The following is a 228,325-nucleotide window of genomic DNA, read 5'->3' on the forward strand; positions in this document are numbered from 1 at the left end:
TCTCGAAACCCGCACCTTCGTCAGCTGCCATCGCCAGCGTCTGCTGCTTCATCCTGTTCTGCCTTCCTTATCCACTCCGCTCTATAACGCTCCGAGTAGCTATGCGGTGGACTTGATCAGCAATGCCTTAGGATCTTTGGAGATGCCAACACAGGTTTGCAGGGCGAGTTCGAGGGCGTGAACAACTTCAGACGGTCGAAGCTGCGTCGTGGTCTCAAACTTGGCGACTGTTGCGTGAGGACCGAGAGGGAAGCTGCGGTTTACGATTCGCGATTTGGCGATGACACTGTTTGGCACGACGACCATGTCGCGGTTTGCTTTGGCTATGTGGGTCGCGCGCCAGGTAACTTCAACAACTTCCCCGTCCGCTACCTCATCCAACGTTACGGAATCTCCGACACGATAGGGAGACGTAGCGTTAATCAACAAGCCGGAAAAAAGGTCTGAGAGGGTGCTTTGGAGCGCGAGGCCAAGGATGATGGCTAAAGCGCCAGAGGTGGCCAGGACCCCCTTGAGCGGGATGTCGAATACATCGGCGACAATTGCGATCACTGCTCCAAGATAGAGCAGGGCTGCGATTACGTCCAGCGTGAACCGGTTCTGACGCAGTCGATAGCCAACAACGTAGTAGGCTCGCACTACGGCCATAGTCGTCGCGGCTGCTAACAGCCACCATCCCGTTTCAAGGACTCCGTGAAGAAAGTGAACGGATGGGTCCGAAAATCGATGCGCGGCTTGGGTGGGGACGATGCCATATCGAAGCATCGACACTGTCAGAAGCACGAATAGGGCGCATTTTAGTGCCGCATGCAGGACGGGCTGCCGTCGGCCAGGCGACCAAAGCAGGACCAGTACATTTATCACGGCTGCCCCGCATGGATAGAGTATCTGGTTCAATGGCTCGTTCACGGTAGTGGGCTCTGACTCAATTGCGATGGGCGTTACCACTCGCTACGGCGGAAATGGCTCGTATGGGCCGACGCCAATGAGCGGAATATCGGAGCCCGTATTTCGCATCGCAGGTTTCATCCCCGTAAATCCGAAGCCGAGAGATTCACCGTTGGTTCCGGCGGCCTGCAATTGCTCTCGCTTTGTCTACGCCAGCCCTCAAAGATGTTGCTCTTGACGGGAACTTTAGGTTGCAAGCGGGCGCGATGCAATAGCACGATGGTGTTAGCAACACCATATCGAATGGAATGAGTGTCGTGTAACACCTAATCCAAAGTGTAATTGTGACTGTCCTCGGCATACCCTAAACTGTGTTCGAAGGCCGGCGCTCAAAATGAGGCACATGCATGGTCTTCCCGCTATGTCGAGGGATTTTTCCCATGTTCGGGCGTTAACTGTGTATATGCATCGACATGTATTTCCATGTCATTGAAGGTGCAGATGCAGGTGCAGGTGCACATTGGCGCTCGAAGCTTGTTCAGCAACGAGGACCGGCACCCGAACGTGTTTCGGATTACAGAGACGTGCAATGTCTCGGTCAAGCGCAACGTCATATGCTGACTGGCCAGGCAGTCGAGCCGTCGTGCGGCCCTCGTGGTCATCCAGATGTCCGTGGGTTCCGCGGTCGACGAATGGGTGATTCGGTGCAATGCGTTAGGCAAAAGACGACCCGGTGAAAGCGTTTAACGATTGAATCCGAATGTCCGTTGAACATTGAGAAGCGTCCTGCTGTGGGACTAAGGATCTGACTCGGAGCTGGACGACGACAGTTATTTTGACTAGATGGAGGGTACTTACTGTGGCTACGAAGAATGGCGGTACGCTATATGTCCTGCAGGCACGTCCACCAGCGATCATCGCTCTGTTGCCGGACGGTTCACACGAGGTCGTTATCGCGAATCTCACGCGCACGCCCGACGGCATCAAGGTCGATGCTGAAAACCGGGTGGTGTACTGGACTAACATGGGAACCGGCATCCATCTGGTCGACAGCGATCCGGCTTCCGGCGCAGTTCCCCCCAATGACGGAACTATCGAAAGCGCGAAGCTCGATGGAAGGGAGCATCGTGTACTGGTGCCTTCCGGCCTGGCCGGGACGCCTAAGGAACTGGCGCTGGACAAGGAGGGCGGTCATCTCTATTGGTGCGATCGCGAAGGCATGCGGGTCATGCGCGCGCGGCTGGACGGTACTGAGGTGACGGAACTCGTCCGCACCGGGAGTTTCCCGGAACATACGGGCGATGCGACCCGCCATTGTGTAGGCATCGCATTGGATACGGCAAACGGCCATGTCTATTGGACTCAAAAGGGATCGCCGGATGCCGGAGAGGGCCGCATCTTCAGGGCTGGCATTGAGCTGCCGCCCGGTGCGACACCCGATCAGCGCCCGGATGTCGAATGTTTGCTGGCCGATCTGCCCGAGCCGATCGATCTCGATATCGATCACCGCGATGGCGTACTGTACTGGACTGACCGTGGCGACGATACGCATGACGGAAATACACTAAATCGCGCAAAAATCACGGCGTCGGGACTGGTTGATCACCAGGTGCTCGCCCGCGCGCTGGAGGAAGGCATTGGCGTGTCTCTGGATCCACTGGGCCGCCGCGCATTTGTGACCGATCTGGGGGGCAACGTCCGCGAGCTGAACATCGATACGAAGCAAGAGTCGCGATTCACTACAGTTGCTCATCTGGGTGTGCTGACTGGTATCGATTACGCCGACATCTAAGTCCGATCCCGTGGGGCTGCACGTGCAGATGGCTGAAACTGTTTGGCGCAGTGTTGCCGGGAGTTGCACCGGGCCTACGAGATGTGAAGGTGTGCGTCCCGTGGCGGACATCAGGCTGGGGACTTTCACGAAGTTGCATTCGAGTAACTCAACGGGCGTCGAGTGAAAAGCGTGTGCGTGGAACATTCGAGCCGTCACAGTCAATTTGGGAGATGCTGATGTCTATGTTGAACAGGAGTCTCACCGGAAGAGTTGCACTAGTTACCGGCGCCGCAAGCGGCATCGGCAAACAGATCGCATTGACGCTCTCGGCTGCGGGCGCGGCGGTTGCGATCGCCGATTTGAATCAGGGCGGGGCGAACGCCGTGGCCGAGGAAATCAAACAGGCTGGCGGCAAAAGCATTGGTGTGGCGATGGACGTCACGAAGGAAGATGCCGTCAACCAGGGATTCGACACGGTGGCTGCGGAATTGGGCGCAGTCGACATCCTGATTTCAAACGCCGGCATTCAGATTGTCAATCTGATCGAAAACTATGCATTTTCCGACTGGAAAAATATGCAGGCGATTCACGTCGACGGTGCGTTCCTGACTACCAAGGCCGCATTGAAGCACATGTACAAGGACGACCGCGGCGGTGTCGTGATCTACATGGGGTCCGTGCACTCGCATGAAGCTTCGCCGCTGAAATCCGCTTATGTGACCGCCAAGCACGCGTTGCTCGGCCTCGCGCGCGTTCTTGCGAAGGAAGGGGCGAAACATAACGTACGCTCCCATGTGGTTTGCCCGGGGTTCGTGCGCACGCCGCTCGTCGACAAGCAGATTCCCGAGCAGGCCAAAGAACTCGGCATCAGCGACGAAGAAGTGGTCAAACGTGTGATGCTCGGCAACACCGTAGACGGCATGTTCACCACGGTAGACGACGTCGCACAGACGGTGCTGTTCCTGTCCGCGTTCTCGAGCGCAGCTTTGACCGGCCAATCGTTCATCGTAAGCCATGGCTGGTATATGCAGTAAGCCCGCAAGGAGAGGCGTCATGGTGCAAAGCAACGTCAGGCGGGTCGGCGTCGGCGCCCCCGGAAATGGGGTGGGTGAGCGTGCCCAAGCGTCGGTGGACGTTCGCGCCAGTCCGCGTATCGAGTTGCCCCAGTACGAGACGATCGCGCTGATGTTACAGGGCGGGGGCGCGCTGGGGGCCTATCAGGCAGGCGTCTATCAGGGCCTTGAAGAAGCAGGTATTCGCCCGAATTGGCTGGCCGGCATTTCGATTGGTGCGTTGAACGCGGCGATTATCGCCGGCAATGCGCCCGAGCACCGGGTGGCACGGCTCTCAGAATTCTGGGAGACGATCTGCCAGCCTGCGTTCGGAATGCCCATACCGGCCGCGATCGAGGACACGTTGTTCAACGTGCATGACGGTGTGCGTAAGAGCTTTACGGCATTTCAGGCTGCGAGCGCGATTGTCAATGGCCAAAAGGGATTTTTCGTACCCAGGTTTCCGCCGCCCGCTTTCCACTCAACCGGGAATCCGCAAACGGCAAGCTTTTACGACACGAGGCCGCTCAAGGCCACGCTCGAGCGGTTCTGCGACTTTGACCGAATCAATTCGGCGGAGGTACGGGTTTCGGTGGGCGCCGTGAACGCCCGCACAGGAAACTTCGCCTATTTCGACAATACCCGCATACCGTTGCGTGCCGAGCATTTCATCGCGTCCGGTGCTTTACCGCCGGGCTTCGCGGCTGTGGAGATCGAGAACGAGTATTACTGGGACGGCGGCCTTATGTCGAATACTCCGCTATTCGAGGTTATGCAAGCGACGCCACGTCGCGACACGCTCGCTTTTCAGGTTGATCTGTGGAGCGCGACCGGGCCGGTGCCGAGCGATCTAAGCGAAGTCATGGGACGCGTCAAAGATGTCCAGTACTCCAGCCGCACTCGTCTCGTGACGGACTTGCTGCAACGAACTCAACATTTTCGGCGCGTGGTGCGGGAGTTGCTCGAGAAGTTGCCCGCGGGAAGCGAAAAGGATCGCTGGTACGAACTCGCACAGGAAGTATCATGCGACAAGCGCTACAACATCATTCATTTGATCTACCGAGACAAGGAGTACGAAGGCCATTACAAGGACTATCAGTTTGGTATTTCGACAATGCGGGAACATTGGCGAACCGGATTGGCCGATACCAGGAGGACCTTGCAGAATCGGGATTGGTTGGATATGCCGATCAACGACCTCAGCTTTGTTACGCACGATATCCATCGGGACGATTGATGCCATCGTCCGGTGCCGATGCCAAGCTCTTCATGAGACAACATGCAACATGTTTTACGGCGACCCGCAGGCCGTACTTACCCAGAAGATGCGGGCGATCAAGGAAGTGGTCGTCTAAATTCAGGAACTCGATCCGTTCTTTCTGAGGAGTTGGGACATTGCCTTGCCCAAAATTGTTAAGTTCGACATGCCACCCTCTGCGGTTACCCGACATATTGCCTTGCTGGAATCACATCTGACCGCACAGTTGTGTTATTGCGGCTGCGCTGGGCTTCTCTTAACTTGCTGTGTAGGTGAAAGCCTTGCTATGAATTTCGAGGAAAGCAGCCGACTTAATCAATTCTACAGACTCGCCCAATGCGTCGCGCCGCGCCGCTGCGCCAGCAAGCCTGCTTCCACGAGCACGACTCCGCCGGTGCAGATTGCGCCTATGCGCCTCGCGCTGATGCACGCTTTACGCAGGAACGCAACTATAGTGTCAGCGGGCGGAGAACTCAGCGGATCAATAACCCCGCCGACGATCCGCGTGTCTACGTCAACGTGCCCGTGCAATGATCGTGGCGGGCGTGCGGCCGTGTCGCGAGGAGCATATACACAGATATAGGCGCACGCTGTGCCTTTATGGGACGCCGGGGACATCGCCCGGTGGATCATTTGCACGGCAGCAGGTTCACGCTGACTCGGCGGTATTGGTGAGTGGTTGATTGGCGATGCGAGGCATACCATCAGCCCTTCGGGCTCTTCGTAAAATCGGGCGCACGTTTCTCGAGAAAGGCCGAGAATGCTTCCTTGGCCTCTGCTGAGCTCACCTGTGCAAAAAACGTCTGGTTTTCACTCTTCACAGCCTCCTGGAGCGGCTGAAGCGCAGCCTGCTTGATGAGTCGTTTGGTAGCGAGCAACGCGCTGACCGGTTTTGCGGCGAGCTTATGTGCTGTTGCAGTAGCGGTCTCAAGTAGATCGCCGTCGGGCAGCACGCGAGTCGCGAGGCCCAGTTCCACTGCTCGCGACGCAGTGAAAGGCTCCCCGAGCAGAAACAGGTCCGCTGCCCCTAGATGTCCTACGCGCGCTGGTATCGAAAAGCTCGACCCGAATTCCGGCACCAGCGCAAGGTTGATGAACGGCAACTGGAACTTCGCAGTTTCGCCCGCGTAGACGAAATCGCAGTGGGTCAGCATCGTGGTTCCGCCGCCGATCGCCGCGCCTTGCACGGCCGCCACGATGGGTTTTTCGAACCGGATGAGCGCCGAGATCAGGCGGCCCTGCGGAAAGTCACCCAGCCGGGGCGGGTGCTTGAGAAAATCTCCGACGTCGTTGCCTGCGCAGAAAGACTCGCCCACGCCGTGCCAGAGCACGACGCGGACTTCTTCGTCTTCGGCAGCCTCGTTGAAGATGTCCGCGAGATTCGTGTACATGGCTCCGGTCATGGCATTCTTCTTCTCGGGGCGATTGAATGCGACCCGCAGGACGCTGCCGGTACGCTCGGTGATGATGTCGCTCATGCTTGCTCCTTTCTCTCTGTGCTTCGTGTGTCAGGCGGCGTGTTCCTTCATGCTCGCCACCGCGCCGCTCGCGCGCAGGCCTTCGACGTCGTTTGCATCGAAGCCCAGCTCGCGGAGGATGTCGTCGGTATGCTCGCCAAGATCGGGCGCACGTCGCGCCGGCACTTTGTCGACGCCATGAACCCGAATCGGATTGCTGATCGTCGAGGTCAATTTGCCGCCGGCGCCCTCGAGCGGAACGATGACATCGTTGGCCCGCAGCTGCGGGTCGTCGATCACCTCCTGTGGTCCGCGCACGGTGCCGTACGTGACGTGGAGATTGCTGAATGCCTCGTGCCAGTGCGCCATCGGCTGCGCGCCGAAAACCTCGTCCAGGATGGCCGTAAGTTGCGGCATGTTCGCCGCCACCTTCGCCGGATCCGTAAACCGTGCATCAGTCAGCAGATCCGGGCGTCCGATTGCTTTCGCGACGGCCGCCAACTTGTCGTGCATCACCACCAGGACGAACCAGGTGCCGTCTGAGGCGCGGTACACGTTGAGCGCTGCATTCGCGGGATGCGTGCGATCGTGCGGTGCTGGAAACGTCGCGCCGGCCAGGGCGGCTTGGATAGCAACGCTGGCCGACCAGACGCCTGAGGCAAGGAGCGAAGTCGTGACGTAAGAGCCTTTGCCCGTGCGCTCTCGGCGGTAAAGCGCCGTGACGATCGCCGAATAGATTCCAACTGCCGTCGCGTTGTCGCCGCTTCCGGCCACCGGCCAGGTTGGTGGCGCGCCCGCGTCACGCGTCATCGACAACAGGCCGCTACGCGCCCAGAACGCGGTCAGATCGAAGCCGGGCAGATCGGCATCCGGGCCGCTTTCGCCAAAGCCGGTGATATCCGCATAGATCAGTCGCGGGTTCCAGCGCGCCAGATCGTCGTACTCGAGATTCAACTTCTTGCGCGCCGGATGTGGCGTATTGACGGTGAACACATCAGCCCATGTGACGAGCCGCTGGAGAACTTGCTGGGCGCTGGGCGACCTCAGGTCCAGCGCGATGCCGCGTTTATTACGATTGGCGAGATGCCACTGATACGGCTCATCTGCCATCGGTTGTGACGGGATCTGGTGCCCGTGTCGCCAGGGGTCACCGCTCGGGGGTTCGACCTTGATCACATCGGCGCCGAAGTCCGACAGCATGACGGCGGCGCCGGGCGCCGCGATAAAGCTCGAAAAGTCGACCACCTTCAGTCCGGAAAAAATATTGTCGCTTGCCATTGGGTCACTCCTAAATCGTGCTGTCTGCTTCACCGTCCCACGAACTGCGGGGCGCGCTTTTCGAGGAAGGCGGAAGTGCCTTCCTTCTTGTCATCTGTCCCGGCGCACAGCCCGAAGTAGGAGGCTTCGAGAGCGAGACCTTCGCTCTGGTTCGCGTCCAGGCCCTTGTTCACCGCTTCGAGCGATAGCCTCACCGCGACAGGAGCGTTCGAGGCGATCATCTTCAGAATGGCTTCAGCGCGTCCAATGAGATCGGCCGCGGGAACCACCTCGTTGACGAGCCCGATGCGCCATGCTTCCTGCGCACTGATGAGCTCCGCGGACAGAATGAGCTGCAGCGCGCGGCCTTTCCCGACGAGGCGCGGCAGCCGCTGCGTGCCGCCTCCGCCTGGCAGCAGCCCGAGCTTTACCTCGGGCTGTCCGAGCTTCGCGTGCTCCACGGCGATGCGGAGGGTGCACGCCATTGCCGTCTCGCAGCCGCCGCCGAGGGCAAAGCCATTGATTGCGGCGACCACCGGTTTGCCGAGGTTCTCGATCAGGTCGAGCACGGCTTGCCCAAAACGGCTCGACTGCTCCGCTTCGATCGCGCTCGCGTGCGCAAGCTCACTGATGTCCGCGCCGGCGATGAACGCCTTATCGCCCGCGCCGGTGAGAATGACGCCGCGCACGACGGTGTCCTCGCGTGCATCCTCGAAAGCCGTTCGCAGATCCTTCCATGTCTGCGTGCTCAGGGCATTGAGGACCTTGGGACGGTTGACGGTCACGTATGCGATCCCATTGCGCTTTTCGTACAGAACGTTCGCGAGCGTGACGACTCTCGCCTGCGGATCATCAGGCACTACTACTACGGGTGAAGCTGGGGCTGTCACTGTTGTCGATGACATGTTTAGCTTTCCTTCTAATTCGGGTGAATCGGGGGACGACGACGAACACGTCGTCACGACTGCCAGCAATTGACTGCCGCCGGCGCAGCCATACCCCTGGATGCCGAGGCCGCCGAGATTCAGCTCCTTGACGGCAGGCAGCAGCTCGAACGGAAAGGCGTCCTGGACTCAGTAGTTGTTGATGATGGGCGCGACTTTGGACTCCATGAATGTGCGCACCTTCTGAAGAATCGCTCGCTCGTCTGCGTTCAAAGTGTCTGCGTAGTGATAGAAATCACTGTTAGGTGGCGGAAGCTCCTTGGCGGCCTTGCTCTCTGCTGCAGCGATAGACATTTTGCGACTCCTGTTGCTATGACTAGAAAGTCGGAAGAATGACGTGTCAGTCGGGTGAGCAATCCGGAAGGTTGTGCCTGGGCTCACGCGACCGGAGCGAGTTATTTCGTCTGCTTCGAACCGCCAACCTTGCGGCGTAGCTCGAGCAGACCGAGCAGAACCTCATCACGCTGCGCCTCCAGCTCTTCGATGGAGCGCGATCCGGCCTCAACGTGGACGCTGTCTACGAGCTTCTTTTGAACCTCAGGACTCAGGACCGGCTCGCCGAGCGTCTTCCACCACGCCGTCATCGGGCCGCTGAACTGCTGGAAGAAGTGCTCGATGCCGCCAGGGCCCCCGCCAAGATGGTTGAGCATCATGTTGCCCATCACGCCCCAGCGCAGGCCCGGCCCCCAGCACAGGGCGGTGTCGACGTCGGCGGCGCTCACCACGCCCTCGGCGACGAGGTAATAGACCTCGCGCGCCAGCGCGGCCTGCAGCCGGTTCGCGACGTGGCCCGGCATCTCCTTGTTGACCCGCACCGTACGCTGCCCGATCGACGTATAGAATTCGGCTGCGCGCTGGATCGTCGCTTCGGAGGTCTTCGCCCCGCCGACGATCTCGACCAGCGGGATCAAGTGGGGCGGATTGAACGGATGGGCGATGACGCAGCGCTCGGGATGCGTCGCGGCGCCCTTCTGGATTTCGCTCATGGTGAGCCCCGACGAACTCGAAGCAACGATCACGTCGGCAGGCAACAGCTCGTCGAGTTGTCCATAGAGCTTCTGCTTGAAATCGATCCGCTCGGGTCCGTTTTCCTGGACCAGGTCCGCGCTCACGAGTGCTTGTTCAAGCACGGGCGTGAATGTGAGGTTCGTGAGCGATGCTTCGGGCGAAAGGCCCAATCTCGTGAGCGCCGGCCACGCGGACTCCACGAATTTATTCAATGACGCTTCCGCATTCGGTGCTATGTCCGTCGCCACGACATGCAATCCTTTGGCGAGAAACAGCGCGGCCCAGCTCGCGCCGATCACGCCCGTGCCGATGATGGCGACGCGGCGAATGGGCTTGGTGTCAGTCATGTGATTTCTCCGATGTACGGGTCAGACTTCGGCGTAGGCAACGCCGGTGAGGTTGCCCTGGGCGTAGAGAAAGTTGCGCAGATTGCTGCCATCGAGTTGCGCTGAATAGACCGATCCTCCCAGATCCGTGACGAACATTCGGCTACCAGCAACGTCGAGCGTGATGCCAATCCCTTCCAGCAGATGCGTGATGACGATCTCGGGCGTCGCCGCTTCGTCGACCGGGGCGCGATTGACTGTGTTTCCGCGCGGGGGATCGCCGCGGTCCGTCCAATAGAGGACGCGGTTCTCCTCGTCGAACTCGAGATCGATCGGTTCCGGCAGATGGTCGAACAGCACTTCGATGTCGGAGCGGGTGGCTGGATCTTCGCCGCGCGGGATCTCCAGATTCGCGCGGAGGATGCGGCCCTGGTCGCCGTTGTCAGGGCCCTTTTGTGTCCAATAGAGCTTCTGGTGCACGCGATCGACAGCGACTCCGACGCACCATCGGTTCTGGTCGTGGCGGTCGTTGTCGCCGCGCCCGGTCTCGACCAGTGTTTCGATATCAGAGCCGTCGCAGTTGACGCGCATCACGCGCATGCCTTCGCGGTCGCACCAATAAAGTTTTCCACCGTCGCGGTCGAGCTGGATCTGCTTTGGCGTATGCGTGAGGCCTTGGGGGACGATGACCACGCGGTTGTTGCCGTCGAGGTCGGCGCGCTCGATCGATCCGTCATTGGCGCTCAGAGCGTGACCCATGTTGGTCCAGTAAATGTGGCCGGCGTGCGCGTCCACTGCAATGCCATCGGGGAGGTGGCAGTCCGTGACGATCGTCTTGCGGTCGGATCCATCTGGATTCATCGAGTAAATCGAGTTGCTGCTCAATTCGAGGAGAAACAATCGTCCCGAGCAAACTGTGTCCTGAGAAACGCTGCTTGAATTGGTGTGAGTCGTAGTCATGTGCCATCCTTAACGTTTTGCCGGAGGTGATGTGAACGCAGAACATCGGGCAGAGAGCGAGCGCCACAGGTATCGGAATTTTCGCTCGCCGAGGCGCGCGATGCGCCCGTGACGTTGAGCGACTGGCCGGGGTTTGAACGACGCCGGTGTCGGGGGCGTTGTTCATGGACATCAATCTATGTGGTGATCGGCATCGACTCAATTGCACGATGGTGTAACGACACCATCGTGTCGGTGGGAAGGCTTGTCGTTCAATCCTGCGCCCAAGGTGTAATTGCGGACGTCCTACTGCATATCCTATTTTGCGAAAGTACCGATGAGTCTCATTGGGGGAACCGCTATTGCCAACCAGTGCATTGTCGTCGGCACAGGTTAATCGAAATCGTTCTTCGTTTATTGAGTGATTGCTATGAAAAAGCCAACTCGTATCGTTATCGTAGGTGGCGGAATCGCCGGGATTCTGCTTGCAACCAGACTCGGCGACCGGTTAGGCCGGTCGGGTGAAGCAAGCGTGACTTTGATCGACAGAAGCCCGACGCATATCTGGAAACCGATGCTGCACACGATTGCGGCAGGTACGCGCGATGTGAATCAGCAGCGTGTAATCTATCTTTCCCATGCGCGCGAACACGGCTTCACGTATCAGCCGGGAGAAATGTGCGGACTGGACCGACAAGGACGTGAAGTTCAACTTGCCGCAATCGAGTCGCACGATGGCGGCTTGATGCTCGAGCGGAGAACAGTTCCATACGATGTGCTGCTGCTGTCCATAGGCAGCCGCGCGAACGACTTCGGCGTGCCTGGAGTCCTCGAGCATTGCCATCTTATTGACAGTCAACAGCAGGCAGAGACATTCAACGTCGCATTGCGCGAGCATTCTCTTCGTTCCGTGGTCAAGGATGAGGAGCTCAGGATTGCGATCGTGGGCGCTGGTGCTACCGGGATCGAGTTATCGGCCGAGCTCAGTCATCTTTTCGAGCTCGCGGCCAGCTACGGCGATCCTGCGATTAGAGACAGGCTGCGCTTGACGCTTCTGGAGGCCGGACCACGCGTGCTTCCCGCATTCCCTGCGGAGATCTCGTCAGCCAGCCAGCAACGGCTCGAGAGAATTGGCTTTCGCGTTCTGACCTCGACTGGAGTCTCCGCTGTGGAACCGGGAGGCTTTGTGTACGGAGACGCCAAGCTTGCCGAAGCGGATTTGATGGTATGGGCGGCAGGCGTGAAGGCTCCCGATTTCATGAACCGGCTTGCTGGCCTCGAGACCAACCGGTCGAACCAGGTCGTGGTGTCGGGCACGCTGCAGGCCTTAGGCGACGAGAATATTTTCGTGCTCGGCGATTGCGCTTCGCTCACGCCGCAAGGTGCGCAGCGACCGCTGCCTCCTACTGCGCAGGTGGCCACTCAGCAGGCCGAGCACCTGGCGCGCCATTTGCCGGAATGGATCCTTCACAATAAGCCTCTTCCTAGCTTCGCATTCCGGGACTTCGGATCGCTCGTGTCTTTAAGCGAGTACGACTCGTTCGGCACGCTGGGTCGTTTTGGATTGTTTCCTGGGGGGATCATTCGGGGCAAGCTTGCCCAGCTCAGTCACGCGATGTTGTACCGACGCCATCAGCAGGCGCTGCACGGTTTTCGCCGGGCAACTCTGCTCTGGACGGCGGAGCAAATCAACGGATTGGCTCAACCGGCGATTCGACTCGCTTGACGGGCTTTCGCGGTCCAGCGGCTGTTCATGTTCGCCGCTCTTTGGAGCGGCATGTTACTTTCCGATGCAAGCGACTTGAGAACGACGCTGCAGCGCAGCGTCGCTAATGAGGAAGAGAGTCGGAATTACATGCGACGTGCGGATTCGGTTGAGTTGAAGCCAACGCCGCGATTTGAATAGCCAAACGCTTCAACAGAGATCATCGCCGATGCATTTGCTCGAGCGGGGCGCTCGGCGGGGCGAAAGACGGCGTCGCCGCGGCGGATTGCACGCCGCGACACGACGCACACGCCCGGCGCATTCGCATGGCGAAGACGCCAGCGCTGCTCCCCATAGTGACATCGTCCAGGCTCCACCCAGCGAATGATGAGTGTGGTCTCGGACTGTTCGAGAATTTCGACCTGGACTCGTGCGTCGTCTAACGCAGCGTACTCTGACGTTTTCACTGGCTGCTCCTGGAATGGGGCTTTTTCGCTGAAATCGCGTGCTGTCACGCGTGGGGCGTCTCGATAACCTTGCCGCGGAAGATCGCATACTGGTGCAGGTTGTAGCCGATCATCACCGGGAACACGAGGCCGATTCCGATCAACATGAACGCGAGGGTCAGGGTGTCCGACGCGGCTTGAAAGATCGTGAGCCTGCCCGGAATGAAGTAGGGGTAGAGGCTAATCGCAAGGCCCGCGAACGACACGATGAAAAGCGTTATCGCCGCCCCGAAGGGCCCGCGGTCGCGTCCGCGATAGAGCGACGCCATGAGCCAGCCGTACGAGAGGACGGCGAGTACGCCGAGCACCGCAAGCGGCGCGAACACCCCGGGCTCGGACCAGCGGGCATGGACCGCCACGCTGTCGAACCAGGTCGCCGCGGTGAGCACGATCGCGGCCGCGACGGTGAACTGTGCGCTCAACAGGGCCAGCCGGCGGGCCCAACGTTCGAGCGGACCGACCGCCTTCCTGGCGAGCCACGTCGCGCCGAGCAGGCTGTAGCCGCTGACGACCCCGATGGCTGTTACCGTGATGAACGCCGTGCTGGATCCTCCTGGCACGAACCCCGTGATCACCTTGCCGAGTACGATGCCCTGCGAGATGGCCGCGACGAGGCTGCCCACGCCGAACACGACGTCCCATAGGCTTCCGTGCTCCGCGCTATGGCGGAATTCGATGGCTGCACCCCGCATGATCAGCCCGGCTATCATCGCCATGACGGGCAGATAGAGCGCTTGCATCAAGGCCGCATAGGCAGCCGGGAACGCGCCGAACAGGGCGCCTCCGACCACGACCAGCCATGTCTCATTCGCATCCCACACGTGACCGATGGTTTGAACCATCACGTCCCGGTCTCCGCGATTTCTGCTCAGCAGAGTGAGCATACCGACACCAAGGTCGAATCCATCGGTCACGACGTAGAAGGCCAGCATCAGGCCGATCAGGCCGAACCACGTGAGGGCCAGCAGGGAATGAGTGGTGCTTTCCATCGAACGATCTCCCTTGAGTTGGAGAAGGAAGTTTCAGTATTCGGCCGCCATCGTTTGGGGCGTGATGCTCGTGGTCGTGGGCGGTGTGGCAGCGAGATCGGGACCGTTCTTCAGCCAACGCCGCGCGAGTAAGAAGAAGCTGATGAGTAACACGACGTCGAACACGAAGAACATCGCGATGCTGGCCGTTACCGAGGACGCGGGCACCGCGGACACGGCTTGACTGGTTCGCAGGAGTCCGTAGACGACCCATGGCTGACGTCCCACCTCGCGTACGATCCATCCGGCCTCGACGGCCACGTAAGGCAGCGGGATGCACAGTACCCATGCGAGCAGGAGCTTGCGCTGCGCAAGGAGGCGCTCGAGATTGCCGCGCGCTTTGTGCAGCGCATACGCGGTCCAGAGCGCGAGCAGCATGAACGCGAAGCCGATGCCGGCCATCACCCGGAACGCGTAGTAGAGTAGCGGCAGCATCGGCGGCTGGTCGGCGCGAGGGAAGTCCGTGAGACCCGAGACCCGTCCGTGGAGCGAGTGCGTGCCGAGAATGCTCAGGAGTCCCGGCACTTCGATCGACCAGTCATTACGCTGCTTTTGCTGATCGGGCCATGCAACGAGCGACCATGCGGCGCCTGTGCCCGGCTTGTTGGTCTGCCAGTGCCCTTCGATGGCGGCACCTTTCGCGGGTTGAGTCGCGAACACGCTGGTGCCGCTGGAGTCTCCCAGCCAGACCTGAAGCGGTGCAACGACGACGAGCACGCCCAGTGCGATCTTGAAGGAACGCGCAAAGAATTCAGGGTGCCTCCGGCGGAACAGGTGGTATGCCGAGATGCCTGCGATCACAAACATCCCGGTTTCGATCGCGGCCGTCCACATGTGAGAGACGGCCCACACCATGTCGGGGTTGAAGATGGCCGCTGCATAGTCCGTGATCACGAGCTTGCCGTTGACGACGGTGATACCGGCGGGCGTCTGCATCCACGAATTGGCGACCATGATCCAGAATACGGAAATGCTGGATCCGAGCGCTACCATCGCCGTGGCAAAGACGTGGACGCCACGTGACACACGTCCCCAGCCGAGCATCATCACGCCGATGAATCCGGCTTCGAGCATGAACGCCATTGCGCCTTCGAAGCCGAGAATATTGCCGACGAACTGGCCACTGAACTGTGCGAAGCCGGACCAGTTGGTACCGAACTGAAATTCCAGCGGAATACCAGTCACCACTCCGATCGCGAAATTGAGCGCGAGCAGCTTGCTCCAGTGGCGGGCGTGGCGGTAGTACATCACGTCGCCGGTGCGAATCCACATTACTTCGATCAGCAGCAGAAATGCCGACAGACTGACAGTGAGGATAGGCCACACGATGTGGAAGATCGTGGTCATCGCGAATTGCGCGCGCGAGAGTTGGAGTACGTCAGTGAGCATGATGACCGTCCCATTGCGGTGTGCGATTGGCTACGTTCGAGCGACGTCAGCGTTGGGAGACGTTGCCCGTATAGAGCAACTTTAGGCCGTTGATGTTGCGCGGCTCAATTGCACGAAGGTGTAACCACACCGAGGCGCCGAAGGAAAGAAGGCCACCGAAACCTGCTACCAAAGTGTAGTTGCGACTGTGGCCGGCGAGGCCTAAATTGGTGCGCAGCCTAAACTTTCTTCGCGAATGCCAGCGAGATGGCGGTCAGATCGGCTCGCTATACAAGGTCTTTGTCTTGGGACCTGTCTGGATGGTGCTTGCGGCGCCCCTTCATCATGAAAAGCGAAATCTTCACCGCCATTGCGGCGCGCCTTTGTAGCGCTTACATCACAGGCCAGGTGCGACGCATTATCCAGATCGCGACGAGCGCCAGACAGTGGGCTGCCGTTGCCGGCGGCCCTATGACACCGGCCGGTTACGCGATTCTCGCGTTCGTGGTCGGGGCCATGCTTCTGGCCGCGATACTGACGACCTGTTGGGCGCGTGTTGGACTTGGCAGCGTATTCCGGGTGGGCTGCTGGTTTTCGTGAAGCCGGAGCGGCTTCGTGATTTTCGCCAATGTCGGACGTGCCGCGGCCGCATAGGACCTAGGCATCGTCTTGCGCGCGGGCGTGGCGCGCTGCCTCCTGAACCGCGTGCACGAACGCGGCTGTGACCATACTCGTCACCAATACGCCCTGCACTCCGATCAGTATCGAATCGATCCGGCCCACGATGGTCGTGGGCACCACGTCGCCGTAACCGATCGTGAGCGCCGTGATTATGCAAAAGTAGAGGACTTTCCCAAACGAGGATGGCGTTTCGCTTGCCGTTTCGATTGGACCGCCGGCGTAGTACATCACCGCCGAAAGCACAAGAAACAACACAAATAACGCTGCAAGCGGCGCATGGAGGTACCACAGAGTCCTCGCAAATTCTTCGAACACATGGCCAGCCTTCAGTGGGGCGGGCGCGGAACGCCCACGATTCTTATCCATGGATCATCTCCAACAGTCTTCGTACACCAGGCGAGGTTAGGCCCGCGGCGGAGCGGGGAGCCATTGCACGATGGTGTTAGTCACACCTTCGGATCCCAGCAAATACGTGTCTTGCACCCCAAGGTGTAATTGCGGCTACGTTGGGGACGCCCTAGATTGGTTCGCAAGCCGCCACTCCAAACGAGCCCGCTTTTTCATGCACTGGCATGGCTCGTTTGTAGCGTCAGCCGTTTGCCCCCGAGGACCTGGAGCTGAGCAATGAATCGTAACCGCCACCAATCAGGCACTGAATACTGCGCACAACGTGCAGCCGCCTATACATCGACCGACGTCGCGCTCGGCGACTCGAATGACGAACCCGCTCTCGGTGCCCACCTGATCACGAAACGCCACGGCTACGAACATCACGGCATTTATGTCGGTAGCGGCAGGGTCATTCACTACGCGGGTTTCGTGAAGTCCGTGCGTCGCGGCCCCGTCGAGGAAGTCCCGCTCGACGAGTTCGCGGATGGTCACACGGTTGCCGTGCGTCGGCGTCCGTACCCGAAGTATTCCGGCGTCCAAACCGTGCTGCGCGCCCGCTCGCGGCTCGGCGAAGACCGCTATCGCCTGCTGACGAACAATTGCGAGCACTTCTGCGCATGGTGTCTGGTTGGTGAAAGCCGCAGCGAACAGATCCATGCATTCCTCAAACATCCGGGCGCAGGCGTCCACGCGCTGCTGTGTCTCGCGAGCGCCCTCATCGGCATCCGTATCAAAACCGATCGCGCAGCGGTTACTGCCGCGTGAATCCCCCTCACTTGAGTTAGATACGGACAAAGGCGAGAAGGAGGCCACCATGAGCCCGACCGAAATGACCCTGCGCTGGGCCGTCGAGAAATGGCTCGCGCCTACGCTTGCGATGCGCGCGCATGTCGTGCGGGTCCGCCGCGCTGGTATGCATGGGCGCTGCGTGTGTGTCGAAGCGGTGCTTTCCGGTGGCCTGCTGTCGATTTTCTTTTTCCGTCACGACGACGGATCGTGGAATGTCTATCCGCCCGCGCAGGCGCGGCCGGCCATGTCCGCGTGGAGGTCTGTGTGATGAACCACGGCGTTGGCAATTTGACGAAGCGCGTTCCCGGCGAGCACTACGTGTCGGGAGTCTTGGCGGCTGCCGACGACCTCGCGTCCAGATCGGAGCGCCTGCTCAAGGCGTCAGTCATTGTGGTCTGTTGCTGGACACTGATTGAGGCACCGCTGGAACTGAGCGGGTCGATCGATTCAACCTCACTGCTCGCTGTGGTAGCGTCGAAGGTACTGATTTGCCTCATTGGTTTCGCTGCCATCGTCCACCTGCGCTGGACCCGTCACGTCTTCGCATTCATTTGCGCAGCGAGTGTATTCGCCGTAGCACCGGCGTTACCTCTCGAGTACACGCGCAGTGTTGCCCTTGCTCTCGTCTCGACGGTCGAATGCTTTGGTAAAGCCGCATGTGTCGTGGCGTTCGCCCTGGCGTCGAGGGACGGAGGCTGTGTCAGTGAACGATTGAGCGAAGGCCGCCCTATGGCCAACGACCCGCAATGAGCCGCTCGAGTGTTGTGAGTCTGTCATTGCTGACAATGCCCGCTGTGCTACTCGGTGGTTGCGCACTTGCGCCATCGATTCCGTTGTTGGGTGCAGCATTTCCGGACTGGTTATTCTGCATTGTCGCTGGCATCACGGGGACTATTCTCGTCCACCTCGCGTTGAGCCGGCGCGGTGCGATCCTGGCGCTCGCACCGCTCGCCGTTAGCTATCCGGCGCTGAGTGCGCTGCTCGCGATGACCGCTTGGCTGGCGTTTTTTCACCGTTGACGTGGCCCAAAAATGACTGACGACGCTCGCGCTGCGCGGCACATGAAGAAGCTTCCTGCCGCTGCGATTGTGCTGATTGCCATCGGCTTGCTGGTCGTGGTTCTGTGGCGGCTCGATCACGCACCGTCCACCGACGACGCGTATGTGTACGCGGACACGATCAGCGTCGTTCCCGAAGTCAGCGGCCGGATCATCGAGCTTCCCGTACGCGACAATCAGGCCGTCAAGCAAGGCGATCTGCTACTGCGCATCGACCCGCGCCCCTATCAGGCTGCGCTGGATCAGGCGCGCGCACGGCTCGACACGCTCAACAACCAGATCGTTTTGACGCAGCGTACGGTCCATGCGCAGCAATACAACGCGGATTCCGTGCAGGCTGCCGTCGAGCGGGCCCGCGCAGTGGCAAATCAGGCCGAGGACACACTGCGCCGTACTGAACCCTTGCTCGCGCAGGGTTATGTATCCGCTGAGGAAGTCGATCGCGCACGTACTGCGCAGCGCTCCGCGCAGGCGGAACTCAATGCCGCGATGCGCGAGGCGCAGCAGGCTAGCGCGGCAGTTAGCGGCGTTGATGCGCTGGTCGCGCAGCGCGCGGAAGTCAGGGCACAAATTGCCCTTGCTGAGCTGAATCTCGAGTTCACGGAGGTGCGTGCGCCTTTCGACGGTCGGGTGGTCTCGCTGCGCACGACGGTCGGGCAATTCGCATCGGCACTGAAGCCTGTTTTTACGTTGATCGATACGCGGCATTGGTATGTCGTCGCCAACTTTCGGGAAACGGAGTTGAAGGGCGTCCATGCAGGGACGCCTTCGACCGTGTACCTGATGAGCGACACCGCCAGACGTTTCACTGGCGTGGTCGATTCGGTCGGCTATGGCGTGCTGCCAGACGATGGCGGCGTAGTGGAACAGGGTCTTCCGAGCGTGCAGCGCACCATCAACTGGGTGCATGTATCGCAGCGCTTCCCGGTCAAGATCGCCGTGCGCAATCCCGATCCCGAGCTGTTCCGCATCGGTACTTCGGCGGTCGCAACGCTCAACCGCGGCGACGCGGCGACATCCAGGCGTTGAGGGCCACGTGATGGCGACAGCCGACGTACATTCATCGGGCTTGCGGCGATTCTCCCGCTTTCTCGTCGATGAGAACCGCGCTCAACCGGGGCGTGCAAATGTGATGCTGCGCTGCGTATTCGCGTGCGCGATCGTCATTACGATATCCATGACGTTACAGGTGCCGTTTCTCGCGCTGTCGTTGCTCGTCGTGTTTTATGTCACACAGTCGAACGTGGTGATGACGCGTCTGGTCGGCGTCGTGTTCGTGGTCGGTGTGACCTTGGCCATCGGTAGTGCGATTCTTGTGCTGAAGCTGACGTTCGATTACCCGTTGCTGAGAATCCTGCTGTCGGCAGCACTGTTCTTCGTTAGCGCTTACCTGATGCGGGTGGCAAAAATCGGCGCTGCTTTGTTTGTCGTCGGCATCGTGGTGATCTATGTCCAGTCGTTCGTGGACCTGACCGATCACGCCGAGGCGCTCATACGGATTGTGCTATGGGTGTGGGTCGCTGTGAACTACGCGATTGCAATCACGCTGCTGATCAACACGTTATGTCTGCCTGCGGAGCCTGTAGAGCAACTCGAAGACGCCATGCTTGGGCAACTTGCGGTAACGCGCTCGGCTCTCGCGCACCTCGAGCGTGGCGAGCGCGGTGTTGTAGAACTCAACGCGCGAGCAATACAAGACGGAACTCTGACGCTGCAACGTCTGCTGCGGTTCGCGACGATGCGGGACGCCAATTACCGGCGCCGGCAGGCGTTTCATCTGGCGCGTGTCGCAACGGTGTCGCGGTTGTATGCCGCGGCGGCTCATTTGCCGGAAAGCATGGCGAATGTCCCGGCTGGCGTCCTGCATGCACTGGGCGGCGCATGCGAGCGTTTCGCCCACGCCATTCGGACGGGGGAGCGCTTCACCGTGCCGGAGCGGCTCACGAACATTGTGGACCTCGGCATGCCAGGTGCGGTTGAGAAGATGCGGGAAGCGTTCCTCGCATTCGCCAGCAGATCGGCGGCGCCCGATTCGACGGAAACGGAACGGGAAAAACAGCGTTTTCTTGTCCTTGATGCGTTCTCGAACCCGGTCTATCTGCAGTTCGCGTTGAAAACACTACTAGCGGCGATGGTCGGCTACCTCTTTTACCTGGCGACTGGTTGGCAGGGCATACACACGATCATGCTGTCGTCGCTGATCGTCGCGCAGCCAAGTCTCGGCGCGACGAGTCAGCGCGGGATCCTGCGGATTGGCGGTGCGGCGCTCGGCAGCGCGATCGCGCTCGCGATGGTGGTATGGGTCGTGCCGCGCCTCGACGGCATTGTCGGCCTGCTCATGATGTCGTTGCCGGTGATTGCGCTGGGTGCATGGATCAGCGCGGGATCGGAGCGGATCAGCTATGCGGGCACCCAACTCATGTTCACGTTCGGGCTGGCCTTGCTCGGTCAGTTCGCACCGACGACGAATCTCACCGAGATCAGGGACCGGATAGTCGGCATTCTGCTGGGGGTGGCGATATCGACCGTCGTGCATGCATCGATATGGCCCGAAGCGGAAGGCGAGGCGCTGCGTCAACGTGTCGGCGCTCTGCTGCGCAAGCTTGCCGCCAGTTTGCGACAGCAGGAAGACGCAATCTCGGCGCCCAATGCGCTTTGGGCTGAACTTGCAGATTGTGAGGCGATGGCCACTCGCGTCGCGCTGGAGCCTGGCTGGCAAATGGGCGAAGGGCAGCGGGAAGGTTTTCAGCACCATGTCCAGACGGTGCTTGCGCAGACCCGCGAAATCCTGCTTGCGGCGGGCGCTTTCGAAGCGGAACGCCGGTCGCAGCCGAATGGGGAGGGTAGTGCGCGGCGCGCCGCAGCGATCTGGGCAACGACGGTCGCGGTATCGCTGGAAGGGTACGCAAGCAACTTGACCGGGGGCCCGCAGTCAGTGCACGCACCGGCTCCCGTTTTCTCCGATGAGGAAGCGTTGTTGCTCACGGATGCAGCGAGGCGTGCATACGATCGGTTGACTGCACGGGCGACGCGTCTGATGGGACTGGTGTCGACCCTGCCGGCATGGCGCGATCATCAGTTCTTCGACAACGGGATCGCGACATGAACACCGCAATCGCGACCGGCTCTTCTGATCCGCTAGCGTATCGTTTGCTGCGCAAAGGCGTACTGGCCGTATTGGCGTGCACACTGTCGGCCTGCGCGCTGATCCGGCACGATACAAAACCTTATGCCGTAATCGCCCCGGAACAAATCCGCATTAGCGGCGACATTCATCTCGAACCAGGCGATTGGCCAGCCAGGCAATGGTGGAGCGCTTACGGCGATCCGCAACTCGATTCGTTGATCGCGCGGGCACTTACCAGCTCGCCGACGATCGTGATCGCGCATACGCGCGTCGCGCAGGCGAAATCGGATATCGATCTGGTGCGCGCGGGGACGAATCTGCAGGTTACGGCGCTCGCCGCGCTCGACCGTCAGCGCGTGTCGTCGAACGGCTTCCTCGGGGCCTACTCGACGAACGAACCTGCGATCGGTGCGACGGGGCCGTGGTACACGGAGGGCATCGTTGGGCTCGGCGCGAGACTGGACTTCGATATCTGGGGCGAGCAGCGCGCGCAAGTTGAAGCTGCGATCGGCGTGCACAACGCTCGGCTGGCGGAAGTCGCCGGCATTGAACTCGAAATGTCCACGGACGTCGCGCAGATTTACTATGGTATCCAGACGACGTATCAACTGATCGATCTGCTCTCGCAGTTGCAGGATGTCGCAGCGTTCGATGTGGATGCACACGCGACACGTGCCGCACGAGGCCTGGAGCCCGTCACCCAGACCGAGCTGGCGCGTGCGCAACTGTTGGCGACGCAAAGGCAGCTTGTGGCGGCGCGCGCCAGCGTCACGCAATTTCGTGAATCGCTGCGTGCGTTGCTTGGCGCAGGTCCGGACGATCTTTCCGACATCAGGCCCGTCGCGTTGCCGCTGCAGCAGTCCGCATTGCCGCCGACACTGTCATACGAACTGCTTGCTCGTCGTCCGGACCTGCAAGCGCTGCGTTGGTATGTGCAGTCTTCGTTCGACCGTATCGACGCCGCGAAGGCCGCGTTTTATCCGAGCTTCGACGTCAAGGCGTTTTTTGGCCTCAACGCGCTGCACCTTGCGGACCTCTTTACACATGCCAGTCAGCAGATCAATCTGATTCCCGGTCTGTATCTGCCGATCTTCGACGGCGGCCGGCTCAACGCCAACCTGAGCGGCGCGCGCACGGCGAGCAACGCACTCATCGCGCAGTACAACGAGGCCGTGCTGAACGCCGTGCGCGACGTAGCCGCAACGGGTAGCAGACTTCAGGACCTCGACCAGGAAGCCGTGCTGCAGGCAGAGAAAATCGACGCGGTGTCGTTCGCCGAGGCCAGTGCGCAGGCTCACTATGAAAGGGGCGTTGCGAGCCGACTGACGGCAATGGACGCTCGCCAGGCAGTGTTGCTCGAACGCATCTCCATGCTGGAGCTCGACGGGCAGCGCCTGAGTCAGGCGATCGCGCTGTCGAAAGCGCTCGGAGGAGGCTATCGCGACGAGGCACCTGTTGAATTGCGGGTAAGGTGACTTAGCCTTCACGCCCGTGCGTGCTCTGGGTTAGTCGTCCCGCGATGTTGACGAGTTCGGGGAGCGAGCGCGCGTCCATCTTTCGCATCACGTGTCGGCGGTGCACCTTCACTGTGATCTCGCTGATGCCCAGTTCGGCTCCGACCTGTTTGTTCAGCAGGCCGGATACCACTAACGCCATGACCTCCCGCTCGCGTCGACTGAGTGAGGCGTAGCGATCACGGATCGACTGCATCCCGGCTTCTTCGGTCAGCGCCGCGCGGCTGCGCTCGAGCGCGTGCCGGATGGCGTCGAGCAGCACCTGGTCGTCGAAGGGCTTGGTGAGAAATTCGGCCGCTCCCGCCTTCATGGCTCGCACCGTCATCGGCACGTCGCCGTAGCCGGTGATGAAGATGATCGGCATGTCGGTACGTTCGGAAGCAATCAGATTTTGCAGGTCGAGGCCGCTGAGATCGGGCAGGCTGACATCCAGCACCAGACAGTTCGGGACCATCGCGCGCGTGCGTCCGAGAAAGTCCTGGGCGCAAGCAAAGGTCTCTGCCCTTAGACCAGCAAAGCGAATCATGGCTTCGAGCGACTCACGCACCGAGACATCGTCATCGACGACGAAGACGACCGGCGTGGCTTGCGTCGACGACGATTTCGAGGCGGCTTCAACTGCACGAGCGGGTATCATTTCGAACTCCATTCACAGGCCCCGGGGTGAATCATTCGACCTTGAGCGCGGCCTGGATCGCCCCGAGAAGGGCGGTGTCGCTGAAGGGTTTGAGCAGACAATCGACGGCACCTTGTTCGAGCATGCGCGGGCGCAGCACCTCGTCCCCATGCGCCGTGATGAAGACGATCGGAATGGCTTCCCGGCGCCGCTTGAGCTCGTGCTGAAGGTCCTCGCCGGACATGCCGGGCATGGCGACGTCGAGGATCAGGCAGCGCACTTCACCGGCGCATCCGGAGGCCAGAAATTCTTCTGCCGACCCAAATGCCCGGGTTGCGAAGCCGAACATATGCAGCAGGTCGGGCAGCGATTCGCGCACCGACTCGTCATCGTCGACCACCGCGATAAGCGGGCGCTCTGTCATCACAGATTCCTTTAGGGTCGCTCCGCGTCCGCGCGCGCGGACTGTCCTGTGGGCGCGGACCGCTCGGCGGCGGCCACGCTGTCCGCCCGACACGGAATGGAGAAAGTAAATGTGGCGCCGCGGTCTTTGTTCGGGGAGGCCCACAACCGGCCGTCGAGGCTTTCGATGATGCAACGGCTCACGAACAGGCCGATGCCCATGCCTTCCCGCTTCGTCGTAAAAAGCGGATCGAAGAGCTTGCCGGCAAGCTGCGGGTCGATGCCCACGCCCGAATCGGTCACAGAGAGCCGCACGTGGTCGCCATCGTCGGGCTCGATGCTCACCAATATCTGCCGTGGCCGGTCGTCGACGCCATTCATCGCCTCCACGGCGTTGACAAGCAGGTTGAGCACCACCTGCTGGAACTGGATCTTGTCCCCGGCGACAGTCGGCAGATTGTCGGCCGTCTTCAGATGCAGCACGATCCGCTTGTTGCGAATCTCGCCTTGCAGCAGATCAATCACCTCCCGAGTCGCTTCGACCAGATCGACCGTATCGGTCGTGATGGATTTGTTGCTGAACAGCGCGCGCAGGCGTCTCATCACCTCGGATGCGCGGTGCCCGTCGCGGATCGTGCGTCGTACCGTCTCGAGCGCGCCTTCCACATTGGGCGGTTCTGCACTCAGCATGCGCAGACCGGTGCTGGCGTTGGTCACGATGCCAGTCAACGGCTGGTTGATCTCGTGCGCGATCGAGGCCGTCAACGCGCCTTGACTGTTGACCCGGCTCAGATGGGCCAATTCGGCGCGCAACGCGAGGAGCGCATCTTCGGACGCCCGACGCTCCGTCATGTCCTGCGCGGCGCCGATGTAGTCCAGCGAGCCTTGCGGGTCGCGCGTGGCGTGCGCCTGTATGTGAATGTGCCTGACCGGGCCGTCGGGCAGCAGCAGGCGGATTTCGAACTCCAGATCTTTGCCATCTCGCGCCCGCTCGATCATTTCGTCAAGTAGATGGCGGTCGCCAGGGTGGAAGCGGGAGGCGATCGTTTCTATCGTAATCGGCACCCCCGGTTGGATCCCGAAGATGCGGTAAAGCTGATCTGACCATGTGAACGCGCCGGTTTCAAGGTGCCAGCAGAAGCTTCCGCTCGAACTGAGCTGCTCCACTTTGGCCATCAGCGCCGCGCTTTGGCGTAAGCGCTCATCCGCCTCCTGACGCGCAGCGATGCTATGTGCCCGCTCGATGGCGATGCTCGCGATGTGCGTGAACTGTGCGATCAGTTCGCGCTGGATAGGCGTGGGATCGCCGGGAGCAGACCGAAACAGCGTGAACGTTCCCAGCACTTCTTCGGTACGCGACAGGATCGGCGTCGCCCAGCAGGAACGCAATCCATGCGCGAGGCTGCGCTCGCGCCACGCCTTGGTCCAGCGCGCGTCCGACGCGACATCGGGCACGATCACCTGCGCCTTGAGGGACACCGCCATGCCCAGCGGGCCGGAGTCAGAGGAGGTGGCACGCGTACCGGCACGAGGGAGTAAACGCTTCGGGAGACCGGGAGACCCCAGATGCAGGCACGCGGTGTCGTGTGTCTCTTGAAAGGTGACTCTGCAGACGCAGTCGGTCGCGATCTCTTCGACCAGTCGGCATAGGTCGTCGAGAACGTTCGGCAAAGGCTGCCCTGTCGCGACCATCTCCAGCAGGCGATTCTCGCCCTCGAGCAGCGCCTCGGCACGCTTGCGATCATCGATATCCGTCTGAAGGAAATACCAGAGAGCGATTCGGCCCTCGTTATCGCGCAACGGAAAGCCTTGCACGCGGAACCATCGGTAGACTCCATCGGCACGGCGATGGCGCGACTCCGCATCATAGGGCTCGCCGGTGCTGATCGACGCCCGGAACCGGGCGATCACCGCCGCCCGATCATCGGGATAGGTCAGGCCGTTGGTTTTCCATCCCCGTAACTCCTCGAGGGTCGAGCCGGAAAATTCGAGCGTATGACGGTTGGCATGCAAGACGTCCCCGTCGCGCGAGAAAAGGATGACCCGGGTGGGGAGGCCATCGACGATCAGTTCGAAGCGCTGTTCCTGCGCGCGCAGCGCAGCTTCGGTCTGCTTGCGGTCCTCGATGTCCGAGTTGATCCCGCACCACTTTACGGCTTGACCGGTAGCATCGGTGATCGGGCTGGCTCGGCATGTGAACCAGCGATACACGCCATCGAAGCGACGCATGCGCGCTTCCGCCTCGCCCCGCTCGCCGGAGGCGAGGACGGTTCGCCAGGCTTCGATCAGTCCCGGCTGATCATCGGGATGGAACGCCGTCTGCCAGCCTTCGCCCGACGCTTGCTCGACGGAAAGCCCCGTATATTCGCACCAGCGTCGATTGACGAACTCGATGCGGCCGTCAGGAAAGGCTGTCCAGACCAACCCGGGGAGCGCATCCACAGTACGCCTGAGTTCGTTTTCCATCGCGACCCCATTCTACAGCGTGCCTCACGATACAACGATCGGCTTTTGGGAACCGGGAGTCAATATACCTTGGTGTCGGTTTGGGCCGGGTTATGTTGAAACGGCGGCTGAAACGGCCGGATTGATGGGCAACGTGAATTGAAAGATCGCACCGCGGTCGGGGTCGTTGCTCGCCCACAGGCGGCCGCCATGTGCCTCGACGATTGAATTGCAGATCGGCAGCCCCATGCCCATTCCGCTGGCCTTGGTCGTATAAAACGGCTCGAAGAGGCGCTCGAGGTTCTCCGGGGCGATACCCGGGCCGGAGTCGCGCACGGCCACGCGGACGACGCCTGGCTCGATCACCGCGGTGTCGATCGTCAATTCGCGCGGCCCTGTGTCAACCGCACTCATTGCATCGATGGCGTTGATAATGAGATTCAGGATCACCTGCTGTATTTGCACGCGGTCGCCCTTGACGGGCGGTAAATCCTCCGCAAGCCGCGGCCGCACGGAAACGCCGTTCCGGTTAGCCTCGCCGGACGTGAGCGCCATCACCTCGCGGATCGCTTCGTTGATCTCCACGATCTCATTGCTCATAGGGGCCTTGATGACAAGGCCATGAATCCGCTTGATCACCTCGCCCGCACGTCGCGCGTCACGGACGATGCGATCGAACGCCAGGCGGGCCTCCCCGACATTGGGTGGGTCGAGACCCAGGAAGCGCAGACCTGTCGACGCATTGATGGTCGTCGCAGCAATCGGCTGCTTCATTTCGTGGCTGATCGACGCTGCGAGTTGCCCAATGGCAGTGACGCGGTTCGCATGCGCGAGCTCGAGCTGCATCTGGCGCGCCTGAGCTTCCGCCCGTTTGAGCTCGCTCAGATCGAGCACAAACGCGATAGCTTGAGTCGCGTTCTCGCCGAGCATGGCAATGCCGACCAGCACCGGCACGCGGCTGCCATCCTTCCTGAAGTACTCTTTTTCGTAGGGCTGCAATATCCCGGTCTTCTCCAGCTTCTCCCATTCAACACCGCTGCGCTCGAGCCACTCAGGCGGCGTCAGGTCCCTCCATCTCAGACGCCCCACCAGCAGATCGTCATGGCCGTATCCCAACATACGAAGGAACGCGTCATTGGCTTCGAGGATCCGACCTTCGAGATCCCCGATCAAAATCCCGACGATGTTGGAATCGACGAGGCGCCGGATCTTTGCTTCACGTTCTGCAAGGTCACGGTAAAGGCGCGCGTTTTCCAATGCGATCGCCGCCTGCGACGCGAGCAGCTTCAGCAGGGCGATGCGCTTCGGAGCGAAGACGCCGGGCGTGAGGTTGTTCTCCAGGTAGAGCACACCGATCAGCCCGGCCTGCTTGAGCAACGGCAGACAAAGGACTGAGCGAGCGCATTTCTGGCGGAGATAGGGATCGTCGGAGAAGCGGTTTTCGGCTGAGGCATCGTCAATGATGACAGGTTCACGCGTGCTTGCGACGTAGCGCAAGAGCGAGTCCGGCAAGGCCACCGGTCTCGGTGGCTGTTGCTGCAATTGCACGATGACCCGGCCACCTTGAATGGTGGCTTCGGCCTCGACGCGCAGCAGGGCGCCCTGTGGAAGGATCAACAGACCGCGTTCGGCGCCAGCATGCTCGATTGCAGTCGTCATCAAGGACTTGAGCAGGTTTTCGAGCACCATTTCGCCTGAGATTGCCTGAGCCGTCTTCACGATGGTCGCGAGATCCAGTTGCTCGCCGCGTTCCTCGATGGTCACGCGTGAGACAGGCGCGGCTTCGGGTTTGCTCAAGGGGTAGAGCCGATCCAGTTGTTCGACCTTGCCGTGCGCGCCCCATTGGGAATAGCAGTCCCGCGCCTCACGCAAATAAGCGTACGCGGCGCGTTCGAGGCCAGCGGCAAAGCAGCATTGCGCAGCGAGCTCGTTGGCCAGTGCCTGGTCCTGGACGAATCCCTGCTCGCCTGCCGAGCGGGCTGCATGCTCATAGAACCGCATGGCCTGCATTGCGTGCCCGTTCAGACGGGCCAGTTCGGCGCGCAGCAGCAGATGCTTGTGCGCAAACGTGATCGGGCAGCTTTTCGCCCATCTTGCGAACGCCTCGATATTTGCGGTGATGTCCGCCTTGATCTGCGCTTGTCGATCAGATGATGCAGAGCCGTGAACCGCGGCGAGCGTGAGGGAATGATAAAGGCAGTAGTTCGCGAACTGGATGTGGCAGCGTCCGGACCAAAGCAGTGGTTTGGCCTTGTCGGCGCACGCGAGCGCCTTCTCAGGTTCGCCCAGCAGATAATGGCGCTGGATTTGCAAAATCCAGTGGAAACAGTTGACCACGGCAATGCCGCCTTCCGTGATCTGAGCATCGATCGCGGCGTCCTCCATCACCGTCGGGTCGCGGGTGCGGCCGCGAAGCCTCTGAATGAAATGTTGGATGCTGGACAGAATATCGTGCACGTGACGGAAGTGGATTCGTTTCACGAACTCGATTGCGTTGATCGAATCGAGCCACGCCTCATCGAGGCGATAGCCGCGTGCCAGAAGGTCCGTCAGCCGATGTTCGAGGCTGAAGCTGGCATAGATGACTTCGCCTGTTTCTTGCGCATGTCGCATGGCAGTATCGACGCACCCTAATGCGACCTCGATCGGTTGCGTCCAGAGAACCGCCATTTGCAAGAAAAAGTGCGCGGCCACTTGTTGAGCCGCGAAACTATGTTTCTCCGCGACGGCGACCGACAACCGGGCGAACGCCTCGCCGTCCCGGTATCGGTGGAAGTATGGACCTAGAAGAATGGAGATGAACGCATAGGCGATGACAGCCGATTCGGTCGTGCCGTATTGCAGCGTCACGACGACCATTCGGCAGGCAATCGTCTGGGCGAGGTTCATATCGGTGAAATAGGCGGTCTGCCCTAGCATATGGTAGATCTGCATGACCTCTCGCATCTCGGGGTCTTCCATCATCGGGAGGTCAAGGAGGTTTTCAATCGGGCGCGCGCCGAGGCGCATGAAGACGGCATCGTACTCTGCGGATAATTCGTCATCCGTAGGATGATCTGGCAAGTCGATGCCGAACATTTCCAGACATTCGCGAGCGGTTCTGACTGCGGACGCATTGTCGGCATTCACCAGCTGCAGGACCATCCTGAGCCGGTAGGCCTCGGCGCGGTGGATTTTCGATCGCGCTCGAAGCAATATGTCATCGATCCATCGGGTGGCTTCGCTGAAATGGGAGAGTAGAAACTCGCATTCGGCCCGTTCGAACCAGACGCTGAAGGTCAACTCGTAACAGTCGTCCCACCCTTGCTGCGAAAGCAGCGACGCAGCGGCCGCGAGATAATTGCAAGCCGAACGATACGCGGTCGAGGCCTTCGCCTTCTTCGCGGCATTGAGGTTGAGGGTCGCTGCGCGATGTTGTTCGGACCGTTCGATCATCAGCTCGGATCCATGATTCAACTGGTTCACGAGATCAAAAATCCTGGTCGTAATGTCCGCTTCATCGAGCTTCGACAAAAGCAGGCGGCCAATGCGCAAGTGATGCTCTGCGCGGGATTCGGTCGGAATCAGTGCATAGGCGGCTTCTTGCACCCGGTCATGGAGAAACTTGAAGCTGCGGTCCATGGACACGATCGCGCCGGCCCGGACGGCGTCGGCGAAATCCGCAAGGACTTTGGCCTCGGAGTCGCCCCAGACGCTCGCCAGGGTGCTGAAGTCCGCCTGGCTGCCGAGGCACGCCAGCAACTTCAACGCGTCCTGTGCACGAGGCGAGAGCCTCTGCAGTCTGCAGATCATCAGCTCTACGACGTTTTCGGTGAAGCCCTTCGCGTCGATGTACTCGAGATTCCACCGCCACGAGGCTGAATCAGGCTCGAACTCGAGAAGGCCTTCCTCAACGAGATTCGTCAATAACTGGCCCGCGAAGAATGGATTGCCGCCGGTTTTCCGGTGCAGCAGTCTGGCTAGAGGCAGGGCTTGCTCGCGCGTGCATCTGAAAGCGTCGCAAAGCAGTTCGCCGAAGTCCTCCGGCGAGAGCGGGCCGAGTACGATCTCATGCACCATGGTCCCGGCCTTGCGAATCGAACCGAGCATATCCATCAGCGGATGCCCGGTCGCGACTTCGTTGTCGCGATACGCGCCGATCAATAGCAAGTGGTGCGTGTCCGCATGGGTGATCAAATATTCGACCACGGTTAATGTGGCCGGATCGAGCCACTGCAGATCGTCCAGGAAAATCACGAGCGGATGCTCGGCGCGCGCGAACACGCCAACGAACTTTTGAAAGACGGATTGGAACCTCAACTGGGTTTCCAGTGGCGAGAGTATGGGAACGGGAGGCTGGGGCCCGATCAAGCTCGCGAGTTCGGGAATCAGATCGGTCAGCAATCGCCCGAGTTGGCCAACGGCTTCTGCGATCGCATCGCGCCAGCTCGCAATTTCGGCATCCTGGCCGTTCAGAATTTGTCGGATCAGTTCGGCAAATGCTTGCGCCAATGTTGAGTATGGGATGTCTCTCATGCGCAGGTCGAATTTTCCCGAGATGAAGATACCCCGGGGCAGCACGATCACCTTGTGCAACTCATTGACGACGGAGGATTTTCCAATTCCTGAGTAGCCGGATACGAGGACCAGCTCGCGCGTGCCTTGCACCGCAACGCGCTCGAATGCAGCCAGAAGCGTCGCGATTTCACTGCAGCGCCCGTAGAGCTTCTCGGGGATCAAAAGCTGTCGCGTTGTATCGTGCGTTCCGAGCGGGAAAGGATCGATCCGATGAGCGGCTTGCCATTCAGCCAGACATTTTCTGAGGTCCCACGCGAGGCCGGCCGCGGTTTGATAGCGATCCTCGGCGGGTTTCGACAGCAGTTTCATTACGATGGCCGAGAGCGGGGCAGGAATGCCTGAGACGCGCTCATCCGGCGCAGCGGGCTGTCGCGCGATGTGGCAGTGCACCCATTCCAGGGGATCCAGCGCAGTGAATGGAAGGGTTCCGGTCAACATCTCGTACAACGTGACCCCGAGCGCGTAGAGATCGCTGCGCGAATCGATCGACCGGTTCATCCGGCCGGTCTGCTCGGGCGCCATGTACGCGAGGGTTCCCGCAATCAATTCGGGATGTTCCGGGCTCTGGCGTTCGCGCGGGAGTCGCGAGGCGATGCCGAAGCCGGTGAGCCTAACCTCGCCCGTTGCGTCGTTCACCAGGATATGCGCCGGCTTGATGTCCTTGTGGATGAGGCCGCGCTGATGAGCCTTGCCCAAAGCAGTGACGATGTCAATGGCGAACTGCAGGAAGCGTTCCAGTCGAATGGGAGTGCCTATCAGCCGGTCGAGCGGAACGGCGCCCGAATCCTCCAGAACCAGCACGGCCTGACCGCCCTCAGACACTAGTTCGAGCGGCCGTACGGCCCAATCGCCGGAAAGCTCTTCCTTCAGTTCGTATTCGTGAGCCAGGCGTTCGAGGCTCGCGGGCGAGCAGCCGGTAGCCAAAGGTCGCAACTCCATGACCGAAGTCGGCGCGCCATCCGGGCTCAAGCGCGATGCGCGCGAGAAGATTCGCTCGCCATCCTCCCATAAGACCTGGCTGCTATCTGCAATCGAGTGGGACCGAGGCTCAGATGACATGCTCTGGAGGAATCGCTTTCGTGACGGAGGCCAAAGTCATGGTTTCCGTGTTTTGCAGCTCGGGCACCGCAATAAGAGGGCGATAGACGGCATCGCCTGCGCGAGTGACTTGCCCGCTCAGTGTTCGAATAGATTCCGCTTTTGTGCGCAGCGCAACGTCGCCAGAACGGTTCGCCTTAGCGGCACGCTGCCGCATCGCTCCCATGCGACGGTGGCGGGCAAGCGGCTTTAGCAGTGCAACCAGCTCGTTCACATGACCGAGCACCTTACCGATGATGTCATGGTCCGCAGACATTTGTCGGGTTATGCCGTATGACCGTTGATTCGAATGGTAGCAGAAGCATAAAGGCACTTCTGCGCGAGAGAACACCTGGCGTAGAGCTTCTCCGTCTCGCGACTTATGCAGTCACTGAAAAAATTCATCGATTGCATGAGAGGTGAGCTATTTCGGGCAGTGGACGCTCGGTCAGAGAGGGAGACTGCGATTGTTTGCAACGCGGCGAAAAGCTCGCCAAGTCGGAGCGCGGTTTCTTTGGCGCGGGCGCTTCGGCATCGGTTGGGTCGTAACGCCACGCGAGTGCGGATCGGGCGAACGCCTGTTGTTCGTCGCGATCGAGCGTCATGGCGCGCATGCCTTCCTTTTGCTCGTGGATCAGGTCGAAGCCCTCAAGGACGTCGAAAGCGCCATTGATCACGTTCTGGATGACGTTCCTTTGTGTGGCACGCGGATATCGGCGACGTTCTCGCCCGCGACCATGCCGTTCTGGCAGACAAACCGGAATGTGCCCGCCAGCATCTGGTAAGTGCTGGGTGCCGTCGTGCGAGTTCAGCAGCACGATTTCGTCGGCTTCCTCGCCGGGGATCTGGTCGGCGTGGCGAAGCCGCAGCATGTGTTTGGTGAATTCGCGCTTGCCCTGATCGCGTACGCGGGTCTGGCAGATCATGAACGGCTGAAAGCCTTCGTTGCGCAGGCCGCGGAGCACATCGATGGTGGAAATGTAGGTGTAGCGCTCGGAGCGGCTTTCGTGCTTGCCGTCCGCGAAGATGGAAGGGGCAACGTGGGGAATCTGGTCGTCCGAAAGCGGCGAGTCAGCGCGCAGCATCGGGGACCCGTAATGGAAAGAGGAAGCGAGTTGCATGGCAATCTCCACAGTCAAGGGTGAGGACCTGAACCGGGCGAGGGGAGGTGTCTTGCTATTGCGGCTGGACACTTCCCGGTGGAACTCGGGGTTGGCGTTGCTACCGCCTGGCTCCCGGGTTCCCGCCCGTGCGACTGGAGGAGCCGATCGCGCGCGTGTGTCAAGGAAAAAGGCGAGGGAGGGGTGCGGGCAACACGGTCCCTTGCCCCTTGATGCGCGCCCGCTATCGGCTACTGTGGCGGGTCAAGGGCGGGAGGCTGGGAGCGGGGTGCATGCCATGCCTCGGGTTGACCGGGCCTGCAGGTGTGGTCCTACGGCGCGGCCGCGTAGACCACCCCTCGCTAAAAAGCGACGGGGTTGACTGCTGCGCCCGGAGTTGATGACCGACAACCGGCGCCATCAGGTGATTTACAACCGTGCGCGGCGGCAGGCCAGGATGGCACCTCGAGCAGCCGGATTGATGGCGGTCGTGCGGTCCGCGGCTCCACGGCCAAGCGGCCGTGCGGCCTCTCCTAGCGAAGGGATCGGGAACTTGCTGATACCGCGACGTGGGGCCGGTCTTCGGCCACAGCGGTAGTTGGTCCCTCAAAGTATCAGCGGCTGATATGGGGTCCTCAGCTGACGACGGTATCGGGCCGGTCTGGGCAAGCGGCAGCTTCAGTTGACGTCGAGCGGCTGTGCACGACCTCAGAGCCTCCGTGAGAGTGCTCCCATCAGAACGGGCCGTTGTCAGAGCCTCAACCGACGTTCGCTCATGGTTCTGTCGCTGACCGGCAACCGGGCGTCACGTTGAGCATCGACTGATTCTCAGCGCAGGCGTCCGCCCCGCACCGCATCCTTTTGTATCCCGCCGTATCTACACCGGTCAGGGATACGCACGCTTACGTACAGCCGACTTTCTGACATCAGCGGGATACGCTCACCCGCTCAAATACGCCATCGCTGTCCCAGAGCTTCGGAAGTCACATCTGTCCAACTGCCATGACATGGCCCAGCGATTCCAAGCTAAGTTATTCGGACTTTCTCTACTTGGGGATCAACTAGTGAGAACGCAAATGAACATGCTGATCAAAACGCTTGCCGCAGTTACGGCTGGTGCCGTGCTCGCAACGAACGCCTTCGCCCAGAGCACCGGGGAGGTCGGGATCGCTTCACCGTACGCCGCCGTCAAAAACGAGCCCCAGCCCAAACTGATCGTGGATCCCACGCCGCTTCCGGCAGGGTTGGCCCACGGGATCGTCTGAATCCAATATCGGGTGGAGAACGTGCATATCGTTCCGGTGTTCGGGGCAGCCGCGCTTACCGTGTCTCCACGAATCGGGCATCTGCACGTACACATCGACGATTTACCTTGGGGTTGGGTAGAAGCGAATGATGTCAATACAATCAGCGTCGCGGGTCTGGCACCCGGCCAGCACAAGATGCTCGTGGAGTTGGTCGACGCTCAACATCACGTATTCGCTGATTGCACGGAGTGCCGGCAGACGGTGACGTTCACGGTCCCTGAGGGCACGCCTCATTCGCACTGAAGGGCTGTGAAGACCCTCTTCGCTGGTTCCTCGCGAATGACGTCCAACGCATCGTGAATTATGAGCGTTCTACCCGATGACTGAGTGTTCTTCTTTGACATGGGACGGCCCGTCACAAGGCAGAGCGCGCGCCCGAATGTCGAACCGTCAACGTATGCGGGCGGCCGATTGTGGCCGCTTGCACTCGCTGGAGCATGACGCTGTCCAGCGGCCATCCGCGCGAATGTTTCCAGTCCGTGTCGCGCAATCAGGAACACATCGCCGCCGCGCGAGCTGATCTGGCCGAGATTGATCACTGCTGCGTTCGATTTGCCCGACAGTGTGAGCGCTCCGACACTTGCGTGCTGGAGCGCTTCGCATTTACGCGCGCAAGGGCCTTAACCCCGTACGCACTTCATTCGCGAAGATCATCGGTTCTTCCCACGCGGCAAAGTGCCCGCCAGTTTCGGGCTTGTTGAAGTAAATCAGGTTGTGATATGCCTTTTCGGTCCAACTCTTCGGCGCCTGGTAGTTCTCTCCCGGAAACGCGCTCACAGCGGCGGGCACATTGACGTCTGCCGCGAGGAAGAAGTTCGCGTGCGATTCCCAATAAAAGCGAGCCGCCGAAACCCCGGTATTGGTGAGCCAATAGAGTGTGATGTCGTCGAGCACGTCGTCGCGCGTGAGCGCACCTGCGGCATGACCGTTGACGGGATGACCGAGCACTGCCGCGCTCAACGCCGCAGCGGGCTGGCCGTAGCCATCGCCATGATCGAGCAGCCAGGACTCCAGCGCGACCGGCGAGTCGGCGAGTCCGTACAGCGTCTGCGGGCGTGTGCCCATTTCGAATGCGTAGCCGCGCTTCTTCTTGAAGTTCGCGCTCAACTGTTCATACGCGTGCTGCTCCTCGTCCGATAAGCCGGCAGGCATCGCGTCGCCCGCGGCCAGCGACTTCAGAACCTCTGCAGGAACGGAAGCAGGGAAGTTCACGTGAATCCCCATCAGTTCGGGCGGCGCCTGTTTAGCCATGATGTTCGTCACGATGCCGCCGAGATCGCCTCCCTGCGAGGCAAATCGTTGATAGCCCATTGGGTGTTGCGCTGCGCATGAAGTGCGCGACGTGCAGCTTCACGAAGTCATGCGTGCCCGTAGGTTTGCGTCCCGGCGCCCGGTTCGCGATCGCGTATCTGACCGGATGAACGTATCCCGCTTGTGTCTGAAAGTTGTATGCGGGTAAGGGCGCGCATCCAATCTGTTTGCAGATACTCTCGGGTACAAAACGGAGATGGGGGGCGAGAGAGGGAAGGGAGTGACCACTGGGGTGCGTAACGTCGTGACGTCTCAGTCGCCTTTGCTGTCCGGCTCGGCTTCCATATTCATTGCGCCACGCGAAGACCTCATTCGATATTCACTCGGAGACAATCCGGTCTTGCGCTTGAACAATTGTCGAAATGTGCTGATATCGCCATAACCGACACGTTGGCTCACGGCCTCGAGTCCAATTGGGCGCGTTTCCAGCAGGCGTTTCGCGACCTCGATGCGCAGGTTTTGCAAATACGTCAACGGTGCCAGCCCGACGGCTTCCTTGAAACGGCGATTGAGCGTGCGTTCGCTGACAGCAAGCGATGCCGCCAGATCGCTCAACCGGAATCCCTGCTGCAGTGTAGCCTCCATCTGCTGCTGGGCGCGCGCGACGAGCGTGTCGGTATGCCCATGTTCTTCGAGAAGCGTTGCGAAGGAAGCCTGCGAAGTGCGGTTCATGTCGATCAATAGCGCCTTCGCGGTCATCGTAGCGAGTTCTTCGCCGGCGAATGTTTCGACGAGCCGCACAGCGAGATTCAGATACGAGGTCACGGAGCCTCCCGAGATGATGCCGTCTTGCGCGATCAGCAGTTCGTTTGCGCGAACTTCGACGCGCGGATAGCGGCGCGCAAAGTCCGACGCTCTCGCCCAGTGCGTCGTTGCGGCGCGGCCATCCAGCAGGCCGGCCTCGGCGAGCAGGTAATTCGCCGTGCAAAAAGCCGCCAGGACAGCGCCTGCCTTGCGTTGGCGCCGCAGCGCGGAAGACAGTTCGTTCAAATGCTCGCGGCGCCCGATGAACTCGTCGATGTTCGAGAAAAACGGTGCCGTCAGCAAAACGGCGTCCGCCCGTTTGCGCGGGTCGATCTTGCCGTCGACGTGAATGGTCTGACCCGACGCAGACCTGACGGGATGACCGTCGAGCGATTCCACGCGCCATACGAACAGGGGCGCGGATGTCGTTCCCGGTGCAGTCTTGCGCGCATGGAACTGATTAGCGGCGCTGAAGACGTCGACAGGGCCCGCGACGCCGGACGCGAGGATGCCGTCATAGACCCAGATGCGCACGATAGCCATAAGCGTGTCCGAAATTCCACGAATAATGGCGATGCTGCCACTTTTGGGCGAACCGGTAAACCCTGATCATGGCCACATTCCATGAACTGAAAGCAGGAGCAGCGCCATGCCAATGATCGATGCACTGTGGCCCGAGGATGCCTTGACGTCCGAAGCCGAAGCGCGCCTCGTCAGGGAACTGACCGACATCCTCATCAGGGCCGAAGGGTACGATCCCGCCAGCCACGTCGCGCCGCGCGTCTGGGTCTTCCCAACCGAGATACCCGATGGCGCTTGGGGTACGGGCGGCGCAATCTGGATGCTGCCCGATATTCATGCGCTGCTGGCGGGCGATTCGGAGCGCGACGCAGGCGTCGCCCGGCTTGCCCGACGCCGCCTCGAAAAAGCGCGCATTACGCTCGAAGCGGCGCTCAATGCCGCCAGCGCAGGCATTGCGAGCAAATCGTCACTGGAGCGCCCGGCATGAAATTCAATGACACAGCCCCCGTAATGGCACCCGCAGGCGGTCCGCCGCTCTGGCTGACGAACCTCGCTGAAAACGCGACGCTCGAGGCCTCCGTGCTGAAGCGTCCGATCGAAGGACGAGCCGATATTCTCTCCGTGATCAAACACGCGGTCTCACTCTACGAATTCCAGCAACACAGCTATAAGGGCGCGATTGGCGATAGTTTGTATATGGAGTCCTATCGCTCGCAGATCCAGGGTATGCCGATCGAGACGGTGGTCGTCGCGCACATGAACGAGCACGGCGAGACGGAGTCCGTGGTCATTAGTCATCGCCCGCTCAACGCGGTGCTGCTGTTTTCGAAACTTATGTGGGAGCGCGTCGATGAGCGCTTTCGTGATCGCTATCTGAGCGGACCGGAAGCAGCGGCACTGAATAAGGTATCGGACGCGGCCTCACGCGAGGACGGCTGCACTGGAGCGACTTCTCGATGACAGATGCTCCTGATGGCGTACGCGAACGCTATCGCACGACCGATCTGATCGAGCGGCTGAAAACTGCAGTCACAGACGGTGTTCGAGGCCGTGCGATGAAACGGCTTCTTCTTAACTTGACGACAGCCACTGTGCTGATCGCTTCTGCTGGAGTTTCCATGGCCCACACCACTCCGATGCCAGCCACGCCGACCACGAAGATACTAGCGATTGGTACTTTTCCACCGGGCACGGACATGCAGCTTGTCCAAGACATTCTTCCGTCCGAAGCTCGCGAGACGGCGCAACTCTACCTCGAGGGCAAGATTGATCAGTGGTATTCACTGCAAGACCGGGCTGGGGTGGCGTTCATTTTGAACGTTAACGACGTGAGTCAAGCGCATGAAATGCTCGAGGCACTTCCATTGGGGAAAGCGCACTTGATGACATTCTCGCTGCTCCCAATAGGCCCACTGAAGCCGTTGGGTAAGCTTTTGAATTCGCCTTCGCCCCAGTAGAAAGCGCTGGAGCGTACAGGGCCGCTGCGCCACCGCTTTGGGGCGCCCCGAGGAATTCCGAAGCAACGAAGCGCCTTTAGCTGGCGCAATTTCGCACTAAACGAGAGTGACGATCATGTTCAAACTAGTTACGAAGCCGACAGTCTTCCCCGCAGTAGCTGTGGGCGGTGCCGCATGCCAGATTGTGCCGGCATCATCCTCGTCGGCGCCGAAGGTTGAGGTCGGCGAGTTGCAGGTCAATCCCGACATCAAGCTGCGTCATATGGTCTATCGGCCCGCGCATCGCAAGGGTACGGTGTTGTTGCTGCACGGCTTCCCGGAGACGATGTATGCGTGGAAGCCAATCGCGGAATCCCTGTCGAGCGACTACGAGGTGCATGCTTTTGACTGGCCTGGCTACGGGCAGTCTTCGCGTCCAGGCGCCGATCGCTTCGGCTACGCGCCGTTGGATTATGCGCATGTGCTCGCAGACTATGTCCGCACGTCCGGCATCGACAGTTCGAAGCTTGTGATTTATGCGACCGATATCGGGGCCCTGCCTGCGCTGCTGGCGGCATTGGAGCAACCGGATATCGCCAGCGAGATCATCGTGGGTGACTTTGCCCCGTTCAACCGTCCACAGTACATGTACGAAAGCCTGCAGGGCCTGAAGTCAAAGCCTTCGTCCGACGCCGTGCGTGCTGCGATGAACAAGAACCGTGACGAAATCCTGGCAAACACATTCTTCCGCGGCATGTCGGCGGAGGAGCGCTACGCGTTGCCGCGGGAGTTCACGGACGATATGGCGAAAGGTTGGGGCGGTGATGTCACGTCGGCAGATGCGTTCTTCCACTATTACTCCCATTTCACCCGCGACCAGGACTACTTCGAAGCGAATATGGCAAAGCTGAAGATCCCCGTGAAGGTCGTGTGGGGTGAGCAGGATATCTATATCAAGAAGGAAATGGGCGTTGAGTATGCGAACCGTAACGGCTTAAAGCTTTCGATTCTCCCTAAACTCGGCCATTTTCCGCATCTGCAAGCGCCTGAGCAGACAGTGGACGAAGTTCGGGCCGCGTTTAGCGCGGGCAGCAATCCTGTCAGTGACTAGTGGGAATGCGCGAGTGATGCACACGCGCTTCCCGACACCGCGGTGGCCTCGTTTGCCGCGCTTTCGGTCGCGCAATCCGAAAAGATGCTCCAGACAGCGATCCGCGAAGTGTCCGGCATGCCCGCCGACGTCCGGGCTTTTTCACGCTCGATCGGAAAGCGCGCTGCCCGCGCTTGAGCGGTTCGTTGCTGCTAGAAACGGCTTGCGCCCTGGCCAGCGTTGGCGTGATAACCACGCCCGAGCGAGTGGCAGAAGTGAAGCCTCGCCGATTTCGCGCCCGCGCATCCCTGTCACCTCACCGACGACGCAAATGTTCGTCCCGTTCGAATAGTTCCACGAGCCAGTCGATGAAGACGCGCACTTTCGCGCTCAGATAACGGTTGGGTGCGTAGATCACATGCACGGGGATAATCGGTTGCCGCCAATCCACGAGGAGAGGCACGAGTTTGCCCGCCACGATTGCGTCGCGCACCGAGTAGGTCGGCGCCTGGATGACGCCGAGACTGGCGAGGCCAGCCGCGAGATATGCATTCGTATCGTTGACGACGAGCCGATGACTCAAGTGGAGTCCCTTTTTTCCGATCGTCATACAAAAACGGGAACGACGGGGGGTAGCCTGCGGTGGACGGAATCATGCCGATCGTCGGCAGATTGCATAACTCGTCCGGTGATGCCGGCGCGCCGTGCGCGTCGAGCAGCGCGGGCGTCGCGCATGTAGTGAAACCGAAACTGCCGATCTGCCGGGCCACCATGAACTGCTCGTCGACCGTGCCGGCGCGGATCGCGCAGTCGAAGCCTTCGGCGATCAGATCGGCGCGTTCATTGCCGACTTCGAGTTCGATTCCGATCTCGGGATAGGTGCGGTAAAAGTCGTCGAGAGCCGGGACCACCACGAGCGCGCCGATTGCCGTCGCCGCCTCCACACGCAGTCGGCCCGACGGTTTCATCCGTGCATGCGTGGTCGACGATTCGATATCCGCGAGTTCCGCAAGCAGGCGCACGACGCGCTCATAGTAGATCGCGCCTTCCGGGGTGACCGTGACCGAGCGCGTCGTGCGGTGCAGCAGACGGACCTTCAGTTCTTCTTCCAGCTTCTGGATGAGCCGCGTCAGCGACGCATTCGGCATGTCGAGTGTTTCCGCTGCCTTCGTGAACGTGCCGGCTTCCACCACACGGACGAAGGCGTTCATCGCGGCGATGCGGTCCATGATCGGCGTCTCCGTTATATAAGGAAGACGCCATTAGACCGCAAATCGCGAGCCCCGCTGCTATTGACCGGTGAAGTCCATGACCGGCCTCGGACGTCCGGCCTTCAGCGCCTCGACGGCGGAACGGATGCCCCGCTGTGCGTCGTCGGATTCGAACAAGGGCATCGCAATGTCGAACATCGCTTCGTCAGCGGCCGCGACACCGCCCCCCGCCCACGCGCGCAGCAGCGCCTTGTGCGCGGCATAGGCGCGCGTGGGGCCGTGTGCGAGCTTGCGCGCGAAATCGGAAGCAGCCTTCAGCAGATCGGCGTCGGCAACGACGCGATTGACGATGCCAAAGCGTTCCATCGTCGCGGCCGGGACTTTCTCCGACGTCAACGCCCACTCGGATGCACGCGATCGGCCCGCGCGCTCCGCGACCCGATAGATGCCGCCGAGCACAGTGACGATGCCGAGCGTCTGTTCGGGATGGCCGAACGTCGCGGATTCGCCCGCGAAAATCACGTCCGCGCGCAGCGCGAGTTCGAAGCCGCCGCCGAAGCACAGCCCTTGCACAGCGGCGACGACCGGCACCGGAAGACGCTCGAAGCGGTTAAACACGGACATGTAGTGCTCGAAGCGCGCACGCAGTTCACGCACGTTCGCATCGGGCCACGTCATGATGTCGCCGCCGAACGAGAAGTTTTCGCCTTCGTTGCGCACGAGCACAGCGCGCGCGTCGCTGCGCTCGATCGCGGTGACTGCTGCGGCCAGCTCGTCGATCATCTGGTCGTCGATGCGATTTTGCGGAGGGCGGTCGATGACGATCGTCGCGAGCCCTTCGTCGAAATGGACAGTCAGGTGAGCCATGGAGAGATCCTTTGTCGTGGGGATGGACGTTAGGCGAGGTGATGTTTGAACCACTCGACAGCGGCTTCGCTGGAAAGGCGGAACTGCGACAGATACGGGTCGAAGTGTCCACCTTCGATCGTCACGAGCCGCTTGGGCTGCAGCGCGCATTCGTAGGCTGCGAGTTCGAGGTCGGTCAACGTGATCGTGTCGCTCGTCGCGACCACCATCAACAGCGGCGTTGGCGAAACGCGCGCGATCCATTGGCCCGGCTCGTACATTCGTGCGGCACGCGTCGAGCGAACCGTTACGTTGTTTTCCCAGGCTCCATCCGGCAGCGGCTGCAAATAAAATTCGAGCGCGTCTTTCGCCCGATACGACGCGGCAACTGCGGGATCGCTACTGACGACCGCCTGACGCCGCGGCGGCTCGCCGCGCAATTGCGCGCGATCGTCATCGGCGAACGCTTCTTCGAGGGCGGCGACATTCTCCGGCGCAATGCGGCGCAGCCCCTGTTCGTAGCCGCTGATCGTCGGTACTTGCGCGACGACGCAGCGCAGCCGACGCTCGGTCGCGCCGAGCACGATCGCGTGACCGCCCGCGTAGCTCGTGCCCCACAGGCCGATCCGCTTCGGATCGACGACGTCAAGCGTTTCGAGGAAGCTGATCGCGCGCCGCCAGTCCGCGATCTGACGCCACGGATCGATGTCGTGACGGGGCGTGCCTTCGCTCGCGCCGAAGCCGCGATGGTCGTGCAGCAACACCACGAAACCGGCTTCCGCGAAAGCGCGCGCGAACGGTTCGAGTCCGTGTTCCTTCACTCCCGCGTAGCCATGTGCCATCGTGATCGCGGGGCGGCGTCCGTCGCCGGCGGGAACGAACAGCCAGCCGCGCAGCTTGACGCCGCCGTCCACTTCGAATTCAACGTCGGTACGTTTCACCATTTCAATCTCCAGGGAATGTGACTCAGCGCGCGGATTACGCGCTGCGATAAAAGAGGCTCGCGTCGACCACGCCTTGCAAACGATGGCCGAGTTCAGCCGAGAATCTGAGCGCACCGCCGAGCGGACGATGATGGATCGCCACGTGCACGATCTTGCCTTGCGGATTCGTCGTCAGGACGGTAATGCCGCGCATCTGTTCGCCGCCGAAGGCCTGCACTTCCCATTCGAGGTAATCGCGCAGCCCGCTGTGTGCCTCGTGCGTGAAGGAGAGCGACTCATAGATCCGGCTCGCGGTGGTCATGACGGTCTTGACCTGATCGATGCCGACGACCGGCTTCGCGAGCACACTCGCTTCGAGCATCACATCGGGCGAGAACGTCTCGGCGAACGCATCGGCGGATTTCTGCCCGAACGCGCGGGTCCATCCTTGCGGCGACACCGGCACGTCTGGAGCGTTCAGCCCTGCCCCGTTGGCCTCGATGTTCGCGAGAAAAGATCCGACGGCATGCGCGATCGCGGCGGGTTGCTCGACGTGCGGCCAGTGACCGGCGCGCTCGATCGATGTGACGTGCGGTGCCCTGAAACGTGGCGTTACGCCGAGCGAGATCATTTCGGCCGTGGCGAAGGTGTCTCCATCGCCGCGGATGATCAGCACCGGGCCGAGGTATCGCGAAGGGTTCGCACCCGTCGGATGGCCTTCGTTCCAAAGGTCGGCGAAGGTGCCTGTCGCGTTTGCATCGACACGGTCGCCCAGTTGACCAAGCTGCTCGAGTTGAGCGTCGTCGAGATTCACCGACACGTTGCGACGTAACTCGCGTTGCGCGACCGGATCGCCGCCGAGCGCATGGAACCCGCGCATCGCTTCGGCCGGCAGACGGGTGCCGCGCAACGGTACCGGCGTCAGAAGCACGAGGCCTCGTACCTGCTCGTTTAGCCGTACCGCGACGAGTTCGGCGATCTGCGCTCCCATGCTATGACCGATCAGCACCACCGGCCGCGACAGCGCGCGGATCTGCGTCGTGATGTCCGCGGCGAAACTATCGAGACTGTATGGGCCGGGGTCGGCGGCGCGGGCCCCCATTCCCGGTAGATCAACGCACAGTGCGCCGGATGCGCGCTCGCCGAGATGCTGCGCGAGGTCGTCCCAGACTGCGGCACCGTCGAGGAATCCGTGGATAAACACGAGCAAGGGCCGGCTCGGATGAGTGGGATTCATGGATGTTCCCTGTCAGGCTGTTGGAATTGAAAATCAGCGAGTCGCGCCGGATGCGGACCAGTTCGCCGCGTCGATCGGCGAGTAACCGTCCGCGAAGCCATCGAGCCGGCCGATGCGGTGGTCCTGGAGCCGCGCGAGCACCTGCGGGTCGAGCGGCGTCGTGAACGCGCTTTGCACGACCGTGTATTCGGCGGCAAGGCGACCGACGGCTTGCAGTGCGGCGGTGTCGATGCGGCCGCGATCGAGGTAAAGGTCGTCGCGGATCTGAAAGCGCAGCACTTCGCCGAACACCACGTGGTCGTGCTGGTCGCCGATCGGGATGATCCGATCGACCTTGCATTCGAGCGCGATGGGCGCGGCCTTCACGCGCGGCGGCCGGACCATCAGCGATGCCGCCTTTTCCAGGCCAACTGCTTCGAACTCGTCGACGTCGGACGGGAATTCGAAAGCGCTGCGGTGCATCGCATCCGCGAGTTCGAGATTGACGATGTTGACGACGAATTCGCCGGTGTCGCGAATGTTGATGAATGTGTCCTTCAGCGTGACGCCGTCGGAACGCGGTTGCATCGAGATCGAGATCATCGGCGGCTTGCGGCCGACCGCGGTGAAGAACGATATTGGCGCGAGGTTCGCGACGCCCTCTTTTGAAAGCGTGCTGACCCACGCAATGGCGCGCGGCAGAATCGAGCCGATCAACAGCTTGTAGTTCGCGGCGGCGTCCTGGGTGGAGGGATCGACGATCATGATGGAGGTCCTTGCGAAGTGACGGGCAATCGGCGTTACGCAGGCCGGCGTGCGACGATCAGTTTTGCGGTCATGTCCTGCACGATCTGGCCGTGCTGATTGATCGTTTTCGATCGCAGCGCGACGGTTCCGCGATCGGTGCGTGAGCGCGAAGGGATCAGTTCCACCACTTCGCTTTCCACGTGCAGGATGTCGCCGGGGCGCGTCGGCGTCTTCCATTCGACTTCGCAGCCGGCTCCGAGTACGCCGTTGATCAGCTTCGGGCCCTCGCTGACGAGCAGACGCATCGTGATCGCCGCGGTATGCCAGCCACTCGCTGCGAGGCCGCCGAACATGGTGCCGCGGGCGGCTTCCTCGTCGAGATGGAATGGCTGCGGATCGAACTCCGCGGCGAACCGCTTGATAGCGGCCGCGCTGACTTCGTACGTACCGGTGATGGAGGTGTCGCCGACCTTGAGGTCGTCGAAATAAAGCGCCTGCCGATTCATGAATGTCTCCTCTTGAGCCAGGGATGCGGGAGACCGGCTGGTAGCATTGGTATCCCGTGTGTCGTGCAGCTACTGTAGGGAAGGGCTCGGCGAGGAGTAAGAGGGTGCCGCTGAATGGATTATTTCAGGCGGATCAATAATTGAACGGGCTGCGGGCGCCCGGGTTGCCGAGAGGTTAGCCGCTCGAGTGCATGTTCGCGCGCCGCATACTGAGGTGCGCAAACATGCACGTTGGCTTCGAAACTAGTAGCGAGCCACTTCGATTATTGCGTCCGCAAACGCCTGCGGTGCCTCCTGGGGCAAATTGTGACCAATGCCGCCCCCGATAGTACGTTGCGTATCGATATTTGCTGTGCGCGCTCCCCAGTCGAAACCCCCGAGAATCACTCGCTGGATCTTTAGCGCATCCATCAGCGGAAAGAAAGCGCGTCGTGCCGTAACCGCGCAAATGTGGAACGATCACCCGATAGCCCGCCGTTGCGATGCGCAGCGAAGCGTCGGCAAAGCTGTGGATGTCGTATGGCCAGCCATGAAGCAGGATCACCACGGGACCATCGGCGGGTCCGACTTCGGCGTAGCCAGCTGCGGGGCGCCTGATAAATCTCGCCGGGAAACACGGTCACGGCGGCTGGGATCGAGATGTTCACGCTATTGAAGTTGTTCGCGTTGTTGGTCCAGTAAAGCTGCGCCGCCGACGTGGAGGTATTGGTCAGCCAGTACAGCGTGATGTCGTCGAGCATCTCGTCTTTGCTCAACGACCGTTCCGGATCGCCGCCGCTGTAGGTCCAGTCCGCGAATTTGTCGTACATCCATGCGGCCTGTCCGACCGGGGAATCCGCGAGCGCATAGCCGATCGTCTGTGGACGTGTGACCATCATCGCCGCATAGCCGCTGCCGCGCGTGTACAGATTGTTCAGCGACTGATAGGTGGCTTTCTCCTTGTCGGAAAGCCCGCGCGGCGGGGGATCGCCTGCCTTCAGCCGCTTTGCGATCCCAGGCGGCACGGTCGCCGGCATGTTGACGTGAATACCGAGCAGGCCCGGCGGCTGTTGCGCGGCCATCTTGTCGGCGATCACCGAGCCCCAGTCTCCGCCCTGTGCGACGTAGTGCTGATAGCCGAGGCGCCGCATCAGTTCTTCCCATGCTCGCGCGATGTGATCTGGCGTCCAGTCCGCCGTCGACGGCTTACCCGAAAATCCGTATCCGGGCATCGATGGCAGAACCAGATCGAACGAATCCTCCGCACGTCCTCCGTACGCTACCGGGTCAGTCAGCGGTCCGATCACCTTCAGCTCCTCGAACACCGAGCCGGGCCAGCCATGCGTCATGATCAGCGGTAACGCACCGGGATTTTTCGAGCGCACCCAGATGAAGTGAATATCGACGCCATCGATCGTCGTGACGTACTGCGGCAGCGCGTTCAGCTTCGCTTCGGCGTGGCGCCAGTCGTAGCCGTGGCCGTGTCGTCCGCGGACGCAGCGGACGTCGCGGGCGTCTCGGCCGCAAGCGCGGTCGCCGGCGTATTGGCGATGGCGGGGACCGCGATCAGCGTGGTGACAAGTAGGGATTTGAGGCCTTTCATGAGGAGTTCTCCTGACCTGCGATATGGAAACGGTGACTAGAATGGGAACTGAAAGAGTCGGTCGACCGCTGGTGCGAAAGGATCGTTGAGTACCGCTTATTTGCGTACAATCAAATCCGTGCATCCATAGCGCATTTGTATGAGCGGCCGCCGATATCGCAAAGGACGTAGAAACTACGGTTTCAGGACACCACTCGAAGGAATCGCCGTGCCGTCAGCCGCGTTCGTCGGGTTCGATGGGTTTCACGCCATGTCGCTCGCCGCGCAGCCGGTGTTTTCGTTTGCCAATCAGAAATTCGGTGAATCGTTCTACGAAATCGTCACGCTGTCGGAACGTGGCGAGCCAGTCAGACCGATCGGTGGCCCCACGGTGATGACCGAACCCATACGGCTTCGGCTGGGGATACCGCGCCTTCGAACCCAGGCCAGAAGTTGTTTGCGAATACCTCGGAGCGGCAGAGGACAGCCAGAAGCAGTTGCTGCTCGCGTTTCAGTTGGCAAGGCAAAGGCTAGCGGAAGTTGGGGAACGCAAAATGCCGCCATCTAATGGAGAGCGTATCGAGATTACTGGCCAGGATCTTTGAAGTGCACCGCGGCAGTGCACATATCCGGCAGGTTCGGCCTATGCAACGGACGTTCACCGTTTAAGCTGACCGGATACACAGAAACCGCATGCGCTCACATCAACGCCGTTGACCACCGCCGTCGCGAGGGCGCTCCCACCGCGCAATCGCCCCAGCCTTGCGACTTGCTTGCGCGCATGCAGGCCTCTCACGAACAGCCGGGACTCAGCCGTCACGTTCGCGTTTGCAGGCGTACCATCACTGCACAACGCATGAACGTTGCACACGCGGGGCCGACCGGTTCAACGAAGCCGGGCGCCGCGCAGCAGATCAGCCGCTTCTCAGCGGCGAGGAGCGCTTCATGGCCACTGGCATCGAACTTCACGATAAACGACGGCAACTGCTGCCATTTCGCGAGTCGATATTGGCGATGCTAGGAGTCGCATCGGTTTCGATGCTGATCGCGCTCGATCAGACCATCGTTGGCACCGCGATGCCGCGCATCGTCGCGGAGCTCAAGGGTTTCGAACTCTATGCATGGGTCGCGACGGCCTACATGCTCACGTCGGTCATCACAATTCCGATCTTCGGGCGTCTGGGCGATCTGTTCGGTCGCAAGCCCTTCATGCTGTCCGCCATCCTTGTCTTCACCCTCGCATCGGTGCTCTGCGGGATGGCGACCAACATGCTGTTTCTGGTGCTCGCGCGCGGACTTCAGGGCATCGGTGGCGGCATCATGCTGGGGACGGTGTTCGCGACCGTCGCCGACCTGTTCCCCGATCCGAGGCTACGGCTGCGTTGGCTGGTGTTCGTGACTTCGGCGTTTGGCCTTGCGAACATGGTCGGGCCAATGCTCGGGGGCATGCTGACTCAGCACGGAAGCTGGCGGCTCGTGTTTTTCGTCAATGTGCCGGTGGGTGTGGTGGCGCTGTTCCTCGTGCGTGCTTTCCTTCCGCACTTGCGCCATGCCCGCAACGGCGCGCGGCTGCGCCTCGACTGGCTCGGCGCATTCGTCGTCGCCGTGACGTTCGGCGCGCTGCAGCTGGCGATCGAGCTCTTGCCGAGGCAAGGATGGACTGCTTCTACGATCATACTGGCCGTGATCGCGCTGGTCTGTACGCTGACGCTTTTCTTCTGGGAAAAGCGCATGGGCTATCCGATCATCCCCGTGGACATGCTGCTCGACCGCAGGCTCGGTGCGCTTTTTGCAATGTCAATGCTCGGCGGGTTCGCGCTGTTCTCTCTCGTTTTCTACGTGCCGCTGCTGTTTCAGGGCGGCTATGCGATGTCTCCGCGTGCCTCGGGCATGCTGATCACGCCGCTCCTGCTCGGCACGACGGTCGGCAGCTTCATCAATAACCGCGTGGTCACGCGCATCCGGCGCGCCAACGCGATCCTCTACGTCGGCTTCGCGTTGTCCGCTTTTGCGAGCCTCGCGGTGGTCGTGCTGCGAGGCCACGAGCCGTACCTCGTGTGGATGGCGTGCATGGGAGCGAGCGGCCTGGGGTTGGGCCTCGTGGGCACGAGCCTCACGGTCTGCTCGCAGCAGATCGTCTCGCGAGACCATCTCGGCGCCGCCACCGCATTGCTGCAGTCGCTGCGCACATTCGGCGGCATGCTGGGCACGGTGATGACAGGCGCGCTGCTGGGGCACCTTTACACGGTGGGCGTGAATCGCTCGCTAGATTCATACCAGGCGGCGCAGTGGTTCAAGTCGTTTGCAAGTCCCGAACTGCTCGTGGACCGTGCCGAGCAGGCCGCGCTGATCAGTCGCCTCGTGAGCGCCGGGCACGCCGGCGACGCGATGATGAACTCGGCGCGCAGCGCGCTCGTGGATTCGATCCACACTGGCCTCATCGTGGCCGCTGTGGCTGCGATGGTCGGCTTGTGTCTCGCGTGGTTCGTGCCGCCGGTGCGGGTCGGCTATCTCGAGGCGCAGCCACAAAATAGTTGACGATGGGTTACCCCGGTGTCGGCTGCTGCCTGCGAGCTCGTACATGGTTAGCGACGTTCCGTGGTAGCTGGGGCACAGCGTGACCATGCGGGGAGTGCGACTGAACTCCGCAGCGTCCCTCGTTGATCACGATGTCGAACACCTCCAGAACAGTATGCTGCGCGGCGCTCACATTTGACAGCGACGACGGCTACGCTTTGGCGCGCTTGCGCGCTGTGCGGGTCACCACAGGCTTTTCAGAGAGCATGCACTGCTGAATCACGCGCTGGAGATGATCCGGGCCGGCCGTGATCGCGCTTAGCAAAGTCATCAAGACGAAGTCGATCAACTTAGGTATTGCGACCTTGGTGTCCGCCCTCGGTGCGCGGTTCGCCAGGATCAGCGTGGCGAGACCATGTTCCATGCTCCACGCGGCATGAGTCACTAGCTTGAGATCGGCATGGGCCCAGCCACTCTCGATAGCTAGTGCCTCAATCGTCTCGGAAAACAACCCAAAAGACCTGTTACTTTCCTCGGTGAGTTCTGGATACGCCTGATGCGCCACGATGCGAGGTCCGATCATCAGACCGAACAGTCCATTGTGGCGCTGCGCGAACTCAACATACACCCGCATCATCCGGTACGCTTTGGCAAGTGCGGCGTCGTCGCTGTCACGGATCGCAACGCGCAACGCAGCGAGGTCGCGATATCCACTCGCCGCGATCGTGGCCAGAAGTTCGTCGATACCGGCAAAATGTCGCGAGGGCGCGGCTTCTGATACGCCCACCATTCGCGCGAGGTAACGAAGACTCAGATCTTGTGCAGACACATCCTTGAGCGCGTTGCGCCCCGCCTCGATGAGCGCATTGCGCAGATTGCCATGGTGGTAATCCGCGTTCTTTGTGATAGATGACTTAGGACTCACGTGGCCTTCGTTGGTGGAGCAAAACAAGGAATCGATTATAAATTCTGCGCAAAGAGGCAAGCAATATCCGGATGGGCCGCTAGACAGGCGAGCATCACTACGCGCATTCTGGCGGCTTGCTGGCGTGGCTGGATGTCAGGCTACACCGCATGCCCATCTGCTCCAGGCAGACCGCGCCGAAGGCCGCCTTTTAGCGCGCAACGCGGGCGCTTGCCATGACTACCCGGTCCGCCCCGTTGGCATCGACTGATCAAGTGGAGCATCGAGCCGATACGTCGTCAACGGGCGATCGCCTCCTGACAATGTGTTGCACGCCAAAAAGAAGAACCGCTACGCCGATTGCCTGGACACACGCAATCATTATGAACCCGCTCGCGTAAGTTCCAGTCGCGTCGCGGACATATCCGATAAGAAAGGGTGTAACGAAGCCTGCGACGTTGGCGACGCAACTGATCAACGGCACGCCGACCACTAACGACTTACCGCTGAGGAGGCCGACAGTCATTTGCCAGAAGAGCGTTATACCCGCTCCAGTTCCCGCGAAGCCCAGAGCAAGGAGAAAAAACGTCGCGATGGGGCTGCTGTGCCATACGAAGACGAGCGCCGAAAGGCTCACCGCAGTAAAAAACGACGCCAGCGCACAGAAGAGCCGCCGACGCTGCGCACTGCCCCCGATGCTACAGATAAGCACATTGCCCAATGCCCCTAAAATGCAGGCACCCGCGACTGCACGGCCGATCTCTTTGTATCCGCCGAATCCCGCCTCGCGAAGTATCGTCGGGGAGTAGAAAAACAGTGCGGCCGTCGCGGCGAGGAGGGAGAAGTAGGCCGCGCTCAGGATCCAGACGGCGGGGTTGAGGAAAAGAGGCCGGTCCTCGTCGTGCGCATCGTTCATCGTTTCGGCGCTATTTCGGAGATCGTTCTCGACGAGCGTACGCTGGCGCGCCGAAAGCCACTTGGCGCCGCGAGGCAGATCCGGAAGTATCATGAACGCAACGCACGCCAACACGACCGTAGGGATGGCCTGAGCGAAGAACATCCATCGCCAGCCTTGAAAGCCGGCCAGTCCGTTCATGTGCTCGAGCACGAAGCCTCCCGTTAGGCCGATCGTGACCGTCGAGAAGAGCGATCCTGAATGGAAGATGCTGAAGTTGCGCGTGCGCCTTGTTCCGGGGAACCACGCATTGAAGTACAACACGACACCCGGGTAGAATCCGGCCTCGAACACGCCGAGCAGGAACCGCAATGCGTAGAACGTCGGCGCGTTATTGACGAACGTCATCGCGACACTGGTCAGTCCCCACGCGCCGGCGATACCAGCAAGCACGGCACGCGCGCCAACTTTCTTTTGTAGCATCGTGGTAGGGACGCCGAACAGCACGTAACCGACGAAGAAGAGGCCGGCGCCCAGTCCATAGACTGTCTCGCTGAATCGCAGATCCACGACCATTTGCAACTTCGCGAAAGCAACGTTCGAGCGGCCGACCCACGCCAGCATCCATAAACCAAACAGTATCGGCAGTATCCTCCATTGCGCCGAAGCGTAGGCTTTCCGAAGGAGGGCGTTGTCATCCGACGATGACGCCTCTATGCAGGCTTGTTTCACCACTTCCATCCAGTCCTCCGACGTGATGTGTTGACACCGGGAACGAGGCGTACCTCGGCGATCAAAGATCGTCCGCCACTTTCTGCAATTCACGCGCGTGCGGAACAACGGACGCGCCGATCTTCTTCGTTAATGGCGGCGGTCCACCGACCAGAATGCCGCTATCGGTTGCATTGCGGATTTCGGCATCCGCGAGGCCCGCTTCGCGGAAAACCTGCTCGTTGTGCTCGCCGCGAAATGCGGGCGCGCTGCGCATTCCAAGCTCGTCATCTGAAAAGTGCCATGGATAGCCGTGTATCAGATATGAGCCGCCGCGGCGATCCGAAATCTCGTGCACCGCACCCCATTGCTTGGCCCAATCGGTCTCGGCCAATTCCTTCAGCGTACGAATCTGGCCGATCGCGATTTTGGCCTCGTCGAGTTGCGCATCGAGCGTCTTCAGATCGCGGAATGACCGCATCCAGGTCTGGATCACTGCGTGCAATGCCTTGTAGTTCCTCAGGCGGTGCTCAGCGGTGCAGAAACGCGGATCGTGCGCCAGGTCCATACGACGCATCGCCTTCAGGTAATTCGGAAACGTGTTGCTGCCGACGATGCTTTGCGCCGCCACAAACTCTTCGCCACCCGGGCCGATGAAATGAGGGCCGTCGGCGGCACCGAGGATGCCAGGCTCCGCGCCCGTATCGACACCCGCGAGATCGAGGTGAGCGCGCTCGTTGATCGACAGCATCACGGCCGCCATTGCGACGTCGATGTACTGGCCGCGCCCGGTGACTTCTCGCTTGCGCACTGCCGCGAGCACGGCGATGGTCGCTTGCAGGCCCGCATAGACGTCCGCGTGCGACAGGGGATCGGTCCATTTACGGCCGTCGCTGGCGTTATCGAAATGTCGCAGTGTGTTGTGCGTGAATCCCGTTTCGGCTTGCACGGTCGGCGCATAGGCCATGCGCGACGCCCATGGACCGTGTTGGCCGTAGCCCGTGATCGAAACGTAGACCAGCTTGGGATTGCGCTGCGCGAGTGTCGCGTAGTCGAGTCCAAAACCCTTGAGCGTGCCAGCCCGAAAATTTTCGACGATGATATCGGCGTCGTCACACAGGCGTAGCACGAAATCACGTGCGCCCGGTGCGTTCAGATCGATGCTGATGTTGCGCTTGCCGCTATTTTGCTGAGCGTAGTAGCCGGACATGCCGTCGTGATTCGGAAATGCGGCGCGCGACACGTCGGGTCGCGGTGGCTCGATCTTGATCACATCGGCACCAAGATCGGCTAGCGTCCGCGCGCACAGCGGGCCGGCCAGCACGCGGGAAAAATCGACGACCTTGAGTCCTTCGAGCGGTCCGGTCATGTCAATTCCCTTCGAAAATAGCGGAGCCAGGACCAGTCTTATCGAAGGCCTCCAGTCCGCGTTTAAGATCCTGCGACGCCCAGATCGGCTTTTGCAACTCGAACATCGCTTCGTCGGCGGCGGCAACGCCCTCATTGACCGCAACACGCACGAGTTGCTTGGTGGCGGCATGCGCGACGGTCGGGCCGGCGGCGAGTTCCTGCGCAATCGACAGCGCCACTTCATCGAGCTTGTCGTCCGGCACAACCAGATTGATCAGGCCCCAGCGTTCGAGCGTGGCCGCGTCATACCGGCGACCGAGCAACGCGAGTTCTTTCGCGCGTGCCGGACCGGCTCGCATCACCTGACGCTGAATGCCGCCGAGCAGCGGCTGCAAACCTAGTGCGACCTCAACCGAGCCGATCTTTGCCGATTCGGCGACGACGCTGAAGTCGCAGGCGAGCGCCACTTCGAATCCGCCGCCGAGGCATGTTCCGTTCACCGCGACAACAATCGGGATCGGTAGTGTCTCGAAGCCACGCAGCACCTCGAGCGGATCCATCAGCGCTTTGCCTTGCGTGGTAATGCGATCGGGAAAAAGCGCCACTTCAGCGCCGGCTGAGAAGTGCCGCAGACCACTGCGCAGCAGGATCGCGCGCGAGCCGCGTTTCACTGCCTGATCGAATTCATCGAGCAGGGCGCGATACAGCGTCGGGCCCATCAGGTTGTGCGGGCGACGGTTCATTGTAAGGACCGTCACGGGGCCTTTGATTTCTCTCTGAACAAGTGCTTCGTCCATTCTTTGTTCCATTTCGTCAGATTCGGACATTTCCACATCCACATGTTAACGAGCATAACATCGCAATAAAAACATTGATGTCGGCATTTTCTGGTTGAAAAGAGGTGACAACCGAAGAGATTATTTCCCGTGTCGTAGCGGCAATTAATCAGGCTACGGCGCGGTACGAGGCGCGGTATGTGACGCGATATAAGTACTATGGCGAACCAAGATGGCCTTAGCGGTTACTTCGAAACGTCTCAATCTTCGAGACCGGCGACTACGCGCGCATCTCTTTCAGCGCCGTCTCCCAATACCGCTAGCGCTTCCTGATAAGCCTCACTCTGGAACGTGGCGAGAGCCTGCTCGAAGCTCGGGAATTCGACCACGACGGTGCGTTCTTTGAGGCCGGCCTGAAATGCAACGACTTCGCCGCCCCGCACCAGAAATTTTCCACCCGCCGCTTTCACCACCTGTGTCGCGAGGACACCGTACGCCGCGAGTTTGCTTGCGTCATGGACCGCCCGATAAGCCGCCACCCAATATCCTTTTGCCATTTCGCTCTCCGGTTGAAGGTGCATACAAATGTTAACGGCACAAACATCAATATCAATGAGGGTTTTTCCTGGCTAAAAAAAGCTGGCGCGGATACGTGTTAACGGTGTTAGCATGTGCCGACGCATTGACTCGATGCCAATTTTTCGCGGAGAACTTCATGCCATACACGACTACCAATCCAGCAACCGGCAAACTGCTTGCCACCTACGACGACATATCCGACGAGTTGCTCGAAACGAAGCTCGCTGCCGCGCAGCGCGCTTTCGAAACTGACTGGCGCCATCGTCCCGTCAGCGATCGGGCGCGCATCATGACGCGCGCGGCGGCGCTGTTGCGCAGGAAGGCCGACGAATACGCGGGCTATCTGACGCTGGAAATGGGCAAGCGCAGCGGCGAAGCGCGCAAGGAAGTGGAATCGTCTGCAAACATTCTCGACTACTACGCAAAGCATGCGAGCACCTATCTGCAACCCCGTCCACTCGCGGAAGCGCCTGGCGCAACCGTGCACATCGAGCCAATCGGCGTGCTTTTCGGTATCGAGCCATGGAATTTTCCGTACTACCAGATCGCGCGCGTAGCCGGCCCGCAACTGATGGTCGGCAACGTCTTGCTGCTCAAACATGCGGAAAGCGTTCCGCAATCCGCATTGGCCTTTGCGCGGTTGTTCGAGGAAGCGGGCGCGCCCGAAGGCGTCTATACGAATCTGTTCATTTCGATCGACCAGGCGGGGCGTGTCATTGACGATCCGCGCGTCCAGGGCGTGACACTGACGGGCAGCGAGCGCGCCGGCGCTGCCGTTGCTGAGCGTGCCGGCCGGAATCTGAAGAAAGTCGTTCTCGAACTGGGCGGCAGCGATCCGTTCATAGTGCTCGAGGATGCGCCGCTCGATTGGGCGATTCAAAGCGCGGTCGCGGGGCGAATGCTCAATGCGGGTCAATGCTGCGTAGGATCCAAGCGAATCATCGTGGTCGGCAAGGCGCGCGGCGACGCTTTCCTCGAAGGCTTCGCAAAGCAGATGGCCGCGCTCTCGACGGGCGATCCAGCCGATCCAGCCACCGCAGTCGCACCGCTGTCCTCCGAGCGCGCATTGAATCTGCTGCTTGAGCAAGTCGATCGCGCGGCTTCGCACGGCGCGTTCATCGTGTGTGGCGGAAAGCGCGTCGAGCGCCCGGGCTTCTATTTGCAGCCGACTGTCCTGACCGACATCTCGCCACAGAATCCCGTGTTCGCCGAAGAGCTGTTCGGCCCGGTGGCCGCCTTTCACGTCGTCGAGGACGAAGCCGCCGCAATTGCGCTTGCCAACGGCACGCCGTACGGTCTCGGTGCGTCGGTGTTCACTGCGGATACCGAGCGCGGCGAGCGGGTCGCCGCGCAGATCGACAGCGGCATGGTGTTCATCAATCAGCCGTTCGGCACGGCGGCCGAACTGCCGTTCGGTGGTGTCAAACGTTCAGGCTTTGGCCGGGAGCTGTCTCAGTTGGGCTTCGACGAATTCGTCAACAAAAAGCTGATCAGGGTTGCACCCGTTGGGGCGGCGCCGTTCGGCCCCGCGCGGGCAGCGTGAACGCACGATGGCATTGCTCAATTCCCACCTTTTTGAACGAACATCATGACAGGCAAGACGATTATCAGTTGTGCACTCACAGGAAGCGACGATACACCGCGGCTGAACCCCGCAGTGCCCGTGACGCCTGAGCAAATCGCCGATGAGGCCATCGCTGCGTGTGAAGCCGGTGCGAGCATCGCGCACATTCACGTACGGGATCCCAAAACAGGCGCTCCGAGCACTGAGTTGTCGCTTTATGGTGAAGTCGTCTCGCGCATCCGCGATAGCGGGTGCCCGATTTTGATCAATCTGACGACGGGCCCAGGCGCACGTTTCGTTCCCAGCGACGAAGACCCGAATCGGGGAAGCGAACTGAGTACGATGATGACGCCCGAGGCGCGCGTGCGGCATGTGCTCGGATTGCGTCCGGAAATCTGCACTCTGGACATTGCGACCATGAACTTCGGCAGTCGCGCGTTCGTGAACGTGCCCGACCATTTGATCAAAATGGCAACCTTGATTGAAGAAGCGGGGGTGAAGCCAGAAATCGAGGTATTCGATCTGGGCCATGTGCGGCTGGCGCGCCACCTGATAGAAACGCAGGGCATTCTGCAGGCTCCGCTGTTTCAGCTGTGTCTTGGCGTGCCATGGGGCGCGTCCGCCGACACCGAGAGTCTTCTGCAGATGAAACGCTATCTGCCCGAGAACGCTCGCTGGTCGGCATTCGGCATCTCGCGCGCTCAATTTCCAATCGTGGCGCAGAGTGTGATTCTTGGAGGACATGTCCGCGTCGGCCTCGAGGACAACCTTTATCTTGCCAAAGGGGAACTGGCGCCGGGCAACGCCGCACTGGTCAAACGCGCGGTCAGTATCGTCAGAAGCATTGGCGCGGACGTGGCAACACCTGACGAGACGCGCAACATACTCGGCCTTCCCCGTCGCGAATAGATGCGGGACTGAATTCACTAGAAATGCTGCGTTGCGAAATCATTGGTTTCAAACGGTAGCCTATTCTTTGGCTATTCATACCGCCGCCTCACTCTGTCTGGTTCATCCTTTGTTTCAGGAGACCTGGATGCTCTGGCATAAGGAACGCGGCATCTATCGATGCATGGAGAGAAAAATGCCTTTGTGGAATATCTATCATCCCGTCGGTGCCTACACGGCAGAAGACAAGCAGGAGATGGCGAAGCGAATTGCCGACATTTACATCATCCCTCGCTTCTATGTCGGTGTACTGTTTCACGAACAGCCGAAAGACTCCTTCTTTATGGGGGGAGTGTCGCGGGACGATTTTGTCAGAATCCGATTAGATCAATTCGCCAGGCACATTGCCAAGGACCCCGTGTGGACTGAGTCGTGGTTGCGCAAGGCGAACGCTGCGATTGCGCCATTTGTCCAGGAGCGGGGCTATCACTACGAGTTGCACGTCGGCGAAACGCCGCGAGAACTGTGGTTGATCGATGGCATTCGACCACCTCGGCCTGACACGGAAGCTGAGAAGAAATGGAAGCTGGAAAACCGGGCGTCGCCATATGAGCCGAGCGAGGGTTGAGTGCATTAGTCAGATCTGGAACTAGCCGGGGCATGAACTCAATCGACTGCGGTGAAAGCCGGGCTTTCGCCGCAGTCTCTCTACAGGTATCGCTCGATACCAAAAGGGAGATTTGTTTGGGTGGCCCGGATTTTTCCATGGTCAACCGGAGTGATTGTCGGACGGGCTCGATCCGGGCAGCGCGACAAACCGACCGCCACGCCTCCTATTGACCACCTCTTACTATTCGCCGAGGAAGTGCGGCCGTAGCAGTACGCGTAGCGATGCGGCGAGTCGCCGTCCGTCGTGAAAGTGTCTGGCACCCATCGTTGCCAAAGGGCGCGAGCCGTTGGGCATCGTACGTTCATACCTACGCAGGTGAAGGAGACAGTACATGAAGGCCCTGATATTCGAACGCAATGGGGAGCCGTCAGAAGTAGTTCACTGGCGTGATGCGCCCGATCCCACGCCCGGGCCGGGCGAAGTCCGCGTGAGGATGCTGCTGGCGCCCGTGCACCCGTCTGACCTGCACGTCATCCGTGGCCGTTTCGCCAGTCAGCGTCAGCCGGAACTGCCGGCTTCACCGGGATCCGAGGGCGTCGGCATCATCGACGCCGTGGGCAACGACGTGCCGCGCACGCGGATAGGAGAGCGTGTCGTCTTGCTGGACGTGCCCGGAACCTGGAGAGAGCAGGTTATTAGTCCGGCCGACCGTGCGATACCTGTACCGCAGGCGATCTCCGACGAGGACGCAGCACAGGCACTCATCAACCCGATGACGGCATGGGCGATGACGGTGAGCGAGCACCAGCTCGGGTGCGGCGACTGGCTTGTGCAGAGCGCGGCCGGCTCGACGGTCGGTCGGCTCGTCCTGCAGATCGCGAAAGCGCAGGGGTTCCGCACCATCAACCTCGTTCGCCGCGAAGAGCAGGTCGCGGAAATCAAGGCGCTTGGGGGTGACGTCGTGCTATGCACTGCGGACCAAAACTGGTCCGAGCAGTTGAAGACGGCCACTGGCGGCAATGGCATCGCGAAGGCGATCGACTGCGTCGCCGGCCGCACGGGCGCCGCGCTTGCGCGGCAATTGGCCCCGAATGGATGCATGCTCGTCTATGGAGCCTTGTCGTCGCATCGTCAGACCGACCCCGCAGCCTTTGAGATGCCGATTTTCGCCCCAGCGCTTGTCTACTCGTCTGCCGAGGTTCGCGGCTGGTTCATCTTTTCGTGGCTCGCACGCAAGGGGGCAAGTGAAGGCGGTCAGATGCTGCGCAGTCTGCTCGACGGTATAGCCCGGGGCACCTTGAAGCCGCCGGCAGCGCGCCGCTACCGACTCGACCGAGCGCACGAAGCCTTCGCTGCCGCCGAAAGCTCCGCACACGATGCCAAGCCGCTGCTAGCGTTCGCGGATCTCTAAGAAGCACTAGCACAATAAATTTTGAAGCTGTCGTCAGCAGATGACGCAGCAGGCGACGTTCATGAACGCCTCGTGGACCAATGCGAGTCGTTCGAAACTAGCGCGCCGTCGCGTGAAGGTGTGGAATCAGGCGAATGGGCGCTCAACAACGCATCGGATTTTGCCGGGGCCACTGCCATGCGGGTCGCGCCGGCGGGCGATTTTCGGGTGACGCTGCCGGCAGCTTGCGGTGGCTTGCGATATACCGCCCTTATCACCGGAAAGCCGCCCAACTTGCTTGAGCCAGTTGCGAGCTTGCCGGAGCGCTGAGAGCTAGCGCCTAGCGAGTGATGGACGCCCGGTTATTGGAGAGGCAAATCGCCCTCGCGAGACCAAAGTGTCCGCCTCGGCCAAGGTCGCCGCAGCCGCGGATGTGGCGATTCGCCTAAAGCGGCGTCCGTCATGGGATCCTTTGGGCAGCGCCAGCCCGCTACGCCTACTACTCACTGGCGACGGCCAACAGCCGGCTACGCAGCAGGGCGATTGTCCGTTCAACCTCTTTAGGTGTCAGTCTTTCCATGTAAGCCACCGCTAGAAGGGTCAGCGGATGGACGCCCAGCACGTCTGCCAGTTGCTCGATTTTTCCCAATGTTGGAGATTTCAGACCGCGCTCGACCGTGCTGATGTAAGTGCGGCTGGATACCAGTCCGAAATCTTCCTGTGTCACTTCAGCGGTCTGTCCTGCATCTCAGGTCCCGCGTACCTGACACACTCTTTGCCGAACTGGGCGCAGAAATCAGTGTCGCGTCGAGTATCGAGCCGGCCTTCATGATCAGACCTTTCTCGCGGAGAATCTCGTTGACCAGAACCAGCATTTCTACCACCACTCCCCGGTCTTTAGGAAGGTGACGAAACCGAGGGTGGATGAAGTGAACGCTACTGCGCCTTAGGGTGGATGCCAGACGCGACCAGCTTGGCTGCAGCGTTGCGAAGTTGACGAGCGTCCGCTATCGATACATCGGGGAATCGGCCGCGAGTGTAGCTGCAGTCCTTGCCATCCAACCGGTAGTCAAATTTCCAGACTTTCGAACCCGAGACCGAGACCCGCAAATACATGGAATCGCGATCACGAAGTTTATAGGGCTTGCTCCGCGGTTTGGCGTTCTGCAGGAGTGGCTAGGTGAGCTTCATGGAGTTCTCCTTGGCGGACAACTACCATAAATTTTAGCCGCAATCTACCCGCAAAACCGGCGGAAGCAGGCTGATTTCGTCGGCCTGAGTCGGACGTGCCGATCGCCACCGGATGCGCCACCGAAGCGAATCCATAGCGTCTGACCCATTCGCTGTAACCCTTGACCAGAAAGGCCCCGGAGCGTTCTATGTACTGCTGGCGGGACGTTTGATAGACCGTCCGCAGCGCGAACCACGGCACCTGAGGCAAGTCATGATGAACCAGATGATAGTTATTGTTCAGAAACAGCAACCGCCAAAGCCATCCCGCTTCGTTGATGACCGTGCGATGCGCGGGCTCCTGCGCAATCCGATGCTCATGAAACGAACGCACCGATGCAAGCGCGAGCGAGCCGTACCCAGCACCGACGATAAACACCCACGCCGGTATCCCGCACATCTGCTGCAACCACACTGTGAGTGCAACCAGCGCGGCGAGATGCGCGAGCCATGCGGGCAGGTCGCGCCAATCGCCGTCGCGAATCTTGTCGAGTGCCTGCGCACCGGTCGCGGCAATCGCAAACGCCGGCCCGACCAGCAAGCGACCCGTCAACGTATTGCGGAAAACCAGCAACGCACGCATCGCGATGCCCGCACGTTGCCACTCCGCTGCGCTAACGAAATAGCTTTCCGGATCGCTGCCGGGCTCGGTCAAGCGCGCATCGTCGTGATGGCGCAGATGCGACTCGCGATATACGTGATATGGGAACCACACCGCGAGCGGCGCAAAACCGAGCAGCGCGTTGACGAATTGCGAGCGCGTCGGATGACCGTGCAGCAGCTCGTGCTGCAACGACATGAACCACGCGCCGAAAATGGCCAGCAGCGCGGCCGTCAGTGGCAGACCCAGCAGACGCGCGTGCGCGGCGACGCCGAACCAGCCGCCGTAGATCGCGACGATCAGCGCCCATGTCGGCCATTGCGTGCGCCAGGTCCGGCTTGCGGCCAGACGGTCGATATCGTTGCGCTGGGTGTCGTCGAGATAGGTCGCCATCGTTGAATCGGTCCGAGTGCATATTCGAACCCGCGGCTGTAATTCGCAGGTCCAGACCGATCGTACGGGGCGACGCTGTGCGCCCGAACCATTTTATTGAGCAATGCATCTGCTCAATCGTGGAAAAGCGGGCGCGGATAGCGTGTATCCGGTAAGCGTTCAATGATCGTCAGCGAAGCGGCACGCGTGATCGAGCAGCCCTTCGGCCGTGCCGCTGCCGCCATCGATGTCGATACCGCTGTTGACGATCAGCCAGCCATCCCGAGCCGCCGATGGTCCCGCGCCGGTCACGAGGATGGTTTGCGTGGCCATCGTCGCCGGATCGGGATTGTCGCGCGCGACGATCCTGAACGGGTCGTTTGCGCCGCCCAGCGAGCTCACGCGCATGATCCTGTAGCGCTCGCCATCGAGCGTTGCCCAGCGCCATTCGCCGGGCGCGTCGTGAGCGTGACCGGCGAGCGCGGCGCTGACTTCACGCCGCATGCAATCGATGTGGATATGCAGCTGGTTTTGCGAGCGACGGTATTCGGAGTTGATTTCGAGGCCGAGCTGATCGTCGGGCATTTCGCGTTTGACCGCTTGCTGCACGAAATGGCGCGAATCCCACGCGTCGCTCCAGTAGTCTTTCGCATCGGGCGCGAGGATCAGCGGACTTTCGATGCCGGTGATGCGATCAGTCGGCATCAGCAGAAACTGCGAGCGGCCCACAATGTCCTTCAGGACGACATAGCGTTTGTCGAGATCGACGAGCGAGCATTGCCCCGGCGTGCCGGTGGCCTGCTGCGACGGCACGCAGCGGATGTCGACGATTTTCCACAGCGCGTTGGAATCGACCGTCGCGAGGCGCGCGCAGGCGCTGGCGGCGAGAGCGACCGTGAGCACGGCGGTCGAATGAACGATGCGGCGCGCGAGGCCGCGAGATGAGAGGGCGGTGGCGAGGTTCGTCATCGTCGCTTAGGTGGGGTTCGGGCGGGGAAAGCGTTGGAATGCGGACTGTAATGCGCAGGCATTAAAACACAAACCACATGGCGCCGACGTGAAACACGGGCTTCACAGTACCGGCGCCGGCAACGCTCCCAGTACCTGTTCGATCGCGACACCGATGGCCAGCAGCCGCCTGTCCGAGCCGAGCGGTCCATCGAGTTCGAGGCCGACCGGCAGCCCGCTCGCGCTGATGCCCGCCGGCAGTGACAGCCCCGGAATGCCGGATGTGCTGGCCGGGTCGGTATTACGCAGGAACGCCTCCATCGTATCGATCGGCGGACCGCCGTCGATCGTGACCGTCGACGAGCCGTTCAGATCGTCGATCGGCACCGCGACGAGCCGCGTCGTAGGAAACAGCAAAGCATCGAGACCGGCATTCGCGAACGTCGCCGCGACGTAGTTCTGCAGCCGCGGCCGCCAGTAATTGAGCGCCGCCGAATAGTGCGAGCCGAGCACGTCGGCGAGCACGTCGTCGTAGATCGCGCGCACGTCCGGGCTCGCGATGCGCACGGCCAGTTCGGCGACGGTCTGCACCGGCGCCTGATTCGCGACGAGCCACGCGAGCACGTCGTCGCGCGCTTCGTGAATGGCGAGCGGACCGCCGACCATGCCGTTCAGATGCTCCAACTCGGTCATCGCGACCGACACGAATGTGACACCCGCGGCTTCGAGCTTTTGCAGCGCTGCGCGCGCGACGTCTTCGACCTGTCGTTCGAGAGCGTCCCACAGCGGCGCGGGCAAGCCGATGCGCAAGCCTTCGAGCGCAATCGCAGGCAACGCGCCGTCGCCGGTGATCACGCCGTCGAGCAGCGCCAGATCAGCGACGCTGCGCGCCATCGGGCCCACGGTGTCGCGCGTATGGCTGATCGGCACGACCGCATTCGGGTCGTGATAGCGCCGCTCTGCGCCGCCGTTGCCGACCGAAGGACGAAAGCCCGCGGTGCCGGTCAGCGCGGCCGGGATGCGGGTCGAGCCGCCGGTGTCGGTGCCGAGTCCGGCGGGCGCGATGCGCGCGGCGATCGCCACCGCGGTGCCGCCCGACGAGCCGCCTGGCATCAGCGACGGATCGTACGGGTTACGCACCGGCCCCGCGTGCGCGGACAGGTTGGTGCTCGTGATGCCGAACGCGAGCTCGTGCATATTGGCCTTGCCGAGCACGATCGCACCCGCGTCGACGAGGCGTTGCACCGATGGCGCGTTGGTGTTCGGCACAAAGCCGGCGAGCGCGGGCGTGCCAGCCGTCGTCGGCAGGCCCGCGGTGTTGATGTTGTCCTTGACGACTATGGCGAGGCCGCAAAGCGGCAGTCGCGCCCGCTCCGCTGGCGTCAATGCGTCGATGCGCTGCGCGGCGGCGAGCGCGCCGTGGAAGTCGAGCGTGGTGAGCGCGTTCAGCTGAGTGAGCGCGGCGGCGCGCGCGAGCAGGGTGGCGACGTAGTCGGCGGCTTTGAGCCGGCCGGATTGCAGCGCCTCGACCGCTTGTGCCGCGCTGAGCGCGAGTTGTGCATCGACGGTCCATGTCATTACGGGCGTCTCCGTATCGATGGATGCGTCGCGGGCGGCGCGAGGTTCGACTGCATCCGTCGAAGAAGCGGACAGGTCACGCGGGCAGACAGCGAACGCAAGGGTTCAGCTATTCTGGCACATCCGCCTGAAAGCCGAGGCCGGGCGATGCACAACGCGCGTCGCGCTCGCTGTCATCGATATCGATGCGCTTACCGGTGATTGTCGATCCACATGCGCCCCCAGTCGGACGCATAGGCGAGCGCATGCTCTTCGTCGAAGAAGTAGTCGAGCGCGTCGAACGAATAAGCTTTGCGCGTATTCTCGTCGCGCTGCTCGATCGTCAGATTGGCGGCGAATAATCCGTTGGGGAGCAGTTGCGTTGCCGCTTCGACCTCGTAGCCCTTGTAGCGGATGTGTGAGTTCATGATCTTGACTTGTCTGTGTGTCCGCGCGTGTCGTGCGGAATACCAATGCGTGCGGCGCGGCCCTGTCGTTGCCGAAGGTGTGTGAAGCGGCGGGCAGGGTCAAGCGTAGGGCGCGCTGCGCAGCGGGTGAACCAATCTTTCGTCGGAAGCAAATCAGCGCGGGGCGGGAGTGGTAAGCAGAAGCCCGGATCGGATCAAAGTCGCTGTGTTCGGTGACTCTATTCGCGCGGGGTCGCGATGTCTGTTATGTGGCGCACGGTCGCTCGGCGCAAAGCGTGGCGCCGTGCGCGATGGCGGCGGCGTCACGGTGCCCGGGAGAGTGTTTCAGACCGCGTGCAAGACGCGCGCGGAACGGCTGTCCGCGGCGATCGGGGTGGTGGTGCCTTGTGCGGATGCCCGGCTCGCGGCCGAATGGCTGGACGCGGTGGGTGCGCCGTGCGCACGCTGTGCATTGAACGCGAGCGCGAACTGCGCGGCTTGCTGGCCGACGGTCGAGAGTTGTTCGATCACTTTCGGATCGGAGCAGCTGTCGACGCTATCGAAGCGCGTCTCCAGCGTATTGATGCCGGCACCGAACGGCGTAGGCCAGCCACGCAGCGCATGCACGATCGAGCGCAGCGACGTCAGCACGGAGCCCGCCGCCTGCCAGCCGTAGGCGGTGACGATGCAGCCCACCGCGCGGCCATCCAGATATGGGCGCTCGTCGGCGCGCAATTCCTCGAGCGTGTCGAGCGCGTTTTTCACGAGCCCGGATACGCCGCCGTGATAGCCGGGTGTCGCGATGATCACCGCGTCCGCGCGACGCACAGCGTCGATCAGCTCGAGCTGTTCGGCGGTGCGGGCCGGCTGTTCCGGCGCGTAGTGCGGCAGGCTATGCAGGAAACTGCCGCCGAACAGGCGGGTTTGCGCGCCGGCGGCTTCGGCGCCGCGCAACGCGAAGGCCAGCGCGCGCTCGGTCGACGAGGCCGCGCGCGTCGTACCGCCAATACCGACGATGAGCGGCGGGCGGGAATGATCGGATCTGCTCAACGAAATGCTCCTTCGATTGCGGTTCACGCTGCGGTTGACGGCGCGGTCGATGCGGGACTCATGCAGCGTCAGCAACGCACGTGCACGGCCGTGAACGGACCGGCCGGAGCGAACCGGACTTTGAAGTGTCATCTTAATGAGCGAGCGCCGCGCGGCTAAGCGACTTTTTGTTCTAACGATATAACCATGCGGCCACAGCTCGCCGAGTCGCTCTGCAATGCACGTGAGCACGCGGCCGATAAGCATATGGCGAATCGTTGGTTGGGCGCGTGCGGGCAAGACCCTAAGATGGACTTGTCTCCTCCATAAATCTCCTTAGACATGGGACTCGGCCTCGCTACGCAAGTGGTGGGGCCTTTTTTTCGTGGGTCGCCGGCGGACGATGTGCCATTGCGGTAATGCCGATTGCATGCGCGTGCGTGGTAGCCGCTTCACGATGACGCCGCTTTTTGCATGCTACGATGCCCGCAGTGATTTTCCGCGAGATCGAGCCCAGCATGGCAACCCTGTATGACACGCTCGGCGTGCCCGCGCACGCCACCGACGACGAAATCAAGCGGGCTTACCGCAAGGCCGCGATGAAGTGGCATCCGGATCGTAATCACGGTGCCGAGGACGTGGCGCGCGCGGCGTTCCAGGAAATCAAGGACGCGTACGCGATCCTGTCGGATGCCGAGCAGCGCAAGGTCTACGACACTGTCTACGCTGAGCAGATGCGCGAGTGGGAGGCGCAGCACACGCGTCGGCAACGCGCGCAGGCGAAGCGTGAGGCGGCGGCGCGCGCAGCCGACGAAGCCGCGTACGCGGAGATGGTGTCGATCGCGATCCGCTTCGCCGACCAGGGCCACAATCGCGACGTGCTGTTCGGCGTGCTGCTCGGACGGCAATGCGAACTCCAGCGCGCCGCGCAGATCGCCGACAGCGTCGCGGCGTTGCAGGCGGCGCGCCGTGACGAGGCGGACGCCTCGCAAAATGCCCAACGCGCAGGGAAGGCGGCGAAGGGCGCGGAAGCGGCGCAAGCTGAGGCGGCCGAGCCCGAACTGGCGAAAACCGCGCACGATACCGGCACGGCTTCAGAAACCGCTTCTCACGACACGCCGCATGTCAAACGCGCGAATCACGCGAAGCGCGACGAGACCGCGAGCGACATCCATCCGGCCGGCGCGCTCGGCAATCTGTGGTTCCAGTTCCTCAACAGCCTGAAATTCTGACGTGTCGCGACGACCCGGGTCGCCCGCGGCAACCTCATTCGAGGCAACGCCTGCCGCGTATACCCTTACCCCCAGGTCCGCGCGCTGGCGACCGCGACCGGACAAGCCGAGCGCGCCGAACCGCCGGTACGGCGGCAGCATCGCTTGATCTGGCAAATATTCAAAAAGGGTGCTGAAAGTGGGGGCAGGACACTGGTACACTGCCCATCGTTCGCAAAGTTGTGCTCTGTGCCCCGGACTCGAGATAGCTGGCGCGAATCCCGTGGCGCAAATAAAAAAGACGCAGTAGTGTCACGGGGGCGCAAGACTGGAGCGGCACAATTCCGCCCAGAGGCTAAATAAAAAAACATCGGTACGGGGTAAGCGTGTCCAGAAAATATAAGGTGTTGTTTCTCTGCCGCGATAATTCGATCCGCAGCATCATTGCAGAAGCTTTACTTCGCGAACTGGCGGGGCACCGGTTCGAGGCGTTCAGCGCGGGCCCTGAACCGGCCGCGCGCCTTCATCCACTTGCGGTCGCGCAATTGCAGCCCGGCATTTCGGGGCGCGCGGTGCTGAGCCCCAAAAGCTGGCTGGAATTCACCGGTGAATGGGCGCCGCGCATGGATATCGTGATCGCGCTCGACGAATTCGTCGGCGGACTGCATGCGCCGGTATTTCCCGGCGCGCCCGCGTTCGTCTATTGGACCATTGCCGATCCGCTTGCGGGCGGCCACGGGTCCGCTGACGAGCAGGCCCGTCTTTTCGACAAGACCTTCTGGCAGATCGTGCGGCAGGTCAGCGCGTTTATCGAACTGCCGCAATATGCGCAGCCTGCGTCGAATCACGCGAATCACGCGAATATCGCCGATCCGGCGAATGCCATCAATGCGGGGAATACGGTGAATGCCGCGAATACCGTGAATATGCCAGGCGGTGGCGCAAAACCGGTGCGTGGCACGGCGGTTCGTTTCGAATCCGCAGCCATGGTGTCCGCGCCTTCATGCGCGGCGGCCTGCACCTAGCGGTTATTCGGGCGCGCGAGCCGCGTGCCGGCGAACGGGTCATTCGACCAGTCCACCTGTTTTTTCGGTTGGGTTTTCGGTTGGGGTGCGGGCGCCGGCTTTGCGGCCAATTCGAAATGCTCAATGCTCTGGCCGGCACTAATGGCTTGCTTCAACCATTGCGGCATTTCGCCATTGCCATCCCAGCTGTCTCCGGTCGCATTGCGATAGCGCTCAGCTTTTTTGGCCAATGACTCGGTTGCCAGCGCCGCGGCGAGGTCTTCTGGCCTGATACCAAACTCTTCCATGCGATGGCGGAGATACGCAATCATGCTATCTCGCTTCCTTTCGTCCATAGGATATTTGTCCTTCTAAAACGTGCAGCGTACTGTCGAAGACAGATTGCGGGGAAAAAGCTGCGAAGCGTCGAGCCCGACTGAATGGGGCCGCCCCGCGGTGGGGTTGTCAATTGACGGAAATGCCATGTGCCGGGTTAAAAAACGTTGCTCCCCGAATTGCAGTACGGCCTCGGACAAAGACGGCCGCTGGAACAACCGGCCCTCGAACAGAGAGTCTCGATCAGCAAATATTTCAGCATGTCGCAGCGCGGCGAACGAGGCCGGTAAGCCTGACGTTCGCGATGAAAAACTCTGAGTCTCGATGCAATGATTGCGAATGGATGGAGTCACTCCACGCTGTCCGTCTTTCACCGGACTTTCGTCGATGTGCGGGTTCGCTATTTTGTGCTTTGTAGCAACATCATAACGCAATGCGCGAGCAAAGCACGCTTAGTTCACGTTGAATTTATCAGTGAATGCGGTTTATCGAACGGTGCGGACGATCGGTCACTCTGCTGGAAGCTCCTGGATTGAATTCCGGGTGGCGCGACCTATAAAAGAAAGACGAAAAGCTGCGCAACGCAGACTTACAACCGCCTTATGCGCACCGATTCCGCCGACGCTCCGGGAAAGCGTCGAGCATCGGTTGCCAGCGCGGTAATTCTTCATCTGTTTAGTTCGGTGACCCGTCGCAGCAGTAGCGCATTGGCATCGACCCGTTCCTCGGCCCCATTGGGCAGGCTGGCTGTTCGCGGATCAATTCTTGTGGAGGACGAACACTGCTGCGCCGGATCGAGGAGTCCGGAAATGAGAGCACGTATATTGATGATTGCCGCGACCGCCGTCCTGTTTCTGGTACCGGGGAAAGCCGCCGCGGAGGAGCTGAGCGGCCAGGCGGACCCCGGCATGTCAGGTCGCGCGATGATGCAGTTCAATGCGAACGAATCGGCGCAGGCGACGACCGACATGTCCTACGGTCGGAGCTGGGACCCGCGCGAGCAGGGCGTGCGCAACGCGTCGTATGGCGGTGTTGCGGCGGGCGAGTCGCAAGCGGGTGGCCGGCGCAGCCAGTCCTGCTCGTTCAGCACTGAGTGCAAAACCTATTTCGGTCAATGACCGGTCCGCGAGCGGCAGCAGGGCGCGCCGGATGAGCGCGCCCGCAGTGGGGCGCCGCCCGCCGCCACAGTGCATGCGCTTCACCGCAAGCGCATGCCATTTCACGAGAATGCCAATTCCCGCGGAACATCAGCGCTGCGCTCGCCGAGGCGCGCGACGATATCGTCGACGCCGGGTGCCGTGGCGCGGTTTTCCGCCGGATCGTAGTAACCGCGGAACACTTCTAGCAGAGCGCGCCATGACCCATGCCAGCGCGTTTCGCGTAGACAGACGCCGGTCGGATCGGCAATACGCAATACGCCGTTGTCCGGATAGAAAGTGAGCGTGACGAGACGGCCGTCGATGACGCAGGCGGCGGTGCAGGGGCGAGTCGTGACCATGTGTGTGGTGTCCTTTCGATATTCCAATGTTTGTGCGTTAAACGCCGACGCGAGCTACAGCAAACGCTGTGCCTGCGATGCCACATGACTGTGACCTCGACGGCAAAATTCGCTCGATCGATCCGGCCGTGTGCGCAGTATTCCAATGATTGACGACAATTTTTTGTATTCGTCGCGAAGTGATGCGCAATAGCGTCAGTCTCATCCATTAAGGGTTTATGCTGAGTCGTTCGCCGATTGCCAATTCGTCCACAGTCGAAACAACGACCATCATATTTTTATGGCAAATGAATCGCCACTCGTCATAAAAGATTTGACGCAGCAAGCCCGATTAATCCGGAATTGCGATGCGCGATCCCTTATCTTGCCATTCCTTTACCCGTTTGCTAGCATCCCCGAGACAGTTTGAAATAGTCATAACGTAGGGCAATTTCCGGACCCACTTACATTGGGTCGCCCGGTGGTCCATCTCGTTGCGAGGCACCTGTTATGGCTAGCTCTCAACCCCTGCGCTGATGCTTCGCGAACGCGTGCGCAAAGCCGCGCGGGCTCTTTGGCGCGCGGTCACCCGCTACCACGCGCTTTTCACGCGCAGTTTTGCGAGACAAATCGGCGCATCAGAAAACGAACCGTTATTGGTTTCAAAAAGTGCGTACCCCGTCTCATAAAAGCGATTAATAGTCCGTTTTCCTTTTTATTCGAAGCGACCGCAGTTGCCGCTGCTGCGCGTAGTACGCGATCTGCGACAAACCATTTGCCGTAACAACGACGCAATCAAAAGGAGCAGTTCATGGCTTCCAATACAACGGGCTCCGGGCTCATGCGGGCGAAGGCGATCACGGTTGCGTTAGCGGTTTTGGTTGCGGCGGCGGGTTCGGCGTTCGCGCAGGACAACGCGGCGTCCGCGCCGGAACAGCGGGCAATCGGCGCCGCCGCGCTGCTGCACGTTCAGGCGCGCGTCGTCGCGATCGATCCCGCGACGAACAGCGTGACGCTGCGCGGCCCCCACGGCGGCGACGAAACCTTCGACGTGAATCCGCAAGCCGCCGACGTCAGCAAACTGCATATCGGCGACATGGTGATGATTGCGTACAAAAAGGCGCTACTGGTCGGCGTCGACAAACTCGCGCCGAGCGGAATTCGCCAGCGCATCGATACCGAAGTCACGCAGCCCGCGGCCAACGGTGTGGTTGCATCGGCGCGGCGCGTCGAAGTCGTGGCGACAGTGCGCAAGATCGATCGCAAGCAGCGCACGATCACGCTGCGCGGGCCGTCGCGCACCGAAACGCTCGACGTGGCGCCGGATATTCCGCTCGAAAAACTGAAGGTCGGCGATTCGGTGCGCGCGGTGTTCGTGTCGGCTATCGCGGCGTCGGTGTCGCGCAACGGCGCGGACGTCAAATAACGGCGCTCGGGAAGGCTTAAATAAACTACGCTGAAGCGTATCGAGGCGCGCGGAGTCGAACCGCAACCGGGGGTTCGATGGCGCGCGCCGGCCATCGCGGCTCGGGTTTCACCAGGGTCATCGCGTCGCGCGCGAAGGAGCGGGGAATGGAACAGAGCGAAACGGAAACCACTGCCGAATCGGAGCGCAAAAGGCTCGTCCGCAGCAAGATCCACGTGGGCCTCGCGGCGGTCGGCACGTTGTCGTCGGTGTTCGGGATCGGCATAGCGATCATCGGCGGCATCAACTTCGACCGGACCAAGGTGCTGGTCGGTGTCGGCATCATCGTCGTGTCGACCATTCTGTATGTGTCGATGCTTTTCGTCGCTGCCGATGACTAGCATCTTCGCTTCCCATTAGCGCTCGATCCCGCTGCCGATTCACTTTTGCTATCGCCCCCTCCGATAGTCGAATTGGTGGTGCATCGCACCGCCCGTATATTGACTGCAGCGATATACAACAACTCGATGGCGCGCCGCACGGCGGCCCACAGGAGCACAGCAATGAATCGGATCGATCTGGAGGGGCGCGCGGTCGTCATCACCGGCGGCGCGCGCGGCATCGGCTACGCGGTCGCGCAGCGGGCGTTGCAGTCGGGCGCGTCGGTGGCGTTGTGGGACGTTGATAGCGAACGCCTCGCGCGCAGCCAGCGCGAGCTGAGCGAACTCGGCAAGGTCAGCGCCGTCACGGTCGAGCTGACCGACGAAGCCGCGGTCCAGCAAGCCACCGCGCAAACGGTCGCCGAGCACCGCTCGATCGACGTGCTGATCAACTGCGCGGGCATCACCGGCGGCAACGGCACGACGTGGGAGCTCGAGCCGGACCTGTGGCGCCGCGTGATCGACGTGAATCTGATCGGCCCGTACCTGACCTGCCGCGCGGTCGTGCCGCAGATGCTGAAGCAGGGCTATGGCCGCATCGTCAATATCGCGTCGGTGGCGGGCAAGGAGGGCAATCCGAATGCTTCGCACTACAGCGCGTCGAAAGCGGGCTTGATCGGGCTCACCAAGTCGCTCGGCAAGGAACTCGCGACCAGAAACATCCTCGTCAATGCGGTCACGCCTGCCGCGGCCAAGACCGAGATCTTCGATTCGATGTCGCAGCAGCACATCGACTACATGCTGTCGAAGATTCCGATGAACCGTTTCCTGCTGCCGGAAGAAGCGGCGTCGCTGATCCTGTGGCTGTCTTCCGAAGACTGCGCGTTCAGCACCGGCTCGGTGTTCGATCTGTCCGGCGGCCGCGCCACTTATTAATCGCGCTGCTCGAGCATTGCACACGCGTCGAACGCGCGTTGTCGAGCCGCTTCGACGCCTCTCTCACGGAGCCCTTTCATGGCCATGCCTACCATCCGGCACGTGCGTGCCTTCATCGTTCGCGGCGGCGGCGCGGACTATCACGACCAGGCCGGCGGGCACTGGATCGACGATCACATCGCGACGCCGATGGCGCGTTATCCCGAGTACCGTCAGAGCCGCCAGTCATTCGGCATCAACGTACTCGGCACGCTGGTCGTCGAGATCGAGGCGAGCGACGGCACCGTGGGCTTCGCGGTGACGACCGGCGGCGAGATCGGCGCCTTCATCGTCGAGAAGCATCTCGCGCGTTTTCTCGAAGGGCAACTCGTCACCGACATCGAGAAGATGTGGGATCAGATGTACTTCGCGACGCTGTACTACGGGCGCAAGGGCGTCGTGCTCAATACGATTTCCGGCGTCGATCTCGCGCTGTGGGATCTGCTCGCGAAGGTTCGCAAGGAGCCCGTGTATCAACTATTGGGCGGCCCGGTGCGCGACGAGCTGGTGTTCTATGCGACCGGCGCGCGGCCCGATCTCGCGAAGGAGATGGGCTTCATCGGCGGCAAGCTGCCGTTGCAGCACGGTCCCGCGGAAGGCGAAGACGGACTCAGGCAGAACCTCGAGAAGCTCGCCGATATGCGTTCGCGCGTCGGCGACGACTTCTGGCTGATGTACGACTGCTGGATGAGCCTCGACGTGCGCTACGCGACGCGGCTCGCGCAAGGCGCGCACGAATTCGGCCTCAAATGGCTCGAGGAATGTCTTCCTCCCGACGAGTACTGGGGTTACGCCGAACTGCGCCGCAACGTGCCACGCGGCATGATGGTGTCGACCGGCGAGCACGAGGCGACGCGCTGGGGCTTCCGGATGCTGCTGGAGATGCAGTGCTGCGATCTGATCCAGCCCGACGTCGGCTGGTGCGGCGGCATCACTGAGCTAATCAAGATTTCCGCGCTCGCCGATGCGCACAACGTGATGGTGGTGCCGCACGGTTCGTCGGTGTACAGCTATCACTTCGTCGTCACGCGCCATAACTCGCCGTTCTCCGAGTTTCTGATGATGGCGCCGAAAGCCGACGAAGTCGTGCCGATGTTCAACCCGCTGCTGCTCGACGAGCCTGTGCCGGTGAACGGGCGCATGAAGGTGCCGGATACGCCGGGCTTTGGCGTGCGGCTCAATCCGGAATGCGCGCTGGTGCGGCCTTATCAGCATTGAACGAGTTGAATGCTTTGAACGTAGGCCGAACGGCGAACCCTGGCAAAGGAGACTAAGGTGCTGCTCAAGGACAAAGTCGTGATCGTCACCGGCGGCTCGCGCGGCATCGGACGCGCAATCGCGGTGGCCTGCGCCCGCGAAGGCGCGGCCGTGGCGATCAACTACTGGGGTGACAACGACGCATCGTATGGCCGCCGCTCGGCGGTCGAGGAAGTGGTCGGCGAAATCGAGGCTTTGGGGCGGCGCGTGATCGCGGTGGAAGGCAACGTCGCGGCGCGCGATACCGGTCAGGAGCTGGTGCGCCGTACGGTCGACGCGTTCGGCAAGGTCGACGTGCTCGCGAGCAATGCCGGCATCTGTCCGTTCCACGCGTTTCTCGACATGCCGGCCGAGGTGCTCGAATCGACGGTCGCGGTCAATCTGAACGGCGCGTTCTTCGTCACGCAAGCGGCCGCGCAACAGATGAAAAAGCAGGGCAGCGGCGGCGCGATCGTCGCGACGAGTTCGATCAGCGCGTTGGTGGGTGGCGGCATGCAGACGCATTACACGCCGACCAAGGCCGGCGTGCATTCGCTGATGCAGTCGTGCGCGATTGCGTTGGGGCCGTACGGCATCCGCTGCAACTCGGTGATGCCGGGCACGATCGCGACCGATCTGAACGCCGAAGATCTCGCCGACGAAGCAAAGAAGACCTATTTCGAGCAGCGCATTCCGCTCGGCCGCCTCGGGCATCCCGACGATGTCGCCGATTGCGTCGTGTTTCTCGCGTCGGACCGCGCGCGCTATGTGACGGGCGCTGCGCTGCTCGTCGACGGCGGCCTGTTCGTGAACCTGCAATAAGCGACGCGCGATGCGGGCGTCAATTGACCGTGGCGGGCGCAGTCAGCGTGCCGGGTGCGATGGCGGGATTGTCGCGCGCGAGGTTGCGCGAGAAGCCACGCAGCAGATCGATCAAGCGCAGCGCCGGCTCGGCGAGCGGCTCTTCCTTGCGCGTCAGAATGCCGAAACCCGCGAGGCTCTTGCCGATTTCCAGCGGCAGCGCGACGAGCAGCCCGCCGCGCACATGATCGCGCACGACCGATTCCGGCAGCATCGCGACCGCATCGTAGTTTTCGAGCAATTGCAGCGTCGCGAAGATCGATGCGCATTCGGTCAGATTGACTGGCGTGGCGAGCCCCGCGCGCGCGAGTTCTTCCTCGAACAGCACGCGCGCCGGACTCGTGATCGGCTGCGCCACCCACGGCCACGCAACCAGTTCGCGCAACGTGATGCGCGTGCGCCGCGCGAGCGGATGCACGGCGCGCACGACCAGCAGCAGCGTTTCGCGCGCGAGCGGCTCGAAACTGAAGTCGTTGTGCTGCAAAGGATTGGTCAGGCGCCCCAGGGCGAGATCGACCTCGCGGCGATGCAGCAATTGCACGACCTGGTCGCTCGTTTCGCCGAGGATGCGCACGTTGAGCAGCGGGCTTTCGGTCTTCAGCACGGCGACCGACATCGCCAGCAGATCGGGCGCGGCGCCCATGATCGCGCCGACGGTCAATTGCCCGTGACCGCCGCGGCGTTTGACATCGAGGTCTTCGGCGAAGCGTGTGAGTTCGGCAAGCGCGCGGCGCGCGTAAGCGAGCGTGACGACGCCGAGCGGCGTCGGCGTCATGCCGCGGGCGTTGCGCTCGAACAGCAGAAAGCCGAACGCTTCCTCGATATCGCCGAGCATGCGGCTCGCGCTCGGTTGCGCGACGTTGACGGCCTCGGCGGCATGATGCAGGTTGCGGGTGTCGTCGAGCGCGACGAGCAGGGCGAGATGCTTGAACTTGAGACGATTGACCAGTGCGACGGCGGCTGAATGTTGGCTCATGGTGCCAGTAGAGGTGCCCGTGCGATTCGGTTTATGGATCGCCCAATCCCAACAACGGATTGAGAGGCTATCGATGCAGGAATTATAGTCGTTCGAAGAAGTCGACAGGAGACAGGCCGCAATGGAGACGATCGCTTTCCGGATGGTACTGAACCCCGGCATGCGCGAAGAATACGAACGGCGTCATACGGAGATCTGGCCCGAGCTCGTTGACGCATTGCACAACGCCGGCGTGCGCGACTACCGCATTTTCTTCGACCCCGACACGCATCATCTTTTCGCGGTGCTTTCGCGCACCAGCGATCACACGATGGATCAGTTGCCGCAACTCGACGTGATGCGCAAATGGTGGGATTACATGGCCGACATCATGCAGACCGCGCCCGATCACACGCCGCTGTCGCAGACGCTCGAACCGGTCTTTCATCTCAGTCATTGAGGTGCCGCATGCAGGTTGTCGATTCGCATATCCATCTGTGGGATCTGAAAACGCATCGCTATCCGTGGCTGGAGAATCCGGGCGTGTCGTTCGTCGGCGATGCGCGGGAGCTGAAGGATGACTATCTGCTCGAGCATCTGCTCGGCGAAGCGGGCGACATCGACGTGCTGAAGCTCGTGCACGTCGAAGCGAATCACGATCCGGCCGATCCCGTCGAAGAAACGCGCTGGTTGCAGTCGATCGCGGATCGCGACGCGTCGCGCGGCATGCCGAATGCGATCGTCGCCGCTGTCGATCTGTCCGCGCAGAACGCACCGGCGTTGCTCGAAGCGCATGCGTCGTTCGCGAATACGCGCGGCATCCGGCAGATTCTCAACGTGCACGACAACAAGCTGTTCGATTACGTCGGCCGTCACTATATGCGCGAGCCGCAGTGGCGCGAGCATTTCGCATTGCTGCGCCGGTTCGATCTGTCGTTCGACCTGCAAATCTATCCGTCGCAGATGGAAGAGGCGGCCGCGCTCGCGCGTGCGCATGCGGACACGCTGTTGATCGTCAATCATGCGGGCATGTTCGTCGATCGCAATAGCGTGGCCGGTTATCGCGCGTGGCGCGATGGCATGCGCTTGCTGGCGGCCTGTCCGAACATCGCGGTGAAGATCAGCGGACTCGCGATGTTCGATCATCACTGGACCGTCGAAAGCCTGCGCCCGTATGTGCTCGAAACGATCGATACGTTCGGCGTCGAACGCGCGATGTTCGCGTCGAACTTTCCGGTCGACCGGCTGTTCGGTTCGTACACGGATTTGTGGCACGCGTATGCGTCGATCGTTGGCGATGCGAGCGAGGCTGAGAAAGACGCGCTGTTTCGGCGTAACGCGGAACGGTATTACCGGATTTGACGCGCCGCCGCGTCGAGCAGAACACAGCCGAAAAAAAGGAGACACGCAGTGCAGCCATCCCCATCCGCGGTGCCGCGACTCGAATTGCGGCACGCGAGCAAATCCTTCGGCCGGGTGCGCGCGCTGTCCGACGGCGACCTCGTGCTGTGGCCCGGCGAGGTGCATGCGCTGCTCGGCGAGAACGGCGCGGGCAAATCGACAGTCGTGAAAATTCTCGCCGGCGTGCATCAGCCCGAGGCCGGCGAATTGCTGGTGAACGGTGAGCCGCGCCGCTTCGCGACACCCGCCGAAGCCCGTGACGCCGGACTCGCGGTCATCTATCAGGAGCCGACGTTGTTCTTCGATCTGTCGATCGCGGAGAACATCTTCATGGGCCGGCAGCCGGTCGATCGCTTCGGCCGCATCCAGTACGACGCGATGCATCGCGAAGTGGACGGACTGCTTGCGTCGCTCGGCGTCGAACTGCGCGCGGATCAACTGGTGCGAGGTCTTTCGATTGCGGATCAGCAGGTGATCGAAATCGCCAAGGCGTTGTCGCTGAACGCGAGCGTGCTGATCATGGATGAACCGACGGCCGCGTTGTCGCTGCCTGAAGTCGAGCGGCTGTTCGCGATCGTGCGCAAGCTGCGCGAACGGGACGTCGCGATTCTGTTCATCACGCACCGGCTCGACGAAGTGTTCGCGCTGACGCAGCGCGTAACGATCATGCGCGACGGCGCGAAAGTGTTCGACGCACTGACCGCCGATCTGAGCACCGACGCGATCGTCGCAAAGATGGTCGGCCGCGATCTGGAAACGTTCTATCCGAAGGCCGATTGCACGCCTGGTGAAGTGCGTCTGTCGGTGCGCGGCTTGACGCGCATCGGCGTGTTCAAGGACGTCTCGTTCGACGTGCGCGCGGGCGAGATCGTCGCGCTCGCGGGTCTGGTCGGCGCGGGACGCAGTGAGGTCGCGCGCGCGATCTTCGGTATCGATCCGCTCGATGCGGGGGAAGTGTGGCTGTCCGGCAAGCGGCTCGACACCGGCAAGCCCGCGGCCGCGGTGCGTGCCGGGCTCGCGCTGGTGCCGGAGGATCGTCGCCAGCAAGGCTTGGCGCTGGAACTGAGCATCGCGCGCAATGCGTCGATGACGGTGCTCGGCCGGCTCGTGCGGCATGGTCTCATTTCGACGCGCAGCGAAACGCAACTCGCGAACAAATGGGGCACGCGGCTGCGCCTGAAAGCCGGCGATCCGAACGCGCCGGTCGGCACGCTGTCGGGCGGCAACCAGCAGAAGGTCGTGCTCGGCAAATGGCTCGCGACCGGCCCGAAAGTGCTGATCATCGACGAACCGACACGCGGCATCGACGTCGGCGCAAAAGCCGAGGTCTACAGCGCGCTGGCCGAACTCGTACGCGACGGCATGGCCGTGCTGATGATTTCGAGCGAGTTGCCCGAGGTGCTCGGCATGGCCGATCGCGTGCTCGTGATGCACGAAGGCCGCATCAGCGCGGAGATCGCGCGCGCCGACGCGAACGAGGAGCGGATCATGGGCGCCGCGCTCGGTCAGGGACTCTCACCATTGGGACGTGCAGCATGATGCGCCATTCGACCCATCCCGCGCCGGTCCAGCAATCGCTGCCGAAACGTTCGGCCGCTTCGTCGGGCGGTCTCGTCGCGAGCATCGCGAAGAGCCGCGAAACCACGTTGTTCGTCGTGCTGATCCTGCTGATCGCGGGGACCGGGCTTGCGAAGCCGCAGTTCCTGAACATGCAGAATCTGCGCGACGTGCTGCTGAACGTGTCGATCATCGGGCTGCTGACGGCGGGCATGACCGTCGTGATCCTGATGCGGCATATCGATCTGTCGGTCGGCTCGACGGTGGGTGTCAGCGCGTATGCGGTAGGGAGTTTGTACGTTGCGTTCCCGCATATGCCGGTGCTCGTCGCACTGGCCGCGGGACTCGCGATCGGGCTCGTCGCGGGCGGCATCAATGCGCTGCTCGTCGCGGTGGGGCGCGTGCCTTCGCTCGTCGCGACGCTGTCGACGCTGTACATCTTTCGCGGCGCCGATTACGCATGGGTGCACGGCGGCCAGATCAACGCGACCAGTCTGCCCGACGCGTACTCGCGGCTCGCGACCGGCACGCTGTTCGGTATTCCGACGCTCGCGCTGATCGCGGTCGTCGTGCTTGCCGGCCTGTCGGTGTATCTGAAGCAGTTTCGCGGCGGTCGCGAGCACTACGCGATCGGCTCGAATCCGGAGGCCGCGCGGCTCGCGGGCGTCAACGTCGAGCGTCGCGTGATGTCGGGCTTTTTGTTGTCCGGCGCGATTGCGGGCTTTGCGGGCGCGTTGTGGCTCGCGCGCTTCGGCACCGTCGATGCGAGCACCGCGAAGGGCATCGAATTGCAGGTCGTCGCGGCGGCGGTGGTCGGCAGCGTCGCGATCACGGGCGGCGTCGGCACGATCCTCGGCGCGACGCTCGGTGCGCTCGTGCTCGGCGTGATCAGCATCGCGCTGGTCGTGCTGCACGTGTCGCCGTTCTGGGAGCAGGCGATCCAGGGCGCGCTGATCGTCGCCGCGATCGCCGCCGATACGCTGCTGGCCCGCTCCGTCGCCAAACGCATGATGAGGAAACGCGATCATGGCTAAACCCGATTCCGCGCTGCTGACGCGCAAGCGCGAAACGCCGCTGCAATGGGAAGTATTGCTGGTGATCGTGCTGATCGTGTCGCTGGTGTTGGGGCGCTGGCTGTCGCCGGTGTTTCTTACCGGCGCGAACCTGAGCAACGTGTTCGCCGATCTGACCGAGATCGCGCTGATGGCGCTGCCGATGACGCTGATCATCGTCGCGGCCGAAATCGATCTGTCGGTCGCGTCGGTGCTGGGCGCATCGAGCGCGTTGATGGGCGTGCTGTGGCACATGGGTCTGCCGATGCCGGTCGTGATCGTGCTGGTCCTGATCGCCGGCGCGATGGCGGGTCTGCTGAACGGCCTCGTGATCGTCAAGCTGAACCTGCCGTCGCTCGCGGTTACGATCGGTACGCTCGCGCTGTTTCGCGGTCTCGCGTATGTGCTGCTCGGCGATCAGGCAGTCGCGGATTTTCCGGCCGCGTATACGGCGTTCGGCATGAACACGCTTGGGCCCACGTTCATTCCGTTGCCGTTCGTGATCGTGATCGTCGCGGCCGTGCTGTTCACCGTGCTTTTGCAAGCCACCGCGTTCGGCCGCAGCCTCTATGCGATCGGCGCGAATCCGACCGCCGCCGCGTTCTCCGGCATCGAGGTCGCGAAGATCCGCTTGCGTCTGTTCGTGATGTCGGGTCTCGTCAGCGCGCTCGCGGGCATCGTCTATACGCTGCGCTTCACCAGTGCGCGCGGCGATAACGGCGAGGGCTTCGAGCTATCGGTGATCGCGGCGGTGCTATTCGGCGGCGTCAGCATCTTCGGCGGACGCGGCTCGATGGTCGGCGTGCTGTTGTCGCTGCTGATCATCGGCGTGCTGAAAAACGCGTTGACGCTCGACGACGTATCGAGCGAAACGCTGACCATCGTGACCGGCGTGCTGCTGCTCGCGTCGGTGCTGATTCCGAACCTCGTCGCGCGCTGGCGTGCGGCGCGCGACCGGCGTTTCATCGCGAAGTCCGCAGCAGCGTCTTCTTCATCCTAGTGGTCACCGTTCGTACGAAGCTCCCAAGGACCGATAACCCGGCCCCCTCTCTGTCCAACAACAACGCAGGAGACACTTCATGTTCAAACCTCTACGTCACACCGGCATGGCCGCGCTATGCGCCGCGTTGCTCGCGATCAGCTGCGGCGGCGCGTTCGCGGCGGACCTGAAAAGCGGGTTGAAGATCGCGTTCTTGCCGAAGCAGATCAACAACCCCTATGAAGTGATCGCCGACGACGGCGGCCTCGCCGCGATCAAGGAGTTCGGCGGCATGGGCAAGGCGGTGGGACCGTCGGATGCGGGAGCATCGTCGCAGGTGTCGTACATCAATACGCTGATCACGCAGCACCAGGACGCGATCGTGATTGCCGCAAACGATGCGAACGCGGTCGTGCCGTATCTGAAGAAAGCGATGGGGCAGGGCATCAAGGTCGTTACGTTCGACTCCGATACCGCGCCGGAAGGCCGCCAGTTGTTCGTCAATCAGGCGAACGCGGAAGGCATCGGCCGCGGCCAGGTGCAACTGGTCGCGAAGCTGATGGGCGGCGAGGGCGAGTTCGCGATTCTGTCGGCGACGCCGAACGCGACCAACCAGAACACGTGGATCAAGTGGATGCAGGAGGAACTGAAGAAACCGGAGTACTCGAAGATCAAGCTCGTCAAGATCGCTTACGGCAACGACGACGATCAGAAGTCCTTCGTCGAAACCCAGGGCCTGCTGCAGGCGTATCCGAACCTGAAGGCGATCGTCGCGCCGACGACGGTCGGCATCGCGGCGGCGGCGCGCTATATCTCGTCGTCGTCGAGCAAGGGCAAGGTGGCGGTGACGGGCCTCGGCACGCCGAACCAGATGCGCGCGTTCGTGAAGAACGGCACCGTGACCGCATTCCAGCTGTGGGACCCGAGCGAGCTCGGCTATCTGGCCGCGTACGCGGCGGCCTCGCTCGCGTCGGGCAAGATTTCGGGTAAGGAGGGCGAATCGTTCGATGCCGGCAAGCTCGGCAAGCGCACGATCGGCGCGCAAGGCGAAATCATTCTCGGACCGCCGACCACGTTCGATGCGAGCAATATCGACAAGTACAACTTTTGAGCTTCGGCGACGCCGACTGTCCACTTGACCGCCGTTGGCGGCGCGTGGGCAGTTAGCGCATCAGTACGAGCGTTCGCGTGCGGTCTGCTCAGCGGCGGATCGCGAAACGCTGTCCATACGCGGCGGGCGATGATCCGCTTCCCCATACCTCGCCATCGATCAATTCCCTTGTCACATCCTCGCCAGGCACCCGCACGTTCACGCGCGCGGCGGCCTCGCGATACAGCTGCGTCTGGTTGATGCGCTCGGCGATCGCTTCGTAATCGTCGCGCGCATCGATGATCCCCCAGCGCTCGAACTGCGTAAGGAACCACGCGCCTTCGATTGGATGCGGATAGTTGACCGCGCCGTCGTCGAAGAAACGCATCGGCAGGCGGCGCGGGTGCGCCGTGTCGACGTGGTCACCAAGGCGCGTCGCGATCAGCGATTCGTCGATACCGATGTAGTCGGACCGCGCAAGCCAGCGCGCGATCTCGTCGCGATGCCCGGCGCCGTCGAGCCAGCGGCACGCTTCGAGCACGGTCTGCACGAGCGCGCGCGTCGTGCGCGGATGCGCGTCGATGAAATCGCGTCGGCAGGCGAGCACTTTCTCCGGATGCTCGGGCCACACCTCGCTGGTATAAGCGATGGTTCTGCCGACGCCGTGCGCCTCGGCCATCGCATTCCACGGCTCGCCGACGCACAGACCGTCGAGCCGGTCTTCGGCGAGCGCCGCGACCATTTGCGGCGGCGGAATCGCGACGCTGTCGATGTCGCGCAATGGATCGACGCCTTGCGCCGCGAGCCAGTAGTACAGCCACATCGCGTGCGTGCCGGTCGGGAAGGTGTGCGCGAACACCGGCTTGCGGCCGAGCGTCGCGAGCGCCTCGCGCAAAGTCCCGTGCTTCGCGAGCGCCTCGGCGAGCCGATTCGACAGCGTGATCGCCTGGCCGTTGCGGTTCAGCACCATCAGCACGGCCATGTCGGTGCGCGGTCCGCCGAGGCCGAACTGCACGCCATACACAAGCCCGTAAAGCGCGTGTGCGGCGTCGAGATCGCCCGACAGCAGCTTGTCGCGCACGGCGGCCCACGACGGCTGGCGGCACAGTTCGAGCGTGAGTCCGTGCGCATGGCCGAACTCGAGCAGCTTCGCGGCGATCAGCGGCGCCGCGTCGGACAGCGCGACAAAACCCAGCCGCAGATGGGTCTTTTCAGGCGGCGCGGCAGAGGCCGCCGCGGTGACGGAAGTGGCTGGATTCATGAGCGCATCATTTGAGCGAGCCGGCCGACGCGACGACCTCGCCCGCGACCTCGGCGAGTTTGACGCCCTGGTTCATCGCGCGTTTGCGCAGACTCGCGTAGGCGGCCGGTTCGGTGAGTTTCTGCTGATCCATCAGCAGGCGTTTCGCGCGATCGATCAGCTTGCGCTCGGCCAGTTCGTTTTCGGCCTGGGCGAGCCGCTCGCGCAATTGCGACTCCTGCGCGAAACGCGCTAGCGCGACTTCGAGAATTGGCGCGAGCCGCTCGGTCGCGAGGCCTTCGACCAGATACGCGGTGACGCCCGCGTTGACCGCTTCGCGGATCAGTTGCTGGTTCGCGTCGTGGCTGAACATCAGCACGGGGCGCGGCGCGGTCGCGTGCATCACGGCGAGTTGTTCGAGCGTATCGCGCGACGGCGACTCCGTATCGATGATGATCACGTCGGGCCGCTCGTCCTGCACCGCGCGATGCAGCGCCTGCGGCGTCGCGGTGCCGGCCAGCATTTCGCAGCCGAGACAGGCGAGCGCGTCGCGCAGATCGCCGATGGGTTTGTCGGTGTCGGTGACAAGAAGAACGCGCAGCATGGAGTCAGGGGAAGGGACATCTGACTACCGGTAAAGCAATGGATATGCCAGTCACCGCGCGACGGGGATTGGCGACGCGTGTGAACAGCGTTGCGCGTAAAAATACGCGGGCCGATTGGGATTTTCTTGCTGGCGATGGCTGCGAATCATCCGCGAACGAGGTGTGCGGCCACGTCGGTCGCGCTGCACCGGCACGGGGCATGCGGGACAGCGGACGCCCGATGCACCGAAGCGGCGCATCGCGTACGAAACGGTCGAGGCTCAAAGGCTCAAAGGCTCAAAGCCTCAAAGCCAGCGCGAATAACTGCGTGGAGAAAACAGCAAGGTCACCGCCATCATCGCGGCGATGCAGCCGCCGAGCATGATCCACGCGGCGGCGAACCCGCCGCTCCAGCCGCGTACGATGCCGGCGACGAGCGGCGTGACGGCCGCGACGATAAAGCCGACGCCCTGCGTGAACGCGACCAGCTGGCCGGCCACGCGATAATCGCTCGAATGATCCATCGCGGTCACGAGCGTCAGCGAAAACACGCCGCCGAGCCCCGCGCCCGCGATGCCGACCCATAGCAGCGGCGCGGCGTCGGGCTGTGCGATCAGGCCGAGCACGCCGGCCAGTTGCGCGGACAAGCCAAGCATCAGCCACGGTCGGCGATCGCGGAACGACGCGGCGGCCAGCGGCAGCAGCAATGCCGACGTGGCCTGGAAGACCGTCATCGCGGCGAGCAGCGAGCCGCTCGCTGAGACGCTCATGCCGCGCTGCTGATAGAACGCCGGCAGCCACGCGACCAGACTCGTATAACCGCCGTTGACGATGCCGAAGTACAGGCCGAGCGTCCACGTGCGCTGAGTGGTCCACGGCGAGAACGCCGGCGCGGGCACGGCAGGGGTGCGCACGGCGATGTGGACCACGGCATGCCGCCGCGTCAACAGCCACCAGCCCGTGAGCGCGACGCAGGCCGGCAGCGCCCACACCGCGAGCCCCGCATGCCAGGAATGCATCGCGCGGCTGACCCACGGACTCAGACTCGCGCCGAGGCCGCCGCCGCCCATGATCGACGCGGAGAACACGCCCATCGCGAGTGGCACGCGGGCGTGGAAACGCTGCTTGATGACGGCGGGCAACAGCGCCTGAATCGCGGCGACGCCGGCGCCCGCGAGCAGCGCCGTCGAGAGCAGCGTGAAGCCGCTCGACGCCAGCCAGCGCGCCGCGCATGCAAGCGCGATCGCGACGAGGCCGAGCGCGACTCCGCGCGTTTCGCCGACGCCGCGCGTCAACGCCGCCGCGCCGAATGCGCCGACGCCCATCGCGACGACCGGCAGGCTGGTCAGCAATGACGCGCCGTAGAAGCTCAGGCCGGTCGCGTCGCGAATCGTCGTCATCAACGGGCTGATCGAGGTCAGCAATGGCCGCAGATTGATGCCGATCACGACGATCGCGCCGAGCCACGCGAGGTCGTGCCATGTGAGCGCGGCGCGGGCGCGGTTTGCGGAGGTACTGTGGGGAGCAGCGCTGGTGGGCAAATTCATGGCGAGCCTGAGAGCCGGACTGCGGAAAACGTTGCAGTCTCCGTTTTGGTCAACCATAGTAACCGAATATGGTTAACCATTTGCGCGAATGTCCGGTATAAGCGGCGGCGTAGCCAGGCAGATTGGCGTCGTGCGCGGGGCATCGCTAGAATGCTGCGGCGTTGTTCCGTTCTTGTTTTCCACCGTCCACGGTCACTGAAATCATGGCTGCGCGTTCCCCGCGTTCTTCCTCTGCCGAATCCGCTTCATCCGCTTCCCCTGCGAGCGGCGACGCCTCGCCGAACGTCGAAGAGCGCATTTATGCGTCGATTACCTCGGCCCTGCTGCAGGGGCGTTTGCGGCCCGGTGCGCAACTCGTCGAGCGCGATCTCGCGGCCGCGTTCGGCTGCACGCGCGGCGCGCTGCGCAAGGTGCTCGCGCGGCTGGGCTTCGAGGGCAAGCTCGTGCTCGAGGCGAATCGCGGCGCGTTCGTGCCGTCGCCGTCGGAGGAGGACATTCGCCAGGTGTATCGGGCGCGGCAGATCGTCGAGGCGGGCATCGTCGCATCGCTTTGCGGTGCGCTGAGCGCCGCTCATAAACGGCGCTTGCGCGCGCATGTGCGCAGCGAGGAAAAGGCGCTGCGCGCGGGCGCCATCGATGAATCCGTGCGCCTCGCCGGCCAGTTTCACGTGCTGCTGACGGAGCTGGCGGGCGGCACCGAGTTGCTTGGACTGGTCGGGCAACTGGTCGCGAAGACCGAGTTGTACAAGGCGCTGTTCGATCCGTCGAAGGGTTCGAGTTGTTCCGCCGATGAGCATGCGCGGATCATCGACGCACTCGATGCCGGCGACCTGCAAGCCGCGTTGACGGCGATGCGCGAGCATCTGTCGGAGCTGGAGGAGCGGGTGGTCGAGCAGGTGCGCAAAAGCGCGGATGGGGAGGATCTGGGGGCGGTGTTCGGAGTTTAGCGAGACGCGCCGCGACGTGCGTGGTCGCCCAAGCGGCGCGCCGTCAGATTCCAGTCAAGACGCCGCGCGTTCGTTCGAGCAGAACGCGGAGCCGCATGGTCGGGCGCGAGTCTGTAGGGCCTCGCGCTGACTCTCGAGGTTCGGGCGGGCTGCCCGCGTCACCTGCAATGGCATCGCAGGTACGCAGGGCGGCGCCGTCACCACTGCTTATCTACGCCGCGCACCCTGCGACGCCGGTCGTGGCGCACCGCCACCGCTCGGGCGTTCGTCCTTGTGGCGGAAATTGATCCGCCCCTTGGTCAGGTCGTAGACCGACATTTCGAGCGTCACGCGATCGCCCGCGAGAATACGGATATGGTTCTTGCGCATGCGTCCGGACGCATAAGCGCCGACCACGACGCCGTTGTCGAGCGTCACGCGGTAGCGGCTGTCCGGAAGCACTTCGTCGACGATACCGTCAAGTTCAATCAGTTCTTCTTTCGCCATGCATCACTCCTGGTCGATGGGATAAAGGGGAAATCGGCCGCGGGCATTGCGAGCGGCGCGACTGTGGATTCGTTGGAAAAGCAGCGGCGCCCAAACGCACGCTGCGCGACATGAGTGACGCGCCGATGACGCCGCTCAAAGATCGGTGACCGACTGACCGCTCACCTGGCCGTCGATCAGCCGTTCCGCATGCGCCATGCACGCGATGCGCGCCTTGCCCATGCCGTCGAACGGAAACAGATACTGCAGACGGAACACCCGGCCGTCGGCCGCCGGATTGGCGCCGACGCGGCAGATGCGCACCGATGCGTCGTAACCGGCGCCCGGATTGCGCGTCGCTTGCGCGCCCGGCGGGCGGCGCGGATAAACGAGCGGGTGAATTTCGTAACCCTTGTAGGTCTTGACTGCTGAATTCATGAAAACGTGTCCTGTATTGCGTGGTCCGCGCGCCGCGTGCGGGGCGCTGCTTCCGGCAACGTCTGCTCGAGGCGTCGCGACGCGGACCGGCGGCGCAGCACCCGATGGGCGCGCCGCGATGAAAATGGTTGGCACAGGCCCGCTAGACCCGGCGGGCTCAATGACAATGGCTCGAGCGGTCGCGCGAAAACGCGGATTCGACCGAAAACGCTGAAGCGGCGCGCCAATTCGTGCGCCGGACGCATGATGCTGAACGACCGCTCGGTGTACTTCTCGCGACGGCGAATGCGGACGGCGCATTGCCGGAGTGACGGGATCGCCGATAAGGGGCGGTCGAACTGTCGGGGGTGGTGCGGAGATGCCGGGTTGAGACTGCCTGGTGCTGCCAGTGCTATATGGGTGCGAGGTGCAACTATTGCAATATGATGCCTGAAATAGGGCTGATTGGATAGTGCAAACTTCAGTGCACGGCCGGAACGCCCGCCTGGCGGGGCTTCGCGGGCGTCAGCGCGACGTCTCGGCGACGCGCTTCTGCAATTCGCGCGCGGCCGCCAGCGGCAAGCGCGCATCGTCCCAGCCGGCCAGCCATTCGACTTCCTTCGCCGTGAAGACCTGACCATAGTTGCGCAGTGCGTACTGCAGCGAATCGATGACGTGATTGCGAATGATCTCAGGCGTACGCGTGTCGTCGAGCACGGCGCGAAGCGCTTCGAGTGTGGCCATCGGTCGGCTCCGTTCGGTTGGATGTCGGTGGTTCAGCGTTTATCGCACGAAAAAAATGCGCTCGCGAGGTGGACAAAATTGCCGTCCGGCGGCGATTCGCGGCGCCAGCGCGAGGCCGCTACAATGGCGGCTTCCTGAATGGCGGACCGAGCGTGCGCGCCGAAGCCTGCTGCTGGCATCTGGCATCGTCGGCATTCGCGATCGCGCGCCGCCTCCTTCGAACCTCGCGTTTTTTCCTTGCGCAACCCGAACGTGTCTCCTGTCAAAGACCTGCTGTTAAAGCGCTACGCGCCGATTGCCGACGGCATCGCCGCGCTGCTCTATCCGTGCGCCGAAGTGGTGATTCACGATCTGCGCGATCAGACCATCGCGTATCTGGCGAACAATCTGTCGCGGCTCGAGGTGGGCGCGCCGTCGGTGCTCGACGACGCGCACTTCGCGGCGCGCGGCCAGACCATCGGTCCCTACGAGAAACTGAACTGGGACGGGCGCCGCATGCGCTGCGTGAGCAACATCCTGCTCGACGACGATGGCAAGCCCGCCGGCATCCTGTGCGTGAACTTCAACATCGCGGTGTTCGAGGACGTGCGCTCGACGCTCGATCTGTTCATCAAGGGCGGCACGATGACGGACGCGCCAGGCGACGATCTGTTCCGCGACGACTGGCAGGACCGCATCAACACGTATCTGCACACGTGGTTGCGCGACCGGCAGATCGGCATCAATGCGCTGACGCGCGAGCACAAGCGTGAAATCGTCGAAGCGCTGCACGCGCAGGGCGCGTTTCGTGGCCGCAGCTCGGCGAACTACGTGGCCGCGGTGCTGACGATGGGTCGCGCGACCGTCTACAAGATCCTGAAGCAGATGAAAGAGGGCGGCTGAGTTCAGGCGCGCGGTGCTTGAAAATGCTTCGATGACGCTCAAAATAAGGACATACGCGATGCGCTACCGACATTACAAAGGCGGCCTTTACGAACTGGTCTGCGAGGCCACGCTCGAATCGGATCCGACGGTCACGATGATCGTCTACAAGGCGGCCAATGGTACGATCTGGACCCGTCCAGCGACGGTGTTTTTCGAGCTGGTCGAGCAGGACGGCGTCAAGGTCCCGCGCTTCGCGCCGCTCGATGAGTTCAACAACGAAGCAGATGCGTCCCGCTCGGACTAACGCATGCTGCCTTAACGACAGGAACAGGAAAACCGAATGCGTCTTTTGCTTGCCATCATTCTGCCGTGGTTGCAGTTTTTCACGATCGGCCGTCCGTTTGCGGGCATCATCTGCCTGATTCTGCAAATCACGGTGATCGGCTGGGTGCCGGCGGCCATCTGGTCGGTGTATGCGCTGAGCCAGTACAACACGGACAAGAAAATCGCCCGCGCGATGGGCAATGGGCGGTAACACGCAGCGTCTGAAGCGTCGGCGAGTGTGGGCGCGTCGCGCTCACGCTCGTGCCATCATTCACCCCACCGGTATTACGACCGCATCCGGCACTTCGATCACCACGTCGGTTTCCGCGATCGCCACGCACGGCAGGATATAACCGTCCGCCTTTTCCTCACGGCTCACCCCGGGCCATTCAATCGAATAGCGCACACGCCCGGACGTCATCCGGCACAAGCAGGTGCGGCACGTGCCGTTGCGGCACGAACGCGGCAAACGCAGATTCGCGAAAGCGGCGGCTTCGAGAATCGTCAGCGAATCGGGCGCTTCGAAGCTCTGGCCGAGCGGTTCGACGCGAACTACAGGCGGGCGGGTGGGGGTGGACATCGTGCAGGTTAGTCACTTGGTGCGCGACACTTTACACGGGATGGGACGCCGCTTGATACCGCACTGCAACATAGGCAAATCAGTCGTGTTGTCAAGAAAAAATCGGGGAAATCTTGCACCTGGCCCGAACTCGTCTAAAGTGAATCAATTCACCTCCGCGTGGCGCGAACTGACTATGCCGCGTTGAGATGACGGCCCGCGTCGACTGCATGGGACAAGGAGGAACGAGCGGCTGGCGCGATAGCGAGCAATCAGCGCGTGCATTACCCGAGCGCATCGTACGCGCACTCTTCCAGGTGACTCCCATGCAGATCCAATTTCCGAACGAAGCCCCTGAATATTCAGGTCGCGAACTTACCTTGGCGTTTCCGGCAATGGTCGATGGGCAGAGGGTGGAGTGCATGATCACCGCGGAAGCGCTCGAGGATCACTTCGGCGCCGCGTCCCCCCGGCAGGAGGACATGATCGTTGCGTTCGACACGCACCGGCCGCGCATCGAGGCGGCCACGCGCCGGCTGTTGTCGGAAACGCGCGCGCAGTGTCTCGTGCTCAGAAGCGGCTACGTGCGTTTTTATGAGGCGAACTGGCGTAACTGACTGCACGCAGCCAACCCCATCGCTTTCAAATGATCCGCCGCAGCGCCCGATCCTTGAACACCACATGGTGCGCGATGGCGGCGAGCGCATGCAGTCCGATCACCCAATAGAACACGTTGCCAAGCCACTCGTGTGCGTCCTTCAACAGCGGCCGCGCGATCGAATCCGCACGCACCAGCGTGAAGCTGATGTCCGTCCACGCGAGCGACACCGGCCGCCCGCCCGCGTTGACCATCAGGATACCGAGCAGCGGCTGCGCGAAGATGAACACATAGAGCGCGAGGTGCGCGGAGCGCGCGACAAAAGCGAGTAGCCGGTTGTTTTCGAGTTCCTCGGGCGCGCCGGCCCACAGTCTCCAAAGCAGCCGCAGCACGGCCAGCACGAGCACCAGCGTGCCCGCCCAGAAATGCACGCCGGTCCAGAACTCGCGGCCGTCGGAGCCGCGCGGTCCGCGGATTTCGATGGCCAGATAGGCCAGCGCGACCAGCAGAAAAATCATCCAGTGGAAGAAAATCGCGGGCCTCGTGTAGCGGTCCGTCGTGCGGTTATATGAGGACATGGCGGCTCCTGGGGGCGACCCGATCTATCGCGACCCGATCGATCGTCGTTCGAAACATCGGATGATAAACGTTCGCCGAACCCGACGACACTTTCGACCACGCAACCGAACCGCGCGACGTCCTCACTCGCTGCCGAGATAGAAATACCGGAACAGGAAAATCGCCGCGATGATCCACACGACCAGCTTCACCTGGCGCGCCTGGCCCGTCAGCAGCTTGAGCGCCGCGTACGAGATGAAGCCGAACGCGACGCCGTTCGCGATCGAGTAGGTAAACGGCATCAGCAGCGCGGTCAGCGCGGCCGGCACGACTTCGGTCGCGTCGTCCCACGGCAGGTCGACCAATTCGCGCAGCATCAGGCACGACACGTACAGCAGCGCGGGCGCGGTCGCATACGGCGGCACCACTTCGGCGAGCGGCGCGAAAAACAGCGCCGCGACGAACAACAAGGCGACCGTGATCGCGGTCGCGCCGGTACGGCCGCCGGCCTGCACGCCGGACGCGCTTTCGATATACGCGGTCGTCGACGACGTGCCGAGCATCGAGCCGGCGAGAATCGCGGTGCTGTCGGCGAGCAGCGCGCGATTCAGCCGATGCATCTTGCCTTCGACGAGCAGCCCCGCGCGGTTCGCGACGCCCATCAGCGTGCCGGTCGCATCGAACAGCTCGACGAGGAAGAACACCAGTACCACGTTCAGAATGCCGCTCGACAGCGCGGTGCGGATATCGAGCTGGAACAGCGTCGGCGCGATCGACGGCGGCATCGACAAGACGCCGTGAAACTGGTTGCCGCCAAAGAAAAAGCTCAGGATCGTCACGCCGACGATACCGATCAGGATCGCCCCGCGCACGCGCAGATGATCGAGCGTGACGATGCCGAAGAAGCCGATTGCCGCGAGCACGACGTGCGCGTCGTGCAGATTGCCGAGCGTGACGAGCGTGGCCGGATTGCCGACCACGACGCCGGCCGACTTCAGCGAAATGATCGCGAGAAAGAGGCCGATACCGCCGGTGATCGCGATCCGGATCGAATGCGGGATGCCCTTGACGATCACCTCGCGCACGCGGAACAGCGTAACGATCAGGAACAGGCAGCCGGAGATGAACACCGCGCCGAGCGCGGCCTCCCACGTGTAGCCCAGGCCCTTGACGACCGTGTACGCGAAGTACGCGTTCAGGCCCATGCCGGGCGCGAGCGCGATCGGGTAGTTCGCGTACAGACCCATGATCAGCGACGCGAGCGCGGACACGATGCAGGTCGCGACGAACACCGCGCTCTTCGGCATGCCGGCGTCGCCGAGAATCGCCGGGTTCACGAAGATGATGTAGGCCATCGTCAGGAAGGTGGTCACGCCGGCTAGCACTTCGGTGCGCAGGTTGGTGTCGACGGCGTCGAAGCCGAAGTAGCGTTTGATCGAGTCCATGTGGCGGGTTTTCTCTTTCGTCGTTCGGAAAGTGTTTTTGTGATTGAGGCAAACGGGCCCGCGCGGCGGTGTTACGGCGGAATTGTAAACACCAACGGCGGCGCCTCGTCGCTTGCGGCTGCGCCGGCAGCCCTGTCGGGCCCGTCAGGCGGGCGGTTTGCCGGGCGACTGTGGCGCCGGCACATCACCGCGCGGCGCATGACGCGCGAGCCAGCGATCGAGTTCGCCAGCAAACGTCTTGCCATCCCGCGCGCTGAAGGCGGACGGACCGCCCGTGTCGACGCCGCTCGCGCGCAACTGGTCGAGCATCGAGCGCATGCGCAGCCGTTCTTCGATCGTGCCGGGCGTGAACCAGTTGCCGCGCGGATCGAGCGCGTGGGCATTTTTTGCCAGCACGGCGGCGGCGAGCGGGATGTCGCCGGTGATCACGAGGTCGCCCGCGACGACGCGCTCGACGATCAGCTGATCGGCGGCGTCGAAGCCGGCCGGCACCTGGATCGCGCGGATCAGCGGCGACGGCGGCACGCGCAGGAACGCGTTGGCGACCAGCGTCAGCGGCATGCCGGTGCGGCGCGCCGCGCGATAAAGCATGTCCTTGACGACGGCCGGGCAGGCGTCGGCATCGACCCAGATTGGCATGGTGCGGATTCCGGCTAGGTGCGGCTGGTTTGCTGCGTGGGGGTTGGAGGGACGGGATGATACCTTGCCGCGACGCAAAGGGTTTCCCTGCCGCCCGCGGCGGGCGGCATTCAGGCTGCGGGTGCGGCAGCGACTGCTGTTACTGCACTGTCGTCGGTTCGAGGCCTTGCCGCTCTGCGCGGCGTTGCGCGACGATCCGGCCGGCTTCCTGCGCGTTCTCCGGATAGTTGACCCAGTCGTTCGGATCGTAGCCGGCGGCAAGCCATTCGATGAGTTCGGCACGGACCTGGGCGCGCGTTTTCGGCGCCGACGGGTCGTTGGGCTGCATCACCGCTTGCGCGTAGACAGTGCTGATACTCACGGCGGCAACCAGCGCGCCGAGTCCAATGCGGGAGAACAGATTCATGGCGGGCTCCTACGGAGCAGAAAAACAGCCGGGCCTGGTCATTTTTCGGTGCGCGCCGGGTGAGGCGGTAGAAAGCAGCGCACCATTTCTGCCGGCAAATCGAACCCGCCGCGAGCCGCGTTCCCCACGTTAGCGCAAGCAACGCGGAAAGCGGCGGGTTTGCTTAAAACTTCAAAAGTTCGGCGCTAGTCGATGCCAAATGGGCGTCCTGACAAAGTCTCGTCCTATCACGTCGAAGGCTTGTTGAACCGTTCCATCACCGCGCTCACCAGGTCGATCGGCAGCGGAAACACGATCGTCGAGTTCTTGTCGGCGGCGATCGTCGTCAGCGTCTGCAGATAGCGCAGCTGCATCGCCTGCGGCTGGCGCGCCAGCGTCTGCGCTGCTTCGAGCAGCTGCCTCGACGCCTGCAACTCGCCTTCCGCGTGAATCACCTTGGCCCGCCGTTCGCGCTCGGCCTCAGCCTGACGCGCGATCGCGCGGATCATCGTTTCGTTGATATCGACGTGCTTGATCTCGACGATCGACACCTTGATGCCCCACGCATCGGTTTGCGCGTCGAGCACCTTCTGGATGTCGGTGTTCAGCTGCTCGCGCTCGGACAGCAGCTGGTCGAGGTCGTGCTTGCCGAGCACCGCGCGCAGCGTCGTTTGCGCCAGCTGGCTGGTCGCCTCGAAGTAGCGCGCGACCTGGATCACCGCCTTCTCCGGATCGACGACGCGGAAATACACGACCGCGTTCACCTTCACCGACACGTTGTCGCGGGTGATTACGTCCTGCGTCGGCACGTCGAACACGACGGTGCGCAAATCCATCCGCACCGCCTGCTGCACGATCGGAATGATCAGCACCAGTCCGGGCCCCTTGACCTTCCAGAAGCGGCCGAGCATGAACACGACGCCGCGCTCGTATTCGCGAAAAATCCGCACCGACGACGCGATCAGCACGGCCACCAGCAGGATCAGGATGCTGCCGAAGCCGAATGTGAAGCCGATCATGAGGGTTCTCCTTGTCCTTGTATTGGGGCGGCCGGTTTGACGGGCACCACGGTCAGCGTGAGGCCGTTGCGCGCCGTGACGCGCACGCTCTGCCCCGGCGCGGCCGGCGTCGTGCTCGACACGCGCCAGCGCTCGCCGTGCACGCGCGCCCAGCCGCCCAGCGGGCCGCTGGCCGAGTGTTCGGGTTCGGGCAGCAAGCCGCCGTCCAGCACCACGCCGACGCAGCCGATCAGCGCCTCCGAGCCCGTCACGACCGGCCGGCGCCGCGCGCGCAGCGCGAGCCGCGACACGCCGAGCACGAACGCGACGCTGAACACGACGACCGCGGCGATCAGCGGCAGCGGGATGCCGTAGCCGGGCACATCGGTATCCATCAGCATCATTGCGCCGACCACGAACGCGACCACGCCGCCGAAACCGAGCGAGCCGAAGGTCGGCAGGAACGCTTCGCCGATCAGAAAGGCGATGCCGAGAAAGATCAGCCCGAGGCCGACATAGCTGACGGGCAGCATCTGCATCGCGAACAGGCCGAGCAGCAGGCTGATCGCGCCGACCACGCCGGGCAGCACGAAGCCCGGATTGGCGAATTCGAAGAACAGGCCGTACATGCCGAGCATCAGCAGAATCAGAGCGACGCTCGGATCGGTGATCACGGCGAGGAAGCGGCTGCGCCAGTCGGGTTCGAGCGTGATCAGCGGCGCATGCGCGGTCTGCAGCGTGACGCTGCCGGCGCTCGTGACGACTGTGCGGCCGTTCAGCTGGCGCAGCAGGTCGGGCACGTCGCGCGCGACGATATCGACGACGTGCTGCGCGAGCGCTTCTTCATCGGACAGGCTGACCGCTTCGCGGACAGCGCGCTCGGCCCAGTCGGCGTTGCGCCCGCGCATCTGCGCGAGGCCGCGGATGTAGGCGGCGGCATCGTGGACCTGCTTGCGCAGTTCGGTCGATTGGGTGTCGAGCGGCAGCGCGCTGGCGGCTTCGGATGACGCGCCGGGTGACGCAGGCGCGGACGTTGGCCCGGACGCTGGGCCGGACGCGCCGCCGGGCAGCGTGCGCATATCCGGCAGTCCCGGCGTGCCTGGAGTGCCCTGCGTTCCCGGTGTTCCAGGTGTGCCCGGCATTCCCGGCGGGCCGCCGCCACCGGATGGCTCGTTGCCGCCGATGCCAATCTGGATCGGCGTCGCGGCGCCGAGGTTGGTGCCCGGCGCCATCGCCGCGATATGGCTCGCGTAGACGATGTAGGTGCCGGCGCTGGCGGCGCGCGCGCCGCTCGGCGCGATGAAGGTCGCGACCGGCACCGGGGAGGCGAGGATCGCCTTGATGATCTGCCGCATCGACGTGTCGAGTCCGCCGGGCGTATCGAGTTGCAGCACCGCGAGTTGCGCGTGCTGGCTCTCCGCGCGCTGTAAACCCCGCACGATGAAATCGGCGGTGGCCGGCCCGATCGCGCCGTTCACCGGAATCACCTCGACGCTGTTCGAGGTCGCGGCGCCGACGTTGGCCGGTGTCGCCGCATTGGCCGCTTGCAGCGGCGCCAGCGCTCCGCACGTCGCGAAGCCGAGCGCGCACAGCACGCCGAGCACGGCGATGCCGCGCATCAAACGGCCCGCGATGCCGCCGTGGATAAGCGGCGTGCGCGGACCGGACTGCCGGAGCGGGAGACGCGGAGTCGTGTTCATCGCTGACGGCCGTCGCGCCAGCCGGTGCGAACCGGCGGCGCGGGCCCATACCTCGATCAAGGCTGGCCGGTTGCCGCTTAAAGCTTAGTCCGATTCGGCGCGACGCGTGAGATCGAGCCCCTTAGCCTGGGCCGGCCGATAGTCGGTCGGGCGCATGCCGGTCCATTTGCGGAACGCGCGATGAAACGCGCTCGGCTCGGCGAAGCCGACGGCGTTCGCGATATCGGCGATCGTGCGCTGTGTGCGCTGCAGTTCGGCAATCGCGATGTCGCGCCGCAGCGCGTCCTTGATCGACTGATACGTGTGGCCCTCCTGCTTCAGGTGCCGCCGCATCGTCGCCTCGGCGACGTGCAGGCGCGCGGCCATCTGATCGGCCGCGGGCCAGCCGGACATCGGCAGTGCGCGCAGCGTCTTGCGCACGCGCGCGGCGAGCGAACCGGGATTGCGGTACTTGACGATGAAGCTGCCCGGCGCATCGCGCAGAAACGGGCGCGCCGAGCGCGAAGTCTGGATCACCGGCAGCTCGAGAAACGCGGGGTCGAGATCGACGTACGACTCGGGCTCGTCGAAATGCATGTCTTCGCAGAACATCAGCCGGTATTCGTGCGCGGCCGGCGGCGCAGCGCAGCGAAAGCGCGCTTCGAGCAACGGAATGCGCCGGCCGACGAGCCAGCAGACGAGTCCGTACACGAGGATGAAATACGTCGCGTAAGCGAACATCGCCGGCTTGCGCGCGCCCGCGCGTTCGACGAACTTCAGGCGCACGCGCTCCGCCTCGGTGTCGATCGTCGCGCCGAGATCGTCGAGCACCAGCCGCATGAAGCCGACTGCGCGCGCGAGCGCTTGCGCACCGTTGCGCGCGCCGAGCGCCATCTGCGTCATCGCGATGAAGCTGCCGCTTTTCATCGGATGCGAGTCCTGGCCGAAGAACTCGTCGTCGAGCGCGCGCGCGATGCCGGCCCACAGCGCGCCGTATTGCGCCGACGAAACGCGGCTTTTCGGCGACGCGAGCATCGGCGCGGCGATGCCGGCCGCCTCGGCGAACGCTCGCGCATCGAGCCCGCGCGCCGTTGCGAGCGCGAGCGTTTCCTCGACGAGACTGACGGTGATCGTGCCTTTGTCGCTTTTCATCGGAATTCGGTTTATCTGGCAAAAGCGCTCAGCATCGGTTGGCTCGTGGTTCGTGAAACCCCTGAAATGACGAAGCCCCATGCACGCGCATGGTAGCAGGATGGCAAAAGCGCTCAGCAAATGTGAGCGGAGCGAGCATCGAGTGGCGCGAGCCGCTTGCCTACACTTGCCGCATCACCGAGATCGCCAGCACGGCCGTCAGCACCCACGAGGACGCAGTCATGGACAGCTTCTACACCGACGAACAACGGATGATCCGCGACGCCGCGCGCGACTTCGCGACCGAGTGTCTGGCGCCGCACGCGGCGCAATGGGATCGCGACGCGCAACTGCCGGCCGAGGTCGTTGCGCAGATGGGCGAACTCGGTTTTCTGGGCATGATGGTGCCGGCCGAGTGGGGCGGCTCCTACACCGACTACGTCGCCTACGCGCTCGCGCTCGAAGAGATCGCAGCCGGCTGCGCGGCCTGCGCTACGCTGATGAGCGTGCACAACTCGGTCGGCTGCGCGCCGATCCTGAACTTCGGCAGTGCCGCGCAGAAGGACCGCTATCTGCGCGACCTTGCCACGGGCCGCACGATCGGCGCGTTCTGCCTGACCGAGCCGCAGGCGGGCTCCGAGGCGAACAATCTGCGCACCCGCGCGCAGTTGCGCGACGGGCAGTGGATTCTGAACGGCAGCAAGCAGTTCGTGACCAACGGCGCGCGCGCCGGGCTCGCAATCGTGTTCGCGGTCACCGATCCCGAGCGCGGCAAGCGCGGCCTGTCGGCCTTCATCGTGCCGACCACGACGCCGGGCTTCGACGTCGGCCGGCCGGAGCACAAGCTTGGCATTCGCGCGTCCGACACCTGTCCGATCTCGCTCGATCACTGCGCGGTGCCCGAGGCCAACCTGCTCGGCGAACCGGGCGAGGGTCTGCGCATCGCGCTGTCGAATCTCGAAGGGGGGCGCATCGGCATCGCCGCGCAGGCGGTCGGCATCGCGCGCGCCGCGTTCGATGCCGCGCGCCGCTACGCGAGCGAGCGCGAACAGTTCGGCAAGCCGCTGAAGGACCATCAGACCATCGCCAACATGCTCGCCGACATGGCGACGCGCCTGAACGCCGCGCGCCTGCTCGTGCATCATGCGGCGCGGCTGCGCTCGGCGGGGCGGCCGTGTCTGTCGGAGGCGTCGCAGGCGAAGCTGTTCGCGTCGGAGCTGGCCGAGGAGATCTGCTCGAACGCGATCCAGATTCATGGCGGCTACGGCTATCTGGAGGACTATGCGGTGGAGCGCCACTATCGCGATGCGCGCATCACGCAGATTTACGAAGGGACGAGCGAGGTGCAGCGGATGGTGATCGCGCGCCATGTTTGAGGGCGGCGTTTGAGCGCACAATAGCCTGGCCGTGATGCTTCGTTGAGCGGAAGAGCGGCAAAAACCAGCGGCAAAAAAACTGAGCGCCCAGAGCGCCACCTGGAGACGACGATGACAGCAGCGAAAGCCTTTCTCGAAGCGCGCGATCTGCTAGTGCGCCATCGCACCGACTACGAGCGCGCGTACCGCGAATTCACGTGGCCGGCGCTGGGCGAGTTCAATTGGGCGCTCGACTACTTCGACGCGATTGCGCGCAACAACGACAACCCCGCGCTGTGGATCGTCGACGATCCTTCCAGCGACGGCCTGCGCCTGTCGTACGCGCAGATGTCGGAGCGCTCGTCGCGGATGGCGAACTTTCTGCGCAGCGCAGGCGTCGGTCGAGGCGACCGTGTGCTGCTGATGCTGCCGAACCGCGTCGAGCTATGGGACGTGATGCTTGCCGCGATGAAGCTCGGCGCGATCGTGCTGCCCGCCACCACGCAGCTATCCGCCGACGACGTGCGCGACCGCGTGCAGATCGGCGGCGCGAAGTTCGCCGTGGTCGACAGCGCGGAGCTGGGCAAATTCGATGCGCTAGACGTGCCGCTCACGCGCTTCTCGGTCGGCGCACCGCGCGACGGCTGGATCGATGTCGCCGCCGCGTACGAGGCGGCGCCGGATTTCACGCCGGACGGCGTCACCCACGCCAGCGATCCGATGCTGCTGTACTTCACGTCCGGCACCACGTCGAAGCCGAAGCTCGTCGAGCATACGCATCAGAGCTATCCGGTCGGGCATCTGTCGACGATGTACTGGATCGGCCTGCAACCCGGCGACATCCATTGGAACATCAGCTCGCCGGGCTGGGCCAAGCACGCGTGGAGCTGCTTCTTCGCGCCGTGGAACGCGCAGGCCTGCGTGTTCGTGTTCAACGTCCCGCGCTTCGTGCCGAAAGACACACTCGCCGCGCTGGTGCGCTTCAACGTGACCACGCTGTGCGCGCCGCCGACCGTCTGGCGCATGCTCGTGCAGGAACCGCTCGGCGACTATCCGGTGAAGCTGCGCGAGATCGTCGGCGCGGGCGAGCCGCTGAATCCGGAGGTCATCGAGCGCGTCAAGCACGCGTGGGACATCACGATCCGCGATGGCTACGGCCAGACCGAGACGACCTGCCAGATCGGCAATTCGCCGGGCCAGCCGGTCGTGGCCGGCTCGATGGGGCGTCCGCTGCCGGGCTACCGCGTCGAACTGCTCGATGCCGACGACCAACCCGTGACCGAAGGCGAAATCGCGCTGCCGCTCGCCGAACGGCCGCTCGGCCTGATGACCGGCTACGCGAACAATGTGAACGCGACCGCGCAGGCGATGCGCAACGGCTTCTATCGCACGTCGGATGTCGCGCTGCGTCGCGACGACGGCTACTACGTGTACGTCGGCCGCTCGGACGATGTGTTCAAGTCGTCCGACTATCGGCTGAGTCCGTTCGAACTCGAAAGCGTGCTGATCGAACACGAAGCGATCGGCGAGGCGGCCGTCGTGCCGAGCGCGGACGCGTTGCGCCTGTCGGTGCCGAAGGCGTTCGTCACCGTGCGTCAGGGCTATGAGGCCGGTCCCGAACTCGCGCGCGCGGTGTTCGCGTTTTCGCGCGAAAAACTCGCGCCGTACAAGCGAATTCGTCGTCTGCAATTCAGCGAACTGCCGAAGACGATCTCCGGCAAGATCCGCCGCGTCGAGTTACGGCGCCGCGAAATGGAGCGCGCGGCCGAACCCGCGCGTCTGCCCGACGAGTACTGGGAAGAGGATTTCCCCGACTTGCGTTGACTGTCTTCATTCCTCGCCATTGCTGGTTTTGCCGCCCCGGTCTGAATCGCACGCGTCGAATTCGAGCTTCGGATTCAATGCGTCGGGGCACTGTTTTTTCCTTCCCTATCGCTGTCCGGCCGCCGCGCGGCCATCGCACAGGAGTTTCAGCATGAGCACCCTTGCTTCGAACGAGACCAGCCGCGACGTCGCCGGCGCCGTGGCCACCGTCAAACTGCTGATCGACGGCGAGTTCGTCGAATCGAAGACGACCGAGTGGCGCGACATCGTGAACCCGGCCACCCAGGCGGCGCTCGCGCGCGTGCCGTTCGCGACCGTCGCGGAAGTCGACGCGGCGGTGCGCAGCGCGCACGCCGCGTTCAAAACGTGGAAGGACACGCCGATTGGTGCGCGCATGCGCATCATGCTGAAGTACCAGGCGCTGATTCGTGAGCATATGCCGCGCATCGCGAAGACGCTGTCGGCCGAGCAGGGCAAGACGATTCCCGATGCCGAGGGCGACATCTTCCGCGGTCTGGAAGTCGTCGAGCACGCGTGTTCTATCGGCACGTTGCAGCAGGGTGAATTCGCCGAGAACGTCGCTGGTGGCGTGGACACCTACACGCTGCGTCAGCCGCTCGGCGTCTGCGTCGGTATCACGCCGTTCAATTTCCCCGCGATGATCCCGCTTTGGATGTTCCCGATGGCGCTCGTGTGCGGCAATACCTTCGTGCTGAAGCCATCCGAGCAAGACCCGCTATCGACGATGCAGCTCGTCGAACTTGCGCTCGAAGCCGGCGTGCCGAAGGGCGTGCTGAACGTCGTGCACGGCGGCAAGGAAGTGGTCGATGCGCTCTGCACGCATGAACTGGTAAAGGCGATTTCGTTCGTCGGCTCGACGGCGGTCGGCACGCACGTGTATCGCCTCGGCAGCGAACACGGCAAGCGCGTGCAAGCGATGATGGGCGCGAAGAACCACGCGGTGGTACTGCCCGACGCGAACCGCGAACAGACGCTCAACGCGCTCGCGGGCGCCGCGTTCGGCGCGGCCGGTCAGCGCTGCATGGCGACTTCGGTGGCGGTGCTGGTGGGCGCCGCGCGCGAGTGGCTGCCCGAGCTCGTCGCGAAGGCGAAGACGCTGAAGGTCAATGCGGGGCACGAGCCGGGCACCGATGTCGGGCCGGTCGTGTCGCGCGCGGCGAAGCAACGCATTCTCGGTCTGATCGACGCGGGCGTGAAGGAGGGTGCGACACTCGCGCTCGACGGCCGGGATGTGAGCGTGCAGGGCTATGAGCAGGGTAACTTCATCGGCCCGACGGTATTCAACGACGTCACGACCGACATGGAAATCTACCGCACCGAAATCTTCGGACCGGTGCTCGCGGTGGTCAACGTCGCGACGCTCGACGACGCGATCGCGCTCGTCAACGCAAACCCGTTCGGCAACGGCGTGGGCCTGTTTACGCAAAGCGGCGCGGCGGCGCGCAAGTTCCAGAGCGAGATCGATATCGGCCAGGTCGGCATCAACATTCCGATTCCGGTGCCGGTGCCGTTTTTCAGCTTCACCGGTTCGCGCGGCTCGAAACTCGGCGATCTCGGTCCGTACGGCAAGCAGGTCGTGCAGTTCTACACGCAGACGAAGACGGTCACCGCGCGCTGGTTCGACGACGACACCGTCAGCGACGGCGTCAACACGACGATCCGCCTGCGTTGAACGCATTGAACGCAATGAACGCACATACGGAGACGACACCATGAAAATAGGCTTTATCGGACTCGGCAACATGGGCGCGCCGATGGCGCTGAACCTGCTGAAGGCGGGCCACGCGCTCACCGTGTTCGATCTCAGCGCACAGGCCGTGCGCACGCTCGTCGATGCGGGCGCGCAAGCGGCCGGCTCGCCGAAGGCCGCCGCCAGCGACGTCGAATGCGTGATCACGATGCTGCCCGCCGCGGCGCACGTACGCAGCGTGCTCGTCGCGGACGACGGCATCCTCGCCGGCATCGCGCCGGGCGTGCCGCTCATCGATTCGAGCACGATCGATCCCGCCAGCGTGAAGGCGTTTGCCGAACTCGCCGCGGCGCATGGCAACAGCTTCGTCGATGCGCCGGTGTCGGGCGGCACGGGCGGCGCGGCGGCGGGCACGCTGACCTTCATGGTCGGCGGCAGCGCGAGCGCGTACGAGCAGGTCAAGCCCGTTCTGCTGGCGATGGGAAAAAACATCGTCCATTGCGGCGATACCGGCACCGGCCAGGTCGCGAAGATCTGCAACAACCTCGTGCTCGGCATCTCGATGGCGGGCGTCGCGGAGGCGATGTCGCTCGGCGAGGCGCTCGGCATCGACACGAAGGTGCTCGGCAGCATCATCAATACGTCGACCGGGCGTTGCTGGAGTTCGGACACGTATAACCCGATGCCGGGCGTGATCGAGACCGCGCCTTCGTCGCGCGGCTATACCGGCGGCTTCGGCACCGACCTGATGCTGAAGGACCTCGGCCTCGCCACCGATGCCGCGCGCGGCGCGCGTCAGCCGGTCTATCTCGGCGCGCTCGCGCAGCAGCTTTATCAAACGATGAGCACGAACGGCGCGGGACGTCTGGACTTTTCGGCGGTGATCAAGCTGTATCGCTCGCGGGAGCGCGGCGGTGACGGCCAGGGAGGCACGCAATGATCGAGCTCGGTTACGCGCACGGCGGCGCCGTTGCGTTGATCACGTTGAAACGGCCGCCCGCGAACGCTTTCACGCCCGACGGTCTGCTGCAATTGCAGCGCACCGTCGAGCAGTTGAACGCCGATGCGCGCGTGCGCGCGCTGGTGATAACCGGCGACGGCCCGAAGTTCTTCAGCGCGGGCGCCGATCTGAACACCTTCGCCGACGGCGATCGCGAAGTGGCGCGCGCCGCGGCGGCGCGTTTCGGCGCGGCGTTCGAAACGCTGCAAAACGCGCGGCCGGTCGTGATCGCGGCGCTCAACGGCTATGCGATGGGCGGCGGTCTCGAATGCGCGCTCGCATGCGATATCCGCATCGCCGAGCAGCATGCGGTGCTGGCGCTGCCTGAGACCGCGGTCGGGCTGCTGCCGTGCGGCTGCGGCACGCAGACGCTGCCGTGGCTGGTCGGCGAAGGCTGGGCCAAGCGGATGATCCTGACCGGCGAGCGCGTCGATGCGGCGAGCGCGCTGCGCATCGGCCTCGTCGAAGAAGTGGTGGAGCGCGGCGCCGCGCGTGAAGCCGCGTTGAAGATGGCGCAGCGGGTCACCGGTTTGAGCCCGCAGGCGGTCAGCTTCAGCAAGGAGCTGATCCATCAGGCGCGGCATGGCGTGCCGCGCGCCGCCGCGCTCGCGCTCGAACGCGAGCGTTTCGTCGATCTGTTCGATGGCGCCGATCAGCGCGAGGGCGTCAACGCATTCCTCGAAAAACGTGCGCCGCGCTGGCATACGAGCCATGCACCAAGGGAGACGCAGCGATGAGCACTTTGCAAAGCGTTGCGGTCGAAGCGCGCAATGCGCCGAATACGCAAGCCGAAGCGGACGTGCTGTTTCGCGTCGTCAACCGTGTGGCGATCATCACGCTGAACCGCCCTGCTGCGCTCAACGCGCTGTCGCACGCAATGGTGCGCGAGCTCGCCGTGCTGGTCGAGCAATGCCGCACCGATCCCGGAATCGTCGCGCTGGTGCTGAAAGGCGCCGGCGACAAGGGCTTTTGCGCGGGCGGCGACGTGCGCGAGGTGCATCGGCTCGCAACGCAGGGCGACCCGCGCTGGCTCGCGTTCTTCGTCGACGAATACCGGCTCGACTACGCGTTGCACACGTTTCCGAAGCCGGTGGTCGCGCTGCTCGACGGTATCGCGATGGGCGGCGGCATGGGCCTCGGCCAGGCGGCGCGGCTGCGCATCGTGACCGAGCGCAGCCGCATCGCGATGCCGGAGACGCGCATCGGCTTCGTGCCCGATGTCGGCGCGAACCGCTTTCTGAACGTGATGCCGGCCGAGCTTGCGCTGTATGTCGGTCTGACCGGCGCGACGCTGGCGGGCGCCGATGCGATGCGCCTGCAACTGGCCGACCTGTGCGTGCCGGCCGACTGGCTCGCGAGCTTCGAGGAACGTTTGCAGCGCATGCCGCACGACACGTCGGACACCGGGCGCATCGACGCGCTGCGCGCCGTGTTCGAGCCGCCGTGCAACATCGTGCCGCACGCGCCGCTCGGCGCGCTGACGCAACTGATACTGCGCCACTTCGACCGGCGCTCGGGCGTCGAGCGCATCGTCGCGACGCTGCGTCAGGATCTCGAACGCGAACCGCCGCGCGAGGTGCGGCAATGGCTGCAAGCGACCTACGACGCACTGAGCGCCCATTCGCCGACGATGCTGCACGTGACGCGCGAAGCGCTGCTGCGCGGCCGGCAGATGACGCTCGCCGACTGCTTCCGGATGGAACTCGGCATCGTGAAGCGCTCGATCGACGAAGGCGATTTCCGCGAGGGTGTGCGTGCGCAATTGATCGACAAGGACCGCCGGCCGCGCTGGTCGCCGGCGACGCTCGCCGATGTGCAACCCGAGCGCGTGCGGCATTTCCTGAGCTCGCCGTGGCAAGGCGGCGCGCATCCGCTGGCGGCGCTGGGCGCGGGGCATGGCGACTGACTTGTGCGGCATCGCGCATGCCGCAAGGTGTGCGCGGTGAGCGGGGCCCGGCGTCGGCGCGCGAGGCTGGAGCGCGAGCGCCATTGGCTCTGCCTGGCATCACGAGTCCCAACGTCCCACCCAGCAGCCGCCCGATACTGATTGTGGTGTGGCGTACACAGACCACGCGCGCCAATTGACATCCACCAGGGCGCAATCGTAGATAGAGAGTTCATCCCCGTCCCGACTGGCACATCCTGCTCACAGCCCTCATCACGGGCACTCTTCCGACCTACGGTGCGTTCACACGGCACCGTTGCCGATTTTCTCGATCTATCGTTTCTTCGATATCGACAAGCAATGGTGGACCCGAGAGACGTGGGACGAGTATCGCAACAGCTCCGCGGGCGACGAAGTCGGATGAAAGGTCTTTGCTCGTACTGTCGATCCATGCGTTGGGGCGCTGTTACGAAGTGTTGCAACTACAACTTTACCTGAGGGCCGGTTATCCGATTTACTATGCCGTGCCAGAGGACATTCAGAAGGCCGAAATCTTGCGGTCTTGCGCGAAGGGAAAATCCGCCGAGCATCTATGTGATCGACCGGACCAAGCTTCCCGCATGCTTCATCAATCACGATGCGGGGCTGCTGAGGTTCGAGGGCATCGATCTCGACGGGGGCAGCCGGGAACCGCCGCTGCCGGCGAGCTGCATGCTCGACGAACGCAGGGAGCGCTACCGTAAGCGAGTGCTTTCGTTCAAGCCCGCGGATGACGATGCCGCGCTGCGGAACCTTTTGAATGGCGCAAAGAACAAGGCACTTTTCCAGCATATCTTTCACGGCTCGAAAGGTGATCATCCTGAACCGGCTCACGGCAAGGATGACGCCAGCGACGCCGCGAAGGGCGCCGTCACGGTCAAGTGACGAAGCGTGGCGCAGTAGTATCGGGAACGCGGCATGCTAGCAATTTTCAGGTTGCTCCGACGCGGATCGTTTCGTCAGAAGCGATCCGCGCCATCACGAGGCGCGTCGCGCCGTACGTTGGCTGTTTCGTTGCAACGCCAGCAGGCAACTCCACAGTCAAACCTAGCAGGAAGGCACCATGGACAGGAATCGTGTAGAAGGCACAGCGAAGGAGCTCAAGGGCTCGGTCAAGGAAGCGATTGGCAAGGTCACCGGCAATCGCGCGAAGCAGGCCGAAGGAGCGGCCGAGAAAATCGCCGGCAGGATCCAGGCGAGAATCGCCGAAGAAGCCGAAGAGGAACGTGAGCGCGTGAAGAGCTAGCGCGCCACGGTTTCGTCGCGGTTTCGTGCATCCCAGCGGTATCTATCCGGACAGCCCGGTTTCGGGCGCAGCAAAGTCAGGCACGCGAGCCGTGCACTGACGCACCACGTGCGTAGCGCCTCGCACGCCGGCGGTGCTCGTCGCGTCGCGCCCTCGCGGCGCGGTGTTCGACACACGTATCGTGTAAATTTCTGTTACGGTCCAGAGTCAGCCGGCGCACACTTTGCGTCGGTACCGCATCGCCCATTCGAGGACGCGTCATGCTGGGATTCGACGTCGGCGCGGCCAGGAAAATCTGGACCGCGTCTCTGCTCGCGCTGCTGTTTTTCGTCATCTATGTCGCGTCGACGACGGTGCTCGTCATCGTGTTCGCGGTGTTCTTCAGCTATCTGATCTACCCGATGGTCGCGCTGGTCGAACGCGTGAGGCCGCGCCGCGTGCCGCGCGTCATGTCGATCGCGGTCGTGTTCGTCGTCGTCGTTGCGCTGCTCGCGGTGGTCGGCTCGGTGTTCGGAGTGGAATTGCAGGATCAGGCGACGCGCCTCTTTTCGCAATTGCCCGGGCTGCTACGCACCGACGTGCCGAACCGTTTGCCGTTGCCGCATTTTCTCGAACCGCTGCGCGAGCGGATCGTCGATTTCCTGCGCAGCCAGATCGAGACCGGCTCCGACAAGGCCGTGCCGTTGGCGCGCAGCCTCGGGCTCGGCGTCGTGCATGCGGCGAGCAACCTGATCTATCTGGTGCTGATACCGATCCTGAGCTTCCTGCTGATCAAGGACGGCGAACGGATGCGCGACGCGTTTCTCGCGTTGCTGAACCGGCGGCATCGCGTGCTGTGGAACGAGATCGTCGACGATGTGAACGTGCTGCTGTCGAAGTACGTGCGCGCGCTGCTGTTCCTGTCGCTCGCCACGCTGTTTTGCTACGGCGTCGCGTTCTCGCTGCTTGGCGTGCCGTACGCATTTCTGCTCGCGGTCAGCGCGGGGCTGCTCGAATTCGTGCCGTTCGCGGGGCCGCTGGCCGCAGTCGCGATCACGCTGGTGGTCGCGGTGTTCAGCGGCTATCCGCACCTGTTGTGGCTGGTGATTTTCATCGGCCTGTACCGGCTGTTTCAGGACTACGTGCTCAATCCGTATCTGATGAGCGAAGGCGTCGAGGTCAGTCCGTTTCTGGTGATCGTCGGACTGCTCGCGGGCGACCAGCTCGGCGGCGTCGCCGGGATCTTTCTCGCGGTGCCCGTGATCGCGACGCTAAAAATCGTGATTGGCCGGGCGCGGGTGTTTTACGCGGCGTCGCACGAACAGGGCGAAGCCGCGCGGCGCGCGCTGACCGGCAGCACCGACGACGAGGCGTAGCGCGCGACCTTGCATCGTTATCCTTCTCCGGCGATGTGGGCTTCGATGCCAGCAGTGCGAGGCATCGTCGCGCCAGCGTCGCTGGCCGGCGCCGCTTCGCGCGGCGCAGCCTTCACCCGCGAGACCCACAGCACCGCCGCGCACGCGACCGCCACCGCGGTCCAGCCGACGGTTCCATACCCGGCGATGCGGCCATCGGCCGACGTGCTCAGCATCAGCCCGCCGAGCCACGCGCCGGTGCCCGTGCCGAGCGCCTGCAGCGCGCTGTTCGCGCTTAGGAACGCACCGCGCCGGCTGGGCTCGGGGACCGTGGTCAGCAGCGCCTGCATCGGCACCATGCGGCCGTTCATCAAGACGAGGAAGCACGGGAAGAACAGCACGAGCGCGTAGAACGGCAGGTCCGGCAGATGCGTGACGAACAGCACCGGCACGAACGACAGCAGCGCCGCGCAGCGGAACACGCGCTGCGAGCCGAAGCGGTCGGCGAGCCTGCCGACGAGGCGCGACGTGAAGAAGGTCGCCGCACCGCCGCCCATATACAGCCACGACAGCTGACGCGGCGCGACGCCGTGATTGGCGACCAGCATCGGCGAGATGAACGGAATCACCAGCATGTGCGCGATCATCATCACGAACGTCAGCGCGAACGCATTCAGATGCCGCGGGTTGCTCAGCAGTCTCCACAGCTCGGGCAGCACTTCCGCGAGCGGCGGCTGCCTGCGGCTCAGATGCGCGGCCAGCGACGGCACCTGTCGCGAGGCCGCGAACCACACCAGCAGCGACAACGCGACCAGCAGGAAGAACGGCGCCGCCCAGCCGAACTGCGCGCCGAGCATCACGCCGGCCGGCACGCCGGCGATCGCCGCGAGCGAGAACGCGGTCATGATGGTGCCGGTCGCGGCGCCGCGCCGTTGCAGCGGGATCACGTCGCCGACGATCGCCATGATCACGGAGCCGAGCACGCCGCCCGAGATGCCGGCGAATGCGCGCGCGGCGAGCAGCAGCGCGAAGCTCGACGCGAGCGCGCATGCAAGGTTCGACAGCACGAACAGCGCGTAGATGGCGAGCAGCAGACGGCGCCGATCGAAGCGGTCAATATAGGTCGCCGCGAACAGGCCCGACAGCCCCGAGCACCACGAATACGCGGACACCGCGGTCGCGAACGCGGCCGGCGCGATCTGGAACGCGCTCATGATCTGCGGGCCAAGCGGCATCATCACCATGAAGTCCATGATGATGGTGAACTGCGTGAGCGCGAGCACCCACAGCAGATGGCGTTCGTGCCGTGCAGTGATTGAGTACATCGGTTGATTTCCTTTTGTTGTTGTGCGAAGTGCGCCGCTGATGCCGCGCGCCACGCGAGCAGGAGCTCAGTCGTCGATCGTTTCGTGGACCGCGACGGCGCCCTGTTTCCAGTAGCTGGCCGCGCGAATCCGCGCTTTGTCGACGCCGCGCTCGCCGCACAGATGCTGGCGCACCGCGCGGATCGTCGCCGCCTCGCCGGCGGCCCACACGTAGCCTTCGCCGTTCTCCGGAAGCCAGGTGTCGCGCACCGCGTGCAACAGCGCTTCGCCGCGCGCGCCAGTCTGCGTGTCGGCTTCGCTGCGATAGCACCAGACGAGGTGCAGCTCGGCCTGCGTCGTGAACTCGATGCGCGCCGACGGATCGGCGACCTCGATTACCGCGGCGACGCGCGTGCCCGCCGGCAACTCTTCGAGACGTCGTGCGATCGCGGGCAGCGCGGTGTCGTCGCCAATCAGCAGATGCCAGTCGAAGCCGGTCGGAATCACCATTGAGCCGCGCGGGCCGCCGACGCCCAGATACTGGCCAACCTGCGCCTGCGCGGCCCATGTCGCCGCGGGCCCCGCGTCGTGCATCGCGAACTCGATGTCGAGCTCGCGGGCGTCGCGATCGAAACGGCGTGGCGTGAAATCGCGCGCAGTCGGCCGCTTGCCTCCGGGGAACACCGGGCCGTCGGGGCCGGCTTGCGGCAGCGTCGGTTTGTCGGCGCCCGGTTCGGGGAAGAACACCTTGATGTGGTCGTCGAACGACGCTGACACGAAGTCGTGCAGATCGTCGCCGGTGAAGGTCACGCGAATCAGGTGGGGTGTCAGCGCGCGCACCTGCTTGACCTGCAGCAGACGAAACTTCAGCGGATGCCGCACGCGATGCACGGCGAGGTCAGGGCGAGTGAGTTGTTCTTGCATGAGGGGGTGCTCCTGTTCGGTTTGGGAGGACGCGCGGGTTGTCTCGTGGACGAGTGCGCGTTGTCAGACGGTCGGCTCGCTGTCGTTGCCGGTCTTAGCTTTGTCGCCGTTGCTGCCGCCTTCGATTTCGTTGGCCGCGCGCATCAGGATCGCGGCGATGCGGCGCTGCTCGTCGGCCGGCGCGTTGTCGCGGCGCAGCAGCGCGTTCTTCAGCGTGCGGCGCGCTTCGTTCAGCTCCGGCACGCAGCCGCCTTCGCTGACGTCGGCCGGCTCTTCGCCGGCCAACGCGCGGCGCACCGAATCCATCTTGCGGGCGATATGCGAGAGCCGCGCGAACATCAGCTCGACGCGCTCGCGGTTCGCGGCCAGATATTCGCGGCCCGCATCCGCCAGTTCATAGCGCTTGCGGTTGCCTTCGAACTGCACGGTGACGTAGCCGAGCTCTTCGAGATAGGTCAGTGCCGGGTAGACCATGCCGGGGCTCGGGCTATAGAAACCGTTCGAGCGCGTCTCGAGCGCCTTGATCAATTCGTAGCCGTGACTCGGCTGCGTGTCGATCAGCGAAAGCAGCAGCAGTTGCAGATCGTCGGAGCTGAATTTGCGGCCACGCGGGAAGCCATCGCCGTCGCCGCCGAAACCACCATATCCGCCCATGCCGCCGGGGCCGCCATGACCGCCGAAGCGCGAGCCACGGCCGCCGAAGCGCTGCGCGTGATGACGGCCGAAGCCGTAAAGCAAAACGTGGAACAGAAAGCGGTGACGAGGGTCGGGCGAAGTGGCGGTGTCAGCCGCGTCGCGGCCTGCTGAGCCGCCCGCATGCAGCGACGGATGGCCGAAGCCCGCGTGACAACGGTTCTGCGCGCCGCGCGGGCCGGAAAAATGATGAGGATGACGCATCTGGGAATCTCCCATGAATGTCGTAAGATGCATCGTAAGATATATATCTTAAGATAGTCTGTCAAACTATTTTTTATCCGTGCGCTCACAGAACGCGCTCGGCCGGACCGAGTAGTGCGAGAGCAGGCCTGCGCAACCGGTAACCATCGGAATTGCGCGATAGGTGACAAGACTTTGCGTCTGGCGTAAGGTCATTCAGCGACCAGCGCACCTTGAAGGACTGGGGCGCGCGTCATTTGGCGATGACACAGACGAATATGTGATGGAGCCTCTGTGAGCGCGACCTGGACTGATATTCCGTACGACGCCTGGCGCGGCACATGCACCGCGTTGCACCTCTACACGCAAATCGCCGGCAAGTACAAGCTCGCCCGAACTCCATGGCTGAACCATTCGTGGCACGCTACGTTGTACGTTAGCGCGCGTGGCCTGACGACGTCGCTTATCCCCGATGCGAGCGGCGTGGAGATCGAGTTCGACTTTCTCGAGCATCGCGTGGTCGGCAGCGCTGCGGATGGACGCAAAGCGCACTTCGCGCTCGGACCGATGTCGGTTGCACAATTCCACGCCAACTTTTTGGATCTGGTTGCGCAACTCGGTGGCAAACCCGTGTTTCACGGCCGACCCAACGAGATCCCGAACGCCGTGCCGTTCCAGGACGACCATGCAGCGCGCCCCTACGACGCGGATGCCGTGACCCGTTTCTTTCAAGCGCTCGTCACGGTCTGCTGTGTGCTGGAGCGGTTTCGTACCGGCTATATCGGCAAGGTTAGCCCGGTGCATCTTTTCTGGGGTAGCTTCGATCTCGCCGTGACGCGTTTTTCTGGACGCCGCGCACCTCTCCACCCCGGCGGCGTTCCGGCGCTACCCGATGAAGTGACGCGCGAAGCCTACAGCCACGAAGTATCGTCGGCCGGATTCTGGCCGGGGGGACCGGCGACACCTTTCCCGGCGTTTTACTCTTACGCTTACCCGTCGCCTGACGGCTTTGCCAAGGCAACACCCCTGCCGGCCGGCGCCTATTTCGACGACAAGCTCGGCGAATTCATCCTTCCGTACGAAACCGTCCGCACGTCGAACGACCCCGAGCGAGCGCTGCTGGCTTTTCTCGAGAGCACCTATCAAGCCGCCGCGGATCTCGGCGGCTGGGACCGGGCGGCGCTCGAATGTCGTGGAGGTGAGCCGCTCAGGCCGCGACCGGTGGATCACCATTGAGCGAACCCATCTCACCAGATCTGCGAGACCCTTTGCTCTTTGCGAATCCTTTGGTAGGATCTCGCCCCTACGTAGGGGAGTCGCCAAGCTGGCCTAAGGCACCGGATTTTGATTCCGGCATTCGAAGGTTCGAATCCTTCTTCCCCTGCCATCACTCTCCCTCGAGCCCTGGATCTATCCAGGCGTCAGTCTTTCTAGCTGACATCGCGCACTTCGCTCTCTGAGCGACGACACCACCCTACATGCAATCGAGCCCTTCACACTCGATGCGTCCCATTTTCAGACATCCAAACGTCGATCCTCTGTGAGCGTCCGATTTTGCGACACTTCGCAGCTGCACATGACACCTCGCTTTTCCCGCGCCTCGGTGCGGCTCACTATTCCGGCTGTAGCACAATGCTCGGCCTCGCATTCGAAGGTCGCCGCCATGCCGGGCGACACAGGCACGCCACCTATCCCACTTTCCAGTGAAGGTCGGCCAACTTGTCCGTCGTTTCACCGCGGACGCTACGCGGCGCTGGTGCAGGATGGAATGTAGTCATCGGATGAAGGACCGGCGCAAACACGTCTCAGGTGTTGTGTCCGGCCTGGTTCCCTGATCTGGTGTTTCTGTATAGAAAAGCGACGCTCCGACGGTTGGCTTGATGACACGGAGTCACTAAACAAATGACATCCATGCTCTCGCGAAATCGCCGCGCCACACCGAGAATTCTTCCCATCACGGCATCCGCCGTCATCGAGGAGAAGAGCATGTTTGCAATTACCGGTGTGACAGGACAGGTGGGCGGCGCGGCGGCACGCGCGTTACTCGACGCGGGGCACGCGGTGCGTGCCGTGCTGCGCGACGAAAGCAAAGCGGCACCGTGGCGCGAGCGTGGCGCCGAAATCGCGATCGCGTCGTTCGACGACGCCGACGCGCTCACCGCCGCGTTTCGCGGCACGGCCGGCGTGTTCGTCATGATCGCGCCGAACTTCGCGCCGCTGCCCGGTTATCCGAACGCGCATGCGGCGGCCACGGTGCTGAAGGAGGCGCTGTCGAAGGCGCGGCCGGGGAGGGTGGCGGCGTTGTCGTCGGTGGGCGGGCAGCGCGAAACGGGGCTCGGCCTGATCACGCAGGTGCATATTCTCGAGCAGGCGCTCGCTGATCTGTCGATCCCAACCGCGATCCTGCGGCCGGCCTGGTTCATGGAGAACTCGCTGTGGGACATCGACCCGGCGCGCACATCCGGCGTGATGCCGAGCTTTCTGCAGCCACTCGAACGTGCGTTTCCAATGGTCGCGACCGCGGATATCGGCCACGTCGTTGCGCAGACGCTCACGCAGTCGTGGCAGGGGCGGCGCGTGATCGAGATCGAGGGGCCGCGGCGCTATACGCAGCGCGACATCGCCGAGATGCTCGGCGACCTGCTCGAACGCCCGGTCGAAGCGCGCACGGTGCCGCGCGAGCAGTGGCAAGCGCAGTTTCAGGCCCAAGGCACCGAGTGGCCCGCGCCGCGGATCGAGATGCTCGACGGCTTCAACTCGGGGTGGATCGGTTTCGAGGATGGCGTGAACGAGCGGGTGGTCGGGACGACCTCTTATCGGACGGTGCTGGAGCAGTTGGTGAGGCGGGAAGGATAAGCCGGGTCTCGTGCGGGGCCGCGCTCGAGGCTGCCGGACCGTATGAAGCCGCCCCGCAACCGGGCCCCGCGCGCGTGCTAATCTTGCTCCCTTCGCGGACGTCCCGCGTCAGAGCAGACACCATGACGGAAGCCTTCGATCCGGACGGCATCGAGCAAGCGGTCTTCGTGGTCGGCGAGCGCCATGCGACGCTGGACGAGCCGTGGCGCGCGTATCGGCGCGCGCATCTGATTCACGTCAGCGAAGGCGTGCTGACGGTGCGCACGAAGTCCGGCCGCTGGGTCGTGCCGCCCGCCCGCGCGCTGTGGATCGCCGCGAATACGTTGCACTGCCTGCACGCGAGGCGGCCCGTGCAGTTGTATTCGCTCTACGTCGCGACCGATTCCGCGATGGACGACCCCGCCGACCCTGCCGCCGACCCCGCGCCGCTACCCACGCAAACCGGCGCGCTCATCCCCGACACGCTGGTGCAGGCGCTGCTCGCCGCCGCGGCCGATCTGCCGCACGATCACTCTCCCGACGAACCCGCCCGCCGTCTGCTGCAGGTGCTGCTGGATCGCGTCGCCGGCTTGCCCGCCGCGCCGCTCGGCCTGAACTGGCCGGGCGATCCGCGCGCGCAGCGCATCGCCGAGGCGCTTAGCGCGAATCCCGCGCAATCGCTGGTGCTCGAGGAACTCGCCGCGGCTGCCGGCGTGACCGCGCGCACGGCCGCGCGTCTGTTCGCGAAGGAAACGGGGCAGACCTTCGGTCAATGGCGCCAGCAGTTGCGTCTGCTAGCCGCGCTCGAACATCTCGGCGCCGGTGAGAGCGTCACGCAGGTGGCGCTCGAAGTCGGCTATAACGACGTGTCGTCGTTTATCGCGGTGTTTCGCGATGCGTTCGGCGACACGCCGGCCCGCTATTTCCGCTGACGCAACCTCGCGGCCACTGCGCAGCCACCGCGCGAGCGTCGCCGTCGCGCGAAACCGAAGCTGCGTCAATGCGCGCCGGCCGCATCCGGGCCGCCGCCGCCTTTGGCAGGCCGCGTGATCCAGATCAGCGGAATGATCAGCACGAAGATGATCGCCGACACAAAGAAAATGTCGTTCAGGCCCATCATCGCGGCCTGGGTGTTCACGGTGAAATCGAACAGCGCATGCGCCGATTGCGGACTCAGATGCAGCACCGACTCCGTGTTGTCGATCTGCTGCGCGAACAACGGGTTGTCGACCGACGCCTGTTCGGTGAGCCGCACGTGATGCAGGATCGTGCGGTTGTTCCATGCGGTACCCGCGATCGACGTGCCCACCGCGCCGCAGAACACGCGCACGAAATTCGACAGACCCGCCGCCGCCGGAATCCGGCTCTGCGGCTGGCCAGACAGGATGATCGCCGTCAGCGGCACGAAGAACAGCGCCATCGGAATGCCTTGCAGCAGCGTCGGCAGCACGAGGTGCCACGTGTCGACCTCGATCACGTACTTCGAGCGCATGTAGAACACGATCGCGAAGCCGACGAACGCGACCGTCGAGATCACGCGTGCGTCCGAATGCGGCAGCACGCGGCCGAGTATCGGCGCGAGAATGATCGCGAAGATGCCGAGCGGTGCGGTGACGAGACCAGCGTCGATCGATCGGTAGTTCAGATACTCCTGCATCCATTGCGGCAGCAGCACCAGATTGCCGAAAAACACCCCGTATGCAACCGAAATCGCGATCGTGCCGCCGAGGAAATTGCGCTGCTGAAAGAGTCGCAGATCGACGATCGGATGCTCCTCAGTCAGCTCCCAGACGAGGAAAAACGCAAAGCTGATCAGCGCGACGAGGCCGAGAATCGAGATCACCGGCGACGAGAACCAGTCGAGATCCTTGCCCTTGTCGAGCATGATCTGCAGCGACGCGACCCACGTGATCAGCAGGCCGAGACCGACCACGTCGATCGGCGGTCTGCGGGTCGGCGATTCGCGATTGCGGTAGATCATCCACGTGACGCCGGCCGCGAACAGGCCGACCGGGATGTTGATGTAGAAGATCCACGACCAGCTATAACTATCGGTGATCCAGCCGCCGAGCGCCGGACCCGCGATCGGACCGACGGTGGCGGTCATCGCCCACAGCGCGAGCGCGGTCGACGATTTCTCTTTCGGATACGAGCCGAGCAGGATCGCCTGCGACAACGGAATCAGCGGGCCGGCCACGGCGCCCTGGAATACCCGCGCGAGCAGCAGGATCGGCAGCGTCGGCGCGACGCCGCACAGCCAGGACGCAAGCGTGAACGACAGGATCGCGCCGACGAACAGCTTGACCTGGCCGATGCGCTGCGTGAGCCAGCCGGTCAGCGGAATCGCCACTGCGTTGGAGGCCGCGAACACGGTGATCACCCATGTGCCTTCGTCGACCGAGACGCCGAGGTTGCCTGAAATGGTCGGAATCGCGACGTTGGCGATCGACGTATCCAGCACGTTCATGAAGGTGGCGAGCGCCACCGCGATCGTCGCGAGAACCAGCCGGCCGCCTTCGAGAGGCGCGGGCGGCGGCGGTGGCGCGGGGGGCTGAGGCGGCGGCGACGCGGAATCAGACGCGGCGTTGGGCTGGCTCAAACGGTGTTCTCCGGATTGTTTTGCCTCGGACCGCGCGCCACGGCGGCGGCTCCGTCGATGCGCAAAAGCATACCCGCATTCGCCCGCCGGCGTCGGCCACAGCAGCTGCCACAGCAGCGGCCGATGCGGGTCCCGGCGACGCGAACGCGGCACGCGGCGTATGCTCCCGGCTAAGGCTGAACCACCAAGGCCAGAACCACTAAACCACGGAAAAAAGGACACCACCATGAGTTGGCAGCAATTCGAACACGGCCGGCGGCGCGCGCCGCACACGGCACCGCGGAACGCGCCCGCGACGAGCCTCGTCGTGCTGATGCACGGCGTCGGCAGCAACGCGCGCGATCTGATGCCGCTCGCCGATATCTGGAGCGAGGAACTGCCCGGCACGGCGTTCGTGTCGCTCGACGGCACCGACCCGTTCGACGGCGGCTTCGGCGGCCGCCAGTGGTTCAGCCTGCGCGACGTCGACGGGGCGAACCGCGAGGCGCGGGTCGCCGCCGCCTACCCGGCGCTGCGCCGGGTGCTCGATGCCGAGCTCGCGCATTGGCAGTTGTCTTTCGATCGGCTTGCGCTGGTCGGTTTTTCGCAAGGTTCGATCATGGCGCTGCATCACGTCGCGTCGAGCGCGGAGGGCGCGGCGGGCGTCGTCGCGTATTCGGGGCGGCTCGCCTCGCCGATCGTGTCGTCGAACCGCGCGACGCCGCTCACGCTGGTCCACGGCGAGGACGACGAGGTGATCCCGGTGCGCGAACTCGAATTCGCGGCCGACGCTTTCAGCGCCGCCGGCTATCCGGTCGACGCCTACATGCTGCCCGACGTCGGCCACACGATCACCGCCGACGGTGTCGCGCTCGGCCGTGACGCGCTGGAACGCGCGCTGGGCAACCTGTCGCGCGATTGACACAACTCTGATAGAAAGCGGGCCTAAAGATTCTGATGAGCTTGCCGTCATACGGGCAATAGCTTGAAAATCACCCCCGCCGCGCGGGAAGCGCAACGCCCAGCGGGCGTGTCGCGCGGCTTCGGGGACCCGGGGGCGCATTTCCAGACCGCCCAAGAAGGCGGATAACGACACATCAGAGCCTGCATATGGCCAGACCGACGCCGCATTACCCGCTCTTTGAGCGACTGTTCCGCCACTCCGTGGCGGTGGATCTCGGCACGGCCAACACCCTTATCTATACCGACGACGGCGGCGTCGTGCTGAACCAGCCGTCCGTCGTGTGTTTCGAGACGCAGCCCTCGAGCGGGGCGAAACGGATCGCCGCGATCGGCGCCGAGGCGCACCAACTGCTCGGCCGCGCGCCGCGCAATCTCGAAACGGTGCGGCCGATGCGCCACGGCGTCATCGCCAACTTCACCGCCGCCGAACACATGATCAAGCAATTCGTCGACATGGCGCGGCCGCGCTCGCTGTTCAGCCGGCGCGCGGCATTCACGCTGTGCGTGCCGGCTGCGGCGACCCATGTCGAGCGCCGCGCGATCCGCGAAGCGGCCGAGGCGGCCGGAGCGTGGAAGGTCAGCCTGATCGGCGAATCGCTGGCGGCCGCGCTCGGCGCGGGGTTGCCAGTGCGCGATGCGACCGGCTCGATGGTGGTCGACATCGGCGGCGGCACCACCGAGGTCGGCGTGATCGCGCTGGGCGGCACCGCGTATAGCGGCTCGGTGCGCGTCGGCGGCGACAATTTCGATGCCGCGATCATCAGCTACGTGCGCAATCTGTACGGTGTGCTACTTGGCGAGCAGACTGCCGAGCACGTGAAGAGAGCCATCGCCTCGGCCGTGCACGACGTGCCGCTCGAGCAGATCAACGCAACCGGCCGCAGCGTCGACGACGGGCTACCGCGCACGGTGCAGCTTAGCAACCGCGATATTTCGGAGGCGATCGAAGCGCCGCTGAGTCAGGTGATCGGCGCGGTGAAGCGCGGGCTCGAATCGGCCCCCGCCGAACTCATCACGGACATCGCATACAAGGGCATCGTGCTGACCGGTGGCGGCGCGCTGCTCCGCAATCTGGGGCGGCGTTTGAGTGAGGAAACCGGCCTCGACGTGCACGTCGCCGACGAACCGCTGACCTGCGCGGTGCGCGGCGCTGGGGCGGCGGCAGCGGCGGGGTGGGTGGACGAAGCCGGGGGCGAGTGAGTGGTGGGTGGGGGCTTGGTTGTCTGCCGAATTGCATTCCACCCCATTGCATCGCAGGTGCACTAGCGCGACAGTCCCGCGCTTGTGCGAAAGCGCGGCCACGTGATATTGACCCAGACGACAACACTCGCGCGGCCCGATGATGCAAGCATCGGCGCATGCGTATCTGCGAAGTTCACGAAGCAAACGTGCGAGAGTGTGCTCATTGAGCTTGCTCATTGGACCGTTTGGGGGCGGGGCCGCGGCAGTTGCACGCCCATGCGTAACCCAGCGCTCCGGCCATGGCGTAGCCGCGAAGGCCGCATCGTACCGGTTCGTTGCATGACACGACGCGCGATCTACAGCGCCGAAGCGCCCAAGGTAAAAGCCCCGCCGAAGCGGGGCATCTGCTATTTACGTTGCCCCAAGGCTTCCTTGAGCGCTGCACATTTCGGCTTGTCTGAAGTCTCGATATCATCAGGACAGGCGAGCCAACTATAAAACTCTAGTTCTTGTGCTGATATCTTTAAACGGCATTCTGCAATTTGAAAGTCCGTATCCGGCGAATAGTCGTCTCCCCAATCATTGAATGCTTTTCCTAAAATATCGCAATCTGATTTGAGGCGACTTTGCCAAATATTGAAATTACGATCTAGCGCGACTTGCTTTTCACCTTTTGTCAATGGCCTGATTGCCTGATACAAACGCATCGCTCCAGATAACGCCCGATCCGTATCGATGCTGGTGCAAGCCAGAAAGTCGTCGCGCGTCTTTGCCTTAGCGTCGCAGGCAGCGTCAGCAAATGCGGAAATCGAAACGCAACCAATGAGAGTTGCGGCTAAGACGTTAGTGACTCGCATCGTAGATTCCGTCTCTGAACATTTTTGCCTCAGCGTGTCGGCGTTTCAGTAACCCGCCTGGGCGAGCCCCACTCGCACTGGTATATTCCAATAACTTTGCGGGCACTCTGTCATAGTGACCAGTGTTTACCAGTTTCAGCAGACTTTCCTTGGTATGCCCCCGAACGTTATAGACAAAATCGACGAGTGAGTCATATTCGTATTGATAAAGCGGAAGGAGAATCCTTTGATTTATTATGCGCTCTGCAACCTTGATATCCTCACGAATTAGCGCGAAGGCTTGAGGCACCGTGACACCCGCTAACCACGGAGTCTCCGATGCGGAGCCATTGATCGGCCCCATATGTACCAAATGGCCGTATCCGATCGTGGTATTTCCGCCCCGGCCGCCGCCATCATTATCGTAAAGGTGTGCACGAAATGCTTCCCACTGCGCGGTGAACTGAATAAGACTTTCGGTGACGGTCCACGGCTTGCCATGCCTGTCGCAACGCAGGTCAACGCACGAATTCGGGTTTGTGTCTGTTAGAGCGCTTCCAATTGCATCAGGCATTACGCCCCCCGTGACCAATGAAATCTGAACCGATCGGGTCCCGTCTGTACTGTAGCGCCCGGTGCGTTCCTGTGAATCTGCGGTAGATAGCCGACATCAAGCCTCCCTGTGTCCAAGGTACACCGCTAGTTGCTGCCCGTCGCGTGTTCTGTGGCGGGTTGTACGCCCTGCGTGATCGGTAACGCCATGTTTCAGTTCGCCCGACGGGAAACGGACCGTATAGGGCGTCTGTGGAAGCGAACGGCCAGCGCTGTCGCGCAGCGTGAACTGCTGGTCGAAATGCTTCTGTGAGCGTTCGCGACAATTGCACGCCCATGCGTAACCCAGCGCTTCGGCCATGGCGTAGCCGGATTTCATCTTACGGACCCTGTCAAACGGAAAGAACTCGCCGGTTTCGGCGTTCAGGGCCTGTGCGTGGGGCATCGGCGGGAAGTTTGAGTAGATCGAATAGGTGATACGGCAAAGGTCGCATTCTTCCTCGACTGTCCAATCCGTTCCACTGCTTTGCTGTTTCAGTAGCTCCATTGCACTCCTCAAGAGTTTTCAGGTGATACCTCGCGAATTAACCATCGAAGCGGACCACGGTCAATCACATTAATTCGGGATAAGCCCGTTTTGACAACTATTTACGATTTCGTTGATCGCAACGAGACATTAAAATCATCCATCGCCCATTCCGTGCCGCTGTGGTCGCCTGCTAGCTTGGCAGTCCCAATAGCTACTGGAGTTCGGAACGTCGTATCAACGGGATTCGGACGGCGTGCGCGTGGTGCTCAGTGCGCCGCAACTGGCGGCGGTGCTCTCCCGCCAGTCGATCAGCCCCACGGAGATGCTTTCCAACCGTCTATGGGGCGGTTTGCAGGTTGTCGGCGGAGTGCTGGAAATGGTCGGTGCGGGGGCTCTGTGTGTGCTTCCAGAACCGACGATGGAGAGCAAGGCCGGATGTGTTGTGTTCGGCGTGCATGGATCTGATACGGCGGCGGCCGGTCTGCGTCAGATCTGGACGGGCCGGGACACTGCCACGCTGACCCAGCAAGGGACGACGAAGTTGGCCGAGGCGATGAAAGCCAGTCCCGACTTGGCGAACAACATCGGCCTGTCAGTCGATATGGCCGTGCCATTCGGCTTTGCTGGCTCGATCAAAGCAGCACGCGCGGCCAGTGTCACAATGGGCCGGATCAGGCTGATTGAACATGAGGCAAAGATGCTTCGCGGAGTGGGTGGACACACCATCGTGAAGCATGTCGGAAAAGATCAGGCATGGCTCAGGGACCGGCTGAAACGCGAACCCAAAAGAGACGTGGTATCGTCGTTTACGAATCTTGAACAGGCCGAACGCGCCATTTCGGAAACACTGCACGCCCACGCGGCAAAAATCAGGCAATGGGCTCAGGCTGCATCCCCAAACACCACGATCACAGTTACCAAAGTCGTTTCCGGTGACATTGGATACGGAATAGTTAGGGAAACTGGAAAACTTACTCGAAAAAACAAGGTTTTTGTCACGCTGAAGTACGAAGCCTATAATGGAATGCCCTATTACGTCTTTACCGCCTACGTTGATTGAGAAAGAAATGGATTTATCAGAGCGCTATCCTGCGATGGAGCATATATTCACTACATATTTCGGCCAGGACTTCGACCTTTTTGGAAATACCGTCCCGGAAATTATCGCGAGCTACAAAAGAAATGAATCTTACTGGCATCGAAATTTGATCCGAGAATTAGCCTCGTTCAGGAGCGAGCACCCGAACGAGAATGATCTGGAAGCTGCATTCCAAAAATGGTTCCGTCGCGGATTTCGTTACGAGGTAAATGGTTACACGACTGCCTCCTTCCTTGACGAGATACAGCGCCTCCTGAGCGAGTAGTGCATCTGTCGCCGGCGCGTGGACGATTCCATGTCCTCTGGCATGTCTTCACGCGCGGCAATGTTGGCATTTGATGCCATGGCGTCCGCATCGCCCAACTGATGAAGTGTTCTGAACGCGAATAATCAGCGTGTCGCCACGCGTGGGTGGATCGATGCCGCCCGACGCGTCGCCAACGCTTATGTGACAATACACATCGCTTCCCATTTTGATGGACGTCGGTACGCTTATTTCCCACAGCTCTCATTGCCGGCTCCGCACGAATTCGCGTGCCGACGTCGCGCCGCCCTTACACCACCCGTGAATCAATCCGTCTCAGCTTCGTCGCTGTCCTCACCATCCTTCATCGACCTACGTAGCGGCTTGCGCATGCCTTACATCGAGGCCGGCGCTGGCGAACCGCTGCTGTTCGTGCACGGCTCGTTGTGCGACTACCGCTACTGGCAGCCGCAATTGGCCGGTCTGTCGAAGCGCTATCGCTGTGTCGCGGTCAGTCTCACGCATTACTGGCCAGTCACCGATAGCGCGTCGGACCTGCCGTTCAGCTGGAGCAGCCACGCCGATGAAGTGGCGGAGTTCATCGCTGGTTTCGGCGCAGGGCCCGCGCATGTGGTCGGGCATTCGCGCGGCGGTTGTGTCGCCTACCATTGCGCGCGACGCCATCCCGAACACGTGCGTACGCTGACGCTCGCCGATCCGGGCGGACCGCTGCAGATCGCCGGACGTCCGCCCGCGAGCCTGCCGGAGCCGGTCAACGCATTGCGCGCGAAAGCGGCTCAACTGATAGAAAGCGGCGAGGTCGAAGCAGGCTTGCAACTGTTCGTCGATTCGGTGAGCCGTCCCGGCTTCTGGGCGATGAGCACGCCGGGTTTTCGCCGCATGGCGACCGACAACGCGCACACGCTCGCGCGGCAATTCCGCGATCCGCTGCCCGCCTACGTGCCCGAGGACGCGGCCGACCTGCGCTGCCCGGTGCTGCTGATCGATGGCGAGAAAAGTCCCGACATGTTCCACCGCACGGTGACGGCGCTGCAGGGATGGTTGCCCGATGCACGCCGCGAAACGGTACGCGGTGCGTCGCACGGCATGAACCTCGCGCATCCGTCCGCGTTCAATCGTTACGTGGATCAATTCATTCAGGCGGTGAGCGCGCGCTGAGGAAGGGAAGCGAGGATCAACGGCGATCGGCCGGCGCGCGTCGCCGCCGATCGCCCGTTGACTGCATCAAGCCTTGCGATGCGCGTCCTTGTCGAGCGCGCGTTCGGCCGCTTCGCCGACGAGCCCGTGATAGTACAGATGCACGCCGATCGCGAGCGAATCGTTGCGGATCTCGTGGAACACCTTCCACGCCTTCACCGGGTCCGTGAACAGCAGATAGTGCGCTTCCCGCGCGATCAGATCCGCGACTTCATGCAGGCCGTGTCCATGCAGCACGTCGACGAGCGCGTCGAGACTGCGATGGGTGCGCGCGTCGGTGCGCGGATAGAGCATGTGCAGCACCGCGACGTTCTGCGTCTTCAGCGCCGCCGACAACGCGACGACGATGTCCTGATGATTCAGCGCGGTGACCGTGTGGCCTTCGGTATGGACGTGATCCGGAAACAGCGTTTCGAGAGAGGCATTCATTTGTATTCGTCCTGCTTTTCTGTGTGACCAAAAAAGCCCGCTTCGAATCGCGGGCCGCAAGCATCAATGCACACACCGAGTATCGCAGACGGACCCAGCCCGACGCAGTCTGCTGGCAGCAAAACATTGTTGCAGCTGGTGTTCCGACTTTCGAACAACTTTCATCGGCAGCGCGATGCCAGCGCCCCATGCCAACAACCAATGTTGCGCACGCGGAGATGGTCTGTTGCGAGCAATCGACGCAATCAACGACACGCCGGCCCGTAGAATGCGCAGCGGAACCTCAGCATGCCTGTACTGGTTCGAGAGCGCCGAGGTCGCGCCTCGCCGTACGACCGCGATGCATGCCGGAACGACTGCGGTATCAAGCAAAAGGAACACGTAGATGAACTCGAAGTCACACGCCACGCTGAGCTTTTCCGACAGCGACCAGACCATCGATCTGCCGATCTATCAGGGCTCGCTCGGCCCCGACGTCATCGACATCCGCAAGCTGTACGGCCAGACCGGCAAATTCACGTACGACCCGGGCTTCATGTCGACGGCGGCGTGCAACTCCGAAATCACGTATATCGACGGCGACAAGGGCGAGCTGCTGTACCGCGGCTATTCGATCGACAACCTCGCGCAGAACGCCGACTTCCTCGAAACCTGCTACCTGCTGCTGAAGGGCGAATTGCCGAACGCGCAGCAGAAAGCCGAATTCGAGAACACCGTCAAGCAGCACACGATGGTGCACGAGCAGATGCAGTTCTTCTTCCGCGGCTTCCGCCGCGACGCGCATCCGATGGCGATTCTGGTTGCCGCGGTCGGCGCGCTGTCGGCGTTCTACCACGACTCGCTCGACATCACGAGCCAGCAGCATCGCGACCTATCGGCGATCCGCATGATCGCGAAGCTGCCCACGCTGGTCGCGATGGCTTACAAGTACAGCATCGATCAGCCGTTCGTGTATCCGAAGAACGACCTGTCGTACAGCGCGAACTTCATGCGCATGATGTTCGCGAATCCGGCCGAGGAGTACGTGGTCAACGACGTGCTGGTGCGCGCGCTCGACCGTATCCTGATCCTGCACGCGGACCACGAGCAGAACGCGTCGACGTCGACCGTGCGTCTCGCCGGTTCGTCGGGCGCGAATCCGTTCGCGTGTATCGCGGCGGGTATCGCATGCCTGTGGGGCCCGGCGCACGGCGGCGCGAACGAAGCCGCGCTGAACATGCTGGAAGAAATCGGCTCCGTCGACAACATTCCCGAGTTCATCAAGCAGGTGAAGGACAAGAACTCGGGCGTGAAGCTGATGGGCTTCGGCCACCGCGTGTACAAGAACTACGACCCGCGCGCGAAGCTGATGCGCGAAACCTGCCACGAAGTGCTCGAGGAGCTGGGCCTGCACGACGACCCGCTGTTCAAGCTCGCAATGGAACTCGAAAAGATCGCGCTCGAAGACGAATACTTCGTGTCGCGCAAGCTGTACCCGAACGTCGACTTCTACTCGGGTATCGTGCAGCGCGCGCTTGGCATTCCGACGTCGATGTTCACGTGTATCTTCGCGATGGCGCGTACGGTCGGCTGGATCGCGCAGTGGAACGAAATGATCGCCGATCCCGAGCAGAAGATTGGCCGTCCGCGTCAGCTGTTCGTCGGCGAGACGCCGCGCGAGGCGAAACCCATCGCAAAGCGGTAACAGGCCGGATAGACGTCCAACAACGCGTTTAACGACGGTCCCGAACCCACGGCTCAAGAGGCCGTGGGTTTTTTTGCATTCCGCGCATCCCGCCGCCTGCACGTCCTGTGCCACCGAAAACGGCGTCAAAAAATGGCGCAAAAAGCCGAAACTCCTACGCGATAACTTCGTCTGACGCCCTCAGAGCCTCTACAATCGGATGGGCTGGCCAACCAGGGGCGGCCAAGCCGGCCAACCCGGCGGCGAATCCGAGGCGAGACCCGAAGTGCAACTGAAAGCAGCATCGAATTGATAGGAGCGACCTTGAAACAGCAGCCAGAAGCCCTCGGCGGGCTGACCCACTCGGGCGGCGTCGATCATCGCGATCCCGAGCAGGACGGCGTCTTCATCCCGACGGAAAACCTCAACGTCGCGAGCGCCACGCAGCACGTGCTCAAGTCGGGCGACACCTTCATCGTCAACGATCCGCTCGGCGATATCACCGGTCACGACGACGGCCTGTTCGTCAACGACACCCGCGTGATGTCGCAACTGCGGCTGACCTTCGGCGGGCGCGCGCCGTCGCTGCTGTCGGGCAGCGTCAGCAGCGACAACACCACGTTCACCGCGCATCTGACCAACCGCCCGCTGCCGCCGCTCGGCGGCGACAGCACACCCGAAGGCGTGATCCACGTCCAGCGTGTGCGCGTGCTGTCGGGCACCGTGCTCAACGAGGCGATCGAGCTCACGAACTACGGCACGCGCGATGCGACCGTGCCGCTGTCGATTTCGTTTTCCAGCGATTTCCGCGACATGTTCGAAGTGCGCGGCCTGAAGCGCGACAAACAGGGTCGCGTGCAGCCCGCGCGGGTCGAGAATCAGCAGGTGCTGCTCGGCTATGTCGGTCTCGACGACGTCGCGCGCAACGTGCAGATCGCGTTCTCCCCGCAGCCGGACACGCTGTTCGCCGACCGCGCCGACTACACCGTCAAGCTGCCCGCGCAGGCATGCGTGTCGATCTATCTGTCGGTGGCCGTGCACGTCGTGCCGATGAGCAGCAGGCCCGGCGCCGACGTGTCGCAGCCCGTGCACGCGCTGAGCGAAGCGCATATGTCGCAGATCGACGCGGAACGCCCGCGCGTCGGCCGTGCGGCGGTGCGCGCGGCGCTGGTGGATGCCCACCTGGTGATGCGCGAGCGACGCCGCGCGAGCGCGCGCGTGCGTACGAGCAACCCGCTGTTCAACGCATGGATCGACCGTTCGTTCGCCGACCTCGAACTGCTGACGACGGATCTCGCGACCGGCCCGTACCCGTACGCGGGCATCCCATGGTTTTCGACCCCGTTCGGCCGCGACGCGGTGATCACGTCGCTGCAAACGCTGTGGCTGCAGCCGCATCTCGCGGCCGGCGTGCTGCGCTTTCTCGCCGAGCATCAGGCGCGCGAGAACTCGCCGTTTCGCGACGCCGCGCCGGGCAAGATCATGCACGAGATGCGCAAGGGCGAAATGGCCGCGGCCGGCGAAGTGCCGTTCGCGCTGTACTACGGCGGTGTCGACACTACGCCGCTGTTCATCGTGCTGGCCGGCGCCTACGCGGCCCGCACTGGCGACGTCGCGTTGATCGATGAATTGTGGCCCGCGCTCGAGCGCGCGGCGCAGTGGGTCGCGGGCGTATGCGACAAGAACCGGCACGGACTGCTCGACTACCAGCGCGAATCGGATGGCGGCCTCGCGAATCAGGGCTGGAAAGATAGTCACGACTCGGTGTTTCATGCGGACGGGCGCTTCCCCGACGGCCCGATCGCGCTCGTCGAAGTGCAGGCCTATGCGAGCGCCGCGTTCGACACGATGGCGCGCTTCGCGAAGCTGCGCGGTCTGCGCGACGCGGCCGCGCAGTATGCGGAGCGCGCGAAGAAGATCCGTCGCTGCGTCGAAGAAAAGTACTGGATGGACGAGGTCGGCTTTTACGGCATCGCGCTCGACGGTCATGGCGAGCTGTGTCGCGTGATGGCATCGAACGCGGGGCATCTGCTGGCGTTCGGCCTGCCCACGCGCGAGCGCGGCGAAGCGTTGGTGCGCGCGCTCGACTCGACGCTGTTTCATACCGGCTGGGGCGTGCGCACGCTGGCGGCGAGCCAGGCGCGCTTCAATCCGATGGCGTATCACAACGGCTCGGTTTGGCCGCATGACAACGCGCTATGCGCGCGCGGGCTGTCGCGCTATGGCGCCAAGGGGTCGGCCGTGAAACTGCTGCAGGCGCTGTTCGAGGCCGCGGTCAATTTCGACATGCGCTTGCCGGAACTGTTCTGCGGCTTCCCGCGACGCCGCGGCGAGCCGCCCACGGCCTATCCGGTCGCGTGTTTGCCGCAGGCATGGGCGGCCGGTTCGCCGTTCATGATGCTCGAGGCGTGTCTGGGCATCACGATCGACGCCGAGCGCCGCGAAGTGCTGATCGAACAGCCGATGCTTCCCGAAGGTATCGACTGGCTCGAGGTCAGCGATCTGCGGGTCGGGGATTCGTCGGTGTCGATCACGTTCCGCCGGATCGGCGAGAAGGTGGTGGCGTCGGCGGAGCAGGGCGATGTGAGGGTGGTGGCGCTGCTTTGACGCCGCCGACCGTCGCGGGCATCGATGTCGGCGGGGACCGGAAGGGCAACCATCTGGTCATCCTGCGCGGCACTCGGATATTGTGCAAACTCGGCAACGCGACCGCCGAACAGATGCTCGAGCGGTGTCGCGCGCACGAGGTGGCGGCGGTCGGCATCGATGCGCCGTGTCGTTGGCGAACGGGCGCCGCGGGAAGGCTTGCCGAGAAGGCACTCGCGCGGCAGCGCATCTTTTCGTTTGCGACACCGGCTCGCGAACTGGCGATGGCCAGCAAAAGCGGCTTCTATGCATGGATGTTCAACGGCGAGCGCGTCTACGACGCATTCGCCGCGCACTTTGCGCTTTTCGGGGGCGGCAAAGAAATCACGGGTCGCGTGTGCTTCGAAACGTTTCCTCACGCGATCACGTGCGCTTTTCTCGGGACGGACGTCGCATCCGCGAAGCAAAAGGGCCCGCAGCGCCGGGCTATTCTCGAACGGGAAGGCATCGCGACTGCACCGCTGACATCGATCGACCATGTCGACGCGGCCCTATGCGCGTTGGCGGCACGTTATCTGCTGGAAGGCAGAGTCGATACATACGGTGACGAGTCGGGCGGATTCATCGTGGTGCCTGGACTTTGACGCTCACATTCTCGGAGGACGGGTGCACCTGGCACGACGTATTGGAGTATTGCTGCTATCCCTGGCGGCGTTGGGTTCGACCGCGGCGTCGGCGAACGACATTCAGTGTGCAACCACACAGCAGCCCGCTGAGCGCGTCATTTGCGATCACGCGATCCTGAACAACGAGTACGACGACATCTTCGCGCAACAACAGGCACTGCTCGGCAGCGGCAAACTGTCGTCCGCGCAGCTGGCGCAGTGGCGTCACGCGCGCAACGCGTGTATCGACGTGCACTGCGTGGATGGCGTATTCGACAAGTGGAAGACCATGGCGCGAGCGCTCGAAGCCGGTCCTCAGGCGGCCGCATCTGTCGTGGTGCCTTCGCAAACCACGCTGGCGCCTGTCGGACCCAATCCGCAAGCGCCTGCTGTCGCGTCCGCGGCTGAAGTGCCGCAGGCGTCCCCGGCCTCGCCGACATCGGAGGCTTCTCTGGTACGTCAAGGTAGTGCCGCCGGTGTGGCGCTTCCGCAACCGGTCGCGCCAGTGGCTTCAGCGCCGGTGGCTGCCTCCGCGGCGCCCAGTGCGACCAGCAGCATGACCGGTCTGCCCGGCATGGGGGGCGGCCTGATCGTGGTCCTGCTGGTTGCGCTCGGGGCCGGTGTGTACTTCGCGCTTCGGAACCGGAGGAGCGCTTGAGCCGATTATCGGACGAGGAAACCGTAAGTTAGCGGGTCACGCTCGTCCACGATCCAGGTAGCGAAGCCGCAAACATGGGCGCTGCCCTCGACCTCGGGGATGACCGCCTTGAAGTCGCCGACGGTCGTCTCGCTGAGTACGCGCCCCTTGAAGACAGTACCGATGATGGACTCGTTGACGAGCGTCTCGTTCATGGCCAGTTCGCCGCGCAGATAGAGCTGCGCGACGCGCCCGCCCGTCCCTGAGCCGGTGGGCGAACGGTCCACCTCACGGTCGGCGAACACGCAACAATTGGCTTGCGTGGAGCCTTCGTGCCGCGGCGCATTGGCAATGATGGTGCCGTAGATGTGGTTGATTTCCGGGATGTCGGGATGCTCAACCGGGTAAGCGTGATTTGCGGCTTGTTTTACCTCGGCGCCAAACCTGATGAGTTCCTCGACTGAAGACTCGCGGACCGCGAGGCCGTGCGGTGCACCGTCCGTATAGAAGTAGAAGGCACCACCGAACGCGATGTCACCCCTGACCGTGCCAAACGACGGCGTCTGAACCGTGACATCCGCTTCCCAGATGAACGATGGAACGTTCACGAAACGTACGTTGCCGGCGTGTTCACCATCCCATTGCACGAAGGCCTCGATGAAACCACAAGGAGCGTCGATGCCAATGCGGGTCTCGGGAATCTGGCGCTGAACCCACCCCAACTCGACCGCCGCGGTGGACAGCGCGATCACGCCGTGCCCGCAGTGGTCGCTATAACCCTCGTTGTGGACGAAGATGATCCCGAAGTCTGCCGTGGGGCTAACGGGTTCGGTCAGGTATCCGCCGTACATGTCCGCATGACCACGCGGTTCGAACATCAGCGTACGAATTTCGTCGGCGTTTTCTTTCAGCCAAGCGCGACGCTTGACGATGGTGTCGCCGGGAAGACGAGGCAGCCCGCTCGTCACGATACGGAATGCTTCGCCGCCGGTGTGAACCTCGACTGTTGAAATTGTGCGGGTGATTTTCATGGGTGCTTTGGGGTTGCTCGATTGAACGTCACTGCCCGTACGGCACCGGAAGGCCGTTTCTGATCACATAGACGGTCGTGGGTGCGCCCTTCAGATCGCCGTTTTCATCGAACGAGTAGGTGCCTGCCACGCCCTTGTAGTCGGTCTTTGCCAACTGGGCGGTCAGCTTTGCCTTGTCGGTCGTGGTGCCTGCTTTGACCATCGCATCGGCCAGCAGTTTTACGCCGTCGTAATAGCTGACCGCATAGACCTGCGTGTCGGTGTTGAAGGCGGTCTTGTATTTCTGCAGAAACTCACGGCCGGCTGGGGTCTTGTCGAGCGCAATGCCGCCCTGGGCGCAATACACGATGGAGGCCGCGTCACCGGCGACCTTACCCATATCGGCCGAGCAAATGCCATCGCCGCCAAGCAGCTTGGCACGCAGTCCGCGTGCGCGCATCTGCTTGGCCATCGGCGCGCCCTGAGCAGCGTATCCGCCGAAAAAAGACGACATCCGGATTCTTGGCCTTGATGCTGGTCAGAATGCCGAGGAAGTCAGTCGCCGACGAGTTCGTGAACTGTTGGTCCACGATCTGAATTCCGTTTGCCTTGGCCTCTTTGATGAACTGCTCGGCCACGCCTTGCCCATAGGCCGTGCGGTCGTCGATCACCGCGGCGGTCTTGGCCTTCAATGTCTTGGCCGCAAACTGGCCCATCGTCCCGCCTAGCTGCTCGTCGCTCGCGCCGATACGGAAGATGTTCTTGAAGCCTTGCTTCGTCAGCGCCGGATTGGACGCAACCGGCAGCATCGGTACGCCACCCGCGTTATAGACGCGCGATGCCGGAATCGCCACGCCCGAGTTGTACGGGCCCAGCACGGCGATCACGCCGCTGTCGACGAGTTTCTGCGCGACCTGAACGCCGATCTTCGGGTCTGCCTGATCGTCTTCGGAGTCCAGCTTGAACGTTACCTTCTGGCCAGCAACCGTGACACCGCTCTTGTTGAGTTCGTCGATAGCGAGGCGGGCGCCGTTCTCGTTGTCCTTTCCGTTCGGCGCCTGCGGGCCCGTGAGTGGAGCTGAGTGACCGAAGGTGACCACCGATTGAGCGTTGACGAATGCGGAGATGCCGGCGGCTGTCAGGACAGCCATTGTTATGACGAGGGGGCGCATAAAGTCTCCAGGTGTTGGACCGGTTGATCAGATTAGCTCCGCTTCGGCGTGGGATCGCATTCGGGAAAACGCCAGGGTTTGCGAAGAGAAATGACGCTGTCGCTTCGCTGCTGCATTAGAGTTCTGGTTCCGGCAGTTGCTCAATCCATTGTGATTTTCATCATGGACATCTGACAGGAGGGAGTCGTGAAACTGACCGATTTCGAGGCACTGACTTTTGACTGCTACGGCACCTTGATCGACTGGGAGAGTGGCATCCTTGAAGCCCTGCAGCCTCTGCTGGAGCGAGCCAGGACGCCGCTCACGCGCGACCAGGTTCTGGAAGCCCACGCTCGCCACGAGTCGTCGCAGCAGATATTCACGCCCGCGAAGCGCTATCAGGAACTGCTGTCCATCGTGTATAAGCGCATGGCAGAGGAATGGGGCCTCCCCTACACCCACGAGGAATGCGTGGCGTACGGTCGCTCGATCAGAAACTGGCCAGCATTCCCCGATTCGGCGGCCGCGCTGCAATATCTGAAGCAGCACTACAAGCTGGTCATCCTGTCGAACATCGACAACGAAAGTTTCACCTACAGCAACGCGAGGCTGCAGGTTGGGTTCGATGCGATCATCACGGCGGAGGACGTCGGCTCCTACAAGCCGTCGCTGCGCAACTTCGAGTACATGCTTCAGAAGCTCGATCAGCGGGGCATCAGGAAGGGAAAAATCCTTCACACCGCAGAAAGCCTTTTTCATGACCACAAGCCCGCAAACGAGTTCGGGCTGGCGTCGTGCTGGATTTGCCGTCGTCATTCGCAGCCGGGCTTCGGCGCGACGATGGACCCGGGCTCGCAGCCGAACCTCGACTTCCGCTTCAACAGCATGGCTGACTTCGTCGACGCGCATCGGGAAGCGCTGGTGGAGTGAGCTTACGGGTGATCGGAACAAACTCTTCGCGGCTGGAAGCCGCCGCCAGGGAACTCGGCGGCGCCGCGCTTGCGCTGTCTGCGGACTTGCGCGATCCCGCCGACGTCGGCCGCGCAATCTGGAGTCACTGAAGGGCGCCAGAGCGTCTTCGCGCCGTTGAAACACTGCTACCCGGTGGTAACATTTGTTGTCATCTCTTACCCCGGCGCCGCGCCACCTCAACATGCCAGACAGCTTCGATCAGCTCGTCGCCCTGATCCGGGCGCGCTTCCCCGAACTGAGTCCGCAGTTCCAGATGGGGGCGGGCTTCCTACTCGATCATCCGGACGAGGTCGCGGTGTCGTCGATGCGCAAGGTGGCCGAGCGCGCGCAGGTGCAGCCGGCGTCGCTGGTGCGGCTGTCGCAGCAACTGGGCTTTCCCGGTTGGAACGAATTGCGCGATCTGTTCGTCGCGCGCGTGCGCACGCGGCCGGAGCCGTTGACGAGCCGGGCGCGCTCGATGGTCAAATCGAAAGATGCGCTCGCGAACGACCTGCTCGTCGCGCAACAGCACAATCTCGAAACGACCGCCGCGCATAACGGTCGCGTGATCGTCGAGGCCGCGCGGGTATTGCGGCGCGCGCCGCACGTTCACGTGGCGGGCTTCCGCTCGTGCTATCCGGTGGCGTTCGGCCTCGTCTATGGCTACCGGCTGTTTCGGCCGTCGGTATCGCTGCTCAACGGCGAGGCCGGCACGCTCGAAATGCAGCTGCGCACGATCGAGCGCGACAGCGCGACCATCGTCATCAGCTTCGCGCCGTATTCGGTCGAAGCCGCGCGCGTCGCCGAAGCCGCGCTCGAAAAAGGCAGCAAGCTGATCGCCATCACCGACAGCGCGGTGTCGCCGATCGCGCTGAACGCCGACAAGGTGCTGATCTTCTCGCACGAAAGCCCGTCGTTCTTTCCGTCGCTGGTGGCCGCCACCGCGATCACCGAAGCGCTGGTCGCGCATCTGCTCGCGCTCGAAGGCGCGGATGCGCTCGAGCAGCTCGCGCTCGCCGAACAATCGCTGCATGCGAAGGGCGCGTACGTGCCTTGAACGATTGCGTGAGGGCACGCCGCGCTCCAGCCGGTGCCGTCCAACAACGTTTGACAACAAATGTTGTATAGGCGTATAAATACGTACCGATTGTTGAATATCGGTGCGGCCCGTGGCGTCGATGCAGCGACGATCCGCACGATTCCGACGACGAAAACACCTTAGGGACCGTGCTGTTCGGCAGTGCGGGCGTGTCGATGAGGCGTATCGCCAGCGGCAATGCGTGTTCGACACTTTCATCGCGTGAGCGACGCCCGAGCCGGCCTGCGTCTCAGTCCGCACCTCCATCAGCAGGAGCTGAACATCATGACCAACGTTTTTCATCGTTCTCCGAAGCAGTCCTTGCCGGTGGCCGTCGCGGGCGACGGCATCGAAATCATCGACTCCACGGGCAAGCGCTATATCGACGCGTCGGGCGGCGCCGCCGTGTCGTGCCTCGGCCACAGCAACCAGCGCGTGATCGACGCGATCAAGCGGCAGGCGCAACAGCTGCCGTACGCGCACACGTCGTTCTTCACGACGGAGCCGGCCGAGGAACTGGCCGACCGGCTCGTGGCGAGCGCGCCGGCCGGACTCGAGCACGTGTACTTCGTGTCGGGCGGCTCGGAGGCGATCGAGGCGGCGCTGAAGCTCGCGCGTCAGTATTTCGTCGAGAAGGGCGAGACGCAGCGGCGTCATTTCATCGCGCGTCGGCAGAGCTATCACGGCAACACGCTCGGCGCGCTCGCGATTGGCGGCAATGCATGGCGCCGCGAGCCGTTCCTGCCGATCCTGATCGAAGCGCATCACGTGAGCCCGTGCTACGCGTATCGCGAACAGCGCGCGGACGAAACCGAAGAAGCGTTCGCGCAGCGTCTGGCCGATGAACTCGAGCAGAAGATTCTCGAACTCGGCGCGGACACGGTCGCCGCATTCGTCGCGGAAACGGTGGTCGGCGCCACGGCGGGCGCGGTGCCGCCGGTGCGCGAATACTTCCGCAAGATCCGCGCGGTGTGCGACCGCTACGGCGTGCTGCTGATTCTCGACGAGATCATGTCGGGCATGGGCCGCACCGGTTATCTGTTCGCGTGCGACGAAGACGGCGTGGCGCCGGATATGCTGACCATCGCCAAGGGCCTTGGCGCGGGTTATCAGCCGATCGGCGCGACTCTGGTCAGCGACCGCATCTATCAGACGATCGTCGGCGGCTCCGGCTTCTTTCAGCATGGCCATACCTATATCGGCCATGCGACCGCGTGCGCGGCCGCGCTCGAAGTGCAGCGCGTGATCGCGGAAGACAATCTGCTGGCGAACGTGCAGGCGCGTGGCGAGCAGTTGCGCGGCCGGCTGCGCGAGCTCTATGCGCAGCACCCGCATATCGGCGACGTGCGCGGGCGCGGCTTGTTCGTCGGCGTCGAACTCGTGAAGGATCGCGGTACCAAAGAGCCGTTCGACGCCAAACTGAAACTGCACGCAACGATCAAACGCGAAGCGTTCGCGCGCGGCCTGATGGTGTATCCGATGGGCGGCACCGTCGACGGCAAGAGCGGCGACCACGTGCTGATCGCGCCGCCGTTCATCTGCACGGAGCGCGACATCGACGTGATCGTCAGCCGCCTCGACGATGCGATCGGCGCGTCGCTCGCCGCCGTCTAAGCTGTTCCGAACCATTGCCCTTAGCGAGAACCATGATGACCGAGCGCTTGCCTCACTTCGAGATGTCCACCGCCACGCCCGAGCAGAAGGCGGTGCTCGACGAAATCCTGTCCGGCCCGCGCGGCAACCTGAACGGGCCGTTCCTCGGCTGGATCCATAGCCCGGGACTTGCGCAGCACGCGCAACGCCTCGGCGCGTTTTGCCGCTACCAGACCGGGCTGCCGCTGCGGCTGTCGGAACTCGCGATTCTGGTCACCGCTTCGCGCTGGCAGGCCCAGGCGGAGTGGCACATCCACTATCCGATCGCGCTGCAGGCGGGCGTGGCCGCTGCGGACGCCGAGACGATCCGCCAGGGGCGCCGCCCCGAGTTCGCCGATGCCGACGACGCACTGATCTACGACTTCGCAAGCGAACTGTATGAGACCAGGCGCGTATCGGACACGACGTATGGGCAGGCGGTCCGGCGGTTCGGGCATCAGGTCGTGATCAACCTGGTCGGCCTGCTCGGCTACTACGCGCTGGTCGCGATGACGCTGAACGTGTTCGACATGCGCGCAGTGGGACAGCAAAGCCTGCCGTTTCCCGAATAGCGTTTTTACCAACGAGCGGCCGCGCAGCAGCGCCGCTCGCGCCAACGAAAAAAAGCCCCGGTTGCCGAACTTCGCAACCGGGGCTTTTTACTGCGTGCTGCGTTAACTGCCAGCGTGCTCAGTTATCACGCTTAGTTAAGACGCTTGGTTACCACCTTTTAGTTACCGCGATACGTCGAAAACAGACGTTGCTGCACCGTCGCCGGCGCGCCTGCTTCCGACGAACTGGCCTTCGCGCCGCCGACATCCTGCGTACCCTCCGCCGAAGCGGTGACGATCGTCGAGTCCTGCGGCACGGTCTTCGGATACGTGGTGTCGTTCTGGTTCAGAAGGCCCGCTTTTTGCGCGGCTACGAGTTCGGCGCGCACCTGAGCGCGCGTGATCGGACCGTTTGCCTGCTGGGCGAACGACACCGCCGGAACGATAAGAGCGGATGCGACGACAACGGCGGAAAGAAGCGATTTCATAACGACCTCCAATTGATTGTGTGGTGAACCGGTTTGAATTGCATTTCCCGATCCGTTGAACGCAGTCTATTTCTTGCGAGGTCGGCAAAAAAGCGGCTTTCTGGTGAAATATTGTTGCGGGTTTTGAGATAGTAAAAAGGGCGTTTTTCCGCGCCGAAACACGGAAGCACCTATGATGAAATCCGGTCCACGCCCGCGCCTGCAAGCCGCGCGGCACCTGCGACCGATGCCCAGGCGCGGACACATCCGGGCGGACCGCCGCGGCGGGCATCATCTTCGGTCGAGCAGCGTGCGCGGCAAGGCATAAACAGGAGAGAGCAATGAAGCGCAAGGCATCGGCAGTCTGGCAAGGCGGCCTGCAGAACGGCAAGGGCTCGATTTCCACCGACAGCGGCGTCCTGAAGGACACCCAATACTCGTTCGCGACGCGCTTCGCGGACGGCATCGGCACGAATCCGGAAGAGCTGATCGCGGCTGCGCATGCGGGGTGTTTCTCGATGGCGTTGTCGGCGGAGCTGGGCAAGGCCAACATCACGCCGGAGCGGATCGGCACCACGGCCACCGTCACGCTCGACAAGGACGGCGGCGGCTTCACGATCACCGCGGTGCATCTCGACGTCACCGTAAAGATTCCGGGCGCAGACAAGGCCGCGTTCGACAAGGCCACGGCGGACGCGAAGGCCGGTTGCCCGGTGTCGAAGGTACTGAATGCAACGATTACGATGGATGCGAAGCTGGAGACCTGAGCCTTTGCTGTCACTTCCAGCGCAACGAAGCCGGCGAAGGGCGATGCCCGCCGCCGGCTTTTTCATCGCGGTAGTCGGAATGAACGGATGACCCCGACGCGAGTAGGCCTACGGAAGGCCGTCCTTGATTTATTGAACATCCAGTCATAATATCCACAGACCGACGCCAACGTAGCAACGAGGTCATCGCAATTGAGTCATTCCAGGCAAGCCGCGAAAAAGGCCGGCGAAACATCCCAGCGCGGCCGTCCGCGCGAGTTCGACACGGACACCGTGCTGGCGAACGCAAGCCAGGTGTTCTGGGATCACGGCTACCACGCGACGTCGATCGACGATCTGTGCAAGGCCACCGGTCTGCTGCGCGGCAGCCTGTACGGCGTGTTCGGCGACAAGCACGGCATCATGCTCGCCGCGCTGGAGCATTACTCGGAAGGCGCGGTCGCACGGCTTGCGCAGCGGCTGAGCGCGACGGCTGATCCAGAGCAGGCGCTGCGCGACGCGCTGCTGCACTACGCGCGGGTGTCATGCGCGTTGAGCGGCCGGCGCAGTTGTTTCATCACGAATACGACGCTCGAAATGCAGCCCGATGACGAATTGCTGCGCGCGCGCGTCGCCGCGATTCAGCGGCGCATGGCGACCCTGCTCGCGGCGGCGGTGATTCGCGGGCAAGCGAGCGGCGCGTTCGATTCGTCGCTGGACGAAAAAGCCGTCGGCGATTTCCTGCTGTGCGTGATGCAGGGCCTGCGGGTGATGGGACGGGTCGCGCAACAGCAAGATGCGCTGATCGCTATCGTCGATGTGGCGATGCGCGCGCTGGTCTAGCAGCTCGTTCGCGAACACCGGCGCAAAAATTTTTTAACCATTTCTTGAACGATTGGTCATGAAAAGAGAAGCGATCAAGTCCGCTCCGGCGGCATTCGGTGGGTCCGCTAGCGGCGCGGCCTGCCCAGCCGGGGCGGTGACTGTGCCCGGCCCGGCGATGGCAGGCATGGCTGTCGCCGCCAAAGCGGGGGCGCCCGGCTTCCCGCGCCAGGCGCTCGCGCTCGCGGTGCTGTTCGTCGGCGCCTTTCTCGCGCCGCTCGATTACTTCATCGTCAACCTGGCGCTGCCGTCGATTCACACGGGCCTGAACGCGAGCGACGCGCAGCTGCAACTCGTCGTCTCGGCCTATGCGTCGGCTTACGCGGTGCTGCTGATCACGGGCGGCCGCCTCGGCGATCTGTTCGGCCGCCGTCGCATGTTCATGACGGGCATGGCGGCTTTCGTGATCGCGTCGGCGTTGTGCGGCTTCGCGACCAGCGGCCATATGCTGGTGATCTCGCGCATCGTGCAAGGCATCGCGGCCGCGGTGATGGCGCCGCAAGTGCTCGCGACGATTCGCGCGGTCGTACCGTTGCATCAGCAGACGCGCGTGATGAGTCTGTATGGCTTCGTGTTCGGCTTGTCGTCGATCGTCGGGCAGCTCGGCGGCGGCGCGCTTATCACGTATCACCCGTTCGGGCTCGACTGGCGCGTGATCTTTCTGATCAACATCCCGATCGGCATTGCGGCGTTCATCGGCACATGGAAGTTCGTGCCGGAGAACCAGCCGGCCACGCATACCGGCGTCGATCTGAAGGGCGTTGCGCTGCTGTCGGCGGTGCTGCTGCTGGTCATCTATCCGATGACGCACGGCCGCGAAGCCGGCTGGCCCGCGTGGACTTTCGCGATGTTCGCGCTCGCGGTGCCGGTGTTCGCGCTGTTCGTCGCGACCGAACGGCGCGTCGAGCGCGGCGGTGGCCATCCGCTCGTCGATCTGCAACTGTTCCGCAATCGCGCGTTCGCGCTCGGTCTGGTGCTCGCATTCCTGTTCTATTGCAACAGCGCGTTCTTCCTGACCTATGGCATCTTCCTGCAGACCGGCCTGCACTGGACGCCGCTCGCGTCGGGCATCGCGATCATGCCGTTCGCGCTCGGCTTCGTGATCGGGCCGCTGACGTCGCCGGCCGTGGTCAAGCGCATCGGCGCGCATGTGCTGACGCTCGGTTTCTCGATGATGACGCTGGGCTTCGCCGTGACCGGCTGGTCCGCGACTCGATCCGCGACGCCCGATCTGCTGTTCTACTGCGGGCTGGTGTGCGCGGGTGTCGGACATGGTCTGCTGTTGCCGTCGATCATGCGCATCGTGCTGCAGGAGGTGGTGCCCGAGAAGGCGGGGCTGGCATCGGGTGTGGTGTCGTCGACGTTGCAGATCGGCTCCGCGTTCGGCACCGCGGCGGTGAGCGGCGCGTTCTTCGGGGCGCTCGGTGGCAGCGCGGCACCCGCGTCGTATGCACACGCGTTTCAGCTGAGCCTGGCTATCAATGCCGCGCTGATGTTCGTGTGTATCGGCCTGAGCGTGCTGCTGGTGCGTCATCAGCAAAGCGTACGGCGCTCAGTCGCTCCGGCGGTTTGAAATTGAGCCATTGGTAATCGTTTTCATTTGTTGGCTCGCTCAGAAAAATCGTTCAATTTGAACGAAGCGGTATAACGAACTACGTGGCATTTACCGGCGATCTACTCGTTCACAGGTAATTCTGATTTAGATCAAACAGGTCTTTCTGATTAACGGCTCACCGTTATCGCGTCAGGTTTTCTAATCAGAGGAAACCGGCGTCGTATTTTCTACCGGCCTGCAAACCGCCGGCAGTAACTGTTGCATTTGTGCGGTAGCGCACATAGGGTTAGCCGCAATGTTTTGGCGGAGAATGTTTTGGGAATGCCGGGAACTTTAACCGTTTGGCATCAACCTCGGTTCCAGTGAAAACGGTATCAATAAAAAGCGCTTGCCGCGTTTAAATTCGATTGTTAATCTGTCTAAACTTTAGAGTACCCATTCAACAGGTCGAAGTCGTTAAAGCCGGGCTCAACTTAAAAACGCTCAAGATAGGGGGACCAAAGATGCTGACCGCTACCATTGACGCATTCCAGACAACATCCGCCGCCTTCAACGTGGGCGACGTCGTCAAGTTAAAAGAAGGGGGCCCGCGCATGACCGTGACGTATGCAGGTCCGGTCGCACGCAATCCGGGCGACTGGCTGATCTGCGAGTGGTTCGACGAACACGGCGAACTGCGTCATGAAACCTTTGCCGCGCAAGCCGTGCGTGCGGAACCGCGCTCCATTCCGGCGGGCTCGGTACAGTGGAGTCGCATCGGGCGCGCGGCCTGAGTGACGCACGTACGCTTCAATCAAACCGTTTCCTGTTATTCGTTTATTGCGCGTATTGCGCGAGCCGCCCGAATCGTTTCAGCGCTCGGGCCGGTCGCGCGCGGCCTCGCGTCGCCGCACGCGCAGCGTCAGTGCCGACGAAAACGCGCGCAAGGTCGACATCTTGCGAGTCTCGACGACGTCGCTCGCCAGGCTCTCCGCCGGATTCGGCTGTAGCGCCCAATACAGCGCGAGCACCCAACCAAGCACGGTCCAGCCGAGGCAGGCGTTAAATAGCGCGAGCGTCAGCACGTCACGACGCTTGCGCCGGTCCGCGATGATCGCCGGCAGAAAATACAGCGCTAGCGCGAACGCCGCGCCGATGGCCTGAACGGCCACGTTGCCACTCATAAAAGCTCCTCATGCGCGATGCATGTAGTGATTGTCGCGCGAATGGCCGCCGCCCGCCGCGCACCCTGCGCGTTCCAGTCCCCACCCAATCACCGCAAGGGGTTCAGCCCGACACGCATCGGGACTATGATGATCGTTTCGACCGAACAGTACTTCACGGACCCGATCATGATCACCGACACGACCCAGCAGGCCCACCTCAACCCGGACACGCTACGAGCATTCGTCGAGCGCAAGTGGAACGACGAGATCGTGCCCGCACTGACGGACTACATCGCGGTGCCGGCGAAGAGCCCGGCCTTCGATCCCGACTGGGCGAAGCATGGTTACCTCGAGCGCGTGATCACCGACGCCGCGAAATGGGCCGAGCAGCAACCGGTGCGCGGCCTGAAGCTCGAAGTGATCCGCCTGCCGGGCCGCACGCCGGTGATCTTCTTCGAGACCGCCGCGACGCGCTCGGGCAGCACTGAAACCATCGTGCTGTACGGCCACCTCGACAAGCAGCCCGAGTTCGATGGCTGGCGCAACGACCTCGGTCCGTGGACGCCGAAGCTCGAGGACGGCAAGCTGTACGGCCGCGGCGGCGCGGACGACGGCTACGCGATCTACGCGAGCCTGACGGCGCTCGCCGCGCTCGATGCGCAAGGTGTCGAGCGTCCGCGCTGTGTCGGGCTGATCGAAACCTGCGAGGAGTCGGGCAGCTACGATCTGCTGCCCTACGTCGACGCGCTGCGCGAGCGGCTTGGTAACGTCGGGCTGGTCGTGTGTCTCGATTCGGGCGCGGGCAATTACGATCAGCTGTGGCTGACCACGTCGCTGCGCGGGCTCGTCGCCGGCGATCTCGAAGTGCAGGTGCTCGACGAGGGGATTCACTCGGGGGTCTACGGCGGCATCGTGCCGTCGAGCTTCCGCATCATGCGTCAACTGTTCGACCGTCTCGAAGACTCCGCGAACGGCACGCTGCTGCCGAAGGGTTTTCATTGCCCGGTGCCGGCCGATCGTCTGCGCGAAGCGGAGGCTGCCGCGAGGATTCTCGGCGATGACGTATGGAAGAAGATGCCGTGGGCATGCGGGCAGGACGGCCGTCAGGTGCTGCCCACCACGACCGATCCACAGGAGGCGCTGCTCAATTCGACGTGGCGTCCTTCGCTGTCGGTGACGGGCGCGGCCGGCTTGCCCGCGCTCGCCGACGCCGGCAACGTGCTGCGTCCGCGCACCGCGTTCAAGCTGTCGCTGCGTCTGCCGCCGACCATCGAAGCGGAAAAGGCCGTCGCCGAACTGAAGGCGCTGCTCGAATTCGATCCGCCGTACAACGCGAAGGTCACGTTCAAGCCGGATGCGGGGGCGGCGAGCGGCTGGAACGCACCGGAGGTCGCACCGTGGCTGGCCACCGCGCTCAGCGATGCATCGCGTCAGCACTTCGGCGCAGACGCCGCCTACATGGGCCTCGGCGGCACCATCCCATTGATGAATGTGCTGAAGGCGGGCTTCCCGAAGTCGCAGTTCATGGTGTGCGGCGTGCTTGGGCCGAAGTCGAATGCGCATGGGCCCAACGAGTTCCTGCACGTGCCGTACGGCAAGAAACTGACGGCCGCGGTTGCCGAAGTGATCGCCGCGGCGCCGTGAGTCGTGGCCTCGTTTGAGTGGGGCTCGGGCGCGACCCGGGCCCGTTGTTGACTGATGCTCCCTTCCGTTCGAACCACATCGACACGCTGAATGACCGACTCCCAGACTGCCCAAACCACCACGCCCCGGATTCCGGCCGATCAACTGCATGCCTACGTCAGGGCGATCTGGGAGCGAGCGGGCAGTGCGCCGCGCGAAGCGGAGCTGATCGCCGATCATCTGGTGGCCGCGAATCTGACCGGACACGACTCGCATGGCGTCGGCATGATCCCGCGCTATGTCGAATCGCTCGCCGACCAGCAACTGCAACTGAATCGGCATGCCGACGTCATCAAAGACGCGGGCGCGGTGCTGACCGTCGAAGGCGGCAAGGGCTTCGGTCAGGTGATCGCGTTCGAGGCGATGGAGCGGGGCATCGAGCGCGCGCGGCGGCTCGGCATCTGCGCGGTGGGCTTGCGCGGCGCGCACCATATCGGCCGCATCGGGCATTGGGCCGAGCAGTGCGCGCGCGCCGGTCTGGTGTCGTTCCACTTCGTCAACGTGGCGGGCGATCCGCTCGTCGCGCCGTTCGGCGGCGCGGACCGCCGCATCGGCACGAATCCGTTCTGCGCCGCTTATCCGCGACCCGGCAAGCCGCCTCTCGTGCTCGACTTCGCGACCAGTACCATCGCGTTCGGCAAGACGCGCGTCGCGTATAACCAGGGCAAGCACACGCCACCCGGCGCGCTGATCGATCACGAAGGCATGCCGACGCTCGAACCGAAAGTTATGCACGAAGCGCCGTTCGGCGCGCTGACACCGTTCGGTGGCCACAAGGGTTTCGGGCTCGCGGCGATGTGCGAGATTTTCGGCGGCGCGCTGTCGGGCGGCTTCACGACGCACGCCGACACGCTCGGCACCACGCACGCGATCATCAACTGCATGCTGTCGGTGATCATCGATCCGACCGCATTCGACGCGCCCGATGCGCAAGCCGAAGCCGATGCGTTCCTCGCGTGGGTGAAGGCGTCGCCGCTCGCGGCGGGCACCGAGCGCATCTACGAACCCGGCGAACCCGAGCGCGTCACGCGCGCGCAACGCGAGGCCGCCGGCATTCCGATCGACGCGGCTACGTGGATGCAAATTAACTCCGCGGCGCGCGCCGTCGGAATGAGTGCGGACGAAGTGGCAGGCTGGTCCGCGCGCCTCGGCTGAAGCGCGCGACAGCAAGGCTCAGGCGATCAGCCTGAGCTTGCGCCTATCGAGCAGCCAGCGCTCGAATTCGGCGGCGGGCATCGGCCGCGCGTACAGGAAACCCTGCACGTAATCGACGCCCAGGCCCTTCATGAAGGTTTCTTCCGCATCGGTTTCGATCCCCTCGGCGACGACCTGGAAATCGAGTTCCTGCGCGACCGCGACCATCGAGCGCACCAGCGCCTGTGCCTTCATATCCGCGTGGATCGAGCGCGTGAAGCTGCGGTCGAGCTTGATCACGTCGAGCGGAATACGGCCGAGTTGCGACAGCGACGAGTAGCCGGTGCCGAAGTCGTCCAGATGCACCTGCGCGCCGAGCTGGCGGAACTGCTTGATCAGTTCGATCGCGGCCGCTTCGTTTTCGATCAGGCAGCTTTCGGTCAACTCGAGATCGACCAGGCAGGGATCGAGGCTCGCATGCTGCAACGCCTCGGTGAAATGGCGGACCACGGCCGTATCCGTGAGCTGTCGCGCCGACACGTTGATCGCGACGCGCAGGTCATAGCCGGCCGCCTTCCAGCGGGCCGCCTGTTTCGCGGCGGTCTCCATCACCCAGCGGCCGAGCACGCCGATCAAGCCGGATTCCTCGGCATAACGGATGAATTCCGCGGGCATGATCTGCCCGCGCTCCGGCGAGTTCCAGCGCACCAGCGCTTCCGCGCCTTGCACGGCGCCCGTGGCGAGGTTCAGCTTCGGCTGATAGTGCAGCGCGAACTGGCCTTCCTCGAGCCCGCGGCGCAGATTCGTGTCGAGCCACATGAACTCAGCGACGCGGCGGTTCATGTCCGGCGAGAACACGCGATGCGTACGCTTGCCTTCGTCCTTCGCGACGTACATCGCGGTGTCGGCCGAACGGATCAGCGATTCGAGCGTTTCGCCATGCTCGGGCCAACGCGCGATGCCGATCGAGCAGCCGGTATAGACCTCGACGAGCCCGACCGCGAACGGCATGCGCATGCGATCGAGAATGCGCTGCGCGGTGTTTTCCAGGCCATGCGCGGAGCCCTTCGCCGCGAGCACGATGAATTCGTCGCCCCCGAGGCGCGCGAGCGAGTCGCCCGGGTTCAGACAGTTGCGGATCGCGTCCGACACATCGCAGATCAGCCGGTCGCCGAACACGTGGCCGTAGTGATCGTTGACCTTCTTGAAGTTGTCGAGATCGAGAAACAGTACGCCGATGGTTTCGCCGGGCGCGGCCTGTTCGATCGCGATCTGGATGCGCTCCTGGATCGCGTTGCGATTGGCGAGGCCGGTGAGCGGGTCGGTGGTGGCCTGCTCGATCAGCCGGTCCTGCGCGAGCCGTTGCTCAGTGATGTCGGTGCCCGAGCAGATCAGGAACTGGTCTTCGATGCCGCTGCCGCTGCTCACGAACTTGTTGCGAAACAGGAACAGCCGCTCGCCATGCACCGTTTTGATGCGCCGTTCGATCTCGTACGGTTCGCCACGGTTGAAGAAGTGCGCGCTGACCTGGTTCGAGACCGCGCCGTCGTCTGACGACATGAACAGCGTCCAGACGCTGCGGCCGATGATGTCCTCTTCCTTGAGCCCGGTCAGCTCCTCGGCGAGCCGGTTGAAGCGTTGTATCCGGCCGTGCCGGTCGACGATGACGACGACTGAATTGACCTCCGAGACGACCTGTTCGGCGAACGACAGACCGTGCAGCAGTGCGCGCGCGACGGATTCGGTGTCGGCATGGGTCGAGGCGGTGCCGCCCCAGCGATGACAATCGAGTTTCTTGCCGACCAGATGCAGCCGCAGCGGCGCGCCGTCCAACTGCACGTCGACGACTACGTGCGAGGTGACGCCGCTCAGCGCGCGGATCTGGGAGGCCTGGCAAGAGTTGAGGGGAATGGCGACGCCGGCAGCCGCGTGGCCGTGCGCCGGCGCGAGTTCCAGCGTGTCGCTGGCCGCCGCTAGGCGCCAGCGAGGGCTGCTCGTGCCGAACCGCGCGTGAAGCACCTGGTCGTGTAGCTCGTCGCTCATGAAATCCCCGGAGAGTGCCGGCGGTCGCTATCAAGGCGGGCGGCGACAGACGGTCTTCCTCATACTAAAGTGAAACTGTCCCATTGTATCCAAGCGTGACAATTCGAGCGACGAATCATTAACGTTTTGCTAACCAGGAGCACGAGCCGGGGTGGCCGCGCGCGGCGGCACGATGGCATGGCAAAACGAGGCCACGGTGACGTCGTTAGAAGCGGTGTGTGAGCAGCGCGCGGGCGCGTTCGCGGTCGATCGGATTGGCGTCGAGCGCCGCGTCGAAGCAGAACTTGCCGGCCACCAGCGTGGCCGCCGGCACGCCGTCGCGATACAGCACGCGGTTGCCGGCCACGGCTGGCACCTTGTCGCCGACCAGCAGCGTGCCGACGAGATTCAGCGGATCGGTTCCCGCGACGCAGATAAGCGCACCGTCGTTCGCTTGCCGCCGCACCTCGCGCAGCAGCGGAATCGCCTCGGGCAGCGCGAACTGCTCGCCCGCGAGCCCGTTGACGAAACGCCCGCCGCGGATCACGCCACGCGCCTCGAGCCGCTGCAGCACGCGCAGCAGATCGCGCCACGGCGGCAGCCATTCGGCCTCGCGTTCGAGCACGCGCCAGAACACCACGCCGTAGCGGCGCAACAACGTCATTGCGACGTGTTCGAGCACCTCGGGCGGCAACTGACTGCGCCGCCCGGACGGATTTTCCGGCGCGACGGCGGACGGGCGGCATACGAGCGCCCAACGCCCGGCGTCGTCCATGCCGCCGATCAGCGCGCTCGCTCGCGCGCGCCGGCTGCTGGAAAACGCGTTGCGTTTAGCGACCGGCTTCAGCAACGCGCGCAGACCCGCGAAGCTGTCCGAGTTCGCGAGGCCGGCCGCGACCAGCTCGCCGAGCGCGTTTTCGAGCTCCATGCGCAGCACGCGCACCTCGGCGAGCAGTTCGTCGAAGAACATCGCGCCGTGTTGCGCGAGGGTGTCGTGCACGCTTTGCGCGAGCGCCGACAACTCGACCTGGCGCGCGGGATCGAGCAGCGCGCGCCAGGCGCGCAACTGCGCGCGCGGCAGCAGCACGATCGGCGTGCCGCGGACCGGACCGGCGGCGCCGCGCGCCCGCTCGGTCAGGCGGGTCCAGACGATCTTGCCGGCGCGGCATAGCTCATCGAGCGAACTGCTGGTGTAGGCGCGCACCCGCGCGGGCAGGATGTCCTCCTCCCATGCGCCGGCCGCGGCCTGGAAGCCTTCGAGCTGGTCCAGCGCGGCGGCGAGCGCGTCGCGGCCTTCGGCGCGCGTGGTCGGCGTCAGATGCTGCCATTCGAACAGGAAGCGCATGAAGTCGTGCCGCTCGACCGGCTCGATCTCACGCCGCAGCCGCTTCACCGTGTAGCGATGGATGCGTGCGAGCAGGTGCCGCTCGCACCATTCTTCGTGGCTCGTGTGCGGCGTGAAGCGGCCGCGCAACAAGTAGCCTTCGGCCTCGAGACGGATCAGCGCCGGTTCGATCCGCGCGGCCGGCAATCCGAGCGGGCGCGCGATCGCGTCGACCGTCAGCGGGCCGAAACCGGTCAGCCGCGCGCGCAGCACGTCGACGAGCGCGTCGTCGGCGCTCCAGCTTTCGGTGTAGCCCTTCGGGGCGCTCAGCGGCGGCGTGTAGCGATTGCGCGCGATGCCGGGGTAGAGCGCTTCGAAGCAGGTCAGGCGTTCTGCGGGCAGCCACAGCGCGCCGTCGCTGACGTCGTCGTTGCCCGTGCTTGCGTCTGCTTGCGCGGCCAGCGGCAAGCGCGTCGCCCGGCCGGCTTTCGCCAACGCCGCAAGCAGCGTCGGCCAATCTTCATGCGTGCGCGCCTCGGCTTCTGTGATGCAGGCGAGGCCCGTCAGCGCTTCGTGCATTTCGTCGGCGTTGCGTGCTTGCGGCCAGGCCTCGTCGCGCACGCTGTCGATCGCGGCGGCGTCGAGCGCGCCGAGATCGTCGGCGCTTTCAGGGTCGGTCCAGCGGCGGTTCAGCACCGCCTGGGTGCGGCGCTCCTCGATCGGCGCGTCGTCCAGGTACGCGTACGGTTTCGCGGTCAGGATTTCGGCGGCGAGCGGCGACGGCGCCGGCAGATCACGCGCGACGAGCCGCAACTCGCCGTGCTCGATCTGGCGTAGCAGCGCGAGCCAGCGTTCGCTGTCCATCGCGTCGTGCAGGCAGTCGTCGATGGTTTGGTCGACTAATGGGTGGCGCGGCACCTCGCGTTCGCCGACGACGTTCTCCAGACACGCTGCCTGTTCGGGAAACACGCTTGCAAGCAGATCCTCGCTACGCATGCGCTGCAGTTGCGGCGCGGTCTTGCGCCCGCCCGCGTAGCGCGGCAGGCCGAGCGAGGTCGTCGCGTTCCAGCGCCAGCGCACGCCGAATAACGGCGCATCGAGCAGCGCCTGGGTCAGCAGATGCTCGGCGCTGTTCGAATGCAGATAGCGCCACACCTCGTCGAGCACGAACGAGTGGCTGCCGGTCAGCGACAGCACGATCGCGTCTTCGGTGGCCGCCGCCTGCAGCTCGAAGTTGAAGCTGCGGCAGAAGCGCTTGCGCAGCGCGAGCCCCCACGCGCGATTCACGCGGCTGCCGAACGGTGAGTGGATCACGAGCTGGGTGCCGCCCGATTCGTCGAAGAAGCGCTCCATCACGAGCGTGCTCTGCGTCGGCAAGACTCCGAGCGCGGCGCGGGCGCGCGCCAGGTATTCGACGATCTGGCGCGCGGCCGGTTCGTCGAGCGCGAGGTTGTCGGCGAGCCAGGTGATAGCGTGGTCGAGACGCGGCGCGGTGGGCTCGAGTTCGCTTGCGGCTACGGCGGTTGCCGTGGTTGCTCGTGTCTCGCCCTCCGTCAGCAACGCTTCGACCTGCTCCCGCAATCTCGCAACCGCGAACGACAGCTCGTCGCTGCGCCCCGGCGCCTCGCCGAGCCAGAACGGAATGTTCGGCGGCTGGCCTTGCGCATCCTCGACCCGCACGCGGCCGCTTTCGATGCGCAGAATCCGGTACGACGCGTTGCCGAGCTGGAACACATCGCCGGCGAGGCTTTCGACCGCGAAGTCCTCGTTGACGGTGCCGATATTGAGCGCCTGCGGTTCGAGCACGACCGCGTAATCGGCGTTCTCGGGAATCGTGCCGCCCGAGGTCACCGCGACCAGCTTGCCGCCGCGCCGGCCGCGCAACGTGCCGCTGACCGCATCGCGATGCACATACGCAGCACGCGGACCGTGGCGGCTCGTGTAGCCCTCGGCGAGCATGCGCAGCACCGCGTCGTATTGCTCGCGCGGCAGATCCGCATACGGCGCGGCACGCCGCAGCATGTCGAACAGCGCATCCTCGCTCCACTCGGCGCTCGATACCTCCGCGACGATCTGTTGCGCGAGCACGTCGAGCGGCGCGCGCGGGATGCGCAACGCATCGAGCTCGCCACGCCGCACGCAATCGAGCAGCGCCGCGCATTCGAGCAGATCGTCGCGCGAGGCCGGAAACAGCCGCCCCTTCGGCATGCCGCCGACGTGGTGTCCCGAGCGGCCGACGCGTTGCAGGAACGGCGCGATCGCGCGCGGCGAACCCATCTGGCAGACGAGATCGACGTCGCCGATATCGATGCCGAGCTCCAGCGACGCGGTCGCGATCAGCACGCGCAGCTCGCCGCGTTTCAGGCGCTGTTCGGCGTCGAAACGATGTTCTTTCGCGAGGCTGCCGTGGTGCGCGGCGACCGCGTCCTTGCCGAGCCGCTCGGTCAGATGGCGGGCGGCGCGCTCGGCCATGCGGCGCGTGTTGACGAAGATCAGCGTCGTGCGATGCTGCGCGACCAGTTCGGCGAGCCGGTCGTAGACGCGCTCCCACACTTCGTTGGCCATCACCGCTTCGAGCGGCACCGGCGGGATCTCCAGCGCGAGGTCGCGCGCGCGGACGTGACCGACGTCGATCACCGCGCACTCGGCCGGCACGTCGCTATCGAGGCTCGCGCCGCCGACCAGAAACCGCGCGACCGCGCTGACCGGCTTTTGCGTCGCCGACAGCCCGATGCGCGGCAGGGGCCGGCCGCAGAGCGCGTCGAGCCGTTCGAGGCTCAGCGCGAGATGACTGCCGCGCTTGCTGCCCGCGAGCGCGTGAATTTCATCGACGATCACCGTGCGCACCGTCGCCAGCATGCGGCGGCCCGAATCGGAGCCGAGCAGCACGTACAGCGACTCGGGCGTCGTCACGAGAATGTGCGGCGCGCGTTTTTTCAGCGCGTTGCGTTCCTGCTGCGTGGTGTCGCCGGTGCGCACGGCGGTGCGGATGTCGAGCGGCGGCAGGCCGAGCGCGTCGAGTTCCGCGGCGATGCCTTGGAGCGGCAGTTGCAGGTTCAGACGGATGTCGTTCGACAGCGCCTTCAGCGGCGACACGTAGACGACCAGCGTTTCGTCGGGCAGCACGCCGTCGTTCGCGAGGCCTTGCGACACCAGGTCGTTCAGCGCGGACAGGAACGCCGTCAGCGTCTTGCCGGAGCCGGTCGGCGCGGCGACCAGCGTCGAGCGGCCGCTGCGGATTTGCGGCCAGGCGGCGGCTTGCGCATCGGTCGGGGCGGCGAAGGTTTTCTGGAACCAGCTGGCAACGGCCGGGTGAAAGCCGGCGAGCGCCTGCGGAGCTGGCGGTAAGGCAGGTGCGACGGGCCGCGCCGCGTTCGCGGTGGAGCGGGCCTTGCGGGAGCGGGGCGCCGCGTCGAGTGCGGCGGCAGTTTTTGCCGAAGTCATGCTCGTGTAGATGAGGGCGGCGCGGGGGATATCCAGTGGGGGTGGCTGGATCAGTACTCGCTAATGGCGCCCGTTTTTGCAGTTGCTGGGCATTCCACGCTGCCGACGCAATAGCGGTCAGTCTCGCAGGTTTTCGGCGCTCGTGTGCGGCGCGTTGGGCGTTGCGTAACTGCTGGAATTCGTAGTTTCGCCGCGTGCGCCCGTCCTGCCAGCCACCGCCATTTGCAGTACGCTTGACGATTCTCCCTGTCCCCACGATGGAGCGTCGACGATGCGATATAACCAGTTGGGCCGTACCGGTGTGTTTGTATCGGAGTTGTGTTTGGGCACGATGACCTTCGGCGGTGGCGAAGGCATCTGGCGGCAGATCGGCGATCTGCAGCAAAGCGACGCGGAGCGGCTGGTCGGCCGGGCGCTCGACGCGGGCATTAATTTCATCGACACGGCCGACGTCTACGCGGGCGGCCTGTCCGAGCTCATCACGGGCAACGCGCTCAAAAATCTGAAAGTGCCGCGCGACAAGGTCGTGATCGCGACCAAGGTGTTCGGCCAGACCGGCGAGTTCGCCAACGCGCGCGGTGCGTCGCGCTATCACATCCTCGACGGCATCAAGGCGAGCCTGAAGCGTCTACAACTCGATCACGTCGACCTCTATCAGATCCACGGTTTCGATCCGGCCACGCCGATCGAAGAAACCGTGCGCGCGCTCGATACGCTCGTGCAGCACGGCCACGTGCGCTATGTCGGCGTGTCGAACTGGGCCGCATGGCAAATCGCGAAGGCGCTCGGCATCGCCGAGCGGCTCGGCACCGCACGCTTCGAAACGTTGCAGGCGTATTACTCGATCGCGGGCCGCGATCTCGAACGCGAGCTCGTGCCGATGCTGCAAAGCGAAGGCCTCGGTCTGATGGTATGGAGCCCGCTCGCCGGTGGTTTTCTGAGCGGCAAGTACGGACGTGAACAGCAGGGTGAAGCGGGCAGCCGTCGCACGACTTTCGATTTTCCGCCGATCGATCGCGAGCGTGCGTACGACTGCATCGACGTGATGCGCGAGATGGCCGCGGCGAAGACCGTATCGGTCGCACAGATCTCGCTGGCGTGGCTGCTGCATCAGCGTGTCGTCAGCACGGTGATCGTCGGCGCGAAGAAGATCGAGCAGCTCGACGACAACATCGCGGCGACCAACGTCGCGCTATCCGCCGATGAGCTCGCGAAGCTCGCCGAGGTCAGCGCGCTGCCAGCCGAGTATCCGGGCTGGATGCTGGAGCGGCAGGGCGAACAGCGCCGGCAACAACTGGCCGAGGTTCGGCATGTCGTGCAGCGATAGCGCGACGGCGTTCTCGCGAACGAAGGCCTGAATCTTCATCGTTGGGCGGCGCGAGTTCGAGGCTCGCGCGGCCGCGATCTTCATCACATTTGCCACGCGATTGCGCGTAGACTTCACACGGCAGGTCTTCTTCCGCATCGGCCGCACCGATGCCCAGCGTCGTATTTCAGAGTCCTATCCGGTTCGTGACATTCGCATTCGCTTCGATTACAAAAACCGGCGCTTTCGTGGCGTTGGCTTGCTGTTCGCTGACATTGCCTCATCTCGCCCACGCTGCCGACAACGTGATCGTGCTCGACTCGGGCGAAGCGCAGCTTACGTTGATCGATCCCGTCACGCACAAAGTGATCGGCACCGAGCCGACCGGCAAGGAGCCTCATCATCTGATGATCACGCCCGATGGTCGTTCGCTGATCGTCGCGGATGCGTTTTCGAACGACCTGATGTTCGTCGACCCGCACAGCGGCCGGGTGCAACGCCGTGTCGCGGGCATCGAAGACCCGTACCAGCTTGGTTTTTCGCCCGACCACAAGTGGTTCGTCACTGCGGGCCTGAGGCTCGATCGCCTCGATATCTATCGCTACGATGGCGAGAACGTGACGCTCGCGAAGCGGATTCCGCTCGCGAAGACCCCGAGCCACCTGACCTTTGCAGCCGATAACCGCACCGTGTTCGTCACGCTTCAGGGCACGGGCGAGGTCGCGGCGATCGATCTGCCGACACAGTCAGTGTCGTGGACGCTGCATGTGGGCAAGACGCCGGCCGGACTCTGGATGACCCCGGGCGATCGTTATCTGCTCGTCGGCATGACGGGCGAAGACAATGTCGCGGTGGTCGACTGGAAGAACCGCCAACTCGTGAAGAAGATCCACACGGGCCGCGGCGCGCACAACTTCCGCAATCTCGACGATGGCCAGCATCTCGCCGTGTCGAATCGCGTGGAGAACACGATCAGCATTCTCGATTACAACACGCTGACCAAAGTGGCCGACATAACCGGTTTGATGCCGGGCCCTGACGACATGGAACTATCGGCGGACCGGCGCTATCTATGGGTCACGTTCCGCTTCGCGAGGCACGTCGGCGTCATCGACCTGAGCACGCATCGGCTGGTGGATACGATCGTGGTGGGGCGCTCGCCGCACGGTCTTTATTTCGCCAACCGCGCGCCGGTCTACGCGCCCAATCCCGACTGAGGCAACCCGAAAGGCTTTACATGATTCACGAACTCGTCGCTCAACTCGACAATGGCATCTCAGCCCTGCAGACGCTGCTGTACGTCGACGTGGTCCAGCCGATCTTCTACCGCTTCAATCTGATGGGCTATGACGAAGACACTTACGACGCGCTCTACTGGGTGATCGTCGGCGCGATGCAGATACTGGTGTCGTACCTGGTGTTGCGCCCGCTCGAAGCGCTGCGCCCGGTGGAGACATGGGCGGACCGCAGGGCGTTGCGCGCGGACGTGGTCTACACGTGGATCGCCAAGCTCGGCATCGTCAATCTTGCGTTCTTCTTTCTGCTGCAGCCGTTCTTCAATCATTGGCAGAGCCTGATGGCGATCCACGACGTGCCCAACATCGACGTCGATGATTTGTGGCCGGGCGTCACCGATCAGCCGCTCGTGTCGTTTCTGATCTACCTGATCGTGCTCGATTTCGCCGGCTACTGGTATCACCGCTGGCAACATCGGTTCGGCGTGTGGTGGGAATTGCATGCGGTTCATCACAGCCAGCGGCAGATGTCGCTGTGGGCCGACGACCGCAATCACTTTTTGGACGACATCTTGCAGGCGGCGTTTTTTGCGGCCATTGCGCTGTTCATCGGCGTGCAGCCAAACCAATTCGTCGTGCTCGTCGCGCTCGGCAATTTCATGCAGAGCGTGCAGCACGTGAATGCGCGCCTCCCGTATGGATGGCTGCTCGAACGCCTGATCGTGAGCCCGGCGTTTCATCGGCGTCATCATGCGATCGGCTATGGCCACGAAGGCACCCGCTACGGCTGCAACTTCGGCGTGCTGTTCCCGTGGTGGGACATGCTGTTCGGCACCGCGTCGTGGGAGCGCGCCGTCGAGCCGACCGGCATCCGCGATCAGCTGCCCGCGCCGCATGGTGCCGCGCGTTCGTATGGGGATGGGCTGATCGCTCAGCAGTGGTACGCGTTCGGCCGCATCGCCGGGCGGCTGCGTGGCCGGCCCGGTGCGGGCGAGATCAATCCGTGAAGATCGGTGCGAACTGGAAAATGGCCGCGGAGCACCTGCGTCGGGTTCTCCGCGGCCATTTCGTTTCGGCCCTGCTCAGGTCTCGACATCCGCGAGACTGAAGGTTTCCGTCTTGTCGTTGTACGAGAAGATTTCCGCGTAACGGCCCCAGTCGATCACCGCATCGAGGGTTTCCTGCGCCGCGCTGTCGGACAGCAGGTCCTCGAGCTCCTGCTCGAAGCGCACGCGCGGCGCGCGATGTCCGGGCCGTTCGTTGAGGACCTTCCTGATTCGCGCGGCGAGCGGCACACACTGCAACAGATGATCGGCGAACATGATCTTGCGCTCCTGCGTGCTGCCCTCGGCGAATCGATGCGCGGGCGGCGTGAGGAACACATCGCCCTCGCTGACTTCGGCAAAGCCGAGGTACTGCAGCATCTCCGCGATCGGGAACAGTTCGTCGACTTCCAACTGCAGCGTGCGCGCAATCTCGGGCATGTCGGCGCGGCCGTTATAGGGCGCTGCCGCAAGCGTTTCGATCAGACCAGCCATCAGGTTCGTCGACACGTTCGGCAACCAGCTGCCGGGTTCGAGTTCGCGTTTGGCCGCGGCTCCAGTGGGGCGCGCGGTCATCTTCGCGTAGATTTCGTCGACGAGCGCGCGAAAATCCGGATCGAGCCGGTTGCGCGGATGAGCGAACGGCACCACGGTCTCGGCCACCACGCGCCCGGGGTTCGACGACAGTACGAGGATGCGATCGCACATGAAAACGGCTTCCTCGATGTTGTGCGTGACTATAAGAACCGCCTTGATCGGCATGCGGTCCTGGTTCCACAGGTCGAGCAGGTCGGTACGCAGCGTTTCGGCGGTCAGCACGTCGAGCGCGGAGAACGGCTCGTCCATCAGCAGGATGGTCGGATCGACGACGAGCGCGCGTGCGAAGCCGACGCGCTGCCGCATGCCACCCGACAGCTCGCGCGGATACGCGTTTTCGAAGCCGTCGAGACCGATCAGATCGATCGCCGCGAGCGCGCGCGTGCGCCGCTCCTCGATGCCGACGCCGAGTGCCTCCAGCCCCGCTTCGACGTTCTGCAGCACCGTCAGCCACGGAAACAACGCGAAGGTCTGGAACACCATCGCGACGCCCTCGGCTGGACCGTCGAGCGGCTTGCCCAGGTAGGTCACGTTGCCGCTCGTCGGCCGGATCAAACCGGCGATGATGCGCAGCAGTGTCGACTTGCCCGAGCCCGAGCGGCCGAGCAGTCCGACGATCTCGCCCTCGCGCAGCGTCAGATTCACGTCGTCGAGCACCAGCAGCTCGCTCTGATTTTTATGAAAGCCGCGGCTCACGTGCTCGATGTTCAGCACCTGCGCGCCCAGGCGCGGCGACGACGGGAGCAGGTCGGCGGGGATGGCTTGAATGACGTTTTGCATGGCTTTACTCCTGGTCGAGTCGGAGCCTTGATTCGGCGAAGGCATACAGGGGGCGCCACAGCGCGGGGTTGAACAGCGTGACGAATAGCGCCATCACGGCGACGCCAAGGATGATCTTCGGAAAGTCGCCGGCGGCATCATGTCGAGCAGCCAGGACTGCGGCGCGTTGCCCGAACTCGTGGTCTCCATGCGGAACTTGTCGGCCCACGCGACGAGCGGACGGAGCAGCAGCTGGTCATAGGCGAGGATCACGTATTTGTGAGCAGCGAAGTCGTGCCGCCGTACAGGGCGGTGGCCTGAGCATCGATTCGCGACGGATCGTTGAGTTGGAACATGACGAATTGCAAGTCGATGAAAGGGCTTATTCAGCAAGCAACGGTCACGACGAGGCAACACCACAATCTTTCGATGATGGCGTCGATTCGTGACAGGAGCTTGGCAAAACATCGCACGCTTGGCGCGGCGTCAGGGTGCTAGCTGCTTTCCTTCTGTAAGGCTGAAGGGAAGGGGCATAAACAACAACTGTCACTGTCGGGCATGTCGGCCCCTCGTCGGGTTGAACTGCGCCCATACGCGCAGCGTGGCTCTACCGAACTCGTCCGAACCCGCGAGCAGGCGCGGGTATGGGCGAGCGCCGGCCGCAAACCCGAAGGCTTGCGAGGGCGTGCCAGCGTGGACGAGCGAAGGCCGCGTCCACATGGCGCTAATGATCGAGGTGCACGAAGGGGCTTTGCTGCGGCGCGCTCCGTTCTGCCGGTCAGGCAGTGAAACTGTTCGAAGATTGACTACTGCAGGTGTCCAAGGCATCAGCCTCATTTGAGAAAACGGGCGAATTCCAGACGCGGTAAAAAACCGGAGTCAACCAGATTCTGTAAGCAGAGCCAACATTCTTCGAAAGAACCCGAGGCCGTCCTTGTGCGATTTTTACTTGCGCTTTTTGGGAGCATGTCAATACAATCCGCCCCAACGTATCGAAGGAGTCGTCCATGGACCCGTGTCCAGAAAGTGGAAGTCCGATGCCGGCCAGGACCGGCAGCACCACCGCGAGATAGTCGCCGCAGGTTCACTCCTTCGCCGCTGACTCGCTGAAGTCGGGTTAGCGCGCTTCAATTCCAACCGGCCTTGCCGTCGGTTTTCTGTAGCACGCCTGCTCTTTTTTTGACCGTCGTTTGCGAGCCTGCTTGCAGAGGCGATTGCGCTTTCGCATTTGCGCTTGCTGTTTGCCGGATCTTTCACACACGTCCATGCGCATGTGCGAATAACGACGGAGCCATCCGCCTATAACTCCAATCCCCAATAACCGATGAAAAATATCGACAAGCGCAGACTACTGGGCTCCGGCGGTTCGATCGCCGTGACTGCGGTTCTTTCCCTCGGCCTCGGCCCTTGCGCGTTCGCGCAGACACCCGGCGACGCCACCCCGGCGCAAGCGGCGCCATCGACTGCACCGGCCGCACCGGTTCCAGGCGCCACGGACAACGCGGCGCCCGCCGGTCAGACCGTCGCAGCGCCGACCGGATTGTGGGAGCGCTCGAACCTGTTCGGCGAAATGGGCGGCCTGCGTCCCTGGCTCGGCAACTACGGCGTGACGTTCAATCTGCAGGAGACCAGCGAATACATGGGCAACCTGTCGGGCGGCACGAATCGCGGCGGTGCCTATCAAGGCTTGACCGGGTTCGGACTCGTCGTCGATACGGAAAAGGCCTTCGGATTGCCGGGCGGCACCTTCAACGTCTCCGGTCTGCAGATTCACGGCACGAGCCTGACCGCCAGAAATCTGCAAACACTGCAAACTGCGAGCGGCATCGAAGCCGACGCCGCGACCCGTCTGTGGGAACTGTGGTATCAGCAGTCGCTCGGCAACGTCGATGTGAAGATCGGCCAGCAGAGTCTCGATCAGGAGTTCATGGTCAGCCAGTACGCGGCCACCTTCATGAACGCAACGTTTGGCTGGCCGGTGCTGCCGGCCGTCGATCTGCCCGCGGGCGGACCGGCCTATCCGCTGTCGTCGCTCGGCGTGAGGGCGCGCGCATCGTTCGCGAACGGCGTCACCGTGCTGGGCGGCGTATTCGACGGCAACCCGGCGCCAGGCGTCGGCGATCCGCAAAAGCTCAACGCGAGCGGCACGAACTTCAATCTCGGCAACGGCGCGCTCGTGATCGGCGAACTGCAGTACGCGATCAACCAGCCGTCGGCGAATCCTTCCGATCCGAGGCCGGCTGGCCTGCCGGGCACCTACAAGCTTGGCTTCTGGTACAACAGCAACCACTTCGCGGATCAGGGTTTCGACACCGGCGGCCTGTCGCTGGCGAATCCGGCGAGCAACGGCATGCCGACGAATCATCGCGGCAACTATAGCTTCTACGCGGTTGCCGACCAGATGGTGTGGCGCGCGGGCCCCGACAGTCCGCAGTCGGTCGGCGTGTTCGCCCGCATCATGGGTGCGCCGGGCGATCGCAATCTGGTCGATCTCGGCGTCAACGCGGGCGTCACACTCAAGGCGCCGTTCAAGGGGCGCGACAACGATGTGGTCGGGCTTGCGCTCGGCTATGCAAAGATCGGTTCTCACGCGCAGAATCTGGCGAGCGCGCAGGCGCTGTACACGCCGGGCTATCCGTCACGCAGCGCGGAGACGGTGCTCGAAGCCACTTATCAATACCAGGTCGCGCCGTGGTGGATGCTGCAAGCGGACTTCCAGTACTTCTGGCGGCCGGGCGGCGGGATTCCGGACCCGGACGATTCGTCCCAGCGCATCAGGAACGAAGCGGTTCTCGGCTTGCGCACGACGATCCAGTTCTGAGGAAAGGTCGCGCGGCTGGCTGATACTCGCTTCATCAATCGCTTCAACAAAGGCCGCGCGCCGCATCGCCGAACATGATCGGTCGATGCGGCGCGTTACGACGCACGCCGACTTAGCGAGCGCCCCGGCTCATCATCGACTCGCTTACCCCTGCGCATGCGCGGCGACCGCGTCCAGCGTGCGCGCCGAGTACACCAGCGTCGCGCCCGCGTTGACCGCCATCGCGACGCCGAGCGCTTCGGCGATTTCCTCGCGGGTCGCGCCGTGCTTCAGCGCCTCGGCCGTATGGACCGTGATACAGCCGTCACAGCGCAGGCTCACCGCGACCGCGAGCGCAATCAGCTCGCGCGTTTTCGTGCCGAGCAGATCGGTCTTCTGACCGGCATTCGACATCGCCTGATACGCCTTCACGCTGTCCGGCGCGAGCTTCGACATTTCGCCGATACGGCCGAACAGTTCCTTGCGGTAATCGATCCAGTCCAACATGGCAGTGCTCCTTGGTCCGTTGCGCGCCAGCGGTTGCCGGCGTCGTGGAAACAGTATTGCGCCGCGCCGCGATATCCTGAATACTCATTCGACTCAACTTTTAGCGCGCTCGTCTCATGGACACGCTTAGTCGCCTGATCGACCTTGCCCGGCCGCAAGCGAGTCTCGATCTTCGCTGCCTGCTATCAGGCGCATTCGATATCGATCACGCGCCGCTGGAGAGGGGCGTCGCGCCGTTTCATCTGGTGCTCGACGGCAGTTGCGTGATCGAGACCGCCGCCGGCGAGCAGCTCGAATTGAAGGCCGGCGATTTCATGCTGTTTCCGCGTGGCGCCGCGCATCGCGTGCGCGACGTGAAGCGCTCGTCGGGCGGCCTGCCGCTGACGCTCGGGCACGACGGCATGCTGCCGGTGCGGCGCAACGACGGTGAGGAAGCCGCCACATCCGCGCAGACGCCCAACCACACCGCGACTCATGAAGGCGTCGATCTGCTGTGCGGCCGCTTCGTCTATGCGCCCGGTTCGTCGGCGTTGCTGCTCGATGCGCTGCCCGATCCGCTGCAAGTGTCGCTCGGGGACGCGCAGACGCTCGATGCGTTGCAAACGCTGATCACTTTGATGCGCGGTGAAGCGGCGCGGCGTCAGCCTGGCGCGCTCACCATCGTGACGGCCTTGAGCCACGCGCTGTTCGCAATGGCACTGCGCGTGCACGGCGAGCGCAATGCGAACAGCGCCGGCATGCTCGCGTTGCTGACGGACGCACGACTCGGCGCATCGGTGCAAGCGATGCTCGACGCACCCGAACGCGCGTGGACGATCTCCGAACTCGGCGAGCGGGCGGCGATGTCGCGCGCGACCTACGCGCGCCGTTTCAACGAGCGCGCGGGCATGACCGTGATGGATTTTCTGACGCAGATCCGCATGGCGATCGCCAGCGACCTGCTGTTGCGCACGCAACGCAGCGCGGCGGACATCGGCGAGGCGGTCGGCTATCAATCGGAGGCGGCGTTCGGCAAGGCGTTTGCGCAAAGCGTCGGCGTGACGCCGGGACGTTACCGGCGTCGCACGCAAACTGACGATGCTCCGGATGACTGACTAAAGAATCGACGCGCGCGTGATTCTATTTGGGCGTTTCGCCCTTGTTGAACGCACGTCTTTCGAGCGACGCCATCAGCCGCGCGACCACGAGCGCGCAGACCGTCCCGAGCGTCACTTCGGCAAGCCGCAGAAAAGCCTTGTCCCACGCGGGGCCGATGCCGGGCGCCAGCAGCATGATCGTCGCGGTGATGCCGCCAAGGCGCGCCGCGCTGCCGACGTTGACGACCCAGCAGATCAGGATCGCGGCCGCGACGGTCGCCGCGTACGCGGCAAAATGGCCGCCGCCCGCGAGTGTGCCGATCAGCCCGCAAATGCCGCCGACCATCGCGCCGATGAACTGGTCGCGCGACAGCTTGCGAGTGTCGATATAGCTGTGCTGGCTCACCGCGATCGCGGTGATCGCGGCCCAGAACGCCTGCTCGGTGTGCAGCGCGCGGCCGATGCCGAACGCGAGACTCGCGCCCGCCACCGCCTGCACGGCCATGAAGCCGCCCTCGATCAAGCGGTCGCCGAGCGGCAGCGTCTTCAGGAAAGCGAACAGCGCATCGGCGGCGGGCGTGCGCGAGGAGGGGCTCGAATCGTCGGACGGAGTCATCGGATGAAGGCGGCTCGCAGGGGCAGGGTCGTGCCGTATTCTAGCGGCTCCGCCCGACGCTTCCACCGCAGTCTAGATCGTGCCGAACAGCGCGCGCGGCCGGTCGCGCAGCGTGTGCGCGAGAATTTGCAGGCCGCGCGTCAGCTGCTCGCGCGTCTCGGCGCAAGCGAGATTGATGCGCACGCCGTGTTCGACCGTCGAGCGATCCACCGCGAACGCAGAGGCCGGCATCGTGTTGACGCCGCGCGCGAGCGCGTTGGCCGCGAAATCGTCCGAGCGCCACGGCGGCGGCACGCGCAACCACACGAACATGCATGCGGGATCGCTCTTCAGATGCTCGGCGGGCAGTAGTTCGCGCGCGATCTCCTGGCGCGCGCGCAACTCGGCGCGTTGCGCGTCGAGGATCGTCTGCGCGGTGCCATCCTCGATCCAGCGCGTGGCGATCAGCGTCGACAGCGGCGCGGGCATCCACGCGGTCGTGCGCACCGCTTCCGCGGCCAGCGCCGCGCCATGCGGCGGCGTGTGCAGATAGCCGATGCGCAGGCCCGGTGCGAGGATCTTCGAGGTCGACGTGATGTGGAAGGTCAGCTCCGGGCACAGGCTCGCAATCGTCGGCAAGCGCGCTTGCAGCAGCGGGCCGTACACGTCGTCCTCGATGATCACGATGTGATGCCGGCGCGCGATCTCGGCGAGCGCCGCGCGACGCGCGAGACTCATCGTCACGACGGTCGGGTTCTGCAGATTCGGCACCGTGAAGATCGCCTTTACGCGCCGATGCCGGCACGCGTCTTCGAGACGGTCGGGCAGCAGCCCTTCGTCGTCGCTAGGAATGCCGACCAGTTCGAACTGAAACACCGGCGCGAGGGCTTTCAGGCCATAGTAGGTCAGCTGATCCGACAGGATCACGCCTTCATGCCCCATCAGGCTGCTCAGCACCGCATACAGGCCATGCTGCGCGCCGCTCGTCACGACCACGCTGTCGGCGCTGGGCGTGAAGCCGGGCGCGGCGAGCCATTGCGCGCCCGCGGCCCGCGCCCATTCGGGGCCCTGCGGCGGCTGATATTCCTGGGTCTGCGGATAGCGGGGATCGTGCGCGATCTGCGCCATCGTCCGCGCGAGCTGTGTGAGGAATTCACCGGTAGCGGGCCGGTTCACGGTCAGGTCCAGCACGGCGTTCGCGTCGGCGTGGCCGCTTGCAGATGTGCTGTCGCTGCGGGCATGCACGGCAGGCATGGCGCCGCCGGTGACGATCGAGCCGCGCCGCTTGCTCGCGACGATCAGCCCCCGCGCCTGCAACTCCTTGTACGCGCGCGACACGGTGGAGACATTCAGGCCCAGCTCCAACGCGAGCTCGCGCTGCGGCGGCAGACGGCTGCCGGGCGGGTAGAGGCCGCTGCGGACTTGTTCCTCGAGGCTGCGCGACACTTCGAGATAAGTCGGCTGACGGCCCTTTGTCTGGAGCACGTCCTCACCGTTTGTGTGGTCAATTGCGCTTTTCATCCAGCGTGAATCTCCATGCAAAATCCCGTTCGAGCGTGCAGGACCCTGCCAATACTAAACCCGTTCGTCGTCGCATCGGCAACTGGAGGTACATCGCACTGCACGATGCCAGCCCGTTTCGCTCGGGGAAAGTACCTAAGTCCACACAAAGCCAAATTAATTGCACACAAAAAAACTTTGTGTGAGTATTAAAGCATGATTTGTGTGGCGTTGTGTCGAAAGACGACGCGCAACTGTGGTACAGGAGGGACGGTCGTGACAGAGCAGCAGAGCACGCTCCTGCCGGTCGATGCATCGGGCGGAAGTTCGGGTCGGGCGGCCAGTGCGGCCGGGCGGCGCACGCGATGAGCGAAGTCGCCGTTCTGGGCGCGGGCTTCATCGGCCTGTCGAGCGCCTACTGGCTGATGCGCGACGGTCACCACGTCACGCTGTTCGACGCGCTCGGTCCGGGCGAGGCCACGTCATACGGCAATGCGGGCACGTTCGCCAACTATGGCTGCATTCCGGTGAACAACCCGGCGGTGTTCCGCAATCTGCCGCGTTTCCTGTTTTCGCCGACGAGTCCGCTGCGGATTCGCTGGCGCTATCTGCCGCAACTGGCGCCTTGGCTTGTGCGCTTTCTATGCGCGTCGATGCCGCGGCGCTACGAGCACAGCGCTCGAGCGCTCGCAAGCCTGCTGTCGCGCGCGTTCGACGGTTACCGCGAGATGCTCGAAAGCGATAACCTGTCGCGCTTCGTGCGGCCGCGCGAATGCCTGTACCTGTATTCGAATGCGGCGTCGTTCGACGCGGCCCAGCCGTCGCTCGCGTTGCGCCGCTCGCTCGGCGTGCGCTTCGAAAACTTCGATCGCGCCGGCATTGCCGCACTCGAACCGAATCTCGCGCCGATCTTTGCGCACGGCACGTTGTTCAACGGCAGCTGGTTCCTCGGCGACCCGCACGGCTTTTTGCAGGCGTTGCACGCGGCGCTGCTCGCTCGTGGCCTCCGGCATGAGCGCGTCGCGGTTCGCACGCTCGTGCCGGGCGCCAACAGCGTGCGCATCGTCGACGACGCGGGTCGCGCATATGATGCCGCGCAGGCGGTCGTCTGTGCCGGCGCATTTTCCGGCCGCTTCGCGCGCCAATGCGGCGACCGCGTACCTCTCGATACCGAGCGCGGCTATCACGTGCGCTTCCCCGGCACGTCGTCGCTGATTTCACGGCCGTGCGGCTGGGCCGAGCGCGGCTTCTACATGGTGCCGATGGACGGCGGCATCCGCGCCGCGGGCACCGTCGAACTGGGCGGCTATGGACCGCAGCGCAATGCCGCGCTGCTCGATCTGATCACGCGCTCCGCGCGGCTCGCGCTGCCGCAATTGCCTCAACCGGATAGCGACTGGCTCGGTTTCCGGCCGAGCCTGCCCGACGGCCTGCCGGTCGTCGGAGCGTCGAGCGCGTCGCCGCGCGTCGTCTACGCATTCGGTCATCAGCATCTGGGCGTCACGCTGGGCGGCGTGACGGGCAGCGTCGTCGCCGATCTGGTGGCGGGGCGCGTGCCGCCGGTCGATCTCGCGCCTTACAGCCCACGTCGTTTTTAACCACCGCAACTGCTGCACGGAAGAGGACGGACATCATGAAACGCAGAAACCTGGTTGTCGCACTCGCCCTTGGGATGTTGTGCGCGCATGCGCCGTCGTACGGCGCCGAGCCGCAAATCGTCAAGATCGGTTTCGTCGGACCGCTGACCGGACCGGTCGCGCGGGTCGGCAAGGATCTGCAGAACGGCGCGCAGCTCGCCGTGGATGAAGCGAACGAGAAGCATCCGATGATCGGCGGCAAACCCGTCAAATATGTGCTCGACGTGCAGGACGATCAGGCCGATCCGCGCATCGCGATCCAGGTCGCGCAGAAGCTCGTCGACGACGGCGTGGTCGGCGTGATCGGCCATTACAACTCGGGCTGCAGCATTCCGGCCTCGGCCGTCTATCACACGGCGAACGTCGCGATGATCACGCCGGGCTCGACGAATCCGGCGCTCACGGCGCAGGGTTTCGCGAACGTGTTTCGCACGATGGGGCACGACGGCGTGGGCGGTGTGATCGCGGGCGAGTTCGCGGTGCAGCAGTTGAAGGCGAAGCGCATCGGCATCATCGACGATCGCACCGCGTTCGGCCAGGGCCTCGCCGATGCGTTCGAGAAGGGCGCAAAGCAGGCGAACGGCAATGTCGTCGATCGCGAATTCACGAACGACAAGGCGGTCGATCTGCGCGCGATCCTGACTTCGTTGAAGCAGAAAAACGTCGACCTGATTTTTTTCGGCGGACTCGACGAGCAAGGCGCGATGCTGGTCAAGCAGATGCGCTCGCTCGGCATGCCCGCGCAACTGTTTGGCGCGGGGGCGCTGAAGAGCAACGCGTTCCTGCAGATTGCCGGCAACGCGGGCGAGGGGACGCGCGATCTCGAGCCCGGTCCTGCGCTCGACAAGCTGCCGTCCGCGCAGGAGTTCGGCAAGCGCTACAAGGCGCGCTTCAATCAGGATGTCGAGCTGTATGCGCCGTTCGCCTACGACGCCGCGCTCGCGATGATTCAGGCAATTCAGAGCGCGGACTCGCTCGATCGCGCGAAGATCGTCGCGGCTTTCCCGAAAGTGAACGTAACGGGCGTGACGGGGAAAATCGCGTTCGATCCGCATGGGGATCTGATCAAGCCGCCTTATACGCTGTTCGAGGTGCAGCAGGGGCAGTGGAAGAGTCAGCGGACCGTGGGCGGCGGTGGGGTGTGAGGTCGATCTGATCGATTGTCTTGACCCACGCAAACAGTTCTGCAGTTTCGACACCTTCAATGACGACTCGCTTGCCCATAAATCGCAGGTGAGATCGAATCACCGATAAGGGGGATCGGCGGCGCGATGGGGATGGTCAATAGCTTCGTGGACGAGGGACCGCCGATGCGTGCGTTACTGGAACGCTTTCGCCGCGCGCCATCGGAAATCGCGAGCGGGCACGCGACGTATATCGGCGCGGTGCTGTCGGCTTTCGACGAAGCGGATAACCCGCCATCGTCTTCGCCGGGTCATGCCGTGCAGAGTGCATTCGGCATTCAGCCTGGCGACGACTGAAGCGTCTGGCCGCGTAATGCCGCCGCGATCCCGGCAGCTCACCGCGGCTCGCGTCCAAACGCTTCGCGCAGCTTGCGCTTGGCCTGTTGCAACGTATCGCGCCGCTCCTTCGGCAGGTTTCGGCCCGCCCGATTGACGTAGAAATTGAGCATCGACATCGCCGATTGAAACGGCGTGCCCTTGCGTCGTCGGCTCACCGTCGACGAGTGCTTCAACGATTGCGCGATGGACTCCGCGCTGCCGGTTTTGAAAATATTCTTCTGGATGTCCATCGCGTCGCTCGTTTCCATCACATGATGCGACCATTTCTTCGCGCCGGATGCGCCGCTCGACTGCGCGGTTTTGGCGCGATGCGCGGCCTGCGCCTGCGCATGGCGCTGGCGCGGTGGCCGTCCCGACTTGCCACGCGACACAGGGCGTTTCGATCTGCTGCTGGTCTTTCGGGTCGCCATTGTGTTTGCTCCTGAAGCGGAATGCCGGACTGGCCACGCATCGGAAATGGTCGGTTCGGCGATCAGAGCTTCACGCCGCCGGCCTCGGGTGCATCCGACGAACCCGGGGGAATTTCACCGACGCCCACGTCGTTGCGGTTCGTATAGACGTCGCCGCCCCAGTACGGTTCGCTGCCGTAGTACTGATGCACGGTGGTGGCCCACGTCTGATCCGCCATCGATGGCCAGTGATCCTTATCGAATCCCGGTGCGTTCTTCACGCGCTCGGCCACCATGTTCAATACGAAGCATTTTTCCTGCGTATCGAGCGTCAGCGCACTCCACGGAATCGCGAGCAGCTTGTCGCCGATGCCGAGAAAACCGCCGCTCGACAGCACTGCATACGCGATGCGGCCCGACCGCACGTCGAGCATGATGTCCTTGATCTTGCCGATGTGCTCGCCGTCGCTGCTGATGACCTTGTTGCCGTCGAGCGTAGCCGCAGCCATTACGTCCGGGCCTGGGCCTTCCGCGGTCGCGGCGCCTTTGCCGACGATGTTCGCGCCTTGCGTCTGGGTCTGCATCACCATGATGGGCTCCTTTGATGGGGTGAATGTACCGAGACATTTAGCAACGGCCGTTCCATCGAGCCGTGCGGCGCAGTTGCTCCCCCGTTACTCGGCAGTTTCTCGATACCAGCCGGCGCCGCATTCTCCCGACGAGGCGCCGCGCGCGTAAAGGATGCGAGCGCGTTTGCAATTATTGCGTCCATGCCGACGCAAGCGCTGCCCGGCGAAGCGCGAAGCGCGCATGCGACGCATGCATCGCGCGGCATAGGCCTTGCTCGACTTTCAGCGATGGCGGCAGGAACTGAAGGATCACAACCGTCCTTTTTACTTCATGGAGAGAAGCCAGATGAGCAAGTATCCGAAGGCATGGCTGGTCGCGGCATGTGTGGCCGCGTCGGGCGCCCTCGCGTCGGGCGCCGCGTTCGCGCAGACGGGCGGCGGCAACGGCAATAGCGGCGCCGGCGGCGGCAATGCGCATGGCGCGGCGACCGCCGCGCCGACGGCGGGCAACGAGCCCGCACCGAATGCGATGGGCAGCACCGGGGGCTCGACTTCGTCGATGAAGCACCATCACAAGAAGTCGAAGGCAACGAAGCCAATGAACGACACGACGAACACGCCCGGCGCCGATGCCAGCAGCGATACAAAGGGACAGTAACGCTGGATCGATGCGCAAGCGGCGATGCACCGTTGCGTTCGTCGTGACGCACGGACGATGCCGCTTCGCATCGGGGGAGAATATCGTGACCAGGAACATTCACTATCAGGCGAACATCTGCGGGGGGGACTTCGCGCACGTTCGCGAGTGCTTCAGCAACTGGAAATCCGAGACGCTCGTGTATCGTCGGCAACAGCCGATGTTCGAAGGCAAGCAGGAAGTGCGGCCGTTGTCGGAGCGCGTGTTCGACAACGGCGAAGTCGCGCATAACACGCTCGCGAGCGTTTGTTCGCCTGGCGACGAGTATGCGCTGGCGGCGGAGATACGGGACGGCGAGCGCGATGTCTGGCTCGTGATGGCGGCATTCGAGGAAGACGTTTGAGCCTTCGCCGATTCATCGCCGAGCCCGTCACTGGGCCGCCGGTTTCGATTCAGATGGAAGTTCCAGCCCAGTGTGCATTTGGGCCGCGGCGCTTTCGTGTTTCGCGGCCGGGGATTTCTTGCGCACCACGCGCGATTTTTTCAGCAGACTCGTCAGCGAACCGTTGATGGTGTCGTCGGCCGGCGACTCCCGCGTCTTGCGTCCTTTCCCACTGGTCGCGCGCGCGAGTTTCGCCGCGCGTTTTTCCGCCTGCGCCAGCAGCACCGCGAAGGCCACTTCATCCACCTTGAGTCCGCGGCGCGCTTGACCTGGCGCGAGGCTCCGCAATTCGTCGGCCTCGAACGCGCTGATGATCGCCGGGTGGATATAACAGCGCCGGCAGACAGCGGGCGTATTGCGCAGCAGGCTCGCCACGTCTTTCACGGTTGCGACGATATGACCGCGCGCTTCGGCTGCGCTGCTGCACATCAAACGGCGCAATGCCGCCAGCGCATATACGCTGCCGGCCCATGTGCGGTAGTCCTTCGCGGTGAAGTCGGCGCCGCTCACGCGGCGCAGGTAGTCATTGATATCGGCCGAGCCGACGCCGTGGCGCGTGCCGTCTTCGTCGAGATACTGGAACAGGTCGTGGCCGGGCAGCTCCGCGCAACGTCGCACGATGCGCTTGACGGTTGGATTGTCCACGGTCACGTCGTGCTCGATGCCGCTCTTACCGCGAAACTGGAGGCGCAATTGACCGGCCTTTATCTTCACGTGCCGCTTGCGCAACGTCGTTAATCCGAATGACTGATTGTCGCGCGCGTATTCGGCGCTGCCGACGCGAATCAGCGTCGTGTCGAGCAACTGCACGATGGCCGCGACGACCTTGTCGAGCGGCATGCCGGTCAGCTTCAGGTCACGCGCGACACGCGCGCGGATTTTCGGCAATGCGCGGCCGAACTCGGCCATCCGTTCGTACTTGTCGGCGTCGCGCGTTTCGCGCCAGCGCGGGTGATAGCGGTACTGCTTACGGCCGCGCGCGTCGCGGCCGGTCGCTTGAAGATGACCTCGCGGATCGGGGCAGATCCACACGTTTTCATAGGCGGGGGGAATCGCGAGCGAGTTGATGCGCTGGATCTCGTTCTCATCGACGATGCGCCTGCCGTTCAGGTCGAAATAGATGAAGCCGTTCCGCTCGCGCTTGCGCGTGTAGCCGGGTTTCGCGTCGTCGGCGTGGCGCAGTCCCGGCGGCATCGGCTGCGGTGCGGTGTTGTCGGTCGCGCTCGCCGGGTTGCGTGATGCGGTCGTGGAATGAGTCGCGGTAGTCATGGTCGCAAGTAGAAGTTTCAAGCGGCTGAAGCAAGGGGAATGCCATTCACCCTGAACCGGGGCGCTTGAGCGGAACGGTCCTTGCGGAATAAGTCGACGTGACCAACTGGAAAGGGGGCTTTCATGACCAGCACACTCAATCCCGATGAAGAGCCGCAGCGGACTGTCAAGCAAACCTCCGGCACGACGGGCGCGCTGGGTCCCAGCGACTCGTCCGATAGCGGCAGCGACGTGGCGGGCGCGAAGCGTCACGATTTCGACGTCGATACGGAGCTCGACAATCACGCGCTCGAAACCGGCGACGCGGAGCTCGGCAGCGATACCGATCGCTCGGGTACGGGCGAGCGCGCGTCGGCCGACGGCGATTCGACGTTGGAAGCGGATCGCGATATCGACACCGACCACGTCGTCGATCCGCGAGTGCCTCCGGGCGCGGAGCGATCCGGTGAAGAGGAAACCGATGTCTGACCATGTTGCGTTTGGCGCACGAAGCGGCTCGCGCTGACCGGCGCAAACGGGCACGCGTCTTGCGGGACAACGTTTTAGTGAAGGCGCCGCGCTATGCACCTGCATAACGAGCAAGCGAGCGCGGCGCCACTGTAAGGAGAGGACGCATGACTGATGCACTGAATGGCTACAAGGTAGCGGTACTCGCCGTAGACGGCTTCGAGCAGGCGGAACTCGTGGAGCCGAAACGCGCGCTCACCGAGGCGGGCGCGACGGTCCACGTGATTTCGGCGAAGCCGGGCAAGATCCAGGGCTTCAAGCACGTCGACAAGGGCGACACCGTCGATGTCGATGCGACGTTCGACAAAGCCCGTCCCGAAGACTACGACGCGCTGGTGTTGCCGGGCGGCGTCGTGAACGGCGACGCGTTGCGACTGCTGCCGCAGGCGCAGGCTTTCGTCAAAGCGGTCGACAACGCGAAGAAGCCGATCGCGGTGATCTGCCACGGCACGTGGCTGCCGGTATCGGCGGGGATCATCAAGGGGCGCACGGTGACGAGCTGGCCTAGCCTGCAGGACGATATTCGTAACGCGGGCGGCACGTGGGTCGATCAGGAAGTGGTCGAGGACGGCAACCTGATTTCGAGCCGCAAACCCGCCGACCTGCCCGCATTCAACAAGACGCTGATCGGGCAACTGACGAAGCGCAAGGCGGCTTGATCGAATGCGGCGCGCTGGCTTCGACGCCGGCGCATCGTGATTCGACACTGCGCATCGGCGATTCGACAGGGAGAAAGTGCATGAAATTCCGGTATTCCCTACAAGTGTTGACCGCCGCGCTGGCCGCGTTGGGCGCGAGCGCGGCAACGATCGACACGGCCAGCGCGCAGGCGAGCGATGCGCCCGCGAGTGCCGCGCCGGCCGGTAAAACGACGCTGTCGCCCGCGGATCAGCAGTTCGTGCTCGAAGCGTCGAAGTCGGACGCCACCGAAATCGCCGCCAGCAAGATCGCGCTGAAGAACTCGAACGATCCGCAGGTCAAGAAGTTCGCGCAACAGATGATCGCCGACCACACGAAGCTCTCGCATGCGATGGCCGCGCTGGTCGCGAAGAAGGGCTTCAAGCCGACGCCGTCCGCGGATTCCGCACTGGTCGGCAAACTGCAGACGTTGAAGGGCTCCGGGTTCGATGCGGCCTACGTCGAGCAGGTCGGCGTGGAAGCGCATCAGCGTGCGGTGGATCTGTTCCAGCAGCAAAGCGAAAGCGGCACCGACGCGCAACTGAAGGCCGCGGCCATGCAAGCGCTGCCAACCATCAAGCATCACCTCGAGATGGCGCAGCAACTGGCCGGCAACTTGAAGGGCTCGTCATGAACGCGATCCTGCCACGGCCTGCTTATGAGGACTCTCTGATGCAGATCACTTTCCCCGACGACGACCCGGTCTTCGACGGCGCCAATCTGACCGTGCGGTTTCTTGCGCGCGTCGATGGCGAGCCGGTGGTCTGCTTGATCACCGCCGAGGCTCTGGAAGATCATTTCGGCGCGGAATCCGCGCTCGAACCTGCGTTGATGGCCGCCTTCGACAGAGGCCGTCAGCGCATCCGCTCGGTCTGCGCGGAAGCGCTCGACCAGAACAACGGAGAAGGCGTGGTGTTGCATAGCGGACTGTTCAGAGTGGAAGGCATGGAACCGGATCGCGGCACTGCGGCGTAGGGCTGCCGCGTGTCGCACTGACTGGGCGCGCTGCTCGTGACGCGCGCCACCCCGGCGATGGTATGGTCCGTGAACGCCAATCAACGATAAAGGAGGCGTAATGTCACTCATCGTCGCAGCACGCTTCACGACGTTTCCGGCCGCGGAAGGCGCGGCGCAAAAGCTTTTCGAGGCGGGTTTCGTCGAAGAGGACGTCACGCTGTTTTTCGTCAATCCGCGCGGCCAGCATGCGCGCTTCCCGATCGGCGGCGACACCGATGCCGACCCCGGCGCGCGAGAGGCGCCCAAAGGCGGAGGCCTGGGCGTGACGATCGGTGCGGTCATCGGCGCGGTGATCGGCGTGGCGATTTTCGCGGCGTTTTCCGCACCGCTGCTGGTGTCGCCGATCGCGGCGGGCGTCGGCGCGTATGTCGGCTCGCTGATCGGCGCGATGTTGCGCACCAAGGAGCATGGCAAATCGGACTATCGCGTGCCGTATCACGAGGAGGCCCGCAAATCGGGCGTGCTCGTCGCCGTGCACGTGTCGCCCGACAATCAGCTCGATGCCGCACGCGTGCTGCGTGAAGCGGGCGGCGTGTCGATCGAGAAGGCGACCGGCCGCTGGCAGCAGGGGCACTGGGCCGATTTCGATCCACTGAAGACGCCCGAACCGGTCAAGGAATTCGCGGAGAAGCGCGAGTGATGTAAGCGATGCGGTATGCCAACGGAAAACGGCCCGATGACGATGATCGGGCCGTTTTCGGTTTACCGCGCGATTTCGACGTCGCGTTACACCCACGGTTGCCGCGTGTCGTGCGGCGGCTGAAATCGTTCGAGCTGCCTTTCGCTATTCGTCGGCCAGCATGAGGAAGGCGTGATGCCGTCATGCGAGCGGCCGCAACTGCTGTGCCACTCCAGCGAAGATCGAAACGCGGCGCCAAGCGTGTATGCCGGGCACGCGTGATGCGAGCTATCCCATGCAGCCCGCCGCGCGTCGAACCGATTCATCGCGACGCACATAAAAAGCTCCGTGCGGCGGATTCCGCGATGAACGAAACCCTTGGAGGTATTGAATGGCTACCAACGTTGTTTCCGTATTGAATGACCTGGTCGAAACGTCGAAGGATGGCGAAAAGGGCTTTATGAAGGCAGCCGAGGATGCGCACGACGAAGAGCTGAAGATGCTGTTTCGCTCGACAGCAGACGAGTGCTCGCGCGGCGCGCGTGAGTTGCAGGATGTCGTTCAGACCCTGGGCGGCAAGCCGGAAACCGGCGGCAGCATGACCGGTGCGCTGCATCGCGGCTGGGTCGACGTCAGATCGGCGGTTTCGGATCGCAGCGACCATGCGATTCTCGCCGAGTGCGAAAAGGGCGAGGACGTCGCGAAGAAGCGCTATCACGATGCGCTCGAAAAGGATTTGCCGGCCGATGTGCGTGCGATCGTCGAGCGGCAATACCAGGGCGTACTGCAGAATCATGATCGTGTGCGCGATCTGCGCGACCGGTATGCGGCGATGAAGCGTTGATCGACGCATCGATGCAATAGAAAGAGCCGGCTCCGCAGCCGGCTCTTTTCGTTCCGCTCAGTCGAATCGGCGTGAACCGATCATGCGGATATCAGTCGGCGGCCACCTTCAGATGGTTCTTCACGCTCTCGACACCCTTCACGTTCTGCACGACATCCTCGGCGGCGGTCTTGTCTTCGGCCGATGGCACCGAACCCGTGAGCCACACGACGCCCTTGCGGGTCTTCACGTGGATATGCGTCGATTTGACGTTCTTCGCGGCAAGCAGATCGGCCTTGACCTTGGTCGTAATGGTGCCGTCGTCGATATGCTGGCCGACGCTTTCCGACGCCGCGGGCGGAGCCGAAGCGCTGGTCTGGGCGTTCGCGTTCAGCGCGAACGCGACGACAGCGATACTGCCTGCGGTCTTCAGAAGCTGGATCGTCTTCATGGTTTTCTCCTTCAGGTGGTGATGAAAATGGCGGTCTTGTTGCCGGTGGCCGATCGCGGCGCAAGCCGCTGATGACACACGTGGGGTCGTGGCCGCTACGGTACCGTCAGGGGCCCGTTTCTCGACACCGGGCGCCGTACTCGCATCCACGCATGACTGGCGTGTTTACGAAGGGCGGCGTCCGTCCACACAACGCTGCTCCGCATGTATCGTGCCCGGCCGCTGGGGTCCCGCTGACACCGCCCGCGAAAGCCGTATCCATCAGGGTTTTTCGACTGATGAATAGGGCTGCGTTGCGACCGTGCCCGAGGCCGTCCGAGGTGTGAAGAAAAGGGACCGCAAATTGCCAGCCGTTTGTAAAAACCGGCGCTCGCGGTCCCGTCAATTCCTCCGCCTGAATAAACAAAGCGTAATCAAAACAGCGTCTTGCGCGACCTGGTACGGACGTTGCATTGAAGAGTGCACTCGGCTCATTGAGTCTTTGACTACCAACGAACGGGATCAACTCCAATGCCTTCAATCGAACTACGCACAAGGCAGTCTCTTGCACTGACGCCTCGTCTTCAGCAGTCGGTGCGTCTCTTGCAATTGTCGGCTCTCGAGTTCCAGCAGGAATTGCGCACGGCGCTCGATACCAATCCGTTCCTCGAATACGACTCATCCGAAGCAGAGGACGTCGCGCTCGCCGGCACGACGCCGGCTGATGGCGAAGACGCCAACGTGCCCGCCGCCGATGCGCTAGCCGCCGAGCCGGACGGACTGCCGGCGGAAAACTCCGCTAGCGATACGCTCGAAAGCGCGGGCCAGGACGACATGCCCGCCGATTTTTCCGGCGACTACGGTTCGCGCAGTTCGGCGCGCCAGAACGGCGACGCGGACGGCAGCGACCCGGCCGAATGGGCTCGCTCGCAACCCACGCTGCGCGAGCAGTTGCACGACGCGTTGCGCCTATACCGGCTCGACGACCGCGATCGCGCGGTGGCCCGTTTCATCATCGAGGCACTCGACGAAGACGGGTATATGCGGCAGTCGCTCGCCGACCTCGCCGACAGCGTCGATCTCGAGCCCACGCTGACCGAGGAAGAACTGCTGGTCGCGTTGCGCCTCGTGCAATCGCTCGATCGTCCGGGGCTCGGCGCGCGTTCGCTGTCGGAATGCCTCGCGCTGCAGATCAATGCGCTGCCCGCCAGTACGCCGGGGCGCGACGTCGCGCGGCAGATCGCCGAGCATCATCTGGAACGTCTCGCGCGCCGCGAGCAGGCCGAGTTGCAAAAGCAGATCGGCTGCAGCGCGGAGGAACTGCGCGTTGCCTGCGCGCTGGTGCGCAAGCTCGATCCGAAGCCGGGCAATTGCTACGGCCGCGCCGAGGATAACTATGTGGTGCCCGACGTGATCGTGCGTCAGGCGCGCAACAAGTGGGTCGTGTCGATCAATCCGGCAGTGCAGCCGCGCGCGCGAATCCATCGCATGTATGCACAGCTGTTCGCGCAGTCGGCCGGCGCGAGCCGCTCGCCGCTCGCACAGCAGCTGCAGGAAGCACGCTGGCTGATCCGCAACGCGCAGCAGCGCTTCGACACGATCCAGCGGGTGGCCGAATGCATCGTCGCGCATCAGAAGGCCTTCTTCCAGTACGGCGAGATCGCGCTGAAGCCGATGGTGTTGCGCGACGTCGCCGACGAGCTGGGTCTGCACGAATCGACGATCTCGCGGGCGACGGGCAACAAATATATGGCGACGCCGCGCGGCATCTTCGAGTTCAAGCATTTCTTCCCGCGCGAGCTCGGCACCGAAAGCGGCGGCACCTGCTCGGCCGCGGCGGTGCGCGCGCTGCTCAAGGAGATGATCGCCGCGGAGAACACGCGCGATCCGCTGTCGGACGTGACGCTCGCGAAGATGCTCGCGGATCAGGGCGTGCTGGTCGCGCGGCGCACGGTGGCGAAATACCGGCATCTGATGAAGGTGCCGCCGGCGGAACTGCGCCGGCAGCTTTGACGCACCGAAGTTTTAACGGGGGTTTGAAGCAAAGCAGTCGTTCAAACAGCAGTACATTGCGCACAGGGTCATGCGAGGTTGTCCGCTCGCATGACCCTTTTTCGTATCTGGACGTTTCGCCGGCGTGCCTTTACATTGGCGGGTCGAATGGAACGGGTGAGCGCAATGAAGTATTCGAATCTGGTCGAGCGGCTGCAAGGGCGTCGCACGTCGGCGTGGGAAATTCATCGGGTCGCGCAGCAGGCGGCAGCGAGGGGCGAAGACGTGATCGTGCTGAGCGTAGGAGACCCCGAGTTCTCGACGCCGGCGCCGATCGTCGAGCGCGCGATCGATGCGCTGCGCGCGGGCGATACGCACTATACGGCGATGGCCGGTCGCGAGCCGCTGCGCGCCGCGATCGCCGCCGAGCACGCGCGTACCACGGGCCGTGACGTGAGCGCGGCCAACGTGGTGCTGACCGCCGGCGCGCAAAACGGCGTGTTCGCGGTGTCGCTGTGCCTGCTCGAAGCGGGCGACGAAGTGATCGTTCCCGAGCCGATGTATCTGACCTACGAGGCCTGCGTGCGCGCGGCGGGCGCGACGCTGGTCGCGGTGCCGGTCGATCCGGCGCGCGCGTTTCACGTCGATTGCGACGCGCTCGCAGCGGCGATCACGCCGCGCACGAAGGCGATCTTCTTCGCGACGCCATGCAATCCGACCGGCGTCGTGATGCAGCGCGCGGATCTCGAGCGCATCGCGCGGCTTGCGTGCGAGCACGACCTGTGGGTGCTGTCCGACGAGGTCTATGCGGAACTGACGTTCGAACGCGACCATGTGAGCATTGCGTCGCTGCCCGGCATGGCGGAGCGCACGGTCACGATCGGCAGCTTGTCGAAGTCGCACGCGATGGCGGGATGGCGCGTCGGCTGGGCAATCGGGCCGGCGACGCTGATCGAGCACATGGCGCGGCTCGCGCTCGCAATGCTGTACGGCCTGCCGGGCTTCATCCAGCAGGCCGCATTGACGGCATTGGAGAACAGGGCCGAGTTCGTCGCCGAGATCCGCGAGATCTACCGGCGGCGGCGCGACGTTGTGTTCGAGCGCTTGCGTCGCGTGCCGGGCTTGCGATGCCTGTTGCCCGAAGCCGGCATGTTCGTGATGGTCGACGTCAGCGGGACCGGGCTCGATACGACCGAGTTCACGTGGCAGCTGTTTCGCGCGCAAGGCGTGGCCGTGCTCGACGCGAGCGCGTTCGGGGAAACGGCGAACGGCTTCGTCAGGTTGGGGCTGGTGGTGGGCGAGGATCGATTGATCGAGGCGTGCGACAGGATCGCGCGATTCGTGGAAGGGGTGCGCGGCTGAGAGGCCACCTCAGGCCGCCGCATAACCCAGCCGGCGCGCCTGGCTTCCCGCGAGAGCGAGCAGGGTGTCGTCGCTCGCGGCCGTATCCGGAATCAGATATAGATCGCCGATATCGGTCACCGGATCGCTGAACGGCGTCGGCGAGCGGCGTTGCGAGATCAGGAAGTCGCTGATCGGCGATGCATCCGCGAGGCCGAGAAACTGCCCGATGCTCGCCGCCGTCTCACACGGTTCTTCGATGACCTTCCGGTACGACACGGTCAATGCGTGAGGCGCCGGGATCTCTTCGAAGAATGCGTTGATCTCGCCGACGTATTGCCCCCACACGCGGATGCCGTCTTCGATCGATCCGGTCCAATGCTTGTGCAAGAGCGAATTGGCCACGTGGCGAGGATCGCGGTGGATATGAATGAAGCGCGCCTGCGGCAGCAGTTCGCGTATCAGACGCAAGCAGGAACCGGAGCGCGGCAGGCGTTCGATCGAGCCCGTTCGGCCCGACAGTACCGTAGGGTCGGCGTACGACGGATGCTTGTCGCCCCAGATCGGCGCGCCGAACTTCAGTTCTTCGCGATAGAAGCGCTCGACCCATCCGCCCAACGTACGATGGCCGAATGCGAGCAGGCGGTCGCGTGAACTCTCGCCGAGCAGATCGGCGCGATGGCAGCCGACTTCGAGGAAGTCCTTCAGCAATGCAAAGACGCGGCATTCGTTGGTCAGCTGGATCAGAGGATGCGCGTTCAGCACGGAACAAAGAAAGGTCGTTCCGGACCTGGGCGAGCCGACGATGAACAGCGGGAAAGACTCCATTGCGCGCTCCTTGTCGTTCGTCTGGGTTCCTAGCTTACGCAAGCCGCATGGCGTCAGCCTGACGCGGGCATGACTCCCGCGCCATTCGCTGCGATCGCGAGTGACTTCGACCGTCAAGCAGCGATTCGCAATTCTCGAATGTGGGGCGCGCGCCGGCAGAACGCGTATGCGTTCCGCGTGGCTTACTCGCGGTTTACCTTTTCTTGCGCACGAATTTCAAGCCGAAGCGCACCAGCCGCGGCATCGTTTCGGGCCGCAACAGCCGTGGGTCATACCCCGCGAAGCGACGTTCGTTTTCCTGAAGACACAGTTGCATCAATTCGGGCACGCTGATATCGACATCCGTCACTGACTGCGCGCCGTTGACCGTGAAGTTGTTATCGTGCTCGTGGACGTTGCCATCGGCATCCATCGCACGCGCGAGCCCGATACGCTCCCAAATCAGAAACGCCCACACGCCCGCCACCTTGAGCTCGAAGCGGATGCGCTGCCACCACGACAGCTGCGCGCGATGCCAGGCGACCCAGTTCGCGAACAGCAGAATGTGGCGGCACTCTTCCTGCATCACCGGCTCGAAAGTCTCGGTCAGTTCCGGCGGAAACAGGCCCGAGCGCCGCGCCACCTCGAACAGGCCGAACGCGAAGAAGCTGTCGATACATTCGCTATAGCCGGTCACGAGGTAAGCCCGTTCCGTGTCTTTCGGATAGATGTACGGCGGCTCGCTCGCGAGCTCGATGCCATACGCATGCACCATGCGCGACAACACTTCCTTATGGCGGTTTTCTTCCCACGCGTTAAGAGCGAGCGCGTCGCGCAGGTCCGGGGTGTCGAGCGTCGCCGCGTAGGCGGCCATGCGCAGGCGCGCTCTGCCTTCGGTTTGCACGGCGATGTCCCAGATCGGCAGATCGACGATGCGCTTGAGCGTCGCGGCTTCGAGCGGCGGCCATGCGAGCACGGACGGGCGATACGGATTGAAGGTTTCGCGAAACATGCGGCACATTTCGCGCCGGTGCACGTCCGAGCCGGGCGTCAGCGGGCCGCTGACGGCGCTCGTCCAGTGCCGCATCGCGTGCTCGGCGACGTCGAGGGTCGAGGCGTCCGGCTGTTCCTGCGGCAGGTGTGGCGCGCGAAAGCCGGGGATCAGCGCGGCGGCGTCGAATGCATCCAGTACCAGTTGGTCCATTGGGTATTCCCGGCAAGGCGACGAAGGCGCTGTCGATTCTGCCATGACTGCGCAGGTGTGCGCCACGTGGAGGAAAAAGCGCAATGTAATGTTGGTGCGTGCCGTGACACCGACGGTTGACGCCGCGCAAACTTGCGTCAAGAATCGAACGCCGGCTTTGCCCCGGAATCCGGCTAGACGGAATTCCAGCGCACTTCGACTCGTCGCGGACGACTTCATGATTCTTCGCTTCTCTTCCTCATTGCGCCGCTTGCTGACAGTGGCATTGCCGGGCGCCGCGCTGACGGTGGCGCTTTCCGTCGCCGCTGTGGTGTCGTTCGGCGAACGGTGCATGGCAGCCGGACAGGCAGATGCGAGGGGAGGCACGGACGCCGCCGCCTCCGCGCCGACCGCGCCGCAGGTCGGCGAATCGGGCGAGCCGCACCCGATGACAGCGCGCCCGAACGACGAGCCGCGCAAGCGGACGGCCGCATCGAATGCACCGGACTCGGCCGACGCGACGGCGAGGCCACGCAACGACAGGGCGTCGGCGCCGGCGATTCCGGTGCCGCCCGAAACCACCAGCGTGACCACGCATTCGCTTCGCTTGAACGGTCGCAAGCTCGACTACACGGCGAGCGCCGGCAATCTGTTGCTGCACGATAAGTCCGGCGTGCCCACCGCGAGCGTGTTCTATGTCGCGTACACGGTGCCGACCAAAACGCCGGCGACGCGTCCGATCACCTTTCTGTTCAACGGCGGCCCAGGCGCTGGCAGCGTATTCCTGATGATGGGCTCGGTCGGCCCGAAGCGGGTGCGCACCGCGAGCCCCGCGAGCACGCCGCCCGCGCCGTACACGCTCGAAGACAACCCCGACAGCCTGCTCGAGGTCTCGGACCTCGTGTTCGTCGACGCGGTCGGCGCGGGCCTGTCGAGACCGGTCGGGCATGGCACGGGCAAGGACTTCTGGGGCGTCGATCAGGACGTCAGTGCTTTTGCGCAATTCATCGACCGTTATCTGACGGTGAATCAGCGCTGGAATTCGCCGAAGTACCTGTTCGGCGAATCGTATGGCACCGCGCGCGCGGCGATGCTCGCTTATCGGCTGGGGCAGAACAATATCGCGCTGAACGGCGTGATCCTGCTGTCGTCGGTGCTAAATTCCGCGGCGTTCACGCCCGGCACCGATTTCAAGAGCGTGAGTTATCTGCCGAGTTTCGCGGCGATCGCGTGGTATCACGACAAGGTCACGCCGAAGCCCGCGAACTTGACGGCGTTTCTCGACGAAGCGCGCGCGTTCGCACGGGGACCGTATGCGCAGGCGCTCGATCAGGGCGATGCGCTGCCCGACGATCAGCGCGACGCGATCGCCGCGCGCGTCGCGTACTTCACCGGTCTCGACGTGGGCTTCGTGAAGCGCAACCGTCTGCGTCTTTATCCGTCGCGCTTTCGAAACGAGTTGCTGCGCAACGAGTCGCGCAGCGTAGGGCGCTACGATGCGCGAGTCGAAGGCCGGAATTACGACGATGCAGCGGAAGATCCCGATTTCGATGCGTCGGTGAACAGCGTGTCGAATGCGTTCAATGCGGCGCTTCATCAGCATCTGTCGGAAGACCTGCATTACACGCCGACCGACCGTTATCTGGTGTTCAGCGACGACGCGTTGAAGCAGTGGGACTGGAAACACCGTGAATGGTGGGGCGAACGGCTGGAGCTGCCGTACGCGGGCGGCGATCTAGCCGAAGCGATGAGGCAGAATCCGCAGTTGCGGGTGCTGTCGCTGAACGGCTACTTCGATCTCGCCACGCCGTTCTACGCGACCGAATATGCGCTCGCGCATCTCGGCCTCGACCGGTCGCTGCGCGAGAACGTGCGGATTGCCTACTATCCGACCGGCCACATGGTGTACCTCGACGATGCCGCGCTGCACGCGATGAAGCGTGATCTCGTGAGCTTTTATACGGCTCAGCCGCGTTGAGATCGGCGAATCGGCGCACGATGTCGAACGGTATAATTCCACGCACCGTGCAGTAGCCGCGCGCTTCGTCAACTGCGCTTCATCGTTTGCCGCTTATGCCATTCACCCCGATTCCGTCCTTCGCGCGCAAGCGCATTTCCGACGTGGTTTCCGACCAGATCAAGCAACTGATCTCGGAGGGCTCGCTGATGCCCGGTGACCGGCTGCCGGCCGAGCGCGATCTCGCGGCGCAGCTCGGCGTGTCGCGGCCGTCGCTGCGCGAGGCTCTGATCAGGCTGGAAGCGGACGGTTACATCGAAACGTCGGGGCGCGGCGGTTTCACGGTGGTCGACGTGACCGCGCCGATCATCTCGAAGCCGCTTGCCGAACTGCTGCTGCAGAATCCGCGTACCAGTGCCGACATTCTGGAGCTGCGCCAGGGGCTCGAAGCGATTTCGACGGTCTATGCCGCGCAGCGCGCAACCGCCACCGACCTGAAGAAAATCCGCGCGGCGTTCGAGGCCTTGAAGGCTGCGTCCTCGTCGCGCGATTGCGCGAATCTCGCCGAACTCGATGCCGCGTTTCATCTCGCGATCGCCGACTCCACGCACAACGTCGCGCTGGCGCACGTGATGCACGGCATTCACACGCTGATTCGCGAGGGCATGCGCCAGTATCATCGCTTGATCGATTACGACGCTGCGATGGAAAAGCAGTTGATGAGCCAGCACCAGGCGATTTACGACGCGGTCGTCGCACGCGATGCGCCCAAAGCACGCAAGGCCGCCGAGCGGCATCTGGCCTTCGTGCGCGAGATTTACAAGGACGATGCGACGAAGCCGTCGGCTGCCGTGATTTCCTGAGTTGCCCGGCCACGCGAAACCTCTGGCGACGCAGGCCAGGCGGGTCAGTCGGCGAGAAATACCTCTTCGCCTCGTCCCAATGGCACGACCACGGGTCGCTGCACGGCGGTGTCGATATCGATGTGCCGTCCCTCGCGCGAAGAGCGTTCGAAGGCATCCAGCACCTCCAGCACATGCAACGCCAGTTCGCCGCTCGCGCGATGCGGCCGATCCCGACGCAACGCCACCGCCATGTCCAGTACGCCCACGGCGCGGTAGTTGGCCACGTGCGCGCCGCTCCTCAACGTGAAGTTGTCGACACCAAAGGGATGATGCTGTGTGTCGAGCGGCTTGAAGCCACTATCACGTTCGGCCACGCGCGGACTTCCGCCAAAGAAATTCGGGTCGACGCCCAACAGGGTGCCTTCGGTGCCATAGATTTCGATGGGCGCACGCTGATGGGCCCACACGTCCCACGAGGCACTCATCGACACGTTGGCTCCGCTCGCAAAATGCAGGATGCCGTTGACCGTCGTGGGCACCTCGACATCGATGATCTGGCCGCGGAGCGGCTCACTGGAGATGATGCGCTGTGGAAAACCGATGCTCGCGCACGCGGTCACGCGCGCTACCGGTCCCAGCAGGTTGACCAGCTGGGTCACGTAATACGGGCCCATGTCGTGAATGGGACCGCCGCCCGGCTTGAAAAAAAACTCTGGATTGGGGTGCCAGGATTCCATGCCGCGGGACAACACGGCCACGGCCCCGCCAATGGCGCGCCCAATGCGGCCGGCATCGAGCGCCTCGCGGCAGGCCTGATGGGCAGCGCCGAAGAAAGTGTCAGGTGCGCAGCCCACGCGTAATCCCGACGCCTCGGCTCGCGCCAGCATCGCGCGTGCGGACGCGAAGTCGGTAGCCAAAGGCTTTTCGAGGTAGACGTGCTTGCCCGCCTCGAGAATCTGCAGGCTTACCGGCACATGCGCGTGCGGCACCGTCAGGTTGATGACGATTTCGATGTCGGGGTCGGCCAGCAGCGCGTCCACCGTCATCGCGGCAACGCCGTGCTGCGCGGCCTTGGCCCGGGCGGCTTCCGGACGCAAGTCGGCGCAAGCCTTGACGCGCGCGAACTCGGAATTTGCCGCGCCGGTGAAATAGGCATCGCTGATGTTGCCGCAACCGATGATGCCGATGAGGACAGGTTTCATGGATCAGGCTCCGAGCTGGTGCAGATAGGCAAAGGCATTGCGGGCGAAGCGTTCGCCGTCGCTGGGATTGTCGTGCTCGGCGGCGAGGAAACGCGCACCCGCTTCGCGGCAGGCCGCGGAGAGCGTGGGCCAATCCATGACGCCGTGACCCACGTCGGCCCAGCCGTCTTCGTCCAGTTTTTCACCTGCGGGCGCGAGGTCTTTCGCATGGGCCGAGACCACACGGCCCGTATAACGACGCAGCCACGGCAGCGGATCGGCGCCGCCGCGAACGAGCCAGGCTACATCCACCTGCCAGCCGAGCGGGCTTGCCCCGGCGGACTCGAACAGCAGTTCCAGCGCCGTGGCGCCGTTCTCTTTCGCTCTCAGTTCCCAATCATGGTTGTGGTAAGCGAGACCGATGCCCTGATCGGCCAGCCGATGAGCGAGCTCGCCCAGCTCGCTGCCGAGCGCCCGCCAGTATGCGGCATCACTGTCGCGCTCGGCTGGCGGCACGGCGGGCATGACCAGCTGGGTGAAACCGATGGTCTCGCACGCCGCGATGACTTCTTGCAAACGCTCACGCAGCATGGCCATGCTGAGGTGACTGGACGAGGCGCTCAGGCCGCGGGCCCGAAGCTTGTTCCGGGTATCGGCCGCATTTTCCAGCAAGGACCCGATCAGCTCGACCTGGCGAAATCCGGCTTGGGCTGCAATGTCGAACTGCCGGTCGAGGTCGCCCGCATTACGCAGGCTGTAAATCTGGATGGAAATGGGCAAGGCTTGATTCATGGTCGTCAGTCCAAGGAGTCAAGGGATGCGGCACGGATTGGAGCAGCGATTGCAGTGAAGCAGTGCAGGTCAGAGGGTAAGCGCTTTCCTGCTTCTCCGGAACATGGGCTTTACCCCTATGCAGGCAGATAGAGCCACGGCCCCGGCAATGTACGCCTGCCTCTCCACTCAATTTGCTTTCTGAGTAATGCGTATCGGGAAAAAATTTTCCCGGCGGTGCTACAATTGTTACCTATGCGAAGCAAACCCTCTATCGAAGCCGTAGCCCGCGAAGCTGGCGTGTCGATTGCCACGGTGTCGCGTGTGCTCAACGGGACGAAGCCCGTGTCGGCGGCCACACGTGAGCGGGTCGAGGCGGCTGTGAGCGCACTGGACTACCGCGTCAATCCGTTCGGCCGCAGCCTGAGTACCGGGCAGAGCCGCATTCTGCTGATGCTGATGCCGGATTTCGCCAATCCCTATTACGCCGAGATCGTGCGCGGGGCCGCCGCGGTCAGTCGCCAGGCCGGTTACACGCTGCTTCCGGCCGACCTGGAAGCCTGGGCGGGCACAGCGGACGCGTCGCTGCCGACGCTGCTCGGCAGTCTGAGCGACGGCGTCATCAATCTCGTGCCGATGTCCGACCAGGCAGCCCGGCGCGAGGCGGCGAATGGCAAGCCGTGGGTCAATTGCTCGGAGTTCATGCCCGGTAGTGATGTGCCTTATGTCAGCATCGATCACCGCCAGGCCGCTACGGACGCAGTGCAGTACCTGATCAACAAGGGCCACCGGCGCATCGGCTTCGTCACGAGCGATGAGCGCTTCCTGTATGCGCGTCAGCGCCGCGAGGGCTATGACGCGGCACTGTCGCGCGCCGGCCTCGCACCTGCGCCCGAGCTTGTCTGTGTGACTGGCGACAACAGCTACGCCGCCGGAAGCCAGGCGGCGGCAAGTCTGCTGGCGGTGGTGGACCCGCCGAGCGCGGTGTTCGCCGTATCGGACACGTTGGCGATCGGCGCGATCAAGTGCTTTAGCAAGGCCGGCCGGCGGGTGCCGCACGACGTGGCGGTAATGGGCTTCGACGACGTGCCCATCGCCGACATCTTCGAGCCGGGGCTGACGACCGTGGCCCAGCCGATGGTCGAACTGGGCGCCGCGGCCGCCGAAATGCTGCTGGCGCTGCTGGACGGCCGACGCCCCGCGCCGCGCATCTTGCAGCATCGGCTGGTGCTGCGGGAGTCGGTTTGAGCGGTCGTGTTGGAGAACGGACGCGGCGGCTCGATGGCCGACGAACAAGCTCCCGCTGCCCAAGGTCGCGCTTACTCTGCCGTGGTGATCGGGCCGCTCGAATTGACACCGCCAACCGACTTTCTTATAGTCTTGGTCAGACCAACATGACCAAGACGGCCAGACGGGCCGCACCGGTCAATCGACATCATCCCCGCCGCATTTCCTGAAGGTCCTATGAAAGTCGCGCTGTTCATCCCGTGCTTTATCGACGCGTTCTATCCAGAGGTCGGCATCGCGACGCTCGAACTGCTCGAACGTTTCGGCATCGAGGTCGACTATCCGCAACAGCAGACCTGCTGCGGCCAGCCGATGGCCAATAGCGGCGCGCATACGGACGCCGCCGCCACCGAGCGACTATTCGCGCGCAACTTCGCCGGCTACGACTACATCGTCGGGCCGTCCGCGAGTTGCATTCATCACGTGCGAGAGCATCTGACCGCGCTCGAGCAGACCGATGAAGTGAAGAAAGTGCGCGCAAGCGCTTACGAGTTGGTCGAGTTTTTGCACGACGTGATCGGCGCGCGCGAATTTCCGTGGGCCGAGTTTCCGCATCGCGTCGGTCTGCACACCAGTTGCAGCGCGCTGCGTCATCTGAGGCAGGCGTCGGCGTCGGAAATTGCCGGCACGCCGTTTTCAAAGCCGCGCGCATTGCTTGAAGGCGTGAGTGGCATCGAGTTCGTTAAGCCGGCGAGGCCCGACGAATGCTGCGGTTTTGGCGGCACGTTCTCAGTCACCGAAGAGGCGGTGTCGGTGCGCATGGGGCAGGACAAGGTGCGCGACCATCTGAATGCGGGTGCCGAGTACATCGTTTCGGCTGATATGTCCTGCCTGATGCACCAACAGGGTTGCGCCGAACGCATGAAGGCCGACGCGCGCTTCATTCATATCGCGCAGGTTCTCAATGGAGCACGCGCATGAGCGGCGACCATCACCGCATCGATCACGCCAAAGCCGCGGGTTCTTTTATCGGCAAAACCGAGCATGTCGCGTTTCACGACAAGCGTCTGTGGGACCTGCGCGAGAAGCGCGACGCGCAGGCGCACGGCATTGCCGAATGGGAAACGTTGCGCTCGCTGGCGTCGGGCATCAAGGAGCACACGCTGTCGCATCTGGCCGACTATCTGGAGCAGTTCGCGGCGGCGGCCGAGGCCAATGGCGTGGTCGTGCATTGGGCGGCCAACGCGGAAGAGCACAACGCGATCGTCCACCAGCTGATGTCCGAGCGCGGCATGACGACGCTCGTGAAGAGCAAGTCGATGCTGACCGACGAATGCCGGATGCGCGAGTATCTCGAACCGCGCGGCATTACCGTGATGGAGACCGACCTCGGCGAACGCATCCAGCAGCTCGATCATCAGGACCCGAGTCATATGGTCGTGCCGGCCGTGCACAAGCTGCGCGCGGACGTGGCCGAGCTGTTCGGCCGTACCATCGGCACCGATCCGAAGAACAGCGACATCCACTATCTGGCAGAAAGCCAGCGCATGAATACCCGGCCGTATTTCGTGCGCGAGAAAACGGCTGGCATGACCGGCTGCAATTTCGCGGTGGCGGAAACGGGCACGGTCGTCGTCTGCACGAACGAAGGCAATGCCGATCTTTCCGCGAACGTGCCGCCGTTGCATATCGCATCGATCGGGATCGAGAAGCTGATACCGAAGGTGTCGGATCTCGGCGTGTTCGTGCGCATGCTGTCGCGCAGTGCGTTGGGTTCGCCGATCACGCAGTACACATCGCATTTTCGTGCGCCGCGGCCGGGCACCGAGATGCATTTCATCCTCGTCGATCATGGCCGTTCCGAACGGCTCGCGATGGAGGACTTCTGGTACTCGCTCAAATGCATACGCTGCGGAGCGTGCATGAATACGTGTCCGGTGTATCGACGCAGCGGCGGCCTGTCGTATGGCGGCACCTATTCGGGGCCGATCGGCGCGATCATCAATCCGACTTTCGATCTGAAGCGCTATAGCGCGCTGCCGTTCGCATCGACACTCAACGGCAGTTGCACGAACGTGTGTCCGGTGAAGATCAACATTCACGAGCAGATCTATAAATGGCGCGCGGTGATCGCCGAGCAGCACGAAGTGCCGTTCGTGAAGCAGGAAGTGCTGAAGATGGCGGGGCGTCTGCTATCGAGTCCGACCTTGTATCGCGCGACGGTGGCGTCGATGGGCAGCGCGTTACGGCGGCTGCCGAATTTCGTGCTGTACAACCCTCTGAATATCTGGGGCCGGCAGCGCGAATTGCCGGAAGCGCCGAAAATGACTTTCCATGCCTGGTACAAAAAGAATCGCGGAGGCGGCAATGACAACGCGTGAGGCTTTTCTTGCCAAAGTACGCGCCGCGCAACCGGCCGCGCGGCCGCGTCCCGACGTGCCGCTGTTCGATGCGGTTGGCGGCGATCTGCGAGCGCGTTTCACAGCGGCGCTGCAAACGATGGGCGGCACTTGTGTCGAGGCGGCAAGCGCGAGCGACGTTAGCGAACTGATTCGCGAGCGTTTTGGCGCGGCGGTATCCATTGCATCGGCGAGCGCGCAAGTGCCGGGCACGCGCGTGATCGGCGCCGATACCGACCCCGCGTCGCTGCAGGACGTCGACGTCGGTGTGGTGCGGGCGCGCTTTGGCGTCGCCGAAACCGGCTCGGTGTGGTTCAGCGAGCGCGAATATGTGGTCAATGCCTTGGGCTACATCGTCCAGCATCTGGTCGTGTTGCTCGATCCCGCGCAATTGCTCGATGGACTGCAAGAAGTCTATCGTCGCGACGATTTTCGCAGCGCGCGCTACGCGGCGCTGGTTACCGGCCCTTCAGCCACCGCCGATATCGAGGGCGTACTGATTCGCGGCGCGCAGGGCGTGCGCTCGTTGACGGTCGTGTGGCTCGCAGCCTGACGCGCGGCAGATACCGCGCCGGACTTTGCTATCATCACTGTATAAACATACAGGTCCTGCACAAAGTCCGTGGCAACCGATGCTCGCTCAGAGATCCGCTCTGAGGCCCCTTACTACCTGCTGAATTTCGAGCGCGCGCTGGCGTGGCTCGCCGCGCGTTACGACGACCTGCTCGACGACGAAGAGCACGCTTTTCTGAGCACTTTCGCGACATTGCCGCAGGCATCACGTGCGTTGCTGGTGCGCATGCTGATGCGCAAGGGCATGTTGTTTCGCGCGAGCCGCCTCGTTTATGAGGAAATCGGCTGTCCGTTGCAGGCGGCGATGCCGATGACGGTGCATCGCTGGATCGACACCGAGCCGGCTCTGTCGCTCGACGATCTGTTTGCCCTCAGCACGCGTGCGCAATTGCTGGAGATGTTCGCGCACGCGTTCGCACGAATTCCCGGCGCAAAGGCATTGCGCAAACCGGATCTGCTCGAAACGCTGCGCGCGTTTTACGAAGCTGAAAGCCGCGAAGCGCAAGCATGCCCATCACGTCCGCTCGCCGCGTGGCACGACGCCACTACGGACCGCGTGCTGCACGTTGCGATCGCGCCGTTGTGCGATCGCTTGCGGCTGATGTTCTTCGGCAATCTATATCAGGACTGGTCGGAGTTCGTACTCGCCGATCTTGGCGTGTTCCAGTACGAGAAGGTCGCGTTCGGACCGTCGTCGCGCGCGTTCCAGAAACGCGCGGACATCGACGTTTATCTCGCGCTGCACGCGTGCCGCGAAGCGCTCGAACGGCTACCGGTCGACACCGGCGCCCCCACGCTTGAAGAACTGATCACGACCGTCCGCTCGATCGATACCGCGAATCCGTGGCTGGAAACGCGTCGCGCGAAACTGCTGTTCCGGATCGGCCAGGAGTGCGAGCGGCGCGAACAGTGGAGCACCGCACTCGAGGTGTACGACGCATGCGCGTGGCCGGGTGCGCGTCATCGACGCATGCGCGTGCTCGAGCGCAGCGAGCGTGACGGCGAAGCGCTCGCGCTGGCTTTGCAGGCCGATGCAGCGCCCGAGAGCGAAGAAGAAGCGCAGCGTGTCGCCCGGATGTTGCCGCGCCTGCGGCGCAAATGCGGCGTGCCCGTGCCGCGCGCGGCGGCGGCGCGACGGGTGGAGCGCGGCACGCTGGTGCTGCCGAAGCCTGACACGCCGGTGCCCGTCGAATACGTGGTGCGCGATCATCTGAGCAGCGACGCCGCGCCGGTGCACTACGTCGAGAACGCGCTGATCAACTCGCTGTTCGGCCTGCTGTGCTGGGAGCCGGTGTTCGCGGCGCTGCCCGGCGCGTTTTTTCATCTGTTCCAGCGCGAACCGGCCGATCTGCACGCGCCCGATTTTCACGCGCGCCGCGCCACGCAGTTCGCGGCCTGCTTCGCGCAGCTCGATAGCGGTGTCTATCGCGACACGATTCTGCGGCATCTGCATCAGAAGACCGGTATGCAGTCGCCGTTCGTATTCTGGGGATTGTTGACGCCCGAACTCGTCGCGCTTGCGCTCGACTGTCTGCCCGCCGCACATCTGAAGCTGTGGTTCGAGCGCTTGCTGCGCGACATTCGCTGCAATCGTTCCGGCTTGCCCGATCTGATCCGGTTCTGGCCGGCCGAGCGTCGCTATGAATTGATCGAGGTGAAAGGCCCCGGCGATCGTCTGCAGGACAACCAGATCCGCTGGCTCGCGTACTGCGCGCAGCACGGCATGCCGGTGCGCGTCGTCGACGTGCGCTGGGCCGGGCAAGAGGCGCAGGGCGAAGCGGACGTCGCGACGCGAGCCGAAGCGGAGCGCGCCGTATGAGCTACGTGGTGGCCGTCCGCGCGATGTGCGAATTCACCGCGCGGCGCGGCGATCTCGATCTGCGCTTCACGCCCGCGCCGACTTCGCTCGAAGGCATTGCTGGTCATCAGATGGTCGCCGGCCGTCGCGCGGGCGGCTACGAAACCGAACTCACGCTGACGGGCACGCATCGCCGTCTGACCGTGCGTGGCCGCGCGGACGGCTACGATCCAATCGCGAACCGGCTAGAAGAGGTGAAGACCTATCGCGGCGATCTCGCGCGCATGCCCGCCAATCATCGCGTGCTGCACTGGGCACAGGCGCTCGTCTATGGGCATCTGCTGTGCGAGGCGCGCGGGCTCGCCGAGCTGACGGTCGCGCTGGTGTACTTCGATATCGGCAGTCAGAAGGAAACCGTGCTGACACAGCAGCACAGCGCGCGCGAACTCGAAATCTTCTTCGTCGACCAGTGCGAACGATTTCTCGATTGGGCCGTGCAGGAAGACGCGCATCGCGCTGCGCGCAATGCGGCGCTCGTCGAGTTGCAGTTTCCGTATGGGCAGTTTCGCCGTGGGCAGCGCGAGCTCGCGGTGGCCGTGTATCGTGCGGCGCGCGACGGCAAGCCGTTGATGGCGCAGGCGCCGACCGGCATCGGCAAAACGCTGGCGACGATTTTTCCGTTGCTCAAAGCCTGCGGCGAAGACCGGCTCGATCGCGTGTTCTTTCTGACCGCGAAGACGCCGGGCCGCGCGCTTGCGCTCGACGCGATCGATTCGCTGCACCATAGCACGCCGCTGCCGCTCAGAACGCTCGAACTCGTCGCGCGCGACAAGGCCTGCGAGCATCCGGATAAAGCCTGCAACGGCGAGTCATGTCCGCTCGCGCGCGGCTTTTACGATCGTCTCGATGCGGCGCGCGCCGCGGCGCTCGCGACGCCGCGGCTCGATCGCGCGGCGGTGCGCGAGGCCGCGCTCGCGCACGACGTGTGTCCGTACTATCTGGCGCAGGAGCTCGCGCGCTGGGCCGACGTGATCGTCGGCGATTACAACTACTACTACGACGCGAGCGCGATGCTGCATGCGCTCGCGCAGATCAATCAGTGGCGCGTGGGCGTGCTGGTGGACGAAGCGCACAACCTGCTGGAACGCGCGCGGCGCATGTATACCGCGTCGCTCGATCAAAGCGCGTTCCGGCTCGCGCGCAACAGCGCGCCGGCGGCGCTGAAGAAGCCTCTCGAACGTTTGCAGCGCGAATGGAATGCGCTGAAGCGCGCGCAGACGGCCAGCTACCAGGTGTACGCGGAGATCCCCGGAAAGTTGCTATCCGCCGCGCAGAATCTGATTGGCGCAGTGACCGATCAGCTCGCCGACGCGCCGTTGTCGATCGACGAACACGCGCTGCGCTTTTTCTTCGATGCGATGCACTTCGTCGCGCTCGCCGAGCAGTTCGGCGAGCACTCGATGTTCGACGTGACATTGAGCGCCGACCGTTACGCGCCGCGCGACAAAACCAGTGCGACGCTATGCGTGCGCAACGTGATCCCCGCGCCGTTTCTCGCGCCACGCTATGCGGCCGCGCGTACCACGGTGATGTTCTCCGGCACGCTGAATCCGCAGCATTTCTATCGCGACACGCTTGGGCTCGCCGACGACACGCAATGGCTCGATGTCGAAGGACCGTTTCGCGCGGAGCAGTTGCAGGTGCACGTGGCCGCTCATGTGTCGACGCGCTGGCGTGATCGCGAGCGCTCGCTCGCGCCGATCGTCGAGCTGATCGCGAAGCAGTACGGCACGCAGCCCGGCAATTACCTCGGGTTCCTGAGCAGTTTCGACTATCTGCAACGCGTGGTCGCGCTGCTGCGCGAGCGGCATCCCGGCTTGCCGGTGTGGACGCAGGAGCCCGGTATGGACGAAGCCGCGCGTGATGCGTTTCTCGCGCGCTTCAGGACGATGAATCAGGGGATCGGCTTCGCGGTGCTCGGCGGCGCGTTTTCGGAGGGAGTGGATCTGACCGGACAGCAACTGATCGGCGCGTTCGTTGCGACGCTCGGTCTGCCGCAGGTCAACGACGTCAACGAGCAGATGCGCCGTGCGCTCGATGCGCGCTTCGGCAATGGCTACGACTATATGTACCTGTACCCGGGATTGCAGAAAGTCGTGCAGGCGGCGGGGCGCGTGATCCGCACCGAACAGGATCGCGGCGTCGTGCATCTGATCGACGACCGCTTTCGCAGGCCGGAAGTGCGGCGGCTGTTGCCGCGCTGGTGGCAGGTTCGCTAGCGCTGCGCGGCGCTAGCGAACCTTTACGCGTGCGACGCGCGGCGTGTCACGTCACGCGTGCGGCGAGGTCGAGCCCGGATTGGCGGGCGTACCGGGGCCACCGGCCGGGCTCGGATCGACGGGGATCTGATCGTCGCGCGGCGCGTCGCCCTTGTGCGGAGTGTGCTCGCCGCCATCAGACTGTCCAACGTGGTGGATGCGCGGCACGCCCGCATCGACCTTGGCCTTGCTCGCCGGGTCCCACGTGAGCAGATGGCGCTGCGGATTCGCGATCTCGATGCCGAGCTCGCTGAAGCGCTCGAGGATGCGCCGGTTGAACTCGCGCTGCACGCCCCAGCGCGACGTATCGCGGCATTGCATCTGGCCGGCCAGCGTGATCGCCGAACCGTCGACCGCATCGACGCCCCAGAACGAGAAGTCCGCCAGGATGCCGTCCTTGAACTTGTCATCCGCGCGCAGCGACGCGCCGATTTCCTTTAGCGTGTCGATCGCGCGCTCGACGTCCTGGCCGAACACGATATTCACGCGCACCGCCGCGTTGCCGATGCCGCGATTCGTGTTGTTCACGGTCGACACCGAACTGAACGGCACCGTAAACAGCGAGCCGTCGCTGCCGCGCAGGCGCACGGTGCGAATCGACAGATATTCGACGGTGCCCGACACGCCCGCGAGCGTGACCCAGTCGCCGACCTGCATCGCGTTTTCCATCAGCAGGAAGATGCCGGTGATGAAATCCTGCACCAGCTTTTGTGAGCCAAAGCCGAGCGCGACGCCGAAGATGCTCGCGCCCGCGAGCAGCGGCCCGATGTTCACGCCGAGTTCGCTCAGCCCCGTCAGCACGACGACGAGCGCGATCACGCAGAACAGCGCGCTGCGCAGCATCGGCATCAGCGTGCGCAGGCGCGCGGCGCGCACCAGATCGCCGCTGCTCGTCCAGTCGTCGAGGCGGCGCTCGGCCGACACGTTGACGACCTCCCACACCACCAGCGCGATGATCGCTGCGACCGCGATCGTCGCGAGCGCCGAGGCGAGGCGGTGGCCGATCGTGCCGCTGCGGAACAGATCGACGACATCGACGCCCCACGCCTGCAACAGCACGAACGCGGTGACAATGCCGATGACCCAGCCGATCACGCGCCGCAGCGCCGGATAGTATCGATACGCGTGCTGATGCACGAGCGAGCGCGACGCTTCGTCCTGCACGTGGAAGATGCGCGCGAGCGCACCGAAGATCACGATCGACACGAGCCGCGCGCCGATCAGTATCGCGAGCGTCATGCCGCCGATATTCACGAGCGCGTGATAGCCGTTCTGTACGTCGAAGGCCCACACGAACCACAGGCCCATCACGATGACCACGGCAACCCAGGCCCACGCGTCCGCGAGCGCGTTGCCGAACATCTGCAACGACTCGTGCGCGGAAAAGCGAATGCGAATCCGGTTGGCAACCGGCTTCGCACAGTGCAGCACGAGGATCGAGATCATCACGTGACCGACCAGCGCGACCACTTTCAGCAGCGCGAGATGCGCGGCGTCGTTCATCCCGAGCGCCTGCGCGACTTCGGCAAGCGCGACGCCGGCGCCGACCACGCCGACGATCCGCACGATCCAGCCGAGGATGAACGCGGCCCACGCATCGCCCATGCGCAGCAGCCGCAGACGCGGCGCGCTCGGCTGCAGGAAGAACGCGCCGACGATCACGACGCAGCGGCACACCACATAGACGTCGATCAGCGAATCGAGCGCGCGGTCCTGCGGCGTGCCGTTGTCGGTGATGATCGAAATCACCGCGCTTGCCGCGGCGACGAACACGGCAAGCGGAATCAGCCTGACCAGCGTGATAAGCAACGAGCGCGGCAGACGTTGCAGCAGCGTCCAGTGGTGCGTCGCGTTGCGCTTGCCTTCGGCTTCGATCGCGCGGCCTTTCTCGGATGGCGTCGCGTACGGCGCGGCGGGGCCAGTGGCGACGGCTTGCGCCTCTGCCTCGAGCACCGGCGGCACCGACGACCGAGCGGGCAGCGGCGGCGTGTTCGTCGGCGTATGACCGGCCGGCGCGGCGCCGTTGTCATCCTGCTGCGCGGCTTCGCGGCGCGCGGCGATCGCCCGGTAGACCCGCCGCAGCAGCCGGCGCGTCAGCCATTCGAGCAACAGTGCGGGAATCAGCGCGGCGAGCAGCGACGACAGCACCTTGAGCAGCACCACGCGCGCGTGCGGGTTGGCGAACTGCCAGTTCCACCATGCGCGCACCGAAGCGACATCGAGCAGCGCGGCGATCGAGCCGCGCAGCGAGGTCGCGAGATAGCCGACGTAATGCGCGCCCTGACGCGCGATCTGCGACGCGAGGCCATTGCTTTTGAACGCGGCAGGCACGAGCGAGGCTGCGCCGCTGGCGGCGGCCGGTGCCGACGCCGCGGCCGCCGGCGCGGAAGCGGGCGGCGCGCTCAACGCGCCGGCCGCGGCGATCGCCTGCAGCGTATCGGCGACCTGTGCGCGGCGTTTGGGGTCGTTCAGGACGGAGAGCGCGTCGCGAGCCTGCTGAGGTGTCAGCGTGACGGCGGCGGAAGCGGGCGTGGGATGGGCGGGCTCAGGCGCGGCGGCAAACACGGGCGCCGCGCCGGCGACCAGAAAAATGAAAAAACAGATACGGAGAAATTTTTGCATGGGGTGTAGAGCGGGACGAAGCCAGGGCGGACGATTGTGCCGGAACGCAGGGCTGTTTCAGCGGGGCGACCCCGGACGGACACGGGTTCGGGCGCTGAAGTTCCTGCGGCGGAGGCCCGCCGGACGGGCGAAAGGGCCGCGAGGGCGGCGCTCGCCGGATGGGGCGTTGAGCCGATAGCATAGCCGATGATGGCCGGCAGGCCTGGCGAAGCCGGCAGAAAGCCTGCCCGGCAGGCCCCGTGGGCGAGGCGGCGCAAGGGGTAGGAGGCCGCTTGCCGGGTGGCAATGCTGGCGGTGACGCGGGGACGCGCCGTATGACTACGCTAGCTGCAAGCAGAGCGCTTGTGAGTCTTCATCGATCAATTGCTGTCACCATGCGCTGCTAAGCGTTCACCGCAAAAAAAACGCTTAAATCCGCGCTCATGCCAACGACGAGGTCTGGCGCTCGGCTTCGTCGCCGGCATCGGGACCGCTGCTCGCGCCGCGTCCGGGTGGCTCCTGATGCAGCCGGTTCGCGTGCATCAGCCGGTACAGCGTCGCGCGCGAAATGCCGAGTTCGGCGGCCGCATCGGACAGCTTGTAGCCGTGTCGCAGCAGCGCGTTCTCGATCGCATCCTTTTCGGCCTTGCTGCGGATTTCCGCGAGCGTGACCGCCGGGCCATTGTCGGCCTCGGGCAGGCCCAGGTCGCTCGCCGTGATGAAGCGGCCCTCGCTCATCACGACCGCGCGGCGCACGCAGTTGATCAGCTCGCGCACGTTGCCGGGCCACGGATAGTTCGACATGGCGACGATCGCGTCGCTCGACAGCCCGCGCAGCTTGCGCGCGCCGTCCTGCTTGTACATGCTGAGCGCGTAATTGGCGAGCAGCTTGATGTCGCCGCCGCGCTCGCGCAGCGGCGGCTCGACGAGTCGCAGCACGCACAGCCGGTGATAGAGGTCTGAGCGGAAACGGCCGTCCTCGACGGCGCGCTCCAGGTCGACGTGCGTGGCCGAGATCACGCGCACGTCGACGCTGATCGGACCGTTGCCGCCAAGCCGCTCGATCGTGCCTTCCTGCAGGAAGCGCAGCAGCACCGCCTGACATTCGTGCGGCATGTCGCCGATTTCGTCGAGAAACAGCGTGCCTTCATGCGCACTCTCGATGCGGCCGATCTTGCGTTGCAGCGCGCCGGTAAATGCGCCGCGCTCATGGCCGAACAGTTCGGCCTGCAACAGGCTCGGCGGAATCGCCGCGCAATTGATCGCGACGAACGTGCGGCCCGCGCGCGGCGAGCGATCGTGAATAGCACGAGCGGTCAGCTCCTTGCCGGTGCCCGATTCGCCTGCGATGAACACGGGTGCGTCGGTCACGCCGCATTTGTCGATGCGCCGGTAGAGCTGCTGCATCGGCTCGCATTGACCGACCATGCCGTGACGGCCGACCGACGGCTCCGGCGCGACGCGCGGCTGACGCAGGTTCGACAGCCCATGAGCGTGGCCGAGCGCGAACACGAGCCGCTCGTTGAGCCAAGGCTGCGTGACGAAGTCGAAGCAGTAATCGAGGATGAAACGGCTGACCAGTTCGTTGTCGGCCTGGCCCGGCACGATCTGCGCGACCCAGTTGGTCTCGACGCGGCGCATGCACAGCGCGAACGCGGATAGCTGCTGAGACGTGCAATCTTCGGGCAACTGAACGAGACCAACCTTGATGTTGCCGCGTTCGATCATGCGTTCGGCCACGGCCGTGCTTTTTGCGTGCACGGCTTGCCATCCCGACGCGGCCAGAAACTCGGCGAGTTTCTGGTCGGGCGCGTTCGCCACGTACAGAACGGTGCGTTCCGCGTCGGCCGGCGTGCAAGTCGTAGTCATGATTCCCCCCGTTCGATCCTCAGGACTGCTGTGCGGCGTTGTGAGATTCAGGCGGCCAGTTACTGCACTCCGGCTGCGACGCATTCACGGCAGCAGCGAACACGAACAAGGGACACTGCAAGCGCGGCGCGAACCGGAACGCGCTGCATGGCGGACCGATTCATGCAATGGCGGCGACCTTGTCGTTCATTGCTGAAACTGCCCGGCGACTTTATCCCCGAATCGTGAAAACCACTTGAACCGTGGCTTGCCTCGTTGACCTGATACAAGCGCTCTGATTGGCGCATGGCCTAACGATAAGCGAAAGCGCCTGAAAGCGCCAGATAAAAGAATCATGGATCAGGAATGCGTGTTGGCTTTCGGATTAACACGGATCACTAATGAATAAACGGTCAAGGTCGGTTATGCGAGGAATCGCACATTGCGTAGCAATTGCCCTGGTATTAAGGCGTGACTAAAACTGACGAAGCGTAAGCAGTCGTGTTTCACAGTTGCGACAGATTGGACAGCACGAGTCGACTGCGCTTTGCGGTGCCGGGCGGGACGCTTTTGCAACCTCGAGGAACGGCGAAGCCTCGTGTAGCCGGCCTTGCGGCCAGCCTGGAGGCTGGCGGGAGGCGGCGGGGAGCGCGCTTTGCCGCCAGCGCGCGGGGAATTGGCGTGTCAGAAACGAATCAATGCGCGCTGCGCCAAAAATCGGGCAGGCTCGCGCCGCGCCGAAAGCAAACCGATTTCACGGCGGCGTGAAGCTTTGACGGGCGCCTTACCGCTTGTTAAGCGGGTTGGCATAAGCGTTGCAATAAGGTCTGCACAGAAAAATGTTTTGCAGCCAGGTCGACGGTACGGGGAAAACCGGATTAAAAAAGACTGGCGGTAAAAAGCTCACTCGCAGGCATGGTCGGGGAAGCCATCAAGTATCTGCGGGAGCGCGGCGGGGCCTTATTAAATACGTGAGAAAAACGGTTGAGTGGCGGACCGGTATGACGGCCATTCAAAACCGGACGACAAAAGGGCATCGACTTCGCCGTTTTTCCTTTTCGACTTTTTGTCCTGACGACGCGAAAAGGATGGCGATAACGACAGGCAACGCGCTGGCAACATTCGCGAGCGACGCGCCGCAAAGGGAAGGGGCAGCGCCGGATCAGGACCGGCCGGCGCGATGAAGCGGGGAGAGAGGCCATCGTCTCCATAGAGAGACGAATGTACGAAGTGAACCAGGGGCCGTGTCCGTGGGTTGGCACGGGCACGGCAACCTGGCCCGACGGCCGGGGCGCTGCGACGAAGCGGCGTGACCTGGCGCAAATCCGATCGACATCGGGGGCTGTCATGAAACCACAACTGATTCGCAGGCTGGCCGCTTCGGACGGAACGGGGCGCACTTACCGGCGGTATGTCGCGGCGTCGCGCGCGCGCTTTTTCGCGCAAGCGGCGGGCTCGTCGGTCAATCTGCTGACGCTTGTCGTCGCCGAGGCGCTCGAGCGCCGCGCGCAGGCCGAGATCCGTCGCGGCGTGCTGCGCGACGGGCTGTACGAGATGTCGGTGCGCGCTGAACGCAGCGCGGCGCATCGGCGTGACGACGATGAAGACGACGTTTGACGCCTGCTGCTCGATACCGGCTCGCGGGGGCCGTACGGGAATTCGATAATACCGTTTGCCGGCTGATGGTTTTCACGGAGGAGCGCCGCGCTAAGGATTTCGCGCCGAAGCCTGCGTCGTCAATCGTGAACAGACGACTTGAATAAAAACCCGCGCATGACGCGCCACGCGCCGCAGAGCTGCCATGATCGACATCTTCCTGATTGCCGCGAGCATTGAAAACGCGCAGCGCATCGTCGTGCGGCTCGAACAGAGCGGCGTGCGTTATCGGCTGCACACCGCATACGGTTCGGCCCGGCAACTGCCGATCCACGCGCGCATGCTCCGCACAGCCGACCTGCTGATCGTCGACGACGCCCGTCTGAACGTCCGCGGACTCGACGGCGTCGAGGAGGCGCTTGCCTGCGCGCCGACGCTGCATTGCATGCTGGTGACGCCGGCGCCGTCCAGCGCGCTGATCGACGCGGCGCTGCGCGTCGGCGTGCGGCAGGTGCTGTCGTGGCCGCTCGACGCTCACGCCGTCGCCGATGCGCTCGCGCAGATCGAAGCTCGGCGTCGCGCGCCCCAGCGGCGCCACGCGCGCGTGGTCACCCTCGCGTCGAGCAAGGGCGGCAGCGGCACCACGCTGATCGCGGTCAATCTCGCGTGCGCGCTCGCCGCGCGGCGTGAGCGGCGCGTGCTGCTGATCGACCTGAGCCAGCAATTCGCCGACGCGAGCCTGCTGATGGCGAATCGCCCGCCGCCGATGACGCTCGCCGATCTGTGCTCGCGCAATGAGCAACTCGACGCGGCGCTGTTCGACGCATGCGCGATGCACGTGCGCCCGAACCTCGATCTGCTCGCCGGCGCCGGCGATCCGCTGAAGGCCGCCGAACTGCTGCCCGGTCAACTCGAGCGGATTCTGACGCTGGTGCGCCAGCGCTACGACGCGGTGCTGATCGACGTCGGCCCGAGCCTGAATCCGTTGACGATCCGCGCGCTCGCGCATAGCGACGCGATCTGCATGGTGGTGCGGCAGAACCCGCTGTACCTGCATGGCGCGCGCCGCATGCTCGATATCTTTCGCGAGCTGGGGCATCCGGCCAGCAAGGTGCGGGTCGTCGTCAATCAGTACGACAAGGATGCGCAGATCAATCTGCCGATGCTCGAACGCACGCTCGGCGCAAGGGTCGCGCATCAACTGGCGCGCGACGATCGGCACGTCGACGAGGCGCTGAGCCTCGGCGTGCCGCTGGTCGCGTGCGCGCGCGACAGCGGGCTCGCGCAAGGCATCACCCTGCTCGCGAACATGCTGTGGCCGGCGGGTGCGGAGCGCCGCAGAAGCATGCTCGGCCGGCTGCTCGCGACGTGGCCGAATCTGCCGCCGCAATTGAAGCCAGGGGTCTAGGCCGACGACGAGCGCTATCGCGCATACCGTAGTAAGGTGAGATGCAGGGTCATCCTGCGGCCTATTCTGAAGAGGTAGAGCGGCTCGCGCCGTCCGGTCACTCGAGCGAGAAAATCACGTGAGCGCAGCACCGTCCATGCAAAACGCGCAGGGTTTCAGCGACCTCGCGTCGATCCTGTCCAATCCGATTCTGAATACGGATTCGTACAAGGCATCGCACTTTCTACAATATCCGCCCGACGCGACGGCAATGTTCTCGTATATCGAATCGCGCGGCGGACGTTACGAGCGCACGCTGTTTTTCGGCTTGCAAATGCTGCTGAAGGAATACCTATGCCGGCCGGTCACCGGCGCGATGATCGACCAGGCGCGCGCGTTCTTCAGCGCGCACGGCGAGCCGTTCAACGAAGCGGGCTGGCGCTACGTCGTGCAGCAATATGGCGGCCATCTGCCGGTGCGGATTCGCGCGGTGCCCGAAGGCTCGGTCGTGCCGACGCACAACGTGCTCGTCACCGTCGAATGCGACGATCCTCACGTGTTCTGGCTCGCGTCGTATCTGGAGACGATGCTGATGCGCGTGTGGTATCCGATCACGGTCGCGACACAAAGCTGGCATCTGCGCCAGACGATCCGCGCAGCTCTGCTGAAAAGCAGCGACGATCTCTCGCAGTTGCCGTTCAAACTGCACGATTTCGGTGCGCGCGGCGTGTCGAGCGCGGAGTCGGCCGCGATCGGCGGCGCGGCGCACCTCGTCAGCTTCATGGGCTCGGATACGGTGCTCGGCGTGGTTGCGGCGAATCACTACTACCACGACAGCATGGCCGCGTTCTCGGTGCCGGCGGCCGAGCACAGCACGATCACGGCGTGGGGCCGCGAGCGCGAAGTCGACGCGTATCGCAACATGATCGCCCGCTTCGGCAAGCCGGGCGCGATCGTTTCGGTGGTGTCCGACTCTTACGACCTGTTCGCCGCGCTGAACGCATGGGGCGGCGAGTTGAAGCAGGCCGTGCTCGATTCCGGCGGCACGCTGGTGATTCGCCCGGATTCCGGCGATCCGTGCACGATCGTGCTGTACACGCTGCGCTCGCTGGAGGCGTCGTTCGGCTCGCAGACGAACAGCAAGGGGCGGCGCGTGCTCGACCACGTACGTGTGATCCAGGGCGACGAGGTGAATCCGGATTCGATCCCCGCGATTCTTGCCGCGATGGACGAGGCCGGCTTCGCCGCCGACAACATCGTGTTCGGCATGGGCGGCGCGCTGTTGCAGAAGATCAACCGCGATACGCAGCGCTTCGCGATGAAGTGCTCCGCGATCCGGCTCGGCGACACGTGGCACGATGTGTCGAAGGACCCGGTCACGGATCACGGCAAGCGCTCGAAGAAAGGCCGGCTCACGTTGCTGCGCCATCGCGGCAGCGGCGAGTACCGGACGGTCAAGTTGCCGATCGTGTGGGACGAGCGCACGGTGGCGGGCGAGTGGGACGAAGTGCTCGAGACGGTGTTCGATACGGGCCGCTTGCTGGTCGATACGTCGCTGGCCGAGATTCGAGGCCGCGCCTATGCGGAGGAAGTTTGACCCAGCCATGCCTGACGATCCGTTGATGACCGACTGCATGCATGCGTGGCTACGCGGGGCCACCGAACCGGAGGACGCCGATACGCGTCTGTTCGCCAAACTGATCGCCGCGCGCGACGCTCGCAACGAACTCGCGTTGCTCGGCCTGCAAGCGCATGCATGGCGCGCGCTGCTAGCGAGGCACTTCGTCCGTGCGCGCATTCCGGCATTGCCGCTTCCGGTGGTCCCCAGCGAACACGCGAGCTTCGTCCATGCACTGCACGCGCTGCTCGTCGCGAGCGCGAGCAGCACGGTCCATCCCGACGACGCGCATTGTCTCGCGACGATCATCGCCCATGCGTGTTTGCGTCCGGATCATCTATGGCGCGACCTCGGCCTCGCGGGCCGCGATGAAGTGACGTGGATGCTCACGCGCTACTTCCCGACGCTGGTCGAGCGCAACGTCGATAACCTGCGCTGGAAGAAATTCCTCGCCGCGCAATGCGCGATCTCGTTGGGTCTGCAACCGGGACCCGCGCCGGGTTGCCCGGGCTGCGAAGACTACGGGTACTGCTTTGCACGGCAGCCTTGAAGCGCGCCACTGAGGGGTCGGCGCGAAACCGTTCGTGTATGCTTGCGCGCATGGCCGACACCGCAAAACCCGCTAAAAGCAGAGCCGCTCCGGCGACGAAGTCCACCAGCACGCGTCCCGAGGTGCGCTTCAGAATGCGCATCCGCAACGGCGATGCGGTTGCACTCGGGCCAGGCAAGGTCGATCTGCTCGAAGCGGTGCGCGAATATGGATCGATCTCGGCGGCGGCGCGCAGTCTCGACATGTCATACCGGCGCGCGTGGCTGTTGATCGACGAGCTGAATCGCTCGCTGAAGTCGCCGGCCACGCAATCGGAGCAGGGCGGTCAGAGCGGCGGCGGCTGCACGCTGACGCCGGTCGGCGAAACCATCATCCGGCTGTATCGGGACGTCGAGGAAGAGGCGCGGCGAAGCTGCGCGAAGCAGATCGCCGAACTGGTGAAACTGATCCGCTCGTGAAGGGCCCACGATCGCGTCGGCGCTATCGGCGCTCGTCGCCGCGTCGGTGGCGGCGGTGGTGTGGGGGCTCGACGGGCGGGCGGAGGTGGCGCGTTTCAAGGCGGCGGTATCGGAAGGGTCAAGCCGTCGTCGGCTCGCGCCGGCCCCCCATTCACACCGTTTTCCTATATCGTGTGCGCCATGCCCGCCGCCTGCCGCGCGCGGGCTGTTTTTCCGGAGCGTGGCGCGACTCTGCGCGTGCATGACACGTGATGCGCTCCCGCAATACACCACACGACATCAATGAGCCATCCCAACATCGAACTGATCGAACGTTTCTACACCGCCTTCCAGCAACGCGACGCCGAGACCATGGTCGCCTGTTATGCCGACGACGCCGTCTTCAGCGACCCCGCCTTCGGCGAGCTGGTCGGCGACGAAGTGCGCGACATGTGGCGCATGCTCGTCAAGCATGCGCAGGACTTCACGCTGAGCTTCAGCGGCATCGAGGCGGACGACCGTACCGGCCGCGCACAGTGGGTGGCGCGCTACCGTTTCGTCCAGACCGGGCGCGACGTCGTGAACCGGATCGAAGCGCGTTTCGTGTTCCGCGACGGGCTCATCGTCGAGCATCGCGACCGCTTCGATCTGTGGCTGTGGATGCGCCAGGCGATGGGCGTGCGCGGCACGCTGTTCGGCTGGTCGCCGTTCGTGCAGCGGATGCTCAGGCAGCAGGCGCGCCGGGGGCTGCTGCACTATCGCGGGCAGTTGAATCGCGAGCGCGGCTAGGCGCGTGCGGGCGGCGGCGCGCGCATCGCGCTTGCTATCATCGAAGCACGCGCGTGCCCGCACGCCTTGCCGGGCCGCCGCACAGGAAACGCTATGCGAGTCGTCGATGCCGCCTGGCAAGAATGGCTGAGCAGCAATGTCGCGCGCGGCTGCACGCCGGGCTCGATGATCGACGCGATGGTGCAGGCCGGCTTTGCCGACGGCGAAGCCCGTGTGGCGGTCCACCATGCGTTCGACCGGCGCGCGTGCGGCCCCCAGCACCCGCCACCGTGGCCGATCCCACCACCAATCCTTATCGATACGACGCTGCGCCGCTCGCGCGCGGCAACCTGATCCGCGCCGCTGACCGCGACGTACGCGTGCTGCTGCGCTGTGAGCGCCCGCAGCTGGTCGTGTTCGCCGACGTGCTGTCGGCCGTGGAATGCGCCGAGCTGATCGAACGCTCGCGGCATCGGTTGAAGCGCTCGACGACGGTCAATCCACTTACCGGCCACGAAGACGTGATCCGCAGCCGGACCAGCGAAGGCGTCTGGTATCGGCGCGGCGAGGACCGGTTGATCGCGCGAATCGAGCGACGCATCGCGAGCCTGACGAACTGGCCGCTCGAAAACGGCGAAGGCCTGCAGGTGCTTCATTACGACACGCGCGGCGAGTACAGCCCGCATTTCGACTTCTTCGCGCCCGATCAGCCGGGCAGCGCGAGCCATACCGCGCAGGGCGGCCAACGCGTCGCGACACTGATCATCTATCTGAACGACGTCGCGGACGGCGGAGAGACGGTGTTTCCCACGGCGGGCCTATCGGTCGCGGCGCGGGCGGGCGGCGCGGTGTATTTCCGCTACATGAACGGTGAACGCCAGCTCGACCCGTCGACGCTGCACGGTGGCGCGCCGGTGCTGGCCGGCGACAAATGGATCATGACGAAGTGGATGCGTGAGCGCGCGTACGGCTGAGGCGGCGCCTATTCGGCCGCTTTATAAACATCCGGCCGATGCAGCTCCATATACCGCTCGGGGTTCGCGAGCGACGTGAACCCGTGCGGCGCATAGACGTGATGCGCGTCGGTCGTGACCAGCACGACTCTGCGCAGACTGGCGAGCGACGGGCTCGCAATCATATGTTTCATCAGCGCCGACGCATACCCCTGGCCGCGATACGCCGGCAGCACGAACACGTCGCACAGGTAAGCGAAGGTCGCCTCGTCGGTGATCAGACGCGCGAACGCGATCTGCTCGTCGTCGACAAAACCGCCAAAGCACAGCGAACCGGCGACGGCCCGCTCGAAGGTCGCGCGCGGCATGCCCTTGGCCCAAGGCGTTTGCTGCGACAGGAACGCGTAGACCATGTCGAGGTCGAGATCGTCGATGCGGCTGGAAATCGTCAGTTCGCTTTCTTGCACGGGGTGTCTCCTGGTTCGCGTAGCGGCGGCGTGTGCCTTAGCCCTTCGCGGCAGTCTCGCCACCGCGCGAACCCCCGCCAATGCTCTGTCCGGCATTGCGCGCGAGCCCCATATAACCGATCACCGACAGCAGCGTCAGCACGCCGGCGAACAGGAACGCGAGGCGGAAATCGTCGAGCGTGAACACGTGGCCGGTCGTCTCGCCGTTGAACAGCGCCGCCACGCGCAGCGACACCGCGCCGAACGCGATGCCCAGACCGATCGTCATTTGCATGGCCGCGCTCCACAGCGTGCTCGCCGCACTCATCTGCGTCTGCTGGATATCGGCGTAGGCGAGCGTCGCCAGCGTCGAGAACTGCATCGAGCGCGTGACGCCGTACACGAACACCACGATCAGCACGAACACGAGCGGTACGTCCGGCGTCAGCAGTCCGCACAAGGTGATGAAAATGCCTGCCACGATCACGTCGACGATCGCCACCGTCCGGAAGCCGTAGCGCTGCAGGATGCGCGTGGTCAGCGCCTTCATGCCGAGGTTGCCGACCGCGCTCGCGAGCAGCAGCAGCCCCGAACGGAACGCCGACAGCCCGAAGCCGACCTGGAACAGCAGCGGCATCAGATAGGGCACCGCGCCGATGCCGATGCGCGTGAATGAACCGGTAACGACGGTCACCGAGAACGTCGGCACCTTCAGCGTCGACACGTCGACGAGCGGATGCGGATGACGCTTCGCGTGCAGGAACGCGATCGCGCCGACCAGCAGACTGCCCGCCACGACCGCGATCGCGAGCCACGCATTGGTGGCCGGCTGGCTCGCGAGCTCCGCGCCGTACAGGATCGCGGTCAGCGCGACGCCGCTCAGCAGCAGGCCGACGACGTCGAGCGGCTTGCGTTCGGTGCCGCGCAGGTTCGGCACGATGGCGAGCGCGACGGCGATCGCCGCGAGACCGAACGGCACGTTCAGCAGGAAGATCCAGCGCCACGACGCGTAAGTCGTGATGAAGCCGCCGATCGGCGGGCCGACCACCGGCGCCGCGATGGCCGGCCAGGTGATCGTCGAGATCGCCTGCATCATGCGGGCTTTCTCGGTGCTGCGGACCACGATCAGACGGCCGACCGGCACCATCATCGCGCCGCCGATGCCTTGCAGCAGCCGCGCGGCCGTGAACTCGGGCACGTTCTGTGACAGCCCGCACAGCACCGACGCGACCGTGAACACGCCGATCGCGCTGACGAACACCGTGCGCGCGCCGCAGCGGTCGGCGACCCAGCCGCTCGCCGGAATGAAGATCGCGAGCGCGAGCATGTAGGCGGTCATGCCGAGGCTCAGGCTGTTCGGACCGACGCCGAACGAACGCGCCATCTGCGGCAGCGCGGTGGCGATCACCGTGGTGTCGAGGTACTCCATGAAGAAGGTGGCCGCGACGATGTACGGCAGCCAGCCGACATGCGCGGTGCGGGTGCCGCTGCTGCTCATCGCGCGAGCTCCCGCGGCGCGCTGGTAGGCGCGCAAAGACCATTGACGGGCCGGCGCGCGGCGCGCGAAGGGTTTGACTTCATGGTGCTTGAGATTACCTGTCGTGTGCGTTTTTGTGCTTCGGGGCTGGCGGTGACATCAGCTTGCCTGATTGCCAGCCCTGAATCCTAACGCAAGAAAGGGTCCCTTTTCACGCAGGCGTGCAGCGCGCCGCCGCGCCGCCGCCGTTGCGTCAGTCCTTGGCCGCGTATTCCTTGTCCAGCCGGTCATACAGCGGCTTGTTGACGAGCCGCTGGCGCTCGCTGAACGGCGCGACGATCGTCGCGTCCTCGTCGAGGCGGCCGTTGCTTTGCAGCGTGCCGAGCGCGCGCTGCATGCCGAGCACCGCACCCTGCAGCGCCGCGTTCGCGTACAGCACGATGCCGTAGCCGAGCTTCGCGAGCGCGTCGCGCGACTGCACCGGCGTCTTGCCGCCGATCACGATGTTGATGAGCTGCGGCACGTCGAACAGCCCCGGCAGACGCTCGATGTCGGCGAGAGATTCGGTCGCCTCGATGAACAGGATGTCGGCGCCGGCCTCGATGAAGCGATGACCGCGCTCGATCGCGTCCTCGATGCCGTGGACCGCCGCCGCGTCGGTACGCGCCATGATCTGCAGGTTCGCGTCTTCGCGCGCGTCGACGGCCGCGCGGATCTTGCCGACCATCTCGCTCGTCGCGACGACTTCCTTGCCCGAAAAGTGGCCGCATTTCTTCGGCATCACCTGGTCTTCGAACTGGATCACGTCGGCGCCGCTGCGCTCGAGCACGCGCACGGTCTGGCGCACGTTCAACGCGTTGCCGAAGCCGGTGTCGGCATCGACGATCAGCGGCAGCGCGACCGCGTCGCGGATGCGCGCGGTGTGCTCGGCGACTTCGGCGAGGCCGATGAAGCCGAGATCGGGCAGACCGAGCGACATATTGGTGACGCCCGCGCCGGTGATGTAGACCGCCTCGAAGCCGGCGTCCTCGATCACGCGCGCGCTCATCGCGTTGAACGCGCCGGGCACGAGCAGGCCCTGACGCTGGTTGACCTTGGCGCGGAAGGCGGCGCGGCGGGTGGCGGAAGTGGTGGTCATGATGCAGGTCTCCAGAGGGGAAATCGGTAGTGGAACGCGGGCGACATTCTGCAGGAAACGTGCCATTGGCGCGCATTCCACGCGTTGTGCCGATGGAACAACGGTTTGCGCGCGGTGGGCTCGGCCTGGGCGTTCGTGGCACAATCGTTGGAACGTTTCATGAAACGTTTCGCGGAACGTTTCAATAAGGAGAGCCGCGGTGTCCACGTTCACCCCATTCGTCGCGAACCCGAGCCCCGCCGTCGATGTCGGCCGCCCCGGCGTCGCACTCGTCAGTATCAGCCGACTGCAATCGCTTTGCGAGGCGGTAGCGCCGCGCTATGCGGGCCGCGCGAAATTCTTCACGGTACGGGAGGGTTACGGCGCCGCCGTCGCCGCGCTGCAGGCGTACGTGGACGCAGGTTCCGTCGATGTCGTACTGTCCGCCGGCTCGAACGGCGCGTATCTGCAAGAGAATCTCAGCGTGCCGGTCGTGATGGTCAAGGTGAACGGCTTCGACGTGTTGAGCGCAATCACGCGCGCCACCGCCACGTGGCCGCAAGCGCGCATCGGGCTGGTGCTGCATGAAGCGATCGCGCAGGAGCTGGCCGATCTGAGCCCGCTGCTGAATGTCGATCTGCGGCAGCGCGCGTACAGGTCGATCGACGAAGTGCGGCTCGCGGTCGATGAACTCGCCGCGCAGGGCTGCCGCGTGGTGGTCGGCGCGGGCATGGCCTGCGATCTGGCCCAGCAGGCCGGCATGGAAAGCGTGTTCCTGTACTCGCTCGCCGCGGTCGAGGAAGCGTTCGAGCGCTCGGTCGAACTGGCGCGGGTGAGCCGCCAGAAGGAATCGAAGCGGGTGCGCCTCAATACGATCGTTGCGCATCTGCGGGACGGCGTCGCCGCGTTCGACGAAGCCGGCCAGCTCGAAGCCGTCAACCCGGCGATGCTCGACCTGCTCGGTTCAGGCTCAGCACAGGCGGCCCCGCGCTACGACGAGGACACCCCCGCGCGGGTCGGACGCGCGCTCGCGCCGCTGTTGCGTGAGACGCGCGTCGCCGACCAGCCGGTCGACGAACGCATCGAGCAGATCGGCGGGCGCGCGCTGATCGTCAGCTGTGTGCCGATTATCGAGCAGGGCGCGCGGGCCGGGTTCGTCGTGACCGCGCAGGACGCGCTCGTTGCGCAACGGATCGACCGCTCGCTGCGTACCAGCCAGCGGCCGAGGCATCTGGTCGCGCGGCATCGGCTCGACGATCTGATCGGCGCGTCGGTGGCGCTCGAGCGCGTGCGCCGGCTCGCGCGCGCCGGCGCCGCGCACGACGCGACCGTGCTGCTGAGCGGCGAAAGCGGCACCGGCAAGGAACTGGTCGCGCAGGGCATCCATAACGCGAGTCGGCGGCGCGGCAATCCGTTCGTCGCGTTCAACTGTGCGGCGCTGCCCGAGGGGCTGATCGAAAGCGAGCTGTTCGGGCACGAGGAAGGGGCGTTCACGGGCGCGCGACGCGGCGGCAAGCCGGGGCTATTTGAAATCGCCCACACAGGTACCATCTTTCTCGATGAAATCGGCGAAATGCCGGGCGCGCTGCAAAGCCGGTTATTACGAGTGCTGCAGGAACGCGAGGTGATGAAGCTCGGCGCGGGCCGCGCGACGCCGGTCGACGTGCGAGTGATCGCCGCGACGCACCGCGATCTTCATGCGCTAGTCGAGCAGGGCGCGTTTCGCGCGGATCTGTATTTCAGATTAAATCTGCTTCAGATAAAATTGCCGCCGCTGCGCGAACGCCGCGCCGACATCGCGCCGCTGGCGCGGCATCTGCTGGAGCGCAGCGCGCTGCAGTACGGCTTGTCGGCGGCGGCGCTCGGGCGGGTGCTCGCGTTTCTCGACCCGCTTTTCGCGAACTACGCGTGGCCCGGCAACGTCCGCGAACTGGAAAATCTGCTGGCGCGCGCGGCGATTTATATCGGCGACGGGACCAGCGAGATGTCCGGGAACTCGACCGCCGACGCCTTGCCAGACTGGTTGGCGGTGTTTCCCGAGTTCGGCCGGATCAGGCCGGCCGGGGACGAGCGAATCACGGAAGCGTCTCAGGACGCCAGGCCTGGCAGCACGGCGCCCCGCGCCAGCCCCAGCCGCGAGGATGCGCTGCGCGCCCTCGAACAATCCGGCGGCAATCGTGCCGCCGCCAGCCGCGCGCTCGGCATCGGCCGAACCACGCTGTGGCGGCTTCTGAAGGGCTGAAACGCCGCGCCATTCGTCCCGATAGTCTCGACCGACCAAACTAATAGGGCGCGACTATCGAACTCATTAACGCAATCCACTTTACCTATTAAGTGTAGTCTGAGATACTGACTCTACTTTCCAACCACCCTCCAAAGAGGATTCAGCAAATGCCGATCATCAACAGTCAAGTCAAACCGTTCAAAGCACAGGCTTACCACAACGGCGATTTCAAGACCGTCACTGAAGAAGACCTGAAGGGCAAGTGGTCGGTTTTCGTGTTCTACCCGGCGGACTTCACCTTCGTGTGCCCGACCGAACTGGGCGACCTGGCCGATCGTTACGAAGAGTTCAAGAAGATTGGCGTTGAGATCTACAGCGTGTCGACCGATACGCACTTCACGCACAAGGCATGGCACGACACGTCGGACACGATCCAGAAGATCAAGTACCCGATGCTGGCTGACCCGACGCTCGCTATCTCGCGCAACTTCGACGTGCTGATCGAAGAAGAAGGCCTCGCGCTGCGCGGCACGTTCGTGATCAACCCCGAAGGCGAGATCAAGCTGTGCGAAATCCACGACAACGGCATCGGCCGTGACGCTGGCGAACTGCTGCGCAAGGTTCAGGCTGCGCAATACATCGCGGCTCACCCGGGTCAAGTGTGCCCCGCCAAGTGGACGCCGGGCGCAGAAACGCTGACCCCGTCGCTCGACCTGATCGGCAAGATCTAAGGTCCGCGCAGCTCACGCTGCACTCGCAGTCTGCATCTGCCGGGGTCATCCCGGCGCATCACCGCGCGAATCGCCTGCTACGGCGTTTCGTGCGTTCCCCGGGCCCAGCATGTCCTATCCGGATGTGCGCGGCGCCGGGACACCAACACCCCTCGTCACGGAATCGCAACGCCATGCTTGACGCCAATCTCAAGACTCAACTGAAGTCGTACCTCGAAAAAGTTAGCAGGCCTATCGAGCTCGTCGCATCGCTTGACGACAGCGCGAAATCGCAGGAACTGCTGGCCCTGCTGAACGACATCGCGACTCTGTCGGAGCGCGTTACGGTGATCGAGCGTCGCGGTGACCACGAGCGCAAGCCGTCGTTTTCGATCGGCGAAGCGGGCAAGGAAGCGGGCATTCGTTTCGCCGGCATTCCGATGGGGCATGAATTCACGTCGCTCGTCCTCGCACTGCTGCAGGTCGGCGGCCATCCGGTCAAACTCGACGATGCGGTGATCGAACAGATCCGCAGCCTCGACGGCGACTATCAATTCGAAACGTATTTCTCGCTGTCGTGCCAGAACTGCCCGGAAGTCGTGCAGGCGCTGAACGTGATGGCGTTGATCAATCCGCGCATCCGTCACGTCGCGATTGACGGCGCGCTGTTCCAGAACGAAGTCGAAGCGCGCCAGATCATGGCGGTACCGACGATGTTCCTGAACGGCGAGACCTTCGGCCAGGGCCGCAGCGGCGTGAAGGAAATCCTCGCGAAGCTCGACACCAACGCCGGTGCGCGCGCCGCGAAGGAACTGGAAAAGAAGCCGGTGTTCGATACGCTGATCGTCGGCGGCGGCCCGGCGGGCGCTGCGGCGGCGATCTACTCGGCGCGCAAGGGCATCGCGACTGGCGTCGTGGCCGAGCGTTTCGGCGGCCAGGTGCTCGATACGCTGGCGATCGAAAACTTCGTGTCGGTGACCGAAACCGAAGGGCCGAAGTTCGCGACCGCGCTCGAACAGCACGTGAAGGCCTATGACGTCGACATCATGGACGTGCAGCGCGCCGAAGCGCTGATTCCTGGGCGCATCAACGAAGTGCGTCTGGCAAACGGCGCGGTGCTGAAGGCGAAGACGATCATCCTCGCGACCGGTGCGCGCTGGCGCGAAATCAACGTGCCTGGCGAGCGCGAGTACCGCAATCACGGCGTCGCCTACTGCCCGCACTGCGATGGCCCGCTGTTCAAGGGCAAGCGCGTTGCGGTGATTGGCGGCGGCAACTCGGGTGTCGAGGCGGCGATCGACCTCGCGGGTCTCGTGCGCGAAGTAACGCTGCTCGAATTCGGTGCGACGCTGCGTGCCGACGAAGTGCTGCAACGCAAGCTGCGCAGCCTGTCGAACGTGACGATCGTCACGCAGGCGCAGACCACGGAAATCACCGGCGACGGCAAGAAGGTCAACGGACTGGTCTATAAGAACCTCGCTTCGGGCGAAGTGAAGCAGGTCGAACTCGAAGGCGTGTTCGTGCAGATCGGTCTCGTGCCGAACACCGAATGGCTGAAGGGCACGGTCGAACTGTCGAAGCATGGCGAGATCGTCGTCGATGCGCGCGGCGCGACGTCGGTGCCGGGCGTGTTCGCCGCCGGCGACGTGACCACGGTGCCGTTCAAGCAGATCGTGATCGCGGTGGGCGAAGGCGCGAAGGCATCGCTGTCCGCGTTCGATCACCTGATCCGCCACAGCGAAGAAGTCGCGGCTGTCAGCGAAGCGGAAGCCGAAGCAGCAGTTTGATCCGGTAGATCAGAGACGCAAACGGCGGCCCGCGGGCCGCCGTTTCAGTTTGCGCACGAAAAAAGACCCGCTGCATGCGGGCCTTTTTCGTTAGAGCACGGAAATCGATATCAACGCCGGTCGAACGAATACTTGCCGGGGCCGGTCACGCACAACAACAGCAAGCCACCGATGATGCCGATGTTCTTGTAGAAATGAATCATGTTGTCGTATTGCATCGCGCCCGTCATATTCCAGTAGTGGTGGCCGATGATCGCGGTGCCGAGCGTATACAGCGCAAGCAGCAGCGCCAGCGGTCGCGTGAAGAAACCCACCAGCAGCGCGACGCCCACGACCAGTTCCATCACCACCGCGATAACGGCGGACAACTCCGGCACAGGCGCGCCGGTCGACGTCATATAAGCGACGGTGCCGGAAAAGCCGGTCAGCTTCGACCAGCCGAACATCACGAACAGCACCATCAACAGGATTCGAGCGACGAGAACCACAGCGTCTTTCTGGTTTTCAAACAGCGTATAGCGCATGATTTTTCCCGTTAGGGTAGAGAGTTGAAGCTCGCTGAACATCGTCGTCCAGCGAGCCACGTTCAAGATTGAGTCATTAACGGCGCAAGCGGAGCGCTTATGCCCACAGTGCCGAGGTCTCGATGTTGCGCAGGTCGAACACGAGCACTTCCGCGTCGCGGCCCTGCGTGAACGTCAGCGCTTCTTCGCCACGCACCCGTGCCCCGTCGCCCTCGCCAAGCTCCACGCCATTCACCGTGACGCTGCCGCGCGCCACATGAACATACGCATAACGGTCCTTCGCGAGTTCGAGTCGCGCGGTTTCGTCACCGTTGAAAAGACCCGCATACACACGTGCGTCCTGTTGCAATTGCAGCGAACCGTTCGCACCGTCCGGCGACAGCACCAGCCGCAGCACGCCGCGCTTGTCGGCCGCGCCGAAGTGCTGTTGCTGATAGCGCGGCTTCGTGCCTTGCTGAGCCGGCGCGATCCAGATTTGCAGGAAATGCACCGGCTCGCTCTTCGAATGGTTGTATTCGCTGTGCGCCACGCCGGTGCCCGCGCTCATCAACTGGATGTCGCCCGGCACGATCACCGAGCCCGTGCCCATCGTGTCCTTGTGTTCGAGCGCGCCTTCGAGCACGTACGAAAAGATCTCCATGTCGCGATGCGGATGCTTGCCGAAGCCTTGCGCCGGCGCCACACGGTCGTCGTTGATCACGAGCAGGTCGGAGAAGCCGTTCTGCTTCGGATCATGATAGTGCGCGAACGAAAACGTATGGCGCGAGCTGAGCCAGCCGTGTTCCGCGCGGCCACGTTGGTTGGCGTGTCTGATTTCGAGCATGCTGTTTTCTCCTTGAGTTTTGTCGTGTGATCCGGGCCAGATGTTTGGCTGCGATCGATGAATGACAGTGTAGGTCAATCCGGATCGTTATAATCATGGTCAAACCGGAAACACTGTCACAATGAAGTGGACAATACGATGCAACTCGATGACATGCGAATCTTCGTCGCGACCGTCGACGCCCACAATTTCACCGCCGCGGCAAACCGGCTGTCGCTGTCGAAACAGTTCGTGAGCCGCCGTGTGATGGCGCTCGAGGAGGCGCTCGGCGTGCAACTGCTGATTCGCAATACGCGCAAGCTGGCGGTGACCGATCTGGGCCAGGAGTTCTATGAGCGGGCGAGGCGCATCCTCGGCGAGGTCGAGGACGCCGAGCAGGCGATGTCGTTGCGCCGTGCCGGGCCGCGCGGGCTGCTACGCGTGAGCGCGCCGATGTCGTTCGGCATGACGCATCTGTCGCCGCTCGTCGCGGCGTTTCTGCGCGAGCATCGCGACGTGCGCTTCGATATGGAACTGAGCGATCGCGCCGTCGATGTGGTCGGCGAGGGCTTCGACATGGCGATCCGTATCGGCACGCTGGCGGATTCGTCGCTGATCGCGCAAAAGCTGATCGATGTGAGGATGATCGCGTGCTGCAGCCCCGGTTATCAGCGGCGGCGTGGCAGCCCGGCCGTGCCGGCCGATCTCGTGAATCACGATTGCCTGCTGTACGGCCACGGCGGCGCGGTGGGCTGGGAGTTTCGGGTCGACGGCGCGGTCAGGAGCGTCGAGGTGCGCGGGCCGTTGCGGGCCAATAACGGCGAGCTGATTCGCGATTCGGCCGTCGCGGGACTGGGCATCGTCCGGCTGCCCGATTTCATCATCGCCGATGCGCTCGCCAGCGGACAGCTCGTGCCCGTGCTCGAAGCGTTCCTGCCGTCGGCGACGGGCGTCTATGCCGTGTATCCGCAGCATCGGCAAAGCTCGGTCACGATCCGGGCATTCGTCGAGTTTCTGCGCAAGCATTTGAGGAAAAAGCTCGCGGCCGAACCGCGGACGCCCGGCGGCTAAATCTTCTAAACCCCATCAACCGTCGCGGAAGATGAAGCTGTACGCGCTCAACGCCGGCACGCCGCCCAGGTGCGCATACAGCACGCGCGAGCCGGCCGGAAATTCGCCGTTACGGACCTTGTCGATCATGCCGTGCATCGATTTTCCCTCGTACACCGGATCGGTCAGCATGCCTTCGAGCCGCGCGCACAAACGGATCGCCTCGAGCGTGCCGTCGTTGGGCAGACCGTATTCCGGACCGCCGTAGCGCTCGTCGAGCACGATGTCTTTCGCGGTGATGTCGCGGCCCAGCTCGACGCTCTCGGCGGTCCGCTTCGCGATGCGCGAGATCTGCTCGCGCGTCTGCGCCGGTTTCGCCGAGGCGTCGATGCCGATCACCCGATCGGCGCGGCCGTCGGCGGCGAAACCGACGACCATGCCCGCCTGGGTGCTGCCCGTCACCGAGCACACGACGATGTAGTCGAATTTGAAGCCCAGTTCGGCTTCCTGCTGGCGCACCTCTTCGGCGAAGCCGACGAAGCCGAGCCCGCCCAGCGGATGATCCGAGCAGCCGGCCGGAATCGCGTACGGCTTGCCGCCGGCCGCGCGCACGCTGTCGAGCGCGTCTTCCCAGCTCTTGCGAAAGCCGATGTCGAAGCCGTCCGGCACGAGCCGCACGTCGGCGCCCATCATGCGCGACATCTGGATGTTGCCGACGCGGTCGTACACCGCATCCGAGTAATTGACCCAGTTCTCCTGCACCAGCACGCATTTCAGGCCCAGATGCGCGGCAACCGCCGCGACCTGGCGCGTCTGGTTCGACTGGATGCCGCCGATCGTCACAAGCGTGTCGCAGCCCTGCGCGAGCGCGTCGGGGATCAGATATTCGAGCTTGCGGGTCTTGTTGCCGCCGAACGCGAGGCCGCTGTTGCAGTCCTCGCGCTTGGCATAAAGCTTGACCTTGCCGCCGAGATGCTCGCTCAGACGGTTGAGCGGCTGGATCGGCGTGGGCCCGAAGGTGAGCGAGTAGCGGGGGAAACGTTGCAGGTTCATCGCGGCTCCGTGGTGGGTGATTTCCGTGGGTTCATGTTAGAAAAAATCATCGGAAATGAGCTTGCGAAAAAAATCGCGCGCACGTACTTTTAAAAATTAGCGAATGTCTTCTTCCTCATAAAAGTTCGTATACATGGCCACCAGCGCAACAAAAGTTCGTACTGGGTCGAAACCATCCGATCCCCACCACGCGCTCGATCGCATCGATCGGGCGATCCTGCGGCAGCTGCAAACCGACGCGTCCATTTCGAACGTGGCGCTCGCCGCGAAAGTGAAGCTGAGCGCGCCGGCGTGTTTGCGGCGCGTCGAACGCTTGAAGGAATCGGGGCTGATTCGAGGCGTGGTCGCGCTGCTCGACCCGAAGGCGGCGGGCGCGGGCATGCTGGTGATCATCGGCGTGGTGCTCGATCGCTCGACGCCCGAGTCGTTCGCCGAATTCGAAAAGGCCGCGCAGAAGGTGGCCGGCTGCATGGAGTGCCACGTGGTGACCGGCGAGTTCGACTATTTCATGGTGATCCGCACGCGCGACAGCGACAGCTTCAATCGCCTCCACGCGGAGCAGTTGCTGTATCTACCGGGCGTCCGGCAGATCCGCTCGTTCATGGTGCTGAAGGAAATCCTGTCGACCACGAAATTTCCGCTGTAAGCCGCTCGGCCACCCGGCCGCGCAGCCGGCCGCAAAAACGCGCATGCTGTCATAAACGCCGCGCCCGCGCGACCAAGCTTCGGCGCACCCGCGTGCGGCCTGGCTGCACGGTGGCAAGGCGGGGGCGCGCGTCTGCACTTTTTCGGAGCGACCATCATGACTGGCAACAGACCGCAATCCCTTACATCGCTCGGCGGCAACTCGAAACGCTCACGTGCGGCCGCACTGTCGTTGCTGCTCGGCGCCGTCGCCTTCGCGTCGCCGCTTGCGCAGCGCGTCGCGTTCCCGGCGGAGAACGCCGTCGTCATTGCACCGCCCGCGCTCGACGAACCGCTCCCGGCCAGCACCGCGCACGAGGAAACCGCGGTGCTCGCGGGTGGCTGCTTCTGGGGCGTCCAGGGCGTGTTCCAGCATGTGCGCGGTGTCACGCGGGCGGTGTCCGGCTATTCGGGCGGCTCTCGCGACACCGCGCAGTACGAGACCGTCAGCGGCGGCGACACGGGGCACGCCGAATCGGTGCAGGTCACCTTCGATCCCGGCAAGGTCACCTACGGTCAGTTGCTGCAGGTGTATTTCTCGGTGGTTCAGGACCCGACCGAGCTGAATCGTCAGGGGCCCGACAGCGGCACGCAGTACCGCTCCGCGATCTTTCCGCTGAACGACGCGCAACGGCGCGTCGCGCAAAGCTACATCGCGCAGTTGGACAAGTCGCACGTGTTCCCCGCGCCGATCGTCACGAAGACGGAGCCGTACAGGGGCTTCTATCCGGCCGAGTCGTATCACCAAAACTATCTGACCTTGCATCCCGATTCGGCCTATATCGTGTTCAATGACATGCCGAAAATCGCCAACCTGAAGCGCCTGTTCCCCAGCCTGTATCGCGACAAGCCGGTGCTCGTCGAAGTAGGGCAATGACGCGGCCGAACGGTTGCGTCGCGCTCGTCATCAATCTTCCACAGACTTGGCGCATATCTTGCGAAGCCATGCTCCGTGGGCCGTTGTCCGCGCCACCGCGGCGCGCAAGCATCATGCGCAGTGGCCACATGACCGCGTGGGTCACGCGGGCTCGCCGCGCCTCGTGCGCATCGCGCCGCCCGCGACATCGATTGGAAAAATTACACGCCGCAAGTAGCAGTGCGGCGGTCGTCCGTGCTTTTTGGGTCCGCGCTGGACCCCGGGCGAAAACCTAACCTCATCGCGATGAGCGGATCGGAGGCTTCCGGTGGTGAATAGCCGTAGAAAGAAGCGGGGCGCCTCGCCCCGCCATAAACAAACCGGCATCGCGGCGAGCTTCTTCGTCGCCGCGACCTTGAGTGCGATGGCCTGCGTGCCGGGTGTGGTCTTCGCGCAGACGCCGTCGCCGCTCGGCGAATGGCAATACTCGGTGGGCGTTCCGCTGCAGAAGATGTGGCAGCCGAACATTCCCGACTGGCAACTGCGCTTCGGCGTGGCCACGTCGTTCCAGCCGCGCTTCGAGGGATCGGACCGCTATCACCTGGTGGCCGGTCCGAGCATCGACGTGCGTTACAAGGATCTGCTCTTTCTGTCGAGCGGCGAAGGCTTCGGCGTGAACTTCGCGCAGGGCGAGAACTGGCGCATGAGTCTCGCCGCAGTCTACGATCTCGGCCGACGCGCCCAGGACGATCCGCAGGAACTCAACGGGCTCGGCAACATCAACCCGGCGGTCGGTCTGAAGCTCTCGGGCGAGTACGTCATTTCGAAGGATTTTCCGCTCGTGCTGCGCGCCGATATCCGCCGCTATTTCGGCGGATCGAACGGCTGGATCGGCGATCTCGGCGCCTATATGCCGATGCCCGGCAGCACCAAACAGTTCTTCTGGTTCGCCGGGCCGAACGTGGTGCTCGCGGACTCCAAGTACATGAACAGCTGGTTCGGCGTCAATCAGGAGCAGGCCGCTCACTCGCAGTATCCGCAGTATCACGCGAGCGCCGGCTTCAAGTCGGTGGGTTTCGGTGTCAGCGCGATCTGGCTGTTCAGCAAGCACTGGTTCGCGACCGCCGACGGCGCGTTCGAGCAGCTCGTCGGCGGCGCGGGCAACAGTCCGATCACGCGCAGCCGCGCGACCGGTGTCGCCGACGTGTCGATCAACTACCGGTTCTGACGTAGCGCGCCGCGCAGCCCTTGCGCCGCGACTTCGTAGGTATAGCCCTTGCTGACTCCGTAATCGCGCGCCGCGACGCCTTCGTCGCCGCGCGCCCGAACACAAGGAGTCGATTCCCATGGCAGGTAAAGCGAATACCCCGAAGCCCGCGGCCCACGCAAACGGGGCGGCGCAGTCGAACGACGCGAAATCGAACGATCTCGAACGCAATCGCGTGAAGCCGCAAGGCGAGGCGCTGAGAACCAATCAGGGCGTCAAGATCGCCGACAACCAGAACACGTTGCGCGCGGGGCCACGCGGCCCGTCGCTGCTCGAAGATTTCATCATGCGTGAGAAGATCACGCACTTCGATCACGAGCGCATTCCCGAACGGATCGTGCACGCGCGCGGCTCGGCCGCACATGGCGTCTTCAAGGTCTACGAATCGATGCGCGAGTACACCAAGGCCGCGTTTCTGCAGGACCCGGCTACCGAGACGCCGGTCTATGTGCGTTTCTCGACCGTGCAAGGTCCGCGCGGCTCGGCCGACACGGTGCGCGACGTGCGCGGCTTCGCGACGAAGTTCTACACGCAGGAAGGCAATTTCGATCTTGTCGGCAACAACATGCCGGTGTTCTTCATCCAGGACGCGATCAAGTTTCCCGATTTCGTGCATGCGGTGAAACCGGAAGCTCCGAACGAAATGCCGACCGGCGGGTCCGCGCACGACACGTTCTGGGACTTCGTTTCGCTCGTGCCCGAATCGGCGCACATGGTGCTGTGGACGATGTCGGATCGCGCGATCCCGCGCAGCTTACGGATGATGGAAGGCTTTGGCGTCCACACGTTCCGCTTCGTCAATGCAGAGGGCAAGGCGCGCTTCGTCAAGCTCCACTGGCGTCCGGTGCTCGGCTCGTATTCGCTGCTGTGGGACGAAGCGCAGAAGCTCGCGGGCAAGGACCCGGACTTTCACCGGCGCGACTTATGGGAAGCGATCGAACGCGGCGACTATCCCGAGTACGAACTGGGCGTGCAGATCGTCGAGGAAGCGGACGAGCACAAGTTCGATTTCGATCTGCTCGATCCGACCAAGCTGATTCCTGAAGAGCTGGTGCCGGTGAAGATCATCGGCAAGATGACGCTCAATCGCAATCCGGACAACTTCTTCGCTGAGACCGAACAGGCCGCGTTCCATCCGGGGCATATCGTGCCGGGCATCGATTTCACCAACGACCCGCTGCTGCAAGGGCGCTTGTTCTCGTACACGGACACGCAGATCAGCCGTCTCGGCGGCCCGAACTTTCACGAGATTCCGATCAACCGTCCGGTCTGTCCGTCCGTCAACAATCAGCGCGATGCGATGCATCGACAGGCGATTCACGTCGGCCAGGCGTCGTACGAGCCGAACTCGCTGAACGACGGCTGGCCGAAGGAAACCGATCCGGCCGCCGAAGATGGCGGCTTCGACAGCTATCAGGAACGCGTCGAGAGCACGAAGATTCGCGTGCGCAGCGACTCGTTCGCCGATCATTTCTCGCAGGCCGCGCTGTTCTACAACAGCATGTCGCAGCCTGAAAAAGACCATATCGCGGCGGCCTATCAGTTCGAACTGGGTAAGGTGACGAAGCCCGAGATTCGCGCGCGCCAGGTCAACGAGATTCTCGCGAACTTCGACGCCGGTCTCGCCGCGAAAGTGGCCGTTGGACTCGGTCTGCCGGCGCCGAAGCAGGGCACGGCCAGGCTGGTTGGGCCGAAGGCATCGCCGGCGTTGAGTTTGCTCAATCGCGTAAAGCCCGGCATCAAGACCCGCAAGATCGCGCTGCTCGCCGCGCCCGGTTCCGATGCCGCGGCGATCAAACAGCTGCAGCAGGCGCTCAAGGGCGAAGGCGCGACGCCGATGCTGATCGCACCGACGCTCGCCGGCATCGATGACCTCGCACCCGACGCGACGATCGCCGGGCTGCCGTCGGTGATGTTCGACGCGGTGATCGTCGTCGGCGGCGAGAAGGGGGCGAAGGCGCTATCGCAATCGGGCGATGCGAGGCACTTCGTGCTCGAAGCGTTCAAGCATCTGAAGGCGATCGCGGCGCTTGGCGCGGGGCGCGATCTGCTCACGGCCGCGCAGTTGCCGGCGCAGTCGGACGGCGTCGCGACCGGCGAGGACTCGCAGTCGGCCGATGTGTTGAAGGCGTTCCTCAATGCCGCGGGGCAGCATCGCGTGTGGTCGCGCGCGGCGCAGGCGGAATCGGTGCCGGCCTGAGCGGGCCGGGCAGGTTGCGCTGCCGCGTTAGCCGCTAAACGGCGCTGAGCGTAGCCGCAATGCGGCGTGTCGATGATGTGTGTTCGATGCAGGAACCTGGCCGGTGCGAGCCGGCCAGGTTTCTTTATTTGCCGCGCCCTGCCAGCAAGCTCAACCAGCCGCCTTCCGTTACAGGATGAGTGTCGTCCTTGTATGATGACGGCGGTCGCTTCGCGGTACTCAACACCGTGCGCAAACCCCGCAAAATATTCCGCATCGACCCGATTCGCCATGCCACTTACAGAAAAAATGACCGCATCGCAGGCCGTCGATCAACTCCGTTTCCGCCGCATCCTTCGCCGCAATATCGCGCTGCCTTTGGGCGTCGGCCTCGTCACGATGGCGCTGTTCGTCGGCCTGATCGCTTATCTCGTGTCGACAATGAGTTGGGCCGAGCACTCCGAGCGCGTGATCGGCGACGCCAACGAAATGCTGCGGCTCGCGGTCGATCGCGAATCGTCGATGCGCGGCTTCCTGATCACCGGTGACGAGAGTTTCCTCACGCCGTATGAAAACGGCGGCCCGAAATTCAAGGCGCAGCTCGAAACCTTGCAGAAGCAGGTCGCCGACAACCCGCTGCAAATCGCGCGGCTCAAGCAGATCGAGGCGCTGCAGCAGCGTTGGACCCACTTCGCCGAGGAGATCATCGACGCGCGCCGCCGCAATCTAGACTATGAGAGCGCGATCGCAGCGGGGCGCGGCAAGGTGGAATTCGACGAAATACGCCGCGAATTCGGCGATTTTCTCGATGTCCAATTGCGCCTGCGCCAGCAGCGCGCCGAAGCCACGCGCAATGTGACGGCGACGCTGGTCGGCCTGTTCCTGCTGTTCAGCCTCGGCGTCAGCGGCCTGCTCGCATGGCGGGGTCGTCGCGAACTGCTGGACCTGTCACAGACCTACGACGACGTGCTGCGTCAGCAGGACGAGCAGACCACGCTGCTCGAGCAGCAGGTCTGGTTGCGCTCGGGCCAGCGCCTGCTAGCGGACAAGGTCGTCGGCCAGACGAGCGCGCCGCTCGTCGGCCGCGCGATGCTCGAGTTTCTCGCCCAATATCTCGATGCGGTCGTCGCCGCGCTGTACGTGCGCGACCGGCAAAGCGGCACGCTGCGCCGCATCGCCGCGTATGGATACAGCCGCGACAGCGAACAGACCGCCGCTCTGAGTTTCGAGGAGGGCGAAACGTTGGTCGGCCAGGCCGCGCGCTCGCACCGCACGCTGGTGCTGCGCGACGTGCCCTCCGATTATGTGCGGGTCATGTCGGCGACGGGCAGCGGCGCGCCGCGCAATCTGCTGATCCTGCCGATCGACAACGACGGCCAGGTCAACGGCGTCATCGAAATGGGCTTTCTGCGCGAGGTGAGGCCGCGCGACGAAGAGTTCATGGAGCTGATCCGCCACAGCATGGGCGATTTTCTCGAAGCGGCGCTGTATCGCGAGCGCCTGCAGGATGCGCTCGCCGAGACGCAGCAGCTCAACGAGGAGTTGCAGGTCCAGCAGGAGGAGTTGCGGGTCTCGAACGAAGGTCTCGAGGAACGCGGCCGCGCGCTGATGGAATCGCAACGGCGCCTCGAAGCACAGCAGGCCGAGCTCGAACAGACCAACGTGCAGCTCGAGGAATACGCGCAGCGGCTGGAGCGGCAGAAATCTGATCTGCTGCGCGCGCAGAACGATCTGGCGGCCAACGCGGAGCGCCTCGAACAGTCGAGCCGCTACAAGTCCGAATTCCTCGCGAATATGTCGCACGAATTGCGCACGCCGCTGAACAGCTCGCTGATTCTCGCGAAGCTGCTGCAGCAGAATCGCAGCGGCAATCTGACCGACGAGCAGGTGCGCTACGCGGAGACGATCCACGCGTCGAACAGCGATCTGCTCGTGCTGATCAACGACATTCTCGACCTGTCGAAGGTCGAGGCGGGGCAGTTGACGGTCGAACCCGAAACGGTGTCGATCGAGGCGACGCTGCAATCGCTCGACGAAATGTTCCGGCCGATCGCGGCGACCAAGCACTTGCGGGTCGCTTTCGACAAGTTGCCGGGTACGCCGGATACGTTCGTCACCGACGGTCAGCGGCTCACGCAGATTCTGCGCAACCTGCTGTCGAACGCGGTGAAGTTCACCGAGCGCGGCGAGGTCACGCTCGAGGTCGCCAAGGTCGAGGACAACGTGCTGCGCTTCGACGTGCGCGATTCCGGCATCGGCATTCCGGCCGACAAGCTCGACATGATCTTCGAGGCATTCCAGCAGGCCGATGGCTCGACGAGCCGTCAATATGGCGGCAGCGGTCTCGGGCTGTCGATTTCGCGCGAGTTTTCGCGGCTGCTGGGCGGGCGCATTACGGTCGCGAGCGAAGTCGGCAAGGGCAGCGTGTTTTCGCTGTGGCTGCCGCTCGATACGCGCGAGGCCGCGGACAGCGCGATCAACGCGGGCATGGGCATGGGCACGGGCATGGGCATGGGCGCGCAGGCGACGGCGGAAGCGCCGTTGCTGCACACGCCGCTCGACGCCGCGCCCGCCGCGGTGATCTCGCCGGCGAATGGTCTGGCAAACCGGGCGTCGCCCGTCGCATCGCGCGACGCTTTGCAGCCCGGCACCGGCGAGCCCGCTGCTGCGCCAATTGCCGACGATCGCGACAACCGCACCCGCGCAGGCCGTCTGATCGTCGCGGTCGAAGACGATCCGCCGTTCGCCGCGATTCTGCGCGATCTCGTGCACGAACTCGACTTCGACTTCGTGCACGCGAGCGACGCGGCCAGCGGCCTCGCGCTGGTGCGAGACATGCGGCCGGCCGCGGTGCTGCTCGATGTCGGTTTGCCGGACCGCTCGGGCCTCACGGTGCTCGAATGGCTGAAGAACGATCCGCTGACGCGCCACATTCCGATTCATATCGTGTCGGCTACCGATCACGCCGACAAGGCGCTGCACCTCGGCGCGATCGGCTACACGCTGAAGCCGACCGCGCGCTCGACGATGGAGGCCGCGATCCGCCGCCTCGAAGCGCGGCTGCAACAGCGCCTGAAGCGCGTGCTGGTGATCGAGGACGACGCGCCGATGCGTGCAAGCATCCGCGCGCTGCTGCAAAGCGAGAACACCGAGATCGTCGCGGTCGCGACGCTCGCCGAGGCGTTCGAGCAACTGTCGACGGTGGCGTTCGACTGCGTCGTCACCGATCTCGCGCTGCCCGACGGCACCGGCTACGATCTGCTCGAACGTCTCGCCGCCAACACTGCGCATGCATCGCTGCCGGTGATCGTCTACACAGGCCGCATGCTGTCCGACGAAGAGGAGCACCGGCTGCGCCGCTATTCGAAGTCGATCATCATCAAGGGCGCGAAATCGCCGGAGCGTCTGCTCGACGAAGTCACGCTGTTCCTGCACAGCGTCGAGTCGTCGCTCGCGCCGGAGCAGCAGCGCATGCTGCGCACCGTGCGCCAACGCGACAACGCGCTCGAGGGCCGCACGATCCTGCTCGCCGAAGACGATGTGCGCAACATCTTCGCGCTGTCGCACGTGCTGGAACCGCTCGGCGCGAAGCTGTTGATCGCGCGCAACGGCCGCGAGGCGCTCGACGAACTGGAGAGCGGACCGGAAGTGCATCTGGTGCTGATGGACGTGATGATGCCCGAGATGGACGGCCTGACCGCGATGGGCGAGATTCGCCGCAATCCGCGCTTCGCGCATCTGCCGATCATCGCGCTGACCGCGAAGGCGATGGCGAACGATCGCACGCGCTGCCTCGAAGCGGGCGCCGACGACTACGTGTCGAAACCGATCGACGTCGACAAGCTCGTCGCGCTGTGCCGCGTGTGGCTGCGGCAGCGCTGAGAGCGCGAGCGCAAGCACGCAAGCGAGAAACGCGATGAAACCGTCCGCATCTGACGTACCTCAGCGTCTCAGCGATTTCGACATCGAGCTGCGGCTGCTGCTCGAGGCGATCTATCTGAAGTATCAGCACGACTTTCGCCACTACGCGATGTCGTCGCTGCGCCGCCGCCTCACGCAGGCGCTCGATGAATTCAACGTGGAGACGCTGTCGCAATTGCAGGACCGCATCATGCGCGACGGCAACGAGTTTTCGCGGCTGTTCCGCTACCTGACCGTGCAGGTCAGCGACATGTTTCGCGATCCGTCGTATTTCCTCGCGCTGCGCGAACATGTGCTGCCGCGTCTGCGCACCTATCCGTCGATCAAGGTGTGGGTCGCGGGATGCAGCACCGGCGAGGAGCTGTGGTCGCTGAAGATCCTGTTCGACGAGGAGGGCCTCACCGAGCGCACGCTGTTCTATGCGACCGACATCAACCCCGACGCGCTCGCGCGCGCGGAGGCGGGCATCTATGCGCTCGAACGCATCCAGGGCTTCACGCAGAACTATCTGGCGGCGGGCGGTACCCGTTCGCTGTCGGACTACTATCATGCAGCGTATGGCGGCGCGCGCTTTGCCGGCTCGCTGAAAGAGCGCGTGGTGTTCGCCGATCACAGCCTGTCCACCGACGAAGTGTTCCTCGAAGCGCATCTGGTGTCCTGCCGCAACGTGCTGATCTATTTCGATCGCGGCTTGCAGGATCGCGCGTTGGGGCTGTTCGAGAACGCGCTGGTGCGGCGCGGCTTTCTCGGCCTCGGCAGCAAGGAAAGCCTGCGGTTTTCGCGTCACTACGCGGCGTTCGACGAGTTCCGCGCGGCCGAGCGCATTTATCAGAAGCGTTAGCGAGGTCGCGATGCCATCCTTGAACGTCGAACCTGCGATGACCCAGACCGCCGATGCCGGCGGCGCCGCGCACACGCACGCGCCACGCGGTTACGAGCTGGTCGTGATCGGCGGGTCGGCGGGCGGCATCGAGGTGCTCAACGTGCTGCTCGCCGCGTTGCCCGCGCGCTTCGCGGCGGCCGTGATGATCGTCATGCATCTGCCGCCCGATTCGCCGAGCTATCTGGTGCCGGCGCTCGCGCATCGCTGCGCGCTGCCGGTGCTCGAACCCGATGCGGGCGAGCTGCTCCTGCCGGGCCGCGTGCACGTCGCGCCGCCCGGTTACCACATGCTCGTCGAAGTGGACCGCACGGTCGCGCTATCGACCGATGCGGCGGTGCGCTTCTCGCGGCCGTCGATCGACGTGCTGTTCGAATCGGCCGCCGCGGTGTACGGCGAGCGGCTGCTCGCGATCCTGCTGTCCGGCGCCAACGACGACGGCGCGCTCGGCCTCGAACGCGTGCGCGCGCTCGGCGGCACCGCGTGGGTGCAGGACCCCGCCAGCGCCGGTTCGGCGGAAATGCCGCGGGCGGCGATCGCGCGTGGCGCCGCCGATGCGATTTTCAATCCCGAAACCCTGGCCTGGCGCCTTACCGCGCTGCCGACTTCCCTCTGATCCGGTGCCATGACGAACTCACCTGTGAACATCCTGATCGTCGACGACATCGCCCACAACATCACCGCGCTCGAAGCATTGCTCGCGCGGCCCGACGTCGCGGTGCTGGTCGCCGACTCCGGCACCGCCGCGCTCGATCTGCTGCTCAAGCACGAAGTCGCGCTGGCGATTCTCGACGTCAATATGCCCGGCATGAACGGCTTCGAGCTGGCTGCGCTGATGCGCGGCAGCCCGCGCACCTCGCACGTCCCGATCATCTTCCTGACTGCGACCGCGCAGGACGCGTCGCGCACGTTCCGCGGCTACGAGGCGGGCGCGGTCGATTTCCTGTACAAGCCGTTCGATCCGCGCATCCTGCAGTCGAAGGTCGACGTGTTCGTGCAACTGGAGCAGCAGAAGCGCCAGCTCGCCGCGCAACTGGTGACGACGCGCCAGATGCTCGAAGCGAACGAAATGCTGATGGCGGTGCTCAGTCACGATCTGCGCACGCCGCTCGGCGCGGTGCTCGCGTCGGCCGAATACCTGATGCGCACGGCCGCCGACGAGCAGGCCGCGACCGTTGCCGCGCGCGTGAAGAACAGTTCGCTGAGGATGGCGCGGATGGTCGATCAGTTGCTGAACCTCGCGCGCCTGCAAGGCGGACGTCTGCCGTTGCAGCCGCGCTCGATCGACCTCGCCACACTGTGCCGCTCGGTCATCGATGAATTCGCGTCGCAGAAGAGCGGCAAGCAGATCGTGTTCACAAGCACCGGCAATACGGCCGGCGCGTGGGATACCGATCTCGTGTGGCAGGCGGTGTCGAATCTCGTCAGCAATGCGCTGCATCATGGCGCGCCGGACGGTGATATCGGCGTGGAGGTCGATGGCGACGCCGAGGATTGCGTGCGGCTGAAGGTGTCCAATCGCGGCACGATTCCGGCCGAGGTGTATCCGCATCTGTTCAAGGCGTTCGGGTCGAACGGCAACGGCGCGCGCTCGCGCGAAGGGCTCGGGCTTGGTCTGCATATCGTCCAGGAGATCGCGCGCATGCATGGCGGCGACGTCGGCGTCGCATCCAGCGACGAGGCCGGCACGACCTTTACGATCGAATTGCCGAGGGTGGTGGCGTTGCAGCGAGGGTCATTCACTCGGCGATAACGCGTCGCTAATGAGTCGCTCACCGTGGCAGCCCTGCGCCGCGCGCCGGCTGTGCTACGCTTGCCGCAACCCAATCCACGCAGCGCAAGCACGAATCCCCATCATGCGTTCCTGGCGCCTCGCATCACCGCAGCGCAGCGGTCAGATCAGCACCGCGCGCGCCACTGACCTCGTCATGGCGATTTCGCACCCGGATGCCGACGCGCTCGTCGCGAGCATTCTGCAGACGGTGGGCGAATCATTGTCGCTGCCCGTTTCGCAGTGCACGATCTTCGCGTACGAGTTCGATGCGCGGCCGCGTACGGTGTCGGCAGCAGATCATCGCGGCGGGCATTTTCTGCGCGACGTCGCCGAACGCTACGCCGCCCATTTTTATGCGCTGGACGGCAATCGCGCGATCATCGGCCAGACCCACGACAGGCGGCGCAGCGCTTCACGCGATGCGCTGGTGTTGCATCAGCAGCGCGGCGACGAAATCGAGAATGAAGCGTATCGCGCGGTCTGCTACGCGCAGCCGAACGTATCGGACCGGCTGTCGTTGCTGGTGCAGCCCGCGGATAGCGTGTGGCTGTCGATCAACCTGTATCGCGACCGCGCGTACGGCGTGTTCACGCCGGGCGATCTGGAGCGGATCGAAAGCGTCGCGCCGCTGTTCGCGCATGCGGCCAAGGGTCATTACGCGCTGAATGGGCAGCATCAGCAGGGCACCGGCGCGGCGATGCTCGCGCGCGTGCGGCGCGCATGTCCGGCGCTGACGCCGCGCGAACTCGACGCGTTGCGTGGCACGCTCGAAGGCGCGAGCGCCGCCGAGATCGCCGGGCAGATGGGTGTGAAGCCGGCGAGCGTCGTCACGTATCAGAAGCGCGCATATGCGCGGCTCGGGATTTCGAATCAGCGGCAGTTGTTCGCGCTGTGTATGCAGCCCTAGATGCACGATGCGCGCTGCGCCGAAGCGCGGGTCGCCTGGCGCTTCAGACCCGCTTCAAGCCCGCTTCAACTCCGCTTACCCCGCGCGTCGGCCTGCGTCTCCCGATCCCAGCGTTTCAACCACGGCACCACGAAATCCGCGAAACCATCGGCCGATGGCGACAGCGCCCGTTCGGTCGAGCGATACACGCACACCTCGCGAATCGTTTCCGGATCGACGATGCGCTTCATCACGAGCCCGAACGTGCGCGCGAGCGGCGCCACATAGGCCGGCGCGAGCGTGACCGCCAGCCCTTGCGCGGCGAGGCCGAATGCGGTGGTCACGTTATCGACGACATCGACCGGAATGATGCGTGCCTCGACCGGCAGATTGGCGCGCATCTGATCGACCGCGCGCTCGTGGTCGCGGCCGGTCGCGACGATCGGCACGTCGCGCAGATGTTGCCACTGCACGCGGCGGCGAGCGGCGAGCGGATGCGCGGCCGCGCACCACATGACCCACGGACTCGCGAACGCGGCCTCGGAGCGCACGCGCGGCCCGCTTTGCCGGTCCGGGCCGATCGCGAGATCGATATCGCCGCTCTCCACGCGCTCCACCAGTTGCTCGACCACGGTATCGCAGACCCGCACGACCACCTTCGGCTTGCCGCGCGCGTACGCGGCGATCGCCGCGGGCAGCGCCGTCGATGCGATCACGAGCGGCGCGCCGACCCGCACGATGCCGGCCGCGCGGTTGCGGATGTCGTCGGCGGATTGGGCGGCCATGCGCACGTGGCGCAGCACCGATTCGGCCGACGCCAGAAAGTCCTGCCCCGCGCTGGACAGCGCGACACGCCGCGTGGTGCGATCGAACAGCCGGAAGCCGAGCTCCGTTTCGAGTTCGGCAAGCAGTTGGCTGACCGCCGACGAAGTCAGCCCGAGCCGCTCTGCCGCGGCGCCGATGCTGTGCAGATCGACGATGGCGAGGAACGCTTCGAATTGGCGGATCGTGACGCGGGTAAGAGGCATACGATCGATTCTAAAGTAAAACTTACGAATCGTGAAAAATCGATTGATTGTGCGCGGCCCGGCGGCGACCGACACTCGTGCGGGTCGACTTAGCCCGGCAAACCCGCTTAGACTTAAGGTTTGCCCTGTCGTCACGCGGCGCGCGGACGACCGCTACAACAGGCCTGCACAGGCCGCCTTCAAGGACCCGTCATGTTCGACCATATTCCCGCCTATCCGGGCGACCCGATTCTGAGCCTGAACGAAGACTTTCAGCTAGACCCCCGGCCGAACAAGGTCAACCTCAGCATCGGCATCTACTTCGACGACGCTGGCAAGCTGCCGGTGATCGACGCGGTGCGCCGCGCCGAAACCGCGCTCCTCGACGCGATCGGCCCGCGCTCGTATCTGCCGATGGCGGGTCTGCCGCTCTATCGCGACACCGCGCAGGCGCTGGTGTTCGGCGCCAATAACGCGGCACGCGCCGAAGGCCGGATCGCGACGCTGCAAACGCTCGGCGGCTCGGGCGCGCTGAAAGTCGGCGCCGATTTCCTGAAGCGCTATTTCCCCGGCTCGCAGGTGTGGATCAGCGACCCGAGCTGGGAAAACCATCGCGTGATATTCGAAGGGGCGGGCCTGACGGTCAACACCTATCCGTACTACGACCCGCAAACGGGCGGCCTGCGTTTCGCCGAGATGCTAGCCGCAATCGACGCATTGCCAGAAAAGAGCGTCGTGCTGCTGCACGCGTGCTGCCATAACCCGACCGGCGTCGATCTGAGCCCGGCGCAATGGGCGGAACTGGCGCCGGTTTTGCAGCGCCGCAAGCTGATCGCGTTCGTCGACATGGCCTACCAGGGTTTCGGCGCGGGTCTCGAAGAAGACGCCGCACCGGTGCGCCTGCTCGCCGACGCGAACGTGCCGCTGATCGTCGCGAACTCGTTCTCGAAGAATTTCTCGCTGTATGGCGAGCGTGTCGGCGCGCTCAGCGTGGTCTGCAAGAGCGCCGACGAAGCGGCGCGCGTGGCGGGTCAGCTGATGTCGGCGGTGCGGGCGAACTACAGCAATCCGCCGACGCACGGCGCGCGTCTCGTCGCCAACGTGCTCGCCGATGCGACGCTGCGTGCGTCGTGGGAAGCCGAGCTCGGCGCGATGCGCGAGCGCATTCTGGCGATGCGCAACGTGATCCACGCGGGGCTCGACGGACGCGTCGATGAAGTGATGCGCGCGCGCTATGTCGCTCAGCGCGGCATGTTCACGTACACGGGCCTGTCCGAAAGCCAGGTCGAGCGTCTGCGCAACGAATACGCGGTGTACGTGCTGCGCTCGGGCCGCATGTGTGTCGCCGGGCTGAACGCGCGCAACGCGGACTATGTCGCGTCGTCGATCGCGGCGGTGGTGTCGGGCGACTGAAGCCGTCCGGCGGTCCAGCCGCTGTTGCGGCACGCGTGAATAGGGTGGCGGCGCGCATGGCCGCGCCGTCACAACCACAATCATGGAGACACTGACGATGGCCACGACCCTCGAAGCGCAGCCGACAAGCCCGGCCAGATCGGCCGCGATGCATCCGGACGAATGGCAGGCGCGCGTGCAGCTTGCCGCGTGCTACCGGATTTTCGATCTGCTCGGCTGGACCGAGATGATCTACAACCACATCACGCTGCGCGTGCCCGAAACCGTCAGCGGCGCCGAGCGTCACTTCCTGATCAACCCGTTCGGGCTGCACTACAGCGAAGTGAACGCGAGCAATCTGGTGAAGATAGATGCACAGGGGCGGGTGCTCGACGGCTCACCGTATCCGGTGAATCCGGCCGGCTTCGTCGTGCATGCGGCGATTCACGAGGGCTTGCCCGACGCGCACTGCGTGATGCATACGCACACCACAGCGGGCGTCGCGGTGGCCTGTCTCGAAGAGGGCCTGCAGCAGACCAACTTCTATAGCGCGCAGTTGCACGACCGGATCGCGTATCACGACTTCGAAGGCATTACGATTCATGCGGAAGAGGGCCCGCGGCTGCTCGCGCATATCGGCGACAAACAGGCGGTGATCCTGCGCAACCACGGTCTGCTATCGTGGGGACGGACGTTGCCGCAGACCTTCGCGATTCTGTGGACGCTGAATCGCGCGTGCGAAATCCAGATGGCGACGTTTTCGATGGGCCGCGCGCGGCCGGTGCCCGAGGAGATCGCGATTCGCTGCTCGCGCGACGCGTTGCAGTTCGACCCGCGCCACGGCGCCGGGCAGGACGTGTTCGATGCGCTGGTGCGGCGGGTCGACCGGATCGATGCGAGCTACCGGCAATGATTGAAGCCACGCATAAAAGAGCGCGACAATCAACGCTGCGATAAACACAGCAACAGGCAAGGATTCAGGCGATGAAAGTAGCGATCTACGGCGCCGGCTCGATCGGCGGCTGGATGGGAGTAAAGCTCGCGCAGGCTGGGCATCAGGTCAGCGTGGTCGCGCGCGGCGCGACGCTCGACGCGGTGCGCCAGCACGGTCTGCGGCTGATCGAAGGCGGCGTGATCTACGCCGAGCAGGTGAAGGCGAGCGACAAGCCGGCCGATCTCGGCGTGCAGGAGCTGGTCGTAATCGCGGTAAAGGGCCCGGCGATGGCGGCGGTGGCCGCGCATATCAAACCGCTGCTCGGACCCGAGACCATCGTGCTGACGGCGATGAACGGCGTGCCGTGGTGGTTCTGCGACGGCCTCGGCGGCGAGCTCGCCGGTCAGCGCCTGAAGACGATCGATCCCGACGGCGCGATCGCCGGCGCGATCCCGGCCGCGCAGACTGTCGGCTGCGTCGTGCATGCCAGTTGCCTGATCGACGCACCCGGCGTGATCCGGCATCACCAGGGCAATGGGCTGATCGTCGGCGAGGCGTCGGGTAAGGCGAGCGAGCGTGTCGAGTTGCTCGCCGCGCTGCTGCAGGCGGCGGGCTTCCATGCGACGGCCTCCGCGCAGATCCAGCGCGACGTCTGGTTCAAGCTATGGGGCAACATGACGATGAACCCGGTCAGCGCGATCACCGGCGCAACGACGGACCGGATTCTCGGCGACGAACTCGTGCGCGGCTTCGTCACGCACATCATGCTGGAGGCGAAGGAAATCGGCGCTCGCTTTGGCATCCCGATCGACCAGGCGCCCGATGACCGTCACGCGGTCACGCTGAAGCTCGGCGCGATGAAGACGTCGATGCTGCAGGACGTGCAGGCCGGCAAGGCGGT

The 228,325-nt window shown here is 63.7% G+C and carries 206 protein-coding genes, 1 tRNA gene and 12 pseudogenes (1 of these 219 cut by a window edge); 123 read left to right on the forward strand and 96 right to left on the reverse strand.

Annotation, left to right across the window (positions count from 1 at the left end; genetic code table 11):
- Window positions 1-99: 99 nt before the first annotated feature.
- On the reverse strand, window positions 100-639 hold the full coding sequence (locus AB3X94_RS10745) for a mechanosensitive ion channel family protein (RefSeq protein ID WP_368611492.1): 540 nt from the start codon (window positions 637-639) through the stop codon (window positions 100-102).
- Window positions 640-1,747: 1,108 nt separating this feature from the next.
- Here AB3X94_RS10745 and AB3X94_RS10750 point away from each other — a divergent pair.
- The 3 genes from AB3X94_RS10750 to AB3X94_RS10760 all read left to right on the forward strand — a co-directional run bounded on the left by AB3X94_RS10750 (window position 1,748) and on the right by AB3X94_RS10760 (window position 4,951).
- Complete coding sequence (locus AB3X94_RS10750; protein ID WP_176106277.1) at window positions 1,748-2,680, forward strand: hypothetical protein; 933 nt, start codon at window positions 1,748-1,750, stop codon at window positions 2,678-2,680.
- Window positions 2,681-2,898: 218 nt separating this feature from the next.
- Window positions 2,899-3,696, forward strand: coding sequence for a 3-hydroxybutyrate dehydrogenase (locus AB3X94_RS10755; protein ID WP_368611493.1), 798 nt, complete (start codon window positions 2,899-2,901; stop codon window positions 3,694-3,696).
- A 19-nt stretch (window positions 3,697-3,715) separates the two neighbouring features.
- Window positions 3,716-4,951, forward strand: coding sequence for a patatin-like phospholipase family protein (locus AB3X94_RS10760; protein WP_176106276.1), 1,236 nt, complete (start codon window positions 3,716-3,718; stop codon window positions 4,949-4,951).
- A gap of 351 nt (window positions 4,952-5,302) precedes the next feature.
- Here AB3X94_RS10760 and AB3X94_RS10765 read toward each other — a convergent pair.
- The 7 genes and pseudogenes from AB3X94_RS10765 to AB3X94_RS10795 all read right to left on the reverse strand — a co-directional run.
- Window positions 5,303-5,509: pseudogene (locus AB3X94_RS10765) on the reverse strand (DJ-1/PfpI family protein); the annotation flags it as partial.
- Between the two features lie 167 nt (window positions 5,510-5,676).
- The gene (locus AB3X94_RS10770) at window positions 5,677-6,450 is read right to left on the reverse strand and encodes an enoyl-CoA hydratase (protein ID WP_368611494.1); all 774 of its coding nucleotides are present in this window, start codon (window positions 6,448-6,450) and stop codon (window positions 5,677-5,679) included.
- 30 nt (window positions 6,451-6,480) lie between these two features.
- Window positions 6,481-7,707, reverse strand: a complete 1,227-nt coding sequence (locus AB3X94_RS10775) for a CaiB/BaiF CoA transferase family protein (protein WP_368611495.1) — start codon at window positions 7,705-7,707, stop codon at window positions 6,481-6,483.
- A gap of 29 nt (window positions 7,708-7,736) precedes the next feature.
- Window positions 7,737-8,591, reverse strand: coding sequence for an enoyl-CoA hydratase-related protein (locus AB3X94_RS10780; protein ID WP_217709858.1), 855 nt, complete (start codon window positions 8,589-8,591; stop codon window positions 7,737-7,739).
- A 168-nt stretch (window positions 8,592-8,759) separates the two neighbouring features.
- The gene (locus AB3X94_RS10785) at window positions 8,760-8,924 is read right to left on the reverse strand and encodes a hypothetical protein (RefSeq protein ID WP_368611496.1); all 165 of its coding nucleotides are present in this window, start codon (window positions 8,922-8,924) and stop codon (window positions 8,760-8,762) included.
- Between the two features lie 101 nt (window positions 8,925-9,025).
- On the reverse strand, window positions 9,026-9,985 hold the full coding sequence (locus AB3X94_RS10790; protein ID WP_368611497.1) for a 3-hydroxyacyl-CoA dehydrogenase NAD-binding domain-containing protein: 960 nt from the start codon (window positions 9,983-9,985) through the stop codon (window positions 9,026-9,028).
- Window positions 9,986-10,006: 21 nt separating this feature from the next.
- Window positions 10,007-10,924, reverse strand: a complete 918-nt coding sequence (locus AB3X94_RS10795) for a 3-hydroxyacyl-CoA dehydrogenase (protein WP_368611498.1) — start codon at window positions 10,922-10,924, stop codon at window positions 10,007-10,009.
- Between the two features lie 409 nt (window positions 10,925-11,333).
- Here AB3X94_RS10795 and AB3X94_RS10800 point away from each other — a divergent pair, with 409 nt between their 5' ends.
- Window positions 11,334-12,629 (forward strand): NAD(P)/FAD-dependent oxidoreductase, encoded by a 1,296-nt coding sequence (locus tag AB3X94_RS10800; RefSeq protein ID WP_368611499.1) that lies wholly within the window; start codon window positions 11,334-11,336, stop codon window positions 12,627-12,629.
- A gap of 125 nt (window positions 12,630-12,754) precedes the next feature.
- Here AB3X94_RS10800 and AB3X94_RS10805 read toward each other — a convergent pair whose 3' ends face one another.
- The 3 genes from AB3X94_RS10805 to AB3X94_RS10815 are packed head-to-tail and all read right to left on the reverse strand — an operon-like array spanning window position 12,755 to window position 15,531.
- Window positions 12,755-13,075 (reverse strand): DUF3331 domain-containing protein, encoded by a 321-nt coding sequence (locus AB3X94_RS10805; protein ID WP_368611702.1) that lies wholly within the window; start codon window positions 13,073-13,075, stop codon window positions 12,755-12,757.
- Between the two features lie 44 nt (window positions 13,076-13,119).
- Entirely contained in the window at window positions 13,120-14,103 is a 984-nt protein-coding gene (locus AB3X94_RS10810; protein WP_368611500.1) for a cytochrome d ubiquinol oxidase subunit II, read from the reverse strand.
- Between the two features lie 33 nt (window positions 14,104-14,136).
- Window positions 14,137-15,531: a cytochrome ubiquinol oxidase subunit I gene (locus tag AB3X94_RS10815; RefSeq protein WP_368611501.1), complete on the reverse strand. Its 1,395-nt coding sequence runs from the start codon at window positions 15,529-15,531 to the stop codon at window positions 14,137-14,139.
- Between the two features lie 324 nt (window positions 15,532-15,855).
- Between AB3X94_RS10815 and AB3X94_RS10820 the strand changes: the two genes are divergently transcribed.
- Complete coding sequence (locus AB3X94_RS10820) at window positions 15,856-16,110, forward strand: hypothetical protein (RefSeq protein WP_176120413.1); 255 nt, start codon at window positions 15,856-15,858, stop codon at window positions 16,108-16,110.
- A 57-nt stretch (window positions 16,111-16,167) separates the two neighbouring features.
- Here AB3X94_RS10820 and AB3X94_RS10825 read toward each other — a convergent pair whose 3' ends face one another.
- Complete coding sequence (locus tag AB3X94_RS10825) at window positions 16,168-16,557, reverse strand: potassium channel family protein (protein WP_368611502.1); 390 nt, start codon at window positions 16,555-16,557, stop codon at window positions 16,168-16,170.
- 258 nt (window positions 16,558-16,815) lie between these two features.
- On the opposite strand from AB3X94_RS10825, the gene AB3X94_RS10830 reads away from it, so the two are divergent.
- The 7 genes from AB3X94_RS10830 to AB3X94_RS10860 are packed head-to-tail and all read left to right on the forward strand — an operon-like array spanning window position 16,816 to window position 23,030.
- The gene (locus tag AB3X94_RS10830) at window positions 16,816-17,346 is read left to right on the forward strand and encodes a lecithin retinol acyltransferase family protein (RefSeq protein ID WP_368611503.1); all 531 of its coding nucleotides are present in this window, start codon (window positions 16,816-16,818) and stop codon (window positions 17,344-17,346) included.
- A gap of 49 nt (window positions 17,347-17,395) precedes the next feature.
- On the forward strand, window positions 17,396-17,638 hold the full coding sequence (locus AB3X94_RS10835) for a hypothetical protein (RefSeq protein WP_368611504.1): 243 nt from the start codon (window positions 17,396-17,398) through the stop codon (window positions 17,636-17,638).
- The gene (locus AB3X94_RS10840) at window positions 17,638-18,120 is read left to right on the forward strand and encodes a hypothetical protein (RefSeq protein WP_368611505.1); all 483 of its coding nucleotides are present in this window, start codon (window positions 17,638-17,640) and stop codon (window positions 18,118-18,120) included. Before AB3X94_RS10835 ends, AB3X94_RS10840 begins: the two co-directional genes overlap by 1 nt.
- The gene (locus AB3X94_RS10845; protein ID WP_368611506.1) at window positions 18,117-18,389 is read left to right on the forward strand and encodes a YtcA family lipoprotein; all 273 of its coding nucleotides are present in this window, start codon (window positions 18,117-18,119) and stop codon (window positions 18,387-18,389) included. The genes AB3X94_RS10840 and AB3X94_RS10845 overlap by 4 nt, the downstream gene beginning before the upstream one ends.
- 42 nt (window positions 18,390-18,431) lie before the next feature.
- Window positions 18,432-19,457, forward strand: a complete 1,026-nt coding sequence (gene mdtN, locus AB3X94_RS10850; RefSeq protein ID WP_368611507.1) for a multidrug transporter subunit MdtN — start codon at window positions 18,432-18,434, stop codon at window positions 19,455-19,457.
- Window positions 19,458-19,467: 10 nt separating this feature from the next.
- Window positions 19,468-21,534 (forward strand): FUSC family protein, encoded by a 2,067-nt coding sequence (locus AB3X94_RS10855; RefSeq protein ID WP_368611508.1) that lies wholly within the window; start codon window positions 19,468-19,470, stop codon window positions 21,532-21,534.
- Window positions 21,531-23,030 (forward strand): MdtP family multidrug efflux transporter outer membrane subunit, encoded by a 1,500-nt coding sequence (locus AB3X94_RS10860; RefSeq protein WP_368611509.1) that lies wholly within the window; start codon window positions 21,531-21,533, stop codon window positions 23,028-23,030. The genes AB3X94_RS10855 and AB3X94_RS10860 overlap by 4 nt, the downstream gene beginning before the upstream one ends.
- 1 nt (window position 23,031) lies before the next feature.
- On the opposite strand, the gene AB3X94_RS10865 is transcribed toward AB3X94_RS10860, so the two are convergent.
- The 6 genes and pseudogenes from AB3X94_RS10865 to AB3X94_RS10890 all read right to left on the reverse strand — a co-directional run.
- A complete protein-coding gene (locus tag AB3X94_RS10865; RefSeq protein WP_368611703.1) occupies window positions 23,032-23,706 on the reverse strand; it encodes a response regulator transcription factor in 675 nt (224 codons plus the stop codon).
- A 31-nt stretch (window positions 23,707-23,737) separates the two neighbouring features.
- Entirely contained in the window at window positions 23,738-24,109 is a 372-nt protein-coding gene (locus AB3X94_RS10870) for a response regulator (RefSeq protein WP_176106258.1), read from the reverse strand.
- 11 nt (window positions 24,110-24,120) lie between these two features.
- The gene (locus AB3X94_RS10875) at window positions 24,121-26,553 is read right to left on the reverse strand and encodes a PAS domain-containing protein (RefSeq protein WP_368611510.1); all 2,433 of its coding nucleotides are present in this window, start codon (window positions 26,551-26,553) and stop codon (window positions 24,121-24,123) included.
- Window positions 26,554-26,643: 90 nt separating this feature from the next.
- Window positions 26,644-32,028 (reverse strand): AAA family ATPase, encoded by a 5,385-nt coding sequence (locus AB3X94_RS10880; protein ID WP_368611511.1) that lies wholly within the window; start codon window positions 32,026-32,028, stop codon window positions 26,644-26,646.
- A gap of 109 nt (window positions 32,029-32,137) precedes the next feature.
- A complete protein-coding gene (locus AB3X94_RS10885) occupies window positions 32,138-32,443 on the reverse strand; it encodes a hypothetical protein (RefSeq protein ID WP_368611512.1) in 306 nt (101 codons plus the stop codon).
- A gap of 244 nt (window positions 32,444-32,687) precedes the next feature.
- Window positions 32,688-33,287, reverse strand: a pseudogene (locus AB3X94_RS10890) (DUF932 domain-containing protein); the annotation flags it as partial.
- A gap of 1,061 nt (window positions 33,288-34,348) precedes the next feature.
- On the opposite strand from AB3X94_RS10890, the pseudogene AB3X94_RS10895 reads away from it, so the two are divergent.
- Window positions 34,349-34,816: pseudogene (locus AB3X94_RS10895) on the forward strand (DUF6130 family protein).
- Between the two features lie 360 nt (window positions 34,817-35,176).
- Here the strand turns inward: AB3X94_RS10895 and AB3X94_RS10900 are convergent.
- Window positions 35,177-35,884 (reverse strand): annotated as a pseudogene (locus AB3X94_RS10900) (epoxide hydrolase); the annotation flags it as partial.
- A gap of 252 nt (window positions 35,885-36,136) precedes the next feature.
- Window positions 36,137-37,171, reverse strand: a complete 1,035-nt coding sequence (locus tag AB3X94_RS10905; RefSeq protein WP_368611513.1) for a GlxA family transcriptional regulator — start codon at window positions 37,169-37,171, stop codon at window positions 36,137-36,139.
- 106 nt (window positions 37,172-37,277) lie between these two features.
- Between AB3X94_RS10905 and AB3X94_RS10910 the strand changes: the two genes are divergently transcribed.
- From AB3X94_RS10910 to AB3X94_RS10925, 4 genes are all read left to right on the forward strand, one after another.
- Window positions 37,278-37,637, forward strand: a complete 360-nt coding sequence (locus AB3X94_RS10910) for a 4-oxalocrotonate tautomerase family protein (RefSeq protein WP_368611514.1) — start codon at window positions 37,278-37,280, stop codon at window positions 37,635-37,637.
- On the forward strand, window positions 37,634-38,110 hold the full coding sequence (locus tag AB3X94_RS10915) for a hypothetical protein (protein WP_176106252.1): 477 nt from the start codon (window positions 37,634-37,636) through the stop codon (window positions 38,108-38,110). The genes AB3X94_RS10910 and AB3X94_RS10915 overlap by 4 nt, the downstream gene beginning before the upstream one ends.
- A complete protein-coding gene (locus AB3X94_RS10920) occupies window positions 38,107-38,607 on the forward strand; it encodes a hypothetical protein (RefSeq protein WP_246391856.1) in 501 nt (166 codons plus the stop codon). Before AB3X94_RS10915 ends, AB3X94_RS10920 begins: the two co-directional genes overlap by 4 nt.
- Before the next feature lie 115 nt (window positions 38,608-38,722).
- Window positions 38,723-39,697, forward strand: coding sequence for an alpha/beta fold hydrolase (locus tag AB3X94_RS10925; RefSeq protein ID WP_176106251.1), 975 nt, complete (start codon window positions 38,723-38,725; stop codon window positions 39,695-39,697).
- 295 nt (window positions 39,698-39,992) lie between these two features.
- On the opposite strand, the gene AB3X94_RS10930 is transcribed toward AB3X94_RS10925, so the two are convergent.
- The 9 genes and pseudogenes from AB3X94_RS10930 to AB3X94_RS10970 form a co-directional block, all read right to left on the reverse strand.
- Window positions 39,993-40,286, reverse strand: coding sequence for a LysR substrate-binding domain-containing protein (locus AB3X94_RS10930; RefSeq protein ID WP_368611704.1), 294 nt, complete (start codon window positions 40,284-40,286; stop codon window positions 39,993-39,995).
- Between the two features lie 103 nt (window positions 40,287-40,389).
- Window positions 40,390-40,905, reverse strand: a pseudogene (locus AB3X94_RS10935) (LysR family transcriptional regulator); the annotation flags it as partial.
- Between the two features lie 60 nt (window positions 40,906-40,965).
- Window positions 40,966-41,754: an enoyl-CoA hydratase/isomerase family protein gene (locus AB3X94_RS10940; protein ID WP_368611515.1), complete on the reverse strand. Its 789-nt coding sequence runs from the start codon at window positions 41,752-41,754 to the stop codon at window positions 40,966-40,968.
- A gap of 29 nt (window positions 41,755-41,783) precedes the next feature.
- Window positions 41,784-42,677 carry an alpha/beta hydrolase gene (locus AB3X94_RS10945; RefSeq protein ID WP_368611516.1) on the reverse strand — a complete coding sequence of 298 codons (894 nt, stop codon included), beginning with the start codon at window positions 42,675-42,677 and terminating at the stop codon, window positions 41,784-41,786.
- A 34-nt stretch (window positions 42,678-42,711) separates the two neighbouring features.
- Complete coding sequence (locus tag AB3X94_RS10950) at window positions 42,712-43,893, reverse strand: alpha/beta fold hydrolase (protein WP_368611517.1); 1,182 nt, start codon at window positions 43,891-43,893, stop codon at window positions 42,712-42,714.
- 33 nt (window positions 43,894-43,926) lie between these two features.
- Window positions 43,927-44,637 (reverse strand): flavin reductase family protein, encoded by a 711-nt coding sequence (locus AB3X94_RS10955; protein ID WP_368611518.1) that lies wholly within the window; start codon window positions 44,635-44,637, stop codon window positions 43,927-43,929.
- Between the two features lie 35 nt (window positions 44,638-44,672).
- A complete protein-coding gene (locus AB3X94_RS10960; protein WP_176123973.1) occupies window positions 44,673-45,125 on the reverse strand; it encodes a MaoC family dehydratase in 453 nt (150 codons plus the stop codon).
- A gap of 342 nt (window positions 45,126-45,467) precedes the next feature.
- Window positions 45,468-45,705, reverse strand: a pseudogene (locus AB3X94_RS10965) (alpha/beta fold hydrolase); the annotation flags it as partial.
- Window positions 45,704-46,831 (reverse strand): annotated as a pseudogene (locus AB3X94_RS10970) (epoxide hydrolase); the annotation flags it as partial. The pseudogenes AB3X94_RS10965 and AB3X94_RS10970, both read right to left, overlap by 2 nt.
- An 800-nt stretch (window positions 46,832-47,631) precedes the next feature.
- Between AB3X94_RS10970 and AB3X94_RS10975 the strand changes: the two are divergent.
- Window positions 47,632-49,224 (forward strand): MDR family MFS transporter, encoded by a 1,593-nt coding sequence (locus tag AB3X94_RS10975; protein ID WP_368611519.1) that lies wholly within the window; start codon window positions 47,632-47,634, stop codon window positions 49,222-49,224.
- Window positions 49,225-49,414: 190 nt separating this feature from the next.
- Here the strand turns inward: AB3X94_RS10975 and AB3X94_RS10980 are convergent, their stop codons facing one another.
- From AB3X94_RS10980 to AB3X94_RS11000, 5 genes are all read right to left on the reverse strand, one after another.
- Window positions 49,415-50,128 (reverse strand): TetR/AcrR family transcriptional regulator, encoded by a 714-nt coding sequence (locus tag AB3X94_RS10980; protein WP_368611520.1) that lies wholly within the window; start codon window positions 50,126-50,128, stop codon window positions 49,415-49,417.
- A 250-nt stretch (window positions 50,129-50,378) separates the two neighbouring features.
- Window positions 50,379-51,743, reverse strand: coding sequence for an MFS transporter (locus AB3X94_RS10985; RefSeq protein WP_368611521.1), 1,365 nt, complete (start codon window positions 51,741-51,743; stop codon window positions 50,379-50,381).
- 52 nt (window positions 51,744-51,795) lie between these two features.
- Window positions 51,796-53,082, reverse strand: coding sequence for a CaiB/BaiF CoA transferase family protein (locus AB3X94_RS10990; RefSeq protein WP_368611522.1), 1,287 nt, complete (start codon window positions 53,080-53,082; stop codon window positions 51,796-51,798).
- Window position 53,083: 1 nt separating this feature from the next.
- Entirely contained in the window at window positions 53,084-53,890 is an 807-nt protein-coding gene (locus AB3X94_RS10995; protein WP_368611523.1) for an enoyl-CoA hydratase/isomerase family protein, read from the reverse strand.
- A gap of 209 nt (window positions 53,891-54,099) precedes the next feature.
- The gene (locus AB3X94_RS11000) at window positions 54,100-54,396 is read right to left on the reverse strand and encodes a DUF1330 domain-containing protein (protein ID WP_013091864.1); all 297 of its coding nucleotides are present in this window, start codon (window positions 54,394-54,396) and stop codon (window positions 54,100-54,102) included.
- Between the two features lie 158 nt (window positions 54,397-54,554).
- On the opposite strand from AB3X94_RS11000, the gene AB3X94_RS11005 reads away from it, so the two are divergent.
- From AB3X94_RS11005 to AB3X94_RS11025, 5 genes are all read left to right on the forward strand, one after another.
- A complete protein-coding gene (locus AB3X94_RS11005; RefSeq protein WP_368611524.1) occupies window positions 54,555-55,961 on the forward strand; it encodes an NAD-dependent succinate-semialdehyde dehydrogenase in 1,407 nt (468 codons plus the stop codon).
- A 45-nt stretch (window positions 55,962-56,006) separates the two neighbouring features.
- Window positions 56,007-56,891, forward strand: coding sequence for a 3-keto-5-aminohexanoate cleavage protein (locus AB3X94_RS11010; RefSeq protein WP_368611525.1), 885 nt, complete (start codon window positions 56,007-56,009; stop codon window positions 56,889-56,891).
- Window positions 56,892-57,018: 127 nt separating this feature from the next.
- Entirely contained in the window at window positions 57,019-57,498 is a 480-nt protein-coding gene (locus tag AB3X94_RS11015; RefSeq protein WP_246391851.1) for a tautomerase family protein, read from the forward strand.
- 373 nt (window positions 57,499-57,871) lie between these two features.
- Complete coding sequence (locus tag AB3X94_RS11020; protein ID WP_176106238.1) at window positions 57,872-58,891, forward strand: zinc-dependent alcohol dehydrogenase family protein; 1,020 nt, start codon at window positions 57,872-57,874, stop codon at window positions 58,889-58,891.
- A gap of 21 nt (window positions 58,892-58,912) precedes the next feature.
- Window positions 58,913-59,200 (forward strand): hypothetical protein, encoded by a 288-nt coding sequence (locus tag AB3X94_RS11025; protein ID WP_176106237.1) that lies wholly within the window; start codon window positions 58,913-58,915, stop codon window positions 59,198-59,200.
- 169 nt (window positions 59,201-59,369) lie between these two features.
- Here the strand turns inward: AB3X94_RS11025 and AB3X94_RS11030 are convergent, their stop codons facing one another.
- From AB3X94_RS11030 to AB3X94_RS11065, 8 genes and pseudogenes are all read right to left on the reverse strand, one after another.
- Window positions 59,370-59,597, reverse strand: coding sequence for a helix-turn-helix domain-containing protein (locus tag AB3X94_RS11030; RefSeq protein WP_176106236.1), 228 nt, complete (start codon window positions 59,595-59,597; stop codon window positions 59,370-59,372).
- Window positions 59,598-59,622: 25 nt separating this feature from the next.
- Window positions 59,623-59,787: pseudogene (locus AB3X94_RS11035) on the reverse strand (IS5/IS1182 family transposase); the annotation flags it as partial.
- Window positions 59,788-59,806: 19 nt separating this feature from the next.
- Window positions 59,807-59,986 (reverse strand): Arm DNA-binding domain-containing protein, encoded by a 180-nt coding sequence (locus tag AB3X94_RS11040; protein ID WP_368611526.1) that lies wholly within the window; start codon window positions 59,984-59,986, stop codon window positions 59,807-59,809.
- 19 nt (window positions 59,987-60,005) lie between these two features.
- Window positions 60,006-61,094 carry a fatty acid desaturase gene (locus AB3X94_RS11045; RefSeq protein WP_368611527.1) on the reverse strand — a complete coding sequence of 363 codons (1,089 nt, stop codon included), beginning with the start codon at window positions 61,092-61,094 and terminating at the stop codon, window positions 60,006-60,008.
- Window positions 61,095-61,253: 159 nt separating this feature from the next.
- Window positions 61,254-62,042: a CDP-diacylglycerol diphosphatase gene (locus AB3X94_RS11050; RefSeq protein ID WP_176106233.1), complete on the reverse strand. Its 789-nt coding sequence runs from the start codon at window positions 62,040-62,042 to the stop codon at window positions 61,254-61,256.
- Window positions 62,043-62,144: 102 nt separating this feature from the next.
- Complete coding sequence (gene iaaH, locus AB3X94_RS11055) at window positions 62,145-63,599, reverse strand: indoleacetamide hydrolase (protein ID WP_368611528.1); 1,455 nt, start codon at window positions 63,597-63,599, stop codon at window positions 62,145-62,147.
- 191 nt (window positions 63,600-63,790) lie between these two features.
- On the reverse strand, window positions 63,791-64,006 hold the full coding sequence (locus AB3X94_RS11060) for a transcriptional regulator (protein ID WP_176106231.1): 216 nt from the start codon (window positions 64,004-64,006) through the stop codon (window positions 63,791-63,793).
- A gap of 324 nt (window positions 64,007-64,330) precedes the next feature.
- On the reverse strand, window positions 64,331-65,035 hold the full coding sequence (locus AB3X94_RS11065) for an NADPH-dependent FMN reductase (protein WP_176106230.1): 705 nt from the start codon (window positions 65,033-65,035) through the stop codon (window positions 64,331-64,333).
- A 497-nt stretch (window positions 65,036-65,532) separates the two neighbouring features.
- On the opposite strand from AB3X94_RS11065, the gene AB3X94_RS11070 reads away from it, so the two are divergent.
- Both AB3X94_RS11070 and AB3X94_RS11075 read left to right on the forward strand, forming a co-directional pair.
- Window positions 65,533-66,246 carry a J domain-containing protein gene (locus tag AB3X94_RS11070; protein ID WP_176106229.1) on the forward strand — a complete coding sequence of 238 codons (714 nt, stop codon included), beginning with the start codon at window positions 65,533-65,535 and terminating at the stop codon, window positions 66,244-66,246.
- 365 nt (window positions 66,247-66,611) lie between these two features.
- Window positions 66,612-67,250, forward strand: coding sequence for an arsenate reductase ArsC (locus tag AB3X94_RS11075; protein WP_368611529.1), 639 nt, complete (start codon window positions 66,612-66,614; stop codon window positions 67,248-67,250).
- On the opposite strand, the gene AB3X94_RS11080 is transcribed toward AB3X94_RS11075, so the two are convergent.
- Window positions 67,247-67,585, reverse strand: coding sequence for an H-NS family nucleoid-associated regulatory protein (locus tag AB3X94_RS11080; protein WP_176106227.1), 339 nt, complete (start codon window positions 67,583-67,585; stop codon window positions 67,247-67,249). The genes AB3X94_RS11075 and AB3X94_RS11080 overlap by 4 nt on opposite strands.
- A gap of 789 nt (window positions 67,586-68,374) precedes the next feature.
- Here AB3X94_RS11080 and AB3X94_RS11085 point away from each other — a divergent pair.
- Window positions 68,375-68,683 carry a hypothetical protein gene (locus tag AB3X94_RS11085; protein ID WP_176106226.1) on the forward strand — a complete coding sequence of 103 codons (309 nt, stop codon included), beginning with the start codon at window positions 68,375-68,377 and terminating at the stop codon, window positions 68,681-68,683.
- A gap of 101 nt (window positions 68,684-68,784) precedes the next feature.
- Here the strand turns inward: AB3X94_RS11085 and AB3X94_RS11090 are convergent, their stop codons facing one another.
- Window positions 68,785-69,063, reverse strand: coding sequence for a hypothetical protein (locus AB3X94_RS11090; protein ID WP_176106225.1), 279 nt, complete (start codon window positions 69,061-69,063; stop codon window positions 68,785-68,787).
- Window positions 69,064-69,853: 790 nt separating this feature from the next.
- Here AB3X94_RS11090 and AB3X94_RS11095 point away from each other — a divergent pair.
- The 5 genes from AB3X94_RS11095 to AB3X94_RS11115 all read left to right on the forward strand — a co-directional run bounded on the left by AB3X94_RS11095 (window position 69,854) and on the right by AB3X94_RS11115 (window position 73,860).
- A complete protein-coding gene (locus tag AB3X94_RS11095; protein WP_368611530.1) occupies window positions 69,854-70,468 on the forward strand; it encodes a copper-binding protein in 615 nt (204 codons plus the stop codon).
- Between the two features lie 146 nt (window positions 70,469-70,614).
- Entirely contained in the window at window positions 70,615-70,848 is a 234-nt protein-coding gene (locus AB3X94_RS11100; protein ID WP_018434370.1) for a hypothetical protein, read from the forward strand.
- Between the two features lie 162 nt (window positions 70,849-71,010).
- Window positions 71,011-71,763: an SDR family NAD(P)-dependent oxidoreductase gene (locus tag AB3X94_RS11105; RefSeq protein WP_176106223.1), complete on the forward strand. Its 753-nt coding sequence runs from the start codon at window positions 71,011-71,013 to the stop codon at window positions 71,761-71,763.
- A gap of 78 nt (window positions 71,764-71,841) precedes the next feature.
- On the forward strand, window positions 71,842-73,020 hold the full coding sequence (gene rhmD, locus AB3X94_RS11110) for an L-rhamnonate dehydratase (RefSeq protein ID WP_368611531.1): 1,179 nt from the start codon (window positions 71,842-71,844) through the stop codon (window positions 73,018-73,020).
- A 57-nt stretch (window positions 73,021-73,077) separates the two neighbouring features.
- Window positions 73,078-73,860 (forward strand): SDR family NAD(P)-dependent oxidoreductase, encoded by a 783-nt coding sequence (locus AB3X94_RS11115; RefSeq protein ID WP_368611532.1) that lies wholly within the window; start codon window positions 73,078-73,080, stop codon window positions 73,858-73,860.
- 19 nt (window positions 73,861-73,879) lie between these two features.
- Here the strand turns inward: AB3X94_RS11115 and AB3X94_RS11120 are convergent, their stop codons facing one another.
- On the reverse strand, window positions 73,880-74,875 hold the full coding sequence (locus AB3X94_RS11120) for a LysR family transcriptional regulator (protein WP_368611533.1): 996 nt from the start codon (window positions 74,873-74,875) through the stop codon (window positions 73,880-73,882).
- Between the two features lie 121 nt (window positions 74,876-74,996).
- On the opposite strand from AB3X94_RS11120, the gene rhaM reads away from it, so the two are divergent.
- The 6 genes from rhaM (at window position 74,997) to rhaS (ending at window position 80,954) form a co-directional block, all read left to right on the forward strand.
- On the forward strand, window positions 74,997-75,314 hold the full coding sequence (gene rhaM / locus AB3X94_RS11125; protein WP_176106219.1) for an L-rhamnose mutarotase: 318 nt from the start codon (window positions 74,997-74,999) through the stop codon (window positions 75,312-75,314).
- An 8-nt stretch (window positions 75,315-75,322) separates the two neighbouring features.
- Entirely contained in the window at window positions 75,323-76,216 is an 894-nt protein-coding gene (locus AB3X94_RS11130) for an amidohydrolase (protein ID WP_368611534.1), read from the forward strand.
- Window positions 76,217-76,264: 48 nt separating this feature from the next.
- The gene (locus AB3X94_RS11135; RefSeq protein ID WP_368611535.1) at window positions 76,265-77,794 is read left to right on the forward strand and encodes a sugar ABC transporter ATP-binding protein; all 1,530 of its coding nucleotides are present in this window, start codon (window positions 76,265-76,267) and stop codon (window positions 77,792-77,794) included.
- Window positions 77,791-78,846, forward strand: a complete 1,056-nt coding sequence (locus tag AB3X94_RS11140; protein WP_368611536.1) for an ABC transporter permease — start codon at window positions 77,791-77,793, stop codon at window positions 78,844-78,846. The genes AB3X94_RS11135 and AB3X94_RS11140 overlap by 4 nt, the downstream gene beginning before the upstream one ends.
- Window positions 78,839-79,864 carry an ABC transporter permease gene (locus AB3X94_RS11145; protein WP_368611537.1) on the forward strand — a complete coding sequence of 342 codons (1,026 nt, stop codon included), beginning with the start codon at window positions 78,839-78,841 and terminating at the stop codon, window positions 79,862-79,864. The genes AB3X94_RS11140 and AB3X94_RS11145 overlap by 8 nt, the downstream gene beginning before the upstream one ends.
- Before the next feature lie 79 nt (window positions 79,865-79,943).
- On the forward strand, window positions 79,944-80,954 hold the full coding sequence (gene rhaS / locus AB3X94_RS11150; RefSeq protein ID WP_368611538.1) for a rhamnose ABC transporter substrate-binding protein: 1,011 nt from the start codon (window positions 79,944-79,946) through the stop codon (window positions 80,952-80,954).
- An 88-nt stretch (window positions 80,955-81,042) separates the two neighbouring features.
- On the opposite strand, the gene AB3X94_RS11155 is transcribed toward rhaS, so the two are convergent.
- The 3 genes from AB3X94_RS11155 to AB3X94_RS11165 all read right to left on the reverse strand — a co-directional run bounded on the left by AB3X94_RS11155 (window position 81,043) and on the right by AB3X94_RS11165 (window position 84,304).
- Window positions 81,043-82,194 (reverse strand): CmpA/NrtA family ABC transporter substrate-binding protein, encoded by a 1,152-nt coding sequence (locus AB3X94_RS11155; protein ID WP_368611539.1) that lies wholly within the window; start codon window positions 82,192-82,194, stop codon window positions 81,043-81,045.
- 7 nt (window positions 82,195-82,201) lie between these two features.
- Window positions 82,202-82,777: an ANTAR domain-containing response regulator gene (locus tag AB3X94_RS11160; RefSeq protein ID WP_368611540.1), complete on the reverse strand. Its 576-nt coding sequence runs from the start codon at window positions 82,775-82,777 to the stop codon at window positions 82,202-82,204.
- 285 nt (window positions 82,778-83,062) lie between these two features.
- The gene (locus AB3X94_RS11165; protein WP_368611541.1) at window positions 83,063-84,304 is read right to left on the reverse strand and encodes a cyanate transporter; all 1,242 of its coding nucleotides are present in this window, start codon (window positions 84,302-84,304) and stop codon (window positions 83,063-83,065) included.
- Between the two features lie 203 nt (window positions 84,305-84,507).
- Here AB3X94_RS11165 and AB3X94_RS11170 point away from each other — a divergent pair, with 203 nt between their 5' ends.
- Window positions 84,508-85,251, forward strand: a complete 744-nt coding sequence (locus tag AB3X94_RS11170; protein WP_368611542.1) for a GntR family transcriptional regulator — start codon at window positions 84,508-84,510, stop codon at window positions 85,249-85,251.
- A gap of 207 nt (window positions 85,252-85,458) precedes the next feature.
- Here the strand turns inward: AB3X94_RS11170 and infA are convergent, their stop codons facing one another.
- The 3 genes from infA to AB3X94_RS11185 form a co-directional block, all read right to left on the reverse strand.
- Entirely contained in the window at window positions 85,459-85,737 is a 279-nt protein-coding gene (gene infA, locus AB3X94_RS11175) for a translation initiation factor IF-1 (RefSeq protein ID WP_008924062.1), read from the reverse strand.
- A 135-nt stretch (window positions 85,738-85,872) separates the two neighbouring features.
- Window positions 85,873-86,154, reverse strand: coding sequence for a hypothetical protein (locus AB3X94_RS11180; RefSeq protein WP_176123919.1), 282 nt, complete (start codon window positions 86,152-86,154; stop codon window positions 85,873-85,875).
- A 504-nt stretch (window positions 86,155-86,658) separates the two neighbouring features.
- Window positions 86,659-86,877, reverse strand: coding sequence for a hypothetical protein (locus AB3X94_RS11185; RefSeq protein WP_176106207.1), 219 nt, complete (start codon window positions 86,875-86,877; stop codon window positions 86,659-86,661).
- 237 nt (window positions 86,878-87,114) lie between these two features.
- On the opposite strand from AB3X94_RS11185, the gene AB3X94_RS11190 reads away from it, so the two are divergent.
- The 3 genes from AB3X94_RS11190 to AB3X94_RS11200 are packed head-to-tail and all read left to right on the forward strand — an operon-like array spanning window position 87,115 to window position 88,276.
- Window positions 87,115-87,759: a transcriptional regulator gene (locus AB3X94_RS11190; RefSeq protein ID WP_026228479.1), complete on the forward strand. Its 645-nt coding sequence runs from the start codon at window positions 87,115-87,117 to the stop codon at window positions 87,757-87,759.
- Window positions 87,760-87,817: 58 nt separating this feature from the next.
- The gene (locus tag AB3X94_RS11195; protein ID WP_176367186.1) at window positions 87,818-88,045 is read left to right on the forward strand and encodes a DUF1653 domain-containing protein; all 228 of its coding nucleotides are present in this window, start codon (window positions 87,818-87,820) and stop codon (window positions 88,043-88,045) included.
- 36 nt (window positions 88,046-88,081) lie between these two features.
- Window positions 88,082-88,276 (forward strand): YqaE/Pmp3 family membrane protein, encoded by a 195-nt coding sequence (locus AB3X94_RS11200; RefSeq protein ID WP_013092013.1) that lies wholly within the window; start codon window positions 88,082-88,084, stop codon window positions 88,274-88,276.
- Window positions 88,277-88,336: 60 nt separating this feature from the next.
- On the opposite strand, the gene AB3X94_RS11205 is transcribed toward AB3X94_RS11200, so the two are convergent.
- Window positions 88,337-88,645 (reverse strand): 2Fe-2S iron-sulfur cluster-binding protein, encoded by a 309-nt coding sequence (locus AB3X94_RS11205; protein WP_368611543.1) that lies wholly within the window; start codon window positions 88,643-88,645, stop codon window positions 88,337-88,339.
- Between the two features lie 305 nt (window positions 88,646-88,950).
- On the opposite strand from AB3X94_RS11205, the gene AB3X94_RS11210 reads away from it, so the two are divergent.
- Window positions 88,951-89,241, forward strand: a complete 291-nt coding sequence (locus tag AB3X94_RS11210) for a DUF1488 domain-containing protein (protein WP_013092011.1) — start codon at window positions 88,951-88,953, stop codon at window positions 89,239-89,241.
- A gap of 25 nt (window positions 89,242-89,266) precedes the next feature.
- On the opposite strand, the gene AB3X94_RS11215 is transcribed toward AB3X94_RS11210, so the two are convergent.
- The 7 genes from AB3X94_RS11215 to AB3X94_RS11245 all read right to left on the reverse strand — a co-directional run bounded on the left by AB3X94_RS11215 (window position 89,267) and on the right by AB3X94_RS11245 (window position 96,078).
- On the reverse strand, window positions 89,267-89,800 hold the full coding sequence (locus tag AB3X94_RS11215; RefSeq protein WP_176381727.1) for a cytochrome b: 534 nt from the start codon (window positions 89,798-89,800) through the stop codon (window positions 89,267-89,269).
- Window positions 89,801-89,923: 123 nt separating this feature from the next.
- Window positions 89,924-91,225 carry an NCS2 family permease gene (locus tag AB3X94_RS11220; protein WP_176106203.1) on the reverse strand — a complete coding sequence of 434 codons (1,302 nt, stop codon included), beginning with the start codon at window positions 91,223-91,225 and terminating at the stop codon, window positions 89,924-89,926.
- Between the two features lie 144 nt (window positions 91,226-91,369).
- Entirely contained in the window at window positions 91,370-91,864 is a 495-nt protein-coding gene (locus tag AB3X94_RS11225; RefSeq protein WP_176106202.1) for a YaiI/YqxD family protein, read from the reverse strand.
- 139 nt (window positions 91,865-92,003) lie between these two features.
- On the reverse strand, window positions 92,004-92,270 hold the full coding sequence (locus tag AB3X94_RS11230; protein WP_176106201.1) for a DUF4148 domain-containing protein: 267 nt from the start codon (window positions 92,268-92,270) through the stop codon (window positions 92,004-92,006).
- A gap of 227 nt (window positions 92,271-92,497) precedes the next feature.
- A complete protein-coding gene (locus AB3X94_RS11235; RefSeq protein ID WP_176106200.1) occupies window positions 92,498-93,268 on the reverse strand; it encodes a slipin family protein in 771 nt (256 codons plus the stop codon).
- Window positions 93,265-94,947, reverse strand: coding sequence for a nodulation protein NfeD (locus AB3X94_RS11240; protein WP_368611544.1), 1,683 nt, complete (start codon window positions 94,945-94,947; stop codon window positions 93,265-93,267). The genes AB3X94_RS11235 and AB3X94_RS11240 overlap by 4 nt, the downstream gene beginning before the upstream one ends.
- A gap of 84 nt (window positions 94,948-95,031) precedes the next feature.
- The gene (locus AB3X94_RS11245) at window positions 95,032-96,078 is read right to left on the reverse strand and encodes an AraC family transcriptional regulator ligand-binding domain-containing protein (RefSeq protein ID WP_368611545.1); all 1,047 of its coding nucleotides are present in this window, start codon (window positions 96,076-96,078) and stop codon (window positions 95,032-95,034) included.
- Between the two features lie 221 nt (window positions 96,079-96,299).
- Between AB3X94_RS11245 and AB3X94_RS11250 the strand changes: the two genes are divergently transcribed.
- The 9 genes from AB3X94_RS11250 (at window position 96,300) to AB3X94_RS11290 (ending at window position 106,472) form a co-directional block, all read left to right on the forward strand.
- Entirely contained in the window at window positions 96,300-97,433 is a 1,134-nt protein-coding gene (locus AB3X94_RS11250) for an acyl-CoA dehydrogenase family protein (RefSeq protein ID WP_176106197.1), read from the forward strand.
- A gap of 111 nt (window positions 97,434-97,544) precedes the next feature.
- The gene (locus AB3X94_RS11255; RefSeq protein WP_368611546.1) at window positions 97,545-99,236 is read left to right on the forward strand and encodes an AMP-binding protein; all 1,692 of its coding nucleotides are present in this window, start codon (window positions 97,545-97,547) and stop codon (window positions 99,234-99,236) included.
- Between the two features lie 151 nt (window positions 99,237-99,387).
- Window positions 99,388-100,929, forward strand: a complete 1,542-nt coding sequence (locus AB3X94_RS11260) for a CoA-acylating methylmalonate-semialdehyde dehydrogenase (RefSeq protein ID WP_368590050.1) — start codon at window positions 99,388-99,390, stop codon at window positions 100,927-100,929.
- Window positions 100,930-100,969: 40 nt separating this feature from the next.
- A complete protein-coding gene (gene mmsB, locus AB3X94_RS11265; RefSeq protein ID WP_368611547.1) occupies window positions 100,970-101,887 on the forward strand; it encodes a 3-hydroxyisobutyrate dehydrogenase in 918 nt (305 codons plus the stop codon).
- A complete protein-coding gene (locus tag AB3X94_RS11270; protein WP_368611548.1) occupies window positions 101,884-102,684 on the forward strand; it encodes an enoyl-CoA hydratase in 801 nt (266 codons plus the stop codon). The genes mmsB and AB3X94_RS11270 overlap by 4 nt, the downstream gene beginning before the upstream one ends.
- Window positions 102,681-103,853 carry an enoyl-CoA hydratase/isomerase family protein gene (locus tag AB3X94_RS11275; protein ID WP_368611549.1) on the forward strand — a complete coding sequence of 391 codons (1,173 nt, stop codon included), beginning with the start codon at window positions 102,681-102,683 and terminating at the stop codon, window positions 103,851-103,853. Before AB3X94_RS11270 ends, AB3X94_RS11275 begins: the two co-directional genes overlap by 4 nt.
- Before the next feature lie 573 nt (window positions 103,854-104,426).
- Window positions 104,427-104,756: a hypothetical protein gene (locus AB3X94_RS11280; RefSeq protein ID WP_368611550.1), complete on the forward strand. Its 330-nt coding sequence runs from the start codon at window positions 104,427-104,429 to the stop codon at window positions 104,754-104,756.
- Between the two features lie 178 nt (window positions 104,757-104,934).
- Window positions 104,935-105,117 carry a CsbD family protein gene (locus tag AB3X94_RS11285; protein ID WP_176106191.1) on the forward strand — a complete coding sequence of 61 codons (183 nt, stop codon included), beginning with the start codon at window positions 104,935-104,937 and terminating at the stop codon, window positions 105,115-105,117.
- Window positions 105,118-105,377: 260 nt separating this feature from the next.
- A complete protein-coding gene (locus AB3X94_RS11290; protein WP_368611551.1) occupies window positions 105,378-106,472 on the forward strand; it encodes an AI-2E family transporter in 1,095 nt (364 codons plus the stop codon).
- Between the two features lie 17 nt (window positions 106,473-106,489).
- Here AB3X94_RS11290 and AB3X94_RS11295 read toward each other — a convergent pair whose 3' ends face one another.
- The 3 genes from AB3X94_RS11295 to AB3X94_RS11305 form a co-directional block, all read right to left on the reverse strand.
- Window positions 106,490-107,776, reverse strand: coding sequence for an MFS transporter (locus AB3X94_RS11295; RefSeq protein WP_368611552.1), 1,287 nt, complete (start codon window positions 107,774-107,776; stop codon window positions 106,490-106,492).
- Window positions 107,777-107,842: 66 nt separating this feature from the next.
- Window positions 107,843-108,679 (reverse strand): siderophore-interacting protein, encoded by an 837-nt coding sequence (locus AB3X94_RS11300; RefSeq protein ID WP_368611553.1) that lies wholly within the window; start codon window positions 108,677-108,679, stop codon window positions 107,843-107,845.
- 63 nt (window positions 108,680-108,742) lie between these two features.
- Window positions 108,743-109,576 (reverse strand): PadR family transcriptional regulator, encoded by an 834-nt coding sequence (locus tag AB3X94_RS11305; protein ID WP_368611554.1) that lies wholly within the window; start codon window positions 109,574-109,576, stop codon window positions 108,743-108,745.
- A gap of 273 nt (window positions 109,577-109,849) precedes the next feature.
- On the opposite strand from AB3X94_RS11305, the gene AB3X94_RS11310 reads away from it, so the two are divergent.
- The 4 genes from AB3X94_RS11310 to AB3X94_RS11325 all read left to right on the forward strand — a co-directional run bounded on the left by AB3X94_RS11310 (window position 109,850) and on the right by AB3X94_RS11325 (window position 113,322).
- Entirely contained in the window at window positions 109,850-110,791 is a 942-nt protein-coding gene (locus AB3X94_RS11310) for a DUF5996 family protein (RefSeq protein ID WP_368611555.1), read from the forward strand.
- Window positions 110,792-110,864: 73 nt separating this feature from the next.
- Window positions 110,865-110,942, forward strand: a tRNA-Gln gene (locus tag AB3X94_RS11315).
- Window positions 110,943-111,541: 599 nt separating this feature from the next.
- Window positions 111,542-112,411 (forward strand): NmrA family NAD(P)-binding protein, encoded by an 870-nt coding sequence (locus AB3X94_RS11320; protein ID WP_176106185.1) that lies wholly within the window; start codon window positions 111,542-111,544, stop codon window positions 112,409-112,411.
- Between the two features lie 122 nt (window positions 112,412-112,533).
- Window positions 112,534-113,322: an AraC family transcriptional regulator gene (locus AB3X94_RS11325; RefSeq protein WP_184224948.1), complete on the forward strand. Its 789-nt coding sequence runs from the start codon at window positions 112,534-112,536 to the stop codon at window positions 113,320-113,322.
- Window positions 113,323-113,387: 65 nt separating this feature from the next.
- Here the strand turns inward: AB3X94_RS11325 and AB3X94_RS11330 are convergent, their stop codons facing one another.
- Window positions 113,388-114,989, reverse strand: coding sequence for a DHA2 family efflux MFS transporter permease subunit (locus tag AB3X94_RS11330; RefSeq protein ID WP_368611556.1), 1,602 nt, complete (start codon window positions 114,987-114,989; stop codon window positions 113,388-113,390).
- A gap of 226 nt (window positions 114,990-115,215) precedes the next feature.
- On the opposite strand from AB3X94_RS11330, the gene AB3X94_RS11335 reads away from it, so the two are divergent.
- Together AB3X94_RS11335 and AB3X94_RS11340 are read left to right on the forward strand one after the other, a co-directional pair.
- Window positions 115,216-115,890, forward strand: a complete 675-nt coding sequence (locus AB3X94_RS11335; RefSeq protein ID WP_368611557.1) for an alpha/beta hydrolase — start codon at window positions 115,216-115,218, stop codon at window positions 115,888-115,890.
- Window positions 115,891-116,078: 188 nt separating this feature from the next.
- Window positions 116,079-117,131, forward strand: a complete 1,053-nt coding sequence (locus AB3X94_RS11340; protein ID WP_368611558.1) for a rod shape-determining protein — start codon at window positions 116,079-116,081, stop codon at window positions 117,129-117,131.
- 389 nt (window positions 117,132-117,520) lie between these two features.
- On the opposite strand, the gene AB3X94_RS11345 is transcribed toward AB3X94_RS11340, so the two are convergent.
- The 3 genes from AB3X94_RS11345 to AB3X94_RS11355 form a co-directional block, all read right to left on the reverse strand.
- Window positions 117,521-117,970 carry a hypothetical protein gene (locus AB3X94_RS11345; RefSeq protein ID WP_368611559.1) on the reverse strand — a complete coding sequence of 150 codons (450 nt, stop codon included), beginning with the start codon at window positions 117,968-117,970 and terminating at the stop codon, window positions 117,521-117,523.
- Window positions 117,957-118,523, reverse strand: a complete 567-nt coding sequence (locus AB3X94_RS11350) for a lysozyme (protein WP_368596103.1) — start codon at window positions 118,521-118,523, stop codon at window positions 117,957-117,959. The genes AB3X94_RS11345 and AB3X94_RS11350 overlap by 14 nt, the downstream gene beginning before the upstream one ends.
- Before the next feature lie 96 nt (window positions 118,524-118,619).
- On the reverse strand, window positions 118,620-119,048 hold the full coding sequence (locus AB3X94_RS11355) for a hypothetical protein (RefSeq protein WP_368611560.1): 429 nt from the start codon (window positions 119,046-119,048) through the stop codon (window positions 118,620-118,622).
- A 235-nt stretch (window positions 119,049-119,283) separates the two neighbouring features.
- Between AB3X94_RS11355 and AB3X94_RS11360 the strand changes: the two genes are divergently transcribed.
- The 3 genes from AB3X94_RS11360 (at window position 119,284) to AB3X94_RS11370 (ending at window position 121,552) form a co-directional block, all read left to right on the forward strand.
- A complete protein-coding gene (locus AB3X94_RS11360; protein ID WP_368611561.1) occupies window positions 119,284-120,090 on the forward strand; it encodes an RNase A-like domain-containing protein in 807 nt (268 codons plus the stop codon).
- Window positions 120,091-120,097: 7 nt separating this feature from the next.
- The gene (locus AB3X94_RS11365) at window positions 120,098-120,394 is read left to right on the forward strand and encodes a contact-dependent growth inhibition system immunity protein (RefSeq protein ID WP_368611562.1); all 297 of its coding nucleotides are present in this window, start codon (window positions 120,098-120,100) and stop codon (window positions 120,392-120,394) included.
- A gap of 369 nt (window positions 120,395-120,763) precedes the next feature.
- Window positions 120,764-121,552 carry an alpha/beta fold hydrolase gene (locus AB3X94_RS11370; RefSeq protein ID WP_368611563.1) on the forward strand — a complete coding sequence of 263 codons (789 nt, stop codon included), beginning with the start codon at window positions 120,764-120,766 and terminating at the stop codon, window positions 121,550-121,552.
- Window positions 121,553-121,618: 66 nt separating this feature from the next.
- On the opposite strand, the gene AB3X94_RS11375 is transcribed toward AB3X94_RS11370, so the two are convergent.
- Window positions 121,619-122,020, reverse strand: coding sequence for a hypothetical protein (locus AB3X94_RS11375; protein ID WP_176106175.1), 402 nt, complete (start codon window positions 122,018-122,020; stop codon window positions 121,619-121,621).
- Between the two features lie 385 nt (window positions 122,021-122,405).
- On the opposite strand from AB3X94_RS11375, the gene gltA reads away from it, so the two are divergent.
- From gltA to AB3X94_RS11395, 4 genes are all read left to right on the forward strand, one after another.
- Window positions 122,406-123,704, forward strand: a complete 1,299-nt coding sequence (gene gltA, locus AB3X94_RS11380; RefSeq protein WP_368611564.1) for a citrate synthase — start codon at window positions 122,406-122,408, stop codon at window positions 123,702-123,704.
- A gap of 303 nt (window positions 123,705-124,007) precedes the next feature.
- On the forward strand, window positions 124,008-126,290 hold the full coding sequence (locus AB3X94_RS11385) for a glycogen debranching N-terminal domain-containing protein (RefSeq protein WP_368611565.1): 2,283 nt from the start codon (window positions 124,008-124,010) through the stop codon (window positions 126,288-126,290).
- Window positions 126,287-126,913 (forward strand): DUF429 domain-containing protein, encoded by a 627-nt coding sequence (locus AB3X94_RS11390; protein ID WP_368590026.1) that lies wholly within the window; start codon window positions 126,287-126,289, stop codon window positions 126,911-126,913. The genes AB3X94_RS11385 and AB3X94_RS11390 overlap by 4 nt, the downstream gene beginning before the upstream one ends.
- 22 nt (window positions 126,914-126,935) lie before the next feature.
- Window positions 126,936-127,592 carry a hypothetical protein gene (locus tag AB3X94_RS11395; RefSeq protein ID WP_368611566.1) on the forward strand — a complete coding sequence of 219 codons (657 nt, stop codon included), beginning with the start codon at window positions 126,936-126,938 and terminating at the stop codon, window positions 127,590-127,592.
- Between the two features lie 5 nt (window positions 127,593-127,597).
- On the opposite strand, the gene lhpH is transcribed toward AB3X94_RS11395, so the two are convergent.
- Both lhpH and AB3X94_RS11405 read right to left on the reverse strand, forming a co-directional pair.
- Window positions 127,598-128,602 carry a trans-3-hydroxy-L-proline dehydratase gene (gene lhpH / locus AB3X94_RS11400; RefSeq protein ID WP_368611567.1) on the reverse strand — a complete coding sequence of 335 codons (1,005 nt, stop codon included), beginning with the start codon at window positions 128,600-128,602 and terminating at the stop codon, window positions 127,598-127,600.
- A gap of 28 nt (window positions 128,603-128,630) precedes the next feature.
- Window positions 128,631-129,753, reverse strand: a pseudogene (locus tag AB3X94_RS11405) (branched-chain amino acid ABC transporter substrate-binding protein).
- A 186-nt stretch (window positions 129,754-129,939) separates the two neighbouring features.
- Between AB3X94_RS11405 and AB3X94_RS11410 the strand changes: the two are divergent.
- The 4 genes from AB3X94_RS11410 (at window position 129,940) to AB3X94_RS11425 (ending at window position 133,965) form a co-directional block, all read left to right on the forward strand.
- Window positions 129,940-130,662, forward strand: a complete 723-nt coding sequence (locus tag AB3X94_RS11410) for a haloacid dehalogenase type II (RefSeq protein WP_368611568.1) — start codon at window positions 129,940-129,942, stop codon at window positions 130,660-130,662.
- Window positions 130,663-130,885: 223 nt separating this feature from the next.
- Window positions 130,886-131,740 carry a MurR/RpiR family transcriptional regulator gene (locus AB3X94_RS11415; protein WP_176123833.1) on the forward strand — a complete coding sequence of 285 codons (855 nt, stop codon included), beginning with the start codon at window positions 130,886-130,888 and terminating at the stop codon, window positions 131,738-131,740.
- A 306-nt stretch (window positions 131,741-132,046) separates the two neighbouring features.
- A complete protein-coding gene (locus tag AB3X94_RS11420; protein ID WP_368611569.1) occupies window positions 132,047-133,375 on the forward strand; it encodes an aspartate aminotransferase family protein in 1,329 nt (442 codons plus the stop codon).
- A gap of 35 nt (window positions 133,376-133,410) precedes the next feature.
- Window positions 133,411-133,965 carry a carboxymuconolactone decarboxylase family protein gene (locus tag AB3X94_RS11425; RefSeq protein WP_368611705.1) on the forward strand — a complete coding sequence of 185 codons (555 nt, stop codon included), beginning with the start codon at window positions 133,411-133,413 and terminating at the stop codon, window positions 133,963-133,965.
- 158 nt (window positions 133,966-134,123) lie between these two features.
- Here the strand turns inward: AB3X94_RS11425 and AB3X94_RS11430 are convergent, their stop codons facing one another.
- Complete coding sequence (locus AB3X94_RS11430; protein WP_368611570.1) at window positions 134,124-134,432, reverse strand: DUF4148 domain-containing protein; 309 nt, start codon at window positions 134,430-134,432, stop codon at window positions 134,124-134,126.
- 320 nt (window positions 134,433-134,752) lie between these two features.
- On the opposite strand from AB3X94_RS11430, the gene AB3X94_RS11435 reads away from it, so the two are divergent.
- The 4 genes from AB3X94_RS11435 (at window position 134,753) to AB3X94_RS11450 (ending at window position 138,367) form a co-directional block, all read left to right on the forward strand.
- Entirely contained in the window at window positions 134,753-135,178 is a 426-nt protein-coding gene (locus tag AB3X94_RS11435) for an OsmC family protein (protein WP_176106089.1), read from the forward strand.
- Window positions 135,179-135,370: 192 nt separating this feature from the next.
- Window positions 135,371-136,000 carry a TetR/AcrR family transcriptional regulator gene (locus AB3X94_RS11440; protein WP_368611571.1) on the forward strand — a complete coding sequence of 210 codons (630 nt, stop codon included), beginning with the start codon at window positions 135,371-135,373 and terminating at the stop codon, window positions 135,998-136,000.
- A gap of 58 nt (window positions 136,001-136,058) precedes the next feature.
- On the forward strand, window positions 136,059-137,612 hold the full coding sequence (locus tag AB3X94_RS11445) for an MFS transporter (protein ID WP_368611572.1): 1,554 nt from the start codon (window positions 136,059-136,061) through the stop codon (window positions 137,610-137,612).
- Window positions 137,613-138,097: 485 nt separating this feature from the next.
- Complete coding sequence (locus AB3X94_RS11450) at window positions 138,098-138,367, forward strand: YodC family protein (protein ID WP_176123714.1); 270 nt, start codon at window positions 138,098-138,100, stop codon at window positions 138,365-138,367.
- A 78-nt stretch (window positions 138,368-138,445) separates the two neighbouring features.
- On the opposite strand, the gene AB3X94_RS11455 is transcribed toward AB3X94_RS11450, so the two are convergent.
- Window positions 138,446-138,757, reverse strand: a complete 312-nt coding sequence (locus AB3X94_RS11455; protein ID WP_176123715.1) for a superinfection immunity protein — start codon at window positions 138,755-138,757, stop codon at window positions 138,446-138,448.
- A gap of 168 nt (window positions 138,758-138,925) precedes the next feature.
- Between AB3X94_RS11455 and AB3X94_RS11460 the strand changes: the two genes are divergently transcribed.
- Window positions 138,926-140,383, forward strand: a complete 1,458-nt coding sequence (locus AB3X94_RS11460) for a M20 family metallopeptidase (protein ID WP_176110387.1) — start codon at window positions 138,926-138,928, stop codon at window positions 140,381-140,383.
- Between the two features lie 90 nt (window positions 140,384-140,473).
- A complete protein-coding gene (locus AB3X94_RS11465) occupies window positions 140,474-141,577 on the forward strand; it encodes a malate/lactate/ureidoglycolate dehydrogenase (protein ID WP_368611573.1) in 1,104 nt (367 codons plus the stop codon).
- An 18-nt stretch (window positions 141,578-141,595) separates the two neighbouring features.
- On the opposite strand, the gene pdeR is transcribed toward AB3X94_RS11465, so the two are convergent.
- Both pdeR and AB3X94_RS11475 read right to left on the reverse strand, forming a co-directional pair.
- Window positions 141,596-143,599 carry a cyclic di-GMP phosphodiesterase gene (pdeR, locus tag AB3X94_RS11470; RefSeq protein ID WP_176106083.1) on the reverse strand — a complete coding sequence of 668 codons (2,004 nt, stop codon included), beginning with the start codon at window positions 143,597-143,599 and terminating at the stop codon, window positions 141,596-141,598.
- A gap of 205 nt (window positions 143,600-143,804) precedes the next feature.
- Window positions 143,805-148,346, reverse strand: coding sequence for a DEAD/DEAH box helicase (locus tag AB3X94_RS11475; protein ID WP_368611574.1), 4,542 nt, complete (start codon window positions 148,344-148,346; stop codon window positions 143,805-143,807).
- A 271-nt stretch (window positions 148,347-148,617) separates the two neighbouring features.
- On the opposite strand from AB3X94_RS11475, the gene AB3X94_RS11480 reads away from it, so the two are divergent.
- The 3 genes from AB3X94_RS11480 (at window position 148,618) to AB3X94_RS11490 (ending at window position 151,894) form a co-directional block, all read left to right on the forward strand.
- Window positions 148,618-149,673, forward strand: a complete 1,056-nt coding sequence (locus AB3X94_RS11480; protein ID WP_176106081.1) for an aldo/keto reductase — start codon at window positions 148,618-148,620, stop codon at window positions 149,671-149,673.
- 149 nt (window positions 149,674-149,822) lie between these two features.
- Window positions 149,823-150,869, forward strand: a complete 1,047-nt coding sequence (locus AB3X94_RS11485; protein ID WP_217709847.1) for a YncE family protein — start codon at window positions 149,823-149,825, stop codon at window positions 150,867-150,869.
- Window positions 150,870-150,889: 20 nt separating this feature from the next.
- Entirely contained in the window at window positions 150,890-151,894 is a 1,005-nt protein-coding gene (locus AB3X94_RS11490) for a sterol desaturase family protein (protein ID WP_176106079.1), read from the forward strand.
- A gap of 75 nt (window positions 151,895-151,969) precedes the next feature.
- On the opposite strand, the gene AB3X94_RS11495 is transcribed toward AB3X94_RS11490, so the two are convergent.
- The 3 genes and pseudogenes from AB3X94_RS11495 to AB3X94_RS11505 form a co-directional block, all read right to left on the reverse strand.
- Complete coding sequence (locus tag AB3X94_RS11495) at window positions 151,970-153,307, reverse strand: AAA-associated domain-containing protein (protein ID WP_176106078.1); 1,338 nt, start codon at window positions 153,305-153,307, stop codon at window positions 151,970-151,972.
- A 4-nt stretch (window positions 153,308-153,311) separates the two neighbouring features.
- Window positions 153,312-153,455, reverse strand: a pseudogene (locus AB3X94_RS11500) (ABC transporter permease); the annotation flags it as partial.
- Window positions 153,401-153,559 (reverse strand): hypothetical protein, encoded by a 159-nt coding sequence (locus AB3X94_RS11505; RefSeq protein WP_176104964.1) that lies wholly within the window; start codon window positions 153,557-153,559, stop codon window positions 153,401-153,403. The gene AB3X94_RS11505 and the pseudogene AB3X94_RS11500, both read right to left, overlap by 55 nt.
- A gap of 1,051 nt (window positions 153,560-154,610) precedes the next feature.
- Between AB3X94_RS11505 and AB3X94_RS11510 the strand changes: the two genes are divergently transcribed.
- Window positions 154,611-156,107, forward strand: coding sequence for a carbohydrate porin (locus AB3X94_RS11510; protein WP_176106077.1), 1,497 nt, complete (start codon window positions 154,611-154,613; stop codon window positions 156,105-156,107).
- 144 nt (window positions 156,108-156,251) lie between these two features.
- On the opposite strand, the gene AB3X94_RS11515 is transcribed toward AB3X94_RS11510, so the two are convergent.
- Complete coding sequence (locus AB3X94_RS11515) at window positions 156,252-156,593, reverse strand: carboxymuconolactone decarboxylase family protein (protein ID WP_368611575.1); 342 nt, start codon at window positions 156,591-156,593, stop codon at window positions 156,252-156,254.
- A 116-nt stretch (window positions 156,594-156,709) separates the two neighbouring features.
- Between AB3X94_RS11515 and AB3X94_RS11520 the strand changes: the two genes are divergently transcribed.
- Window positions 156,710-157,687 carry a cupin domain-containing protein gene (locus tag AB3X94_RS11520; RefSeq protein WP_368611576.1) on the forward strand — a complete coding sequence of 326 codons (978 nt, stop codon included), beginning with the start codon at window positions 156,710-156,712 and terminating at the stop codon, window positions 157,685-157,687.
- Window positions 157,688-157,712: 25 nt separating this feature from the next.
- Here the strand turns inward: AB3X94_RS11520 and AB3X94_RS11525 are convergent, their stop codons facing one another.
- The gene (locus tag AB3X94_RS11525) at window positions 157,713-158,285 is read right to left on the reverse strand and encodes an aromatic acid exporter family protein (RefSeq protein WP_368611577.1); all 573 of its coding nucleotides are present in this window, start codon (window positions 158,283-158,285) and stop codon (window positions 157,713-157,715) included.
- A 72-nt stretch (window positions 158,286-158,357) separates the two neighbouring features.
- Entirely contained in the window at window positions 158,358-159,785 is a 1,428-nt protein-coding gene (locus AB3X94_RS11530; protein WP_368611578.1) for a PLP-dependent aminotransferase family protein, read from the reverse strand.
- Between the two features lie 344 nt (window positions 159,786-160,129).
- On the opposite strand from AB3X94_RS11530, the gene AB3X94_RS11535 reads away from it, so the two are divergent.
- From AB3X94_RS11535 to AB3X94_RS11545, 3 genes are all read left to right on the forward strand, one after another.
- Complete coding sequence (locus tag AB3X94_RS11535) at window positions 160,130-161,362, forward strand: FAD-binding oxidoreductase (RefSeq protein ID WP_176106072.1); 1,233 nt, start codon at window positions 160,130-160,132, stop codon at window positions 161,360-161,362.
- Between the two features lie 35 nt (window positions 161,363-161,397).
- Complete coding sequence (locus tag AB3X94_RS11540) at window positions 161,398-162,546, forward strand: branched-chain amino acid ABC transporter substrate-binding protein (RefSeq protein WP_368611579.1); 1,149 nt, start codon at window positions 161,398-161,400, stop codon at window positions 162,544-162,546.
- Between the two features lie 165 nt (window positions 162,547-162,711).
- A complete protein-coding gene (locus tag AB3X94_RS11545; protein WP_246391831.1) occupies window positions 162,712-162,882 on the forward strand; it encodes a hypothetical protein in 171 nt (56 codons plus the stop codon).
- A 38-nt stretch (window positions 162,883-162,920) separates the two neighbouring features.
- On the opposite strand, the gene AB3X94_RS11550 is transcribed toward AB3X94_RS11545, so the two are convergent.
- Together AB3X94_RS11550 and AB3X94_RS11555 are read right to left on the reverse strand one after the other, a co-directional pair.
- A complete protein-coding gene (locus AB3X94_RS11550) occupies window positions 162,921-163,334 on the reverse strand; it encodes a DUF3175 domain-containing protein (RefSeq protein WP_368611580.1) in 414 nt (137 codons plus the stop codon).
- A 62-nt stretch (window positions 163,335-163,396) separates the two neighbouring features.
- A complete protein-coding gene (locus tag AB3X94_RS11555; RefSeq protein WP_176106069.1) occupies window positions 163,397-163,903 on the reverse strand; it encodes a PRC-barrel domain-containing protein in 507 nt (168 codons plus the stop codon).
- A gap of 325 nt (window positions 163,904-164,228) precedes the next feature.
- On the opposite strand from AB3X94_RS11555, the gene AB3X94_RS11560 reads away from it, so the two are divergent.
- Entirely contained in the window at window positions 164,229-164,540 is a 312-nt protein-coding gene (locus AB3X94_RS11560; RefSeq protein ID WP_176106068.1) for a hypothetical protein, read from the forward strand.
- A gap of 85 nt (window positions 164,541-164,625) precedes the next feature.
- Window positions 164,626-164,922, forward strand: coding sequence for a hypothetical protein (locus tag AB3X94_RS11565; RefSeq protein ID WP_176106067.1), 297 nt, complete (start codon window positions 164,626-164,628; stop codon window positions 164,920-164,922).
- A gap of 27 nt (window positions 164,923-164,949) precedes the next feature.
- Here AB3X94_RS11565 and AB3X94_RS11570 read toward each other — a convergent pair whose 3' ends face one another.
- The gene (locus AB3X94_RS11570; RefSeq protein ID WP_368611581.1) at window positions 164,950-166,230 is read right to left on the reverse strand and encodes a DNA topoisomerase IB; all 1,281 of its coding nucleotides are present in this window, start codon (window positions 166,228-166,230) and stop codon (window positions 164,950-164,952) included.
- Between the two features lie 123 nt (window positions 166,231-166,353).
- On the opposite strand from AB3X94_RS11570, the gene AB3X94_RS11575 reads away from it, so the two are divergent.
- From AB3X94_RS11575 to AB3X94_RS11600, 6 genes are all read left to right on the forward strand, one after another.
- The gene (locus tag AB3X94_RS11575; protein WP_176106065.1) at window positions 166,354-166,698 is read left to right on the forward strand and encodes a chemotaxis protein; all 345 of its coding nucleotides are present in this window, start codon (window positions 166,354-166,356) and stop codon (window positions 166,696-166,698) included.
- Window positions 166,699-166,844: 146 nt separating this feature from the next.
- Window positions 166,845-167,396 carry a type 1 glutamine amidotransferase domain-containing protein gene (locus tag AB3X94_RS11580; RefSeq protein ID WP_013091830.1) on the forward strand — a complete coding sequence of 184 codons (552 nt, stop codon included), beginning with the start codon at window positions 166,845-166,847 and terminating at the stop codon, window positions 167,394-167,396.
- Between the two features lie 80 nt (window positions 167,397-167,476).
- The gene (locus AB3X94_RS11585; RefSeq protein ID WP_368611582.1) at window positions 167,477-168,049 is read left to right on the forward strand and encodes a DUF4142 domain-containing protein; all 573 of its coding nucleotides are present in this window, start codon (window positions 167,477-167,479) and stop codon (window positions 168,047-168,049) included.
- A complete protein-coding gene (locus AB3X94_RS11590; protein ID WP_176106063.1) occupies window positions 168,046-168,390 on the forward strand; it encodes a DUF1488 domain-containing protein in 345 nt (114 codons plus the stop codon). The genes AB3X94_RS11585 and AB3X94_RS11590 overlap by 4 nt, the downstream gene beginning before the upstream one ends.
- A gap of 100 nt (window positions 168,391-168,490) precedes the next feature.
- A complete protein-coding gene (locus AB3X94_RS11595; RefSeq protein ID WP_176106062.1) occupies window positions 168,491-169,072 on the forward strand; it encodes a hypothetical protein in 582 nt (193 codons plus the stop codon).
- A 370-nt stretch (window positions 169,073-169,442) separates the two neighbouring features.
- A complete protein-coding gene (locus AB3X94_RS11600) occupies window positions 169,443-169,895 on the forward strand; it encodes a PA2169 family four-helix-bundle protein (RefSeq protein WP_176106061.1) in 453 nt (150 codons plus the stop codon).
- Between the two features lie 91 nt (window positions 169,896-169,986).
- On the opposite strand, the gene AB3X94_RS11605 is transcribed toward AB3X94_RS11600, so the two are convergent.
- On the reverse strand, window positions 169,987-170,325 hold the full coding sequence (locus AB3X94_RS11605; RefSeq protein ID WP_176106060.1) for a BON domain-containing protein: 339 nt from the start codon (window positions 170,323-170,325) through the stop codon (window positions 169,987-169,989).
- Between the two features lie 510 nt (window positions 170,326-170,835).
- Between AB3X94_RS11605 and AB3X94_RS11610 the strand changes: the two genes are divergently transcribed.
- Both AB3X94_RS11610 and AB3X94_RS11615 read left to right on the forward strand, forming a co-directional pair.
- Window positions 170,836-172,317 (forward strand): RNA polymerase factor sigma-54, encoded by a 1,482-nt coding sequence (locus tag AB3X94_RS11610; RefSeq protein WP_368611583.1) that lies wholly within the window; start codon window positions 170,836-170,838, stop codon window positions 172,315-172,317.
- Between the two features lie 165 nt (window positions 172,318-172,482).
- A complete protein-coding gene (locus tag AB3X94_RS11615) occupies window positions 172,483-173,658 on the forward strand; it encodes a pyridoxal phosphate-dependent aminotransferase (protein ID WP_176123742.1) in 1,176 nt (391 codons plus the stop codon).
- Between the two features lie 9 nt (window positions 173,659-173,667).
- Here the strand turns inward: AB3X94_RS11615 and AB3X94_RS11620 are convergent, their stop codons facing one another.
- Together AB3X94_RS11620 and AB3X94_RS11625 are read right to left on the reverse strand one after the other, a co-directional pair.
- The gene (locus AB3X94_RS11620; RefSeq protein ID WP_176106057.1) at window positions 173,668-174,465 is read right to left on the reverse strand and encodes a sulfotransferase; all 798 of its coding nucleotides are present in this window, start codon (window positions 174,463-174,465) and stop codon (window positions 173,668-173,670) included.
- A gap of 193 nt (window positions 174,466-174,658) precedes the next feature.
- A complete protein-coding gene (locus AB3X94_RS11625) occupies window positions 174,659-175,648 on the reverse strand; it encodes a ferritin-like domain-containing protein (RefSeq protein WP_176106056.1) in 990 nt (329 codons plus the stop codon).
- A gap of 217 nt (window positions 175,649-175,865) precedes the next feature.
- Here AB3X94_RS11625 and AB3X94_RS11630 point away from each other — a divergent pair, with 217 nt between their 5' ends.
- Both AB3X94_RS11630 and AB3X94_RS11635 read left to right on the forward strand, forming a co-directional pair.
- Entirely contained in the window at window positions 175,866-177,605 is a 1,740-nt protein-coding gene (locus tag AB3X94_RS11630; RefSeq protein WP_368611584.1) for a peptidase S10, read from the forward strand.
- A 95-nt stretch (window positions 177,606-177,700) separates the two neighbouring features.
- Complete coding sequence (locus AB3X94_RS11635; protein WP_368611585.1) at window positions 177,701-178,447, forward strand: FadR/GntR family transcriptional regulator; 747 nt, start codon at window positions 177,701-177,703, stop codon at window positions 178,445-178,447.
- Window positions 178,448-178,491: 44 nt separating this feature from the next.
- On the opposite strand, the gene AB3X94_RS11640 is transcribed toward AB3X94_RS11635, so the two are convergent.
- Window positions 178,492-179,631, reverse strand: coding sequence for a Gfo/Idh/MocA family protein (locus tag AB3X94_RS11640; RefSeq protein ID WP_368611586.1), 1,140 nt, complete (start codon window positions 179,629-179,631; stop codon window positions 178,492-178,494).
- Window positions 179,632-179,634: 3 nt separating this feature from the next.
- On the reverse strand, window positions 179,635-180,402 hold the full coding sequence (locus AB3X94_RS11645; RefSeq protein ID WP_368611587.1) for a sugar phosphate isomerase/epimerase family protein: 768 nt from the start codon (window positions 180,400-180,402) through the stop codon (window positions 179,635-179,637).
- Between the two features lie 234 nt (window positions 180,403-180,636).
- Between AB3X94_RS11645 and AB3X94_RS11650 the strand changes: the two genes are divergently transcribed.
- The 6 genes from AB3X94_RS11650 (at window position 180,637) to AB3X94_RS11675 (ending at window position 188,657) form a co-directional block, all read left to right on the forward strand.
- On the forward strand, window positions 180,637-181,629 hold the full coding sequence (locus AB3X94_RS11650) for a LacI family DNA-binding transcriptional regulator (protein WP_368611588.1): 993 nt from the start codon (window positions 180,637-180,639) through the stop codon (window positions 181,627-181,629).
- Between the two features lie 216 nt (window positions 181,630-181,845).
- Window positions 181,846-182,589, forward strand: coding sequence for a (Fe-S)-binding protein (locus tag AB3X94_RS11655; protein ID WP_368611589.1), 744 nt, complete (start codon window positions 181,846-181,848; stop codon window positions 182,587-182,589).
- Window positions 182,586-183,989 (forward strand): lactate utilization protein B, encoded by a 1,404-nt coding sequence (locus AB3X94_RS11660; RefSeq protein ID WP_176106049.1) that lies wholly within the window; start codon window positions 182,586-182,588, stop codon window positions 183,987-183,989. The genes AB3X94_RS11655 and AB3X94_RS11660 overlap by 4 nt, the downstream gene beginning before the upstream one ends.
- Entirely contained in the window at window positions 183,976-184,560 is a 585-nt protein-coding gene (locus AB3X94_RS11665; RefSeq protein WP_176106048.1) for an LUD domain-containing protein, read from the forward strand. The genes AB3X94_RS11660 and AB3X94_RS11665 overlap by 14 nt, the downstream gene beginning before the upstream one ends.
- 69 nt (window positions 184,561-184,629) lie before the next feature.
- Complete coding sequence (locus AB3X94_RS11670) at window positions 184,630-186,399, forward strand: VRR-NUC domain-containing protein (protein ID WP_368611590.1); 1,770 nt, start codon at window positions 184,630-184,632, stop codon at window positions 186,397-186,399.
- Window positions 186,396-188,657, forward strand: a complete 2,262-nt coding sequence (locus AB3X94_RS11675; protein ID WP_368611591.1) for an ATP-dependent DNA helicase — start codon at window positions 186,396-186,398, stop codon at window positions 188,655-188,657. The genes AB3X94_RS11670 and AB3X94_RS11675 overlap by 4 nt, the downstream gene beginning before the upstream one ends.
- A 51-nt stretch (window positions 188,658-188,708) precedes the next feature.
- On the opposite strand, the gene AB3X94_RS11680 is transcribed toward AB3X94_RS11675, so the two are convergent.
- Both AB3X94_RS11680 and AB3X94_RS11685 read right to left on the reverse strand, forming a co-directional pair.
- A complete protein-coding gene (locus tag AB3X94_RS11680; RefSeq protein WP_368611592.1) occupies window positions 188,709-191,318 on the reverse strand; it encodes a mechanosensitive ion channel domain-containing protein in 2,610 nt (869 codons plus the stop codon).
- A gap of 420 nt (window positions 191,319-191,738) precedes the next feature.
- Window positions 191,739-193,166 (reverse strand): sigma-54 dependent transcriptional regulator, encoded by a 1,428-nt coding sequence (locus AB3X94_RS11685; protein ID WP_176106044.1) that lies wholly within the window; start codon window positions 193,164-193,166, stop codon window positions 191,739-191,741.
- 1,326 nt (window positions 193,167-194,492) lie between these two features.
- On the opposite strand from AB3X94_RS11685, the gene AB3X94_RS11690 reads away from it, so the two are divergent.
- The 7 genes and pseudogenes from AB3X94_RS11690 (at window position 194,493) to AB3X94_RS11720 (ending at window position 200,475) form a co-directional block, all read left to right on the forward strand.
- The gene (locus AB3X94_RS11690) at window positions 194,493-194,762 is read left to right on the forward strand and encodes a hypothetical protein (protein ID WP_176106043.1); all 270 of its coding nucleotides are present in this window, start codon (window positions 194,493-194,495) and stop codon (window positions 194,760-194,762) included.
- Window positions 194,763-194,946: 184 nt separating this feature from the next.
- Complete coding sequence (locus tag AB3X94_RS11695) at window positions 194,947-196,149, forward strand: CpaE family protein (RefSeq protein WP_368611593.1); 1,203 nt, start codon at window positions 194,947-194,949, stop codon at window positions 196,147-196,149.
- Window positions 196,150-196,285: 136 nt separating this feature from the next.
- Window positions 196,286-197,725, forward strand: coding sequence for a nicotinate phosphoribosyltransferase (locus AB3X94_RS11700; protein ID WP_368611594.1), 1,440 nt, complete (start codon window positions 196,286-196,288; stop codon window positions 197,723-197,725).
- Window positions 197,726-197,750: 25 nt separating this feature from the next.
- Complete coding sequence (locus tag AB3X94_RS11705; protein ID WP_368611706.1) at window positions 197,751-198,296, forward strand: nitrogen fixation protein NifQ; 546 nt, start codon at window positions 197,751-197,753, stop codon at window positions 198,294-198,296.
- Between the two features lie 50 nt (window positions 198,297-198,346).
- The gene (locus tag AB3X94_RS11710) at window positions 198,347-198,754 is read left to right on the forward strand and encodes a winged helix-turn-helix domain-containing protein (protein ID WP_368611595.1); all 408 of its coding nucleotides are present in this window, start codon (window positions 198,347-198,349) and stop codon (window positions 198,752-198,754) included.
- 282 nt (window positions 198,755-199,036) lie between these two features.
- Window positions 199,037-199,522: a nuclear transport factor 2 family protein gene (locus AB3X94_RS11715; RefSeq protein WP_368611596.1), complete on the forward strand. Its 486-nt coding sequence runs from the start codon at window positions 199,037-199,039 to the stop codon at window positions 199,520-199,522.
- Between the two features lie 93 nt (window positions 199,523-199,615).
- Window positions 199,616-200,475: pseudogene (locus tag AB3X94_RS11720) on the forward strand (2OG-Fe(II) oxygenase).
- An 8-nt stretch (window positions 200,476-200,483) separates the two neighbouring features.
- On the opposite strand, the gene AB3X94_RS11725 reads toward AB3X94_RS11720, so the two are convergent.
- The 3 genes from AB3X94_RS11725 to AB3X94_RS11735 all read right to left on the reverse strand — a co-directional run bounded on the left by AB3X94_RS11725 (window position 200,484) and on the right by AB3X94_RS11735 (window position 203,515).
- Window positions 200,484-200,921, reverse strand: coding sequence for a GNAT family N-acetyltransferase (locus AB3X94_RS11725; protein WP_368611597.1), 438 nt, complete (start codon window positions 200,919-200,921; stop codon window positions 200,484-200,486).
- 37 nt (window positions 200,922-200,958) lie between these two features.
- Window positions 200,959-202,398, reverse strand: coding sequence for an MFS transporter (locus tag AB3X94_RS11730; RefSeq protein WP_368611598.1), 1,440 nt, complete (start codon window positions 202,396-202,398; stop codon window positions 200,959-200,961).
- A 232-nt stretch (window positions 202,399-202,630) separates the two neighbouring features.
- Complete coding sequence (locus tag AB3X94_RS11735; protein WP_018438163.1) at window positions 202,631-203,515, reverse strand: oxaloacetate decarboxylase; 885 nt, start codon at window positions 203,513-203,515, stop codon at window positions 202,631-202,633.
- Between the two features lie 199 nt (window positions 203,516-203,714).
- On the opposite strand from AB3X94_RS11735, the gene prpR reads away from it, so the two are divergent.
- The 3 genes from prpR to ahpF all read left to right on the forward strand — a co-directional run bounded on the left by prpR (window position 203,715) and on the right by ahpF (window position 208,215).
- A complete protein-coding gene (gene prpR / locus AB3X94_RS11740; RefSeq protein ID WP_368611599.1) occupies window positions 203,715-205,736 on the forward strand; it encodes a propionate catabolism operon regulatory protein PrpR in 2,022 nt (673 codons plus the stop codon).
- Between the two features lie 149 nt (window positions 205,737-205,885).
- Window positions 205,886-206,449 (forward strand): alkyl hydroperoxide reductase subunit C, encoded by a 564-nt coding sequence (gene ahpC / locus AB3X94_RS11745; protein ID WP_176106032.1) that lies wholly within the window; start codon window positions 205,886-205,888, stop codon window positions 206,447-206,449.
- A gap of 173 nt (window positions 206,450-206,622) precedes the next feature.
- The gene (gene ahpF, locus AB3X94_RS11750; protein WP_176106031.1) at window positions 206,623-208,215 is read left to right on the forward strand and encodes an alkyl hydroperoxide reductase subunit F; all 1,593 of its coding nucleotides are present in this window, start codon (window positions 206,623-206,625) and stop codon (window positions 208,213-208,215) included.
- 110 nt (window positions 208,216-208,325) lie between these two features.
- On the opposite strand, the gene AB3X94_RS11755 is transcribed toward ahpF, so the two are convergent.
- Both AB3X94_RS11755 and AB3X94_RS11760 read right to left on the reverse strand, forming a co-directional pair.
- Window positions 208,326-208,739, reverse strand: coding sequence for a DoxX family protein (locus tag AB3X94_RS11755; protein ID WP_176123767.1), 414 nt, complete (start codon window positions 208,737-208,739; stop codon window positions 208,326-208,328).
- A gap of 97 nt (window positions 208,740-208,836) precedes the next feature.
- Window positions 208,837-209,562 carry a pirin family protein gene (locus AB3X94_RS11760; protein WP_176106029.1) on the reverse strand — a complete coding sequence of 242 codons (726 nt, stop codon included), beginning with the start codon at window positions 209,560-209,562 and terminating at the stop codon, window positions 208,837-208,839.
- 138 nt (window positions 209,563-209,700) lie between these two features.
- On the opposite strand from AB3X94_RS11760, the gene AB3X94_RS11765 reads away from it, so the two are divergent.
- The gene (locus AB3X94_RS11765; protein ID WP_176106028.1) at window positions 209,701-210,612 is read left to right on the forward strand and encodes a LysR family transcriptional regulator; all 912 of its coding nucleotides are present in this window, start codon (window positions 209,701-209,703) and stop codon (window positions 210,610-210,612) included.
- A 15-nt stretch (window positions 210,613-210,627) separates the two neighbouring features.
- Here AB3X94_RS11765 and AB3X94_RS11770 read toward each other — a convergent pair whose 3' ends face one another.
- Window positions 210,628-211,644 (reverse strand): 1-aminocyclopropane-1-carboxylate deaminase, encoded by a 1,017-nt coding sequence (locus AB3X94_RS11770; RefSeq protein ID WP_368611600.1) that lies wholly within the window; start codon window positions 211,642-211,644, stop codon window positions 210,628-210,630.
- Window positions 211,645-211,777: 133 nt separating this feature from the next.
- Here AB3X94_RS11770 and AB3X94_RS11775 point away from each other — a divergent pair, with 133 nt between their 5' ends.
- The 9 genes and pseudogenes from AB3X94_RS11775 to AB3X94_RS11815 all read left to right on the forward strand — a co-directional run bounded on the left by AB3X94_RS11775 (window position 211,778) and on the right by AB3X94_RS11815 (window position 224,112).
- Window positions 211,778-212,290, forward strand: coding sequence for an Lrp/AsnC family transcriptional regulator (locus tag AB3X94_RS11775; protein WP_368611601.1), 513 nt, complete (start codon window positions 211,778-211,780; stop codon window positions 212,288-212,290).
- A gap of 156 nt (window positions 212,291-212,446) precedes the next feature.
- Window positions 212,447-213,205: a peptide-methionine (S)-S-oxide reductase MsrA gene (gene msrA / locus AB3X94_RS11780; protein WP_368611602.1), complete on the forward strand. Its 759-nt coding sequence runs from the start codon at window positions 212,447-212,449 to the stop codon at window positions 213,203-213,205.
- A 307-nt stretch (window positions 213,206-213,512) separates the two neighbouring features.
- The gene (locus AB3X94_RS11785) at window positions 213,513-214,412 is read left to right on the forward strand and encodes a MipA/OmpV family protein (protein ID WP_368611603.1); all 900 of its coding nucleotides are present in this window, start codon (window positions 213,513-213,515) and stop codon (window positions 214,410-214,412) included.
- Window positions 214,413-214,518: 106 nt separating this feature from the next.
- Window positions 214,519-216,651: pseudogene (gene katE / locus AB3X94_RS11790) on the forward strand (catalase HPII); the annotation flags it as partial.
- Window positions 216,652-216,939: 288 nt separating this feature from the next.
- A complete protein-coding gene (locus AB3X94_RS11795) occupies window positions 216,940-220,512 on the forward strand; it encodes a response regulator (protein WP_368611707.1) in 3,573 nt (1,190 codons plus the stop codon).
- 34 nt (window positions 220,513-220,546) lie between these two features.
- The gene (locus AB3X94_RS11800; RefSeq protein ID WP_176106022.1) at window positions 220,547-221,392 is read left to right on the forward strand and encodes a protein-glutamate O-methyltransferase CheR; all 846 of its coding nucleotides are present in this window, start codon (window positions 220,547-220,549) and stop codon (window positions 221,390-221,392) included.
- A 37-nt stretch (window positions 221,393-221,429) separates the two neighbouring features.
- A complete protein-coding gene (locus AB3X94_RS11805; RefSeq protein ID WP_368611604.1) occupies window positions 221,430-222,047 on the forward strand; it encodes a chemotaxis protein CheB in 618 nt (205 codons plus the stop codon).
- A 9-nt stretch (window positions 222,048-222,056) separates the two neighbouring features.
- Window positions 222,057-223,184 carry a response regulator gene (locus AB3X94_RS11810; protein WP_368611605.1) on the forward strand — a complete coding sequence of 376 codons (1,128 nt, stop codon included), beginning with the start codon at window positions 222,057-222,059 and terminating at the stop codon, window positions 223,182-223,184.
- Between the two features lie 103 nt (window positions 223,185-223,287).
- The gene (locus tag AB3X94_RS11815) at window positions 223,288-224,112 is read left to right on the forward strand and encodes a helix-turn-helix transcriptional regulator (protein WP_368611606.1); all 825 of its coding nucleotides are present in this window, start codon (window positions 223,288-223,290) and stop codon (window positions 224,110-224,112) included.
- 65 nt (window positions 224,113-224,177) lie between these two features.
- Here AB3X94_RS11815 and AB3X94_RS11820 read toward each other — a convergent pair whose 3' ends face one another.
- A complete protein-coding gene (locus AB3X94_RS11820; RefSeq protein ID WP_176106019.1) occupies window positions 224,178-225,119 on the reverse strand; it encodes a LysR family transcriptional regulator in 942 nt (313 codons plus the stop codon).
- Window positions 225,120-225,311: 192 nt separating this feature from the next.
- Between AB3X94_RS11820 and AB3X94_RS11825 the strand changes: the two genes are divergently transcribed.
- From AB3X94_RS11825 to AB3X94_RS11835, 3 genes are all read left to right on the forward strand, one after another.
- Window positions 225,312-226,511: an amino acid aminotransferase gene (locus AB3X94_RS11825; RefSeq protein ID WP_176106018.1), complete on the forward strand. Its 1,200-nt coding sequence runs from the start codon at window positions 225,312-225,314 to the stop codon at window positions 226,509-226,511.
- A 97-nt stretch (window positions 226,512-226,608) separates the two neighbouring features.
- On the forward strand, window positions 226,609-227,403 hold the full coding sequence (locus AB3X94_RS11830) for a class II aldolase/adducin family protein (protein WP_368611607.1): 795 nt from the start codon (window positions 226,609-226,611) through the stop codon (window positions 227,401-227,403).
- Between the two features lie 71 nt (window positions 227,404-227,474).
- On the forward strand, window positions 227,475-228,325 hold the 5' portion of the coding sequence (locus tag AB3X94_RS11835; RefSeq protein ID WP_368611608.1) for a 2-dehydropantoate 2-reductase. 133 nt of this gene lie beyond the right edge of the window; only the first 851 of its 984 coding nucleotides appear in the window; it begins with the start codon at window positions 227,475-227,477; its stop codon lies off the right edge, out of view.

Source organism: Paraburkholderia sp. BR10923 (assembly GCF_040948765.1).
Taxonomy (GTDB): domain Bacteria; phylum Pseudomonadota; class Gammaproteobacteria; order Burkholderiales; family Burkholderiaceae; genus Paraburkholderia; species Paraburkholderia youngii.

Coding starts and splice junctions, on each gene's coding strand:
- AB3X94_RS10755 (WP_368611493.1), top strand. CDS start 2,899: ATGTCTATGTTGAACAGGAGTCTCACCGGAAGAGTTGCACTAGTTACC.
- AB3X94_RS10760 (WP_176106276.1), top strand. CDS start 3,716: ATGGTGCAAAGCAACGTCAGGCGGGTCGGCGTCGGCGCCCCCGGAAAT.
- AB3X94_RS10770 (WP_368611494.1), bottom strand. CDS start 6,450: ATGAGCGACATCATCACCGAGCGTACCGGCAGCGTCCTGCGGGTCGCA.
- AB3X94_RS10775 (WP_368611495.1), bottom strand. CDS start 7,707: ATGGCAAGCGACAATATTTTTTCCGGACTGAAGGTGGTCGACTTTTCG.
- AB3X94_RS10780 (WP_217709858.1), bottom strand. CDS start 8,591: ATGTCATCGACAACAGTGACAGCCCCAGCTTCACCCGTAGTAGTAGTG.
- AB3X94_RS10785 (WP_368611496.1), bottom strand. CDS start 8,924: ATGTCTATCGCTGCAGCAGAGAGCAAGGCCGCCAAGGAGCTTCCGCCA.
- AB3X94_RS10790 (WP_368611497.1), bottom strand. CDS start 9,985: ATGACTGACACCAAGCCCATTCGCCGCGTCGCCATCATCGGCACGGGC.
- AB3X94_RS10795 (WP_368611498.1), bottom strand. CDS start 10,924: ATGACTACGACTCACACCAATTCAAGCAGCGTTTCTCAGGACACAGTT.
- AB3X94_RS10800 (WP_368611499.1), top strand. CDS start 11,334: ATGAAAAAGCCAACTCGTATCGTTATCGTAGGTGGCGGAATCGCCGGG.
- AB3X94_RS10810 (WP_368611500.1), bottom strand. CDS start 14,103: ATGGAAAGCACCACTCATTCCCTGCTGGCCCTCACGTGGTTCGGCCTG.
- AB3X94_RS10815 (WP_368611501.1), bottom strand. CDS start 15,531: ATGCTCACTGACGTACTCCAACTCTCGCGCGCGCAATTCGCGATGACC.
- AB3X94_RS10820 (WP_176120413.1), top strand. CDS start 15,856: ATGAAAAGCGAAATCTTCACCGCCATTGCGGCGCGCCTTTGTAGCGCT.
- AB3X94_RS10825 (WP_368611502.1), bottom strand. CDS start 16,557: ATGGATAAGAATCGTGGGCGTTCCGCGCCCGCCCCACTGAAGGCTGGC.
- AB3X94_RS10830 (WP_368611503.1), top strand. CDS start 16,816: ATGAATCGTAACCGCCACCAATCAGGCACTGAATACTGCGCACAACGT.
- AB3X94_RS10835 (WP_368611504.1), top strand. CDS start 17,396: ATGAGCCCGACCGAAATGACCCTGCGCTGGGCCGTCGAGAAATGGCTC.
- AB3X94_RS10840 (WP_368611505.1), top strand. CDS start 17,638: ATGAACCACGGCGTTGGCAATTTGACGAAGCGCGTTCCCGGCGAGCAC.
- AB3X94_RS10845 (WP_368611506.1), top strand. CDS start 18,117: ATGAGCCGCTCGAGTGTTGTGAGTCTGTCATTGCTGACAATGCCCGCT.
- mdtN (WP_368611507.1), top strand. CDS start 18,432: ATGAAGAAGCTTCCTGCCGCTGCGATTGTGCTGATTGCCATCGGCTTG.
- AB3X94_RS10855 (WP_368611508.1), top strand. CDS start 19,468: ATGGCGACAGCCGACGTACATTCATCGGGCTTGCGGCGATTCTCCCGC.
- AB3X94_RS10860 (WP_368611509.1), top strand. CDS start 21,531: ATGAACACCGCAATCGCGACCGGCTCTTCTGATCCGCTAGCGTATCGT.
- AB3X94_RS10865 (WP_368611703.1), bottom strand. CDS start 23,706: ATGATACCCGCTCGTGCAGTTGAAGCCGCCTCGAAATCGTCGTCGACG.
- AB3X94_RS10870 (WP_176106258.1), bottom strand. CDS start 24,109: ATGACAGAGCGCCCGCTTATCGCGGTGGTCGACGATGACGAGTCGGTG.
- AB3X94_RS10875 (WP_368611510.1), bottom strand. CDS start 26,553: ATGGAAAACGAACTCAGGCGTACTGTGGATGCGCTCCCCGGGTTGGTC.
- AB3X94_RS10880 (WP_368611511.1), bottom strand. CDS start 32,028: ATGGAGTTGCGACCTTTGGCTACCGGCTGCTCGCCCGCGAGCCTCGAA.
- AB3X94_RS10885 (WP_368611512.1), bottom strand. CDS start 32,443: ATGTCTGCGGACCATGACATCATCGGTAAGGTGCTCGGTCATGTGAAC.
- AB3X94_RS10905 (WP_368611513.1), bottom strand. CDS start 37,171: ATGGCTATCGTGCGCATCTGGGTCTATGACGGCATCCTCGCGTCCGGC.
- AB3X94_RS10910 (WP_368611514.1), top strand. CDS start 37,278: ATGCCAATGATCGATGCACTGTGGCCCGAGGATGCCTTGACGTCCGAA.
- AB3X94_RS10915 (WP_176106252.1), top strand. CDS start 37,634: ATGAAATTCAATGACACAGCCCCCGTAATGGCACCCGCAGGCGGTCCG.
- AB3X94_RS10920 (WP_246391856.1), top strand. CDS start 38,107: ATGACAGATGCTCCTGATGGCGTACGCGAACGCTATCGCACGACCGAT.
- AB3X94_RS10925 (WP_176106251.1), top strand. CDS start 38,723: ATGTTCAAACTAGTTACGAAGCCGACAGTCTTCCCCGCAGTAGCTGTG.
- AB3X94_RS10930 (WP_368611704.1), bottom strand. CDS start 40,286: ATGACGATCGGAAAAAAGGGACTCCACTTGAGTCATCGGCTCGTCGTC.
- AB3X94_RS10940 (WP_368611515.1), bottom strand. CDS start 41,754: ATGGCTCACCTGACTGTCCATTTCGACGAAGGGCTCGCGACGATCGTC.
- AB3X94_RS10945 (WP_368611516.1), bottom strand. CDS start 42,677: ATGGTGAAACGTACCGACGTTGAATTCGAAGTGGACGGCGGCGTCAAG.
- AB3X94_RS10950 (WP_368611517.1), bottom strand. CDS start 43,893: ATGAATCCCACTCATCCGAGCCGGCCCTTGCTCGTGTTTATCCACGGA.
- AB3X94_RS10955 (WP_368611518.1), bottom strand. CDS start 44,637: ATGATCGTCGATCCCTCCACCCAGGACGCCGCCGCGAACTACAAGCTG.
- AB3X94_RS10960 (WP_176123973.1), bottom strand. CDS start 45,125: ATGAATCGGCAGGCGCTTTATTTCGACGACCTCAAGGTCGGCGACACC.
- AB3X94_RS10975 (WP_368611519.1), top strand. CDS start 47,632: ATGGCCACTGGCATCGAACTTCACGATAAACGACGGCAACTGCTGCCA.
- AB3X94_RS10985 (WP_368611521.1), bottom strand. CDS start 51,743: ATGGAAGTGGTGAAACAAGCCTGCATAGAGGCGTCATCGTCGGATGAC.
- AB3X94_RS10990 (WP_368611522.1), bottom strand. CDS start 53,082: ATGACCGGACCGCTCGAAGGACTCAAGGTCGTCGATTTTTCCCGCGTG.
- AB3X94_RS10995 (WP_368611523.1), bottom strand. CDS start 53,890: ATGTCCGAATCTGACGAAATGGAACAAAGAATGGACGAAGCACTTGTT.
- AB3X94_RS11000 (WP_013091864.1), bottom strand. CDS start 54,396: ATGGCAAAAGGATATTGGGTGGCGGCTTATCGGGCGGTCCATGACGCA.
- AB3X94_RS11005 (WP_368611524.1), top strand. CDS start 54,555: ATGCCATACACGACTACCAATCCAGCAACCGGCAAACTGCTTGCCACC.
- AB3X94_RS11010 (WP_368611525.1), top strand. CDS start 56,007: ATGACAGGCAAGACGATTATCAGTTGTGCACTCACAGGAAGCGACGAT.
- AB3X94_RS11015 (WP_246391851.1), top strand. CDS start 57,019: ATGCTCTGGCATAAGGAACGCGGCATCTATCGATGCATGGAGAGAAAA.
- AB3X94_RS11020 (WP_176106238.1), top strand. CDS start 57,872: ATGAAGGCCCTGATATTCGAACGCAATGGGGAGCCGTCAGAAGTAGTT.
- AB3X94_RS11040 (WP_368611526.1), bottom strand. CDS start 59,986: ATGTATTTGCGGGTCTCGGTCTCGGGTTCGAAAGTCTGGAAATTTGAC.
- AB3X94_RS11045 (WP_368611527.1), bottom strand. CDS start 61,094: ATGGCGACCTATCTCGACGACACCCAGCGCAACGATATCGACCGTCTG.
- AB3X94_RS11050 (WP_176106233.1), bottom strand. CDS start 62,042: ATGACGAACCTCGCCACCGCCCTCTCATCTCGCGGCCTCGCGCGCCGC.
- iaaH (WP_368611528.1), bottom strand. CDS start 63,599: ATGACATGGACCGTCGATGCACAACTCGCGCTCAGCGCGGCACAAGCG.
- AB3X94_RS11060 (WP_176106231.1), bottom strand. CDS start 64,006: ATGAACTCACACATCCGCTACAAGGGCTACGAGGTCGAAGCGGCAACG.
- AB3X94_RS11070 (WP_176106229.1), top strand. CDS start 65,533: ATGGCAACCCTGTATGACACGCTCGGCGTGCCCGCGCACGCCACCGAC.
- AB3X94_RS11080 (WP_176106227.1), bottom strand. CDS start 67,585: ATGGACGAAAGGAAGCGAGATAGCATGATTGCGTATCTCCGCCATCGC.
- AB3X94_RS11085 (WP_176106226.1), top strand. CDS start 68,375: ATGAGAGCACGTATATTGATGATTGCCGCGACCGCCGTCCTGTTTCTG.
- AB3X94_RS11090 (WP_176106225.1), bottom strand. CDS start 69,063: ATGGTCACGACTCGCCCCTGCACCGCCGCCTGCGTCATCGACGGCCGT.
- AB3X94_RS11095 (WP_368611530.1), top strand. CDS start 69,854: ATGGCTTCCAATACAACGGGCTCCGGGCTCATGCGGGCGAAGGCGATC.
- AB3X94_RS11100 (WP_018434370.1), top strand. CDS start 70,615: ATGGAACAGAGCGAAACGGAAACCACTGCCGAATCGGAGCGCAAAAGG.
- AB3X94_RS11105 (WP_176106223.1), top strand. CDS start 71,011: ATGAATCGGATCGATCTGGAGGGGCGCGCGGTCGTCATCACCGGCGGC.
- rhmD (WP_368611531.1), top strand. CDS start 71,842: ATGGCCATGCCTACCATCCGGCACGTGCGTGCCTTCATCGTTCGCGGC.
- AB3X94_RS11120 (WP_368611533.1), bottom strand. CDS start 74,875: ATGAGCCAACATTCAGCCGCCGTCGCACTGGTCAATCGTCTCAAGTTC.
- rhaM (WP_176106219.1), top strand. CDS start 74,997: ATGGAGACGATCGCTTTCCGGATGGTACTGAACCCCGGCATGCGCGAA.
- AB3X94_RS11130 (WP_368611534.1), top strand. CDS start 75,323: ATGCAGGTTGTCGATTCGCATATCCATCTGTGGGATCTGAAAACGCAT.
- AB3X94_RS11140 (WP_368611536.1), top strand. CDS start 77,791: ATGATGCGCCATTCGACCCATCCCGCGCCGGTCCAGCAATCGCTGCCG.
- AB3X94_RS11145 (WP_368611537.1), top strand. CDS start 78,839: ATGGCTAAACCCGATTCCGCGCTGCTGACGCGCAAGCGCGAAACGCCG.
- rhaS (WP_368611538.1), top strand. CDS start 79,944: ATGTTCAAACCTCTACGTCACACCGGCATGGCCGCGCTATGCGCCGCG.
- AB3X94_RS11155 (WP_368611539.1), bottom strand. CDS start 82,194: ATGAATCCAGCCACTTCCGTCACCGCGGCGGCCTCTGCCGCGCCGCCT.
- AB3X94_RS11160 (WP_368611540.1), bottom strand. CDS start 82,777: ATGCTGCGCGTTCTTCTTGTCACCGACACCGACAAACCCATCGGCGAT.
- AB3X94_RS11165 (WP_368611541.1), bottom strand. CDS start 84,304: ATGAATTTGCCCACCAGCGCTGCTCCCCACAGTACCTCCGCAAACCGC.
- AB3X94_RS11170 (WP_368611542.1), top strand. CDS start 84,508: ATGGCTGCGCGTTCCCCGCGTTCTTCCTCTGCCGAATCCGCTTCATCC.
- infA (WP_008924062.1), bottom strand. CDS start 85,737: ATGGCGAAAGAAGAACTGATTGAACTTGACGGTATCGTCGACGAAGTG.
- AB3X94_RS11180 (WP_176123919.1), bottom strand. CDS start 86,154: ATGAATTCAGCAGTCAAGACCTACAAGGGTTACGAAATTCACCCGCTC.
- AB3X94_RS11185 (WP_176106207.1), bottom strand. CDS start 86,877: ATGGCCACACTCGAAGCGCTTCGCGCCGTGCTCGACGACACGCGTACG.
- AB3X94_RS11195 (WP_176367186.1), top strand. CDS start 87,818: ATGCGCTACCGACATTACAAAGGCGGCCTTTACGAACTGGTCTGCGAG.
- AB3X94_RS11200 (WP_013092013.1), top strand. CDS start 88,082: ATGCGTCTTTTGCTTGCCATCATTCTGCCGTGGTTGCAGTTTTTCACG.
- AB3X94_RS11205 (WP_368611543.1), bottom strand. CDS start 88,645: ATGTCCACCCCCACCCGCCCGCCTGTAGTTCGCGTCGAACCGCTCGGC.
- AB3X94_RS11210 (WP_013092011.1), top strand. CDS start 88,951: ATGCAGATCCAATTTCCGAACGAAGCCCCTGAATATTCAGGTCGCGAA.
- AB3X94_RS11215 (WP_176381727.1), bottom strand. CDS start 89,800: ATGTCCTCATATAACCGCACGACGGACCGCTACACGAGGCCCGCGATT.
- AB3X94_RS11220 (WP_176106203.1), bottom strand. CDS start 91,225: ATGGACTCGATCAAACGCTACTTCGGCTTCGACGCCGTCGACACCAAC.
- AB3X94_RS11225 (WP_176106202.1), bottom strand. CDS start 91,864: ATGCCAATCTGGGTCGATGCCGACGCCTGCCCGGCCGTCGTCAAGGAC.
- AB3X94_RS11230 (WP_176106201.1), bottom strand. CDS start 92,270: ATGAATCTGTTCTCCCGCATTGGACTCGGCGCGCTGGTTGCCGCCGTG.
- AB3X94_RS11235 (WP_176106200.1), bottom strand. CDS start 93,268: ATGATCGGCTTCACATTCGGCTTCGGCAGCATCCTGATCCTGCTGGTG.
- AB3X94_RS11240 (WP_368611544.1), bottom strand. CDS start 94,947: ATGAACACGACTCCGCGTCTCCCGCTCCGGCAGTCCGGTCCGCGCACG.
- AB3X94_RS11245 (WP_368611545.1), bottom strand. CDS start 96,078: ATGAAAAGCGACAAAGGCACGATCACCGTCAGTCTCGTCGAGGAAACG.
- AB3X94_RS11250 (WP_176106197.1), top strand. CDS start 96,300: ATGGACAGCTTCTACACCGACGAACAACGGATGATCCGCGACGCCGCG.
- AB3X94_RS11255 (WP_368611546.1), top strand. CDS start 97,545: ATGACAGCAGCGAAAGCCTTTCTCGAAGCGCGCGATCTGCTAGTGCGC.
- AB3X94_RS11260 (WP_368590050.1), top strand. CDS start 99,388: ATGAGCACCCTTGCTTCGAACGAGACCAGCCGCGACGTCGCCGGCGCC.
- mmsB (WP_368611547.1), top strand. CDS start 100,970: ATGAAAATAGGCTTTATCGGACTCGGCAACATGGGCGCGCCGATGGCG.
- AB3X94_RS11270 (WP_368611548.1), top strand. CDS start 101,884: ATGATCGAGCTCGGTTACGCGCACGGCGGCGCCGTTGCGTTGATCACG.
- AB3X94_RS11275 (WP_368611549.1), top strand. CDS start 102,681: ATGAGCACTTTGCAAAGCGTTGCGGTCGAAGCGCGCAATGCGCCGAAT.
- AB3X94_RS11285 (WP_176106191.1), top strand. CDS start 104,935: ATGGACAGGAATCGTGTAGAAGGCACAGCGAAGGAGCTCAAGGGCTCG.
- AB3X94_RS11290 (WP_368611551.1), top strand. CDS start 105,378: ATGCTGGGATTCGACGTCGGCGCGGCCAGGAAAATCTGGACCGCGTCT.
- AB3X94_RS11295 (WP_368611552.1), bottom strand. CDS start 107,776: ATGTACTCAATCACTGCACGGCACGAACGCCATCTGCTGTGGGTGCTC.
- AB3X94_RS11300 (WP_368611553.1), bottom strand. CDS start 108,679: ATGCAAGAACAACTCACTCGCCCTGACCTCGCCGTGCATCGCGTGCGG.
- AB3X94_RS11305 (WP_368611554.1), bottom strand. CDS start 109,576: ATGCGTCATCCTCATCATTTTTCCGGCCCGCGCGGCGCGCAGAACCGT.
- AB3X94_RS11320 (WP_176106185.1), top strand. CDS start 111,542: ATGTTTGCAATTACCGGTGTGACAGGACAGGTGGGCGGCGCGGCGGCA.
- AB3X94_RS11325 (WP_184224948.1), top strand. CDS start 112,534: ATGACGGAAGCCTTCGATCCGGACGGCATCGAGCAAGCGGTCTTCGTG.
- AB3X94_RS11335 (WP_368611557.1), top strand. CDS start 115,216: ATGAGTTGGCAGCAATTCGAACACGGCCGGCGGCGCGCGCCGCACACG.
- AB3X94_RS11340 (WP_368611558.1), top strand. CDS start 116,079: ATGGCCAGACCGACGCCGCATTACCCGCTCTTTGAGCGACTGTTCCGC.
- AB3X94_RS11345 (WP_368611559.1), bottom strand. CDS start 117,970: ATGCGAGTCACTAACGTCTTAGCCGCAACTCTCATTGGTTGCGTTTCG.
- AB3X94_RS11350 (WP_368596103.1), bottom strand. CDS start 118,523: ATGCCTGATGCAATTGGAAGCGCTCTAACAGACACAAACCCGAATTCG.
- AB3X94_RS11355 (WP_368611560.1), bottom strand. CDS start 119,048: ATGGAGCTACTGAAACAGCAAAGCAGTGGAACGGATTGGACAGTCGAG.
- AB3X94_RS11365 (WP_368611562.1), top strand. CDS start 120,098: ATGGATTTATCAGAGCGCTATCCTGCGATGGAGCATATATTCACTACA.
- AB3X94_RS11370 (WP_368611563.1), top strand. CDS start 120,764: ATGCCTTACATCGAGGCCGGCGCTGGCGAACCGCTGCTGTTCGTGCAC.
- AB3X94_RS11375 (WP_176106175.1), bottom strand. CDS start 122,020: ATGAATGCCTCTCTCGAAACGCTGTTTCCGGATCACGTCCATACCGAA.
- gltA (WP_368611564.1), top strand. CDS start 122,406: ATGAACTCGAAGTCACACGCCACGCTGAGCTTTTCCGACAGCGACCAG.
- lhpH (WP_368611567.1), bottom strand. CDS start 128,602: ATGAAAATCACCCGCACAATTTCAACAGTCGAGGTTCACACCGGCGGC.
- AB3X94_RS11415 (WP_176123833.1), top strand. CDS start 130,886: ATGCCAGACAGCTTCGATCAGCTCGTCGCCCTGATCCGGGCGCGCTTC.
- AB3X94_RS11420 (WP_368611569.1), top strand. CDS start 132,047: ATGACCAACGTTTTTCATCGTTCTCCGAAGCAGTCCTTGCCGGTGGCC.
- AB3X94_RS11425 (WP_368611705.1), top strand. CDS start 133,411: ATGACCGAGCGCTTGCCTCACTTCGAGATGTCCACCGCCACGCCCGAG.
- AB3X94_RS11430 (WP_368611570.1), bottom strand. CDS start 134,432: ATGAAATCGCTTCTTTCCGCCGTTGTCGTCGCATCCGCTCTTATCGTT.
- AB3X94_RS11435 (WP_176106089.1), top strand. CDS start 134,753: ATGAAGCGCAAGGCATCGGCAGTCTGGCAAGGCGGCCTGCAGAACGGC.
- AB3X94_RS11445 (WP_368611572.1), top strand. CDS start 136,059: ATGAAAAGAGAAGCGATCAAGTCCGCTCCGGCGGCATTCGGTGGGTCC.
- AB3X94_RS11450 (WP_176123714.1), top strand. CDS start 138,098: ATGCTGACCGCTACCATTGACGCATTCCAGACAACATCCGCCGCCTTC.
- AB3X94_RS11455 (WP_176123715.1), bottom strand. CDS start 138,757: ATGAGTGGCAACGTGGCCGTTCAGGCCATCGGCGCGGCGTTCGCGCTA.
- AB3X94_RS11460 (WP_176110387.1), top strand. CDS start 138,926: ATGATCACCGACACGACCCAGCAGGCCCACCTCAACCCGGACACGCTA.
- AB3X94_RS11465 (WP_368611573.1), top strand. CDS start 140,474: ATGACCGACTCCCAGACTGCCCAAACCACCACGCCCCGGATTCCGGCC.
- pdeR (WP_176106083.1), bottom strand. CDS start 143,599: ATGAGCGACGAGCTACACGACCAGGTGCTTCACGCGCGGTTCGGCACG.
- AB3X94_RS11475 (WP_368611574.1), bottom strand. CDS start 148,346: ATGACTTCGGCAAAAACTGCCGCCGCACTCGACGCGGCGCCCCGCTCC.
- AB3X94_RS11480 (WP_176106081.1), top strand. CDS start 148,618: ATGCGATATAACCAGTTGGGCCGTACCGGTGTGTTTGTATCGGAGTTG.
- AB3X94_RS11485 (WP_217709847.1), top strand. CDS start 149,823: ATGCCCAGCGTCGTATTTCAGAGTCCTATCCGGTTCGTGACATTCGCA.
- AB3X94_RS11490 (WP_176106079.1), top strand. CDS start 150,890: ATGATTCACGAACTCGTCGCTCAACTCGACAATGGCATCTCAGCCCTG.
- AB3X94_RS11495 (WP_176106078.1), bottom strand. CDS start 153,307: ATGCAAAACGTCATTCAAGCCATCCCCGCCGACCTGCTCCCGTCGTCG.
- AB3X94_RS11510 (WP_176106077.1), top strand. CDS start 154,611: ATGAAAAATATCGACAAGCGCAGACTACTGGGCTCCGGCGGTTCGATC.
- AB3X94_RS11515 (WP_368611575.1), bottom strand. CDS start 156,593: ATGTTGGACTGGATCGATTACCGCAAGGAACTGTTCGGCCGTATCGGC.
- AB3X94_RS11520 (WP_368611576.1), top strand. CDS start 156,710: ATGGACACGCTTAGTCGCCTGATCGACCTTGCCCGGCCGCAAGCGAGT.
- AB3X94_RS11525 (WP_368611577.1), bottom strand. CDS start 158,285: ATGACTCCGTCCGACGATTCGAGCCCCTCCTCGCGCACGCCCGCCGCC.
- AB3X94_RS11530 (WP_368611578.1), bottom strand. CDS start 159,785: ATGAAAAGCGCAATTGACCACACAAACGGTGAGGACGTGCTCCAGACA.
- AB3X94_RS11535 (WP_176106072.1), top strand. CDS start 160,130: ATGAGCGAAGTCGCCGTTCTGGGCGCGGGCTTCATCGGCCTGTCGAGC.
- AB3X94_RS11540 (WP_368611579.1), top strand. CDS start 161,398: ATGAAACGCAGAAACCTGGTTGTCGCACTCGCCCTTGGGATGTTGTGC.
- AB3X94_RS11545 (WP_246391831.1), top strand. CDS start 162,712: ATGCGTGCGTTACTGGAACGCTTTCGCCGCGCGCCATCGGAAATCGCG.
- AB3X94_RS11550 (WP_368611580.1), bottom strand. CDS start 163,334: ATGGCGACCCGAAAGACCAGCAGCAGATCGAAACGCCCTGTGTCGCGT.
- AB3X94_RS11555 (WP_176106069.1), bottom strand. CDS start 163,903: ATGGTGATGCAGACCCAGACGCAAGGCGCGAACATCGTCGGCAAAGGC.
- AB3X94_RS11560 (WP_176106068.1), top strand. CDS start 164,229: ATGAGCAAGTATCCGAAGGCATGGCTGGTCGCGGCATGTGTGGCCGCG.
- AB3X94_RS11570 (WP_368611581.1), bottom strand. CDS start 166,230: ATGACTACCGCGACTCATTCCACGACCGCATCACGCAACCCGGCGAGC.
- AB3X94_RS11575 (WP_176106065.1), top strand. CDS start 166,354: ATGACCAGCACACTCAATCCCGATGAAGAGCCGCAGCGGACTGTCAAG.
- AB3X94_RS11580 (WP_013091830.1), top strand. CDS start 166,845: ATGACTGATGCACTGAATGGCTACAAGGTAGCGGTACTCGCCGTAGAC.
- AB3X94_RS11585 (WP_368611582.1), top strand. CDS start 167,477: ATGAAATTCCGGTATTCCCTACAAGTGTTGACCGCCGCGCTGGCCGCG.
- AB3X94_RS11590 (WP_176106063.1), top strand. CDS start 168,046: ATGAACGCGATCCTGCCACGGCCTGCTTATGAGGACTCTCTGATGCAG.
- AB3X94_RS11595 (WP_176106062.1), top strand. CDS start 168,491: ATGTCACTCATCGTCGCAGCACGCTTCACGACGTTTCCGGCCGCGGAA.
- AB3X94_RS11600 (WP_176106061.1), top strand. CDS start 169,443: ATGGCTACCAACGTTGTTTCCGTATTGAATGACCTGGTCGAAACGTCG.
- AB3X94_RS11605 (WP_176106060.1), bottom strand. CDS start 170,325: ATGAAGACGATCCAGCTTCTGAAGACCGCAGGCAGTATCGCTGTCGTC.
- AB3X94_RS11610 (WP_368611583.1), top strand. CDS start 170,836: ATGCCTTCAATCGAACTACGCACAAGGCAGTCTCTTGCACTGACGCCT.
- AB3X94_RS11615 (WP_176123742.1), top strand. CDS start 172,483: ATGAAGTATTCGAATCTGGTCGAGCGGCTGCAAGGGCGTCGCACGTCG.
- AB3X94_RS11620 (WP_176106057.1), bottom strand. CDS start 174,465: ATGGAGTCTTTCCCGCTGTTCATCGTCGGCTCGCCCAGGTCCGGAACG.
- AB3X94_RS11625 (WP_176106056.1), bottom strand. CDS start 175,648: ATGGACCAACTGGTACTGGATGCATTCGACGCCGCCGCGCTGATCCCC.
- AB3X94_RS11630 (WP_368611584.1), top strand. CDS start 175,866: ATGATTCTTCGCTTCTCTTCCTCATTGCGCCGCTTGCTGACAGTGGCA.
- AB3X94_RS11635 (WP_368611585.1), top strand. CDS start 177,701: ATGCCATTCACCCCGATTCCGTCCTTCGCGCGCAAGCGCATTTCCGAC.
- AB3X94_RS11640 (WP_368611586.1), bottom strand. CDS start 179,631: ATGAAACCTGTCCTCATCGGCATCATCGGTTGCGGCAACATCAGCGAT.
- AB3X94_RS11645 (WP_368611587.1), bottom strand. CDS start 180,402: ATGAATCAAGCCTTGCCCATTTCCATCCAGATTTACAGCCTGCGTAAT.
- AB3X94_RS11650 (WP_368611588.1), top strand. CDS start 180,637: ATGCGAAGCAAACCCTCTATCGAAGCCGTAGCCCGCGAAGCTGGCGTG.
- AB3X94_RS11655 (WP_368611589.1), top strand. CDS start 181,846: ATGAAAGTCGCGCTGTTCATCCCGTGCTTTATCGACGCGTTCTATCCA.
- AB3X94_RS11660 (WP_176106049.1), top strand. CDS start 182,586: ATGAGCGGCGACCATCACCGCATCGATCACGCCAAAGCCGCGGGTTCT.
- AB3X94_RS11665 (WP_176106048.1), top strand. CDS start 183,976: ATGACAACGCGTGAGGCTTTTCTTGCCAAAGTACGCGCCGCGCAACCG.
- AB3X94_RS11675 (WP_368611591.1), top strand. CDS start 186,396: ATGAGCTACGTGGTGGCCGTCCGCGCGATGTGCGAATTCACCGCGCGG.
- AB3X94_RS11680 (WP_368611592.1), bottom strand. CDS start 191,318: ATGCAAAAATTTCTCCGTATCTGTTTTTTCATTTTTCTGGTCGCCGGC.
- AB3X94_RS11685 (WP_176106044.1), bottom strand. CDS start 193,166: ATGACTACGACTTGCACGCCGGCCGACGCGGAACGCACCGTTCTGTAC.
- AB3X94_RS11690 (WP_176106043.1), top strand. CDS start 194,493: ATGAAACCACAACTGATTCGCAGGCTGGCCGCTTCGGACGGAACGGGG.
- AB3X94_RS11695 (WP_368611593.1), top strand. CDS start 194,947: ATGATCGACATCTTCCTGATTGCCGCGAGCATTGAAAACGCGCAGCGC.
- AB3X94_RS11700 (WP_368611594.1), top strand. CDS start 196,286: ATGCAAAACGCGCAGGGTTTCAGCGACCTCGCGTCGATCCTGTCCAAT.
- AB3X94_RS11705 (WP_368611706.1), top strand. CDS start 197,751: ATGACCGACTGCATGCATGCGTGGCTACGCGGGGCCACCGAACCGGAG.
- AB3X94_RS11710 (WP_368611595.1), top strand. CDS start 198,347: ATGGCCGACACCGCAAAACCCGCTAAAAGCAGAGCCGCTCCGGCGACG.
- AB3X94_RS11715 (WP_368611596.1), top strand. CDS start 199,037: ATGAGCCATCCCAACATCGAACTGATCGAACGTTTCTACACCGCCTTC.
- AB3X94_RS11730 (WP_368611598.1), bottom strand. CDS start 202,398: ATGAGCAGCAGCGGCACCCGCACCGCGCATGTCGGCTGGCTGCCGTAC.
- AB3X94_RS11735 (WP_018438163.1), bottom strand. CDS start 203,515: ATGACCACCACTTCCGCCACCCGCCGCGCCGCCTTCCGCGCCAAGGTC.
- ahpC (WP_176106032.1), top strand. CDS start 205,886: ATGCCGATCATCAACAGTCAAGTCAAACCGTTCAAAGCACAGGCTTAC.
- ahpF (WP_176106031.1), top strand. CDS start 206,623: ATGCTTGACGCCAATCTCAAGACTCAACTGAAGTCGTACCTCGAAAAA.
- AB3X94_RS11755 (WP_176123767.1), bottom strand. CDS start 208,739: ATGCGCTATACGCTGTTTGAAAACCAGAAAGACGCTGTGGTTCTCGTC.
- AB3X94_RS11760 (WP_176106029.1), bottom strand. CDS start 209,562: ATGCTCGAAATCAGACACGCCAACCAACGTGGCCGCGCGGAACACGGC.
- AB3X94_RS11765 (WP_176106028.1), top strand. CDS start 209,701: ATGCAACTCGATGACATGCGAATCTTCGTCGCGACCGTCGACGCCCAC.
- AB3X94_RS11770 (WP_368611600.1), bottom strand. CDS start 211,644: ATGAACCTGCAACGTTTCCCCCGCTACTCGCTCACCTTCGGGCCCACG.
- AB3X94_RS11775 (WP_368611601.1), top strand. CDS start 211,778: ATGGCCACCAGCGCAACAAAAGTTCGTACTGGGTCGAAACCATCCGAT.
- msrA (WP_368611602.1), top strand. CDS start 212,447: ATGACTGGCAACAGACCGCAATCCCTTACATCGCTCGGCGGCAACTCG.
- AB3X94_RS11795 (WP_368611707.1), top strand. CDS start 216,940: ATGACCGCATCGCAGGCCGTCGATCAACTCCGTTTCCGCCGCATCCTT.
- AB3X94_RS11800 (WP_176106022.1), top strand. CDS start 220,547: ATGAAACCGTCCGCATCTGACGTACCTCAGCGTCTCAGCGATTTCGAC.
- AB3X94_RS11805 (WP_368611604.1), top strand. CDS start 221,430: ATGACCCAGACCGCCGATGCCGGCGGCGCCGCGCACACGCACGCGCCA.
- AB3X94_RS11810 (WP_368611605.1), top strand. CDS start 222,057: ATGACGAACTCACCTGTGAACATCCTGATCGTCGACGACATCGCCCAC.
- AB3X94_RS11815 (WP_368611606.1), top strand. CDS start 223,288: ATGCGTTCCTGGCGCCTCGCATCACCGCAGCGCAGCGGTCAGATCAGC.
- AB3X94_RS11820 (WP_176106019.1), bottom strand. CDS start 225,119: ATGCCTCTTACCCGCGTCACGATCCGCCAATTCGAAGCGTTCCTCGCC.
- AB3X94_RS11825 (WP_176106018.1), top strand. CDS start 225,312: ATGTTCGACCATATTCCCGCCTATCCGGGCGACCCGATTCTGAGCCTG.
- AB3X94_RS11830 (WP_368611607.1), top strand. CDS start 226,609: ATGGCCACGACCCTCGAAGCGCAGCCGACAAGCCCGGCCAGATCGGCC.